The sequence below is a fragment of the Pseudomonas sp. CCOS 191 genome (genome assembly GCF_001007005.1).
In the GTDB taxonomy this organism is placed as follows: Bacteria; Pseudomonadota; Gammaproteobacteria; order Pseudomonadales; family Pseudomonadaceae; genus Aquipseudomonas; species Aquipseudomonas soli.
On the sequence record NZ_LN847264.1, the window covers coordinates 5,125,263 to 5,297,500 of the forward strand.

The 172,238-nt window shown below is 64.5% G+C and carries 151 protein-coding genes, 2 tRNA genes, 2 rRNA genes, 3 pseudogenes and 1 riboswitch (2 of these 159 cut by a window edge); of the genes and pseudogenes, 84 read left to right on the forward strand and 74 right to left on the reverse strand.

Features of this window, described 5'->3' with window-relative positions; genetic code table 11:
* A riboswitch (yybP-ykoY riboswitch) is annotated at nucleotides 1-53 on the forward strand (it extends 69 nt beyond the left edge of the window).
* 90 nt (nucleotides 54-143) lie between these two features.
* On the forward strand, nucleotides 144-728 hold the full coding sequence (locus tag CCOS191_RS22860; RefSeq protein ID WP_172670939.1) for a TMEM165/GDT1 family protein: 585 nt from the start codon (nucleotides 144-146) through the stop codon (nucleotides 726-728).
* Between the two features lie 96 nt (nucleotides 729-824).
* Here the strand turns inward: CCOS191_RS22860 and CCOS191_RS22865 are convergent, their stop codons facing one another.
* A complete protein-coding gene (locus CCOS191_RS22865) occupies nucleotides 825-1,640 on the reverse strand; it encodes a M48 family metallopeptidase (RefSeq protein ID WP_046857116.1) in 816 nt (271 codons plus the stop codon).
* A gap of 1,235 nt (nucleotides 1,641-2,875) precedes the next feature.
* Between CCOS191_RS22865 and CCOS191_RS28835 the strand changes: the two are divergent.
* Both CCOS191_RS28835 and CCOS191_RS28840 read left to right on the forward strand, forming a co-directional pair.
* Nucleotides 2,876-3,079, forward strand: a pseudogene (locus CCOS191_RS28835) (HAMP domain-containing protein); the annotation flags it as partial.
* Nucleotides 3,080-3,190: 111 nt separating this feature from the next.
* On the forward strand, nucleotides 3,191-3,934 hold the full coding sequence (locus CCOS191_RS28840; protein WP_371041509.1) for a methyl-accepting chemotaxis protein: 744 nt from the start codon (nucleotides 3,191-3,193) through the stop codon (nucleotides 3,932-3,934).
* 106 nt (nucleotides 3,935-4,040) lie between these two features.
* Here the strand turns inward: CCOS191_RS28840 and CCOS191_RS22875 are convergent, their stop codons facing one another.
* From CCOS191_RS22875 to CCOS191_RS22885, 3 genes are read right to left on the reverse strand one after another with little or no spacing between them, the layout of a single operon-like run.
* Nucleotides 4,041-4,661 (reverse strand): SOS response-associated peptidase, encoded by a 621-nt coding sequence (locus CCOS191_RS22875; protein ID WP_046857118.1) that lies wholly within the window; start codon nucleotides 4,659-4,661, stop codon nucleotides 4,041-4,043.
* Nucleotides 4,662-4,676: 15 nt separating this feature from the next.
* Nucleotides 4,677-4,937, reverse strand: coding sequence for a putative signal transducing protein (locus CCOS191_RS22880; RefSeq protein ID WP_046857119.1), 261 nt, complete (start codon nucleotides 4,935-4,937; stop codon nucleotides 4,677-4,679).
* Nucleotides 4,937-5,119, reverse strand: coding sequence for a CPXCG motif-containing cysteine-rich protein (locus CCOS191_RS22885; protein WP_046857120.1), 183 nt, complete (start codon nucleotides 5,117-5,119; stop codon nucleotides 4,937-4,939). Before CCOS191_RS22885 ends, CCOS191_RS22880 begins: the two co-directional genes overlap by 1 nt.
* A 125-nt stretch (nucleotides 5,120-5,244) precedes the next feature.
* Here CCOS191_RS22885 and CCOS191_RS22890 point away from each other — a divergent pair, with 125 nt between their 5' ends.
* On the forward strand, nucleotides 5,245-6,411 hold the full coding sequence (locus CCOS191_RS22890) for a 1-acyl-sn-glycerol-3-phosphate acyltransferase (protein WP_023630963.1): 1,167 nt from the start codon (nucleotides 5,245-5,247) through the stop codon (nucleotides 6,409-6,411).
* Between the two features lie 111 nt (nucleotides 6,412-6,522).
* Here the strand turns inward: CCOS191_RS22890 and CCOS191_RS22895 are convergent, their stop codons facing one another.
* On the reverse strand, nucleotides 6,523-6,783 hold the full coding sequence (locus tag CCOS191_RS22895) for a hypothetical protein (protein WP_023630962.1): 261 nt from the start codon (nucleotides 6,781-6,783) through the stop codon (nucleotides 6,523-6,525).
* A gap of 300 nt (nucleotides 6,784-7,083) precedes the next feature.
* Between CCOS191_RS22895 and CCOS191_RS22900 the strand changes: the two genes are divergently transcribed.
* Entirely contained in the window at nucleotides 7,084-7,290 is a 207-nt protein-coding gene (locus CCOS191_RS22900; protein WP_046857121.1) for a hypothetical protein, read from the forward strand.
* Between the two features lie 75 nt (nucleotides 7,291-7,365).
* Here the strand turns inward: CCOS191_RS22900 and CCOS191_RS22905 are convergent, their stop codons facing one another.
* Nucleotides 7,366-7,950, reverse strand: a complete 585-nt coding sequence (locus CCOS191_RS22905) for a YajG family lipoprotein (RefSeq protein WP_023630961.1) — start codon at nucleotides 7,948-7,950, stop codon at nucleotides 7,366-7,368.
* A gap of 143 nt (nucleotides 7,951-8,093) precedes the next feature.
* On the opposite strand from CCOS191_RS22905, the gene CCOS191_RS22910 reads away from it, so the two are divergent.
* A complete protein-coding gene (locus CCOS191_RS22910) occupies nucleotides 8,094-8,327 on the forward strand; it encodes a hypothetical protein (RefSeq protein WP_046857122.1) in 234 nt (77 codons plus the stop codon).
* Between the two features lie 605 nt (nucleotides 8,328-8,932).
* Nucleotides 8,933-10,438 (forward strand): malate dehydrogenase (quinone), encoded by a 1,506-nt coding sequence (mqo, locus tag CCOS191_RS22915; RefSeq protein ID WP_023630753.1) that lies wholly within the window; start codon nucleotides 8,933-8,935, stop codon nucleotides 10,436-10,438.
* Nucleotides 10,439-10,514: 76 nt separating this feature from the next.
* On the opposite strand, the gene CCOS191_RS22920 is transcribed toward mqo, so the two are convergent.
* From CCOS191_RS22920 to CCOS191_RS22935, 4 genes are all read right to left on the reverse strand, one after another.
* Nucleotides 10,515-10,805, reverse strand: coding sequence for a PA4642 family protein (locus tag CCOS191_RS22920; RefSeq protein WP_046857123.1), 291 nt, complete (start codon nucleotides 10,803-10,805; stop codon nucleotides 10,515-10,517).
* Nucleotides 10,806-10,875: 70 nt separating this feature from the next.
* On the reverse strand, nucleotides 10,876-11,346 hold the full coding sequence (locus CCOS191_RS22925; protein WP_046857124.1) for a hypothetical protein: 471 nt from the start codon (nucleotides 11,344-11,346) through the stop codon (nucleotides 10,876-10,878).
* A gap of 99 nt (nucleotides 11,347-11,445) precedes the next feature.
* Nucleotides 11,446-11,919, reverse strand: coding sequence for a WbuC family cupin fold metalloprotein (locus CCOS191_RS22930; RefSeq protein ID WP_046857125.1), 474 nt, complete (start codon nucleotides 11,917-11,919; stop codon nucleotides 11,446-11,448).
* 2 nt (nucleotides 11,920-11,921) lie between these two features.
* Complete coding sequence (locus tag CCOS191_RS22935) at nucleotides 11,922-12,479, reverse strand: hypoxanthine-guanine phosphoribosyltransferase (protein ID WP_023630749.1); 558 nt, start codon at nucleotides 12,477-12,479, stop codon at nucleotides 11,922-11,924.
* Between the two features lie 165 nt (nucleotides 12,480-12,644).
* Between CCOS191_RS22935 and upp the strand changes: the two genes are divergently transcribed.
* Both upp and CCOS191_RS22945 read left to right on the forward strand, forming a co-directional pair.
* Nucleotides 12,645-13,283 (forward strand): uracil phosphoribosyltransferase, encoded by a 639-nt coding sequence (upp, locus tag CCOS191_RS22940; RefSeq protein WP_023630748.1) that lies wholly within the window; start codon nucleotides 12,645-12,647, stop codon nucleotides 13,281-13,283.
* Nucleotides 13,284-13,285: 2 nt separating this feature from the next.
* Nucleotides 13,286-14,560, forward strand: a complete 1,275-nt coding sequence (locus tag CCOS191_RS22945; RefSeq protein ID WP_038707351.1) for a uracil-xanthine permease family protein — start codon at nucleotides 13,286-13,288, stop codon at nucleotides 14,558-14,560.
* 52 nt (nucleotides 14,561-14,612) lie between these two features.
* Here the strand turns inward: CCOS191_RS22945 and hemH are convergent, their stop codons facing one another.
* Nucleotides 14,613-15,626: a ferrochelatase gene (hemH, locus tag CCOS191_RS22950; RefSeq protein ID WP_046857126.1), complete on the reverse strand. Its 1,014-nt coding sequence runs from the start codon at nucleotides 15,624-15,626 to the stop codon at nucleotides 14,613-14,615.
* 13 nt (nucleotides 15,627-15,639) lie between these two features.
* Entirely contained in the window at nucleotides 15,640-16,545 is a 906-nt protein-coding gene (locus tag CCOS191_RS22955) for a TIGR01777 family oxidoreductase (protein WP_046857127.1), read from the reverse strand.
* A gap of 185 nt (nucleotides 16,546-16,730) precedes the next feature.
* Between CCOS191_RS22955 and CCOS191_RS22960 the strand changes: the two genes are divergently transcribed.
* The 5 genes from CCOS191_RS22960 to CCOS191_RS22980 all read left to right on the forward strand — a co-directional run bounded on the left by CCOS191_RS22960 (nucleotide 16,731) and on the right by CCOS191_RS22980 (nucleotide 21,790).
* Nucleotides 16,731-17,717 (forward strand): NAD(P)/FAD-dependent oxidoreductase, encoded by a 987-nt coding sequence (locus CCOS191_RS22960; RefSeq protein WP_046857128.1) that lies wholly within the window; start codon nucleotides 16,731-16,733, stop codon nucleotides 17,715-17,717.
* Nucleotides 17,718-17,823: 106 nt separating this feature from the next.
* Nucleotides 17,824-18,789: a YbgA family protein gene (locus tag CCOS191_RS22965; protein WP_046857129.1), complete on the forward strand. Its 966-nt coding sequence runs from the start codon at nucleotides 17,824-17,826 to the stop codon at nucleotides 18,787-18,789.
* Nucleotides 18,779-19,648 carry a MerR family transcriptional regulator gene (locus tag CCOS191_RS22970; protein WP_046857130.1) on the forward strand — a complete coding sequence of 290 codons (870 nt, stop codon included), beginning with the start codon at nucleotides 18,779-18,781 and terminating at the stop codon, nucleotides 19,646-19,648. Before CCOS191_RS22965 ends, CCOS191_RS22970 begins: the two co-directional genes overlap by 11 nt.
* A 21-nt stretch (nucleotides 19,649-19,669) precedes the next feature.
* A complete protein-coding gene (gene phrB, locus CCOS191_RS22975) occupies nucleotides 19,670-21,106 on the forward strand; it encodes a deoxyribodipyrimidine photo-lyase (protein ID WP_046857131.1) in 1,437 nt (478 codons plus the stop codon).
* A gap of 3 nt (nucleotides 21,107-21,109) precedes the next feature.
* Nucleotides 21,110-21,790 (forward strand): SDR family NAD(P)-dependent oxidoreductase, encoded by a 681-nt coding sequence (locus CCOS191_RS22980; RefSeq protein WP_046857132.1) that lies wholly within the window; start codon nucleotides 21,110-21,112, stop codon nucleotides 21,788-21,790.
* 41 nt (nucleotides 21,791-21,831) lie between these two features.
* On the opposite strand, the gene murI is transcribed toward CCOS191_RS22980, so the two are convergent.
* Genes murI through hemA form a run of 5 tightly spaced genes read right to left on the reverse strand, consistent with a single transcriptional unit; the run spans nucleotide 21,832 to nucleotide 26,559 of the window.
* Complete coding sequence (murI, locus tag CCOS191_RS22985; protein WP_046857133.1) at nucleotides 21,832-22,629, reverse strand: glutamate racemase; 798 nt, start codon at nucleotides 22,627-22,629, stop codon at nucleotides 21,832-21,834.
* Entirely contained in the window at nucleotides 22,622-23,377 is a 756-nt protein-coding gene (locus CCOS191_RS22990) for a molybdopterin-synthase adenylyltransferase MoeB (protein ID WP_046857134.1), read from the reverse strand. The genes murI and CCOS191_RS22990 overlap by 8 nt, the downstream gene beginning before the upstream one ends.
* Complete coding sequence (gene prmC / locus CCOS191_RS22995) at nucleotides 23,371-24,201, reverse strand: peptide chain release factor N(5)-glutamine methyltransferase (RefSeq protein WP_046857135.1); 831 nt, start codon at nucleotides 24,199-24,201, stop codon at nucleotides 23,371-23,373. Before prmC ends, CCOS191_RS22990 begins: the two co-directional genes overlap by 7 nt.
* Nucleotide 24,202: 1 nt before the next feature.
* Nucleotides 24,203-25,285, reverse strand: coding sequence for a peptide chain release factor 1 (prfA, locus tag CCOS191_RS23000; RefSeq protein ID WP_046857136.1), 1,083 nt, complete (start codon nucleotides 25,283-25,285; stop codon nucleotides 24,203-24,205).
* The gene (hemA, locus tag CCOS191_RS23005; protein WP_046857137.1) at nucleotides 25,282-26,559 is read right to left on the reverse strand and encodes a glutamyl-tRNA reductase; all 1,278 of its coding nucleotides are present in this window, start codon (nucleotides 26,557-26,559) and stop codon (nucleotides 25,282-25,284) included. Before hemA ends, prfA begins: the two co-directional genes overlap by 4 nt.
* 839 nt (nucleotides 26,560-27,398) lie before the next feature.
* On the opposite strand from hemA, the gene CCOS191_RS28070 reads away from it, so the two are divergent.
* The 26 genes from CCOS191_RS28070 to CCOS191_RS23130 all read left to right on the forward strand — a co-directional run bounded on the left by CCOS191_RS28070 (nucleotide 27,399) and on the right by CCOS191_RS23130 (nucleotide 48,004).
* Complete coding sequence (locus CCOS191_RS28070; protein ID WP_156177688.1) at nucleotides 27,399-27,692, forward strand: hypothetical protein; 294 nt, start codon at nucleotides 27,399-27,401, stop codon at nucleotides 27,690-27,692.
* A gap of 17 nt (nucleotides 27,693-27,709) precedes the next feature.
* Complete coding sequence (locus CCOS191_RS23010; protein ID WP_046857138.1) at nucleotides 27,710-29,431, forward strand: tetratricopeptide repeat protein; 1,722 nt, start codon at nucleotides 27,710-27,712, stop codon at nucleotides 29,429-29,431.
* Nucleotides 29,432-29,434: 3 nt separating this feature from the next.
* On the forward strand, nucleotides 29,435-30,052 hold the full coding sequence (gene lolB / locus CCOS191_RS23015) for a lipoprotein insertase outer membrane protein LolB (protein WP_046857139.1): 618 nt from the start codon (nucleotides 29,435-29,437) through the stop codon (nucleotides 30,050-30,052).
* Between the two features lie 4 nt (nucleotides 30,053-30,056).
* A complete protein-coding gene (ispE, locus tag CCOS191_RS23020) occupies nucleotides 30,057-30,917 on the forward strand; it encodes a 4-(cytidine 5'-diphospho)-2-C-methyl-D-erythritol kinase (protein WP_046857140.1) in 861 nt (286 codons plus the stop codon).
* Between the two features lie 20 nt (nucleotides 30,918-30,937).
* Nucleotides 30,938-31,012: transfer RNA gene (locus CCOS191_RS23025), tRNA-Gln, on the forward strand.
* A 45-nt stretch (nucleotides 31,013-31,057) separates the two neighbouring features.
* Complete coding sequence (locus CCOS191_RS23030) at nucleotides 31,058-31,999, forward strand: ribose-phosphate pyrophosphokinase (protein WP_016391678.1); 942 nt, start codon at nucleotides 31,058-31,060, stop codon at nucleotides 31,997-31,999.
* Nucleotides 32,000-32,117: 118 nt separating this feature from the next.
* Nucleotides 32,118-32,714: a 50S ribosomal protein L25/general stress protein Ctc gene (locus tag CCOS191_RS23035; RefSeq protein WP_046857141.1), complete on the forward strand. Its 597-nt coding sequence runs from the start codon at nucleotides 32,118-32,120 to the stop codon at nucleotides 32,712-32,714.
* Between the two features lie 79 nt (nucleotides 32,715-32,793).
* Complete coding sequence (pth, locus tag CCOS191_RS23040) at nucleotides 32,794-33,378, forward strand: aminoacyl-tRNA hydrolase (RefSeq protein ID WP_023629555.1); 585 nt, start codon at nucleotides 32,794-32,796, stop codon at nucleotides 33,376-33,378.
* Between the two features lie 23 nt (nucleotides 33,379-33,401).
* Nucleotides 33,402-34,502 (forward strand): redox-regulated ATPase YchF, encoded by a 1,101-nt coding sequence (gene ychF / locus CCOS191_RS23045; protein ID WP_023629554.1) that lies wholly within the window; start codon nucleotides 33,402-33,404, stop codon nucleotides 34,500-34,502.
* A gap of 477 nt (nucleotides 34,503-34,979) precedes the next feature.
* Nucleotides 34,980-35,444, forward strand: coding sequence for a phage tail protein (locus CCOS191_RS23050; protein ID WP_046857142.1), 465 nt, complete (start codon nucleotides 34,980-34,982; stop codon nucleotides 35,442-35,444).
* Nucleotides 35,445-35,535: 91 nt separating this feature from the next.
* Nucleotides 35,536-36,651 (forward strand): DUF2586 domain-containing protein, encoded by a 1,116-nt coding sequence (locus CCOS191_RS23055; protein WP_046857143.1) that lies wholly within the window; start codon nucleotides 35,536-35,538, stop codon nucleotides 36,649-36,651.
* A gap of 3 nt (nucleotides 36,652-36,654) precedes the next feature.
* Complete coding sequence (locus CCOS191_RS23060) at nucleotides 36,655-37,104, forward strand: phage protein (protein ID WP_046857144.1); 450 nt, start codon at nucleotides 36,655-36,657, stop codon at nucleotides 37,102-37,104.
* Nucleotides 37,104-37,328 (forward strand): TraR/DksA family transcriptional regulator, encoded by a 225-nt coding sequence (locus CCOS191_RS23065; RefSeq protein WP_046857145.1) that lies wholly within the window; start codon nucleotides 37,104-37,106, stop codon nucleotides 37,326-37,328. The genes CCOS191_RS23060 and CCOS191_RS23065 overlap by 1 nt, the downstream gene beginning before the upstream one ends.
* A gap of 28 nt (nucleotides 37,329-37,356) precedes the next feature.
* Nucleotides 37,357-37,644, forward strand: a complete 288-nt coding sequence (locus CCOS191_RS23070; protein ID WP_046857146.1) for a putative phage tail assembly chaperone — start codon at nucleotides 37,357-37,359, stop codon at nucleotides 37,642-37,644.
* A 20-nt stretch (nucleotides 37,645-37,664) separates the two neighbouring features.
* On the forward strand, nucleotides 37,665-37,811 hold the full coding sequence (locus CCOS191_RS28075) for a DUF6890 family protein (protein ID WP_156177691.1): 147 nt from the start codon (nucleotides 37,665-37,667) through the stop codon (nucleotides 37,809-37,811).
* A 6-nt stretch (nucleotides 37,812-37,817) separates the two neighbouring features.
* Nucleotides 37,818-39,857: a phage tail tape measure protein gene (locus tag CCOS191_RS23080; RefSeq protein ID WP_046857147.1), complete on the forward strand. Its 2,040-nt coding sequence runs from the start codon at nucleotides 37,818-37,820 to the stop codon at nucleotides 39,855-39,857.
* The gene (locus CCOS191_RS23085) at nucleotides 39,857-40,174 is read left to right on the forward strand and encodes a DUF2590 family protein (RefSeq protein ID WP_046857148.1); all 318 of its coding nucleotides are present in this window, start codon (nucleotides 39,857-39,859) and stop codon (nucleotides 40,172-40,174) included. The genes CCOS191_RS23080 and CCOS191_RS23085 overlap by 1 nt, the downstream gene beginning before the upstream one ends.
* Complete coding sequence (locus tag CCOS191_RS23090; RefSeq protein ID WP_046857149.1) at nucleotides 40,171-41,343, forward strand: baseplate J/gp47 family protein; 1,173 nt, start codon at nucleotides 40,171-40,173, stop codon at nucleotides 41,341-41,343. The genes CCOS191_RS23085 and CCOS191_RS23090 overlap by 4 nt, the downstream gene beginning before the upstream one ends.
* Nucleotides 41,340-41,864, forward strand: a complete 525-nt coding sequence (locus CCOS191_RS23095; RefSeq protein WP_046857150.1) for a phage tail protein — start codon at nucleotides 41,340-41,342, stop codon at nucleotides 41,862-41,864. The genes CCOS191_RS23090 and CCOS191_RS23095 overlap by 4 nt, the downstream gene beginning before the upstream one ends.
* A 9-nt stretch (nucleotides 41,865-41,873) precedes the next feature.
* Nucleotides 41,874-43,823 (forward strand): phage tail protein, encoded by a 1,950-nt coding sequence (locus CCOS191_RS26890; RefSeq protein WP_052752655.1) that lies wholly within the window; start codon nucleotides 41,874-41,876, stop codon nucleotides 43,821-43,823.
* 8 nt (nucleotides 43,824-43,831) lie between these two features.
* On the forward strand, nucleotides 43,832-44,410 hold the full coding sequence (locus CCOS191_RS26895; RefSeq protein WP_052752656.1) for a DUF4376 domain-containing protein: 579 nt from the start codon (nucleotides 43,832-43,834) through the stop codon (nucleotides 44,408-44,410).
* The gene (locus CCOS191_RS23110) at nucleotides 44,407-45,330 is read left to right on the forward strand and encodes a hypothetical protein (RefSeq protein ID WP_046857151.1); all 924 of its coding nucleotides are present in this window, start codon (nucleotides 44,407-44,409) and stop codon (nucleotides 45,328-45,330) included. Before CCOS191_RS26895 ends, CCOS191_RS23110 begins: the two co-directional genes overlap by 4 nt.
* Nucleotides 45,327-45,866 carry a baseplate complex protein gene (locus CCOS191_RS23115; protein WP_046857152.1) on the forward strand — a complete coding sequence of 180 codons (540 nt, stop codon included), beginning with the start codon at nucleotides 45,327-45,329 and terminating at the stop codon, nucleotides 45,864-45,866. The genes CCOS191_RS23110 and CCOS191_RS23115 overlap by 4 nt, the downstream gene beginning before the upstream one ends.
* Complete coding sequence (locus CCOS191_RS23120; RefSeq protein WP_046857153.1) at nucleotides 45,863-46,567, forward strand: hypothetical protein; 705 nt, start codon at nucleotides 45,863-45,865, stop codon at nucleotides 46,565-46,567. Before CCOS191_RS23115 ends, CCOS191_RS23120 begins: the two co-directional genes overlap by 4 nt.
* Complete coding sequence (locus CCOS191_RS23125) at nucleotides 46,540-47,511, forward strand: hypothetical protein (protein WP_046857154.1); 972 nt, start codon at nucleotides 46,540-46,542, stop codon at nucleotides 47,509-47,511. The genes CCOS191_RS23120 and CCOS191_RS23125 overlap by 28 nt, the downstream gene beginning before the upstream one ends.
* A gap of 196 nt (nucleotides 47,512-47,707) precedes the next feature.
* The gene (locus CCOS191_RS23130; protein WP_046857155.1) at nucleotides 47,708-48,004 is read left to right on the forward strand and encodes a cupin domain-containing protein; all 297 of its coding nucleotides are present in this window, start codon (nucleotides 47,708-47,710) and stop codon (nucleotides 48,002-48,004) included.
* A gap of 33 nt (nucleotides 48,005-48,037) precedes the next feature.
* On the opposite strand, the gene CCOS191_RS23135 is transcribed toward CCOS191_RS23130, so the two are convergent.
* Nucleotides 48,038-51,463 (reverse strand): NACHT domain-containing protein, encoded by a 3,426-nt coding sequence (locus CCOS191_RS23135; RefSeq protein ID WP_046857156.1) that lies wholly within the window; start codon nucleotides 51,461-51,463, stop codon nucleotides 48,038-48,040.
* A 381-nt stretch (nucleotides 51,464-51,844) separates the two neighbouring features.
* On the opposite strand from CCOS191_RS23135, the gene CCOS191_RS23140 reads away from it, so the two are divergent.
* The gene (locus CCOS191_RS23140) at nucleotides 51,845-53,014 is read left to right on the forward strand and encodes an MFS transporter (RefSeq protein WP_046857157.1); all 1,170 of its coding nucleotides are present in this window, start codon (nucleotides 51,845-51,847) and stop codon (nucleotides 53,012-53,014) included.
* Here CCOS191_RS23140 and CCOS191_RS23145 read toward each other — a convergent pair.
* The 3 genes from CCOS191_RS23145 to CCOS191_RS23155 all read right to left on the reverse strand — a co-directional run bounded on the left by CCOS191_RS23145 (nucleotide 52,992) and on the right by CCOS191_RS23155 (nucleotide 55,379).
* On the reverse strand, nucleotides 52,992-53,918 hold the full coding sequence (locus CCOS191_RS23145; RefSeq protein WP_046857158.1) for a LysR substrate-binding domain-containing protein: 927 nt from the start codon (nucleotides 53,916-53,918) through the stop codon (nucleotides 52,992-52,994). The genes CCOS191_RS23140 and CCOS191_RS23145 overlap by 23 nt on opposite strands.
* Before the next feature lie 114 nt (nucleotides 53,919-54,032).
* A complete protein-coding gene (gene ycaC, locus CCOS191_RS23150) occupies nucleotides 54,033-54,653 on the reverse strand; it encodes an isochorismate family cysteine hydrolase YcaC (RefSeq protein ID WP_023632674.1) in 621 nt (206 codons plus the stop codon).
* Between the two features lie 36 nt (nucleotides 54,654-54,689).
* Entirely contained in the window at nucleotides 54,690-55,379 is a 690-nt protein-coding gene (locus CCOS191_RS23155) for a hydrolase (RefSeq protein WP_046857159.1), read from the reverse strand.
* Between the two features lie 442 nt (nucleotides 55,380-55,821).
* Between CCOS191_RS23155 and CCOS191_RS23160 the strand changes: the two genes are divergently transcribed.
* The 3 genes from CCOS191_RS23160 (at nucleotide 55,822) to CCOS191_RS23170 (ending at nucleotide 59,242) form a co-directional block, all read left to right on the forward strand.
* Entirely contained in the window at nucleotides 55,822-56,211 is a 390-nt protein-coding gene (locus tag CCOS191_RS23160; protein WP_046857160.1) for a YybH family protein, read from the forward strand.
* An 87-nt stretch (nucleotides 56,212-56,298) separates the two neighbouring features.
* Nucleotides 56,299-57,798 carry a purine-cytosine permease family protein gene (locus CCOS191_RS23165; RefSeq protein WP_046857161.1) on the forward strand — a complete coding sequence of 500 codons (1,500 nt, stop codon included), beginning with the start codon at nucleotides 56,299-56,301 and terminating at the stop codon, nucleotides 57,796-57,798.
* A 13-nt stretch (nucleotides 57,799-57,811) separates the two neighbouring features.
* Nucleotides 57,812-59,242, forward strand: a complete 1,431-nt coding sequence (locus CCOS191_RS23170; RefSeq protein WP_046857162.1) for an aldehyde dehydrogenase family protein — start codon at nucleotides 57,812-57,814, stop codon at nucleotides 59,240-59,242.
* 440 nt (nucleotides 59,243-59,682) lie between these two features.
* On the opposite strand, the gene CCOS191_RS23175 is transcribed toward CCOS191_RS23170, so the two are convergent.
* The 3 genes from CCOS191_RS23175 to CCOS191_RS23185 all read right to left on the reverse strand — a co-directional run bounded on the left by CCOS191_RS23175 (nucleotide 59,683) and on the right by CCOS191_RS23185 (nucleotide 63,919).
* Nucleotides 59,683-62,085, reverse strand: coding sequence for a DUF3772 domain-containing protein (locus CCOS191_RS23175; protein ID WP_046857163.1), 2,403 nt, complete (start codon nucleotides 62,083-62,085; stop codon nucleotides 59,683-59,685).
* 54 nt (nucleotides 62,086-62,139) lie between these two features.
* Nucleotides 62,140-63,198 carry a bifunctional DNA-binding transcriptional regulator/O6-methylguanine-DNA methyltransferase Ada gene (gene ada, locus CCOS191_RS23180; protein WP_046857164.1) on the reverse strand — a complete coding sequence of 353 codons (1,059 nt, stop codon included), beginning with the start codon at nucleotides 63,196-63,198 and terminating at the stop codon, nucleotides 62,140-62,142.
* A gap of 94 nt (nucleotides 63,199-63,292) precedes the next feature.
* Complete coding sequence (locus tag CCOS191_RS23185; RefSeq protein WP_046857165.1) at nucleotides 63,293-63,919, reverse strand: DNA-3-methyladenine glycosylase family protein; 627 nt, start codon at nucleotides 63,917-63,919, stop codon at nucleotides 63,293-63,295.
* 167 nt (nucleotides 63,920-64,086) lie between these two features.
* On the opposite strand from CCOS191_RS23185, the gene CCOS191_RS23190 reads away from it, so the two are divergent.
* The 3 genes from CCOS191_RS23190 to CCOS191_RS23200 all read left to right on the forward strand — a co-directional run bounded on the left by CCOS191_RS23190 (nucleotide 64,087) and on the right by CCOS191_RS23200 (nucleotide 68,116).
* Complete coding sequence (locus tag CCOS191_RS23190; protein WP_046857166.1) at nucleotides 64,087-64,602, forward strand: sigma-70 family RNA polymerase sigma factor; 516 nt, start codon at nucleotides 64,087-64,089, stop codon at nucleotides 64,600-64,602.
* Nucleotides 64,589-65,545 (forward strand): FecR domain-containing protein, encoded by a 957-nt coding sequence (locus tag CCOS191_RS23195; RefSeq protein WP_046857167.1) that lies wholly within the window; start codon nucleotides 64,589-64,591, stop codon nucleotides 65,543-65,545. The genes CCOS191_RS23190 and CCOS191_RS23195 overlap by 14 nt, the downstream gene beginning before the upstream one ends.
* A 96-nt stretch (nucleotides 65,546-65,641) precedes the next feature.
* Entirely contained in the window at nucleotides 65,642-68,116 is a 2,475-nt protein-coding gene (locus tag CCOS191_RS23200; protein ID WP_046857168.1) for a TonB-dependent siderophore receptor, read from the forward strand.
* 22 nt (nucleotides 68,117-68,138) lie between these two features.
* Here CCOS191_RS23200 and CCOS191_RS23205 read toward each other — a convergent pair whose 3' ends face one another.
* Together CCOS191_RS23205 and CCOS191_RS28260 are read right to left on the reverse strand one after the other, a co-directional pair.
* The gene (locus CCOS191_RS23205; protein ID WP_046857169.1) at nucleotides 68,139-69,296 is read right to left on the reverse strand and encodes an MFS transporter; all 1,158 of its coding nucleotides are present in this window, start codon (nucleotides 69,294-69,296) and stop codon (nucleotides 68,139-68,141) included.
* Between the two features lie 125 nt (nucleotides 69,297-69,421).
* Nucleotides 69,422-69,565, reverse strand: coding sequence for a hypothetical protein (locus tag CCOS191_RS28260; RefSeq protein ID WP_172670907.1), 144 nt, complete (start codon nucleotides 69,563-69,565; stop codon nucleotides 69,422-69,424).
* A gap of 536 nt (nucleotides 69,566-70,101) precedes the next feature.
* Here CCOS191_RS28260 and CCOS191_RS28845 point away from each other — a divergent pair.
* Nucleotides 70,102-70,206, forward strand: a pseudogene (locus CCOS191_RS28845) (DUF3077 domain-containing protein); the annotation flags it as partial.
* A gap of 97 nt (nucleotides 70,207-70,303) precedes the next feature.
* On the opposite strand, the gene CCOS191_RS23210 reads toward CCOS191_RS28845, so the two are convergent.
* Nucleotides 70,304-71,518, reverse strand: coding sequence for an MFS transporter (locus tag CCOS191_RS23210; RefSeq protein WP_046857170.1), 1,215 nt, complete (start codon nucleotides 71,516-71,518; stop codon nucleotides 70,304-70,306).
* Nucleotides 71,519-71,719: 201 nt separating this feature from the next.
* Here CCOS191_RS23210 and CCOS191_RS23215 point away from each other — a divergent pair, with 201 nt between their 5' ends.
* The gene (locus tag CCOS191_RS23215; protein WP_046857171.1) at nucleotides 71,720-72,643 is read left to right on the forward strand and encodes a FecR family protein; all 924 of its coding nucleotides are present in this window, start codon (nucleotides 71,720-71,722) and stop codon (nucleotides 72,641-72,643) included.
* A gap of 96 nt (nucleotides 72,644-72,739) precedes the next feature.
* Nucleotides 72,740-72,816, forward strand: a tRNA-Met gene (locus tag CCOS191_RS23220).
* A 120-nt stretch (nucleotides 72,817-72,936) separates the two neighbouring features.
* On the opposite strand, the gene CCOS191_RS23225 is transcribed toward CCOS191_RS23220, so the two are convergent.
* Complete coding sequence (locus CCOS191_RS23225) at nucleotides 72,937-74,196, reverse strand: DUF4062 domain-containing protein (RefSeq protein WP_046857172.1); 1,260 nt, start codon at nucleotides 74,194-74,196, stop codon at nucleotides 72,937-72,939.
* An 83-nt stretch (nucleotides 74,197-74,279) separates the two neighbouring features.
* Complete coding sequence (locus tag CCOS191_RS23230) at nucleotides 74,280-74,894, reverse strand: LysE family translocator (RefSeq protein WP_046857173.1); 615 nt, start codon at nucleotides 74,892-74,894, stop codon at nucleotides 74,280-74,282.
* A 157-nt stretch (nucleotides 74,895-75,051) separates the two neighbouring features.
* On the opposite strand from CCOS191_RS23230, the gene CCOS191_RS23235 reads away from it, so the two are divergent.
* Nucleotides 75,052-75,957, forward strand: a complete 906-nt coding sequence (locus CCOS191_RS23235) for a LysR substrate-binding domain-containing protein (protein WP_046857174.1) — start codon at nucleotides 75,052-75,054, stop codon at nucleotides 75,955-75,957.
* On the opposite strand, the gene CCOS191_RS23240 is transcribed toward CCOS191_RS23235, so the two are convergent.
* Nucleotides 75,897-76,481, reverse strand: coding sequence for a D-Ala-D-Ala carboxypeptidase family metallohydrolase (locus CCOS191_RS23240; RefSeq protein ID WP_046857175.1), 585 nt, complete (start codon nucleotides 76,479-76,481; stop codon nucleotides 75,897-75,899). The genes CCOS191_RS23235 and CCOS191_RS23240 overlap by 61 nt on opposite strands.
* A 65-nt stretch (nucleotides 76,482-76,546) precedes the next feature.
* On the opposite strand from CCOS191_RS23240, the gene CCOS191_RS23245 reads away from it, so the two are divergent.
* Nucleotides 76,547-77,716 (forward strand): hypothetical protein, encoded by a 1,170-nt coding sequence (locus CCOS191_RS23245; RefSeq protein ID WP_046857176.1) that lies wholly within the window; start codon nucleotides 76,547-76,549, stop codon nucleotides 77,714-77,716.
* Nucleotides 77,717-78,229: 513 nt separating this feature from the next.
* Here CCOS191_RS23245 and rimI read toward each other — a convergent pair.
* Complete coding sequence (rimI, locus tag CCOS191_RS23250; protein ID WP_046857177.1) at nucleotides 78,230-78,685, reverse strand: ribosomal protein S18-alanine N-acetyltransferase; 456 nt, start codon at nucleotides 78,683-78,685, stop codon at nucleotides 78,230-78,232.
* Nucleotides 78,682-79,473, reverse strand: coding sequence for a hypothetical protein (locus CCOS191_RS23255; RefSeq protein ID WP_046857178.1), 792 nt, complete (start codon nucleotides 79,471-79,473; stop codon nucleotides 78,682-78,684). Before CCOS191_RS23255 ends, rimI begins: the two co-directional genes overlap by 4 nt.
* 281 nt (nucleotides 79,474-79,754) lie before the next feature.
* Here CCOS191_RS23255 and mksB point away from each other — a divergent pair, with 281 nt between their 5' ends.
* The 3 genes from mksB to mksF are packed head-to-tail and all read left to right on the forward strand — an operon-like array spanning nucleotide 79,755 to nucleotide 84,566.
* Nucleotides 79,755-81,041: an Mks condensin complex protein MksB gene (gene mksB, locus CCOS191_RS23260; protein ID WP_046857179.1), complete on the forward strand. Its 1,287-nt coding sequence runs from the start codon at nucleotides 79,755-79,757 to the stop codon at nucleotides 81,039-81,041.
* Nucleotides 81,031-81,738: an Mks condensin complex protein MksE gene (gene mksE, locus CCOS191_RS23265; RefSeq protein ID WP_046857180.1), complete on the forward strand. Its 708-nt coding sequence runs from the start codon at nucleotides 81,031-81,033 to the stop codon at nucleotides 81,736-81,738. Before mksB ends, mksE begins: the two co-directional genes overlap by 11 nt.
* The gene (mksF, locus tag CCOS191_RS23270; RefSeq protein ID WP_046857181.1) at nucleotides 81,735-84,566 is read left to right on the forward strand and encodes an Mks condensin complex protein MksF; all 2,832 of its coding nucleotides are present in this window, start codon (nucleotides 81,735-81,737) and stop codon (nucleotides 84,564-84,566) included. The genes mksE and mksF overlap by 4 nt, the downstream gene beginning before the upstream one ends.
* A 123-nt stretch (nucleotides 84,567-84,689) precedes the next feature.
* Here the strand turns inward: mksF and CCOS191_RS23275 are convergent, their stop codons facing one another.
* The 5 genes from CCOS191_RS23275 to rplU all read right to left on the reverse strand — a co-directional run bounded on the left by CCOS191_RS23275 (nucleotide 84,690) and on the right by rplU (nucleotide 88,387).
* Nucleotides 84,690-85,154 carry a CreA family protein gene (locus tag CCOS191_RS23275; protein WP_046857182.1) on the reverse strand — a complete coding sequence of 155 codons (465 nt, stop codon included), beginning with the start codon at nucleotides 85,152-85,154 and terminating at the stop codon, nucleotides 84,690-84,692.
* 5 nt (nucleotides 85,155-85,159) lie between these two features.
* Nucleotides 85,160-86,278, reverse strand: coding sequence for a glutamate 5-kinase (gene proB, locus CCOS191_RS23280; RefSeq protein WP_046857183.1), 1,119 nt, complete (start codon nucleotides 86,276-86,278; stop codon nucleotides 85,160-85,162).
* Between the two features lie 87 nt (nucleotides 86,279-86,365).
* Nucleotides 86,366-87,589 carry an Obg family GTPase CgtA gene (gene cgtA, locus CCOS191_RS23285; protein WP_046857184.1) on the reverse strand — a complete coding sequence of 408 codons (1,224 nt, stop codon included), beginning with the start codon at nucleotides 87,587-87,589 and terminating at the stop codon, nucleotides 86,366-86,368.
* A 188-nt stretch (nucleotides 87,590-87,777) separates the two neighbouring features.
* Complete coding sequence (rpmA, locus tag CCOS191_RS23290; protein ID WP_003247464.1) at nucleotides 87,778-88,035, reverse strand: 50S ribosomal protein L27; 258 nt, start codon at nucleotides 88,033-88,035, stop codon at nucleotides 87,778-87,780.
* Between the two features lie 37 nt (nucleotides 88,036-88,072).
* Complete coding sequence (rplU, locus tag CCOS191_RS23295; protein ID WP_003247466.1) at nucleotides 88,073-88,387, reverse strand: 50S ribosomal protein L21; 315 nt, start codon at nucleotides 88,385-88,387, stop codon at nucleotides 88,073-88,075.
* A 244-nt stretch (nucleotides 88,388-88,631) separates the two neighbouring features.
* On the opposite strand from rplU, the gene CCOS191_RS23300 reads away from it, so the two are divergent.
* The 3 genes from CCOS191_RS23300 (at nucleotide 88,632) to CCOS191_RS23310 (ending at nucleotide 90,492) form a co-directional block, all read left to right on the forward strand.
* A complete protein-coding gene (locus CCOS191_RS23300; RefSeq protein WP_046857185.1) occupies nucleotides 88,632-89,600 on the forward strand; it encodes a polyprenyl synthetase family protein in 969 nt (322 codons plus the stop codon).
* A 153-nt stretch (nucleotides 89,601-89,753) separates the two neighbouring features.
* The gene (locus CCOS191_RS23305) at nucleotides 89,754-90,095 is read left to right on the forward strand and encodes a zinc ribbon domain-containing protein YjdM (RefSeq protein WP_046857186.1); all 342 of its coding nucleotides are present in this window, start codon (nucleotides 89,754-89,756) and stop codon (nucleotides 90,093-90,095) included.
* Between the two features lie 151 nt (nucleotides 90,096-90,246).
* The gene (locus tag CCOS191_RS23310) at nucleotides 90,247-90,492 is read left to right on the forward strand and encodes a PA4570 family protein (RefSeq protein ID WP_038707330.1); all 246 of its coding nucleotides are present in this window, start codon (nucleotides 90,247-90,249) and stop codon (nucleotides 90,490-90,492) included.
* A gap of 127 nt (nucleotides 90,493-90,619) precedes the next feature.
* Here the strand turns inward: CCOS191_RS23310 and CCOS191_RS23315 are convergent, their stop codons facing one another.
* The 5 genes from CCOS191_RS23315 to CCOS191_RS23335 form a co-directional block, all read right to left on the reverse strand.
* A complete protein-coding gene (locus CCOS191_RS23315) occupies nucleotides 90,620-91,237 on the reverse strand; it encodes an FKBP-type peptidyl-prolyl cis-trans isomerase (protein WP_046857187.1) in 618 nt (205 codons plus the stop codon).
* 85 nt (nucleotides 91,238-91,322) lie between these two features.
* Nucleotides 91,323-91,628, reverse strand: coding sequence for a DUF6482 family protein (locus tag CCOS191_RS23320; RefSeq protein ID WP_046857188.1), 306 nt, complete (start codon nucleotides 91,626-91,628; stop codon nucleotides 91,323-91,325).
* Nucleotides 91,629-91,756: 128 nt separating this feature from the next.
* Nucleotides 91,757-92,245, reverse strand: coding sequence for a TIGR00645 family protein (locus CCOS191_RS23325; protein ID WP_023631146.1), 489 nt, complete (start codon nucleotides 92,243-92,245; stop codon nucleotides 91,757-91,759).
* A 179-nt stretch (nucleotides 92,246-92,424) separates the two neighbouring features.
* Nucleotides 92,425-92,763 (reverse strand): PA4575 family protein, encoded by a 339-nt coding sequence (locus CCOS191_RS23330; protein ID WP_023631147.1) that lies wholly within the window; start codon nucleotides 92,761-92,763, stop codon nucleotides 92,425-92,427.
* A 163-nt stretch (nucleotides 92,764-92,926) separates the two neighbouring features.
* The gene (locus CCOS191_RS23335; RefSeq protein ID WP_046857189.1) at nucleotides 92,927-95,365 is read right to left on the reverse strand and encodes a Lon protease family protein; all 2,439 of its coding nucleotides are present in this window, start codon (nucleotides 95,363-95,365) and stop codon (nucleotides 92,927-92,929) included.
* Between the two features lie 254 nt (nucleotides 95,366-95,619).
* Here CCOS191_RS23335 and CCOS191_RS23340 point away from each other — a divergent pair, with 254 nt between their 5' ends.
* The 4 genes from CCOS191_RS23340 (at nucleotide 95,620) to CCOS191_RS23355 (ending at nucleotide 99,072) form a co-directional block, all read left to right on the forward strand.
* The gene (locus tag CCOS191_RS23340) at nucleotides 95,620-96,108 is read left to right on the forward strand and encodes a DUF3015 domain-containing protein (RefSeq protein WP_023630569.1); all 489 of its coding nucleotides are present in this window, start codon (nucleotides 95,620-95,622) and stop codon (nucleotides 96,106-96,108) included.
* Between the two features lie 78 nt (nucleotides 96,109-96,186).
* On the forward strand, nucleotides 96,187-98,040 hold the full coding sequence (locus CCOS191_RS23345) for an Lnb N-terminal periplasmic domain-containing protein (protein ID WP_046857190.1): 1,854 nt from the start codon (nucleotides 96,187-96,189) through the stop codon (nucleotides 98,038-98,040).
* A 115-nt stretch (nucleotides 98,041-98,155) separates the two neighbouring features.
* Nucleotides 98,156-98,509 (forward strand): hypothetical protein, encoded by a 354-nt coding sequence (locus tag CCOS191_RS23350; RefSeq protein ID WP_046857191.1) that lies wholly within the window; start codon nucleotides 98,156-98,158, stop codon nucleotides 98,507-98,509.
* A gap of 68 nt (nucleotides 98,510-98,577) precedes the next feature.
* Nucleotides 98,578-99,072 carry a GreA/GreB family elongation factor gene (locus CCOS191_RS23355; RefSeq protein ID WP_046857192.1) on the forward strand — a complete coding sequence of 165 codons (495 nt, stop codon included), beginning with the start codon at nucleotides 98,578-98,580 and terminating at the stop codon, nucleotides 99,070-99,072.
* Nucleotides 99,073-99,128: 56 nt separating this feature from the next.
* Here CCOS191_RS23355 and gdhA read toward each other — a convergent pair whose 3' ends face one another.
* The 3 genes from gdhA to CCOS191_RS23370 form a co-directional block, all read right to left on the reverse strand.
* Complete coding sequence (gene gdhA, locus CCOS191_RS23360) at nucleotides 99,129-100,469, reverse strand: NADP-specific glutamate dehydrogenase (RefSeq protein ID WP_046857193.1); 1,341 nt, start codon at nucleotides 100,467-100,469, stop codon at nucleotides 99,129-99,131.
* 290 nt (nucleotides 100,470-100,759) lie between these two features.
* Complete coding sequence (gene ettA, locus CCOS191_RS23365; protein WP_046857194.1) at nucleotides 100,760-102,427, reverse strand: energy-dependent translational throttle protein EttA; 1,668 nt, start codon at nucleotides 102,425-102,427, stop codon at nucleotides 100,760-100,762.
* Nucleotides 102,428-102,630: 203 nt separating this feature from the next.
* Entirely contained in the window at nucleotides 102,631-103,023 is a 393-nt protein-coding gene (locus CCOS191_RS23370; RefSeq protein ID WP_046857195.1) for a hypothetical protein, read from the reverse strand.
* Nucleotides 103,024-103,274: 251 nt separating this feature from the next.
* On the opposite strand from CCOS191_RS23370, the gene CCOS191_RS23375 reads away from it, so the two are divergent.
* Nucleotides 103,275-107,105, forward strand: coding sequence for a sensor domain-containing protein (locus CCOS191_RS23375; RefSeq protein ID WP_046857196.1), 3,831 nt, complete (start codon nucleotides 103,275-103,277; stop codon nucleotides 107,103-107,105).
* A gap of 291 nt (nucleotides 107,106-107,396) precedes the next feature.
* Nucleotides 107,397-108,650 (forward strand): serine hydroxymethyltransferase, encoded by a 1,254-nt coding sequence (glyA, locus tag CCOS191_RS23380; protein ID WP_046857197.1) that lies wholly within the window; start codon nucleotides 107,397-107,399, stop codon nucleotides 108,648-108,650.
* A 217-nt stretch (nucleotides 108,651-108,867) separates the two neighbouring features.
* Here glyA and CCOS191_RS28850 read toward each other — a convergent pair.
* The 4 genes and pseudogenes from CCOS191_RS28850 to CCOS191_RS23395 form a co-directional block, all read right to left on the reverse strand.
* Nucleotides 108,868-108,970 (reverse strand): annotated as a pseudogene (locus CCOS191_RS28850) (Fis family transcriptional regulator); the annotation flags it as partial.
* A 63-nt stretch (nucleotides 108,971-109,033) separates the two neighbouring features.
* Nucleotides 109,034-110,026, reverse strand: a complete 993-nt coding sequence (gene yjiA / locus CCOS191_RS23385) for a GTPase (RefSeq protein WP_046857198.1) — start codon at nucleotides 110,024-110,026, stop codon at nucleotides 109,034-109,036.
* Nucleotides 110,027-110,104: 78 nt separating this feature from the next.
* Complete coding sequence (locus CCOS191_RS23390; RefSeq protein ID WP_008094130.1) at nucleotides 110,105-110,302, reverse strand: YbdD/YjiX family protein; 198 nt, start codon at nucleotides 110,300-110,302, stop codon at nucleotides 110,105-110,107.
* Nucleotides 110,303-110,315: 13 nt separating this feature from the next.
* Nucleotides 110,316-112,382, reverse strand: a complete 2,067-nt coding sequence (locus tag CCOS191_RS23395) for a carbon starvation CstA family protein (RefSeq protein WP_046857199.1) — start codon at nucleotides 112,380-112,382, stop codon at nucleotides 110,316-110,318.
* A gap of 164 nt (nucleotides 112,383-112,546) precedes the next feature.
* On the opposite strand from CCOS191_RS23395, the gene CCOS191_RS23400 reads away from it, so the two are divergent.
* Nucleotides 112,547-112,915: a PilZ domain-containing protein gene (locus tag CCOS191_RS23400; protein WP_046857200.1), complete on the forward strand. Its 369-nt coding sequence runs from the start codon at nucleotides 112,547-112,549 to the stop codon at nucleotides 112,913-112,915.
* A 261-nt stretch (nucleotides 112,916-113,176) separates the two neighbouring features.
* A complete protein-coding gene (locus tag CCOS191_RS23405) occupies nucleotides 113,177-114,694 on the forward strand; it encodes a nucleobase:cation symporter-2 family protein (RefSeq protein ID WP_023630301.1) in 1,518 nt (505 codons plus the stop codon).
* 98 nt (nucleotides 114,695-114,792) lie between these two features.
* Here CCOS191_RS23405 and CCOS191_RS23410 read toward each other — a convergent pair whose 3' ends face one another.
* The 9 genes from CCOS191_RS23410 to radA form a co-directional block, all read right to left on the reverse strand.
* The gene (locus CCOS191_RS23410; protein ID WP_046857201.1) at nucleotides 114,793-116,121 is read right to left on the reverse strand and encodes a TolC family outer membrane protein; all 1,329 of its coding nucleotides are present in this window, start codon (nucleotides 116,119-116,121) and stop codon (nucleotides 114,793-114,795) included.
* 5 nt (nucleotides 116,122-116,126) lie between these two features.
* Nucleotides 116,127-117,473 (reverse strand): HlyD family type I secretion periplasmic adaptor subunit, encoded by a 1,347-nt coding sequence (locus CCOS191_RS23415; protein WP_052752657.1) that lies wholly within the window; start codon nucleotides 117,471-117,473, stop codon nucleotides 116,127-116,129.
* 2 nt (nucleotides 117,474-117,475) lie between these two features.
* Entirely contained in the window at nucleotides 117,476-119,227 is a 1,752-nt protein-coding gene (locus CCOS191_RS23420) for a type I secretion system permease/ATPase (RefSeq protein WP_046857202.1), read from the reverse strand.
* Between the two features lie 160 nt (nucleotides 119,228-119,387).
* Nucleotides 119,388-119,984, reverse strand: coding sequence for a heme acquisition protein HasA (locus CCOS191_RS23425; protein WP_046857203.1), 597 nt, complete (start codon nucleotides 119,982-119,984; stop codon nucleotides 119,388-119,390).
* A gap of 49 nt (nucleotides 119,985-120,033) precedes the next feature.
* On the reverse strand, nucleotides 120,034-120,645 hold the full coding sequence (locus tag CCOS191_RS23430) for a heme acquisition protein HasA (RefSeq protein WP_046857204.1): 612 nt from the start codon (nucleotides 120,643-120,645) through the stop codon (nucleotides 120,034-120,036).
* Nucleotides 120,646-120,727: 82 nt separating this feature from the next.
* Nucleotides 120,728-123,481, reverse strand: coding sequence for a TonB-dependent receptor (locus tag CCOS191_RS23435; RefSeq protein WP_046857205.1), 2,754 nt, complete (start codon nucleotides 123,479-123,481; stop codon nucleotides 120,728-120,730).
* Nucleotides 123,482-123,598: 117 nt separating this feature from the next.
* Complete coding sequence (locus CCOS191_RS23440; RefSeq protein ID WP_046857206.1) at nucleotides 123,599-124,588, reverse strand: FecR family protein; 990 nt, start codon at nucleotides 124,586-124,588, stop codon at nucleotides 123,599-123,601.
* A gap of 68 nt (nucleotides 124,589-124,656) precedes the next feature.
* Complete coding sequence (locus CCOS191_RS23445) at nucleotides 124,657-125,160, reverse strand: RNA polymerase sigma factor (RefSeq protein WP_046857207.1); 504 nt, start codon at nucleotides 125,158-125,160, stop codon at nucleotides 124,657-124,659.
* Nucleotides 125,161-125,232: 72 nt separating this feature from the next.
* Nucleotides 125,233-126,600 carry a DNA repair protein RadA gene (radA, locus tag CCOS191_RS23450; RefSeq protein ID WP_046857208.1) on the reverse strand — a complete coding sequence of 456 codons (1,368 nt, stop codon included), beginning with the start codon at nucleotides 126,598-126,600 and terminating at the stop codon, nucleotides 125,233-125,235.
* 178 nt (nucleotides 126,601-126,778) lie between these two features.
* On the opposite strand from radA, the gene mscL reads away from it, so the two are divergent.
* Nucleotides 126,779-127,192 carry a large-conductance mechanosensitive channel protein MscL gene (gene mscL, locus CCOS191_RS23455; protein WP_046857209.1) on the forward strand — a complete coding sequence of 138 codons (414 nt, stop codon included), beginning with the start codon at nucleotides 126,779-126,781 and terminating at the stop codon, nucleotides 127,190-127,192.
* A 68-nt stretch (nucleotides 127,193-127,260) separates the two neighbouring features.
* Here the strand turns inward: mscL and CCOS191_RS23460 are convergent, their stop codons facing one another.
* On the reverse strand, nucleotides 127,261-128,037 hold the full coding sequence (locus tag CCOS191_RS23460) for a ferredoxin--NADP reductase (protein ID WP_046857210.1): 777 nt from the start codon (nucleotides 128,035-128,037) through the stop codon (nucleotides 127,261-127,263).
* A 216-nt stretch (nucleotides 128,038-128,253) separates the two neighbouring features.
* Here CCOS191_RS23460 and CCOS191_RS23465 point away from each other — a divergent pair, with 216 nt between their 5' ends.
* Both CCOS191_RS23465 and CCOS191_RS23470 read left to right on the forward strand, forming a co-directional pair.
* Nucleotides 128,254-128,958, forward strand: a complete 705-nt coding sequence (locus tag CCOS191_RS23465; RefSeq protein ID WP_046857211.1) for an autoinducer binding domain-containing protein — start codon at nucleotides 128,254-128,256, stop codon at nucleotides 128,956-128,958.
* A 98-nt stretch (nucleotides 128,959-129,056) separates the two neighbouring features.
* On the forward strand, nucleotides 129,057-130,181 hold the full coding sequence (locus CCOS191_RS23470; RefSeq protein ID WP_046857212.1) for a methyltransferase: 1,125 nt from the start codon (nucleotides 129,057-129,059) through the stop codon (nucleotides 130,179-130,181).
* A gap of 55 nt (nucleotides 130,182-130,236) precedes the next feature.
* Here the strand turns inward: CCOS191_RS23470 and CCOS191_RS23475 are convergent, their stop codons facing one another.
* Genes CCOS191_RS23475 through CCOS191_RS23485 form a run of 3 tightly spaced genes read right to left on the reverse strand, consistent with a single transcriptional unit; the run spans nucleotide 130,237 to nucleotide 132,835 of the window.
* Complete coding sequence (locus CCOS191_RS23475) at nucleotides 130,237-130,377, reverse strand: DUF2474 domain-containing protein (protein WP_023630574.1); 141 nt, start codon at nucleotides 130,375-130,377, stop codon at nucleotides 130,237-130,239.
* A gap of 12 nt (nucleotides 130,378-130,389) precedes the next feature.
* Entirely contained in the window at nucleotides 130,390-131,397 is a 1,008-nt protein-coding gene (gene cydB, locus CCOS191_RS23480; protein ID WP_046857213.1) for a cytochrome d ubiquinol oxidase subunit II, read from the reverse strand.
* Nucleotide 131,398: 1 nt separating this feature from the next.
* A complete protein-coding gene (locus CCOS191_RS23485; RefSeq protein ID WP_046857214.1) occupies nucleotides 131,399-132,835 on the reverse strand; it encodes a cytochrome ubiquinol oxidase subunit I in 1,437 nt (478 codons plus the stop codon).
* A 342-nt stretch (nucleotides 132,836-133,177) separates the two neighbouring features.
* Between CCOS191_RS23485 and CCOS191_RS23490 the strand changes: the two genes are divergently transcribed.
* From CCOS191_RS23490 to CCOS191_RS23510, 5 genes are all read left to right on the forward strand, one after another.
* Complete coding sequence (locus tag CCOS191_RS23490; protein WP_046857215.1) at nucleotides 133,178-134,398, forward strand: MFS transporter; 1,221 nt, start codon at nucleotides 133,178-133,180, stop codon at nucleotides 134,396-134,398.
* Nucleotides 134,399-134,739: 341 nt separating this feature from the next.
* Entirely contained in the window at nucleotides 134,740-136,035 is a 1,296-nt protein-coding gene (locus CCOS191_RS23495; RefSeq protein WP_038707321.1) for an NCS2 family permease, read from the forward strand.
* Entirely contained in the window at nucleotides 136,032-137,117 is a 1,086-nt protein-coding gene (gene trmA / locus CCOS191_RS23500; protein WP_046857216.1) for a tRNA (uridine(54)-C5)-methyltransferase TrmA, read from the forward strand. Before CCOS191_RS23495 ends, trmA begins: the two co-directional genes overlap by 4 nt.
* 58 nt (nucleotides 137,118-137,175) lie before the next feature.
* Complete coding sequence (locus CCOS191_RS23505; RefSeq protein WP_046857217.1) at nucleotides 137,176-138,081, forward strand: LysR family transcriptional regulator; 906 nt, start codon at nucleotides 137,176-137,178, stop codon at nucleotides 138,079-138,081.
* A gap of 102 nt (nucleotides 138,082-138,183) precedes the next feature.
* Nucleotides 138,184-138,621, forward strand: coding sequence for a cupin domain-containing protein (locus CCOS191_RS23510; RefSeq protein ID WP_046857218.1), 438 nt, complete (start codon nucleotides 138,184-138,186; stop codon nucleotides 138,619-138,621).
* Between the two features lie 15 nt (nucleotides 138,622-138,636).
* On the opposite strand, the gene pbpC is transcribed toward CCOS191_RS23510, so the two are convergent.
* The gene (gene pbpC, locus CCOS191_RS23515; protein ID WP_046857909.1) at nucleotides 138,637-140,985 is read right to left on the reverse strand and encodes a peptidoglycan glycosyltransferase PbpC; all 2,349 of its coding nucleotides are present in this window, start codon (nucleotides 140,983-140,985) and stop codon (nucleotides 138,637-138,639) included.
* Between the two features lie 68 nt (nucleotides 140,986-141,053).
* Between pbpC and CCOS191_RS23520 the strand changes: the two genes are divergently transcribed.
* Nucleotides 141,054-141,347 carry a hypothetical protein gene (locus CCOS191_RS23520; RefSeq protein ID WP_023631497.1) on the forward strand — a complete coding sequence of 98 codons (294 nt, stop codon included), beginning with the start codon at nucleotides 141,054-141,056 and terminating at the stop codon, nucleotides 141,345-141,347.
* Nucleotides 141,348-141,439: 92 nt separating this feature from the next.
* Here CCOS191_RS23520 and CCOS191_RS23525 read toward each other — a convergent pair whose 3' ends face one another.
* Nucleotides 141,440-146,344: an alpha-2-macroglobulin gene (locus CCOS191_RS23525; protein WP_046857219.1), complete on the reverse strand. Its 4,905-nt coding sequence runs from the start codon at nucleotides 146,342-146,344 to the stop codon at nucleotides 141,440-141,442.
* Between the two features lie 265 nt (nucleotides 146,345-146,609).
* Between CCOS191_RS23525 and CCOS191_RS23530 the strand changes: the two genes are divergently transcribed.
* From CCOS191_RS23530 to CCOS191_RS23565, 8 genes are all read left to right on the forward strand, one after another.
* Nucleotides 146,610-147,947 carry an MATE family efflux transporter gene (locus tag CCOS191_RS23530; RefSeq protein WP_046857220.1) on the forward strand — a complete coding sequence of 446 codons (1,338 nt, stop codon included), beginning with the start codon at nucleotides 146,610-146,612 and terminating at the stop codon, nucleotides 147,945-147,947.
* 124 nt (nucleotides 147,948-148,071) lie between these two features.
* Entirely contained in the window at nucleotides 148,072-148,677 is a 606-nt protein-coding gene (locus tag CCOS191_RS23535; protein ID WP_046857910.1) for a CDP-alcohol phosphatidyltransferase family protein, read from the forward strand.
* A 30-nt stretch (nucleotides 148,678-148,707) separates the two neighbouring features.
* The gene (locus tag CCOS191_RS23540; protein WP_046857221.1) at nucleotides 148,708-150,462 is read left to right on the forward strand and encodes a bifunctional alpha/beta hydrolase/class I SAM-dependent methyltransferase; all 1,755 of its coding nucleotides are present in this window, start codon (nucleotides 148,708-148,710) and stop codon (nucleotides 150,460-150,462) included.
* Nucleotides 150,462-151,808, forward strand: a complete 1,347-nt coding sequence (locus tag CCOS191_RS23545) for a phosphatase PAP2/dual specificity phosphatase family protein (protein WP_046857222.1) — start codon at nucleotides 150,462-150,464, stop codon at nucleotides 151,806-151,808. Before CCOS191_RS23540 ends, CCOS191_RS23545 begins: the two co-directional genes overlap by 1 nt.
* Nucleotides 151,805-152,224 (forward strand): hypothetical protein, encoded by a 420-nt coding sequence (locus CCOS191_RS23550; RefSeq protein WP_046857223.1) that lies wholly within the window; start codon nucleotides 151,805-151,807, stop codon nucleotides 152,222-152,224. Before CCOS191_RS23545 ends, CCOS191_RS23550 begins: the two co-directional genes overlap by 4 nt.
* 5 nt (nucleotides 152,225-152,229) lie before the next feature.
* Nucleotides 152,230-152,850, forward strand: coding sequence for a lysophospholipid acyltransferase family protein (locus CCOS191_RS23555; RefSeq protein ID WP_046857224.1), 621 nt, complete (start codon nucleotides 152,230-152,232; stop codon nucleotides 152,848-152,850).
* Between the two features lies 1 nt (nucleotide 152,851).
* The gene (locus CCOS191_RS23560) at nucleotides 152,852-153,784 is read left to right on the forward strand and encodes a phosphatidate cytidylyltransferase (protein ID WP_023631694.1); all 933 of its coding nucleotides are present in this window, start codon (nucleotides 152,852-152,854) and stop codon (nucleotides 153,782-153,784) included.
* Nucleotides 153,785-154,209: 425 nt separating this feature from the next.
* Nucleotides 154,210-154,554, forward strand: a complete 345-nt coding sequence (locus CCOS191_RS23565) for a cupin domain-containing protein (RefSeq protein WP_023631693.1) — start codon at nucleotides 154,210-154,212, stop codon at nucleotides 154,552-154,554.
* A gap of 100 nt (nucleotides 154,555-154,654) precedes the next feature.
* Here CCOS191_RS23565 and mmsB read toward each other — a convergent pair whose 3' ends face one another.
* A complete protein-coding gene (mmsB, locus tag CCOS191_RS23570; RefSeq protein WP_028691313.1) occupies nucleotides 154,655-155,545 on the reverse strand; it encodes a 3-hydroxyisobutyrate dehydrogenase in 891 nt (296 codons plus the stop codon).
* 10 nt (nucleotides 155,546-155,555) lie between these two features.
* Complete coding sequence (locus CCOS191_RS23575; RefSeq protein ID WP_038707313.1) at nucleotides 155,556-157,082, reverse strand: CoA-acylating methylmalonate-semialdehyde dehydrogenase; 1,527 nt, start codon at nucleotides 157,080-157,082, stop codon at nucleotides 155,556-155,558.
* A gap of 133 nt (nucleotides 157,083-157,215) precedes the next feature.
* Between CCOS191_RS23575 and CCOS191_RS23580 the strand changes: the two genes are divergently transcribed.
* Complete coding sequence (locus CCOS191_RS23580; RefSeq protein ID WP_031316500.1) at nucleotides 157,216-158,166, forward strand: LysR family transcriptional regulator; 951 nt, start codon at nucleotides 157,216-157,218, stop codon at nucleotides 158,164-158,166.
* Nucleotides 158,167-158,206: 40 nt separating this feature from the next.
* Here the strand turns inward: CCOS191_RS23580 and CCOS191_RS23585 are convergent, their stop codons facing one another.
* The 8 genes from CCOS191_RS23585 to CCOS191_RS23620 all read right to left on the reverse strand — a co-directional run.
* Nucleotides 158,207-158,707, reverse strand: a complete 501-nt coding sequence (locus tag CCOS191_RS23585) for an OmpA family protein (RefSeq protein ID WP_231867455.1) — start codon at nucleotides 158,705-158,707, stop codon at nucleotides 158,207-158,209.
* A gap of 3 nt (nucleotides 158,708-158,710) precedes the next feature.
* Nucleotides 158,711-159,982 carry a diguanylate cyclase domain-containing protein gene (locus CCOS191_RS23590; protein ID WP_046857225.1) on the reverse strand — a complete coding sequence of 424 codons (1,272 nt, stop codon included), beginning with the start codon at nucleotides 159,980-159,982 and terminating at the stop codon, nucleotides 158,711-158,713.
* A complete protein-coding gene (locus CCOS191_RS23595; RefSeq protein ID WP_046857226.1) occupies nucleotides 159,979-160,554 on the reverse strand; it encodes a YfiR family protein in 576 nt (191 codons plus the stop codon). Before CCOS191_RS23595 ends, CCOS191_RS23590 begins: the two co-directional genes overlap by 4 nt.
* A gap of 69 nt (nucleotides 160,555-160,623) precedes the next feature.
* Nucleotides 160,624-162,699, reverse strand: a complete 2,076-nt coding sequence (gene recD / locus CCOS191_RS23600) for an exodeoxyribonuclease V subunit alpha (protein WP_046857227.1) — start codon at nucleotides 162,697-162,699, stop codon at nucleotides 160,624-160,626.
* On the reverse strand, nucleotides 162,696-166,367 hold the full coding sequence (recB, locus tag CCOS191_RS23605; RefSeq protein ID WP_046857228.1) for an exodeoxyribonuclease V subunit beta: 3,672 nt from the start codon (nucleotides 166,365-166,367) through the stop codon (nucleotides 162,696-162,698). The genes recD and recB overlap by 4 nt, the downstream gene beginning before the upstream one ends.
* The gene (gene recC / locus CCOS191_RS23610) at nucleotides 166,364-169,846 is read right to left on the reverse strand and encodes an exodeoxyribonuclease V subunit gamma (protein ID WP_046857229.1); all 3,483 of its coding nucleotides are present in this window, start codon (nucleotides 169,844-169,846) and stop codon (nucleotides 166,364-166,366) included. Before recC ends, recB begins: the two co-directional genes overlap by 4 nt.
* A gap of 155 nt (nucleotides 169,847-170,001) precedes the next feature.
* Nucleotides 170,002-170,117, reverse strand: a 5S ribosomal RNA gene (gene rrf, locus CCOS191_RS23615).
* A gap of 137 nt (nucleotides 170,118-170,254) precedes the next feature.
* Nucleotides 170,255-172,238 (reverse strand): 23S ribosomal RNA (locus tag CCOS191_RS23620) (it continues 910 nt past the right edge of the window).

Below are 172,238 nucleotides of genomic sequence, written 5' to 3' on the forward strand. Positions count from 1 at the left end.
CCACAGGCCATGGCGCGTGCGACCCACGATCTGCGCAGACAGGTCCAGGGTTTGACAAGACCTATGACACGCACACCTTACCCGGGGCGGGGAGGTCGTACGTGTCATAGCCGTGTCGACCCGCCCCCGTAGGAATCCTGATGCTGGAATCATTGCTCGTCCCTACCGCGATCGTCGCGCTTGCCGAAATCGGCGACAAGACGCAATTGCTCGCGCTCATCCTCGCCGCCCGTTTCCGCAAGCCCTGGCCGATCATTGCCGGGATCGTCGCCGCGACGCTGGCCAACCATGCCGCCGCTGGCGCGGTCGGCGCCTGGGTCAGCAGCTTCTTCACCGAGTCGGTATTGCACTGGATCCTCGCCGCGAGCTTCACCGCCACCGCGTTGTGGACCCTGGTGCCGGACAAGATGGACGATGAGGAAACCAGCAATGCACGACGGTTCGGGCCATTCGTGACCACGCTGATCGCGTTCTTCCTCGCCGAAATCGGCGACAAGACGCAGGTGGCCACGGTGATGCTGGCCGCCCAGTATCCGCACCTGATCATGGTGATCATCGGCACCACCCTGGGCATGCTGATCGCCAACGTGCCGGTGGTGCTGGCGGGCAACTTCGCGGCGGAGAAACTGCCGCTGACGCTGATCCGTCGCCTGGCGGCGACCGCATTCATCGTGCTGGCCATCGTCGCGGTGTATTCGGCGATGAAGACCAGTGGCTGGATAGGGTGACCGTAGATGCGGGCTTGCTTTCGCTCTGAAGATGCTGGGCTTTACACCTTCATCGCGGGGCAAGCCCGCTCCCACGCCTTGCATATTCCCGAAGGATTACTTCTTGGCCGCCTGATACAGCGGCATCACCTTCGGAATCGCCGCCTGCAACGAGGCGATACGGCTGCTCGAAGCCGGGTGGGTGCTCATGAACTCTGGCGGCGCGCCTTCGGACGCCTTGCTCATCTTGTTCCACAGGGTGATCGCGGCGTTCGGGTCATAGCCGGCACGGGCCGACAGTTCGAGGCCGATCAGGTCGGCCTCGTTCTCGTTGGAACGGCTGTTGGGCAGGGTCATGGCGTAGTTCACCACGGTGTCGGCCATGGCCATGCTGTCCTGGCCCAGGCCGAAGATCGCGCCGGCACCCTGGCGGGCCATTTCCACGCCGTAGGCCTTGGACATCGCTTCACGGCTGTGCTCGCGCAGGGCGTGGGCGATTTCATGGCCCACCACCGCTGCGATCTCGGCGTCGGTCAGCTGCAGCTGATCGATCAGCCCGGTGTAGACGATGATCTTGCCGCCCGGGCCGCAATTGGCGTTGAGCTCGTCGCTCTTGATCACGTTGACTTCCCAGTTCCACTGCGCGGCATCCGGCCGGAACTGTGGCGCCTGGGCGATCAGGCGCTTGGCGATGGCCTGCACGCGCTTGGCATCATTGCTGCTCTTGTCCAGCACGCCCTTGCTCGACGCCTCGCCGAGAGTCTGCTGATAGGACTGGGCGTACATCTTGTTGACCTCATCGGTCGAAAGCATGCTGAACATGTATTGCTGGCGCTGGACGCCCACGGCACCACCACTGGTGGTATTGACCGCCTGGCAGCCGCCGAGCAGGACGCCGACCGTCAGCATGCTGACAACGAATGACTTACGCATGAAAACACTCCCTTTTTACGTGCCGCGTATCCTAGGCCCAGACGCCCGCCCCTGCCAGAGCCGCAGGTAAGATTTCTGACAAGGTCCTCATGCTTTGGTATTAGCCCGCCGATAACACTCGGTAACGACCTCCTTGCGCGCGGAGCTTTGCCATGAAGTTCAAGTCGATCCAGTTTTCCGTGGCCGCCCTGGCCGGTGCCATCGTGCTGAGCATTGTCGCGGCCCTGGTGCTGTACGCCGTCTACTCCGGGCAACGCACCCAGGCCCTGGTGCAACAGCGCACCCAGCAACAGTTCGAAAACGTCATCGAACAGCGCCTCACCGCCCTGGCGCGCACCCAGGTCAGCGAGATCCAGCGCGGCCTCGAAGCCCCGCTGTCGATCGCCCGCAGCCTGGCCACCGGCAACGCCATGCTCGGCATGCAGGGAAGCGACGGCCAAGCGCTGATGCGGGTCGACCGCGAGCACCTGATCAACCAGCTCAAGCGCACCGTGGAGGTCAACCCGAGCGTGCTCGGCGCTTACCTTGGCTGGGAGCCGAACGCCCTCGACCATGCCGATGCCCGCTACGTCGGCAGCAGCCTGGTGGGTATCGACAGCGCCAACGGCCGCTTCCTGCCCTGGTGGTTCCGCAATGGCGACGGCAGCCTTGGCCAGGACAAGCTGGCCGATGTCGACGACCGCACGGTGCTCGCCACCGGCGTGCGCGCCAGCGAGTACTACCTGTGCCCCAAGGAGTCGAAGAAGGCCTGCGTGATCGACCCCGCGCCTTATAAAGTGGGCGACAAGATGGTCATGCTGGCGTCGTTCGTCGAACCGATCATGGTCGATGGCCAGTTCCAGGGCATGGCCGGTGCCGACCTGTCGGTGAACTTCATCCAGGACCTGCTCAATGCCGCCGATCGCCAGCTGTACGACGGCGCCGGCGAGCTGGCGCTGGTTTCCAGCAACGGCCGCCTGGTGGCCTATACCCGTGACCCGGCGAAATTCGGCGAAAAGGCCAGCGATGTGCTGGACAGCGACGAAGCCGGCACCCTCAATAGCCTGAGCGGCGAAACCCTGCACTACGAAGTGGACGCCGGCAAGGATCGCATCGAGCTGTACCTGCCATTCAAGGTCGCCAACACCGACGCGCGCTGGACACTGCTGCTGGAACTGCCGCTGAGCGCCGTGATGGCTGAGGTCAACCAGCTGCAGAAGGACTTGGCCGAACAACGTCGTACCGATATCACCGGCATGACCCTCGTTGGCCTCGGCATCGCCGCCCTTGGCCTGCTGGTGATCTGGCTGCTGGCCCTGGGCATCGCCCGCCCGCTCAAGCAGATGGTGGCGATGCTCGACGACATCGCCCAGGGCGAAGGCGACCTGACCCGTCGCCTGCACAGCGACCGCGCCGACGAGCTGGGTGCCATCGCCAAGGGCTTCAATACCTTCCTGGCCAAGTTGCAGGCCATGATCAGCCAGGTAGTGGGTTCGGTGCAGAAGGTCAGCGACTCGTCCGAGCACACCGCCGACATCGCCATCCGAACCAACCAGGGCGTGCACAAGCAGATGGCCGAGATCGACCAGGTGGCCACCGCCGTGCATGAAATGACCGCTACCGCCCAGGATGTCGCGCGCAACGCCACGCAAGCGGCCCAGGCCGCCAGCGCGGCCGACCGCGCCGCCAACCAGGGCCTGGAAATCGTGCGCGACACCTCCAGCGCCATCAGCGCCCTGGCCAGCGAGATCGGTCGCGCAGTCACCGTGGTCCAGGACCTGGCCCGCGACAGCGAAAACATCAATGCCATCCTCGTGGCCATCCGCGCCATTGCCGAGCAGACCAACCTGCTGGCGCTCAACGCCGCCATCGAGGCGGCCCGCGCCGGCGAGCAGGGCCGTGGCTTCGCCGTGGTCGCCGACGAGGTACGCAACCTGGCGCAGAAGACCCAGCAGGCCACCGAAGAAATCCAGCAGATGATCCAGCAACTGCAGCAGGGCACCCGCGAAGTGGTCAAGGTGATGGAAGACAGCCAGGGCAAGACCGACGACAGCGTGCTGCAGGCCAGCCGCGCCGCCGAGGCGCTGGAAAGCATCACCCAGGCGGTGTCGGTGATCAACGACATGAACACCCAGATCGCCAGTGCCGCCGAGGAACAGAGTGCCGTGGCCGAGGACATCAACCGCAACGTGATCAACATCGGTCAAGTGGCCGGCGAAGTGGCCGGCGGTGCCGACGAGTCGAGCCAGGCCAGCGCCGAACTGACCAAGCTGGCGGAGCAGCAGCGCCGCCTGATCAATCAATTCAGGGTGTAGGTATCAAAAGGGGCGGGGATGTGGGAGCGGGCTTGCCCCGCGATACGATCCTCGCCTCACCACCGCTATCGCGGGGCAAGCCCGCTCCTACCAGAAAGCGGTTTGCTCAAGCCGGGGTCAGGCACTCCGGCCCATCGAGCTTCGGGTCGTTGACGAAGTGCGCCAGCGCCCGCTCACGCAGTGCCGTCGGCGGCTTGGCCAGCAGCTCGTGCAGTTTTGCCATCGACGTGTCGGGGTCCAGCCACAGCGCCTGCTCGGCCTCGTCCAGAATCAGCGGCCGACGCTGGTTCATCGCCGCTTGCGTGACCACCGCACAACTCAGCCACTCTTGTTCCTGCACCGGGTAGACCTCCCACACCGCGGCGAAGAACAGCGACGCGCCCTCCCCCGGCGTTACCCAGTACGGGCGCTTGCGCGCCGTGCCGCGCCACTCGTAGAAACCGTTGGCGGGCATCAGGCAACGGCGCTGGCGCAGGGGCTCGCGGAACATCGGCTGCTCGGCCAGGGTTTCGGCACGGGCCTGTGCCGGTGTGCGGGAAAGGTCGGTGAGCCAGGCCGGGGTCAGCCCCCAGCGAGCGCTGGCCAGCTGCAGCTGGCCGTCGATCTGGCGCTGAATCAGTACCGAGGCGCCGGGCGCAATGTTCCATTGGGCCTTCTGGCCCGGGGGGAAGCCCGGCAGGCCGGCGAAGCTCTGGGACCAGCGAAACAGGGCGTAGCGTCCACACATGGGCGAAATCAAAACCTAGCAGATCAGGGTTCCGGGATAACTCTCCGGTTCGTCACCGGCAAGCGGCTGGGCGGCATTGTACTCATCGATCAGCTGCCGTGCGTACCCGGCCTGCTCGTCGGGCACCGCCAGGCCGAGCAAGCCGTGCATCGGCAACTCGCCCACGGCGCCCATCAGGTCGCGCCCGACCAGGTGCACCTCGATGCCTTCGCTGGCCAGCATGCCCACCAGTACCTGGGCCTCCATCAGGCTTTCCGGTTCATAGATTCGCCGCATCAGTCGTCCTCACGGTAGACATCCAGCATCCACTCCTCGCCATGGACCTGCAGCACGAAGCGAATAGGCCTGCAGCACACCTGGCAGTCCTCGATGTATTGCTGGTCGCCGCCGGACAAGTCCACCGTGGTTTCGACTTCCTCGCCACAGTAAGGGCAATCGTAGATCGCAGTTTCCAGCATCGCGGCCTCCGGAGTGACTTGTGCGTATAATTGCCGGTCTGTTTACAGGGCCTGTGTGCGTCCGAGCCGTTTTTCGGAGCCCGCCCCTACCTAATTACCCTAGCCGTTTCCAACAAGAGAGCATGATGGGCGAATTCGATGCCATCCGACCGTACGACGACGCTGAGGTCCCTGCTGTGCTGGCACGCCTGCTCAGCGACCCGGCATTCCTCGATATCCTCACCCACTTCCGCTTTCCGCGCGCGGCGGGTGCCTTCGGCTGGCTGCTCAAACCACTGATCGCCCGGCGCCTGCGCAAGGAATTTGCCGGCGTGACCTGCGTGTCCACGCTGCAGGACAAGGTCGAGTACTACGTCGACCGCACCATCGACCGCGCCACCGACGGCGTCACCTACAGCGGCGTCGAACAGCTAAAGTCCGGTACCGCCTACCTGTTCCTGGCCAACCACCGTGACATCGTGATGGACCCGGCCTTCGTCAACTACGCGGTGTACCACGCCGGCCTGCCGACACCGCGCATCGCCATCGGCGACAACCTGCTGCAAAAGCCGTTCGTCAGCGACATGATGCGCCTGAACAAGAGTTTCATCGTGCACCGTTCGATCAGCGGCCGCCGCGAGAAACTGGCCGCCTATCAACTGCTCTCGGCCTACATCAACCACTCGATCCGCAACGATGGCGCGTCGATCTGGATCGCCCAGGCCGAAGGCCGCGCCAAGGACGGTGACGACCGCACCGATTCGGCGATCCTGAAAATGTTCCACATGAGCCGCAAGGACGAACCGTTCGGCGCGGTGATCCAGAGCCTGAACCTGATCCCCGTGTCGATCAGCTACGAGTACGACCCCTGCGACCAGGCCAAGGCCCGCGAGCTGTACATCCGCGCCACCACCGGCACCTACAAGAAGGCACCCGGCGAGGACGACAACAGCATCGCCCAGGGCATCACCGGCTACAAAGGGCGGGTACACATCAACTTCGCCCCCCCGGTGACCGAGTACCACGAGGACACCAAGCAGCTGGCGCAGGCCATCGACCGGCAGATCCTCGGCGGCTACCGGCTGTTCCCGGTGCATTACCTGGCCTATGCGATGTGGGCGGAGAAGGATGCGGCACTCGAAGTGCCGAGCGCGGAAAAGCTGTTCCCCGCCGATGAACTGGCCAAGGCCAAGGAAGAATGGCAGCGCCGGCTGGATGCCTGCCCGGTCGAGCAGCAGCCGTACCTGGTGCAGCAGTACGCGACGCCGGTGCGCAATCAGTATCAGGTGAAGCGTCAGCCCACTTCAGCCTGACAATACACCTGTAGGAGCGGCTTTAGCCGCGATCACCCGCAAAGCGGGTGCCAGGCACCGCGTTGCCTGGATCGCGGCTGAAGCCGCTCCTACAGGGTCGACATCAGCGATTCAGATCCAGGTACTGAACCAGGACAGCAGCAACGCCATCGCCAGGCAGCAGAAACCGAGGATGTAGTAATAACGCGGCACACGCTGCTCGAGCACGTCCACCACCCCTTCATCCATCGCCAGGCTTTCCCTGGCAAGCGCCTCGCGGCGCCGGGCGCCGTGCAGCAGCAAGCCGCCCGGGCAGGTGATCAGCAAAGCCAGCAGATTGATCAGCTTGGCCGGATGGGCGGCCAGGAAGCCCCAGAGCACTTGCAACGACATTACGCGACCTCGGTATCACGTGTGGCAAAGCCCGGCATTCTACCCAAGCCCACTTCAACCACCGCCACTTTGCGACCAGCTGTCATCTAGGCTCTGTACGAAATGTATCTGCACTCGCCCATACTGCGTTGAAACGGGGCTCGGAATGCTCATGTACTCCAGTACACTGCGCTTCCTCTCCCCGTTTCGCCTTGTCTGGCCTTCGCGCAGACACATTTCGTACAGACCCTAATTTCATCTGTCACACGCTCGTCATCAAGACAGGCCACCCTGTCGGCCTTCAACTGACCGGAGCTTGTCATGCTGCACGCCGAAAACCAGGACCGCCTCTACCTCGTGGCCCAGAGCGACGAACAACAGGCGCTGATCGACGGCTTCGCGATCAACGTCCAGGACCGTCAGTGGCTGGTGTACTGCGCCCTGGGCGGACATGCCCACGACGACCTGCCGGAGATCGACCCGCACACTGGCATCAGCCTGCTGGACTTTCACGTCCAGGCCGCCTGATCGGTCTTTCGCAGCCATGAAAAAGCCCGCTGCCTGATCCCAGGCAGCGGGCTTTTTTACGCGGTATCGGCGTGCTTACTCGCCCAGTACCTGACCGACGGTCGGGTCCTTGAACAGGCGGGTCAGGGCATCGCTGAGCACGTCGCTCACCAGCTTGGTGTTGGTTTCCTGGTTCGGCGCCATGCCGAAGCGCTGGTCCAGCGACGCACCGTAACGGCCGCTGTAGCGACGGTTGGCGTTCGACACATCAGCGCGGAAGGTGGCACCGATGGTCGCCTCGGTCACGTACATCTTGTCCTTGGGCGACTGGTACTTGAGCTCGGCCAGGGTCACGGTCAACTGCGGGGCATTGCCGGCATTCGGCGTCGGGGTGAAGCCCAGCAGGCGCACCGCCGCCTCGGCCTGGGCCTGCAGCTTGGGCACCACGTCATTGCCATTGACGGTGATGGTGCTGGTCTCGGGGTACATGCCACCACGGGTGCCGAGCGACTGCGAGGCGCGCCCGTCGACGACCCTGACTACCACCGGCTGGCCGTGGCCGACCGGGGCCAACTGCTGGGTGAGCTTGGGTTGCGGGCTGAGTTGCTGCGGGCTGTGGGCACATCCGGCCAGGCTCAGGCTGGCCACCGCGAACAAACCGACCAACAGACGTTGCAACATGCGCATTTCTCCAGAAAAAGCGGCAAAGGCCCACAGTATACCTAGCGCGCCACACGCCAGCCATCGCCCGGCCCGCTTGTCACAATCGTTTCATGCCCCTGCGTTTATCCTTGCGCCAGCCCTCACTCACAGGACGCCACGTCATGGCCTCGCTCTGGACCTTGCTCTTCCACCGCCCGCGCCACGCCACCTATGCCCGCCTCGACAGCGATGGCACCTGCCTGGCCTTCAAGCACTGCGCCACGCCGCCGGGCAACGGCACCTGGGTGCAGGTCAGCGAAGCGCGACTGGCCTGGCTGGGCCGCCCGCTACCGGCCAGCGCCCGGGTTTGCGACGGTGCAACGCGCCGTTGGCAGCAACGCACCCTCGCAGCCTGACAAACGCTGCAATAAAAACCCAACAAGTACGCCCTTTCCGCCCGCGACATCGTTATAATCTCCCCCCGATTATAAGGACGTCTCCTGATCGGGCCCCGCATTCGCCGCTTCAACCCGGCACCCTCGACGCTTCGCCCACAGAGAGCCTTCCACTCAGGTCTTGCATTGGCTGTCGTGCCTGCTGTTTCCGGCCGTCCGCTGCGCATGAACCTGCGGGTTGCCATCGCGCAGTCCACTTTTGAGGTTCACGACTCCAAAAGAGCGTGAAAAAACGGTTTTTCACAACTTCACGAGAGTGTGGCGAGCAAATGAACAGTCTGGCATGTGCAAGAGCGGCAGATGTGTACCGAACAGCCCTGAACAGACGGCAAAAGCGCTCATCCCTGATGAACGCCTGAGGCCGGTCCATAACGCACGACGGACCACTTGACCATAAGTCGAATTGCCGCACCCGTGGCAATGGGCGTTCAATAGCCGAACACCCAAGACTGATTGGCGGTGTCCGCGGAAGTTGCAAGAACTGCGAAGAGTCGGACATGGCGATCCTGGCCAACCCAGGGATCCTATGCTGTCAATTAGGTGCTGTAGATTGTGGAGACGCGTTAATGGCGCAGAACGAATCGGTTGATGTGGTACTGGTAGGCGCGGGCATCATGAGTGCCACCCTGGCCGTACTGCTCAAGGAGCTCGACCCGACCCTGAAGCTCGAGGTCGTCGAGGCGATGGACTCCGGAGCCGCGGAGAGTTCCAACCCCTGGAACAACGCCGGTACCGGCCATGCCGGCCTGTGCGAGCTCAATTACACCCCGCAGGCCGCCGATGGCAGCATCGACATCAAGAAGGCCGTGCACATCAACACCCAGTTCGAGGTTTCGCGCCAGTTCTGGGCCTACCTGAGCCGCAAAGGCAACTTCGGCTCGCCGCGCGCCTTCATCAACCCGGTGCCGCACCTGAGCTACGTCGAAGGTGACAAGGGCGTTTCGTTCCTCAAGAAGCGTTTCGAGCTGCTCAAGCAGCACCATGCCTTCGCCGAGATGGAATACACCGAAGACAAGGCCGTGATGAAGGACTGGATGCCGCTGATGATGCCAGGCCGCCCGGCCGACCAGCACATCGCCGCCACCCGCGTGATGAAAGGTACCGACGTCAACTTCGGCGCCCTCACCAACAAGCTCCTCAAGCTGCTTGGCGACTCGCCCGATGCCCAGGTCAAGTACAGCAAGAAGGTCGTCGGCCTTCGCCGCAACGGCAGCGGCTGGACCGTGAGCATCAAGGACGTCAACAGCGGCGGCAGCCGTGAAGTGGACGCCCGCTTCGTCTTCCTCGGTGCCGGTGGCGCCGCCCTGCCCCTGCTGCAGGTGTCCGGCATCCCGGAAAGCAAGGGCTTCGGCGGCTTCCCGGTCAGCGGCCAGTGGCTGCGTTGCGACAACCCGGAGATCGTCAAGCAGCACCAGGCCAAGGTCTACAGCCAGGCCGCGGTCGGCGCCCCGCCGATGTCGGTGCCGCACCTGGACACCCGCGTGGTCGACGGCAAGAAATCGCTGCTGTTCGGGCCATACGCCGGCTTCACCACCAAGTTCCTCAAGCACGGCTCGTTCATGGACCTGCCGCTGTCGGTGCGCATGGGTAACATCGGCCCGATGCTGGCCGTGGCCCGTGACAACATGGACCTGACCAAGTACCTGGTCAGCGAAGTGATGCAGTCGATGGAGCAGCGCCTGGAATCGCTGCGCCGCTTCTACCCGGAGGCGAAAGCCGAGGACTGGCGCCTGGAAGTGGCCGGCCAGCGGGTGCAGATCATCAAGAAGGATCCGAAGAAAGGCGGCATCCTGCAGTTCGGCACCGAGCTGGTCTCCGCCGAGGACGGCAGCCTGGCTGCCCTGCTGGGCGCATCGCCGGGCGCTTCGGTGACCGTGTCGATCATGCTCGAGCTGATCGAGCGCTGCTTCCCAGAGCAGGCCAAGGGCGCCTGGGCCGCCAAGCTCAAGGAAATCTTCCCCGCCCGTGAGAAGACCCTGGCCACCGACGCGGCCCTGTACCACAAGATCAGCGCTGAAAACGATGTGGCGCTGGAGCTGGTGGAAAGCAGCCCGGCCAAGCATTACGCCTGATCCGGCTGAAACGAAAAAACGCCCTTCGGGGCGTTTTTTTGTGCCTGGGCCGAGCCCGCAAAGCGGGCCAGCCAGATCAGCTGCGGGCGTTGTCGATGATCTCGATGTACTCCGGCGCATTGCGCTGGTCGGCGATCGCCTCTGCGAAGGTCTTGCCATGTTCGTCCTTGCCGTCCAGGTCGTAGCCGACTGCCACGAAGAAGCCGACGTAACGCTCGAAGTCGTCGACGCGCAGACCACGGTAACCTTTGATCAGCTTGTGATGCGAAGGCGAGGTCAGGCCGTCGGCCGGCTCGAATTGCAGGAACGTCTTGATGTACTCGTCACTGATCTCGTCACCAATCACTTGTTTCTTGTCTTTACGCATCGCCGACTCCAACTGGACCATCACGGACATTTTCGAAGGCCGGCAGTTTACCCCCCGGCGACGGCGAGCCTCAACGCGTACGTACGGTGCCGGTGTGCAGGTCGGCCCAGATATGGCCGTTGGCATAGGTGAGGAACTGCACGTAGAGGGTCTCGTTGCGCAGCAGGTCCATGATCACCCGATAGTCGGCCAACGGGTAGTTGAGCGTCAGCGTGCGGGTCTTGTCGTCGTACACCGGCTTCTTCAGGCTCTTGCCACCCTCGCCGTCGAAATTGAGCAGGACCTGACCGATGGTCGAGCCCTTGCTCAGCGGCTTGCCCTTCAGGCGCACCTGCAAGGAAGAGGTAATCGGGATCGGCTGCTGGTCGGACTGGCGCTGGGTGCCGACCACCACGCTGTAGTCGGTTACCTGCAGCAGTTGCTGGCTGGCCGGTGCTTCCTGGCGCAGTGAGAGGTCGTCGGGCGGGAGGAACTGGCTGTGCAGCGGCGCGGCGGCAAGCGGCAGGCTCACCGCCAGCAGGAGGGGGACGATCGCACGCATGTGGGGCTCCTTGGCATGAGCAGGCACTCTACGCACAGGCCCTGTCGCGGAGCAAGCCCGGTCCTGAGGTGAGCGAGCGGGCTCAAGATTGGCGCAGGTTTAATCGAACTGCGCGCGCATCCAGGCGTGATACTCGGCAACGGCCGCTTCACCTTCACGCGGCGCCCAATGAGCGTGCTCCCCCTCGCCCACCGGCCGGTACGGCCCGGCCTTGCACTCGAACATGACGCTGTCGGCCTCGAGCACCACCAGGCCATGGTAGGTGCCAGGCACCAGGTCGACCCCAAGACACTCGCCGCCCGCTTGCAGCACACGTTTGTCGGTGACCTGTCCCAGGTCATCGAAGATCAGCAAACCCAAGCGCCCTTTCAGGACGATCAAGACCTCGGCCTTGTCATCACTCAGGTGCCTGTGCGGTGGAATGTAGGTAGTTGGCTGCAAACCCACCGCCATGCGGTGGCAGGGCTCTTCCATCTGGTGGAAGTTGTGGTGCTGGCGGCCACGCGGACTCTCGGCGGCCTTTTGTGCCAGCCCGACGAACAACGACTGATCGAGGAACGCAGGCTGGCGCATGCTCACATCCCCTTGACGGCGAAGAGGCCGTTGGCGTTGCGCCAGTAACCCTTGTAGTCCATGCCGTAGCCGAAGACATAGCGATCGACGCACGACAAGCCGGTGTAGGTGGCCTTCAGGTCCGGACTGGCCTTGCGGTCGTGGTCCTTGTCGATCAGCACCGCGGTGTGCACGGCGCGGGCGCCGGCGTGCTTGCAGAACTCGATGATGGCGCTGAGGGTGTGCCCTTCGTCGAGGATATCGTCGACGATCAGCACGTCGCGGTCGATGAACGACACTTCCGGCTTGGCCTTCCAGAACAGCTCGCCACCGCTGGTAGTGTTGCGGTAGCGGGTGGCGTGCAGGTACGAGGCTTCAAGCGGGAACTGCAGGTGGGTCAGCAGCTTGCCGGAGAAGATCAGGCCACCGTTCATCACGCAGAAGACCACCGGGTTCTTGTCGTGCAGGTCCTTGCAGATCTGTTTGCCGACCTCGGCGATGGCGGCCTCGACCTCGGCTTCGTTGTACAGGCAATCAGCCTCGCGCATCACTTGACGGATATGCTCGAGATCGGCGGACATGGCGCTCTCCAGGGGGTGCGTTTTGGAAAAGCGGGCAAAGGTACGCATCCGCTCGTCCCAGATCAAGCCTTTATGGACTAACGTGCACAATGACTGCACGACATCAAGGACTGAATAGATTAATCTAGCGCGGTTTTTTTGCCCGCCTCCCGGAGCCCTCCCCCTATGCCTACTCGTGAGATCCGCCATCCGCTGATCCGCCACAAGCTCGGCCTGATGCGCCGTGCCGATATCAGCACCAAGAATTTTCGCGAACTCGCCCAGGAAGTCGGTGCACTGCTGACCTATGAAGCCACCCAGGACCTGCCGCTCGAAACCTACGAGATCGACGGCTGGTGCGGCAAGGTGCAAGTCGAGAAAATCGCCGGCAAGAAGATCACCGTAGTGCCGATCCTGCGCGCCGGCATCGGCATGCTCGACGGCGTGCTCAGCCTGATCCCCGGCGCCAAAGTCAGCGCCGTGGGCGTGGCCCGCAACGAAGAAACCCTCGAGGCCCATACCTACCTCGAGAAGCTCGCGCCGGACATCAACCAGCGCCTGGCCCTGATCATCGACCCGATGCTGGCCACCGGCAACTCGATGGTCGCCACCATCGACCTGCTGAAAAAAGCCGGCTGCAAGGAAATCCGCGCCATGGTCCTGGTCGCGGCGCCCGAAGGCATCGAAGTGGTGGAAAAAGCCCACCCGGACGTGCAGATCTACACCGCCTCGATCGACCAGCGCCTCAACGAGCACGGCTACATCGTGCCGGGCCTGGGTGATGCCGGTGACAAGATCTTCGGCACCAAGCAGAAGGACGCCTGACCATGCAGGACGGCTTCAACGACCCGCTCTGGCGCCAGGTCGTTTCGGGCGCGCAGATGCTCTTCGTGGCATTCGGCGCGCTGGTGCTGATGCCGCTGATCACCGGCCTCGACCCCAACGTGGCACTGTTCACCGCCGGCATCGGCACGCTGCTGTTCCAGCTGGTCACGGGCCGTCAGGTCCCGGTTTTCCTGGCCTCGAGCTTCGCATTCATCACCCCGATCATCCTCGCCAAGGGCCAGTTCGGCCTGGCCGAGACCATGGGCGGCGTCATGGCGGCAGGCTTCGTGTACACCTTCATGGGCCTGATGGTGAAGATCAAGGGCACCGGCTTCATCGACCGCATGTTGCCGCCGGTGGTCATCGGCCCGGTGATCATTTCCATCGGCCTGGCCATGGCGCCGATCGCCGCCAACATGGCGATGGGCAAGGGTGGTGACGGTGCTGCGCTGATGCCGTACAAGACCGCCATGCTGATCTCCATGCCGGCACTGCTGACCACGCTGATCGTGGCCGTGTTCGGCAAAGGCATATTCCGCCTGGTACCGATCATCTCCGGCGTGCTGGTGGGCTTCGCCCTGTCGTTCGCCTTCGGCGTGGTCGACACTGCCAAGATCGCCGCGGCCCCATGGCTGGAACTGCCCAACTTCACTGCGCCAGCCTTCAACTGGCAGGCCATTCTGTTCATCGTGCCCGTGGCCCTGGCCCCGGCGATCGAACACATCGGCGGGGTGATTGCGGTGGGCAGCGTGACCGGCCGCGACTACCTGAAAAAACCCGGCCTGCACCGCACGCTGCTGGGTGACGGCCTGGCCACCACGGCAGCCGGCCTGTTCGGCGGCCCGCCCAACACCACCTACGCCGAAGTGACCGGCGCGGTGATGCTGACCAAGAACTACAACCCGAAGATCATGACCTGGGCGGCGGTATTCGCCATCACCCTGGCCTTCATCGGCAAGTTCGGCGCATTGCTGCAGAGTATTCCGGTGCCGGTGATGGGCGGCATTCTCTGCCTGTTGTTCGGCTCGATCGCCGCGGTGGGCATGAACACCATGATCCGCCACAAGATCGACCTGGCCGAGGCCCGCAACCTGGTGATCGTGTCGGTGACCCTGGTGTTCGGTATCGGCGGCGTACTGATCGGCAGCGGTGACGGCCCGGACGATTGGGGCCTGAAGGGCATCGCCCTGTGCGCCGTGGTGGCCATTGCCCTGAACCTGATCCTGCCGGGCAATGATGGCTGGAAGAACAAGAAGCTGGATGATCAGTTGCCCTGATCGGGCCGCTGCGTTCGTGGGAGCGGGCTAACCTGCTCCCACGAATACTTGGTCAGGCCTTCTCGCACATCTCCGCCAGCACCCTCACCCACTCCGGGTGGTCATTCAGGCACGGCACCAGCACCAGCTCCTTGCCGCCGGCCTCGACGAACTGCTCACTGCCGCGCATGCCGATCTCTTCCAGTGTCTCGATGCAATCGGCGACAAACGCCGGACACATCACCAGCAACTTCTTCACTCCCGCCTTGCCCAGTTCGTCCAGACGCGTTTCGGTGTAGGGCTCGATCCACTTGGCCCGCCCCAGACGCGACTGGAACGATACTGACCACTTGCCCTCCGGGATACCCATCTTCGCAGCGAACGCCCTGGCCGTGGCCAGGCACTGGCCGCGATAACACACCGCGCGCATCTCGGCGCTGGCGTCCTTGCAGCAGTCGGCAGCCTGGAAGTCATGGTTGCCGGTGGGGTCGAGCTTTTTCAGGTGCCGCTCGGGCAAACCGTGGAAGCTAAGCAGCAGGTGATCGTAGTCCTGCTTCAGGTACGGGCGGGCACTGGCGGCCAATGCCTCGATATAGTCGGGATGCTCGTAGAACGGTTGGAGCACGCGGGTCTGCAAGGGCAGCCGACGCTCGGCGATGGTCTGCTTCGCCAGCTCCACCACCGTGGTCACGGTACTGTCGGCGAACTGTGGATAAAGCGGTGCCAACGTCACCTTGCGCACACCTTGCGCGGCCAGGCGCTCGAGCACGTCAGGCAGTGCCGGCTCGCCATAGCGCATGGCGATCTCCACCGGGCCATGGGGCCAATGCTCGAGCATCGCCTGGCGCAGGCGGCGGGTCAGTACCACCAGGGGCGAGCCTTCATCCCACCAGATCGACCCGTAGGCATGGGCCGACTGCTCTGGCCGCTTGATCAGGATCAGCGACACCAGCAACCGCCGCACCGGCCAGGGCAGATCGATCACGTACGGGTCCATCAGGAACTGGTTGAGGTAACGGCGCACGTCGGCCACCGAGGTGGAAGCCGGCGAACCCAGGTTGACCAGCAGCAGGGCATGATCGGTCATGCAGCGTCCTATGTCAGAGGCGGCTGGACAGGTTGTCCAACGCCGATTGCAGATCGTTGAAACGGAACGTGAAGCCCGCCGCCAGCAGACGCACAGGGCGGGCGCGCTGGCCACCGAGCAGTAGCGTCGACAGCTCGCCGAGCCCGGCCTTGAGCAGCAGCGCCGGCATCGGCATGAACGCCGGACGATGCAAGGTACGCCCCAGGCGCTTGGCGAACTCGCGATTGCGCACCGGCTCCGGCGCGCAGGCATTATAGGGACCGCTGGCTTCCTTGTGCTGCATGAGAAAATCAATCAAGGCGATTTGATCATCGATATGCACCCAGGGCATCCACTGCCGGCCATCGCCCAGAGGCCCGCCCAAGCCCAGTTTGTAGGGCAGGCGCAGGCGCGACAAAAAGCCGCCATCGGCTGCCAGCACCAGGCCGGTGCGCACCAGCACCACGCGGATCCCCAATGCCTGGGCACGCAGGGCAGTCTCCTCCCAGGCGATGCACAGCTGGCTGGCGAAGTCCTCCTTCACCGGGGCCGAGCTCTCCGTGAGTTCGCGCTCACCGCCGTCGCCGTACCAGCCTACCGCAGAGCCGGAGATCAGCACCGGCGGGCGCTGTTCGCGGCGCTCCAACCAGGCCAACAGCTGCTCGGTGAGCGCCACCCGGCTGGCCCAGAGCAGGGTCCGCCGCGCCGCAGTCCAGGGTCGATCGGCGATGGGCGCTCCGGCCAGGTTGATGACCGCATCCACTGGGTCGTCCTCGGCGATATCGTCCAGCCGCGCGACGCCACGCACTCCCGTGCCACAGATTTTCGCCACCTGTTCCGGCCTGCGGCTCCAGACCGTCAGGCGATGGCCCTCGCCTAGCCACCGTTGGCACAGGTGTTGGCCGATAAGGCCGGTACCGCCGGTCAGCAATATATGCATGGCTGTGTCCTCACACTTGGCGGCCGTGGTCTATTTTTAAGATCAAGGCACTTTTTTGACCGATCGCTCTCGGATAAACATAGGCCACCTGCCTATCGAGCGGAATAACCTTATACAAACATTGTGCATTGTACAGGTTTGCCTGGCAGCGTACGCTGCGTAAAGCTAGGTTCGAAGAGGCCATCATGACAGTACCCATCGCCATCATCGGAGCCGGTATCGCCGGCCTGTCCGCAGCCCAGGCCCTGCAGAAGGCCGGGCAGACCGTCCACCTGTTCGACAAGGGCCATGGCAGCGGAGGCCGCATGGCCAGCAAGCGCAGCGAGGCCGGGGCCCTCGACCTGGGCGCGCAGTACTTCACCGCTCGTGACCGGCGCTTCGTCGAACAGGTCCAGCACTGGGTCGCCTCGGGCTGGGCCGAACAGTGGAAACCGCAGCTGTACAACTACCGCGATGGCGAACTGACGCCCTCCCCCGACGAACAGCTGCGCTGGGTCGGCGTGCCGCGCATGAGCGCCATCACCCGTGGCCTGCTCAAGGATGTCACGGTCAACTTCGGCTGCCGCATCGCCGAGGTATTTCGCGGCAAGCAGTACTGGCACCTGCAGGACACCGAAGGCTGCAGCCATGGGCCGTTCAGCCGCGTGGTGATCGCCGTGCCGGCCCCTCAGGCCACACCGTTGCTGGCGGCCGCGCCGAAACTCGCGGCGGTTGCCGCCGGGGTGCAGATGGAGCCGACCTGGGCCATCGCCCTGGGCTTCGAGACACCACTCGACACCCCGATGCAGGGCTGCTTCGTCCAGGACAACCCGCTCGACTGGCTGGCGCGCAACCGCAGCAAGCCAGGCCGTGACGAGCAACTCGACACCTGGGTGTTGCATGCCACCTCCAGCTGGAGCAGGCAGCATATCGACCTGGCCAAGGAAGAAGTGATCGAGCAGCTGCGGGGTGAGTTCGCCGAACTGGTCGGGTGCGTGGTACCCGCGCCAACCTTTGCCCTCGCCCACCGCTGGCTCTACGCTCGCCCCACCAGCAACCATGAGTGGGGCACGCTGGCCGATGCCGACCTGGGCCTGTACGCCTGTGGCGACTGGTGCCTGTCCGGGCGCGTCGAGGGCGCCTGGCTCAGCGGCCAGGAAGCCGCCAGGCGCTTGCTGGAGCATCTGGATTAGTCGCTCATAAAACCTGTACAAAAAATTTTGCTTGTATAAGTTTGCATCTGTGCTGAAATTGCCTTGTACAAATCGTGCTGCCTGTACAAGTCATTCGGAGACAGTGATGAACGCTCCCTCGCCCAACGGCAAGCCGCGCCTGGCCATCAGCGCCTGCCTGACCGGCCTCAACGTGCGCTACAACGCCGGCCACAAGGCCTCCAGCCTGTGCCTCGACCTGCTCGACAAGCACTTTGACTGGGTGCCATTGTGCCCCGAAGTCGCCATCGGCCTGGGCACCCCGCGCGAACCCATCCGCCTGGTGGGGGACCCTGAACATCCGGCAGTCACCGGCACGCGCAACAGCACCACCGACCTTGCCGGCCCACTGCGCGCCTACGGTGAGCAGATGGCCGGCGAACTGGACGATATCTGCGGCTATATCTTCATGCAGAAGTCACCGTCCTGTGGCCTCGAACGAGTCAAGGTGTACCAGGAAGACGGCCACCCGGCTCATCATGGTCGCGGTGTCTATGCCGCGGCCTTCTGCGCCCTGCGCCCGGACCTGCCGGTCGAGGAAGAAGGTCGCCTGCACGACCCGGTACTGCGGGAAAATTTCATCGCCCGCGTGTATGCCTATGCCGACTGGCAGCAACAGCTGCGCCAGGGCCTGAGCCGCGGCGCCCTGATTCGCTTCCATGCCCGCTACAAGTACCTGCTCATGGCCCACAATCCCCAGGCGTACCGCACCCTTGGCCGCCTGCTTGGCAACATGCGCCGCGACGACGATCCGCAGCAGCTCGGCCCGCGCTACTTCAGCCAGTTGATGCAGGCCCTGCGCCGATGCGCCAGCCGCGGCACCCACGGCAATGTGCTGCAGCACCTGAGCGGCTATCTGCGCAACGACCTGGGCCAGGGCGACAAGGCCGAGCTGCAGCAGGTCATTGGCCAGTACCAGAGAGGCGTGGTGCCGCTGGTGGTCCCATTGACCCTGCTCAAGCACCATTTGCGCTGCCATCCCGACCCTTACCTGCTGCAACAGGCCTACCTGCAACCCCACCCGGAAGACCTTGGACTACGCAATGCCATCTGACGAGTTGCTGCCCATCGGCGAGGTAGCCCGGCTCACCGGCGTCAACCCGGTCACCTTGCGCGCCTGGGAACGTCGCTACGGCCTGATCAAGCCTCAGCGCACACCCAAGGGCCATCGCCTCTATCCACAAGACCAGGTGCAACGGGTCCAGGCCGCGCTGCGCTGGCTGGAGCGCGGCGCTGCAATCAGCCAAGTGCGCGAGCTGCTGGACAACACGCAGAGCACTGCGCCACCCCTCCAGGGCGAATGGGGCGAACGTATCGAGCAACTGATCACGGCAATCGCTCGCCTTGCCCAGCGCCCCCTGGACCAACTGTTGAATCAGGTGATGGCCCTCTACCCTGCCGTAACCGTGTGCGAGCGCCTGCTCTTGCCGCTGTTGGAGTCCCTCACCTTGCGCTGGCAAACCCATTTCGACGCACGCCTGGAGCAGGTGTTCTTCCAGACCTGGCTGCGCAGCAAGCTAGGAGCGCGGGTCTATCACGACGGTCACTCGCTAACCGGGTCCTGCGTATTGCTTGCCCGAACCGACGATACCCCCTTCGACCCCGAGTTCTGGCTCTGTGCCTGGCTGCTGAGCAGCAATGGTCACCCCTTGGAAATTCTCGAGTGGTCGGTCGAGCCTCGCCAGTTGCGCCTGGCCGTGGAGCGGCTTCAGCCCCAAGCGCTGCTGCTGCACCTCGGGCGCCGCCCCGACCTCGCCGCACTGGGCCGCTTGCTGAAGGGAATCTCTGTGAGGAAACTCCTGGGCGGCGGCCCGGTTACTCTCCATGAGGCCGAGCTACGCGCATTGTCGCTTACCGACCTGTACCTGTTCGACAGCCCGCAAGCCGCCTTGCGCGGCCTACAACAACCCTGACCAACCTTGGGCTCGTATTCCATGCAATTGATATGGCTACGCAGTGACCTGCGTGTGGACGATAACACCGCTCTCGCGGCCGCCTGCCAGCGCGGCCCGACCGTGGCCCTGTGGGTCGCCAGCCCTGGCCAGTGGCTGGCTCATGACGACGCACCCTGCAAAGTCGACTTCTGGCTGCGCAACCTGCGGTTGCTGCGCCAGTCACTCGCGGCGCTGAATATTCCGCTATTGATTCGCCAAGTCGATACGTGGGCAGACGCCCCGCAATGCGTGCTCGATGTCTGCCGCCAGCACAGCATCGAGGCCGTGCACTGGAACGAGGAATACGGCATCAACGAGACCCGGCGCGACGAAGCGACTCGGAACCTGCTGCAACAGGCAGGAATCGGCGCTACCGCCCACCTCGACCAGTTGCTGTTCAGGCCCGGTAGCGTAATGACCCGCGGTGGCCAGTATTTCCAGGTCTTCAGCCAGTTCAAACGGGTCTGCCTGGAACATCTGCACCGCAGCCTCCCCTCTCTCCTTCCACCTGTACTTCGCCAAGAGGCGCTGGGTATTCACGGCGACGTCATACCCGAGCATATCGACGGCTTCGAGGCACCTTCCGACGCACTGCGCCAGCACTGGCCCGCCGGTGAGGATGAAGCACGGCAGCGGTTGCAACACTTCATCGACGAAACCGTCGAGGACTACGCGCAACTGCGCGACCTGCCCGCCCGGGCCGGTACCAGCCAGCTTTCGCCTTACCTGGCTGCGGGTGTGGTCTCGCCACGTCAGTGCCTGCACGCGGCCCTTGGGAGCAACCGGGGTGAATTCGACAGTGGCAGCGTCGGCGTGCAGACCTGGGTCAACGAGCTGCTGTGGCGCGAGTTCTACAAACACACGCTGGTGGGCTATCCCCGGGTCTCGCGGCATCGCGCCTTCCGTCCGCACACCGAGGCGCTACCCTGGCGCAATGCGCCTGCCGACCTGCAGGCCTGGGAGGAAGGCCGCACCGGCTTCCCTATCATCGATGCCGCCATGCGTCAGTTGCTGGACACCGGCTGGATGCACAACCGGTTGCGCATGATCGTCGCCATGTTTCTCAGCAAGAACCTGCTGATCGACTGGCGGCATGGCGAGCGGCATTTCATGCGCCACCTGATAGACGGCGATCTGGCCGCCAACAACGGCGGCTGGCAGTGGAGTGCCTCTACAGGCACTGACGCAGTGCCCTATTTCCGCATTTTCAATCCTGTTACCCAGTCACAGCGCTTCGACCCGAAGGGTGTGTTCATTCGTCGATGGCTGCCGGAATTGAAGGACAGGGACGATAAATCGATTCACTACCCGGTGAAATCTGCCGATCTATTTGCTACTAATAATTACTCGGGCCCGATAGTCGATCTCGATAGCAGTCGCCAACGCGCATTGGAAGCCTTCAAAAGCTTGTCCAGCTGGCAGGATCAGGGGGCATAGAGCATGACACGTCGTTTCTGGATTACGGGTGCCAGCCACGGACTTGGCCTGGCCTTGGTGGAACAGTTGCTCGCGAGTGGGCAACAGGTTGCCGCCAGTGGCAGGGATAGCCAGGAACTGGACAACTTGAGCCAGCGCCACGGTGGGCACCTGATGCGCCTTGGGGACGACTTGGCGGGCGCCGCCCAGCGCCTATCGAGCCGCTGGAGCGCGCTGGATTGCCTGATCATCAATGCCGGGACCTGCGATTACCTGCCGGCCGATGTGGCGGATGCGCAACTGTTCGAACAGATCGTCAGCAGCAACCTGCGCGCCACCGAACAGTGTCTGGTCGGCGCATTGGCGCATCTGGCCAAAGGTGACCAACCCCAGGTCATGGCCGTTCTCAGCCGTTACTCGGCATTGCAGTTGTACGAGCCGAACCAGCCAGCCAATGGCAGCAACAGCCTGCCACAGTGGCTCCGCCTGCAGCGTCCCGCCCTGAAGGCGCTGGGTATCGACCTGACCGTCGCGGCGCCACAGTCGCTGAAAGGTCCGGTGACCTCGGCACAGGTCATTCCGGAGCCCTGGACGGCGCAAAGTGCTGCGCAGGAGTTGCTGGCACGCCTGGGTCAGCGTCAACCCGAACTGGTGCTTGAGGTTCTCGAGCCAGGCGAGTTGTGGCCGCTACCGAAGCACAGCTGATACATGCAAGTGCGGGCTTGCCCGCTCCTGCATGGGGTAGCTCAAGGCAGGAAGCGCTGCACGTTGCCAGGCTGATGCCATAACAGCGGCAAGACCTTCTGCAGGCGGTCGGGCTCCCCACTGCTCCAGAATGCGGTCGCCTGCGCCGGGCCCTCGCCGAGCAGCCCGCGCGCGTCCAGCAACCTATGCAGTTGGCGCGCCACGGCAGCCCCGGTGTCGATGATCGCCACCTGAGCAGGCACCATTTCGGCCAGCATTGGCCGCAGGAAGGGGTAGTGGGTGCAGCCCAGGATCAAAGTGTCACAGCCAGCCGCCAGTAACGGTTTCACATAGCCCGAGAGCAATTGGCGCAGTTGTTCGCTGAACAGATCGCCCGCCTCGATACGCTCGACCAGCCCGGGGCAAGGCTGGGTGACCACCCGCACATCATTGGCGAAACGGTCGAGCAAGGCGGCGAACTTGGCGCTCTGCAGGGTGCCGGTGGTCGCCAGCACACCGACCACGCCGGAACGGGTCGCCGCCGCCGCCGGCTTGACTGCCGGCTCCATGCCCACCAGAGGCCAGTCCGGATACAACTCACGCAGGTCGGCCACCGCTGCCACGGTGGCGGTGTTGCACGCCAGCACCATGGCCTTGGCGCCCTGTTCGTGGAAAAAACCGGCGATATGCCGCAGGCGCTGGCGAATGTAGTCCGGCGATTTCTCGCCATACGGCACATGGCCGCTGTCGGCCACGTACAACAAGGACTCGCTGGGCAGCAGGCGCTGGATTTCGGCCAGCACCGACAAGCCGCCGACGCCGGAGTCCATCACGCCCACCGGCGCCGTGCGCTCAGCCATGGCGCGTGGCGCACACGGCGCAGGCCGGATCACGCTTGACCCGCAGCTCGCGCATGCGCGTGCTCAAGGCGTCGATCAGCAACAGGCGACCCACCAGTGGCTCGCCAAAACCTGCCAGCAGCTTCAGGGCCTCCAGTGCCTGCAGGCTACCGACCAGCCCTACCAACGGGCCGATCACCCCGGCCTCGCTGCAAGTCAGTTCGGCTTCGCTGCCATGGCCATACAGGCAGTGGTAGCAGGGGCTGGTGTCGCGCCGTGTGTCGAATACCGACAACTGGCCCTCAAGGCGGATCGCCGCGCCGCTGACCAGCGGTTTGCCAGCGGCGACGCAGGCGGCGTTGACCGCCTCGCGGGTGCCGAAGTTGTCGGAGCAGTCCAGCACCACGTCGACTGCCGCCACTGCGGCAGCCAGCGAATCCTCGTCCAGCGCCTGCCGATGGGCAATCAGGCTGACTTGCGGGTTGATCGCCTGCAGACGCCTGATAGCCGAATCGACCTTGCTCATGCCGACGCTGTCGCTGTCGTGGATCACCTGGCGCTGCAGGTTGGTCAGGTCGACGGTGTCGAAATCGGCCAGGTGCAGCTCACCGACACCCGCCGCGGCGAGGTACAGCGCCACCGGCGAGCCCAGCCCGCCGAGGCCGATGACCAGGGCCTTACCGTGTTTCAGGCGCAACTGGCCGTCGATATCCACCTGCGACAGCAGGATCTGTCGGCTGTAGCGCAACAGTTCCTGGTCGCTCAGCATGGCAGGCGCCCCAGGCTGATGCGTTCATGGCCACCCAGGTCAACGCGGCTGACCACCTCGGTGAAGCCGCCGATCACCAGCAATTCACGAACCGCGGCGGCTTGATCGTAGCCATGTTCGAGCAGCAGCCAGCCACCAGGCAACAGATGCCCTGGCGCCTGGGCGACGATCACGCGCAGATCGTCCAGCCCGTCTTCACCGGCCACCAACGCGCTACTGGGCTCGAAACGCACGTCACCGGCCACCAGATGCGGATCGGCGGCGCGGATATAGGGCGGGTTGCTGAGGATCAGGTCAAAGCGCTCACCGGCGAGGGCGTCGAACCAGTGGCTGGCACGCACCTGGACATTGCCCAGGCCCAGGCGCTGGCGGTTGCGCTCGGCCAGGGCCACGGCCTCGTCGATACGGTCCACCGCCACCACCTGCCAACCAGGACACTCGCTGGCCAGGGCCAGGGCGATAGCCCCGGTGCCGGTGCCCAGGTCGAGTACTCGGGCGGGCTTGGGCGAAACCAGCTCCAGGGCGGTTTCCACCAGCAGTTCGGTGTCCGGCCGCGGGATCAGCGTGTGCGGCGCCACCTCCAGGTCCAGCTTCCAGAACCCCTGCTGGCCGAGGATATAGGCCACCGGTTCACCGGCGCGACGGCGCTCGAGGTAGCCGGCGAAGGCGGCTGCCGCCTCGCTGCTGACGATGCGCTCGGGCCAGGTGTGCAGGTAGCTGCGCGACTTGCCCAGGGCCGCGGCCAGGAGCAACTCGGCGTCCAGCCGTTCGGTCGGCGAGTCGGGCAACTGTGCATTGCGCAACAAGCTGGCGATGATGGTCATCTCAGTCCCCCAGGGCAGCCAGCTGATCGGCCTGGTATTCGGCCAGCAACGGTTCGATCACCGCGTCCACGCCACCGGCGAGAATATCGTCGAGCGAGTAAAGGGTGAGGTTGATGCGGTGGTCGGTGACCCGGCCCTGAGGATAATTGTAGGTACGGATGCGTTCAGAGCGGTCGCCCGAGCCGACCAGCAGCTTGCGCTCGCTGGCGATGGCGTTCTGCGCGGCGCTGGTCTGCATGTCGTTGAGCTTGGCCGAGAGCCAGGACATGGCGCGGGCACGGTTCTTGTGCTGCGAACGTTCTTCCTGGCACTCGACCACGATGCCGGTGGGCAAGTGGGTGATACGGATCGCCGAATCGGTCTTGTTGACGTGCTGGCCGCCGGCACCGGATGCGCGGTAGGTGTCCACGCGCAGGTCGGCCGGGTTGATCTCGATCGCCACCTGCTCGTCGGGCTCGGGCAACACCGCCACGGTGCAGGCGGAGGTATGGATACGGCCTTGCGACTCGGTTTCCGGCACACGCTGCACACGGTGCGCGCCGGACTCGAACTTCAGCTTGCCGTAGACGCTGTCCCCTTCGACCCGGGCAATGATCTCCTTGTAGCCACCGTGCTCGCCTTCGTTCTCGGAGAGGATCTCCAGGCGCCAGCCGCGCTTTTCGGCATAGCGCGAATACATGCGGAACAGGTCGCCGGAGAAGATCGCCGCCTCGTCGCCACCGGTGCCGGCACGGATTTCCAGGAACACGTTGCGCCCGTCGTTGGGGTCCTTGGGCAGCAGCATGCGCTGCAGCGTCGACTCAAGACCGATCAATTGCTCCTTCGCCTCGCGCACCTCCTCGACCGCCATCTCGCGCAGATCGGGGTCGGCGTCCTTGAGCAGCGCCTGGGCACCTTCAAGGTCGTCCTGGACCTTGCGCCACTCTTTATAGGCCCCGATGACCGGTTCCACTTCGGCATATTCGCGGGAATAGGCGCGAAAGCGCGTCTGGTCGGAAATGACTTCGGCATCACCGAGCAGCGCGGTGAGTTCCTCGAAGCGGTCCTGGAGCGTGTCCAGTTTGTTCAGCAGCGACGCTTTCATTGCGGGGTTTTGTCCGTCGAGCCCTCGTCGAGGGCGAAGAGTTCCTGGGCCATGGCCAGCGCATCGAGGCGGCCTTCGGCGGAGAGCTTTTTCAGTTGCACGCTGGGTGCATGCAACAGCTTGTTGGTCAGGCCCCGGGCCAGCTGCATGAGCACGTCCTCGGGGTTGCCGCCGTTGGCCAGCAGGCGCTGGGCCTTTTGCAGTTCCTCGTCGCGCAGGCGCTCGCTCTGCTGGCGGTAGGCCTTGAGCACGTCCACCGCCGCCAGCTCGCGCAGGCGCACCATGAAATCGTCCGCGCCCGCCGATACCAGTTCCTCGGCGGCCTGGGCCGCGCCCTGGCGGCTCTTGAGGTTTTCCGCGACCACTTCATGCAAGTCGTCGACGGTATAGAGGTAGACGTCATCCAGCTCGCCGACCTGCGGCTCGATGTCTCGCGGCACGGCGATGTCGACCATGAAGATCGGCTTGTGCCGGCGCTGTTTCAGCGCACTCTCCACCGCGCCCTTGCCCAGGATCGGCAACTGGCTGGCGGTGGAACTGATGACGATGTCGCTGTTGGCCAGCTCCTGCGGGATGTCCGCCAGCAGCACCGCATGGGCACCGAACTGCTCGGCGAGGATACTGGCGCGCTCCAGGGTACGGTTGGCCACGACGATACGCCGCACACCCTGCTCGTGCAGGTGGCGGGCGACCAGGGTGATGGTCTCGCCGGCGCCGATCAGCAACGCCTGGCTGCGGCCCAGGTCGGAGAAGATCTGTTTGGCCAGGCTGACCGCGGCAAACGCCACTGACACCGGGTTCTCGCCGATGGCGGTATCGGTGCGCACCTGCTTGGCGGCACTGAAGGTGGCCTGGAACAGGCGCCCAAGCAGCGGCCCGACAGTGCCGGCCTCGCGCGCCACGGCGTAGGCCGACTTCATCTGGCCGAGGATCTGCGGCTCGCCGAGCACCAGCGAATCGAGGCCGGAGGCCACGCGCATCATGTGCCGGACCGCGTCGTGCTCCTCGTGGACATAGGCGCTGGCGCGCAGCTCGTCGAGGCTCAGCTGATGATAGTCGGCCAGCCATTGCAGCACGGCATCGGCGGCAAGGTGGTCCTGTTCTATATAGAGTTCGCTACGGTTGCAGGTCGACAGGATCGCCGCTTCGCGGCTGGCGGTCAGTCGGCACAGCTGCTGCAGGGCATCGACCAGCTGCTCGGGCGTAAACGCCACGCGCTCGCGTACGTCTACCGAGGCAGTCTTATGGTTGATACCAAGGGCAAGAAAGGCCATGCAAGATCGCTGGTTGGGACGTGAAGCCGATAATTGTCCTACTTCGCAGGTTTTAGAACAACCACCGTTCGCTATTGTGCCAATGCGGCGTGCCTATCACCCGGCACCGCTACCCATCCCTGCCGTTGCCGTTGCCGTTGCCGTTGCCGTTGCCGTTGCCGTTGCCGTTGCCGATCGAGAGTTTATCCCATAGTCCACTAGCGACAGCTGCGTCAGCCCAGGCGCCGCCCGTAACTTCGCGACTTCAGGAGGCCGAACGCAGGCCTTGCGGAGGGAGGTGACGGGCATGGATGCCCGTCAAGCGCTGCGCCCCAGGATGGGGCGTTCAGCGCGGTCCTCCCGGGAGCAAGGCCGGAGTGAGGGAACCCGGAGCGAAGCGGAGGGCCGGATGAATGGAGCGCAGCGTTTTTTGGTTACTTTTTGTCGCGTTTGACAAAAAGTGACTCGCCGTAAGGGCGAAAAGGTGACTATGCGTCGACATCGTAAATGAATGCGCTTGCACCTGTAGAAACCCGCGCCGACCGATTTTGACTTTGACTTTGACTTTGACTTTGACTTTCAGAGCGTGGGTTTTGAAAGTTATACGCTCATTCATTGGCGATGGCGACGCATAGTCACCTTTCCGCCCTTACGGCGGGTTACTTTGGACGGCCAAAGTAACCAAAGCCGCCCGGCTCCATTCATCCGGCCCCTACGCTTCGCTCCGGGGTCCCCTCACTCCGGCCTTGCTCCCGGGAGGACCGCGCTGAACGCCCCATCCTGGGGCGCAGCGCTTGACGGGCATCCATGCCCGTCACCTCCCTCCGCAAGACCTGCGTTCGGCCTCCTGAAGTCGCATTTTGCGTTGCCTGAACTACCGCGCACCTAGAAGCAAAAGCAAAAGCAAAAACAAGGGCAAGGGCAAGGGCAAGGGCAAGGGCAAGGGCAAGGGCAAGGGCAAGGGCAAGGGCAAGGGCAAGGGCAAGGGCAAGGGCAAGGGCAAGGGCAAGGGCAAGGGCAGGATGCCGCAAGGCCGTTACGAACCACCACGGCCATACATTGTCCCTATACTCCGAAGCGCCGCTTCACACCACGACCTTCGCAGGTGGGTTTGCCATCGCGCTTGTGTCATCATGCTCCGACCGCCGGTTTAGCCTCTTTATAAGCCCCTATGAACAAATCCTACGCATTGCTGCTTGCCCTCGCCCTGCTTCAAGGCTGCCAGAGCCTGGCCCCGAAGACGGACGTTCAGACGCCCGCCGCCGACGCCGGCAAGAGCGCGGAAAAGCCCGTGGTGTACGGATCGTTCAAGCAGGACACCCTGTACAGCCTGCTGGTGGCGGAACTGGCTGGCCAGCGCAACCGCTTCGACATCGCCCTGGCCAACTACGTTGATCAGGCCGAGAAGACCCAGGACCCGGCTGTCTCCGAACGCGCCTATCGCATCGCCGAGTACCTGGGCGCCGACGAACCGGCCCTGGACACCGCGCTGATCTGGGCCCGCAACGACCCGCAGAACCTCGACGCCCAGCGCGCCGCCGCCATCCAGTTGGCACGCGCCGGGCGTTACGACGACTCCATGACTTATATGGAGAAGGTGCTGCAAGGCCAGGGCGATACCCATTTCGACTTCCTCGCCCTGTCGGCCGCCGAGACCGACCAGCATACCCGCGACGGCTTGATGCAAAGCTTCGACCGCCTGCTGGTGAAGTACCCCGAGAACAGCCAGCTGGTGTTTGGCAAGGCCTTGCTGCTGAACCAGGATGACAAGCCGCAACAGGCACTCGACCTGCTCGAGGCCCACCCGCCACAGAATGGCGAGATCGCCCCGGTGCTGCTGCGCGCCCGCCTGCTGCAGGCCCTGGACCGCGGTCCGGAGGCCCTGCCGCTGCTGCGCGGCGCGATCCGCGACAACCCCGAAGACAAGCGCCTGCGCCTGACCTACGCGCGCACCCTGGTCGAGCAGGACCGCATCGACGACGCCAAGGCCGAGTTCGAGAGCCTGCTCCAGCAATACCCGGAAGACGACGAGATCCGCTACTCGCTGGCCCTGGTATGCCTGGAGACCAAGCACTGGGACGAGGCCGAAGGCTATCTGCAGGAACTGGTCGAGCGTGACGCCAATGTCGATGCCGCCCACCTCAACCTCGGCCGTATCCGTGAAGAACGCAGCCAGCCGGCCGCCGCCCTGCGCGAGTACGCCCTGGTCGGCCCCGGCCCGGACTACCTGCCGGCACAACTGCGCCAGGCCGATATCCTGATTGCCAACGGCCGCAGCGCCGAAGCCTCGAAACTGCTCGCCGAGGCCCGCGAGGCGCAGCCGGACTACGCCATCCAGCTGTACCTGATCGAGGCCGAGAGCCTGGGCAACAACGGCAAGGAAGCCCAGGCTTCCCAAGTGCTGGAGCAGGCGATAAAGCGCTACCCCGACGACCTCAACCTGCTCTACACCCGGGCCATGCTGGCCGAGAAGCGCAACGACCTGGCGCAGATGGAAAAAGACCTGCGCGCCATCATCGCCCGCGAGCCGGAAAACGCCATGGCCCTCAACGCCCTGGGCTACACCCTGGCCGACCGCACCACCCGCTACGGCGAAGCCAAGGCGCTGATCGAAAAAGCCCACCAGCTCACCCCAGACGACCCGGCCGTGCTCGACAGCCTGGGCTGGATCGCCTATCGCACGGGCAACCTCGAGGAAGCCGAGCGCCAGCTGCGCCTGGCCTTCGAACGCTTCCCCGATCATGAAGTCGCCGCCCACCTGGGCGAAGTCCTCTGGGCCAACGGCAAACGCCGCGAAGCCCGCCAAGTCTGGGCCAAGGGCTTCGAAGCCCAGGCCGACAGCCCCATCCTGCGCAAGACCCTCCTGCGCCTGACCGGATCCGAGAGCCTGTAAACCATGTTCCTGCGTCATTGCATCACCTTCACCCTCATCGCCCTGCTCGCCGGCTGCGCCGGTTTCGGCAGCAAGGAAGCCGTGCAGGGCCAGGGCAACCCGCAGCTGTGGCGCGAGCACAAACAGCAGCTGGGCAGCCTCGACGGCTGGCAGATCAACGGCAAGGTCGGCATCCGTGCCCCCCGTGATTCGGGCAGCGGCACGCTGTTCTGGCTGCAACGCCAGGACTACTACGACATCCGCCTGGCCGGCCCCCTGGGCCGCGGCGCGGCACGCCTGACCGGGCGCCCCGGCGGCGTGGTGCTGGAAGTCGCCAACCAGGGCCGCTACGAGGCGGCCAACCCCGAGGCCCTGCTGGAAGAACAACTGGGCTGGCGCCTGCCGGTGTCGCACCTGGTCTGGTGGGTGCGCGGCCTGCCCGCCCCAGACAGCAAGAGCCAGCTGACCCTCGACGGCGACAGCCGCCTGGCCAGCCTCGCCCAGGACGGCTGGAAGGTCGAATACCTGAGCTATGTGGAGCAGAACGGCTACTGGCTGCCCGAGCGCCTGAAGCTGCACGGCGAGAACATCGACGTGACCCTGGTGGTCAAGGACTGGCAGCCACGCCAGCTGGGGCACTGATTCGATGCAAAAGCTGACACTGCCTGCGCCGGCCAAGCTCAACCTCTGGCTGCACATTACCGGGCGCCGCGCCGATGGTTATCACGAGCTGGAAACCGTGTTCCAGTTTCTCGAGCATGGCGACGAACTGAGCTTCGCCCTGCGCGACGATGGCCAGATCTGCCTGCGGACTGAAATTGCCGGCGTGCCCCACGACAGCAACCTGATCGTTCGCGCGGCGCGCATGCTGCAGACCCAGTCCGGCACCCAGCTCGGTGCCGACATCTGGCTAAACAAGGTACTGCCCATGGGCGGCGGCATCGGTGGCGGCAGCTCTGACGCGGCGACCACCCTGCTGGCACTTGCGCACTTGTGGCAACTGGACTGGGACGAAGATCGCCTGGCGACCCTGGGCCTTTCGCTCGGCGCGGACGTACCTGTGTTCGTCCGTGGCCATGCTGCCTTTGCCCAGGGTGTCGGCGAGCAACTGACCCCGGTCGACCCCGCCGAACCCTGGTATGTCGTGCTGGTGCCGCAAGTGTCTGTCAGTACAGCGGAAATTTTTTCGCATCCAGAGTTGACACGTGATTCCCTCCCCCTTAAGATGCGCCCCGTTCCCGAGGGAAACAGTCGAAATGACTGCCAACCGGTAGTAGAGCAACGTTATCCTGAAGTTCGCAATGCGCTGATTTCATTGGGTAAATTTACCGAAGCTCGAATGACCGGCACTGGAAGTTGTGTGTTTGGGGCCTTCCCAAGCAAAGCCGAAGCTGATAAAGTTCTGGCCCTTCTTTCAGAGACCCAAACAGGGTTTGTGGCGAAAGGAAGCAATGTTTCGATGTTGCATCGCAAGCTGCAAAGTCTGATCAAGAAGTCGAGTTCATAAGAATTCGCAGCAACAGATACAGGGGCGTCGCCAAGCGGTAAGGCAGCAGGTTTTGATCCTGCCATGCGTTGGTTCGAATCCAGCCGCCCCTGCCATTTCTTATACTCATCCAGGTTACCCTCAGCCTTCAGGTACTGCGCGTGTCCAAGATGATGGTCTTCACGGGGAATGCAAACCCCGATCTGGCTCGGCGTGTCGTACGTCAGCTGCATATTCCACTGGGTGATGTTTCTGTCGGTAAGTTCTCCGACGGCGAAATCAGTGCTGAAATCAACGAAAATGTCCGCGGTAAAGACGTCTTCATCATTCAGCCCACCTGTGCCCCTACCAACGACAATCTGATGGAACTGGTAGTGATGGCCGACGCCTTCCGCCGCTCCTCAGCGTCGCGAATCACCGCCGTGATTCCTTACTTCGGATACGCCCGCCAGGACCGCCGTCCGCGTTCGGCACGTGTAGCCATCAGCGCCAAAGTCGTCGCTGACATGCTCACTGTCGTAGGTATCGACCGTGTACTCACCGTCGACCTGCACGCTGACCAGATCCAGGGTTTCTTCGATATCCCCGTCGACAACATCTACGGCTCGCCCGTACTGGTCGACGACATCGAAGACCAGCGTTTCGAGAACCTGATGATCGTTTCCCCGGACATCGGTGGTGTGGTGCGTGCTCGCGCCGTCGCCAAGTCCCTGGGCGTCGATCTCGGGATCATCGACAAGCGCCGCGAAAAGGCTAACCACTCCGAGGTTATGCACATCATCGGCGACGTCGAAGGACGCACCTGCATCCTGGTAGACGACATGGTCGACACCGCCGGCACCCTGTGCCACGCGGCCAAGGCCCTGAAAGAACACGGCGCTGCCAAGGTTTACGCCTACTGCACGCACCCTGTCCTGTCGGGCCGCGCGATCGAGAACATCGAGAAGTCGGTACTGGACGAGCTGGTGGTGACCAACACCGTTCCGCTGTCCGCCGCTGCTCAAGCCTGTGACCGTATCCGCCAGCTGGATATCGCACCGGTTGTCGCTGAAGCGGTACGCCGCATCAGCAACGAAGAATCGATCAGCGCGATGTTCCGCTAAGCGGAACACGTGTTGATATGAAGCGCCCCGCCCCAGCATTCGTTGGGGCGGGGCTTTTTTGCCATCCCCGTTGGCGCTGGTCGCAAACGCCCTCGGGGGGCTATTTTGGAGAAGCAAAATGACTGATTTCATCCTGAACGCCCAAGCGCGTACTGACCTGGGGAAAGGTGCGAGCCGCCGCCTGCGTCACTCCGCCAACATCCCTGCCGTTGTCTACGGTGGCGATAAAGAAGCCCAGTCCCTGACCATCGTGGCCAAGGAAATCGCCAAGCTGTTCGAAAACGAAGCTGCCTTCAGCCACGTTATCGAACTGAATGTCGACGGCGCCAAGCAGAACGTCGTGGTCAAGGCCATGCAGCGTCACCCGGCCAAAGGCTTCATCATGCACGCCGACTTCGTTCGCGTTGTTGCTGGTCAGAAGCTGACCGCCAAGGTCCCGGTTCACTTCGTCGGCGAAGAAGCCCCGATCAAGAAAGGCGGCGAAATCTCGCACGTCGTTTCCGAGATCGAAGTTTCCTGCGAAGCCAAAGACCTGCCTGAGTTCATCGAAGTCGACCTGGCCAACGCCGAAGTCGGCACCATCATCCACCTGTCGGACCTGAAAGCTCCGAAAGGCGTAGAGTTCGTTGCTCTGGCCCACGGTGATGACAAAGCTGTTGCCAACGTCCACGCCCCGCGCGTTGCCGCTGAAGCTGCTGAAGGCGCTGCCGAGTAATCCACTCGCACGCCGGCGTTGATCGGGTTACAGTGCCGCGCGCACCGTAACCCACCAACTCCAAGGAAGAGCCCCTGACGTGACCGCCATCCAGTTGATCGTCGGCCTGGGTAACCCCGGCCCCGAATACGAACAGACCCGGCATAACGCAGGGGCTCTTTTCGTTGAACGCCTCGCCAGCGCCCAGCGCGTCTCGCTGTCCGCTGACAAAAAGTATTTCGGTCTGACGGCTAAGTTCAGCCATCAGGGCAACGATGTTCGTTTGCTGATCCCCACCACCTACATGAACCGTAGCGGCCAATCCGTGGCGGCTCTGGCGAATTTCTTCCGCATCAAGCCGGAAGCGATCCTGGTGGCGCACGACGAACTCGACCTGCCCCCCGGCGTCGCCAAGCTCAAGAGAGGCGGCGGCCATGGTGGGCACAACGGCCTGCGCGACATCATCGCGCAGCTCGGCAACCAGAACGACTTCCACCGCCTGCGGCTTGGCATCGGCCACCCGGGTGACGCCAAACTGGTCTCCAACTTCGTCCTGGGCCGCGCGCCGCGCGCCGAGCAGGAGAAGCTCGACGCCAGCATCGATTTTGCCCTCGGCGTGATGCCCGACGTGCTTGCCGGCGACTTCGCCAAGGCGATGCGCGAACTGCACAGCCAGAAGGCCTGACACTTTTAGATAGGGGAATACCCATGGGTTTCAATTGCGGCATCGTCGGCCTGCCCAACGTCGGCAAGTCCACCCTGTTCAACGCCCTGACCAAGTCCGGCATCGCGGCGGAGAACTTCCCCTTCTGCACCATCGAGCCGAACAGCGGCATCGTGCCGATGCCCGACGCACGCCTGGCCGCGCTGGCGGAGATCGTCAAGCCGAACCGCATCCTGCCGACCACCATGGAATTCGTCGACATCGCGGGCCTGGTCGCTGGCGCCTCGAAAGGTGAAGGCCTGGGCAACAAGTTCCTCGCCAACATCCGCGAGACCGACGCCATCGCCCACGTGGTGCGCTGCTTCGAAGACGAGAACGTGATCCACGTTTCCAACAGCGTCGACCCCAAGCGCGACATCGAGATCATCGACCTCGAACTGATCTTCGCCGACCTCGACAGCTGCGAGAAGCAACTGCAGAAGGTCGCCCGCAACGCCAAGGGCGGCGACAAGGATGCCCTGGCGCAAAAGGCCATCCTGGAAAAACTGATCCCGCACTTCACCGAAGGCAAGCCGGCACGCAGCCTGATGAAGAACATGGCTGACGACGAGAAAGCCGTCATCCGCGGTTTCCACCTGCTGACCAGCAAGCCGGTGATGTACATCGCCAACGTTGCCGAAGATGGCTTCGACAACAACCCGCACCTGGACGTGGTCAAGGCCATCGCCGAGGAAGAAGGCGCGGTCGTGGTACCGGTGTGCAACAAGATCGAAGCCGAGATCGCCGAGCTCGACGACGGTGAGGAGAAGGACATGTTCCTCGAGGCCCTGGGCCTGGAAGAGCCTGGCCTGAACCGCGTGATCCGCGCCGGCTACGAGCTGCTCAACCTGCAGACCTACTTCACTGCCGGCGTGCAGGAAGTGCGTGCCTGGACCGTGCGCGTGGGCGCCACCGCGCCGCAGGCGGCCGGCGTTATCCACACCGACTTCGAGAAAGGCTTCATCCGCGCCGAAGTGGTGGCCTATGACGACTTCATCCAGTTCAAGGGTGAGAGCGGTGCCAAGGAAGCCGGTAAATGGCGCCTTGAAGGCAAGGACTACATCGTCAAGGACGGCGACGTGATGCACTTCCGCTTCAACGTCTGATGCAGCGCCCCTGAAAAAACCCGCTTCGGCGGGTTTTTTTTCGCCCACAGAAAAGCCCTACAACCCCCGCCCGCAAAGACCGACATGCATATCGGCAATTCTCTATGCATAAATATTTCCATCCTTGCATTGACTGCATATGCATTGCTGCATAACCTGTATCTCGAACCGGACAGCAACCGGTTGTTACACAGGCAGCGATGAACAGGCCTCGACTGTTCAAAGGGTTGGCAACTGGCCCGGGTGTGCAGCGTAAAGCACCACGATCAGTTATCCGGCGGGCACACGGCCGCGGTCGGAGTCACCAATTCGAAGCGCAACCGCATGGCGTCACCAGTCGTGGCCAGCGGTGACCACGCGCATTACTGAAAAGCCTGCACGGCGGGCTTTTTGGAATGCCGCTCCCCAGGGCCAGAAACTCTCACACGAGTACCCAACGATGATTTATTCAGGCAACCCCGCCCCGAGGTCAGCCCCATGAACCAGTTGAAAGCACTGACCAGCTATCTGCTCGAACGCAAGCTGGTGCCCGCTGAACAACTGCATGCCGGGGCGCAGCAACTCGACCTGCAACTGGCCTGGACACAGACCGAACTGGGTCTGCACATGGGCAACCTGCGCTACCGCGCCCTGTTCGATCTCGACGACTACAGCGGCCATCCCGGACGCCTGATGGCCCTCGCCGGGAGTTGGTTGGAAGCCAAAGACCCCGGGCGCCATCTATTCGCCCTTCCGGCCCCGACCCTCACCGTCAAACAGAAGGTCCCAGGCAGCGACTTGCTGGATGTGTCGCTGGCTCTGGAGTTCGTCGAGCCCCTTTACCTGACCGAGGACGCAGCCGGAGAAATCGAGGTCTTCGGCAAGACCTGGTCATTCCAGCCCCACGACCTGTGGGTCGCCGAACAAGGCGATGTGGTCGTGCAGGGCAGCACCCTCCCCTGACCTGTTACCAGGGCCCAGCGCCCGTCCCGCCGGCAACCTGATTGGCAGGCTCCGGCACAACCCTTCAATCACCCCGCTAACGAGGCAACCTATGGCACTCGGTAAAATCAGCGTGAACAATCTCAACCTCGGCCAGGGCGCCGTGACCGAGATCGAACGCTACTTCCTTTTCATCGGCCCCGCCGCCAAGAACGTCGGCAAGCTGTTGGCCCTGAACACTGACAGCGACCTGGACAACGAACTGGGCGTGGCCGCCAGCGACCTGAAGACCCAACTGATCGCCGCCCGCGCCAACGGCGGCGGCCGCTGGGCCTGCCTGGCCGCGCCGATCGGCGCCGAAGGCGACTGGGCCAGCGCGCTGGAGTACGCCCAGCAACACGGCTACTCGGTCGAAGGCATCGTCGTCACCAAGCCGGTGACCGTCGGCGCGGAACTGCTGGCCTTGCATACTGCCGCCGAACAGCTGAACGCTCGCCATGGCCGGCGTTCGTTCGTCCTGGCCGCGTCCGCCGGCATCCTGCCGACTGTAACCTGGTCGGACTACCTGCTCGAGCAGAAGGCGCTCACCGACGGTATCGCCGCGCCACGTGTCGTGGTAGTGCCGCAGCTGCACGGCAACGACCTGGGCGTGCTCGCCGGTCGCCTGGCCAATGCCGCCTGGAGCATCGCCGATACCCCGATGCGCGTCGCCAGTGGTCCTGTCCTGGGCCTGGGCGCGGTACCCACGGACAAGGACGGCGTGCCGCTGCCCTCGGCAGTACGCAGCGAGCTGGACAAGGCACGCTTCTCCGTATCCCAGACCTACCCGGACTACGAGGGTGTGTACTGGGGCGACGCCAACATGCTCGACACTGCTGGCAGCGACTTCCAGGTCCTGGAATACCTGCGCCTGGCCGACAAGGCCGCCCGCCAGGTGCGTCCGCTGCTGATCCGCCGTATCGGCGACCGCCGCCTGAACAACAGCCCCGCCAGCATGGCCGCCAACACCAGCGCATTGATGGCGCCGCTGCGCCGCATGGCCAAGGCAGTGAAATTCGCAGGCGAAGTATTCCCGGGCGAAATCCAGCCACCCCGCGACGGCGACCTGGTCATCGTCTGGAAGAGCCACACCCAGGTGGAAGTGTTCATCCGCATCCGCCCGCACAACTGCCCCAAGGACATCACCGCGAACATCGCGCTGGACCTTTCCCAGGACAACCAGGAGTAACCCATGGCCAAGATCAGTGGCTTGAACTTCGACATCAACGTGGGCGACCTGAAGATTCACGTTGAAAGTGCAACCCTCGACATCACCGACAACAGCGCCGTGGCCCACACCAAGGGCGTGCCGGACGGCTGGGTCGCCGGCGACGTGGCCGCCAGCGGCGAGCTGGAAGTGGACACCAGCAACTTCAACCTGATCATCGAAGCCGCCGCCAAGGCCGGCAGCTTCCGCCAGCTGGGCACCTTCGACCAGCTGTTCTACGCCAAGACCCCCACCGACGAGATCCGCGTCGAGGCCTTCGGCTGCCGCTTCAAGATCTCCAGCCTGCTCAACATCGACGCCAAGGGCGGTGAGAAGACCAAGCACAAGCTGCCGTTCGACGTCACCAGCCCCGACTTCATCCATGTCAACGGCGTGCCGTACCTGTCCTTCGCCGAGGTCGAGGGCCTGAGCTGATGGTGTGCCCATTCGACCGCGCCCAGGCCCTGGAACAGCTCAGGCGTGATCTGGCGATCGCCGCTGTGCGTGACCGACGGGCGGCGACTGGGCCGAGCCTCACCGATTGCGCGGACTGCGGCGACGAGATCCCCGAAGCGCGCCGCGCCTTGGGTGGCATGCGCCGCTGCGTTCCCTGCCAGCACCGCCACGAGCGCAGCGCAGCGCTCACCCCTTCGTTTTGATTCCCGTATTTCATTGGAGTACTACCCCATGACCCAACGCACCGAAATCACCCTGGAAGTCGGCGACCTGTCCCTGGACTTCGCCGTCGATCCGGCGCTGATGACCAAGTACATCAACGCCCTGACCCCGTCCAACAAGGTCGCCCCGGCCAACAACCTGCTGGTCACCGCCGTGAAGCCCGAGCACAAGGACCAGCTCAAGCCGCTGCTGGCCAACCCGATGACCGTCATCCAGCTGGCCGGCGCCCTGGTCGAGGAATACGCGCCGACCGTCGAGGTCACCGTAAAAAAGCGCTCGGCCACGCAGAGCGACTGACCGAGGACGGCCTGGGCCAGTTGCTGGCCCTGGCCGAACGCTGGCTGCCCGGTGCATCCGCCACGCCCGAGAACCTGGGCACAGCCAAGTGGCTGGAGGACGAGCACTGGCGGCGAATGGAAATCGCCATCGCCAACGGCATCGCACGTGCATTCAACGGAAGCTGACATCCCATGAGCACAGTTAACGCAACCAGCCGGCTGGACTACATCCTGCAACTGACCGACAAGGTCAGCGCGCCTCTGGAAAAGATGACCAAAGGCATCAGCGACCTGGGCGACGCAACGAAAAAGTTGCAAGGCTCGCTTAGCGGAATCGGTACCTCGCTGGCCCCAGCACTGGAAATGAACCGCGCCCTGGCGGACCTCCGTTCGCTTGGCGTGGCCGAAGACGCCCTGGACGCCCTCGACAAAAAGGCCCTGAAGTTCTCCATCGCCTATGGCGAGAACTCCCGCGGCTTCGTCGCCTCCGCGTACAAGATCGAAGGCGCGATCAAGGGCCTGGCCGGCTCCCAGTTGGCCACGTTCACCTACACCAGCAGCGTGCTGGCCAAGGCCACCAAGTCCGACCAGGGCGTGATGGCCGAGTACGTCGGCACCCTGTACAACCTGCAGAAACAGCAGGCCGACGCCATGGGCAAGGGCCTGTGGGTCAAGACCCTGGGCGGACAGACTGCCCTGGCGGTCCAGCTGTTCCGCACCAGCGGCGAACAGATAAAGGACGGCTTCAAGGCGGCAGGCGCGAGTGCCTCCGCAGCCGGCATCGGCCTGGCCGAACAGATGGCAGTGATCGGCAGCCTCTCCAGCACCATGCAAGGCAGCGATGCCGGTGGGCTGTACAAGGCGTTTTTCGACAACATCGACAACGCGTCGAGCAAGCTCGGTATGAAGTTCACCGACGCCGACGGCCAGCTCCTGCCGATGCTGGATATCCTCGGCAAGCTTCAGGGCAAGTTCGGCGATCTCAAGGGCGCGGCGGCCAATGCCAAGATCAGCAAAGCCTTCGGCGGCGACGCTGCCCGCCTGATCGGCGCGCTGTCCATGGACACCGGGCGCTTGCGCAGCAGCCTGGACAAGCTGGGCAAGGTTCGCGGGCTTGAAGAGGCCGAGCGGATGGCCAAAGACATGGTCGACCCGTGGCAGCAACTCGACGCCTCGGTGACGGCAGTGCGCAGGACCTTCGGCCAGGCCCTGATTCCCATCCTCCAGCCGCTGATGACCCGCCTGGTCGATATCGCCAGTACCCTGGTCCGCTGGATCAAGCTGTTCCCCAATATCACCCGGATCGTCGGAATTGCCACGCTGACTATCGCCGGCATGGGCGCGGCCCTGAGCGCACTCGTGGTCGCCGTCGGTATCGCCCGGGTCGCCATGCTGGGGCTGCAGACCGTCTGGGCACTGCTCAACCTGACCGGTTTGCGAAGCCTGGCCATGTTCATCCTGCACTCCATTCAATGCGTGCTCCTGGTCGGCAGGGTACTGCTCATGATCGCGGTGCTCGGCACCCTGCGCCTGGCGATGCTCGCCTGGCAAACAGTGACCTGGCTGGTCAACGCGGCCATGTACGCCAACCCGATTGGCCTCGTTGTCGCCGGCATCGCCGCATTGATCACGATCGTCGCCCTGGTCGTCAGGTACTGGGACGATTTCAAGGCGGCCCTGCTCGAAAGCACGGCGTTCCAGTGGGTCAGCGCGCAATTCACCGCACTGGGCAAAATGTTCGGCTCGATGAGTGGCTGGGCGGACTTCGCGAAAAGCGCCTGGGACGGCATCAGCAGGATATTCCGCAGCGCGGTGGACAGCCTGATCGAGATGCTCAACAAGATCCCGGGCGTGAACATCGAGGCACGTTTCGGCGATCTGCCAAAGGCGCCCGAGGTGCCTCAGTTGCCTGGCCAGGTCGCGCCGATCGGCATCCTGCCCATCACCAGCCAACCACCGTCCATCAAGCACCTGATGCAGGTGCCTGCACCCACCCCGCTGATGACGCCGATCGAGCAACTCGACCAACAGCGCCAGCGCATGACCCAGACCGCACTCAACCTCTCGCCGGCCAGCCCGACGAGCGTTCCCCAGGGAGGGCTGATGACCCAGATCCAGAGCAGCACCCAGACCCAGGATCGGCGCATGCACGTCGAGAGGATCGAGATCAACACCAGCAAGGCCATGAACCCGCTGGAGCTCGAGCAGATGATGGAAATGGCGGTGGGCTGATGAGCGACTACATCGATCTGCTGATCCACGACAACGACCTGGTACTGGACCCTTCCCATCAACCGCTGCTGATCGAGGACCGCGCCAGCATCGCCCAGGACATCGCCCACATGATCCGCGACAGCGGCCTGCTGGTCACCCTGGTGGCCGAGCGCAGCCGCCAGCGCCAGGCCGACTGCATCCTGCAGCTGGAACTGCTGGTAGAGGACGACGAGCGCCTGCTGCCCGGTACCGCCCGCATCCTGCAAGAGCGGCCGGGCGTGTACCGGGTCACGGCGAAAACCCTGAAATTCGGTGACATCGAGGTATACCTGTGAGCGACTTGGACTTTCGCAAGGTGCTGGCCGACGCCGGCATTCCCACCACCGAGGCGGCGCTGCACAAGGCCTGGGAGGCCGAAGTGGCCGCCCAGGGCAGCAAGCTGAGCAACACCAGCGCCTACTCGCCGTTCTGGCGGGTGGTGACGGCGCTGGTGACCAAGCCGGTGCTCTGGCTGGTCGGCTTCATCAGCGACACCGTGCTGCCCAACTTCTTCGTCAAGACCGCCAGCGGCGCCTGGTTGGACAGCCTGGCCTGGGCGGTGAACATCGAGCGCAAGGGCGCGACCAAGGCCCAGGGCCAGCTGTTGTTCACCCGTGAAAACAGCGCCGGCGAGTTGCTGATGCGCGCCGGCGTCGTGGTGCAGTCCGCTGCGATCAACGGACACGTCTATCAACTGGTGACCGTCGAGGACGCGGTGTTCCCGGACGGCCGCCTGCAACAATCGGTCAAGGTCCAGGCACAGCAGGTCGGCAGCGGCTACAACCTGGCGCCCGGCTACTACGCCATCCTGCCCGAGCCAGTGGCGGGGATCGTTCAGGTGGTCAATGACGACGGCTGGATGACCTCGCCCGGGGCCGACCCCGAGCCCGACGAGCAACTGCGCCTGCGCACCCGCAACCAGTTCAGCGCGGTCAACCAATGGCACACCGACGCGGTCTATCGCGCCATGATCGCCGCTTTCCCGGGCGTGCGCCCCGACGGCGTGTACTTCCTCCACGACGCGCCGCGCGGTCCGGGCAGCGCCAACGCCTACGTGCTGTTCGACGCCGACGTGCCAGCGGAATCGTACCTGACGCAGATCAACGCCCACGTGCGCGACGAGGGCAACCACGGCCACGGCGACGACCTGCTGGTGATGGTCATGCCCGAGACGCGGCACGACATCGCGCTGACGGTCTGGCCACAGGCGAACCTGACGACGAAGCGTCGCGAGGCATTGCAGCAAGGCATTGCCCAGTTCATCCGCGCGGCGTTCCGTGAAAGCACGGCCAGCGACTACCGCCCGACGCTGACCTACCCACAATCGCGATTCTCCTTCAGCCGCCTGGCCGAAGAACTGCACCAGGCCTTCGACGACATCGAATCGCTGCACTTCGCCAACGAAGACATCGTCTCGCCGCTGAGCATCGCGCGCATCGCCAACCTGCGGGTGGACCTGGTATGAGCCCGCTGAAACTGCCGTTCTGGCTCTCCGGCAGCGAACTGACCAAGCTCAAGGATGCCGCCCAGGCCTGGTGGGCCAGGGTGACCGAGTGGCTGCGCTGGCCGCTGCTGCAGATGGATGCCGAGACCTGCCACCTCACCGTGCTGGACCTGCTCGCCTGGCAGCGCGATATCACCCGCTTCAAGGACGAGCCGGAAAGCCTGTACCGGCTGCGGGTGAAGTTCGCCGTCATCAACGCGGTCGATGCCGGCAGCACTGCTGGGCTCAAACGCATCCTGCGCCGGCTCGGCGTCGGCTATGTCGAGATCGACGAACGTATGCCGGACCGCGACTGGGATGTGGTCCTGCTGCGCCTTTCCGACTCGCAGCTGTCGGAAAACCCCGAGCTGCTGCGGGTGCTGATCCAGCAGTACGGCCGGACCTGCCGCCGCTACGACTTCGTCAGCATCACCCCCGTGACCCTGCGCATTGCCGCAGTCCAATTCAACGACGACCAGCAGACGCTGGTCGCCACGCTCTAGGAGCCCGCCGTGGCCAGAATCACTTTCGCCGGCGAAAGCCTGATCGCCCAGAAGCAGGGGGCCAAGGAAGTCCTGCAGATCACCCGCTTCATCTACGCCAATGTGCCCGGGCTCGACCCGAACACGCCAGTCGACCGCGCCGCGACCAAGCCGCCGGCCAGCCAGATCGTGCACAGCTACGACATCCCGGCGGGCAACAGCGGCTACGTGAACCCCAACCAGGTCGTCTACAGCTCGATGCTGGGCAGCGACATCGGCGACTTCGACTGGAACTGGATGGGCCTGGAAAGCGCAGAGGGCGTGCTGTTCGCCGTGGCCTACCTGCCGCTGCAGCAGAAACGGCGCAACATCCCGCCGCTGCAAATCGGCAACAACGTCACCCGCAATATCCTGGTGGAGTACAGCGGCGCCCAGGAACTGACCGGCATCACCATCGATGCCAGCACCTGGCAGCATGACTTTACCGTGCGCCTGAAAGGCATCGACGAGCGCGAGCGCCTGAGCAATCGCGACGTGTATGGGCGAGCGTGCTTCTTCGGTGATGGCCTGCAAGTAGAAAAGGTTGGCACCGACTACAAAGTCAAACCTGGTCTGGCTTATATCGAGGGGATTCGGATTCATAACCCTTCATCCGTAACCATACCCGGCACCACCGTGCCGACCACCATCTGGATAGACGTGGTCCTGGAACGGAAATTGAACGACGTTGTGGCACGTTATAGCTTCACTAATGGGGTTACCAAAAACGACTACACCGACAACCTAGGCACCCGTCATTACTGCATCGCCTTGGCCGAAGTGACAACACAGGGCATTCATGACCGTCGCCCAGTCGAAGCGATCACCAGCTCATTAGTGGAACACTTCGCCAGTCGTACCTGGGTGAATAGCGAAATGGACAAGAAAGCCGACATTGGTACCACGCTAAGCAGCTACGGCATTACCGATGCGCTCCCGAACCTGAACCCACTCCCTTCGGGAAGCTATGACCTACACGGAGCCGACTATGCGTTCGTCTCAGCCAAGGTCGAACCACACCTGTGTCAGAACTGCTATTGGAATGGCATCAACTGGTTGCGGCACGACATTACCAAGCCTGCAGTCGTACTTTTTGCCAGCGCAGGAACCCTCTTGGTCAGGCGAGTCGAAGCCGGGGCTAACCCCATCGCCTGGACAGCCACATACGAGGTGAGAGACAGCAGTAATACCTACAGCTCAGCCGACATCGACCAATTACTTTCAACCGTCAATAAGGCCATAAGCAAAAAGGTCGACAAAGCAACGTCGCTGAGTGGGTATGGCATCACTGACGCACTGCCCAATCTAAACCCACTGCCGGGCGGCAGCTATGACCTTCACGGTGCCAACTATGCATTTGTGTCTGCCCAGCTCGAATCGCACCTGTGCCAAAACTGCTACTGGAATGGCACCCAGTGGATGCGGCATGACACCACACGCCCTGCGGTTGCACTTGTAGCGGGTAACGGTGGTTTGCGTGTACAGCATGTCCCACCTGGCCCAAATCCCATTGTCTTTAGTTCCGCTGCGCAAGTGGTCGACACCGAAAGGCGAGCGACCACTCAAAGTGCGGGGATCGCACCAATAGCCACACTGGAACAACTGGACGCTGGGGTAGACGACAGCGTGATCGTACCCCCTCAAAAACTACGGTGGGGCTTTTCCATCAGCCTATCGGCAAATGGCTACATAGCCTTTCCGCGTTGGTTGGGCGGGCTGGTCGTTCAATGGGGCAATGCCTACATCTCGGAAAACAACACGCAGTTCCTTTTTCCAATCGCCTTCCCCAACAACTGCTTCGTCCTGAATGTAGGGACAGGCGAGAACACGACAGGGGCGGCAGAGGTGATGAACATCAAGCCCGGTTCGCTCAGCAAAACTGGCTTCATCGGACTGGCCACCGCCACCTCGACCTACCCCTATATCGCGATCGGTCACTGAGGTCCCTAATGAGCAACTTCTACTACTGCCCGTCGCTTCATACTTTCCTGGTGCAAGGTCTGCATCCCAAGATCCCAGCCGATTCAGTAAAGATCAGCCATACCGACTATCTCAGTCTCCTGGAGAAACAGTCGCAAGGCCTGCACATCATTTTCGACCCAAGTATCAACAGACCGGTAGCACGTCCGGCATCAGGGCCACCAGAGCCAGAGCTACTGGATAACCTGTATCGACAAAAAGTAGCCGAGATCAACTCTGCCTGCGAAGCCACAATCATCGCAGGCTTTTGGTCCAGCGCCCTTGGAGAGCCTCATCAGTACCCCAGCAAGTTGGACGACCAACTGAACCTCACTGGGGTGATTCTTCAGGGCTTCGACAGTCGCTACGGCTGCCGAGACAAGCAAGGCGTCAAGGAGCTGAGACTACACACAGCCAAACAATTGCGTCAGGTCAGCGATGACTTCACCACGTACAAACTCGAACTACTGCAGCGGTATAACGTGCTTAAGCAGCAACTGGCACAGGCCCTGAGCAACGGTGAAATGAACGCTATGCAAGTTGTTACGTGGGAGAGTCTGCAGCCATGAGCTGGTCCCTCATGACCCTGCGCTGGCCCGCCGAGGCGACCCTCTGGATGGGCCAACTCGACGCCGCCAAGGCCCTGGCCAGTAACGAGCTGGCCAGTACCATCCAGCGCCTGAGCGGCCTGCGGGGACTGGCCAGCACCAACCCCGGCCCGGTGGGCGCTGCGGCCAAGGGTGCGATCGAGGCCGGGCGCCAAGCACTGGCCGAGCAACTGGGCGAAGTGCCCAGGTGTCTGGTGGTAACGCCGTTCCAGAGCGGTATCGGCCAGGGGCGTGGCTACCAGCGCTTCCTGTCTGCGCCGAACCTTCTGCAACTGATGGCCAACAAACTGACCGACGCCACCGACGACGGTAGCCCCCAGGGTGAGCAGCATGCGCTGTGCCTGCTGTTCCTGGGTACCCGCCACGATCAGCTGGCCGCCGGCCTGGGCCGCTTCAACGCCCTGATGCCGATCCCCGAGCTGGTGCGCGCACAACGCCGCGCCGAGCACCTGACCCGGCTCGAAACCGAGAAATGGCAGATTCCCCAGGCCTCCGCCCTGCCGCGCTGGGAAGCCTTGCCGCTGGAGCGTTGCACGGTGCTCAAGGCCGCGCAGCAATCGATCGCCGGGCAGATCGCGGTGCTGGAAAGCTACGCCGCCGACAGCTCACCCATGAGCGACCTCGCCGGGCTGGCGGCACTCAAGGCCAACCAGCAGCAGGTCCGCGACCAGCGCCTGGCCGACCTGCGCCAGCTGCTGGAGGGCGGCCAGGCTGACAGCTTGGTACGCGCCCGCCTGCTCGGCCCGGGCAACAACACACAACTGCGGCGCATGCTGCTCGAAGGCGATGCCCCGGGGCATGAGTGGGTGATGAGCGCCGGCGTGATCCTGGTCGGCTCGGCAAGAGGCCTGAGCTTCGTTCGTGAAATGGTGGGTTTATGACACTGCTACTGTTGGACGGCCAGCCCGTCGAAGGCAAGACCCTGAAAGTCACCGGCAACCTGCGCATCGAAGCCGAGGACCTGTCCGGCCAGACCAGCAATACCGACACCGCGCACAAAGGCTTCAAACCCAAGACCCTCACCGTCACCCTGACCATCCCCTACGTCAACAGCGTCTGGCTGCGCAACCTGATGCGCCTGGCCGAAGCCACCCAGAGTGGCGGCCAGCTCAAGACCTACCGCATCGTCAACGACACGGCCGAGGCCTTCGGCATCCGCCAGGTGTGCTTCGCCGACAACGTCAACGTCCGGGAGGACGATGCGCTGGCCTGCTGGCGGGTGCAGTTCGGCCTGGCCGAGAAGACCTCCAACCCGGAAAAGGTCGAGAAGCGCCGCGCCAAAAAGCGCGTCAAGGCACAGGCCGCACCCGGCGCCCCGGCAGGGGCGGAGGACGATGAGGATGACAAGGATCCGGAGCTGACCAGTTTCGAAAAGCTGTTGAAGAAAGTGGACGACTGGCTGGGGGAGAAACCATGAAACTGCATCAGGTTCTCAGCGTGGCAGGCGAACGCCACGACTTGATCAGGGCGGACGTGCGCCTTGAGCTGCGCAACCCTGGGCGGGCGACCTTCATCGTCCAGGCCGAGGCGCCCCTCAAGGGCCTGGTCACCCTCGACATCGGCTACAACGAAGGCCCATTGCAGCGGCATTTCATCGGCTACGTCGAGCGCTGCACCACAGCCAACGCCAAGCAGCAGGTGCTGTTCTGCCGCGAGCTGGCGGCGATCCTGGCCAGGCCGCTGCCGATGAACCTGCGCCATGTCGACCTGCACGGCGTGCTCGACCAGGTCGGCCAGCAGACCGGCCTGCGCTTTCACGTGCCCGAGCGGCCCTACGCCTCGGTGCGCGCACCGTTCTTCTACAGCCTGGCCGCCGGCTTCCAGGCCATGGAGAGCCTGGCCCAGGTGTTCGACATCCCCGACTTCATCTGGCAGCAGCAAGGCAATGGCGAGGTGTACGTGGGCAGCTGGGCCGACAGCTACTTCGGCGCCCGCCCCGCGCTGCAACTGCCCACGGAGCTGTTCGACAACTACCAAGGCAACCAGAGCGCCACGATTGCCGCCCTGCCAGGGCTGCGTCCAGGCGCACCGATCAACCACGGCGAGCGCGTGACCCATGTCGCGCTCGCCGGCAACCAGATGGCCATCCGATGGAAGACGCAATCCGCCGCGCCGTAGCGCGCCAGTTCCCCGAGATCACCGGCGGCTACCACCTGCCGCGCTTCGGCCGGGTGGTCGCGGTACCCGATGCGCCGGCGACGCCCGGGCTGTGCGACGACTTCCGCCCGCGCTTCGGTGTCGATGTCCAGGTGCTGCTACCAGATGGCGAGCCCGACCCGGCGCTGCCGGTGTTCACCAGCCTGCCGCTGCCGGCGCCCATGGGCGGCCAGGAGCGCGGCATGTTCGGTTTCCCCGAAGAAGGCACCACCGTGGTGGTGTCGTTTGCCTACGGCCTGCCCCACAAACCGTTCATCCAGCAGATCCTGCCCCATGGGCTCAGCCTGCCCAGGGTGCCGAAGGGTGATCTGGTATGGCAACACAGCGAGGCCTGCCAGCAGCGCGCCGACGCCGATGGCAACTGGCTGCGCCAGACCGATGGCCGGATCCGCGACAAGGCGATCGAGCGCGAGGTCGAGGCACTGGCCAACACCGAGCAGTTCCAGAGCCATGCGCGGACGGTGGACGACCACTCGACCGAAACGGTGGGCGGGGTGAAGAAGATCGAGGCCCTCGGCGCGCTCAAGCTGCTGTCCGGCGGCTCCGCCAGCCTGGCCGCCCTCGACGACCTGCACCAGGCCACCGGGCGCGACCTGAACCTGGCAGTGGGGCAAAAGCTCAACGCGGCAATCGGCGGCGACGTCCAGGAGCGGATCGAGGGCCTGCGCGACAGCGTGGTGAAGATCAGCCAGCGCCTGCAGGCGCCGAAGACCTGGCTGGGCTCCGAGGCGGTGAACGTGCTGCAGGTGCTCTGCGACCTGCTCGAGCTGGTCCAGGCGATGAACACCGAACTGGCCACGCATGTGCACGGCCCCACGCCACCACCCAGCAATGCGGCAGCCTTCAGCGGCGCGGCAGTGCAGGCCCAGACCATGGGGCTCAAGTTGAAGCCGATCACGCTGTAGTTTTCAGGGCGTTTCGTATCGCGGGGCCAGCCCGCTCCCCCAGGCTCAACCTTGAGCTTGGGGGAGCGGGCTGGCCCCGCGTTCGTTTGCGCCGGAAAAAGTTGAGCGTTCACACGACTGACTGCCAGCAGACTTGGATTTAAACCACCGAGCAAGCGGTCCAGGCTGGACGCTTTTCCGTGAACAGGCCTACCCCATGACGCAGAAGCCCCAACGCCCCAAAGCCGTACCCACCGTTCAGGCGAACACCGAAGAAGTGATCGTCACCGAATGGCGCTTCGCCCCAGGTGCCGAGACCGGCCGGCACCTGCACGGCCATGACTACGTGGTGGTGCCGATGACCGATGGCACGTTGTTGCTGGAGACCCCGGAAGGCGACAAACATGCACCTCTGGTCGCAGGCCAGAGCTACTTTCGCAAGGCCGGTGTGGAGCACAACGTGGTCAATGCCAGCGATCACGAGATTATCTTCATCGAGACCGAATTAAAGTAAAAGAGTGGAGCCGGGCTCATCGAGACCCGGACTCTATTTAGCGCCGGAAACATCCAGCACAAAGATCTTGATGCGTGCGCGATCGGACGTTTCCAGAGTGGACTCGAGTTGCTCCAGCATCTCCTTGGCATTGCCTGGCACTCGACCGTCCGGCCCCGCTTTCACCCCCTGCATACCAAACCAGAACACACCGTATATCCCATAGCCTTGGGCCCCTGGATCGCAGGTGTAAAGCGCTTTCAACTGGTTCTCTATGGCCTTCCAGACATCGGCATGCAAGTTCCGTTTCAACTCGACGACCAGCTTGGTGGATCCTTTTTGGACGGCGATATCGACGCGCTTGTCATCATGCATATGCGCTTCCGGCTCGGCAGAGAATCCCCGTGGCTCCAGGCGAGGACGTAGGAAACTCAACAAGACGTCCCGACAGCTTTCCTCCCACTTTGGGGAATCGATTTTTCCATCGATTTCATTCCAAAAGAGCTTATGGAGGTCCAGATTGCCCCTCAAGCTATCTGCTACATCGATCAGTTCCTCCATGACCAGAAGTTGCAGGCTGGCAATATCCTCGGCTACCCCACCCTCCAAAAGACAGACTATCTCCTTCCAGCCCCTGCGAATGTGGTGCGAGTCACGCTGCCGCGCGGCATGAATTGCCAGGGCATGCTTGATATTGTCTTGCCATGGAGCAAAGCTGGAGTCCAACTGCAACTCAAGCAGGCCAGTTTTCGCATCGGGGCAATTTTTCAATGCCACATGCCCGATCAGACTTGCCATGAAGTAACCGGCATCCTCGGCCCGGGTATTGATAGGTGAAAATATCGCCGACTCCACCTGAGCGGGGTATTGCTGGGCAACCAATCGACAAAAATCGAAAAACTGCTGGGTGGTCAGGTTCATTGGCCCCGCAAATCCACGTGCCAGGCCACTCAGGTCACGTAAGAACCAGACCACTTCGTTCCGTTCCTGTTCATTCAAGTCTTTCAACGCCGGCATGAAGCGTTCGAACGACATCAACAGACCCAAGGCAATCAGCAGTGTCTTGTTCTGACCCAGCCCTCCCTCACAGAACAACGCCCACATCGACCTCCACATCGACGGACTGTCAAGCTCTCGGTAATAAGGACGAACCATGTGATAAAACAAATTGCCGCCCAAGGATATGACCGACGGCATCAGCCTTGTGACAACGTCGAGCTTGTCTGAATGGGGGATGTCTGTTGCGAGCTCAAGCACCTTCGCCCCCGAGTTCAGGCCCTCGGCAAAATCACAAAAAAGGCGAAATGCCATACACTCGATGTAAACATCATACTGTCGCTCACGAAACGCCTTGAACCATGGGCGCTCGCCTAAGCGTCTCCGTTCCATCAACCTGAAGATCAACATTTCCAATAAAGCTGGATCGAGTTCCTCAGGCATCATCCCCTGCTCGAAGCAGAGCTCCATTTGCGCCACGAGCTCATCCAGCATCTCTACTCTGAAACTCAAAGGTTCCTCGTCCACGACTGACTCGGTGACGGTCTTAACCGCAGGCACCGCAAACGGAAAGTTCTCCAGCCCTTCGAAACTGGCTGCACGGTCTCGTATCCCCTCCCACGCCAGATCTGAGCCTTCTCGCGAAACCAAGGCGTTGCGCAAGGCTTCACATTGTGCCGGGCTGAACCAGACAGACATCGCGTTTACGTGGTTTAACCAGGCAAACAGTCGGAGTTCACACAGATCAGGGGCAGTTTCAACATAACGGATGATCAACGACATCATGAAGTCCACCAGTTCATGCGTCGCTTCTTTATTCGCGGGTTTTGCAAGAAGCATCACCCCCCCGTCAAGGACGGCAGGAATGTCTTCACCGCTGATCAATTCGTGAAGCTGCCAGGACCTCAAACTCGAAGGCTGCTGCGTTTCTTCCGTCAACGAATGGCCATAAAGCTCAAGAATGTCTTCGGCTTTCCATCCAATCATTGGGGCACGACGCAGGATTTGCGCACGCAGTCGCGTGCCTCGACGCTCACGGGATAAAACCTGCATCGCCTCGCGCATTGCAGCCACGCCGCTCGCTCCGATTTTCAGTAACGCTTCGAGCGCGTAGAAACGCTCATCCAATCTCCTGTCACTACTGATCATCAGCTCGTATAGGGCATTGCACAGATCAGGCATCGGGCAGCCAACTCGCAAAGTATCCAGCACGAGCAGACGCAGGGTGTACGGAGTCGACGAGTCGGCCATGAGCACTTCGAAGCATGGCGCCAATGAAGGCTCGGCGACCCCGACCAACGCTTGAGTCGAGCGATCATAGCCTCGAAATCCAGGGTCTATTACCGCCAGCTGAGCCAGCGCGGCGAAAAGCTGCTGTTTGCTCTGCGAAGAGAACGACGCCGCATCGCCATAACTGAGAACGCCGTAGGGATCCTGGTCGATAAACAGTTGAACATGGGCTGGAAGGAAATTGCACAACCAGGCATGCACACCACGCAAATGGGAAACAGGCTGCCCCTCGGGCCCCAGTAACTGTCGCAGCCGGGTGAGTGGCACGCCATTGAAGAACAACTTCGCCAGGTAGCGTGCAGCCAGGAATTCGGCAATGACCTTATGGCTTTGATGAAACGCCCCAGAGTCGTGATCAGCCAAGAACACACGGCTGCGCAAAGCAGCTCGTATAGACAGCTCACTGCACAGCGGCAGATTTTTTATCAAGGGGAGTCGCGGTTCCCGTATCTCCTGGGCACTGACCCCATCGATATCAGCCAACAACTGCAACGCGCAGAGACCACCGGCAGCCAACAATAGTTGTTCATCAGACAGCTCACTCAACTTGCCGAGCAAATGCTCCTCATTGTGCTCGTTCAATAAAATCGCGCAGGCGTGTTCGAAAAGTGCCGTCCGTGTTTTTGGCCATTGAGCGTTGTTGGCCACCTCAGCCAGCAGGCGTAATGTCAGCGGATTCCCCAGCCCTTCGTCGAAGCCATGGCTACTGGCTTGCTGCAGAAAAACCACCGGATCATCAACATTGCACTGCCTGGCCACTTCAAGCTGCTCGTCCTCGCCAAGTGGCTGCAAGCGAAGTACAGTTATCTCTTCTTCGCCATAGCACGTCGAAAGCACATTGATATCGGACTTCCCCAACCAGTCAGCACTGCGGCAGGAAAGGCGTATCCGGCATTGCTCGAGGAGGCCGATCCTCTCGACAAGCTTGTCGATCGCGGGCATGTCTCCATAATGGCAGCGGTACTCGTCCAACGCATCGATGAACAATAAGCTGCCCGAAACGATCTTGGCTGGATTGAGCGCCAGAAACTGGCGTACCGACAGGTACTGTCCTCCCAAGCGGCGGGCAGTCGTCTGGAACAGGTGGCTCTTCCCTGCCCCCGGGTCACCAAGCAGAACTACACAGGCCTGCTCTTGGAACGATGAGAACGGGGCGATTTGCCCACCCAAAGTACGAACATTGCGATCATCCACTGCCTGCCTCTCCTCCTCCGACCAGCTTGCTCATGCCAATCTGCCATGACCTGTCATACAGCCCCCCTGCGCGGGCTGGCAAGCAAACTCAGCACTATATACCGCTGCCCTGCCAGCAGGGCATATGTCCATCAAGGACCATCGCGCGCCGCCAAAGACCTTGTAGCGACTCTTCTCAGGCGGTGACCTAAACCCGATCACCATGACGTTGCGAAACCGGCAGAGACTTTATGACCGGCACACAACTCGCTACACTCTCCAATGCTTGAACCGGGATAACCGAAGCACTGCCTCGAAACCCGATGGACCTGACCCTTGCCGGTCAACCGTCGGGACAAATGGGTCCGGACCTTGGCCGGCCTGTTTATCGGAGGCAACACAATGAGCCCGCGTATCTGGCTGCTGGCCCTGGCGACGTTCGTCACAGGCATGGCAGAAAACATCACGGTCGGCATCCTGCCGGCCCTGGCCGATGGCCTGCAGGTCCCGCTCGGTATCGCCGGGCAGCTGACCACGGTGTTCTCCCTGAGCTTCGCCCTCGCCGCGCCCTTCTCTCCCCTGCTGACCACACGCCTGCCATTGCGCCGCCTGCTGTGCGCCACCCTGGCGATCTTTGCCCTGTGCAACCTGGCAGCAGCCCTGGCGCCTGGCTATACCGCGTTGCTGATGGCGCGCATAGGCATGGCCGCGACCAGCGCCCTGACCTGCCTGACCTGCACACTTATGGCCACGCGCATGGTGCCCGAGGCCCTGCGTGGCCGCGCCATCGGGGTGATCTTCATGGGCATCTGCAGCTCACTGGTGCTGGGGGTGCCGGCCGGGATGCTGCTGTGCGACGTGCTGGGCTGGCGCGGCGTATTCACCGGGCTGAGCGTGCTGGCGATGGCGGTGCTGCTGATGGCCTGGCAAGGATTGCCGCAGCTGCAGAGCAGCGAACGCATCGCCCTGCGCAGCTATGTCCGCCATCTGCGCGACAGCCGCCTGATGGCAGCACAGGGCGTGTCGTTGCTGATGATCGCCGGGCACTTCACGGTCTTCGCCTACCTGGCCCCCTATGCCCACCAGGTCGCCGACATTCCGCTGCAATGGCTGGCGGCAGTGTTCGCCGCCTTCGGCATCGCCGGTGTTTCGGGCGGCTATATCGGCGGCTGGATGGCGGACCGGCTTGGCGCAGGCCGCTCCATCACGCTGGCGCCATTGCTCTATCTCGCCAGCTTACTGGTACTGCCCTTGAGCGTGGGCACGCCATGGTTGTTCCTGGCGACCATGATGCTCTGGGGCGGGCTGAGCTGGACCACCTCACCGGTGGTGCAGAGCTACCTGGCGGCCCGTGGCCCGGACACCTTCCCAGCCGGCATGAGCCTGAACATGTCGGCCATGCACCTGGGCGTCGGGCTGGGTTCGGCCATCGGCGGCGTGGTGATCACCGGGGCGACGCTGGCGGCCACCCCCTGGGCCGGCGCCGCGCTGACCGCCTTGGCGGCAGGCCTGGCGTTCTGGTCGGCCCGCCCTCCTGCCGAGCCAGGCTTCAGCGAGCGCGAACCGGCGTAGCGGCCTGCTGCTCCTGCTCGAAGGCGTCGGCCAGGTAGTCGATCAGCTTGCGCACCGCGGGCATCAACCCGCGTCGGGAAGGGAACAGCGCCACCACCTCCCCTTCCCGTGGCGCCCAGTCGTCGAGAGCATGCACCAGCCGTCCGTCAGCCAGATCAGCACGCACCGCTTCCTCGGGCAGCAGCACCGCGCCCACGCCGGCCAGCGCGGCCTCGCGCAGTACCGCGAGGTCGTCCGACACCACACGGGGGCGATGGCGCACGGCAGCCTCGGCGCCAGCAGGCCCGACCAGCATCCAGGTGGCGTCCTGCACATTGGTGCCCCAGTTCAGGCTCGGCAGGAGCTGGAGCCCTTCCGGCGACACGGGCCGCCCGTGTTCGGCCAGCAGGCCCGGCGCAGCCACCAGGCACTGACGGCTCGGGGCCAGGCGACGCATCACCAGCTCGCTGCTTTCCAGTGGCTGGTGCTGCACGCTCAGCACCAGGTCGAAACCCTCGCCGATCACATCCACCCGGCGGTTGTAGCTCTTGACCAGCAACTCGACCACCGGGCATTGCGCCATGAAGCGCGCCAGCATCGGTGCCAGGCGCGAGTCGAGCAGCGCGGTGCTGCTGGCCAGGCGCACGATGCCACGGGGCTCGGCGCGGTTGCGCTCGACGGCATCCTCGGCGGCGACGGCCTGCTCGAGCATGCCCAGGCAATGGCGGTAATACTCCAGGCCCACCTCGGTCACCTGGAACTGCCGCGTGGAGCGCTGGATCAGGCGCACGCCCAGGCGCTCCTCGAGCTTGGCCACGCGCCGGCTGAGGCGTGACTTGGGCAGGCCAAGGATGCGCCCGGCGGGCGCAAAGCCGCCGTGCTCCACCACCTTGGCATAGAGATAAAGGTCGTTCAGGTCGAACATCGGCAACACTCGTCCACGGCTCACCGCTGCATCATCCGCCATTCTCCAGGGATCGTCACAGGGGCCGTGGGTGTCACCAGGCCCGGGCCCCGGCAACGGGGCCCGGGCTGGCGGTCACTTGGCCAGCTTGCTGTAGCTGGTCATCAGGTTGCGGTAGTCGGGGATGTGGTTGGAGAACAGCGTGCCCAACCCTTCGATGTCGTTGCGCCAGTCACGGTGCAGCTCGCAGGCCACGCCGAACCAGGTCATCAGCTGGGCGCCGGCGGCTTCCATGCGGCGCCAGGCCGAGTCGCGGGTCAATTCATTGAAGGTGCCGGAAGCGTCGGTGACCACGAACACCTCGAAGCCCTCCTCCAGCGCCGACAGCGCCGGGAAGGCCACGCACACCTCGGTGACCACGCCGGCGATGATCAGCTGCTTCTTGCCGGTGGCCTTCACCGCCTTGACGAAGTCCTCGTTGTCCCAGGCGTTGATGTTACCGGGGCGGGCGACGTAGGGCGCCTCGGGGAACTGCTCCTTGAGCTCAGGCACCAGCGGGCCGTTGGGGCCGGTCTCGAAGCTGGTGGTGAGGATGGTCGGCAGCTTGAAGTACTTGGCCAGGTCAGCCAGCGCCAGCACGTTGTTCTTGAACCGGTCCGGGTCGATGTCGCGCACCAGCGACAGCAGCCCGGTCTGGTGATCGACCAGCAGTACCGCGGCGTTGTTCTTGTCCAGACGCTTGTATTGGAATGCCATGGTGGATCTCCTTGCTTGGATGGGAAACAGCCAGGTTCAGTTGCGCTGCGAGTCCAGTTGCTCATGGCCGGTGACCACGGCCTGGGCCTTGGCGTAGCTCTCGATCAGCAGTTGATAGTGCGGAAACACCGCGCTGTAGGCCTCGGCCCACTGGGCGGCGTCCGGACGGTTCCAGGTGCGCTGCACCTCGGAGCAGACGGCGGCGGTGTCCATTGGCACCACGCCAGCCTGGACCACCCGCGCCAGGGTCACTTCCTGGGCCATCTTGGAGTAGGTGCCTGACGCATCGATGACAGCGAACACCTGATAGCCGGCGGCCACCGCGCTGATGCTGGGAAAAGCCATGCACACGCTGGTGATGGTGCCGGCGATGATCAGTTGCTTGCGCCCGGTGGCCTTCACCGCAGCGACGAACTCGGGGTTGTCCCAGGCGTTGATCTCACCTTTGCGGGCCACGTATTGCGCATGCGGCGCAGCCTCATGGATTTCCGGGATCAACGGGCCGTTGGGGCCCTGGGGTACCGAGGCGGTGGTGATGACCGGGATCTTCGCCAGGCGGGCGACCTTGGCCAAGGTGATGGCATTGGCCCGCAGCTCGGTCATGGGCATGTCCTTGACCGTCTGGAACAGGCCACTCTGGTGGTCGATCAGCAGCATCGCGACGTTGTCGGGGTCGATGCGTGGTACCTGGCCTTCGAAGTTGGCGGCTTGCGAGAAATTGCTCATCGTTCTCTCCTCTTGGTGTGAGAACTGGCCGTCCTGGCCGCTGCGGTCGGGCCGCGCCCCACACATCCACAGTGGGGACTATGAGAGTAGGCAACGCAGGCTGAACGAAGCGACCGTCAGTCGGCGGGCCGTGGAATATGCCCGTGCGGCCTGTGGCCAAGCGGGCGGCAGGGCTAACGGTAGAGAGGAGAGATGCGGGCCGGTAGGCCCATGGGTGAACCCTCAGAGTTGCGCTGGGGGAACGATGACGAAATGCCTGCCCCAATCACCGATCCGATGGATCGGCAATTTTCAGCAGCGCTACTTGGTCGGTTACTTGGTCGGTCAGCCCATTGGTTCACAGTTTCCTGAACTGATTATTTGTCCACAGCGATTCTTCCCCTCGCCGGCCCCCACCAGAATCGCTTCACCAACAATCACAAAAAACCGTGAGGCCACTCCCGTGGACCAGACACTCCAGGTACGGCAGGCCGCCGCCGACCTCGTCGCCGCCTTCGCCAGCAACGACACCGCTCGCTACTTCGCCTGCTTCAGCGAAGACGCCACCTTCCTCTTCCACACCGTGCCGCAACCGCTGCTGTCGCGCCGTGCCTATGAAGAACTCTGGGCCAGCTGGCAAGCGGACGGTTTTGCCGTGCTCGGCTGCGAGTCGAGCAATGCCCAGGTGAGCCTGCAGGGCGACGTGGCGATCTTCATGCACGACGTGGCCACGCGCCTGCGCGTCGCCGGCGAGACCCTCGACCTGAACGAGCGCGAGACCATTGTCTTCCGCCTGCACGGCGACCGCTGGCTGGCCTGTCACGAGCACTTGTCGGTCGTCTCGCCGGCCTGATCCCCTTTCAAGCGGCCCTGCCGCACTGCCATCGCACCCACAACAAGGCCGCCCGACGGCCGACAACATTCGCGCTGGAGCATCACCATGAGCCACTCGACCGGTATCGAGACCAATGGCGTCGAACAGATCCCCGACGATCAACGCGACGCCGCCCCGCTGGACCTGTTCCGCCTGATCTTCGGCGGTGCCAATACCTTCGCCACCGCCGTGCTGGGCAGCTTCCCGGTGCTGTTCGGGCTGTCGTTCCAGGCCGGGGTCTGGGCGATCCTGCTAGGCGTCGGCGTGGGCGCGCTGATCCTCGCGCCGATGGGCCTGTTCGGCGCGCTCAACGGCACCAACAACGCGGTATCGTCCGGCGCGCACTTCGGCGTGCACGGGCGTATCGTCGGCTCGTTCCTGTCACTGCTGACCGCCGTGGCGTTCTTCTCGCTGTCGGTATGGAGCTCCGGCGATGCCCTGGTCGGGGGCGCCAAGCGCCTGGTCGGCCTGCCGGAAACCGACCTGACCCTGGGCTTGGCCTATGGCCTGTTCGCGATACTGGTGCTGGTGGTGTGCATCTTCGGCTTCCGCTTCATGCTGTGGGTCAACAAGATTGCGGTGTGGGCCTCGAGCCTGCTGTTCCTGCTGGGCATCTTCGCTTTCGCCGGGCCCTTCGATGCGGGCTACGCCGGCAGCGTCAACCTCGGCCAGGCCGGCTTCTGGGCGGCGTTCGTCGGCGCGGCGATCCTGGCCATGAGCAACCCGGTGTCGTTCGGCGCCTTCCTCGGCGACTGGTCGCGCTACATCCCGCGGCAAACGCCCAAGTCGCGCATCATGCTGGCGGTGATCCTCGCCCAGGCCGCCACGCTGATCCCGTTCCTGTTCGGCCTGTGCACCGCCACCCTGGTGGCCAGCCAGGCACCGGACTACATCGCCGCCAACAACTATGTCGGCGGCCTGCTGGCGATCTCGCCGGGCTGGTTCTTCCTGCCGGTGTGCCTGATCGCGGTGATCGGCGGCATGTCCACCGGCACCACGGCGCTGTACGGCACCGGCCTGGACATGTCCAGCGTGTTCCCGCGCCTGCTCAGCCGCGCCGCCGCCACATTGCTGATCGGCGTGCTGGCCATCGGCTTCATCTTCGTCGGCCGCTTCACCTTCAACCTGGTGCAGAGCGTGTCGACCTTCGCCGTGCTGATCATCACCTGCACAAGCCCCTGGATGGTGATCATGATCCTCGGCCTGATCACCCGCCGCGGCTTCTACCATGCCGACGACCTGCAAGTGTTCACCCGTGGCCAGCAAGGCGGCCACTACTGGTTCGACCACGGCTGGAACTGGCGCGGCATGGGCGCGTGGATCCCCAGCGCGGTGGTTGGCCTGTGCTTCGTCAACCTGCCCGGGCAGTTCGTCGGCCCGCTGGGCGAGCTCGCCGGCGGCATCGACCTGAGCCTGCCGGTGACCCTCGGCATCGCCGCCGTGCTGTACCTGATCCTGCTCAACCTGTTCCCCGAACCTGCTGGCGTGTATGGCCCCCGTGGCCCGCGCTGGGTGCGCTGCAAAAGCACGCCCGTGAAGCCCGTGACCACTGCCGAAATGGCCTGACTGGAATCCGACCATGACCACACCTCACTACATCGACGGCCGCTGGGTCGAAGGCCAGGGCAGCGACTGCATCGTTGTCCACAACCCGTCCGACGGCCAGCCGTTCGCCGAACTGATGGCCGCCAGCAGCGCCCAGGTCGACCAGGCCGTAGCCGCCGCGCGCCGTGCCCTGGCGTCCTGGAAGACGGTCAGCGCCGCCGAGCGCGCCACCTACCTGCGCGGCTTCGCCGAACAGCTGGGCCAGCGCCGCGACGAACTGATCGCCCTGCAGATGCGCAACAACGGCAAGCCGCGCCATGAGGCCGAGATCGACCTCGATGACGCCATCGCCACCTTCGCCTACTACGCCGACCTGGCCGAGCAGTTACCGGCGAAAAACCGTGACGTGCCCCTGGCGGCGCCGGGCTTCACCGCCCGCACCCGCCTGGAGCCAGTGGGCGTGGTCGGCCTGATCGTGCCGTGGAACTTCCCGCTGGTGACCAGCGCCTGGAAACTCGCCCCGGCCCTCGCGGCCGGCTGCACCGTGGTGCTCAAGCCCTCCGAAATCACCCCGCTGATCGAGCAGGCCTACGGCCAGATCGCCGAGGTGCTCGGCCTGCCGGCTGGCGTGTTGAACATCGTGGGCGGCAAAGCCGAGACCGGCGCTGCGCTGAGCGGCCACAACGGCCTGGACAAGCTGTCATTCACCGGCAGCAACGGCGTCGGCAGCCAGGTGATGCGCGCCGCCGCGGCCCAGTGCCGGCCAGTGACGTTGGAGCTGGGCGGCAAGTCGGCCATCGTGGTGTTCGACGATTGCGACGTCGACCAGGCGGTGGAGTGGATCGTCGCCGGCATTACCTGGAACGCCGGGCAGATGTGCTCGGCCACTTCGCGCCTGCTGGTGCAGGACGGCATCGCCGACGCCCTGCTGCCGCGCTTGCAGGCGGCGCTGGCGGCGTTGCGCGTGGGCAACCCGCTCACTGAAGAAGTGGATATGGGGCCGCTGACCAGCCAGGCGCAGTGGCTCAAGGTCGCCGGCTATTTCGCCACCGCCCGCGAAGAGGGCCTGAAGTGCCTGGCCGGCGGCACCGCGCTGGACCGCGACGGCTGGTTCGTCAGCCCGACGTTGTATGTGGATGTACCGGTAAGCAGTCGCCTGTGGGGCGAAGAAATCTTCGGCCCGGTGCTGTGCGCGCGACGCTTCGGCAGCGAGGCCGAGGCCATCGCCCAGGCCAACGACAGCCGCTTCGGCCTGGTCGCCACCGTGTGCTCCGCCGACCTGGAACGCGCCGAGCGCGTGGCCGATGCGCTGGAGGTGGGGCATGTGTGGATCAACTCGGTGCAGGCGGTGTTCGTCGAAACCTCGTGGGGCGGGACCAAGGGCAGCGGAATCGGGCGTGAGCTCGGGCCTTGGGGGCTTTCGGGGTATCAGTCGGTGAAGCATGTGACGCGGTGCTTGGGGTGATTTTTTAGGCGTCCCTTTCAAGGAAATGGGGAGGCAGGCAGGTGTTCGACGACTGCCTTGCAGCGCCTGTCAGATCGAGCGCCGTCCACACGGCGCATCGCTGGCAAGCCAGCTCCCACATTTGTTTCGGGCCAGTCTCTCCTGTGAGGTTATCGCTGCCCGCCTTGGTGCATGTCTTGAGAAAGGTGGAGCGCCGTGGTGCCCACACTGAAACCGCGTCGTACTCACAAGGCGTACAGCCGCGGCGGCGCAGGCATAACTGGCCCGAAACAAATGTGGGAGCTGGCTTGCCAGCGATGCGCCGCGCGGGCGGCGCTCGATCTCATAAGCGCTGCAAGGCTATTGGCGAACACATGGTCGCCTTTTCGCGATATCACTTAGAACACTATCGCGGGGCCAGTCACATCGGCACGCCGATACGACTGGCCCCGCGATTGGCCTTATGCCGGTTCGTCGGCCTGGCGCCCGTTCTCCTGCACCAGCACCATGCTCGCCGGCGACGACAGGGCGATGCCTTCCTCACGCAAGCGCCCGAGGATAGTGAACAACAGGTCGCTGCGCGTGCCCGATACCTGTCGAGGCGAAGCGACATAGCCACTCACCCCGATGACCATGCCACTGCTGGTCAGGTCCTTGAAGGTCACCGAGGTGGCCGGTGCGTCGAGGATCGACTCGTGCTCCTTGTACGCCGCCAGCAACACCTCGCGCACTTTCGCAGGGTCGGTCTCCAGCGGCAGCGTCAGGGTGATGCCCACCACCCCCAGGGCATTGGCCATGGTCACGTTGCGCACGTTCTGCGAGATGAACTGCGAATTGGGCACGATCACCGTCGAGCGGTCGGACATCTGGATTTCCGTGGCGCGCACGTTGATCCGGCGAATATCACCCTCGACACCCGCCAGGCTCACCCAGTCACCCACCTTCACCGGGCGCTCGGTGAGCAGGATCAGGCCGGAGATGAAGTTCTGCACGATCTGCTGCAGGCCGAAACCGATACCCACCGACAGCGCACTGACTACCCAGGTCAGACTGGTCAGGTTGATGTGCAGGGTGGACATCACCAGCATGGCCAGGAACAGGAAGCCCAAGTAGCCCACCAGGGTCACCAGCGAGGCGCGCATGCCGGCGTCCATGTCGGTTTCCGGCAGCAGGCGTTCGCTCAGCCAGCGCTTGACCACGCGAATGGCGAACCAGCCACCGAGGAAGATCGCCACGGCCAGGAAGATGTCCTGGGGCACGATGTTCAGGTTGCCCAGCACCTTGCCACCGGTGCCGTCCCAGTCCGCCAGGCTCAGCAGCAGCTCGCCGGGGCTGGTGCCCGATGGCATGAATATCAGCAACGCGGCGGCAAACAGCAGCAGTGTGCGGCCGATGCCCGCCAGCACCGTGCTGGCCTGGGCCTGGTGGCGTTGCTGCAGGCCCAGCGCCGAGGCCAGCGCCAAGCCGCCAGGCTGGCGCGGTGACAGCAGGGTTTCGCACAAGTCGCCGAACACGGTCACCAGCAGGTAGGCGCAGGTCACCACCACACTGACCCACAGCAGCTTGGCGGTGAGGAAGTAGGCAAGCGTCAGGTAACCCGCGAGCAGGGTCAGCAGGACCGCCGCCACCCACACCACGATCACGAACGGTATCAGCCCGGCCAGGCCCTTGGGACGCTCCAGGTCGTGCAGGCGGTGGGCGCGGCGATAGCGCAGCAGCGCCACGACGAACAGCAGCGACACCACCAGCGCGGTCACGCCGTTGGTAGCCAGGGTCAGCGCCAGGCTGGTGCCAATCACGCTGTTGATACGCTCCTGGGTCAGCAGCACCATCAACGCCAGGGCCAGCACCTTGGGGAACCAGCCCAGCGCGCTGGCCACCTCGTCGGCGATCGGCGGCAGGCGCCAGGACGGGCGCTGCAGCATCAGCATGGCGCGCCCCAGGCCCGAAATGAAGGCACTGAAGATCACCAGCGCAAGGATATGGTTGGTCAGGCTGGCGACGTCGGTACCCAGGTCGGCGCTGCTCTCCAGGCCCCAACGCAACAGCGACACCGAGCCGGAGATGGTGCCCAGCGTGGCCAGGCTCACGCTCAGGGCCAGGGCGCTGCGGCGCAGGCGGCCTTCAGGCAGCCAGCGGATCATCGCATCGGCCAGCAGGCGCTCCAGCAGCCGCCGTACCAGGGTCCAGACCAGCACCGCCGCCACCAGCGCGGTGATGAACAACCAGCGGTGTTCGGCGCTGAAGGCGCTGGCCATGGCGTCCGAGACTTCGCCGCGCAGGTCGCGCAGGCGCGCCACGTCGTCGTCGGTGGGGCGGATCAGGCTCGACCAGAACGCCGGGCTCAACGGGCTGGCGGCGCGGCTGGTGATCTGCGAGTTGAACAGGCTGCGGCGCAGGTTGACGATCTGCGTGGACAGGTCACGGGCCGACTGGGTCAGCGTGGTGGCGTCCTTCTGCTCGGCGACCACCTTGTTCTTTTCGTCAGTGAGCTGCTTGCGCTGCCGCGTCAGGCTCTCGGCCTCTTCCGCCATGGGAGGGCCGAGCACATTCAGCTGGTCGTCCAGGCGCTGCACGTCGGCGGTACGCTGGGTGGCCAGAACATCGGCCTGGCGCTGCACCTGCAGGGCCGACTGGCGCAACTGCGCGAGCAGGTCGTCATTGGCGTTGCTGGTGACGCCCTGGCGGATCTGGTCGAGTCGTTCGCTCAACTCTTCCAGGCTGGCGTTCTCGTCCAGCACCTGCTGCTCGGCCACGGCCAGGCGCGATGCCGGCGTGGCCGGGGCAGCCCAGGCCGGGACGGCCAGGCACAACAGCAGGGCGAAAATCCCCGCATAGAATCGGTCAAGGCTGACACGCCTCATCGAATGTTCCTCTACGCAACTCGACAGGGCGTGAATTCTACTCGGTCCGCGCGCTCAGGAGAGTGCCGTCTCTCGGTCCAGCAACTGACGCTTGCGCTCGATGCCCCAGCGGTAGCCACTGAGGTCGCCGTCACGGCGCACCACCCGGTGACAGGGAATGGCCACGGCGATCGTGTTGGCCGCGCAGGCCTGGGCCACCGCCCGCACGGCCTTGGGCGCGCCGATACGCTCGGCGATGTCGGTGTAGCTGACCGTGGTCCCGGGCGGCACCTCGCGCAGCGCTTGCCAGACCCGCTCCTGGAACGCCGTGCCCTGCACATCCAGGGGCAACGCCAGGCCCAGCGCCGGCGCCTCGACGAAGCCGATCACCTCGGCCACCAGCCGCTCGAAGGCGTCATCGCCGCCGATCAGCCGGGCCTTGGGGAATTTGTCCTGCAGGTCCTTGAGCAAGGGCTCGGGCTCGTCACCCAGCAGGATCGCGCAGATGCCCCGCTCGCTCTGGGCCACCAGGATCGCCCCCAGCGAGCATTGGGCCACGGCAAAATGGATGGTGGCACCCTGGCCGCCGGCACGGTACTCCCGCGGGCGCATGCCCAACCGCTCGGCGGCGCTCTCGTAAAACCGGCTGTTGGAGTTGTAGCCCGCGTCGTAGATGGCCTCGGTGACGCTGTCGGCGGCATCCAGGCGCTGGCGCAGACGTTGGGCGCGGAAGGCTGAGGCATAGGCCTTGGGGGTCAGGCCGGTCTCGGCCTTGAACAGGCGATGCAGATGGAACGGGCTGACGTTCAGCTCGCTGCCGAGCTGGTCGAGGTTGGGCGCGGTTTCACTGGCTTCGATCAGGCGGCAGGCGCGGGCAACCAGGTCAGTGCGCCGGCTGCCCTGCCCGGCCTTGCAGCGCTTGCAAGCGCGGTAGCCAGCTGCCTCGGCCTGGCCGGGGTCGGCAAAGAACTCGACGTTCTCGCGCTTGGCCAGGCGCGACTTGCAGGCGGGCTGACAGTAGACGCCGGTGGTGCGCACGGCGTAGACAAAGTGGCCGGTCGCGGCGGTGTCGCGGGACTGCACGGCGTGCCAGCGTTCAGCGTCGGTGGTGTAGGTGGTCGGGGCGGGGGTCATGGCGCCTCTCCTTGGTTCGATGCGCTGAGCTTGACGGCTTGGCCGAAAGTGAACACTCCGAATCTTGCGTTATCTTCAACGGCCCAATCACGGGTCAAGCCCGCCACAGGTACCAGGCCGCCACGGTCCGGTACGGGCTCCACGCCCCGCCCAAAACCCTCATCTGCGCGGGCGTCGGTGCCTTTTCCAGCGCCTTCATGCGCCGATACCCCTCGCGCACGCCAAAATCATCCACCGGCAGGATATCCGATCGCTCCAGGCTATAGATCAACAGCATCTCCACCGTCCAACGCCCGACTCCTCGCAGCGCCACCAGGCGTTCGACCAGTGCGGCATCCGACATATGCAGCGCCTCTTCCCGGCTGGGCACCACACCCTCCACACGCGCCTGGGCGATCCCGTGAACCGTGGCGATCTTGCTCGCGGAGAGCCCACAGGCGCGCATCGCCTCCGGCGTCACCGCCAGCAACTGTTTGGGCGAGGGAAACGCTCCATCCGGGAACAACGCCAGCAACCGCCCGAGGATCGCCTCGGCCGCCCGCGCATGCAACTGCTGGTAGGCGATGGCCCGCACCAGCGCTTCGTACGGCTCGCGCCCGGGCGTGGCCCGATGCAAACAGGGGCCCACGGCGGCAATATGCCGCGCCCAGTCCGCATCCTGCACGGCCAACCAGGCAGCGGCATCGTCAAAGGCCTGCGGGGAAAGGTCTGCAAGGATCATTGTTGGCGTTCCCATGGACACAGCCTCCCAGCCTAACCCAACCGTTCATCGGTGAAACGCTCAATCTTGCGCATCTAATCGCTGGCATACCATTGATCCGCCCGTGGCGCCCCGCATAGAATTGAGAACCATTAACAATCACATTATCCGGGCAGGCTCTCCAGACGATGCAGATCGAAGACACGCTGAAACCGGCCGAGGTCGATCTGCTCTATCAGGCCCATCACCGCTGGCTGCGCGGCTGGCTCGGCGCCCGGGTGGGTTGCCGGGAGAACGCCGCCGACCTGGCCCAGGACACCTTCGTGCGCCTGCTCAAGGCGCGCCAGGCCTCCCCACTCAAAGAGCCACGCGCCTACCTGAGCAGCATCGCCCGTGGCCTGATGATCGACCAGTTCCGCCGTCGCGCCCTGGAAAAAGCCTACCTGGAAAGCCTGGCCAACCTGCCGGAACAAGAGGCGCCCAGCGAGGAGCAACGCCTGTTGATCCTCGATACCCTCGAGCGCCTCGACCTTGCCCTGCAACGCCTCAAGCCCCGGGCCCGGCAGGCCTTCCTTCTGGCCCAGCTCGACGGCCTCAGCCTGGCGCAGATCGCCCAGCGCCTGGACGTTTCCCGGGCCACCGTGGAACGCGACCTGGCCAAGGCCCTGGGCGTCTGCTATCGGATGCGCTATGCCGACGCCTGAACAGGTACCGACCCAGGCCCAGGTCGACCAGGCCATCGAATGGCTGGTCAAACTGCGCTACGACAGCCCCGGCCCACGTACCGAACAGCAGTTCCAGCGCTGGCTGGCCAGCCACCCGCAGCATGCCCAGGCCTGGCAGCGGGTCAGCAGCCTCGGTGACGAACTGGCCAGCCTGCCCGCCGAGCTGAGTCGGCAGACCCTCGCCGGTACCGAGCGCCGACGCATGAGCCGGCGCGACCATCTCAAGCTGCTGTCGGTATTGGCACTGGGCGGCGCCGCTGGCTGGGCGGCGCGTGAACCGCTGGGCCTGTCGGCCTGGATGGCCGACAGCCGCACCGCCACCGGCGAGCGCCGTGAACTGCTCGGCAGCGACGGCAGCCTGATCCGCCTGAACACCGCCAGTGCCATCGACCTGCGCTACAGCGCCGACCTACGCCGGCTGACCCTGCTGCGTGGCGAAATCAGCCTGGACAGCAACGTCAACGACAACCGCCCGTTCAGCATCGACACCCCGGTTGGCACCCTCGGCACCCAAGGCGGCCAACTGCTGCTGCGCGAGAACGACCAGGGCCTGCTGCTGGCCGTGCGCCGCGGCGAGGTGACGTTGTTCCCCGCCTCCAGCGCCGCGCATTCGGTCAAGCCTGGCGAGGTGCTGCAGGTGTTCGCCCAGGGCGACTACCGGCCTGCCACCGTGCATGGCGACCCCTGGGGCTGGACCGACGGCGTGCTCAGCGTGCAGCAGATGCCCCTCGGCGAGTTCATCGACGAGCTGTCGCGCTACCGCCCCGGCGTGTTGCGCTGCGCGCCGGAGGTGGCCGGGCTGAAAGTTTCCGGCACCTACCAGCTGGCCGACACCGACCAGGTCCTGCTGCTGGTCGCCCGTAGCCTGCCGGTGCGCGTCGACTACCGCACACGCTATTGGGTGAGCATCGGCGCCGCCTGAACAATTGATGAAAATAAATGAGGTGGAATCTCATTCTCGTCCGGCCTGAAGGAAAACAAGCCCGAACAGTGGTCTGACAACCTTCAGGAGCGCTTCATGATTCGCCCGTGTTCCCCTCGCAACGCCACCCTGCGCCATGCCATCCACGCTGCCGCCCTCGGCCTGGGCATGGCCTGCGCAGGCGTGCTGCCGCCAGTCGCCGTCGCCGCGCCCGCCAGCCATAGCCAGCAGCGCGACTGGAACATCCCGGCCGGCCCGTTGGCCGCCGCGCTGGACCAGCTGGCGCGCCAGGGTGGGCTGAACCTGTCGTTCGACGCCGGCAGCCTGCAGGGCAAGACCACCCAAGGCGTGCAGGGCCGGCATGACAGCGCGCAGGCGTTGCAGATCCTGCTGCAGGGCAGCGATGTGCAGATCCAGCAGGAAAGCGACAAGAGCTTTCTGCTGATACCCGCCCTGGAGGTGGGCGATGCCCTGCAACTGGGCGCCACCAGCATCTCCAGCAACCGCCTGGGCGAGACCACCGAGCACAGCGGCTCCTACACCACCGGGGCAGTCACCATCGGCAAGACACCGCAGAGCATCCGCCACACGCCGCAATCGGTGACCGTGGTCACCCGCCAGCGGATCGACGACCAGAACATCACCAACCTCACCAACCTGCTCGAGCAGACCCCAGGCGTGGTGGTCAACCTGACCGACAGTGAGCGGGTGCAGTACTACTCGCGCGGCTACCAGATCGACGCCATCCAGTACGACGGCGCCACCGTGGTGCAGAGCAGCGGCGGTGGTTCGTTCATCCAGAGCGATTCGGCAATCCTCGACCGCGCCGAGATCCTGCGCGGCGCCACCGGCATGCTGCGCGGTGCCGGCAATCCTTCCGGCACCGTCAACCTGGTGCGCAAGCGCCCCACCTATGAATTCCAGGGCGAAGGCAGCGTCACCCTTGGTACCTGGGATGCCCAGCGCTACGTCGCCGACCTTTCCGGCCCCTTGACCGAGACTGGCAACGTGCGTGGCCGGGTGATCGCGGTGCATGACGAGAAGGACCATTTCCAGCAATCGCGCCAGGAGCGCAAGGATGTGTTGTACGGGGTCATGGCCTTCGATCTCGACGACAGCACCACCCTGACCACTGGCCTCGAGTGGACCCAGCTCGACGCCACCGGCGCCTGGGGCAACCTGCCGGCCGACTACGACGGCTCGCCACTGCCGTTCGGCCGCAGCACCTACCTGGGCGCCGACTGGAACCGCTGGAACCGCAGCAACCTGCAGACCTTCGCCGAGCTCGAGCATCGTTTCGACAACGACTGGACGCTCAAGCTGATGGCCCAGCGCACCCACTTCGAACTGGACGACAACGGCTTCAAGCAGACCTACTTCAGCCGTGCCACCGGCACCGCCAACCCGACCCGCAACCCTTACCTGATGAGCTACCAGGTCACCGAAGGCGATGGCGGCGAGAGCCTGCAGAACAACCTCAGTGCCACCCTCAACGGCCCGTTCGACCTGCTCGGCCGCAGCCACGAGCTGATGCTGGGCGTCGAGCGCATCCGCAACGACTCCTACGCCTCGGCCACCAACAATGTGCAATCGGGCGTGTTCGACATCCGCACCTGGGACCCGAAGACCAGCCTGGCCAACCCGAGCATCGACATCACCGCCCACCCGGTGCGCACCCGCACTACCCAGGAAGGCGCCTATGCCACCTGGCGCATCTCCCTGGCCGATCCGCTCACCGCGATCATCGGCGCCCGCGCCAACTGGTACGACTACGAGCAGGAAAACAACACCAAGGCCAACGGCAAGTTCAGCGTCGACAACGAGATCGTGCCCTACGCCGCGCTGATCTACGACCTCAACGAGAACTTCAGCACCTACGCCAGCTACACCGAGATCTTCAACCCGCAGACCAACACCGATGCCGCAGGCTCCGTGCTCGAGCCGGTCACCGGCGAAGCCTACGAGACCGGGATCAAGGGTGAGTTCTACGAGGGCCGGCTGAACACCTCGCTGGCGTTCTTCCGCATCTACCAGGTCGGCAACGCACTGGACGACCTCAGCGGGCCGAACCCGTGCCTGCCCAACTACACCAGCGGCTATTGCAAGGTCGCCGCGGGCAAGAACCGCAGCCAGGGCTTCGAGCTGGAGATTTCCGGCGAAGTGCTGCCGGGCTGGAACGTGACCGGCGGCTACACCTACAACACCACCGAATACCTCAAGGACACCACCGGCAACAACGGCAACCCGATCCGCACCACCGACCCCAAGCGCATGCTGCGCCTGTTCACCAGCTATCGCCTGCCGGGCGAGCTGCAGGCCTGGACCGTGGGCGGCGGCGTGCAGGCGCAGAGCGCCATCTACAACCGCAGCGGCACAGCCGAAGCTTCGCAGTCGGGGTATGCGGTGTACAACGCGATGGTGAACTACCGCTTCAACGACAACTATTCGTTGCAGTTGAACGCCAACAACCTGTTCGACAAGAAGTACTACCGCCAGGTGGCGCCGACGCCGACCGGGTACTACTGGGGCGATCCGCGCAATGTGTCGGTGACCTTGCGCGGAACGTTCTGACCTGCCGTTCGATGGCTGGGGGTCAGTCCGCCACCGCCTGAAGCTTGCCCGCCCGGCGATAGGCCTGGCGGGCGAAGCACACGAACAGCCCCGCCATCAGCGCCAGCGCCATGGGCAGGCCATGGGGCGCCACGTCCATTGCCGCGCCGCTGACCAGCGGCCCGACCAGGCTGCCGACGCCCCACAGCAAGCCGACGCTGGCGTTCGCCGTGACCAGGTCCTGGCCTTTGAAGCGCTGCCCGATCAGTACCAGCGCCAAGGTATAGATGCCCCCCGCCACCGCGCCGAGCACCACCAGCAGCGGCCACAGCAGCCAGGTCATCTGCAGCAGCCAGGGCAAGGCGATGCCGATAATCATTGCCACCAACCCGCATACCAGGTGCAACCCGGTGCGCTCGACCCGGTCGGCGAGCCAGCCCAGCGGCAGCTGGAAGAGCATGTCGCCGGCGAACACCACGGTCACCATCAGCGCCGCCACGCCCACGGCGAAACCATGGCTGGTGGCGTACACCGGCAGCAGCGACAGCACCACGGCATCGAAGAACGAGAAGAACAGCACCGCCACGCACAAGGCCGGGGCCACACGGAAGAAGCCGGCCAGGCCGAAGCTCTTGGCGTCTTCCTCATGCTCGACATGATCGTTGGGCACGGTGAACAGGATGCACAGCAAGGCCAGGCCATAACAGAGGGTGACCACACCGGTCAGCCATGGGCTATTGGCGCCCAGCAACGCGAGCAGCGCCGGGCCGAGTACCTGGAAGCCGGTGAAGCTGGTGGCGTATAGGGCCATGATCTTGCCGCGGTTGTGCTCCGGGCACAGCTCGTTGACCCACGACTCGCCGAGTATGATCGCGATGCCCATGCCGATGCCAAGTCCCAGGCGCAGCAGCGCCAGCCACAGCATCGAGTCGAAGGCCCACTCGAGCAAGGCGATGCTAAGGGTGCACAGGCTGAAGCTCAGCAAGTAGATGACGCGGCGGGTCAGGTGCCGGCAACAAGCGTCGACCATGAACGCCGAGAGCATCATGCCCGCCGCCGGGATCGCCGAGATGATGCCGATCTCCAGCGTCCCCGCTCCCGCCTCGTGCAGGCGCAACGACACCAGCGGCAGGCTCGCCCCGAGGCTGAAACCGACCACCGACACGGCGAACAACAGGCCCGCCAGCAAACGCATGTTCATGTACCACTCCTTGCAAGCCGGCGCGCAGGGGCTCTGGCGCTGGCCGACTGGAAAATCCGCTGAAAGATGTTCGAACGCAGGCGCCCGCAATCACGCCGCAATGGCGCGCTACGCAGGGGCGCGGATCAGTTCAGGGCAAGGTGTGGCGAGAAGGTGAAGGCGAACAGCACGCTGCGTCGACGCTTGAGCACCGTGTCGCTCGGCCACGCGCGGCGAGCTGTCGGGGCGACAGGCTGGCGGTGTGGGCTGAGGCTACGGGTACGGCGCATTGCATCGGCTACGCAGGTATTGAGGAGGCGGCACTCTAGGCCAAGGTGATTCGGACCGTCAATCGCCACAGTGGCTTCGCCCTCTCTGTGGGTGCCGCCGCGTTACAACGCCCGCTGAAAGTCTTGAGCGGAGAAGTGGTGATGTTTTAAGACTTTCCCCATTCCCTGTAGTCCATTTCCCAAACATACTCCCAAGCCCTTTCAAGCCATTGCGGTGCTCTGGGTTGGCCTCTAGTCTCGGGCGGTCGCTGCAAAATCAGCGACCGGCTTTGACAGGCCGCTCTGAACAAACCGCATGGCGCTGCTTTATGGCGGCTGTGCGTGGGGCACCTCGTGTGCGCCGGTTTCTGGTCTTGTTCACCGGTCTGTCAACCCATGTACAGCTGCCACTTTGCAGATGCCGGTACAGGCGCCGACGCTGCATTAAGCCCGCTTCACGCAGCTAAGTACTGAGAAGTCCTGGCGTGGGAGCGGGCTTGCCCCGCGATGGCGCCCGCACAGGCACCGACCATTTCAGGGAGAACAACCATGACATCACCGGGATCATGGAGGAAAAGCCCCAGCTGCTCTGGGCGTCGTATTACCTGAGCGCGCTGACCAAGGCGCTGATGGATGATGCCGAGCTAGGCATGAAGCGCTGACACCTCAAAAGCATCGCGCAGGCAAGACACCTGAGCGCAAACGTCTGGACGCCGGCTTGTCGCGGCGGCGAAAGGGGCGCACAGCGCCCCTACCCTCTCAGCGCTTGCCGGTGGAAGGCAAGAACACCGCCAGCAACCCGAACAATGGCAGGAACGAGCAAACCCCGTACACATACTCGATCCCACGCAGGTCGGCCACATACCCCAGCAGCGCCGCGCCGATCCCGCCAAACCCGAACATCAGCCCGAAGAAGATCCCGGCGATCATCCCCACATTGCCCGGCACCAGTTCCTGGGCATACACCACGATCGCCGAGAACGCCGAAGCCAGGACGAAGCCGATCACCACGCTGAGCACGGTGGTCCAGAACAGGTCGGCATAGGGCAGCGCCAGGGTGAACGGTGCCACACCCAGGATCGAGAACCAGATCACCGCCTTACGCCCAATGCGGTCACCGATGGGCCCGCCAAAGAAGGTGCCCGCCGCCACCGCGCCGAGGAACAGGAACAGATGCAGCTGCGAACTGGCCACCGACAGCTGGAACTTCTCGATCAGGTAGAAGGTGAAGTAGCTGGTGAAGCTGGCCATGTAGAAGTACTTGGAAAACACCAGCAGGCCCAGCACCACCAAGGCCATGATCACCCGCTGGCGCGAGATGCCGTGGGTGGCCTGCACCGCCCTGCGCGCCTTGGCCTGGTTCAGGTGCTCCTTGTACCAGCGGCGCAGCATCAGGGTCACGGCAAAGAAGAACAGCCCGGCCACGCCGAACCAGGCCACGTGGGTCTGGCCGAAGGGAATGACGATTGCCGCCGCCAACAACGGGCCAAGGGCGGAGCCTGCGTTGCCGCCGACCTGGAAGCTCGACTGGGCCAGGCCGAAGCGCCCGCCCGAGGCCAGCCGGGCGATACGCGAGGTCTCCGGGTGGAAGGTCGAGGAGCCGATACCCACCAAAGCCGAGGCCAGCAGGATCATCGGGAAGCTGCCAACGAAGGCCAGCATCACGATCCCCACCAGGGTGCACAGGGTGCCCAGCGGCAACAGGTTCGGCGTGGGCCGCTTGTCGGTGAAGAAGCCCACCCACGGCTGCAGCAGCGACGCAGTGATCTGGAAGGTCAGGGTGATCAGGCCGATCTGGGCGAAGCTCAGGTTGTAGTTGGCCTTGAGCATCGGGTAGATCGCCGGCAGCACGGCCTGGATCAGGTCGTTGATCAGGTGCGCCAGGGCACAGAAACCAATGATGCTCATCACCAGCGGCGTGGCCGGGTTTGCCGGGCTGCTGGCGCTGGAAGTCGGGGTGCTGCTGATGGCCATGGGCTGGATGTCCGTCTGCGGATTGGGATCCGATTATCGTGAAACAAATAGATACGAAGCTACCTTTTTATTTGCGCGAGCCTTCCATCCGACACGTACTTGTAAATAATTCTCAATATATTTAGCATCCTTTCTCCTCTTCCCTGTGAACGCTGGGCAAAACCGCCCGCCCTCTGCGAGCAGACCGATCCCATGAGCCCGATGCCCGCCTTGCAGCCCACGCCCGACCCCGAGCAGGAAGCCCTGGACTGGTTCTCGCGCCTGCGCCAACCCGGCTGTGACGAGGCCCTGCGCCAGGCATTCGCCAGCTGGTGCCAGGACCCGCTCAACGCCAGGGCGTATGCCCAGCTCGAAGCTTACTGGCAGCAGTTGCAGGTGCCGGCCGCCCGGCCACGACCACGGGTCGCCAAGGTACGCCGCAGCCGTGCCGGACTGTGCCTGGCGCTGCTGTTCCTGATGCTGGTGGCGGCACTGGCCTGGCTCTACTGGCCACTGATGCAGCGCCTGGGCAGCGAATTGCACACCGACAGCGGCGAACGCCGCAGCGTGCGCCTGGCCGACGGCTCGACCCTGCACCTGGACAGCGCCAGCGCGATGAATGTCGACCTGCGTGGCCGCACCCGCCAACTGCATCTGGTGCAGGGCCAGGTCTACCTGGAGGTGATGCTCGATGGCCGGGCCATGGAGGTGCAGGTCGATGACACCCGGATCCAGGTGTTCGGCACTCGCCTGCAGATCGCCCGCCATGCCGACCACGACGAACTGGTGGTGCTCAGCGGCAAGGCCGCAGTCCTGCAGGGTGGCGACCAGCGCCTGGTGAATGCCGGCGAACGCGTGACGTTCAGCGAAAGCCGCATCAATCCGGTCGAAAAGATTGATGCCAAATTGGCCGATGCCTGGCGCAACGGCCAATTGAAGGCCAGGAACCTGCCGTTGAGCGAAGTGCTGGAGCGCCTGGCCGATTACCGTGGCCAGCGTGTCTGGATGATGAACGAGCAAGCAGCCTATCAGCGGGTCAGCGGTGACTTCGACCTCGACCACCCGGCGCAGAGCCTCGAGCGCCTGGCCGCCGATCAGCAATTGCGCCTGCACAGCCTGCTCGGCCACTGGCTGATCGTGCGCTGAGGCGCCCTTCCGGGCTAAGCGTTTGAAAGGTTGGAAAATTTTTTTGAAAACGTTGTTGACAGGATCGCGATTCGAGCTAATAATGCGCGCCAAGTTGGCTACATAGCTCAGTTGGTTAGAGCATAGCATTCATAATGCTGGGGTCCGGGGTTCAAGTCCCTGTGTAGCCACCACCTTCTAAAAGGGCTTATCGAAAGATAAGCCCTTTTTTTATGCTAAAAATTTCTTGCTCGTGCGCAACAACCAGGCACGACTCGGAAGCACTCGGCTTCACCACCGTGCCGGCCCACACTTCAAACCGGCTCGTAAGACGCCATAAACTGATCCGCCGTGGCGATCACGCGCTTGAGTCCGAACAACGAAATGAGCACGTCATCGCCCGGTGCCTCCGAGGGCGACACATGGATGGCCGTACGCTCGCCGCGCTCACCAAGTAGCTGCTGAACATTGCTGTCTCGCAGTGAATGGCCGATGACCACAAGCTCATGCCTCTTGACCAGTTCCCGGATACTTTCGAAGACAGGCGTGCGCATACTGGAGGGTAGATCCGCACTGGTGATAATCAGCGAAGAGGGATCGGATGCGCTTCCCACGATCTTGTAGAGCGTTAACCCCTCGAAATCATCGTCTGGCAGCGCATCGTGAGGCTGAACAACACGGTAAGGGATCCGCAGAAACTCACAGGCCCTCTCGAACAGAAGGTCGTAATTAGTAGTGACAATAACCGGAAAACTCACAACTGCACGCAGGTGCGCCAGGGTTGGCAGCACTGTCTGCGGCGTGTTCAGAAAATCCAGTACGCGCTGCTGCAAACGCGACGCACCAAATTTGGCTTGGTAGTAACCTGCCAATTCACTGAAGCTATATCGAACCTCGCTCACCTCTCCCTCCCAGAGGTCTCTTGCAAACGCCTCCATCAGCAACTGGGCAGTGGGGTAACCGGCCGCGACCGACATCCCGGCACCGGCAATCAGCACGCGTCCCGAGCGCTGAAGCGGCCGGATAGCGACAGCCGGCAAAGGAGTGCTGGACGGGCGGCGTGCTTCAGCCTCTTGGATGAGCTGCCTGGCCAAGGCATTTGTCCACAGCTCAGTGATCGACTCACCAACATGGGCAGCAAGATCATCTGCCCACTCGAACTCTCGTCTGAAAACCCCACCATTCCAGTGCGCCACCTCTTCTCGAAAGTCATCACGCTGCTTGTTTGCTGGATCGTAGGAGCTGGCGTAAGGCAGACGCTTGGTGAAAACCAGCATCGGCTTGTTCGCTGCCTTTGCGGCCTCAAACTCCAGATGCGTCACCGACTTTCCTGACTCGGCACCATACCCCGAGTCAGGAACCCAACCGTAGCGATCACCAAGAATCAAGATAAACAGGTGAGACTCTTCAATCGCCTGGCGCAGCGTCGCCCAACTCGTAGTGGTACTCGATGGCATTGTCTCTGCGTGGACAGGCTCTAGCCCCATTTCAGCGAGACGCTTGACGACGGCACGCCGCTCGTTGCCGAGGTCCTGCATGGTGCTGCTGATGAATGCGCGAAGTTTGCTTGCCACGTTCAACCACTCCCTGGAAAAACTCGCCGAGATGAAATCAACGCAGATTACCAGAGCGCCATCACTGCGCCACCTCGAAGTATCTAGTGGACTGCGGTCCACGCCACGCTAAAGCCCAGGCCAATGAGTGCCATGCCGATCGTTCGATCAATCACCACCTGCCGCTCGATCATCGCCCGACGCAGCAGGTGATTGGAAAAGAACACCGCCACCAGGCTGAACCAGACCCAATGGGCAAATGACATGAACGCGCCATAGGCGAAGTCCAGCGCCAGCGGGCTGCCGGGCTGCACCACCTGGGTGTAGGCACTGACCACGAAGAGCATGGTCTTGGGGTTCAGCGCGTTGGTCAAAAAGCCCGTGCGCAACGCGCTCGCCACGCTGGCCTTGCTGTGCGCGAGGCCGTCGAGGCTGATGCGCGTGGTGTTGGTCAGCGATTTATAGCCCAGGTACACCAGGTAGCCTACCCCCACCACCTTCATGGCCAGGAACAGGGTCGGGCTCTGGCTGATGATCACGGCGATGCCGAGCACGGTGTACAGCACATGCACTTGCACGCCCAGGGCGATGCCTGCCGCTGCCGCGAGACCGGCCTTGCGGCCCTGTGCATAACTGCTGCGGGTGACCATGGCGAAGTCGGCGCCAGGGCTGATGACGGCCAGGAGGGTGAACAGGGCTACGGCGATGAGTTCGTTCACAAACAGGGATCCTCGATGAAAATTCACGGAAGATGGGATTATCCTGTTGCCTTGAACGAGTAAAAATCGATTTATAGTCTGACTAACCTGCTAGTTTTACTCACCTATCTGCATTGAATCGACTTGCCCCGCCGACAAAGCCGAAACAGGCCAGCACATGAAACTGCCTCCCCTTACCGCCTTTCGCTACTTCGACATCGCCGCCCGCACTGAAAGCTTCGTGCGCGCTGCCGAGCACCTGCATGTCACCCACGGCGCCGTCAGCCGCCAGGTGCGCCTGCTCGAGGAAAGCCTCGGCGTGGCACTGTTCGAACGGCGCAACCGGGCAATCTTTCTCACCCCCGCCGGTCGCGAGCTGCACAGCACCACCCAGTCGATCTTCGAGCAATTGGAGGGCGCCGTGCAGCGCCTGCAACAGCAGCCTGAAGACAACGTACTGGTGGTCTCCTGCGAGCCGACCATCGCCATGCGCTGGCTGATCCCGCGCCTGCCGCGCTTTCACGCCGCACACCCCGACCTGCAGCTGCACCTAGTGGCGGCCGGCGGGCCGGTGGACTTCGCCCGTGGCGGCATCGACCTGGCACTGCGCCGCGATGACTTCCATTGGGATCGCCAGTTGCACAGCCTGAAGATCTGCGATGAGTGGATCGGCCCGGTCGCAAGGCCAGACTTCAAGGGCCAACGCCTGCTGCACAGCGCCACCCGCCCCGATGCCTGGGCCACCTGGCTACGCCTGAGCGGCCAAGGCATCCGGCACACGGCGCGCAGCGACTTCGAGCACTTCTACTTGTCAATCCAGGCCGCCAGCGCGGGCATGGGGCTGGCCATCGCCTCGGCGCTGATGGTTCGCGACGAACTGGACAATGGCCAGCTACAGGCGCCGTACAGCTTCCTGCGCGATGGCTCCGGCTACCACCTGCTCAGCCCGCAGCCGCTGGACGACGGCAGCAAGCGCCAGCGCTTCGCGCAGTGGGTCGGCGACGAATGCCGGGCCTGCCTGGCTCACCTGGGCTTGCTGCAGAACGACGACCCGGCCCCGCCGTCACCGCCCCAGGTGCGATAGCCGGCCGTGTCGATATGGATACGCCCCGAAGGGTAACGGCCAAGCCCCATGTTCCAGGCCTGGCCGTGCTGCTGCCAGAAGCGGCACAGCGGGTTCGGGTCGGCCCAGGGTGGCAGCAGCAGGTCGACGGCGAAGGCGCGCATGTGCGCGCTGCTCGGCGCGCCGCCGGCACAGGCATTGAGCCGGGGATCACGGTAGGCCGACACCACTTCGAACTGACGCAGGATGCCCTGCTGGTCCAGGGTCTTGATCAATGCCAGGGTCGAACGCACCGCCGGCCAGTGGCTCGCCGGCGGCACCGCGAAGGGTGAAGCCTTGCACAGGCGCCAGTCCGAGGCCGAACGCAGCAACTGATGGATCGGCACCACACCATACAGCCGGGCGTCCACCAGCATTTCACGAAACCTGCGGTTCTCGTGATCCCCGGCCCACTGGGCAAACATCCACACATCGCGTTCATCGGCCTGCACCGCACCCAGCCCGACCAGCGCGCTAGCCAATAGCCATATCCTGGCGCTTTTCATTCCCCCACCTCTTCATCCACCATGGGCGGTCCGCCGTCCTGGCGGCCACTGACAAGGAGTTAAGCATGCACAAGATTGCTGTATCGGGCCTGGCCGCCCTCGCCTTCAGCGGCCTGGCCATGGCCGACGCGCAGATCGACCTGGGCGATGCCCAGCGGGTCACCCGGCTGTTCGCCTACCCCAACAACTGCAACGTGATCTGCTACCGCGACTGGACACTCGAACAGACCGTCGAGCACTACCTCACCCAGAGCGTGCAGCGCGACGGCTATGTCAATGCCAAGGTCACGGTGAACCGCGACAACGACAAGCTGCACGCCAGCATCAGCGACGTACCGGCGAGCTACGCCGACCCCTTGCGCAAGCTGCTCGACAGCGGCGAGCTGGCCTACCAGGGCGCCACCCGCCTCAACCAGAAAGGCGGCTGGGACTATAGCTGGTACCTGTTCCTGCCCCTGGGCATGGCCCTGGAGAACCGCCGCAGCATCGAGCTGCTGCACTTCCCGCCGGACTACTCGCTGACCCGCTACCAGGACTACCTGAAGTCCAACACCACCGACCGTTGGGCGCAGCTTCTGACCTTCAATGGTGTCGAGGCGACCCAGACCCCGGCCTACCAGACCATCGTCGACATCGCCCCGATCGCCGCGCCGGCCAGCGCCGGCAAGGACCTGGAGGGGGTCTACAGCTACTTCAACGATTACCAGGTGCGCATGGTCAAGGAAGTGGCCCTGACCCACGACGGCAAAGGCGCCTTGCCGATGGTCGCGTTCGGCGCGCCGGTACGGGCCTGGATCCAGCAGCAGTATGGGCCGAAGGTCAACGTGCTCGGCCTGGTGAACATCAGCCCCGAGGCCAACAGCGCCAAGGTGCCCGTGCTCGGCGCCAACCACCCGAGCGCGATCTGGTACGCCGCCGACCCGAAAAGCTACGACGGCGACCAGGACAAGGCCGACGCCGCAGGCCTGAAGATGATGGGCCAGGACCTCTCCGCCGCCTGCTGGCAGGCCGGCATGGGGCGCAACCCGCAGGCCGACGCCAAGCTCACCCTGGATGCCTGCACCAGCAAGTGGCAGGTAACCCAGAAGAAGCAGACCTGCGAATTGTTCTACCGCACCATCCGCGAGATGACCCCGGAGCAGGCGGCAGCCAAGTGCAATACCGGAACGGTGACGCGCAGCTTGCGCGACCTGCGTAAACCTTTGGAAACGAATGGCTCGGATCAGGCGCTTTGATGGGCATTTTGCGCACGGCATAATCTGTCCACCGCTCAACCCCGAAACAATGACTCTGTTCATTGGCTATCAGGGTGAAGAAACCGGCCTCGTGCCGGTTTTTTCGTTTTGGGACACGACAGGAAGTCGGCCATGCGCAAGAACCCTACCCCACTAGGCGACGAGAGCCTTGCCGAGGCATTCAGCCGATTGCTGCACCAGGCAATCGCCCTGCAAGATGTAGCGCGGGAGGCAAAACGTACTTGGCCCCCGTTACGGCGTATCACGCAACGGAGGCCAAGATTCGGAATATTTCATGACTACGGAGGAAGGACGGCCTCGAAGGCAGGTCTCCCGCACCGAAGCGGAACAACCCATGCGCCTGCGAACTCCCTTCATATGACCTCGGTTGCCCAGAGCCTACGCAGCACCGCCGACAAATTTTCTGCTGTCTACGTAGTCGGAGTCCATCCTAGAAGGGGGCGACCGGATTTGCAAACCCGTCTGGCGGAACGCGAAGCCCCCAGGCCCCGATCAGTCTTCCAGTAACGTACAGGCCATCACCAGCGCATCTTCCCGCCCGCCCGCCATCGGGTAGTAGTCACGGCGCCGGCCGACTTCATTGAAGCCATAGCGCTCGTACAGGCGATACGCCGACTGGTTGCTGGCACGCACTTCCAGGAAACACTCCCGGCCATTGAGCTGGTAGGCCCGGGCCATCAGGTGTTCGAGCAGGCGCAGGCCGAGGCCACAGCCCTGGTTCTCCGGCTTGACGGTGATGTTGAGCAGGTGCGCCTCGTCGATGATCACGTTGATCACGCCATGGCCAACCTGCTGCTGGCCGTCGAACATCAGCCACACTTCGTAGGACTTCAGCGCATCCTGGAAGATGCCGCGGGTCCAGGGATGGCTGAAGGCGGCATATTCGATCTTCAGCAGGGTATCCAGATCCGCCTCGGTTGCCGGGCGGAAACTGATTGAGTCACTCATTCAACGCGTTTCCAGCGCGCCATCAGCTGGCGCATGGCTTTCCAGACGTCCGCCTTGCGCTGCGGCTCGTCCATCAACAGTTCAAGGCCGGGCAAGGCCCAGGCATCGCCGAGCAGGTCGACCTTGAGTTCTTGGTAATAAGCTTCGCCGTCTGCCTGGCCGGCGAAGCGAATGGCCGGCAGGCCGATCAGCCACAGGCAGGCGCACGGCGCCTCTTCCAGGCGCGCGGCGATAAAGCCCTGGACAAAGTCCCGGGCGGCATCCGGCCCCTGGTCCATGTTGCCGCGCATCAGTAGCGGCCAACGCACCGGCTCGCCAATGATCTGCGGGGCGTCCGGCAGACCGGCGGCGCGCAGCATGTCCTTGAGCAGCAGGTAGGACGGGTCGCGGCTCTGGAACGGCTGGCCGGTGGCCAGTTCCACCAGCAGCAGACAGTCGCCGGCACGCAGCAACTGCAGGGCGAAGCGCGGTGGTGGCACGGGCACCGGGCGCGGCGCGGGAGGCTCTGTCTCTGCCTCGACCGGCTTGGCGGCGACTTTCGGCGCGCTGCCCGGGCGCGGGATCTCGATCTTCGGCCGCTCGGCACGCGCCTGAGGGGCTGCCGGAGTGGCGCTCGGCACAGGCGCGGGAGCGGCCGGACGCACCTCGAAGTCGACCTCATCGACCGGTGCCACCGGCAACAGCAGCTCTGGCCGCGAGGGCGCGGCGAACGGCAGTTCGGCGCGCGGCAGCCAGTGCACCACTTGCATGGCGGACAGGTAGGCGCGGCGGCGGGACTCGATCAGCAAGGCGCGGGTATCCGGGAGAAATCAGTCGGGCATTCTAACGCCGTTGGGGAGATCGCGCTGCAACAGGCTGGCGGAATTTATCGCCTGTACCGGCCTCATCGCTGGCAAGCCAGCTCCCACGAAAGCAGCGCGGACCTTGTGGGAGCTGGCTTGCCAGCGATAGGGCCAGTGAAAACCCCACAAAACCTCAGGCAATCCCCCATTACAGACCAAGGGGTGAAATCCTCCCCCCCGGATGCAGTACAATCGCCGCTTTTATTTGGCAACGAGTCGACCCGCCAATGATCGAACCCAAGCGCGTCCTGCGCGCCCTAGCCGAACACTGGGCCTTGATCGAGCCGCTGTGCGAGCGCTTCGACCAGGGCACCCTGAGCCTGGTCGAGCTGCGCCAGCAACTGGCCCGCCAGCAGGTGGAAAGCACCCCGCAGGACATCACCCAGCTGCTCGACGTGTGGATCCGCCTGGACATCCTGGTCCCGGTGGCCAAGAGCCCGAACCGTTTCGAGCTCAACGCGCAGATCCACGACTTCCTCGCCTACCTGCGCCGCGAGCACCGGCTGGGCCTGTGCCTGGAGATCGAGGCCTACCTGCGCCACCTGGAGCGCCTGGCCGGGCATATCCAGGACGCCTTCGACAACCGCGACAGCGACGACCTGGCGCGCCAGCTGCGCCTGCTCGACATGCGCGTGCGCGATGTACTGAAGAAGCTCGACAACGACGAGCAGGCGCTGGTGGCCGTGGCCGAGCGGGCCAAGACCAGCAACCGCCAGATCCCTCTGCGCCAGCGCTATGCCGAAGTACTGGCGACCTGGGACGAGTACGTCGAGCCGATGATCCAGCTGGTCAATGCCGACGGCGCCTTCGAGCAGGGCGTGCGCAAGGTCGAGACCGTGCTGCTGCGCCTGCTGGGTGAGCAGGCGCGCCTGGGCCACCTGGTCGACGACGACATGCTGCTGCGCACCCACGCGCGCATCCTCGAGATGCAGACCAGCGCCCAGCTGACCTTGCGCCACGCCCGCGAGCTGCTGCTGCCGCTGCGTGAAGAAGCGCGCCGGCACAACGCCGTGACCCGCGGCGCCGCGCTGGCCCTGTCGGTGATCCGCAAGAAGGGCATCGACGCCGTACCGCAGGCGGCCATGCCGATGTTCACCCGCCCGCAGAGCACCTTCCTCGGCAGCGCCAGCCAGGTCGAGGCCTACGTCTACGCCCTGGCCCGCTTCGAGCCCAAACCCGCGCGCTTCCCCAAGGCGCACAAGACGCAGAAGGGCCCGCTGCCCCGCGCCCCGCGCACGGTCAAGGAAATGCTCGAGCGTTGCGAAGACGCCCTGCCGCTGCCGGACCTGATGGTCTGGCTGCTGGAGCAGGAGCCTGAAGGCGCCACCGACGAACTGCTGTACTGGTTCTCGCGCCTGTCGCGCGAGAAGCGCTTCAGCCGCGAGCGCCTCGATCGCCAGCAGTACCTCACCCGCGAACACCTGGTCAGCTTGCGCTCCTTCGCCCTGACCTCCAGCCGTGACAAGCCGGCGACCACGACCGAATCCACCGCGAGCCCCACCCATGCATCTTGATCTTTCCGAACTGTCCCAGCTCGCGCCGATCTTCCGCGAGCTGTTCAAGGGCTTCCACGTCAGCCGCCGCGACCCGGAGCTGTACGCCCAGCTGTCGAACTTCCAGGACCAGTACCGCACCCTGTTCAAGGCCCTGGGCTTCGAGCTGGTGTGCGATACCCGCGGCTTCTACTATTTCGTCCCCGAGCAGGCCGCCGCGCAGGTCAACAAGACCGCCCAGCGCCTGTCGCTGTTCACCTTCATCCTGGTCGAGCACCTCGCCGACCAGGGGCGCGACCCGATGGCCGTGCTCGACGGTGGCAGCATCGGCCGTGACGAACTGCCGTCGCTGCTGGACAAGTACCGCGACCTGTTCCTGCAGGCCGAAGTGCAGACCGTCGACGAGCTTGAAGAAAAGATCATGCGCCGCATGAGCCAGCTCGGCTTTGCCCATGAGGAAGGCGGCATCTACCGTTTCCTGCCGCCGATGCACCGCTTCCTCGACGTCTGCCTGTCGGTCCAGCAGGACCGCGACCTGGCCGCGACCCTGCACAGCGACCTGCCGCTGCCGGTACCCGTGCTGGTGGTGGAAGAGACGCCCGAAGAACTCAACCGCACCGACGACCCGCTCGACCTCACCCCGTTCGACGGCGAGGAAAGCGAAGAGGATGCCCTGGCCCGGGCGATCCGCGAAGAGCAACAGGAGATTGACGCATGAGCCAGGAACGCTACGGCATCCGCCGCTTCGCACTGCTCAACACCGCCGGCTACAGCCTCGGCCTGTTCCCCCTGGAACACCCGCTGTCGGTCTATGGCGCCAACAACCTGGGTAAATCGGCGTCGATCAACGCCCTGCAGTTCCCAATCCTGGCACGCATGTCCGACATGAGCTTCGGCAAGTACAGCCTGGAGCAGTCGCGGCGCTTCTACTTCGCCAGCGACACCAGCTACATCCTCACCGAACTGAACCTGCCCCACGGCCCGCACGTGATCGGCGTGGTCGGCCGCGGGCCAGGCGGCGGCTTCGGCCACCAGTTCTTCGCCTACCAGGGCGAGCTGGACCTGGCCCACTACCAGAAAGACGACACCTGCCTGCGCCAGAAAGAGCTGTTCACCAACCTGGAGCGCCATGGCCTCAAGGCCTACGAGCTCAAGCCTGACGAACTGCGTCGGCTGCTGGTCGGCGGCCACACCTCGGTGCCGCTGGACCTGACCCTGATCCCGCTGCGCTCGACCAGCGAGCAGAGCCTGAAGACCTTCCGCGCGCTGTTCATCAACCTGCTGCACATGCGCGAAATCACCGCCGCCAAGCTCAAGCAGCTGTTCCTCGACGCCTTCGAACACAGCCTGCGTTCAGGTAGCGTCGACTACATCGCCGCCTGCGAAGAGGCCTTCCGCGACGTGCGCCGCATGGAGGGCGACTACAACGCCCTGGTGGCTGCCGGCCCGTTGGTCGAGGCCCTGGCCGGCGGCGTGGCCCAGCGCGACATCCTGCGCGGCAAGCTGCACCGCATCTCGCCCTTGCTCGACAACCTGCTGGGCACCTGGCAGGAATACGCCATGGCGCGCAAGGAAGAGCTGGTAATCCAATCCGAGCACTACCGTGGCGAGCAGGACCGCCTGCAGAACGACCAGCGCGGCGGTACCCAGGAGCTGATGCGTCTGGAGCGCGAGATCACCGGTATCCAGCGCTGGCTGGGTGAGCTGTCGGTGCTCAAGCACCGCTTCGCCCTGGTCACCGACGTCAAGACCCTGGAACAGCAACTGCTGGCCGCCAAGGACGCCCACGACGAACTGGCCGGCGCCCTGGCCCAGTCGCGACAGTTCTCCGCCGAAGACCTCGACGAGCGCGTGCGCGACCTTGAGAAGCGTGTGAAGGCAGTCAAGCAGCAGCTCGACCACGCCGACAACAACAGCTATGCCCGCCTGCGCGAGGAGTTCTCGCAGCAGGACGTGGACCGCCTGATGCGCCTGTTCAACGGCGCACTGTTCAGCCTGCCGATGGGTGACCGCGGCATCGAGCTGGACGACAGCGACGTCTGGGTGAAGACCCTGGAAGGCGTGCTCGACCGCTTCAAGGGCGAGCGCTTCGAAGTGCCGGGCCTGTCCATCGACATCTCGCACATCGACCCACCCGCGCTGCAGGCACTGGCCGACCGCGCCGCCCTGCGCGACCAGAAGGAGCGCCTGGAAAAGGAGCTCAAGCAGCTCAAGACCCAGCAGGCCGTGGCCCTCGACCGCGCCGCGAGCAAGGCGCAGACCGAGGCGTTGTACCAGCAGGTGCTGGATGCGCAGAAGGCCCTGGAAGACTTCCGCCGCACCGAGACCCTGGCCGCCGAAGAGCCGGAAAAAATGGAGCAGCTGGGCCAGCTGGAAGCCGCCCAGGACGAGCTCAAGCGCTCCAGTGACGCCTTCACCGAGCGCGTCCAGCAGCTGTCGGCCAAGCTGCAACTGGTGGGCCGGCAGATCGCCGACCTGGAAGCCAAGCAGCGCACCCTGGAAGACGCCCTGCGCCGTCGCCAGCTGCTGCCGGCCGACCTGCCGTTCGGCACGCCATTCATGGAAGCCATCGACGATTCCATGGACAACCTGCTGCCGCTGCTCAACGACTATCAGGACAGCTGGCAGGCCCTGCAGCGCGTGGACAACCAGATCGAGGCGCTGTACGCCCAGGTGCGCCTGAAGGGGGTGGCCAAGTTCGACAGCGAAGACGACATGGAGCGCCGCCTGCAGCTGCTGATCAACGCCTACTCGCACCGCACCGAGGAAGCGCTGACCCTGGCCAAGGCCCGCCGCGCCGCAGTCACCGACATCGCCCGGACCCTGCGCAACATCCGTAGCGACTACGACAGCCTCGAGCACCAGCTGGCGCTGTTCAACCGCGAGATCAACAAGCGCCAGGTGTCGAACCTGGAGAGCTTCCGCGTGGTACTGGCACCGAACAAGGAAGCGCTCAAGCACATCGACCAGATCATCCACAGCGCCGGCCAGTACGAGGAAGGCGAGACCCTGTCGGTATTCGACCTGACCCAGAGCGCCGAGCAGGATCACAAGAACGAAGAGGCCAAGGAGTACCTGGCGCGGCTGGTGGCGGCCAACCACAACCAGCTGGGCCTCAAGGACCTGTTCGAACTGGCCTTCGAGATCACCAAGATCAACAGCCAGCCGGTGATCCATGCCGACATCGATGGCGCCGCGTCCAACGGCACCACCATGACCATCAAGGCGCTGACCAACATGTATTTGTTGCTGCACCTGATGGACCGCGACCTGGCCGGGCGCATTCGCCTGCCGTACTACCTCGACGAGGCAGCGGACATCGACGAACGCAACCAGGCGGCGCTCCTGGAAACCAGCCAGCAGCTGGGCTTCGTGCCAATCCTGGCGAGCGTGAAGCCGCAGGTGTCGGCGCGGGTGGCAATCGACCTGGAAGGTGGCAGCGGGCCGAATGGCATCTACATCGACGAGGCAGACTGGAAGTACATCAGCCGTCGCGACGAGGTGAAGGCGATCGTGCGTGAGGATGAGGCCGAAGAGCTGGCCTGATCAGGAGTATTGGGGCCGCTTTGCGGCCCATCGCGGATGAATCCGCTCCTACAGACAGCGCAATGTCTGTAGGAGCGGATTCATCCGCGATGGGAGGCCGAAGGCCTCCCCAAATTCAGGAGTTCACTGCTGCGCCCAAGGCACAATCGGAATCGCCGTCACCGCATTCTGCGGGCTGCCCTCGATCACCCTATCGCTGTACACCAGGTACACCAGCGTGTTGCGCTTCTTGTCGAGAAAACGCACTACCTGCATGGTCTTGAACACCAGCGAGGTGCGTTCCTTGAACACCTCCTCGCCATCCTTGAGTTCACCCTTGAAGTGGATCGGCCCGACCTGACGGCAGGCAATCGACGCCTCGGCACGGTCCTCGGCCAGACCCAACCCACCTTTCAGGCCACCGGTCTTGGCCCGCGACAGGTAACAAGTCACGCCATCGACCTTCGGGTCGTCGAACGCCTCGACGACGATGCGATCATTCGGCCCGACGAACTTGAACACGGTGGATACCTGGCCGATTTCCTCGGCCCCGGCCAGCATCGGCAGCGCCAGCGCGGCGGCGGCAATCAATCCTTTAAGCACTTGCATCTCCTTCAGACCAACACCAGGTTGTCGCGGTGCACCAGCTCAGGTTCGGCGCTGTAGCCCAACAGGCTCTCGATGGCATCGGATGGCTGGCCGATGATCTTCTGCGCTTCCAGGGCGCTGTAGTTGGCCAGGCCACGGGCCACTTCCAGGCCGTCTGGGCCGACGCAGACCACCATCTCGCCACGGCGGAAGCTGCCCTGCACGGTCTTCACGCCGACCGGCAGCAGGCTCTTGTTCGATTCGCGCAGGGCCTTCACGGCACCGTTGTCGAGCACCAGGGTGCCGCGGGTCTGCAGGTGGCCGGCCAGCCACTGCTTGCGCGCAGCGAGCATGCCGCGCTCGGGCGACAGCAGGGTGCCCAGGCGCTCACCGGCCTTGAGGCGGTCGAGCACGCGCTCGATACGGCCACCGATGATGATGGTGTGCGCACCGGAACGGGCGGCCAGCCGCGCGGCGCGCAGCTTGGTCTGCATGCCGCCACGACCCAAGGCGCCGCCAGTGCCGCCGGCCACGGCGTCCAGCGCCGGGTCATCGGCGCGGGCCTCGTAGATCAGCTGGGCCTCGGGGTTGTTGCGCGGGTCGGCGTCGAACATGCCGTCGCGGTCGGTGAGGATCACCAGCAGGTCGGCTTCAACCAGGTTCGCCACCAGCGCCGCCAGGGTGTCGTTGTCGCCGAAGCGGATCTCGTCGGTGACCACGGTGTCGTTCTCATTGATCACCGGCACCACGCCCAGGTCGACCAGGGTGCGCAGGGTGCTGCGGGCGTTGAGGTAACGCTTGCGGTCGGAGAGGTCGTCGTGGGTCAGCAGGATCTGCGCGGTGTGCTTGCCGTGCTCGCCGAAGCTCGACTCCCAGGCCTGCACCAGGCGCATCTGGCCAAGCGAGGCGGCGGCCTGCAGCTCGTTCATCGCGCTCGGTCGCGTGGTCCAGCCCAGCTGGCTCATGCCCGCCGCCACGGCCCCGGAGGAGACCAGCACCAGTTCCACGCCCGCTTCACGCAGGGCCACCATCTGCTCGACCCAGACCGCCATGGCGCCCCGGTCGAGGCCCTTGCCGTCGGCGGTCAGCAGCGCGCTGCCGATCTTCACGACCCAGCGCTTGGCGCCAGTCACCTTGCTTCGCATCTTCTCTTCCAACCTATGTCGAATCTGTAGATACCTTGGATACAAAAACGCCGCTCCAGAGAGCGGCGTTTAGTGTACTGCAACAGATCAGTCGCGCACGTAAATGATTTCCGGGCCGTCTTCGTCGTCCTCGAAATCATCCCAATCGTCATCGTCGCCGATGTCGTGCACGCTCTTGACGCCGGTGCGACGCAAGGTGCGGGCGTCGTCCAGGGCCTGCAGCTGGGCGCGGGCTTCGTCTTCGATGCGCTGGTCGAGCTCGGCCAGTTCCTCGGCGTAGGCCGGGTCGTTGGCCAGGCGGTCGGCGCGGTCTTCCAGATAACGCATCAGGTCATGGCTGAGCTTCTCGGTGCCCTGCTTGGCGATAGCCGAGATCACGTACACCGGGCCATCCCAGTTCAGGCGCTCGACCACTTCCTTGACGCGCTCATCCTTCTCGTCGTCCATGATCATGTCGGCCTTGTTCAGCACCAGCCAGCGCTCACGGTCGACCAGCGCCGGGCTGAACTGCGCCAGCTCGTTGATGATCACCTCGGCGGCGTCGGCCGGGCTGCTGTCGTCCAGCGGCGCCAGGTCGACCAGGTGCAGCAGCACGCGGGTACGGGCCAGGTGCTTGAGGAAACGGATGCCCAGGCCGGCACCTTCGGAGGCGCCTTCGATCAGGCCGGGGATGTCGGCGATGACGAAGCTCTTCCAACGGTCGACGCTGACCACGCCCAGGTTCGGCACCAGGGTGGTGAACGGGTAGTCGGCGACCTTCGGCTTGGCTGCCGAAACCGAGCGGATGAAAGTGCTCTTGCCGGCGTTCGGCAGGCCCAGCAGACCGACGTCGGCCAGGACTTTCATTTCCATCTTCAGGTCGCGCTGATCGCCAGGCTTGCCTGGGGTGGTCTGGCGCGGCGCACGGTTGGTGCTCGACTTGAAACGGGTGTTGCCCAGGCCGTGCCAGCCGCCCTGGGCGACCATCAGCTTCTGGCCCGGAGTGACCAGGTCACCGATCACTTCCTGGGTGGAGGCGTCGATCACGGTGGTGCCGACCGGCACGCGCAGGAACAGGTCCTCGCCTTTCTTGCCGGTGCAATCGGTGCTGCCGCCGTTCTGGCCGCGCTGGGCCTCGTGGTGGCGGGTATAGCGATAGTCGACGAGGGTGTTGAGGTTCTCGTCGGCCACCATGTACACCGAGCCGCCGTCACCGCCGTCGCCACCGTTGGGGCCACCGTTCTCGATGAATTTCTCGCGGCGGAAGCTCATGCAACCGTTGCCGCCGTCACCGGCTTTTACCCGGATCGATACTTCGTCTACAAACTTCATTCAAAACCGCCTCTCGTCGGACGACGAGTCGAAAACCAGAAAACCATGAGGCTCTTGCAAAGATGAGCGCGGCGGCCCCGTACGAACCAGAAACCAACGCCGGCAGCCCATTCAAACAGCTTTGCAAGAGGCTCACCACAAACGAAAAAGCCCCGTCGCATGACGGGGCTTCTGGAGCGACGTCGCGATTAAGCGGCGACGATGCTCACGTAACGGCGCATGAACTCGCCTTTCTTCTCGAACTTGATCACGCCTTCGATCTTGGCGAACAGGGTGTGATCCTTGCCCATGCCAACGCCGTAGCCAGCGTGGAATTCGGTGCCGCGCTGACGGACGATGATGTTGCCAGGCTTGATGACCTGACCGCCATACATCTTCACGCCAAGGCGTTTCGATTCTGAGTCGCGACCGTTACGAGTACTACCACCAGCCTTCTTGTGAGCCATGGTTCAATTCTCCAATAAATTCAGGGGATCGGGGCGATTAAGCCTGGATACCGGTGATTTTGATTTCGGTGAACCACTGGCGGTGGCCCATGCGCTTCATGTGGTGCTTACGACGACGGAACTTGATGATGCGAACCTTGTCGTGGCGGCCTTGCGAAACGACTTCGGCCACTACTTTAGCACCAGCAACAACTGGAGCACCGATGGTGACTTCTTCACCGTTGGCGACCAGCAGAACGCGATCGAAGGTCACGGATTCGCCAGTGGCGACTTCCAGTTTTTCGATCTTGAGGAATTCACCTTCAGCGACTTTGTACTGCTTGCCGCCGGTAACGATTACTGCGTAAGACATGGTATTTCTCCGATAATCCTGCTCACCCAGCGCTTTATATGATGAGTATTGGCTGGCATGGCTGCACAGGGCTGGAACGGCCCGGTGCAATTGCGTAAGGCAGGTGCTGCCCAGGAAGTTAGGGTGCGCGATTGTACGCAACCCCATAAATGCTTGCAAGTACCGGCCCGGGGCCACGGCCACCGCGCCTTGACACACCGATACCTGCGACCTAGCATGCCGCGCAACCTCAATGGAGCAGCCGATGCAACCCCAAACCTTCTACCGCGCGGTAGCTGATGACTTCAGCGCCGTCGACGAGATCATCAAGAAGCAGCTGACCTCGCGCGTGCCGCTGGTATCGAAGATCGGCGACTATATCACGTCCGCCGGAGGCAAACGCCTGCGCCCCCTGCTGGTGCTGCTGTGCGGCAAGGCCCTGGGCCGCGAGGGCGACGACCTGCGCCTGCTGGCGGCGACCATCGAGTTCCTGCACACCGCCACCCTGCTGCACGACGACGTGGTCGACATGTCCGGCATGCGCCGTGGCCGCTCCACCGCCAACGCCCTGTGGGGCAACGCGCCGAGCGTGCTGGTGGGCGACTTCCTCTATTCGCGCTCGTTCGAGATGATGGTCGAGCTGGGCTCGATGCCGGTCATGCAGATCCTCTCCAAGGCCACCCGGGTGATCGCCGAAGGTGAAGTGCTGCAGCTGTCGCGCGTGCGTGATGCCAGCACCACCGAGGAAATCTACATGGACGTCATCCGCGGCAAGACCGCGATGCTGTTCGAAGCCTCGACCCACAGCGCCGCGGCCCTGGCCGGCGCCACGGACACGCAGCGCGAAGCCCTGCGCACCTTCGGCGACCACCTGGGCGTGGCCTTCCAGCTGGTCGACGACCTGCTCGACTACAAGGGCGACTCCGAGACCCTGGGCAAGAACGTCGGCGACGACCTGGCCGAAGGCAAGCCGACCCTGCCACTGATCTACACCATGCGCGAAGGCACCGCGGAGCAGGCCGCGCTGGTGCGCCAGGCGATCCAGAAGGGTGGCCTGGAGGACCTGGAGCAGATCCGCATCGCCGTCGAGGCATCCGGCGCCCTGGACTACACCGCGCAGATGGCCCGCGACTACGTCGCCCGCGCCATTGCCTGCCTGGAAGTGCTGCCGGCCAGCGAGTACCGGGACGCCCTGGTAGAGCTGAGCGAGTTCGCGGTCGCACGTACCCACTGATTCATCGCGTCATCTCCATCGCGGGGCAAGCCCGCTCCCACGCCAGCACATCATGGCGTGGGAGCGGGCTTGCCCCGCGATGCTTTTGTGCAGGAAATCACTAAACCCTATACAATGTGCGCCTTTAACCGCCTGTACTTGAAAGGAAACGCCGTGAGCACTCTGCCACCCTGCCCCCAATGCAACTCCGAATACACCTATGAGGATGGCACCCAACTGATCTGCCCCGAATGCGCCCACGAGTGGTCGGCCAACGGCGAAGCCGAAGCCGCCAGCGACGACGTGGTGAAAAAGGATTCGGTCGGCAACGTCCTGCAGGACGGCGACACCGTCACCGTGATCAAGGACCTCAAGGTCAAGGGTTCGTCCCTGGTGGTCAAGGTCGGCACCAAGGTCAAGAACATCCGTCTGTGCGACGGCGACCACGACATCGACTGCAAGATCGACGGCATCGGCGCGATGAAACTCAAGTCCGAGTTCGTGCGCAAGGTCTGATCGCCTGCCCCTCGGGGCTGCCCAACGGGCGGCCCTGACAGATCCTGCAACAGGATCGCCGGGACCATTCGGAAGAATTCTTCCAATAGTCTCTTGCTATTTTGATAATAAGAATTATTCTCATTGGAACCGCTATCCAAGGAGAGTAGCCATGACCTATCTGATCGACGCCTGGCTCGACCGCCCCCACCCTTACCTGCGCATCCTGCACCGCGAGACTGGCGAAGTCTGCGCCGTGCTCGAGGAAGACGCGCTCGATGAACTGCGCGACCAGGGCGACCTGGACCTCATGGGGCTGAATTCGAGTGAACCGGGAGTGCTCAAGGAGCTGGTGAGGAACCTGTTCCTGTTCTGCTATGCGCGGGCATTGCGCCCGGGGGGAACGGATTGGAACTGAATTTAGCAGACCTGCCCTCATCGCCGGCAAGCCGGCTCCCACACTGATCGCAACGACCTAAGGTCTTGTGCTGTTCCTGTGGGAGCGGGCTTGCCCGCGAATGGGCCGCAAAGCGGCCCCGACGGTATTACAGAACGTCGAGCAGCTCGACGTCGAACACCAGGGTGCTGTGCGGCGGGATGCTGCCGACGCCCTGGGCGCCGTAGGCCAGCTCGCTCGGCACGTACAGGCGCCATTTGCTGCCGGCGTTCATCAGTTGCAGGGCCTCGGTCCAGCCGGCGATCACGCCGCCAACCGGGAATTCGGCAGGCTGGCCACGATCGTAGGAGCTGTCGAACACGGTGCCGTCGATCAGGGTGCCGTGGTAGTGAGTACGCACGTTGTCTTCGCGGGACGGCTTGGCGCCTTCGCCTGCGGTCAGCACTTCGTACTGCAGGCCCGAGGCCAGGGTGACGATGCCTTCACGCTTGGCGTTGTCAGCCAGGAATTCCTTGCCGGCGGCAGCGGCGGCTTCGGCCTTGGCAGCAGCTTCGGCCTGCATCACTTCACGGATGACCTTGAAGGCCGCCGACAGGTCTTCTTCGCTGACGCGGCTGTCGGCGCCGTTGAAGGCGTCGGTCAGGCCGGCGACGATGGCGTTCAGGTTGACGCCCGGTGGCGGGTTGTCGCGCAGCTGGCCACCCAGCTGACGGCCGATGCCGTAGCTGACGCGGGATTCGTCGGTGGACAGGTTGAGTTCGGACATTGGCGTGCTCCGCTTGAGGGCGCACTGCATCCGCGCCCTGATGAAAAGGGCGAGCAGCCTAGCACACTGGCGCCGCGCGAAGCAGCTACCAGGCCGAACGCTGGGAAATCGGTACTTTGAGGTCTTCTTCCGGGTGCGTGCCCATGCCGCACATCTCGTCCTGCACGGACCAGTGCACCAGGTTCAGCGACAGCAGGGGGATCGATTGCAGAAGCAGGCGCGCATCCTCGACCGAATGCACGCGCAAGCGTTGACCACGCGGGTCGTCGAGTGGATGGGCGCGGCCCTTGACCCGGGCCTCGAGCAGGTAATCACCGCCTTCGATGGCGATCAGGTTGAGTTCGTCGACATGGCCAGCCCTGGCCTCGGTATTGAGCTGATGCAGGTTCATGGGCGTACCTCGCTGCGGGAACCACGCATGAGTGCTCATTTTTTGTACAGACCTGCTGAAAGTACAAGCCACCATCCGTCAGGAGCTGAAAAGCATCGCGGGGCAAGCCCGCGATGAGAACAGACGGATCAGTGCTTGGTGATGCGATCCAGGTAACCCATGACGAATGCCGAAATGACGAAGGTCATGTGGATGATCACGTACCACATCAGGTAGTCGGTGGAGATGTTCTGCGCATCCATGAACACCCGCAGCAGGTGGATCGAGGAAATGGCGACGATCGATGCGGCGACCTTCATCTTCAGCGACGAGGAATCCATCTTGCCCAGCCAGTTGAGCTTTTCCTTGCTCTCGTCGATGTCCAGTTGCGAGACGAAGTTCTCGTAACCGGAGATCATCACCATCACCAGCAGGCCGCCAACCAGCGACATGTCGATCAGCGACAGGATCACCAGGATCAGGTCGGCTTCGGCGAGGGTGAAGACGTTGGGCAGGACATGGATGATTTCCTGGAAGAACTTCAGGGCCAGTGCCAGCAGGCCCAGCGAGAGGCCGAAGTAGATCGGGGCGAGCAGCCAGCGCGAGGCATACATCGCGTTTTCGAGGATACGTTCCATGGACAATAAGGGACTCTGAAGTGACTGGAAAAGCGAGCGCGAGTATATCCAGCCACCTGTGACAGCAAAAGCCTGCGGTCAGTTGCCGCAGGCCCTATACATCCTCGATACCCTATCGCCGGCAAGCCGGCTCCCACAGGTCAGGTGTGTGGCAGCTTGCTGGCGATGCGATCATTGGATCAGGTTTCGGGATGGAACTGATAATCCCCAAGGTTCCGGCAACGTTCACCATTGATCCGACGCAACTGCGCCTGCAGGTGCAGACACCAGATCTGCGGATCTTCAGCGACCTGATAGCCATGGAGGGTGAGGCTGTCGACGATGGCGTTCATCACCGATTCGGCCACCATCGGCCCGTGGAACGGGCCCTGGGCCTTGATCGCCGAGGGTTGTTCACCGGCCATGCCGGCGGCGAACAGCAAGGTCCACATGCCATTGTCCCCGGCCAGTGGGCGGATGCTGCATTCGATGCGGGTCACCAGGCCCAGGCACTGGCGGGTGAGGCTGAGGTTGCGCATGGCGGCGTCCCCTCTGTAAAGCCCTGTTCAGCCTGAAACCATCAGGCTGTTTCCATCCTGAACCCTGATAACGTCCTTAAGTTCCACTGTAGCCGACCTAAGGAAAAAGTTGGAAAACTGGCGCTGAACGGTAGCACTTCGCCGCTAACGCCAGTTTATTGACTTACGCAGGTTTGGCCTGGGCGATGACCTCCTCCAGGCGCTCTTTCTCGGCTTCCTTGATTTCTTCCTCGCTGATCATCTCGGCGATCACTCGCAGGCGCTCGACCACCCGGGCGTTGACACTGCCCTCGGCGAATTCGCCCTTGTCATCCATCTCGCCGGCCTCCTCGCCAACCAGCAGGCTCAAGGCTTCGTCGGCCTGGCTGACGGCATAGACATGGAAGCGACCGGCCTCGACGGCCTGCACCACCCGCTCGTCGAGCATCAGCGTGGCGACGTTGGCACGCGGGATGATCACCCCTTGTTCACCGGTCAGGCCACGGGCTTCGCAAAGACGGAAGAAGCCTTCGATCTTCTCGTTGACCCCACCGACCGCCTGTACCTCGCCAAACTGGTTGATCGAGCCGGTAATGGCGAAACACTGCTTGAGCGGAGTACGCGACAACGCCGAGATCAGCGTGCACGCCTCCCCCAGCGAGGCGCTGTCGCCGTCGACGTAGCCGTAGGACTGCTCCAGCGCGATGCTCGCCGAGATCGCCAGGGGGAACTCCTGGGCATAGCGGCTGCCCAGGTAGCCGGTGAGGATCATCACCCCCTTGGAGTGGATCGGCTGCCCCAGGTTGACCTCGCGCTCGATGTCGACGATGCCGCTGCCGCCCGGGTAGACGGTGGCAGAGATGCGCGCCGGCATGCCGAACGCCGAATCGCCTACTTCAAGGACGGTCAGACCGTTGCATTTGCCGATCGCCGCGCCTTCGGTGTCGATCAGGATGATCCCGGCGAGCATGTCGTCGAGCACCCGCTGCGACACCCGCCCGGTGCGCTGGGCCTTGGCCTTGAGCGCCCGCTCGATATGGCCGGCGTCGGTCATGCTCTCGCTGGCCAGCTGGCGGATGAAGTCGGCCTCGCTGACCAGCTGGAACAGGTCGCCGATACGCGCCGACAGGCGCGACTGGTTCTCGGCCAGGCGCGCGCTGTAGGTGGCCAGGCGCGCCACCGCGTCGCTGGTCAGCGGCGCCATGCCTTCCTCGTTGGTGCGGGTGCGCAGCAACTGGGCGAACTGCTCCAGGTTCTCGTCGACCATGGGCATGTCTTCATCGAAGTCCACCAGCACCCGGAACATCTCCTGGAAGTCCGAGTCATGGTCCTGCAACGCGTAGTACAGCTGGCGCGAGCCGATGATCACCAGCTTGACGCTGAGCGGGATCACCTGCGGCGTCAGGCTCACGGTGGCGACACGGCCCAGTTCGCCCAGCGGCGACTCCATCTTCAGCTTGCGCGACTGCAAGGCACGCTTCAGGGCGTCCCAGACGAAGGGCTCGCCGAGCATCTTCTCGGCTTCGAGAATCAGGAAGCCGCCATTGGCGCGGTGCAACGCACCGGCGCGAAGCTGGCGGTAGGAGGTGTACAGCGCGCCCTGGTCGGTGCTGTATTCGATGCGACCGAACAGGTTGTCGTAGGTCGGGTGTGGTTCGAACACCACCGGCGCCCCGCCTTTGCCAGGGTGGCCGACCACCAGGTTGGGGGCGTACTGCTCCTCGAGCATCTTGCGCGCCACCGCGTCGGTCTTGCTGTCATCGACCAGTTGCTCGACCACGGTGCGCAGCAGGTTCAATTGCAGCGACTGCAGGTAGGCGCACACCGCGGCGTTTTCCGCGTACTTTTCCGACAGCGGCGCCAGCAGCGGCTGCAGGGCAAGGGTGATGGTTTCCTCGTTGAGCTGGCGCAACTGGTTGTTCGATTCACGTTTCCATTGCGGCAGGCTGGAGAGTTCCTCGTTCAGGCGCTCCTCGAGCTCGGCAATGTCCTCGTGGAAGCGCTCGCGCAATTCCTCAGGCAGTTGGGCGAATTCGGCTTCGTCCAGCGCCTTGCCATCGGCCATGGGGGTAAAGGCGACATTGCTGCTGTCGCGGTACAGCGCCACGTCCTTCTCCAGCGAGGCGCGTTCGATCACGTCCAGCGCCCGGTCATAGCGCTGGTTGAAGGCGCGATCGATGGCGCTTTTCTTCTGCTGGTAGGAAGGGTGCTCGAACACCGCCGGGAACGTGGCCAACAGGTTGTCGATCAGGCCGTTCATGTCGCTGAGGAACGCTTGCGCGCTGCCGGCCGGCAGCTCCAGCGCGCGCGGCTCGCGGGAGTCCTCGAAATTATTGACGTACAGCCAGTCGGCCGGGGTGTGCTGGCGCTTGCCTTCGGCCTTGAGGTAACGCTTGACGAAGGAGAAGCGGCCCGTACCGGGCTCGCCCATCACATACACGTTGTAACCGGGGCGCGGCATCGCCACGCCGAACTGCAGGGCCTCGACGGCACGCTCCTGGCCCAGCACACCACGAAACGGCTCCAGATCGTCGGTATTGGAAAAAGCAAACTGTTCAGCGGAGAAACGCCGGGTCAGGGCTTCTGGCGCGAGACGCAGGCGCGAGGCGACAGGATCGGGCATTGGGTTTCCTTACTTCGGCGGGGCGGATGAAAGGCATTCTGGCGCTGCCAGCGCGCAGCGGCAAGGCTCCGTGGGACTTTATGTCACAGCCCAAGCCAAGCAATCACGCAAGCAATTTTTCGCAATAAACAACGCAACCTTTGGATCGTGCCTAAACTCCAAGCTGCGCAGGGGGATGGAAATCCTCCCGCCCTGGCAACCGCGTTGCCAGAAACCTGACCATTGGTACGTCACTTGAGAAAGAGAACAACGCTATGAAACGGATTCTTCTGGGTACTCTGTTCGCCGCTGTCTCGATCAACGCCATGGCCGAAGCGCCAGGCGGCCCGAACTGCGGCTGGGGCAACCTGCTGTTCGAGGGCCAGCGCGGCACGCCGGCCCACTTCCTGGCCTCCACCACCAACGGCACCTCCGGCAACGCAACCTTCGGCATGACCTCGGGCACCAACGGCTGCTCGACCAAGGCCGCACTCACCTATGGCGGCAAATCCTGGTTCGCCATGAACGGCATGATGAACGAGCTCTCCGAAGACATGGCCCAGGGCCAGGGCGAAGCCCTGACCACCTATGCCGTGGTCCTCGGTGTGGCGCCTGAAGACCGCGCGCATTTCGCCGCTGTCACCCACGAGCACTTCCAGCAGATCTTCAGCAGCGCCGACGTGACTGCCGAGACTGTCCATTCCAACACCCTGGCGGTGCTCAAGAGCGACCCGCAACTGGCCAAGTACGCCACCGAGGCTTGAGTACCACGCCTCCCGCCCCGGCAGCGGGGCGGGATTGGCGCTTCACCTTCCGGCATCATCAGGATGTAGTTGCCCGACATGCTCAAACGCCTCGTTCCCCTGGCGCTGATTATCAGCGCACCGCTTCATGCCGCCCCACAACCAGACCCGGCCCGCGTCCAGCAGTTGGCGGCCACGCCCTACTGGATCGCCCTCGGACACTACGAGACTGCCAAGCTTGGCGGTTGGCGCAGCTATGTGGACGACCCGCGCTTCTTTCTCGCCGAGGATGGCGCGCATCACCCGGACCAGGAGCTGCAGGCCACGGTCGCCGCGCTGTACGCCCCTGCCAGCCTGGGCGACAAGCACGCCCAGTGCGTGTTCCCGGCACGGACCCGCTGGCTGCGCGAACAGCTGGCCCTCACCGATCTGCCGAGCCCGGCCTGCCAGGAGTTCGATACCTGGTACAAGTCGATCGACCCGCACAGCGCGGCGCTGATCTTCCCGGCGGCCTATCTCAACAGCCCGTCGTCGATGTTCGGCCATACGCTGCTGCGCATCGACCAGTCCAATACCCGGCGTGACGACACCACGCTGCTGAGCTACGCGATCAATTTCGGCGCCTACATCGAGGGCAGCGACAACAGCATCCTCTATGCCTGGAAAGGCCTGATGGGCGGCTATCCCGGGCTGTTCGCGATGATGCCCTACCAGGAAAAGCTGTCCGAGTACCGCAGCCTGGAAAACCGCGACCTGTGGGAGTACCAGCTGGACCTGACCCCGGAAGAGACCGGGCGCATGGTCGAGCACGTGTGGGAACTCAAGCAGATCAAGTTCGACTATTTCTTCTTCGACGAGAACTGCTCCTATCGCCTGCTGGAGCTGCTGCAGGTGGCACGCCCCAGCCTGGACCTGACCTCGCAGTTCCCGCTGACCGCCATCCCTACCGACACCGTGAAGGCGGTGAAACAGTCCGGGCTGGTGGCGGACGTGCGCTACCGCCCGTCCCGCGAGCGTGAACTGCTGGCCCGTGCCGAGCCGCTGGACCACGAGGAAAAACAGCAGGTGCTGGCCATCAGCGCCGACACCGCGCAGCTGCAAAGCCCCTCCTTCACCGCCCTGCCCCGCGACCGCCAGGCGCTGGTACAGGACGCCGCCTACCGGTTGGAGCGCTACCGCGCCAATGGCCAGGAACGCGACCCGGCCCAGGCCGGTCGCAGCTATGAACTGCTCAGGGCGATCAACCGCAACCCGCCGCCGCCACTACAGATCGAGCGGCCCGGCCTGCCGGAGGACGGCCACCAGTCGCGCACCTGGCAACTGGGGGTGGGTACCCGCGAGGACCGCGCCTACGCCGAGTATGGCCTGCGCATGGCGTACCACGACCTCAACGACAACATGGACAGCTTCCCCCTCGGCGCGCAGATCGAGATCCTGCAGCTCAAGCTGCGTCAGTACGAGGGCAACGACTGGCAGGTACAGCGCCTGGACCTGGCCACCATCCGCTCGCTGACACCGCGCAACGAACTGCTCAAGCCTTGGTCGTGGCAGGTCGCGGGCGGCCTGGAACGCGTGCCGGGCAAGCATGACGACGAGGTGCTGGTCAGCCATGTCAACGGCGGCGCCGGTGGTACCTGGCAACTGGGTGACGACTTGCTGGGCTTTGCCCTGGGCACGGTGCGGGTCGAGCATCACAACGATTTCGCCGAATTCATCTCGCCAGCCGCCGGGTTCAACGGCGGGCTGTTGTGGCGCAACCCGCTGGGCAACCTGACGCTTGAGGCCAAGGGTGATTATTTCACCAACGGCGAAGTGCGGCGCAGCGTGAGCCTGAACCAGCAGTGGGAAATCAGCCGCGACCTGGGCTTGCGATTGAGTGCTTCACGCCAGTTCAGCCACCTGGCCACGGCGCGGAACGAGGTGATGCTGGAGTTGAAGTGGTATCAGTACTGAGCACCTGGGCCGCTTTGCGGTCCCAGTCCCGGTGCAATCCTTCGACAGCGTTTTGACATCGTGCCAACAATTCCCGACCTAGACTTTGCGGTATCCATCCGAGGGTCCTGTGGTCATGTCGCGGTACTGGTTAGGCTTGTGTTTCTTGCTGCTGGCGGGTTGCGAAACCACCCATGAACAGATGGTCAGCCAGGGCTACCCGCCCGCCTACGCCGACGGCTTCCAGGACGGCTGCAGCAGCGGTCGCCAGGCCGCCGGGCTGATGGCCGGCGACTTTCGCAAGGATGTCCCGCGCTACCTGCATAACCGCCAGTACGAAAGCGGCTGGGACGATGGCTTTCGCCAGTGCCACGCCATGCAGTCCAACGAAGACCTGCGCGAGTATCGCGAACGCTATTGGGACGAGCGTGACCGCGACTGGCAGCAGGAGAAAGACCAAGGTGCGGCCCGTGCCTACCGCCGCAACTGACGTCGTAAATGGACAACTGTTGAAACCCGCAGCCTGCCAACATGGTCTCCAGCACAAGGAGGCCAACCATGAGCCGAGCATTCGTCAATGAAGACCAGGCCGCCGCCCAGGCCAGCCAGCCGGTCGAGCGCCTGGTCAGCGACCAGCCCAACTATGTCACCGCCAGCGGCCTGGCGCAGTTGCAGCAGCGAGTGGCCGCGCTCAATGCATTGCGCGCCGAGCTGCTGGCCGAGGGCGATGCCGACAAGCAGCGTCTGGCCGATACCGAGCGTGACCTGCGCTATTTCACCGCCCGGGTACAGAGCGCGCAGGTGGTACCTGCTGCAACGTCCACGGAGAAAGTGCAGATCGGCAGCCTGGTGCGGTTCGTCGATGAGCATGACCAGGAGCATCAGGTGCAACTGGTGGGCGAGGATCAGGCCGATGCCGCCCAAGGCTTGATCAACTGGGGCTCGCCGCTGGGGCGGGCGCTTTTGGGGGCCGGGCCTGGGGATGAAGTGTTGTGGCGAAGGCCAGCGGGGGACCAGATGATCGAGGTGCTGGCCATTCTGGGTGAGTGCTGAAATCACCGCGGCCGCTTCGCGCCCCTTTCGGCGCGAAGCGGCCGCAAGTTATCGAATCAGACCACGCCCTGGGCCAGCATCGCGTCAGCCACCTTCACGAAGCCGGCGATATTGGCGCCCTTGACGTAGTTGATGCTGCCATCGGCCTCTTCGCCGTAGTGCACGCAGGCATGGTGGATCGACTGCATGATGTGGTGCAGCTTGCTGTCCACCTCCCCGGCCGTCCACAGCAGGCGCATGGCGTTCTGCGACATCTCCAGGCCCGACACGGCCACGCCACCGGCATTGGATGCCTTGCCAGGCGCGTAGAGGATGCCGGCCTCGATGAAGATATCCACAGCCTCCAGGGTGGTCGGCATGTTGGCCCCTTCGGCCACGCAGATACAGCCATTGCGCAACAGGGTACGAGCGTCTTCGGCGCCCAGTTCGTTCTGCGTCGCGCACGGCAGCGCGATATCGCATGCCAGGCTCCAGGGCGTCTGGCCTTTGCGGAATTCCAGGCCGAACTGCTCGGCCAGCTCGCTGATGCGGCCGCGCTTGACGTTCTTCAGCTCCATCACCGCGTCCCACTGGGCATCGGTAAGGCCGGCTTCGGCATACAAGGTGCCTTCGGAGTCGGACAGCGAGATCACCTTGCCGCCCAGGTCCATGACCTTGCGCGCAGCGTACTGGGCAACGTTGCCGGAACCGGAGATCGCCACACGGCGACCGTCGATGCGCTGGTCGCGGCGCTTGAGCATCTCTTCGGCGAAGTACACGCAGCCGTAGCCGGTGGCCTCCGGGCGGATCAGGCTGCCGCCATAGGTCATGCCCTTGCCGGTCAGCACCGAAGTGAACTGGTTGGCCAGGCGCTTGTACTGACCGAACAGGAAGCCGATCTCGCGGGCACCGACGCCGATGTCACCCGCAGGCACATCCAGGTCGGCGCCAATGTGGCGGTACAGCTCGCTCATGAAGGCCTGGCAGAAGCGCATCACTTCGGCGTCGCTCTTGCCCTTCGGGTCGAAGTCCGAGCCGCCTTTGCCGCCGCCCATGGGCAGCGAGGTCAGCGAGTTCTTGAACACCTGCTCGAAGGCCAGGAACTTGAGCACGCCCAGGTTGACCGACGGGTGGAAGCGCAGGCCGCCCTTGTACGGGCCGATAGCGCTGCTCATCTGGATGCGGTAGCCGCGGTTGACCTGGACCTTGCCCTGGTCATCGACCCACGACACACGGAACAGCACGGCGCGCTCGGGTTCGACCATGCGTTCGAGAATGCCTGCCTGCAGGTAGTGAGGGTTGGCTTCGAGGAAAGGCCACAGGCTGCGCAGCACCTCCTCCACGGCCTGGTGAAATTCGGGCTGGGCCGGGTCGCGTTGTTGCAGTCGGGCCAGGAAATCGTCGACAGATTCGATCATGGTAGACATCTCACCAAGAGAGGGATTGTTTTTGGTTTTTTCGGGAATGTACCAAGAACCAATCGCACTGGAACAGGGCGCAATGTCGTTTTTATGAAATTAATTGGTGCGTTTTCTATAACTGTATACAAGTTTTTCGCTGTACTCGTGAGAGAGCGCTTGTTCCCTGCTCGCCTGTAACACAGCGATCGCGGGGCAAGCCCGCTCCCACGCCAGCCATCCCAACGCCTGTACGGCGGGCACAAAAATGGGGCCCCTGAGGGCCCCATCGTTGTGCAGCGAAAACCGGCTTACTGGGCCAGTTTCTTGTGACGCACGCGGTGCGGCTGGGCAGCGGCGTCGCCCAGGCGCTTCTTGCGATCGGCTTCGTACTCGGTGTAGTTGCCTTCGAAGAACACCACGCTGGAGTCGTCTTCGTACGCCAGGATGTGGGTGGCCACACGGTCCAGGAACCAACGGTCGTGGGAAATCACGATGGCGGCGCCCGGGAAGTCCAGCAGGGCTTCCTCCAGCGAACGCAGGGTTTCGACGTCGAGGTCGTTGGACGGTTCGTCGAGCAGCAGGACGTTGCCGCCCTCCTTCAGGGTCAGGGCCAGGTGCAGGCGGCCACGCTCACCACCGGAGAGGTCCTTGACGAACTTCTGCTGGTCGCCGCCCTTGAAGTTGAAGCGGCCGACGTAGGTACGCGACGGGATCTCGTAGCTGCCGATGCGGATCTGGTCGGAGCCGTCGGAGATCTGCTGGAACACGGTCTTGCTGCCGTCCAGGTCTTCGCGGCTCTGGTCGACGCAGGCCAGCTGCACGGTTTCACCGATCTCGATGCTGCCCGAGTCCGGCTGCTCCTTGCCCATCAGCATGCGGAACAGGGTCGATTTACCGGCACCGTTACCACCGATCACGCCGACGATGGCGCCCTTGGGCATGGCGAACGACAGGTTGTCGATCAGCACGCGATCGCCGTAGCCCTTGGTGACGTTCTTGAACTCGATGACCTTGTCGCCCAGGCGCGGACCTGCCGGGATGTAGATCTCGTTGGTCTCGCTGCGCTTCTGGAACTCCTGCGACTGCATTTCTTCGAAGCGCTGCAGACGGGCCTTGGACTTGGACTGACGGGCCTTGGCGCCTTTGCGCACCCACTCCAGTTCCTCTTTCATGGCCTTCTCGTGGGCGCTCTGCTGCTTGGATTCCTGCGCCAGACGGTCCGACTTGGCTTCCAGCCAGCCCGAGTAGTTGCCTTCGTACGGAATGCCGGCGCCGCGGTCCAGCTCGAGGATCCAGCCGGCGACGTTGTCGAGGAAGTAACGGTCGTGGGTGATTGCCACCACGGTGCCGGGGAAGTCGTGCAGGAAGCGCTCCAGCCAGGCTACCGAGTCGGCGTCCAGGTGGTTGGTCGGTTCGTCGAGCAGCAGCATGTCGGGGGCCGACAGCAGCAGGCGGCACAGGGCCACGCGGCGCTTCTCGCCACCGGACAGGTGCTCGATCTTCGCCTCCCAGGCCGGCAGGCGCAGGGCATCGGCGGCGACGTCCAGCTGGCGCTCCAGGTTGTGGCCGTCGGCGGCCTGCAGGATGGCCTCGAGCCTGGCCTGTTCGGCGGCCAGCTTGTCGAAGTCGGCATCCGGGTCGGCGTAGGCGGCGTAGACCTCGTCCAGGCGAGCCTGGGCGTCCTTGATCACGCTGACCGCTTCCTCGACCACTTCACGCACGGTCTTGCTCGGGTCCAGCTGCGGCTCCTGGGGCAGGTAGCCGACGTTGATGTCGGGCATCGGACGGGCTTCGCCGTCGAATTCCTTGTCGACGCCCGCCATGATCCGCAGCAGGGTCGATTTACCAGCGCCGTTCAGGCCCAGCACGCCGATCTTGGCACCCGGGAAGAACGACAGGGAAATGTTCTTGAGAATTTCCCGCTTCGGCGGCACGACCTTGCTCAGCCGATGCATGGTGTAGACGTATTGAGCCAAAACCAAGCCCTCTATCAGATAGGTAAAGACACGCGCCCCGGCATTGGCCAGGGGATGTGATTACGGGGTCATTGAACAAAGTGGGCCATTCTACGCCAAGTCGCGGCGTTGCACAGATGGGGTAGATGGCGGGGCCGCTCGGCGGCCTTCGCGGGGCAAGCCCGCGCCCACGCCGGCATGGGTGGGGCGGGCTTGGCGCGGGCTCAGACGTGCGACTGCCTGGCCTTGCCACGCGGCAGGCGGCAGCGGTCCGATTGCTCGGCCAGGCGCGCGGCCCAGGCGGACTTGACGCTGAAGCCACCACTGCGGGCAGGTTTGCCAGCCGGCTTGCTCACGGCCTTGGCAGGCGCGGCAGTGGGCTTGGCGGTGGGTTGTGCGGCAACCTGGGCGACCGGCTCGGCGGCAGCCTTGGCCGACTTGCGCAGCTCGGCCAGCGACGGCGTCTTGTTGGCACTGGCGGCAGCCGCGTCCGGCTTGGCCAGCGAGCGCTGGCAGGTCTTGCAGGATACGTCCTCGGCCACGGCAGTGCTGACCAGCGTCTGACTGCTACGCCCGCAGGCGGAATCGAGGCCATTGGTGGAATAGTGGGTAACCAAAACCGTACATCTCCGATGCGTTGACTATGAAGCGGGCGGCATTCTCGCACAGGTTGCAGGGACTTGCCGAACCGGCATGACCAACTGCGGGCCGGCATCGGACATGCGGACTGGCACTTTGCCATATTTGAAGGCATGCTAGTCGGCTTCCCGCGTGCGCCTTATAGTGCGCCCAGCAGCCACGGCACGGGCCGTGCATGCCGCGAGAACGCAACCCCTGCCATCGTCAGCCCAATCGCAGGACCCAACGCTTGACCAATCTCACGCAACCGTCATCCCTGCGTCCTGCCGATTCCACGGCCGGCACGCACCTGCGTGGCTCGCTCAAGGGGGCGCTGGCCCTGCTCGCCCTGGTTCTGCTGGGTCTGCTGCTGTGGCAACTGTTCGCCCAGTACCGCCATACCCAGGCCGACCTGCGCCAGCAGAGCCTGGCCACCAGTGCCGAACTGGCCGACCACCTGAGCCTGAACATGGCGCTGAAGGCCCAGCAATCGCTGAACCTGGTCCAGCCCTACGTCAAACCTCCGGCGCCTGTCGCCCTGCCCAGCCTGCTCGCCACCTTGCAGGCCCGCCTGCCGGCCCTGCGCGACCTGGCCTGGCTTGACGCCACCGGGCAGGTGCGCAGCGACACCCTCGCCGGCTCACCCGACCGTCAGCTGATTGACGACCTGCTGCAATTGAACCAGGGCCGGGCGTTCTTCTATGGCAACGATGCCGACAATCAGCGGCTCTACCTGCTGCTGCGCCAGCCGACCGAGCAAGACCGCGGTTACTGGCTGCTGCGCCTGAGCCGCGACTACTACCAGGAGCTGACCCGTCACCTTGACGGCCCCACCCATCCCCTGTGGCTGCTGGAAAACAGCCGCAGCGGCGAGGTCATCGAGCGCCACGGGCGCCGGCAGACCAGCGAAGAGCCTCTGCAAAGCGTGATGCTTGCCTTCATCGACAACAGCACCTGGCAACTGCGTGGCCTGTTCGATGCCGGCCTGGCCCGCGACAGGTTGCTGCCGGCGCTGCTCGGCAAATGCGTGCTGGTGCTGTTCTGCGCGCTGCTGCCGGTGCTGGCGCTGATCAACATGCGCCGCCGTCAACGCGCCTTGCAGGAAGACCGTCGGCGCTACCAGGAAATCTTCGAGGGCACCGGCGTGGCCCTGTGCGTGCTCGATCTCTCCAGCCTGCCGGGACAGCTCGACCGCTACCACCTGCGCAACCGCGCCGCGCTCAAGCAGAGCCTGGCCCTGGACACCAAGCTGCGCCGCTCGCTGCTCACCGAACTGAAGATCACCGAGATCAACCAGGTGGCCCGCCAACTGCTCAACGTCGACTGCCACGAAGGCGCCTGGCAGCGCCTGATCGATGGCAGCGGCGACGGCCGCGACAGTGTCGGCATGCAGTTGATCGATGCGTTGATCGAAGAGCGCCCGCAACTTGAGCTGGAGGTGCGCCTGCCGGCACCGCTGGGCGGCGAACTGCACCTGTGGCTGATGGCCCGCCTGCCACAGCAGCGCCGCGACTACCAGGCAGTGATCCTGAGTATCAGCGACATCACCAGCCGCAAGCAGGTGGAGCTGTCGCTGCTCGAACGCGAGGGCTTCTGGTCGGACGTGGTGCGTACCGTGCCCGACCAGCTTTACGTGCAGGACGTTGACAGCCAGCGGATGATCTTCAGCAACCGCCACCTTGGCCAGACCCTGGGCTACGACCGCGCGGAGCTGGCGCAGATGGGCGACCGCTTCTGGGAGATGCTCCTGCACCCCGGCGACGCCGAGCACTACCGCGCCCTGCGCCAGCAGCAGCGTGACACCGGCTACGGCCAGTCGCTGCACTGCCAGTTGCGCTTCCGCCACCGCGACGGCGGCTGGCGTTGCTACGACATCCGCGAGCAGGTGCTGACCCGCGACAGCGAAGGCCTGGTCACACGCATCATCGGCGTGGGCAAGGACGTCACCGTGCAGATCGAAGCCAGCGAATCGCTGCGCGACAGCGAACAGCGCTACCGCATGCTCGCCGAGAGCATCAGCGACGTGATCTTCTCCACCGACAGCCAGCTGCAGCTCAACTATGTCAGCCCCTCGGTCCAGGCGGTGCTGGGCTACCAGGCCGACTGGATCTTTGCCAACGGCTGGCAGTCGATCATTGCCAACCCGGCCCAGCTCAGCGGTGTCTACAACCTCCTCGAGCGCGTCAGCCAGGTGCTGGACGACAGCACGCAACTGGCCCAGTTGCGCAGTACCCTGCCCACGCAGTTGTTCCTGTTCGACTGCCTGCGCGCCGACGGCCGCAAGATCCCCATCGAGCTGCGCCTGGTGCTGGTGTGGGACGAACACGAGCGCTTCGAGGGGGTGCTCGGCGTGGGCCGCGACATCAGCCAGCAACGCCGCGCCGAAAAAGACCTGCGCATGGCCGCGACCGTGTTCGAGCACTCCACCTCGGCGATCCTCATTACCGACCCGGCCGGCTATATCGTCCAGGCCAACGAAGCATTCACCCGTGTCAGCGGCTATGCCGTGGCCGAAGTGCTCGACCAGCTCCCCGGCATGCTAACCGTCGAGCAGCAACAGAACGCCCAGCAAGGCTACGTGCTCAAGCAACTGAGCCAGCGCGGCAGCTGGGAAGGCGAGGTCTGGCTGAAGCGGCGCAACGGCGAGCACTACCCGGCGTGGGTAGGCATCACTGCGGTGCTCGACGATGAAGGCGACCTGGCCAGCTATGTGTGCTTCTTCACCGACATCAGCGAACGCAAGGCCAGCGAGCAGCGCATCCACCGCCTGGCGTACTACGACGCCCTGACCCACCTGCCCAACCGCACGTTGTTCCAGGACCGCCTGTACACCGCCCTGCAACAGGCCGAGCGGCAGAAGGCCTGGGTGGTGCTGATGTTCCTCGACCTCGACCGCTTCAAGCCGATCAACGACTCCCTTGGCCATGCGGCGGGCGATCGCATGCTCAAGGACATGGCCGAGCGCCTGCTGGCCTGCGTCGACGACGACGACACCGTGGCGCGCATGGGCGGCGACGAGTTCACCCTGCTGCTGCAGCCCAAGGCCAGCCGCGAACAGGCGCTCAACCGCGCCATCCATGTTGCCGAGCACATCCTCGACGGGCTGGTCACCCCGTTCGTCCTGGAAAACCGCGAATTCTTCGTCACCGCTAGTATCGGCATCGCCCTGAGCCCGCAGGATGGCAGCGAGCTCAGCCAACTGATGAAGAACGCCGACACGGCCATGTACCACGCCAAGGAGCGCGGCAAGAACAACTTCCAGTTCTACCAGGCGGACATGAACGCCAGCGCCCTGGAGCGCCTTGAGCTGGAGAGCGACCTGCGCCATGCCCTGGAGCAGAACGAGTTCATCCTCTACTACCAGCCGCAGTTCAGCGGCGACGGCAAGCGCCTGACCGGTGCCGAGGCACTGTTGCGCTGGCGCCACCCGACCCGCGGCCTGGTGCCGCCGGGCGACTTCATCCCGGTGATCGAGGAACTGGGCCTGGTGGTCGACGTCGGCGACTGGGTATTGCGCGAAGCCTGCCGTCAGCTCAAGGCCTGGCACCAGCAGAAAGTGCGTGTGCCCAAGGTGTCGGTGAACATTTCCGCCCGGCAGTTCTCCGACGGCCAGCTGGGCACGCGCATCGCCACCATCCTCGACGAAACGGGGCTGCCACCGGCGTGCCTGGAGCTGGAGCTGACCGAAAGCATCCTGATGCGCGAGGTCAACGAGGCCATGCAGATCCTCGACAGCCTGAAGAACCTGGGCCTGAGCATCGCGGTCGACGACTTCGGCACCGGCTACTCGTCGCTCAACTACCTCAAGCAGTTCCCCATCGACGTGCTGAAGATCGACCGCACCTTCGTCGATGGCCTGCCCGAAGGCGAGCAGGATGCGCAGATCGCCCGGGCGATCATCGCCATGGCCCACAGCCTCAACCTGGCGGTGATCGCCGAAGGCGTGGAGACCCATGAGCAGCTGGAGTTCCTCCGCGAACACGGCTGTGACGAGGTGCAGGGCTACCTGTTCGGCCGGCCGATGCCGGCCAACCAGTTCGAGGCCCAGTTCAGCAACGAGACGTTGTTCATGTTCCAGTGACCGCCAATTCTTCATGGGCGCCGTGGGAGCGGCGATGCGGCGACCCGACTTGCCCCGCGATGGCCCGGCCCCTGGGACATCATTGCACGGCCAAATCGCGGGGCAAGCCCGCTCCCACGCAGACCTCGTAAAGCCAGGGAAAACCGGACCCCGAAGTCAACTCAAGCCCAGACACGGCGCGGCCTGCAACATGAAGTCCATTGGTCCGCGACTTGATGCCACTTCATATGCCAGCGGCGAATCAATCGGTTAGAATGCTCCCCCAATTCTGCCCGATCCTTGAGGACCGCCATGTTCAGCCGTGATTTGACCATTGCCAAGTACGACGCCGAGCTCTTCGAAGCCATGCAGCAAGAAGCCCTGCGCCAGGAAGAGCATATCGAGCTGATCGCTTCGGAAAACTACACCAGCCCGGCGGTCATGGAGGCCCAGGGTTCGGTTCTGACCAACAAGTACGCCGAAGGCTACCCAGGCAAGCGCTACTACGGTGGTTGCGAGTACGTCGACGTCGTCGAGCAGCTGGCCATCGACCGCGCCAAGGAGCTGTTCGGCGCCGACTACGCCAACGTCCAGCCGCACGCCGGCTCCCAGGCCAACGCCGCTGTCTACCTGGCCCTGCTGTCGGCCGGTGACACCATCCTGGGCATGAGCCTGGCCCACGGCGGCCACCTGACCCACGGTGCCAGCGTTTCCTCCTCGGGCAAGCTGTACAACGCCATCCAGTACGGCATCGACGCCAACGGCCTGATCGACTACGACGAAGTCGAAGCGCTGGCCCTGGAACACAAGCCGAAGATGATCGTTGCCGGCTTCTCCGCCTACTCGCAAGTGCTGGATTTCCCACGCTTCCGCGAAATCGCCGACAAGGTCGGTGCCTACCTGTTCGTCGACATGGCCCACGTCGCCGGCCTGGTCGCCGCTGGCGTGTACCCGAACCCTGTACCGTTCGCCGATGTGGTCACCACCACCACCCACAAGACCCTGCGCGGTCCACGTGGCGGCCTGATCCTGGCCCGTGCCAACGCCGACATCGAGAAGAAGCTGAACTCCGCCGTCTTCCCGGGCGCCCAGGGCGGCCCGCTGGAGCACGTCATCGCCGCCAAGGCGATCTGCTTCAAGGAAGCCCTGCAGCCTGAGTTCAAGGCCTACCAGCAGCAGGTCGTGAAAAACGCCCAGGCCATGGCCAGCGTGTTCATCGAGCGTGGCTTCGACGTCGTCTCCGGCGGCACCGAGAACCACCTGTTCCTGCTGTCGCTGATCAAGCAGGAAATCTCCGGTAAGGACGCCGATGCCGCCTTGGGCAAGGCCTTCATCACCGTCAACAAGAACTCGGTACCGAACGACCCACGTTCGCCGTTCGTCACTTCGGGCCTGCGCTTCGGCACCCCAGCCGTTACCACCCGTGGCTTCAAGGAAGCCGAGTGCCGTGAACTGGCCGGCTGGATCTGCGACATCCTGGCCGACCTGAACAACGAAGCGGTGATCGACGCCGTACGTGAGAAGGTCAAGGCCATCTGCAAGAAGCTGCCGGTGTACGGCAACTGATTGGCAGACGCCTGAAATGAAGAAGCCCGGCTTGATGCCGGGCTTTTTTGTGGGTGCATGGCGAGCGTCATGCGGCGCTCGATCCCATAGGCAAAACAACTGTCACGACACACAGCTAGTGGTCTCCACGCCAATCCCGGTCAACAACTCCGCGAGTCGAGGCGTTGTGAGGCTACGTCGGGTATTGATGCATGACAGCGCTTGATGGTTTGTATCAGCTGCCAGATGAGCACCCGTTTCAACGCTGGCCCCAACACCGCCTCAGCCAAACCCTCTTCCAAAAGGAAGTCATCGAAATTTGACCCAATGTGACGATTCATTTGTCCCACTCTCACTAAGAAATTGAGGTGGGAAAAATGCCGCCATAAGGCGGCATTAACAAGTCAGACGCTTCTGACTGCCCCATCACTCAAAGCCTCAAACCCTGCCCGAATCTTTTCCTCCGGCAGTTCATCGCCGATGAACACCATCACGCTTTCCCGCAGCTCGCCTTCCTTCCACTCGGCGTCCCAGTCGAAGCCGTACAGCTTCAGCACGCCCTGGAACACCAAACGGCGATCTTCACCCGCGATATTCAACACGCCCTTGTAGCGCAACAGCTGTTTGCCGTGCTCCTCCAGCAGCTCGTTCATGAAGTCGCTGAGCCGATCGATATCCAACGGCGTTTCGGTGCGCAGCACCAGCGTCGAAATGCGATCCGGGGTGGCGGGCTTGAGGACCGGGCGCAAGCTGGGCCCGGGGCTGATGCCCAGGTCCGGGTTGAGGTTGAACCCCCGCACATCGAGCAGCTCGGCCAGGTCGATGCGGCCGTGCTCGACCACGCGGATCGCCGCCCGGCCATTGATGCGCGCCAGACGCTCGCGCAGGGCATCGACCACCTGCGGCTCGACCAGATCGGTCTTGCTCAGCAGAAGGCGGTCGGCAAAGCCGACCTGGGCCTGGGCGATGGCCTGGGTCAGGTGCAGTTCGGCGTGGGCGGTGTCGACCAGGGTGATGATGCCATCGAGGATATAGCGCTCGCGCAGCTCTTCGTCGATGAAGAAGGTCTGTGCCACGGGTGCAGGGTCGGCGAGGCCTGTGCACTCGATCACCAGGCGATCGAAGGCGATCTCGCCGGCGTCCAGGCGTTCGAGCAGCAGGTACAGGGCGCGGGTCAGGTCGCCATGGATGCTGCAGCACACACAGCCGTTGGCCAGGGTCACCACCTGCACCGGCTCATCGCCCAGCAGTTGGCTGTCGATGCCAGCCTCGCTGAACTCGTTCTCGATCACGGCGAGCCTCAGGCCGTGCTCGGCCTTGAGCATGTGCTTGAGCAGTGTGGTCTTGCCGGCACCAAGAAAGCCGGTCAGCACGGTAACGGGAATCGGCGTTTGCACGCGGTTGTCTCCTGCAGCTGAAAATGAAAGTGGGAGCCCGGTTGCCCGGGCTCCCACTGGTTCATGCGTGTCGCGGGTTCAACAGCACTTGGGCCCGGACTTGCCACCATAACGCGCTTCCTGGCGCTCGCGGAAGAACGCCTCGTAGCTCATCACGGGCTTGTCCGGGTGCTTGGTCTGCATGTGCTCGACATAGTTGTCGTAATCAGGCATGCCGACCATCAGGCGGGCGGCCTGCCCCAGGTACTTGCCCAGTCGACCCAGGTCGTTGAACATCGCGGCATTCCTCTCAAGCGTCAGGCAAAGCCTGGAACGGGGTTTCCTTGTCGCTGCGCTCCTTGCGGCCCCAGGCGGCATAGCCGACCTTGAGGGCGAAGAACAGGATGCTGAACACCACCACCAGGAACAGGATCGTCAGGCCAGCGTTGGTGTAGGCGTTGAAGATCACGTGCTGCATCTGGCCGATGTCCTTGGCAGGTGCCAGCACCTGGCCGGCGTCCAGCGCGGTGCTGTACTTCTTGGCCAGGGCCAGGAAGCCCACAGCCGGGTTCGGGTCGAACAGCTTGATCAGGCCCGCGGCGGTGGTGCAGATCAGCAGCCATACCGCAGGTACCAGGGTGACCCAGATGTAGCGCTGGCGCTTCATCTTGATCAGTACCACGGTGCCAAGCATCAGGGCGATACCGGCCAGCATCTGGTTGGAGATACCGAACAGCGGCCACAAGGTGTTGATACCCCCCAGCGGATCGATCACGCCTTGATACAGCAGGTAGCCCCACATCGCCACGCAACCGGCGGTCGCGAGCAGGTTGGCCCCCCACGACTCGGTGCGCTTGAGCGCCGGGACGAAGCTGCCCAGCAGGTCCTGCAGCATGAAGCGCCCGGCACGGGTACCGGCGTCCACCGCGGTGAGGATGAACAGTGCCTCGAACAGAATGGCGAAGTGGTACCAGAACGCCATGGTGTTCTCGCCCGGCAGCACCTGGTGCAGGATCTGCGCGATACCGACCGCCAGGGTCGGCGCGCCACCGGCACGGGCGAGGATGGTGTGCTCGCCGATGTCGCGGGCCGTGGCCTCCAGCTGCTCGGGAGTAATCATGAAGCCCCAGCTGCTGACGGTCTGCGCCACCGAAGCGACGTCGGCGCCGACCACAGCGGCCGGGCTGTTCATGGCGAAGTACACGCCCGGCTCGATCACCGAAGCGGCGACCATGGCCATGATGGCGACGAACGACTCCATCAGCATGCCGCCGTAGCCGATGTAACGGGCGTTGGTTTCGTTGTCCAGCAACTTCGGCGTGGTCCCCGAGGAGATCAGCGCGTGGAAACCGGACACCGCGCCGCAGGCGATGGTGATGAACAGGAACGGGAACAGCGTGCCCTTCCACACCGGGCCGGTACCGTCGGTGAACTGGGTCAGCGCCGGCATCTTCAGCTCGGGCGCGATGATCAGGATACCGATGGCCAGGCCGACGATGGTGCCGATCTTGAGGAAGGTCGACAGGTAGTCGCGCGGCGCCAGTACCAGCCATACCGGCAGCACGGCGGCGACGAAACCGTAGCCCACGAGCATCCAGGTGATCTGCACGCCGGTGAAGGTGAACGCCGGGCCCCACACCGGATCCGCGGCGATCTGGCCCCCCAGCCAGATCGACAGCAGCAGCAGGACCACGCCGACGATGGAGATTTCACCGATGCGGCCCGGGCGGATGTAGCGCATGTAGATGCCCATGAACATCGCGATCGGGATGGTCGCGATCACCGTGAACATGCCCCACGGGCTCTCGGCCAGGGCCTTGACCACGATCAGCGCGAGCACCGCGAGGATGATGATCATGATCAGGAAGCAACCGAACAGGGCGATGGTGCCCGGTATGCGGCCCATCTCTTCACGGACCATGTCGCCCAGCGAACGGCCGTTGCGGCGTGTGGACAGGAACAGGACCATGAAGTCCTGTACCGCGCCAGCCAGCACCACGCCGGCGATCAGCCACAGCGTGCCGGGCAGGTAGCCCATCTGCGCCGCGAGCACAGGGCCCACGAGCGGGCCGGCGCCAGCAATGGCGGCGAAGTGGTGGCCGAAAAGGATGTGCTTGTTGGTCGGGACGTAGTCCAGGCCATCGTTGTTGAGTACCGCCGGCGTGGCCCGGCGGGGGTCGAGCTGCATCACCTTGGTGGCGATGAACAGGCTGTAGTAACGGTAGGCAACCAGGTAGATGGCCACTGCCGCGACGACGATCCACAAGGCATTGATCGCCTCACCGCGACGCAGGGCGACCACACCCAGCGCGCAGGCCCCTATGACTGCCAGCGCCAGCCACGGAATGTGGCGTAGCAGGCTATTATTGTTGTTCATGGTTTACTTCCAGCTGGTGGATTGGAAAGACCGCCCACCGAGTCTAGGGCCAGTCAAGACGCATTGCCACACTTGCTTTGGTCTAGAGCCTCTGCGGCCAGATTGCAGTACCTGATGCACATACCAAACTCACTATAGTCAGGATGTCACCCGGAGAAACCGCCATGAGCGCCCACGACGAACGCCGCCGTTTCCAGCGCATCGCCTTCGATGCCCCTACCGAACTGCGCCAGGGCGAACGTCGCTGGCCGGTGAAGCTCCTCGACCTGTCGCTGAAGGGCTTGCTGGTAGAGCGCCCGGAACCCTGGGATGCCGACTCCACCCAGGACTTCGACGCGGTCATCCATCTCAACGACAAGAAAACCCAGGTCAGGATGCAGGTCGAACTGCGCCACGACGAGTCCGCCCGGCTGGGCTTTATCTGCCTGTTCATCGATGTCGATTCGATGACCCACCTGCACCGTCTTGTGGAACTCAACCTGGCAGACAGCACCGAAATGATGCGCGAGCTGCGCGAACTCATCGAAGATTGATATCTCTTAGCCTGCTAACAATCTGGCTGTGACAGCTTTCTTGTCCAGCCAGACAGCTTTCCTGCCTTTCCCAGCCCCTTTGTACACACCCCTCTGGAACAGCCTCTCGCAGGTTGGAACGCAACGTGCATCCAGGTTTCAGGCACCCTGGACGCACCCGTTACGGCGCTACGATCAAAACTTTGTATACAATTTTAGTGGCAATTATTTGCGCTAGTTGTCTACAGTAGCGGCACAACAATAAACAGAGAGCCTGCTCCAATGACCACGTCCCCCAGCACGTCTCCCGCCCCGCGCCCCGAGGACGAAAACCTCGGCCTCGGCGCCAACCTGGCCTACGGGCTGCAGCATGTCCTGACCATGTATGGAGGGATCGTCGCCGTACCCCTGATCCTCGGCCAGGCCGCCGGCCTGGCGCCAGCGGAGATCGGCCTGCTGATTGCTGCCTCGTTGTTCGCCGGTGGCCTGGCGACATTGCTGCAGACCCTTGGGCTGCCGTTCTTCGGCTGCCAGTTGCCACTGGTCCAGGGCGTGTCGTTCGCAGGCGTGGCGACCATGGGCGCGATTCTTGGCAGCCAGGGCGGCGGTGGCCTGCCGGCGGTGCTGGGCGCGGTAATGGCAGCTTCATTGATCGGCTTCCTGATTACCCCGGTGTTCTCGCGTATCACCAAGTTCTTCCCGCCCCTGGTGACCGGCATCGTCATCACCACCATCGGCCTGACCCTGATGCCCGTCGCGGCCCGCTGGGTGATGGGCGGCAACAGCGCCTCGCCAGAGTTCGGCAGCATGGCCAACATCGGCCTGGCGGCGCTGACCTTCGCCATCGTCCTGCTGCTGAGCAAGCTGGGCAGCGCGAGCATTTCGCGCCTGTCGATCCTGCTGGCGATGGTCGCCGGCACATTGATCGCCTGGTCGCTGGGCATGGCCGACTTCAGCAAGGTCACCGAAGGCCCGATCTTCGCCTTCCCAACTCCGTTCCACTTTGGCATGCCGACCTTCCACATCGCCGCGATCCTGTCGATGTGCATCGTGATCATGGTGACCCTGGTGGAAACCTCGGCGGATATCCTGGCGGTCGGTGAGATCATCGACACCAAGGTCGACTCCAAGCGCCTGGGCAACGGCCTGCGCGCCGACATGGCATCGAGCATCCTGGCGCCGATCTTCGGCTCGTTCACCCAGAGCGCCTTCGCCCAGAACGTGGGCCTGGTGGCAGTGACCGGCGTGAAGAGCCGCTATGTGGTGGCCACCGGCGGCGTGATCCTGGTGGTGCTCGGCCTGCTGCCGATCATGGGCCGGGTGATTGCGGCAGTGCCTACCCCGGTACTCGGCGGCGCCGGTATCGTACTGTTTGGCACCGTGGCCGCCAGCGGCATCCGCACCCTGTCGAAAGTCAGCTACAAGAACAACGTCAACCTGATCATCGTCGCCGCCTCACTGGGCTTCGGCATGATCCCGATCGCGGCGCCGAACTTCTACCACAGCTTCCCCAGCTGGTTCGAAACCATCTTCCACTCCGGTATCAGCTCGGCGGCGATCATGGCAATCCTGCTGAACCTGATGTTCAACCACTTCACCACCGGCAACTCGGAAAACCAGTCGGTGTTCGCCGCGGCCTACGAGCGCACCATCCAGTACTCCGACATCTCGGCCCTGCGTGATGGCGACTACTTCAAGGATGGCAAGCTGTTCGACGCCGAGGGCAACGAGGTACCGGTGCTGGAACTGGACGAACACGGCAACGAGACGCCCAGGCGCAAGGCGGTTGCCGAACACTGATCGCTGACCAGGACGGTCATCGAGGGGAGCCGACGCGCATCGTCGGCTCCCTTTTTTGTCTGGGCAGATGCATGGGAACAAACCCGCTCCCAATCGCCCTAGCCGTGCGCCACGAAGTACCGATTCAACACATTCAGGTCCCCGGCCTCCAGCACCCCCGCCAGATAGCGCAGCTGCAACCACGCCCGCAGGTACTCATGCCGCGCCTGGGCCAGGTCGCGCCGGGCACCGAACAGCTGTTGCTCGGCATCCAGCACATCGAGGTTGACCCGCTCACCGCCCTGCACGCTCTTGCGCGTGGCCTGCACCAGGGCTGTAGCTGCCTTGACCGCCAGGTCGTAGGCGCGAATCTTCGCCGTGCCGCTGGCGCACAGGTTGAACTGCCGACGCAACTGGTTGACCGTGTCGCGCAGTTGCGCATCCAGTTCGAAGCCCGCGGCATCCCGTTGGGCCCGAGCCTGGCGCACCGACGCCGACACGCCGCCACCGGCGAACAGCGGCACGTTCAACTGCACGCCGATGCTGTCGGTGTCGTAGCGCTGGTTATAGCTGCTCTCGGAGCTGGAGCTGGATATACCCTTGCTGGCATAGGCACTCAACGAGGGCAGATGACCGGCCCGCTGACTCTCGATGTTCTGCTCGGCGACCTCCAGCCCATGGCGCTGGCTGGCCAGCTCGGCGTTGCGGGCAACAGCCAGGTCGCGCCAGGGCTCGAAACGCGCGGGCGTCAGTGGCTGGACGCGGAAATCACCGGTCATCGGCGCCAGGTCATCGACCTCTACCGGCTCGCCGATGATCGCCTGCAAGGCCCGCAACGCCGCATCGAGATTGTCGCCTGCCTCGATCTCCTGGGCCTGGGCCAACTCGTAGCGGGCCCGGGTCTCGAGCACATCGGTGCGGGTACCCTCGCCACCTTTGAGCAGACGTTCGTTGAGCGTCAGTTGTTCGGCAAAGGTACGCCGCTGGGCCTGGGCCAGGGCGATCTGTTCATTGGCGAACAGCGCTTCGCTGTAGGCGCCGAACAGCCGCACCATCAGTTCCTGGCCACGACCACGATAGCGTTCGTCGGCCAGCGCGGCCTGGGCCACGCCACGGCGGTAGTCGCTCCAGGCGGCATAGTCGAACAGGGGCTGCTCGAGGGTCAGGGTCGAGCTGTAGCTGCGGTAATCGCGTTGGGTGGTCACGTCGCCGAACTGGCTGCGCTGGGTTACCTCCGAGTCGTTGCGGGCACGGTTGTAGCGGTACGACAGCTTCGGCAGCAGACCAGCGCGGCCGATCGCCCGGTTTTCGAGCCCGGCCTCACGCTCGGCGATGGAGCCCTGCCAGGTCGGGTCGTTGCGCAGGGCCAGGGCATAGGCATCGCCCAGGTCCAGGGCGCGAACGGGAAGGCTCAGGCCCAGCAACACGATGGGCAGCAGCAGTCGCATCGACATCACTCCTCCGCCAGGGCGACATGCACCCGGTCCAGAAGCGGCTTGAACAGGTAGTTGAGCAGCGAACGCTCGCCCGTACGCACAAAGGCCTCCACCGGCATGCCCGGCCGGATATCGAGACCGGCGAGCTGTCGCAGGCCTTCTTCGCCAACTTTGATACGCACCTGGTAATAGGGCTGCTGGGTCTTGTCGTCGAGCAGGCGGTCGGCCGACACCAGCGTTACCTCGCCCGGCACCCGCGGCGTGGTGCTCTGGTTGAAAGCGGCAAACAGCAGCTCGACCGGCAGTCCGGGCCTGAGCCGGTCGATCAGCTCGACGGAGGCGCGGGCGTCGACCAACAGGGGCGCATCGCTGGGCACGACCTCCATCAGTTGCTGGCCTCGCGCGATCACGCCGCCATTGGTGAACACGCTCATTCCCACCACGATGCCGCTCACCGGGGCGCGCACTTGGGTATGGGCCAGCTCGAATCCGGCGCTGCGAAGGCGGTTGTCGAGGTCCTCGGCGCTGGCCTGCAGTTCGCTCAGTTGCTGGCGCACATCGTTCTGAAATTCCTGGCGGCGCTGTTCGATACGCAGCTTCAACTCCTGCACCTGTCGTCGGGTACGGCCGATACTGCCCATGTCCTCGGCGATGGAGCCGTTGACCTGGGCCAGCAGACGCTCGCTGTCTAGCAGCCGATTGCGCGGTATGTAGCCATCGCGAGCCAACTCACGCAGGCCGCCGAGCTGCTCATCGAGCGCATCACGCTGGGCCTGTTTGCTTGCCAGCGAACCTTGCAGCCCGAGCAACGAAGCCTCGGCCCCGGCAATGCTCTCGCCCAGGCCGTCCAACTCCATGCGCAAGGCCTGCCTGCGGCTGGCCAGCAATTGTCGCTGCGCCTCAAGCGCCGTGGCCACCCAAGGTGTCGCGGCCTGCTCACGCAACTCGGCCGGGAAGTCGATCACCGATCTGGCATCTCGCTCGGCGAGCAATCGTGCCTCCCCGGCCCGGACATTGACGTACTGCACACGGAGCGACCCTTGCTGCGCCTCGGCCTGGGTGGCATCCATGCGCAGCAAAACCTGCCCGGCATGAACCTGATCGCCATCGCGCACCAGCAACTGCTTGATCACTCCGCCCGTGGGGTGTTGCACGGCCTGGCGGCTGCCGGCCACCACCACGTTGCCGCTGACCGGCACCCCCTTGTCCAATGGTGCCAGCGCGCCCCAAAGCAGAAAGCTGCCAAGACCGACGATGACCAGCCAGCGCCCCGCCCGTGCCGGCCCTCCGGCGTCATCGCGCAATGGGTGGACGTTGCGTGCCTGGCTGGCAGTCTCGTGGGAAAACAATGGATGCACGCTCATGCTCAGGATCTCTGGCTGCCTTGGTTGAAGCTGTAGCTGATACCGCCGCCGCGCCCGACAGGCGCCGCCACAGGGCGCGCCGTGCCTTGCAGCACGCGCGCGGTCGGCCCGAAGTTCTGCATCTGGCCACTTTGCAGCACCAGCAGCTTGTCCAGGCCCGCCAGCAGGCTGGACTTATGGCTGATCATCACCACTGTGCGCGCTTGCGCCTTGAGTTCGGCGAGGGCGCTCAACAAAGCCCGCTCACCGGCTTCATCGAGGTTCGAGTTGGGTTCGTCCAGCACCACCAGGGCCGGCATTGCGTAAAGCGCCCGTGCCAGCCCGATACGCTGGCGCTGTCCACCCGAAAGACCGGCGCCCCCCTCGCCCAGCAGCGTGTCGTAACCCTGAGGCAGCTTGAGGATCAGCTCGTGCACGCCGGCCAGTTGCGCCGCCGCCACCACCTGCTCAGCATCCACCGGCCCAAGACGGGCGATGTTCTCGGCGATGCTGCCGGCGAACAGCTGGACATCCTGGGGCAGGTAGCCGATGTGCCGGCCCAGCAGCTCGCGATCCCACTGCCCCAGCGCCGCGCCATCCAGGCAGACCTTGCCCGTCGCCGGGCTGGCCGCGCCCACCAGCAGCCGGGCCAGGGTGGTCTTGCCAGAGCCGGAAGCACCGATCAACCCCAGCGACTCGCCAGCCGCGAGATCAAAACCGATACCGGACAGACACGGACGTTGGCCGCCCGGTACCAGCGCCACCAACTGCTCGACCCGCACATGCCCCTTTGGCGTCGGCAGCGGCATGCCTCGCGTCTGCGGTGGATAGGCCCGCAACAAGGCATCGAGGCGCTCGTAGGACTGACGCGCGCTCCCCCACTGACGCCAAACGGCGATCAACTGGTCGATCGGCGCCAGTACCCGGGCCATGAGAATCGATCCGGCGATCATCATGCCCGGCGTAATCAGGTGCTCCAGCGCCAGCCAGGCGCCCAATCCCAGCACCAGCGACTGCAGGGCCAGGCGCACCACCTTGGACAGCGCGGTGACGGCCGCGGTGCGCTCGCTGCCCAGGTTCTGCAGGCTCAGGAAGCCATGCTGCAACAGGCTCCAGCGTTGACGAACGGCGTCGAGCATACCCATGGCGGCGATGGCCTCGGCGTTGCGCAGGTTGCCCGCCGCCTGTTGCCCGGCCTGGTGCGACAGGCGTCCGGCCTCGGCGAACGGTACCCGGGTCAAGCGCTCATTGAGCCACGCCAGCCCGGCCAACAGCAGCGCCCCGACCAGCGCCAGCAGGCCGAGCCACGGGCTGAACAGGAAGATCACCAGCAAGTACAACGGGAACCAGGGTGCATCGAAGAAAGCGAACAGCGCCTGGCCGGTGGCAAACTGGCGCAAGCCGGTCAGGTCGCCCAGGGCCTGTTGGGCGCCATCGCGATGGCCGGCAAGGCTGGCCTGGCTGGCGGCCTCGAAGACCCGGGGCGCCAGCGTGAGGTCCAGGCGCGTGCCGAGGCGGATGACCACCTGGCTGCGCAGCCATTCCAGCGCGCCCATGAAGGCGAACAAACCCAGCACCATGAGGCTGAGCATCAGCAGGGTCATCTCGTTGCCCGATGACAGTACCCGGTCGTAGACCTGCAGCATGTACAGCGCCGGCGCCAGCATCAGCAGATTGATCACGGCGCTGAACAGGGCGACGTTGCCCAGGCCGGCGCGGCAGCCCAGCAGGGCCTGCCACAGTTCGCCAGGGGCCATGTTGCGGTTGGTCTTCATCGATGATCCCGGAGAGTGGACGGCGCCCCCATTGACCGACGGGGCGCCGCCTCGCAGAATTCGGTGTCGCCACACCCGAGCCCGGCCAGGACAGCGGGGTGGCGACGGCTGGACAGCGATTGGAGGAGTGATCTTCCAATCGCTTTTTTGTCCCCGGCTGTCAGGCGGCCAGGGCGACCTCTTCCAAAGCGACCGGCACGCCTACGACTTGTGCGCAAGCGGCGGCGTGAGGGCCTGCGGCAAGCGCCAGCCCCACGGCCTCGAAGGTATCGTCGGTGGACACACCGTAATCGGCCAGGAGCCGATCCAGCACGGTTTCCAACGCGCTCGTGTCCCCACGCAGCAAGCCTTCGGCGACCTGGTGAACCTGATTGTCTGCCAGTGCCGATTGCGCGGTCGCGCTCAGGTCCAGGCCAGAGAAACGCACGCCATAGTCCATGAAGGTCAATGGCGAGCCGTTACCCCCAGTCACGGTTGCGCCCAGCGTCACGCTGTCCAGCTGCCCGTAGGCGCGGAACGCCTCGGGAGTGGAGAACGAGAGCTGCGTGCCCTGGCCTTCACCATGCAGCAGGACGCCGTACTCGCTACCCGGATTACCGTGGGCGAACCAGGTCGTGCCGGCGCCGGCACCACTGACATACGCAGGAATACTGATGCCGCCGTTTCCCTGCGGATCGAAGCCCTGGCGCCAGAACGCCAGGTAATCGTCCAGGGTCGCGGGGGCGAAGTACGGCTCGAAACTGATCGTCAGGCTCATGGCATCTCCTGTTCAAGGCCTGGTGGAACGAACACGCTGGCGGTCATGCTCAAGCAGCCAGCGCCAGGTCTTCCGGCAGCGCTTGCACACCCACGGCCTCGGCGGCATTGACCGGGCCTGCGGCCAGGTGCGCGGCGACGCTTTCGAAGGTGTCGTTGGTCGAGGTGCCATAGGCGGCCAGCAGGCTGTCCAGGGCGCTCTCCAGGGCGCTGGTGTTGCCCTGCATCAGGCCATAGATCACGCTCTGCACTTCGTTACCGGCACGGCCGGCACCCAACGCGGCATCCAGGTCCAGGCCGTTGAAGCTGACCACGTAGTTGCTCAGGCTGAAGTCGCTACCGCCACCGCCAACCAGCACTTCACCCAGCGAGACGTTGTCCAGCGAGCCCCACAGGTAGTGGTTGAGGTTGTCGCCTGGGGCCTTGGACGGGTCGAATACATAGTGCAGGCCATTGGCGGTATTGCTGTCGGCGATGAACGCGTAGTCCGAGCCACTGGCGCCATGGGTGGCGTACTGGTCGCCATTGAAGGTGCCGTTGCTGAAGCCGCCGGTGTTGCTGTAGCCGTGGCCGGCGGTGACGAAGCCGGTAGTCCAGAAGGCCAGGTAGTCGTCGATGGTGGATCCGGCGAAGGCGGCGTCGTAGGTAACGGAAAGAGTCATTGACGGTTCCTCGATGTTGCACAGTTAAGACAAAGGCGCGATGGTGGCCTTCGTGTCGCCCGGAATGGGCAAACCCGGTTGTTCAGAAGCGGTACTCGAGTATCCCGGAAAGGGTGCGGCCACGAGCCAGTGACAGGTTGTTGCCATCGCCCATGGCGACGAAATAGGCCTCATCGGTCGCGTTCTCCAGGGACAGCGCAACGTTGAGCTGCGGCGTCATCCAGTAGCTGGCGTAAAGGTCATAGACCAGGTACTTGGGCCATAGGGCCTGGTCGATCTGGCTGTAGGTGTGGGTGTTGAGGTTTTCACCATTGCCCTCGCTGTAGCGGGCCCGCATGCCCACGTCGAGGGTGCGCTCGAGAAAGCGCATGCCCAGGGTCAAGGCACCACGGTCGGCCGGCATGTAGGCGGCATTGCCCATGATCTCGCCACAGCTGGTGACAGCGTTCTGGCTATCCGCCCATTCGGCGCGGGATACCCGCACCGGCAACATGATGATCCGGTTGCCCACCTGCACCGGACGCCTCACCGTGCCGGCATTGACCAGGCGCTGGGCACCGCCGAGGTAGTACTGCTTGGAGCAGAAGTCGTTGCTGCCGATCATGTGGGTGTAGCTGAGCTGGCCGTAGTAGGCGCCGGCGTCATAGTCCAGGCTGTACTCGACACCCCGAAAACGCGTGGTCCTGAGGTTGTTCTCGTACACCGAGCGACCCAGCGAGATACCGCTGATGCTCGAACCAGGCAGGGTGGCGTTGATATCGAGGAACGAGAAGTTGTCGATACGCGTGTCGAAGTAGGCGACCTTGGCGGCGAAGCGATCGCCGTCGCGAAACAGCGACTCGCGGAAGATGTTTACCCCCAGCTCCCAGTTGTGCGACTCCTCGGCCTTGAGGAACGGGTTGGGATAGACCATCTCCGAACCGCCGCCATGCGGGCGGCCAGTCATGAACGCCTCGGTGACCTGTGGCGGACGCCAGCCACGGCCCCAGCGGGTATAGACCTGCAACCACTCGGGGCCCGGCTTGACGGCGATGCCGAAGGTCGGCGAGAAACGCCCTTCCTCGCGATCGACATCGAACAGCATGTGGGTCTCCTGGCGGCGCAGGTTGGGCTCGGTGACGCCCATCGGGTACATCCAGGTGGTCACCCCGGTGTCGCCGGTCAGGCGAAAACGGTCGTAGCGCAGGCCGGCGTCAAGCGTCAGCCAGTCGCCATGGTCGTAGCGCAGGTTGCCGAACAGGCTGGCCATGATCCGCTTGCCCTTGGGCGTCAGCCCTTCGACATAGGGCAGCGCGTCGATCTCGTTGGGGGCGGCGACGCGGTTGGTACTTGGGCGGAACGTGTCCTGGAAGGCTTCGCTGCCGTAATTGAAGGCCAACGCGCCGACACTGCCCACCTGCCAGCGCGAGGTGTTCTCAAGCTGCAGGCCCCAGGTGTCAGTCTGGTAGCGGTCGGTATAGGCCTCGACGTGGTTGCCGGTTTCCAGCGACGACAGGTTGTCGGCGTTCCAGCGGTCCTGCCGGGTGGTGACGTAATAAAGCTTGGCCTTGAAGTCGATGAGATTGTTGTCAGGCTTGTAGCTGTAGTCCAGCGCGGCGTTCTTGGCGTTGATGTCGTTGGTGCTGGTGACCCGGTAGTAGTAGCGGTTGGTCACCGAGTCGCTATAGGTCCAGGCGTCCTTGCTGTCGGTGTCGGTTTCGAAGTAGCTGAACTGCAGGCGCTGGTCATCGGCGAAGTTCAGTCCCAGCTTGAACAGCTGCGAGCGGGTCACACTATCCATGGCGCCGACTTCGCCATTGAGCCAGCCCTTCCAGGCCTCTCGGTTGTCCAGCTTGCCACGGATCTGGGTGCCCAGATTGTCGGCGTTCTGTGTGCCGCTTCGATAGTCGCCGTAGTGCCGCTCGCTGTGCCCGACGAGAATGTCGCCGATTTCGTTACCGGCGGCAAACAGGGCGCTGCCATTGAAATAGGTGCCGTTGCCCAGTTCGCCGATGCCGTGCCCGGCTCGCAGCCGGCCTCCGACTTCCTTGCCTGGACCGAGCAGGTCGCTGGCCTGGATGGTGTTGAAACTGGCGATACCGCCGATCACCCCGGCGCCCCCCATGCCGGCCGAGGTCCCCTTGTCGATCTCAATGCCCTGCACGAACTCGGGGTCGATGAACATCACGCCGTTGCGCTGCTGGTGGCCGTTGACGTTGAAGTTCTGGCGCATGCCATCGATGTTCATGTTGACTCGACCATAGTCCTGCACGCCGCGAATGTTCACCGACAGCCCAGGGTCGCGCTGGTTGACCGCGGTGTAGACCCCGGCGGTCTGCTCGAGCATGTCGGCGGCATGGCGTGGTGGGCGCTGGTCGATCTGCCCGCGGGTGATCACGCTGACCGAACGCGGGGTCTGGTACACCCAGTCGCCATCGCGCTGCGAATCGACATGGGTCGCGCCAAGCTCCAGGGCCTCGCCGTCCTGGACGACTCGTTCCAGCCCGACCTGCCCGGCTGCGCTGAAGTGGTAGCGTACCGGCGTGCCGCGCAGCAACTGCCGCAGGCCCTCTTCGGCCGGGTAGTTGCCGTGCAGCCCTTCGCTGCGCAGGCCGGCCAGCTTGCGGCTGTCGAAGAACACCTGCACACCGGACTGCTCGGCGTAGGCCAGCACCGCGCTGTCGAGCGACTGGGCCGGAATGTCGAAACGCACCTGGTTGCGGCTGGCAGTGCTTGACGAGTCGGCGGCGTGTGCCTGGCCGATCCCGATCGGCAATACACAGCTGCCCAAGACCAGGCTACCAGCCAGGGCGAGGCGGCCCAGAGGGCGCAAGGGTTGTTGTCGTGGCGTGCTCACTGCGGTTGCTCGTCCGTTGTTGGCGTTTTCTAGTAATGAAAATCAATCTCAACAATCAGACGAGCAACGTGGAAAAAGTCAGTAAATAAAATCGAAAGTTTTTTGCTGAGCCCGCCTTCAGTAGAGCACGGCCAAGCCTGGAAGCTCGATCAGACGGGCCTTGAGCTCGTCACCAAGCACGACTGGCGCGGTACTGAGTTGATCCAGACGGAATACCCCGCTGACCTCACGTCGGGCCAGTACGTCACTGGCGACCACCAGCTGGCCTGCACGGTAGCGATTGAGCCGGGCGACCACCTCGGCGAGTGGCTGGCGTTCGAACACCAGCACGCCGCGCTGCCAGTCCGTGGCTCGCCGCAGGTCGAGACTCGGCCATGGTCGCACCCCCTTGCGCTGGTCATAGCGCAGGCTATCGCCCTGCTCCAGCACCTGGCCGGCCTGCCCCTGCAACGGCGGTGCCTGCAGCTCGACCGCGACACTGTGCTCCAGCATGCCGACCCAGCCCCCCTCACCCGCCGCGCCGACCACGAAGCGTGTACCAAGGGCGCGGCTGGTAGCCCCGGCGTATTCAACCACGAACGGGCGTGTGTCCTGGGCCGTGACCGGTGCGGCGGTGAAGATGGCTTCACCGGACAGCAGGCGTACGCGGCGTTCCCGAGCGTCGAAGGCGAGCTGGAGGGCGCTGCGGCTGTCAAGCTCCACCTGGCTGCCATCGGGCAAGGTCACCCGCCGCACCTCGCCGATGCCCGTGAGGTAGTCAGCGCGCCAGCCCAGCCAGACCTGTGGTCCCTGCTGCACGACCAGCACGGCCAGCAGTAGTGCCGCTGCGCTGGCGACTACCCGTCGCAAGCGCGGTCGCCGTTTGCGCACCGAGCTGCCCTGGCGGGAAATCGTGGCGCGAACGGTCGAGACGGCGGGCAGGCTTGCCAATTGCCCGAGGTCGGCCCAGGTGGTCTGGGCGAAACCATAAGCCCGGGCGTGCCGAGGGTCGCTGGCGCACCACTGGTCCAAGGCGTGCTGCTGCGCCGGACTCAGGGGACCGGCCTGCTGCAGCACCACCCACTCGGCGGCCTGCTCGCGGATGGCTTGCTCGTTCTGGCTGCTCACACGGTTCTCTCGCGATCTGGTTATGTCTGGGCTGACGTCTGAAGCGGCATTAGTCAGTAAACCGTTGGTCATTCGGTTTCCTGCAGGCACTGCATCACATAGGCCAGGGCCTTGGCCAGATGCTTTTGCACCGAGCTGTCGGAGATCCCCAGGTGCCGGGCAACCTCGGCATGGGTCATCCCTTCCAGGCGGTTGAGGCGGAAGATTTCCCGGGTGCGCTCGGGCAATTCGCCGAGGATCATCTGCAGGCGACGCAGGTGCTGCTCGCGCACGGCTTGCTCCTCAAGCCCAGGGCCGTCCTCGACGAGCGCCTCGAAAGCCTCGTGGGGCACCGTGTCGGTCTTGCGCCTTTGCTGCTGACGCACATGATCGATCATCAGGTTGTGCGCGGTGCGATAGAGGTACGCCTGGGCGTTGTCGATGGTCTCGGTACGCTGCTGCTCGGCCAGGCGCAGGAAACTGTCCTGCACAAGGTCAGCGGCCAGCTGTGGGTCGCGCACCTTGCGCGAGAGCAGGCCTTGAAGGTTTTTCGCGTGCTTGAGAAACAGCCGCTTGAGGTCTAACTCCGCCACACGCGCTCCATGAGGTGGTCGCAAGGTGGCGGTATGCTACTCGCTATTGAGAATCACTTACAAGAAAATGACCTACTCGAACAATGCATCCAGCGCCTGTTCCAGACGGGTCACGGCAATCACCTGCAACCCGGCGGGCGCCTCTTTCGGCGCGTTGCCCTTGGGCACGATGGCCCGCTTGAAGCCATGTTTTGCCGCTTCTTTCAAACGCTCCTGGCCACTGGGCACCGGGCGCACCTCGCCCGACAGGCCGATCTCGCCGAACACCAGCAGGCCATGGGCCAGCGGACGATTGCGCAGGCTGGACATCACCGCAGCCAGCAATGCGAGGTCGGAGGCAGTCTCGAGCACCTTCACCCCGCCGACGACGTTGAGGAACACGTCCTGGTCATGGGTGGGGATGCCACCGTGTCGGTGCAGCACCGCCAGCAGCATGGCCAGGCGGTTCTGGTCCAGACCCAGGGTCACCCGTCGCGGGTTGGCCAGGTGGCTGTCGTCGACCAGCGCCTGGACCTCCACCAGCATCGGCCGGGTGCCCTCCCAGGTGGCCATGACCACGCTGCCGGGCACCTCTTCCTGGGTGCGATTGAGGAAGATCGCCGACGGATTGGAGACTTCCTTGAGGCCGCGGTCGGTCATGCCGAACACGCCCAGCTCGTTGACCGCGCCAAAGCGGTTCTTCACTGCGCGCAGCAGGCGCAGGCGGCCATCGGACTCGCCCTCGAAATACAGCACCGTGTCGACCATGTGCTCGAGCACCCGAGGACCTGCCAACGAGCCTTCCTTGGTGACATGACCGACCAGGAAGATCGCCGTGCCGCTCTGCTTGGCATAGCGCACCAGCAATGCCGTGCTCTCGCGCACCTGGGCCACGCCACCCGGCGCCGACTGCAGTTGTTCGGTGAAGATGGTCTGGATCGAGTCGATCACCATCACCCGCGGCTTTTCCTGGCGCGCGGTGGCGATGATGGTCTCGATGCAGGTCTCAGTCATGACCTTGAGCTGGTCCTGGGGCAGGCCCAGGCGCCGGGAGCGCATGGCCACCTGCTGCTGCGACTCCTCGCCGGTGACATACAGCGCCGGCATCTGCACGGCGATGTTGCACAGGGTCTGCAAGAGGATGGTCGATTTGCCGATACCCGGATCGCCCCCGATCAGCACCACCGATCCATCCACCAGGCCGCCGCCCAGCACGCGGTCGAGTTCGGTGCTGCTGGTGGTGAAGCGCGGGATCTCCTCGACGCTCACTTCGGCCAGGGTCTTGATCTGCGCCTGCTGCCCGGTCCAGCCGGTACGCCCGCTCGGTGCCGCGGCGCCGCCGCTTTCGATCATGCTCTCGACCAGGGTGTTCCAGGCCCCGCACTCGCCACACTGCCCGGCCCACTTGGGGAAGGTCGCGCCGCACTCGGTGCAGCCATACAAACGCTTGGCCTTGGCCATGGGCTGGGTCTCCTGGAAAAAACCGCCATGATAGCCGAACACGGACGTGCCCCGGAGGCCTCGGCGGGCGACAAAACTATTCGCTCTATAAACAGTCTGTAGCTGCGAACGTCACGCATGAAGCGTTTTAGTGGCTTACACTGCGTTTACCTCTCCATTCGTAACAAAGGAATACAGCATGGGCATGCTCAGTGAATTCAAGGCCTTCGCGGTCAAGGGAAATGTCGTCGACATGGCGGTGGGTATCATCATCGGCGCGGCGTTCGGCAAGATCGTTTCGTCCTTTGTCGGTGACGTGATCATGCCCCCCATCGGCCTGCTGATCGGCGGCGTCGACTTCAGTGACCTGGCCATCACGCTCAAGGCGGCCGAAGGTGATGTGCCGGCCGTGATGCTGGCCTACGGCAAGTTCATCCAGACCGTGCTCGACTTCATCATCGTCGCTTTCGCCATCTTCATGGGCGTGAAGGTGATCAACCGCCTCAAGCGCGAAGAAGCCGTGGCCCCGACCGCACCGCCGGTGCCCAGCGCCGAGGAAACCCTGCTGACCGAGATTCGCGACCTGCTCAAGGCGCAGAATCGCCAGCCCTGAAGCACAAAACGACTGGGGCCGCTTTGCAGCGGCCCCAGTGACGGCGTTCCAAAAGGCGCCATCGTTCCTTACCAGTAGTTCTCCACCGCCACCTGTCCCGGCCGCTTGCTCAGGCTCAGTTGCAAGTCCCGCGCCTTGAGCACCTTGCGCGTCTCGTCGATCATCTCCGGGTTGCCGCACAGCATGATCCGTGAATGCTCTGGCGACAGCGCCAGCCCCGCCGCCTTTTCCAGTTCACCGTTCTCGATCAACGTGGTAATCCGCGCATTCAACGCCCCCGGATGCTGCTCTCGGGTGACCACCGGAATGAACTGCAGCTTGCCCGCGTACTCCGCCAGGTAGTCGCGCTGTTCCAGCGCGGCGATGTCATCGACATACGCCAGCTCCTTCGCCTCGCGCACCGAGTACACCAGCTTGATGTTGTCGAAGCGCTCCCAGGCCTCGAAGTCCTGCAGGATCGACATGAACGGTGCGATGCCGGTGCCGGTGGCCAGCAGCCACAAGTCACGGCCGCCGACGAAGCGGTCAAGGGTCAGGTAGCCGAAGGCCTGGCGGTCGATCAGCAGGGTGTCGCCTTCGCCAAGCCGGCTGAGCTCGCTGGTGAACTCGCCCCCGGGCACCACGATGGAGAAGAAGTCGAGAAACTCGTCATGGGGCGCGCTGACCATGGAATAGGCACGCCAGACGACGCTGCCATCGGCCTTGTTCACGCCCAGCCGGGCGAACTGACCGGCACGAAAGCGAAAGCCTGCATCGCGGGTCACGCGCAGGGAAAAAAGGTTGGGTGTAAGGGGCTGGACGCCGAGCAGGGTCTGGCGGGTGAATTTGTCGGCGCTGGCGGTCATGACGGGCTCCACGAATCAAGTGCGCACAGTGTCGCGCAAAGCAGCAGAGATAAACACCGTCGGTTTGTAAGGTATCGCCAGGAACCAAGCACAATCTGCTTAAGAATGCGTGACAGCTATAGCAAAAAAACCCAGCACACCATTAGGAGATTTCCTACACTACTGCCCGTACAACGCTGACTTTGGATCCACCGCGACACAAAGGGAGCTTCACCGATGCCACATTGGAAGAGTGAGCAACTCCAGCAGATGCTGGAGGAGCGAGAGCCGCAGCAGCTGTTCGGCCAGGCCGTGAAACTGGTCCAGGCACTGGACATGGAGTTCGTCGGCCTGACCCTGCACCTGCATGTCGCTGCCCGTGGCCCCCAGGTGATCCTCTACAACAATTACCCAGGCGCCTGGAATGCGCGCTACCAGGCTGAAGACTTCATCAAGATAGATCCGACAGTAGCAAAATGCCACAACACGACGTTACCGCTGGTCTGGAGCGACGAACTGTTCCACGAGGTGCCTCAGCTGCGTGAGGCTGCCACTGCCTTCGGCATGACCCATGGCTGGAGCCAGTCGGTGCACGACCAGCAGCACAACGAAAGCCAGCTAAGTGTCACCAGGGCTCAGGGCGTGGTCTCACGTGACGAACTGTTCGAGAAGAGCGCCCAGGTGATGTGGCTGTGCAACACCTTGCACGCCGCGCTCAGTGCGCACCATCTGGCGAAGTACAGCCCACTGCCGCAATTGAGCGAGCGCGAGCTCGAAGTGCTCAAGTGGTCGGCCGCCGGCAAGACCGCAGCCGACGTGGCGATGATTCTTTCACTGTCGACCAGCACCGTGAATTTTCATATTCGCAGTGTGATCAGCAAGACCAACGCCTCCAACAAAGCCGGCGCCATCGCCATTGCCGCCCTGCGCGGCCTGCTCTGACAGCGCGTCCCCCACCCAAGCGCAAAGCCCTGTAGAATCCCCCGCCGCAAGCCCGCCGCACCCGCGCGCCGGGCAGATACGCAGCAGAGCCCCACGTCATGCCCCTGTTCAACAGCCCCTTCGCCGACCTCGACCTGATCCGCCAGCCGGAGCAAGCCAACGACCCGCTGCTGGCGTTCGATGCCGCCGACCAGTACCTGCTGGAACACCTGGCCGCCCAGGCACCGGGCTCAGGCTGCAAGGTGCTGGTGCTCAACGACAGCTTCGGCGCCCTGGCCGCCAGCTTGGCCGGGCACCTGGACGTGACCAGCAGCGGCGACTCGCACCTGGCGCACCTGGCCCTGGAGAAGAATCTGGCGGGCAACGGCAAGCCGTTCGACAGCGTGCCCTTCATCCCGGCCAGCGAGCCCTTCCAGGGCCCGTTCGACCGCGTGCTGGTGCGCGTACCCAAGACCCTGGCCCTGCTCGAGGAGCAACTGATCCGCCTGCAGGGCCAATTGGCGCCTGGCGCCCAGGTGATCGCCGGGGCGATGATCAAGCACCTGCCCCGAGCCGCCGGCGACCTTATGGAGAAGTACCTCGGCCCGGTGCAGGCGTCGCTGGCGCAGAAGAAAGCGCGCCTGCTGACTGCCACCGTCGCCGAACGCCCGGCCGCCCGCTCCCCCTACCCCAGCCGCTATCGTCTGGAGACGCCGGCCCTGGAGCTGGTCAACCACGCCAACGTGTTCTGCCGCGAAGGCCTGGACATCGGTACCCGTGCCTTCCTGCCGCACCTGCCACGGGACCTGGGCCGCGCCCGGGTCGCTGATCTGGGCTGTGGCAATGGCGTGCTGGCGATCGCCTGCGCCCTGGCCAACCCGGATGCGCAGTTCACCCTGGTCGACGAGTCGTACATGGCGGTGCAATCGGCGCGGGAGAACTGGCAGGCGGCACTGGGCGAACGCGAAGTGACGATCAGGGCCGCGGACGGCCTGGCGGGGCAGGAGAAACAATCGCTGGACGTGGTGCTGTGCAATCCACCGTTCCACCAGCAGCAGGTGGTCGGCGACTTCCTCGCCTGGCGCATGTTCCAGCAGGCCCGCGAGGCGCTGGAAGTCGGTGGCGCGCTGTACATCGTCGGCAACCGCCACCTGGGCTACCACAGCAAGCTGGCGCGTTTGTTCCGGGGTGTCGAGCAGGTAGCGGCAACGCCGAAGTTCGTGGTGCTCAAGGCCCGGAAATAAAAGCATCGCGGGGCAAGTCGCATCGGTACGACTTGCCCCGCGCTGACTCAATGGCTTAGTGAGTACTCAGGCCTGCCGCGTTCATGAACATGCGCATGCCATAAGCCACCACGCCAAGTGCTGCCACGCTCAGCCCCCAGATCAGCACCAGCCAACCCAGGCGTTGCCACAGCGGTTTCTTCTCTTCGACATTCATCGCCCGGCGCTCCTAGTGATAGCCGTCTTCATGGGTCACCTTGCCGCGGAACACGTAGTAGCTCCAGTAGGTGTAACCAAGGATGAACGGCAGGATGAACAGCGTGCCCACCAGCATGAAGCCCTGGCTCTGCGGCGGCGCCGCAGCATCCCAGATGCTGATCGACGGTGGGATGATGTTCGGCCACAGGCTGATGCCCAACCCGCTGTAACCGAGGAAGATCAGCACCAGGGTCAGCAGGAACGGGGTGTAGTGGGCATTGCGTGCCACCGCCCGCAGCAACCCGTAGAAGGTCACCAGCACCAGGATCGGCACCGGCATGAACCAGACCAGGTTGGGCATGCTGAACCAGCGCTCGGCGATCTGCGGATAGGCGATCGGCGTCCACAGGCTGACGATACCGATCACCACCAGCAGCACCAGCGCCAGGGGACGGGCCATGTCGTGCATCTTCTGCTGCAGCGGCCCTTCGGTCTTCATGATCAACCAGGTGCAGCCCAGCAGCGTGTAGGCGACGATCAGACCTAGACCCGAGAACACCGTGAACGGCGTCAGCCAATCAAGTGTGCCACCGACGAACTTGCGGTCGACCACCTTGAAGCCCTCGATGAAGGCGCCCAGGGCCACGCCCTGGAAGAAGGTCGCCACCAGCGAACCCCAGATGAAGGCCTTGTCCCAGATATGACGCCTGTTGGCCCTGGCCTTGAAACGGAACTCGAAGGCCACGCCCCGGAAGATCAGGCCCACCAGCATCAGGATCAGTGGCAGGTACAGCGCCTCCAACACCACCGAATAGGCCAGTGGGAAAGCCCCGAACAGCGCCGCCCCGCCCAGTACCAGCCAGGTCTCGTTGCCGTCCCATACCGGAGCGACCGTGTTCATCATCACATCGCGGTCACGCTCGTCCTGGACGAAGGGGAAGAGCATGCCGATGCCCAGGTCGAAACCATCCATCACCACGTACATCATGACGCCGAAGATGATGATCACGGCCCAGATCAGCGGAAGATCGATACCCATCTCAGTTCCCCTTGCTCAGGCTGCTGGAGTCGGCCTCATGGCCTTCATCGGCGGCGGACAGCGGCCGCGCCGGCGTACGTTTCTGGCCAGGGCCTCCGGGGGTGTGCTCATCGCCTTCACCGGTCTTCGGCCCTTTGCGCACCAGGCGCATCATGTAGCCGATGCCGGTGCCGAACAGGGCGAAGTAGACCACCACGAACATCACCAGGGTGAAGCCCAACTGCGCGTAGCTATGGTTGGACACCCCATCGGCGGTGCGCATCAGCCCGTAGACCACCCACGGCTGGCGGCCGATCTCGGTGGTGAACCAGCCGGCGAGGATGGCGATCAACCCCGACGGGCCCATCCACAGGGTCAGGTAGAGGAACGGGCGCGAACTGTACAGGGTGCCGCGCTTGCGCAGCCACACACTCCACAGGCCGACGAAGATCATCAGCATGCCCAGGCCGACCATGACCCGGAACGACCAGAACACAATGGTCGAGTTGGGTCGGTCCTCAGGCGGGAACTCCTTCATCGCCGGCACTTGCTTGTCCAGGCTATGGGTCAGGATCAGGCTGCCCAAGGCCGGGATCTCGACCTTGAAGCGCGTGGTTTCGGCCTGCATGTCGGGAATGCCGAACAGGATCAGCGGCGTCGGCTCGCCGGGTTTGTTCTCCCAGTGGCCTTCGATGGCGGCGATCTTCACCGGTTGGTGCTTGAGCGTGTTCAAACCATGGAAGTCGCCGATCACGGCCTGGATAGGCGCCACCACCAGGGCCATCCACATGGCCATCGACAGCATCTTGCGCACCGCCGGGTTGTCCCGCCCGCGCAGCAGGTGCCAGGCCGCCGAGGCGCCGACGAAGAACGCGGTGGCGACGAAGGCCGCAGTGGCCATGTGCATCAGGCGATAGGGGAAGGACGGGTTGAAGATCACCGCGAACCAGTCCACCGGAATCACCTGGCCGTTGACGATCTCGTAGCCCTGGGGAGTCTGCATCCAGCTGTTGGAGGCGAGGATCCAGAAGGTCGACACCAGCGTGCCGAGCGCCACCATGCAGGTGGCGAAGAAGTGCAGGCCACGACCGACACGGTTCCAGCCGAACAGCATGACGCCGAGGAAACCGGCCTCGAGGAAGAAGGCGGTCAAGACCTCGTAAGTGAGCAAGGGACCAGTGATGGATCCGGCAAAATCGGAGAACTGGCTCCAGTTGGTGCCGAATTGATAGGCCATGACCAGGCCCGAGACCACGCCCATGCCGAAGTTCACGGCGAAGATCTTCGACCAGAAGTGGTAGAGGTCACGGTAGGTGTTGTCGCCGGTCTTCAGCCAAAGGCCTTCGAGGACCGCCAGGTAGCTCGCCAGGCCAATGGTGATGGCCGGGAACAGGATGTGAAAGGACACGGTAAAGGCAAACTGGATTCGGGCGAGCTCTAGGGCTTCCAATCCGAACATGGTGCTTCCTCTTCAGGTAATCCGGCGACCGGGCTCATGGCCTGTCGCCCACTGCCCCCACGGGTATCGAGTGCGGCGCGTTGGAATTGTTCTGTTCGATCGCGGGGATTCCGGCCCGAAGGCCAAGATCGTTGCATCTGGAACGATTGATCCAGATCAACGACTGAATGGAAGCATAGTCCTGAATGACCCATCCGGATGTGTGGTTGATTGCCGCGTGACCGGTTGCCTCACCCTCTTTTGCGAAGTCGCGGGAGTTGATCCACACGACTTTCAGCAACTATTTGTTACAAACAGATGTTACTCTGCAGGCCCCTCTATCTCCGAGGCTGCAGCCCCCCGATGTCCGATTCCGCCCCGCAATTGCTGCGTCATCACCGCCCTTTCCTGGCCTTCTGGCTGGCCCGCGTGTTCACCGCCAGCGGCTTCCAGATGCTCACCGTGGCCATTGGCTGGCACCTCTACCAACTGACCGGGAATGTCCTCGACCTGGGCCTGGTCGGGCTGGTCGAGTTCGCGCCCCGGGTGCTGTTCATGCTGCACACAGGCCATGTCGCCGACCGCTACGACCGACGCAAGGTGGCCGCCCTGTGCCAGACCCTGCAGGCGCTGATCGCCCTGGCGCTGGCGCTGGGCAGCGTCACCGACAACGTCAGCCGCGAGCTGATCTTCATCCTCGCCTTCCTGCTCGGCGCCACCCGTTCGTTCGAAATGCCGGCGACCCAGGCGCTGCTGCCCAACGTGGTGCCGCCCGGGCTGTTCCCACGGGCCGTGGCGGCGTCGGCGTCGGCCACCCAGTCGGCGACCATCGTCGCCCCGGCGGTCGGCGGCTTTCTCTACGCCTTCGGCAGTACCTGGGTGTACGGCCCGACCGTGGCCCTCTACCTCATCGCCTGCCTGCTGACCCTGAGCCTCGACGCGCGCCAGCAACTACCCCAGCGCGGTCGGGCCAACCTGGAATCGCTGCTGGCCGGGGTGCGCTTCATCCGCAGCCGCCCGGACATCTTCGGCGCCATCTCCCTGGACCTGTTCGCCGTGCTGCTGGGCGGGGCCACCGCGCTGCTGCCAGTGTTCGCCAAGGACATCCTGCTCACCGGCGCCTGGGGCCTGGGCCTGCTGCGCTCGGCGCCGGCAGTGGGCGCGCTGCTGATGTCGCTGTGGCTGGCGCGCTTCCCGGTGGAGCGCAAGGTGGGCCTGATCATGTTCGCCTCGGTCGGCGTGTTCGGCGTGGCGACCATCGCCTTCGGCCTCTCGACCTCGTTCTGGTTCTCCCTGGCGGTGCTGGTGGTGCTCGGCGCGGCGGACATGATCAGCATGGTCATCCGCGGCGCCTTCGTGCAGCTGGAGACGCCGGACGAGATGCGCGGCCGGGTAAGCGCGGTGAACGGGCTGTTCATCGGTGCCTCGAACCAGCTCGGCGAGTTCGAGTCGGGGCTGACCGCGCACTGGTTTGGCACAGTCCCGGCGGTGGTGCTCGGCGGCGTGGGCACGCTGCTGGTGACCGGGGTATGGATGAAGCTGTTCCCGACGTTGACCCATCGCGACCGTATGCATAACGGTTGATCGACCTGCTGGCACCCAGAGATTAGGCAATCTCGCGCGGGGGCAGCATGCTGGTTTGTCCTGCACCGGCCTCTCGCCGGCAAGCCGGCTCCCACACCGACCGTGCCGCGTTCAAGCCAAGCGCCATCCCTGTGGGAGCTGGCTTGCCAGCGATGAGGCCAGTGCAGGAAGACAACACCGTTGCCCGATTGCCTTCCCCAATGGCCATAGGCCCCCGCCATCCTTGCTGGTATGATGCGCGGCTTTTTTCCACCCCACACAAAACCACGGCACCCGGTACGGTCTGTGCTTTGCTGTTGGGGTCGATACATTCACGGCGCGAGGGCGCCCGGGGAGCAGGCATGCTGGAAAGGCTGTTTCAACTAAAAGCACACAACACCAACGTGCGCACCGAGATTCTCGCGGGCGTCACCACCTTCCTGGCCATGGCCTACATCCTGTTCGTCAACCCGAGCATCCTCGGCGAGACCGGCATGGACAAGGGCGCGCTCTTCGTCGCCACCTGCCTGGCCGCGGCCATCGGCTCGGTGACCATGGGCATCATCGCCAACTACCCGATCGCCCTGGCGCCGGGCATGGGCCTGAACGCCTTCTTCACCTACACCGTGGTCCTGCACATGGGCCACACCTGGCAGGTGGCGCTGGGCGCGGTGTTCCTCTCTGCGGTGCTGTTCTTCCTGTTGTCGATCTTCCGCATCCGCGAATGGATCGTGAACAGCATTCCACTGCCGCTGCGTTCGGCCATTGCTGCCGGCATCGGCCTGTTCCTGGCGCTGATCGCCCTGCATAACGCCGGCATCGTCGTCGATAACCCGGCCACCCTGGTGGGCCTGGGCGACCTCAGCAAACCCGCGCCGATCCTCGCCACCCTGGGCTTCTTCCTGATCGTCGCCCTCGAATCGCTGAAGGTTCGCGGCGCCGTGCTGATCGGTATCCTGGCGGTGACCGTGGCCGCGATCGCGCTGGGCGTCACGCCGTTCGGCGGGGTGGTCTCGATGCCGCCGTCGCTGGCCCCGACCTTCCTGCAACTGGATATCGCTGGCGCCCTGGACGTCGGCCTGATCAGCGTGATCTTCGCCTTCCTGTTCGTCGACCTGTTCGACAACTCCGGCACCCTGATCGGCGTGGCCAAGCGCGCCGGCCTGATGGGCAAGGACGGCCACATGCCGAAGATGGGCCGCGCCCTGATCGCCGACAGTACCGCCGCCATGGCCGGTTCGCTGCTGGGCACCTCGACCACCACCAGCTACATCGAGTCGGCGGCGGGCGTGAGCGCCGGCGGGCGCACGGGCCTGACCGCCATCGTGGTCGCCATCCTGTTCCTGCTGGCGCTGTTCTTCGCCCCGCTGGCCGGCAGCGTGCCGGCCTTCGCCACCGCCCCGGCGCTGCTGTTCGTCGCCGTGCTGATGGCTTCGGGCCTGGCCGAGATCAACTGGGACGACGTCACCGAAGCCGCGCCGGTGGTGGTGACCGCCCTGGCCATGCCGCTGACCTACTCGATCGCCAACGGCATCGCCTTCGGCTTCATCGCCTGGACCGCCATCAAGCTGATCTCCGGCCGTCGCCATGACCTGAACCCGGCGCTGGTGATCCTGTCCATCCTGTTCGTCATCAAGCTGGGTTGGTTCCCCGCATGAGTGCTGCCTACGATCCCGCGCAATACGACGCGCAACTGGCGGCCAAGGCCGCCCGCCTGCGCGACCTGCTGGCCCCGTTCGACGCGCCGGAGCCGGCCGTGTTCGACTCGCCGCGCGGGCACTACCGCCTGCGCGCCGAGTTCCGTCTGTGGCGCGAAGGCGGCCAACGCCACTATGCGATGTTCGCTCCCGGCGAGAAGCACAAGGCCATCCTGATCGACGACTTCCCGATCGCCAGCGAGCGCATCAATGCGTTGATGCCGCGCCTGAAAGCCGCCTGGCAGGCCAATGAAGACCTCGACAACCGGCTGTTCCAGGTGGAGTTCCTCACCACCCTGGCCGGTGATGCGATGATCACCCTGTGCTACCACCGCCCGCTGGACGAGGCCTGGGAGGCCGCCGCGCAGCAGTTGGCCGCCGACCTCGGTGTCAGCGTGGTCGGCCGCTCGAAAGGCAAGCGTGTGGTGATCGGCCGCGACTACGCGGTGGAGAAGCTCGACATCGCCGGGCGCACCTTCAGCTATCGCCAGCCCGAAGGTGCCTTCACCCAGCCCAACGGCGCGGTGAACCAGAAGATGCTCGGCTGGGCCTTCGAGGCCATGGGCGAGCGCCAGGACGACCTGCTCGAGCTGTATTGCGGCAACGGCAACTTCACCTTGCCGCTGGCCACCCGCGCCCGCCAGGTACTGGCCACCGAGATCAGCAAGACCTCGGTCAACGCCGCCCTGCACAACCTCGACGAGAACGGCGTGGACAACGTGCGCCTGGTGCGCCTGTCGGCCGAAGAGCTGACCCAGGCCCTGAACGAGGTCCGCCCGTTCCGCCGGCTGGAAGGCATCGACCTGAAGAGCTACGACTTCGGCACGGTGTTCGTCGACCCGCCGCGCGCGGGCATGGACCCGGACACCTGCGAGCTGACCCGTCGTTTCGAGCGCATCCTGTACATCTCCTGCAACCCGGAAACCCTGGCGCAGAACATCGCCCAGCTGCACGATACCCACCGTATCGAACGCTGTGCGCTGTTCGACCAGTTCCCCTACACCCACCATATGGAAAGCGGGGTGCTGCTGGTTCGGCGCTGACCCGCGACGACGCGGGGCCGCCAGGGCCCCGCCGTTCGCTGCAAGGAGTGATGTGCCATTGGACCAGTTGAGCGCCATGCAGACCTTCCGCCGGGTCGTCGACCTCGGCAGCTTCAGCGCCGCCGCCCACCAGGCGGGCGTTTCCCACACCGTGCTGTCGCGCCAGGTGAAGCACCTCGAACGCCATCTCGGCACGCAACTGCTCAACCGCACCACCCGTCGCCTGCAAGTGACCGAAGCCGGGGCGCTGTTCTATCGCCACTGCACACGGATTCTCGAGCAGATGCAGGCCATGAACCTTGAGCTGTCCGAGCATCAACAACAGCCCAGCGGCACGCTGCGCCTGGGTGTGGCCACTGCCTTTGGCGAGCTGGAACTCGGACACTGGCTACCCGACTTCGTCGGACGTCACGAGCGATTGCAGGTCGAACTGCATTGCAGCGACCGCTTCATCGACCTGCTGGAAGAAGACATCGATGTCTGCCTGAGGGTCACCGACCACCTGCCCGACTCCAGCCTGGTGGCCCGCAGGCTGGCAGACAGCGAGGTGGTGCTGGTGGCCGCTCCCGGCTACCTGGAGCGCCACGGCACGCCGACCACCCCCGACGCCCTGGCTGCCCACCCGCTGCTCGGCTACAGCCGCTTGCCGCATCCGCAGCGCCTGCAACTGACTGGCCCCGCCGGCGAGCGCCGTGAGTTGCTGATGCCCCAGCGTCTGAGCGCCAATTCGCCGATGGCCCTGCGCGCAGCAGCGATCGGTGGGTTGGGGATCGCCAGCTTCGACCGCTTCATCGCCCATGACGCCTTGCGCGACGGGCGCCTGGTGCCGGTGCTGGCAGATTGGTCGCTGCCCTCGCGCACCTTGTACGCGGTCTACCCGCAGAGCCGCTATGTGGCGCCCAAGGTACGGGCACTGCTCGACTACGTGCAGGCGTACTACGCAGAGCCGAGATGGCAAAATTGATTTGTGCTTAAAACGCACAGGACATGGCACTCTGATGAAGTATTTGTGCGTAACTTGATTGTTTAACCTTCGCCCATTGTCACTTGGCGAAGGAGCCTCCCCATGAAAACACTGCACACGATATTCGCCGGCCTCACCCTGGCCACTATTACCGCCACCGCCAGCGCCGCAGGCGACACCCTGAGTTCGGTCCCTGACAGCGCCTCGCTGAAATGGCAGCAGGTGCCCGGCACCCACGGCGCGGTGAGCTACGCCAATGTCGAAGGCGACCTGTTCGGCAAGGGACCGTACTCGGCCTACGTAAAATTCCGCAAAGGCACCGACAATGGCCTGCACACCCACAGCCAGACCCTGCCGACCGTGGTGTTGAGCGGAACCTTCTACGCGGTGATCGATGGCAAGCGGGTGGAGTACCCGGCAGGCGCCTACTACAAACTGCCCGCCAACCTCGTGCATGAAAGTGGCTGCACCGCGGCGGCCGATTGCCTGCTGTTCCAGTACCAGGCCGGTGCCTTCGACCTGAACCCGGTCAAAGGCTGAGCCTGGGCAACGTGCTCACTCGCTGACCTGGAACTCCACCCGCGCCGTCTCGCCGCTTTCATCCAAAGCACTCAACTCGATGCGCCCGGCCTGCTCGAAACTTACCTGCAGGCTGTCCTGCCCTTGGGTCTCGCCCAAGGGCTGGCCATTGAGGAACCACCAGCGTCGCCCCGCCCCACCCAATGCCGACACTCGCACCTGCAGCGGCTCATGGCTGGTGGCCGGGCGACGCAGGCTGTCGCCGGCCCGCACCCCGACGATCGACAGCGGTGGCGCGCTGGCCGCCATCCGAGGTGGGCAGGCGGGGTCGACTGTCGGCAGTCGCGCTGCCCGGCGTTCGGCGCTGGGCAACCACGGTTCGAGCGGGGCCGGCCACAGCGCGACATCCTGGGCCTTGGCACCGGGACAGGAGGCATCGACACGCAAGCCACGCTCGTTGAGCCACACCGTTTCGCGCAAACCCAGCCCCAGCGGCTGATCGGCAGCCTGCAAGGTCGGTGGCGTGGTGGCGTCGAGGGTCCAGGCGAAACGTTGCCGACGGCAGTTCGAATCCTGACGATTCATCGGCTGGCCCAGCGGCCAGCAGATCGCCGCCACACCGACCGAATCGGGCACAGGCTCGACCGGCACTTCGATACCGCGTTGGCTGTCGCGGTTGCTCAGCAGGTCATGCACCTGCAGCATCAATGGCGCCGCCGAGGCCAGGCCGAACTGGCCCGGCACCGGGGTGCCGTCGGGGCGGCCGATCCACACGCCGATCAGGTAGCGCGGGCCGACGCCCACCGACCAGGCATCGCGAAAGCCGTAGCTGGTGCCGGTCTTCCAGGCCAATTGCGGACGCTGCACCAGCTCGGCGTGAGGGTCTCGGTCCGGCCGCGCCAGGCCGCTGAGAATGCGTCGGGTGATCCAGGCCGCCCCCGGCGACAGCAAGCGGCGCTCCACCAGCGGGTCCTGCGGTTGCAGGCGCACCTGCGCGCTCAGCCCACCACGAGCCAGCGCGGCATAGCCACCGACCAGGTCCTCCAGCCGGCTGCCTGCACCACCAAGAATCAGCGACAGGTTCGGCTCGGCCAGCGGCGGCAGCACCAGCGGCATCCCGCCCATGCGCATCTGCGCAGCGAAGCGTTTCGGGCCGTAGGCCTCGAGCAGTTGCACCGCCGGCAGATTGAGCGACAGCGCCAACGCCGAACTGGCCGACACCGGGCCGCTGAAGCCCATGGAGAAGTTGCCGGGGCGGTAGTCGCCGTAGCGCCGTGGCACATCCTGCAACAGCGATTCGGAGTGGATCAGGCCGTCGTCCATGGCCATGGCGTAGAGGAACGGCTTGAGGGTCGAGCCGGGCGAACGCAGGGCGTGGATCATGTCCACGTGACCGAAGCGGCGCTCATCGTTCAAGTCGATGGAGCCGAGATACGCGCGCACGGCCATGCTCTGGGTCTCGACCACCAGCAACGCCGCCGAGGTGCGCTCGGGCAGGCGGGCACGCCAGCCCAGCAGCAGGTCTTCGAGGCGCCGCTGCAAGGCGGCGTCGAGGGTGGTGCGGATCAGTGGCGGGCTGTTCGGGGTATTCAGACGCCGGGCCAGCAGCGGCGCCAGCGCCGGCTCCTGACGTGGCGCCAGCAACAGCGGCTCCTCACGCGCCTCGTCGATGCGCTGGGCTGGCCACACCTGGTACTCGGCCAGGCGCTGCAGCACCTTGTCCCGGGCACGCTGGGCGCGCTCAGGGTGGCGGTCCGGACGCAGCCGGCTCGGCGCCTGGGGCAGCACCGCGAGCAACGCGGCTTCGGCCGGAGTGAGGTGTTTCGGCGACTTGCCCAGGTACGCCCAACTGGCCGCTGCCACGCCCTGCAAGGTGCCGCCGAACGGCGCCCGGTTGAGGTACAGCTGCAGGATCTCGTTCTTGGACAGGTGCCACTCCAGCTGCGCCGTGCGCCACAGCTGGCGCAGCTTGCCGGGCAAGGTGCGGTCGTGCGGGTCGAGCAGGCGCGCCACCTGCATCGACAAGGTGCTGCCGCCGGACACCACCCGCCCGCCACGCAGGTTGAGCCAGGCAGCCCGGGCCAGGGCCATGGGGTTGACGCCGGGGTGGTGATAGAACCAACGGTCCTCGTAGGCGAGCAGGGCTTCAAGGTACAACGGCGAGACTTCCTGCGGGCTGACCGGATAGCGCCACACGCCGTCGGCGTCGGCGAAGCGCCACAACGGTGTGCCATCCTCGGCCAGCACCACCCGCGCCAGGTCGTCGCCCGGCATGGGCAATGGCCAGATCCGGTCGGCCAGCCACAGCAGGGCCATGCCCAGCAGCACGCCGACGGCGACACGCCGCAGCAGCCTGGTCAGGCGCGGGCGCGCTAAGCTTGGCATCGGGAACCGACCGGGCCAGGTGATGGCCAAAGGCTGGGAATCGCCGATTCGTTGATCAGGAAGCGACTATGCATGTAGAAGGTTTTTTCGAATGGCTGGGCCAGGCACTGGGTTCGGTGATCCGGTTCATCGTCGATGGCTTGAGCGGGTTGTTCAACCTGCTGGCCAACGCCGGTGGCAATTTCATCGATGGCCTGGCGCGCACGCTGGGGATGGATACCTCGCTGGTGAGCATCCTGGCGCTTATCGTCGGCCTGATGTTGCTGTACTCGGCGGTCCGCGCATTCATGCGCGCATCGATCATCCTCGGGATCATCTGGGCGTTGCTGGGGTTGTGGGTGTTGAGCTGGGTGGTGCATTGAAAGCAGCTGCAAGCCTGGAGCTGCAAGCGGCAAGTTGAAAGCAGCCTGCATCGACTGCTTTCTTTTGTAGCTTGCAGCTCACAGCTTGAGGGTCAGCGAGCTCTTACAATCATCTCGCCCTGGCTATCACCAATCGCCTGCAGGTTGGGCCGGTACATCGACTCCACCTGCGGTGGCGGAATGCGGTAGCTGCCCGGCGTCACCGCACGGGCCAGGTACAGCAGGTGGGTGGTGCCGTAGCTGTCGAGCTTGAGCGCGGCCACGTAGCGGTCGTCACGGTACTCCTGGTGCACCACGCTGGCGTTCTGCATCGATTCGCGCCACTGCTTCACCGCGCTGCTGGCATTGTCCAGGCTGGCGGCGCTCTGCGCCAGGTTCTGGTTCTCCAGCTCCAGGCCTGCCGGCAGCAGGTCCACCACCAGGGCGTCGGGCACCTGGTCCTGGGCCTTGAGCGCCAGGTGCACCAGCACCAGGTCACCGCTGCGCAGGTTGCGCACATCCAGCGTCTGGCCATTCATGCCCAGGTACTCGCGGCGGATTTCCATGCCATTGCCGCTGGCGGCCGGAGCCTGGCGCGGGTAGCCGGACAGGGTCAGCTGCTGGTACAGGGTGTCGCCACCCTGGTTCTGCACGGTCAATGGCGAGGCCAGCAGCGGGCCCTCGAGCTTCATGCCCGAGTCATTGTTGTCGAACTCGCGGATCTCTCCGGCGCTGTCCAGGCGGGCCTTCCAGTTGCCTTCCGGCTTGCCCAGCAGGCCCCGACCGGCAAGGAACAGCGCGTTGCGCTCCTGGGTGGACAGCCAACGGTTGGCGGCCAGCTCGTCGGACAGACCGAACAGGCGCTGATCGACCTGATTGGCGGCCAGGTTGTTCTCCTGCAGCAGGGACAGGATCAACGCCTGGTCACGCAGGGCGCTGCCGTAGTCGGCCAGCCAGCCTTTGCCACGGGTGACCGCCAGGCCCGCCTGCAGCGCCTGCTGCGAACGCTGCTTGTCGCCCATCTTGTCCAGCGCTACCGCCAGTTGCACCAGCGGCAAACCGGAGCGGGCGTCGGCGCGACGCTCGAACAGGCTGCGCAAGGCGCCCAGCGGCGCCTGTTGGCTGCGCGCCAGCACCAGGCCGGCGTAGGCCTGCACGGCGAAGCGGGTGTGGTCGGCGTTCTGGCTGTAGTCGACTTCGATCAGGTTGCGCTCCTGCACATAGCGCAGCAGGCGCTCGCTGGCCTTCTTCAGCGCCTCGGCCGGTACGCCGTAGCCTTGTTCGCGGGCGCGCAGCAGGAAGTCGGTGACGTAGGCGGTCAGCCAGTATTCCTCCTCGCTGTCCGAACTCCACAGGCCGAAGCTGCCGTTGTAGCGCTGCATGCCCAGCAGGTGCTCGATGCCCATCTCGATCTTGCGCTTGCGCACATCGGCCGGCTCACCCTTGATGCCCAGGCGCTTGAGGCTTTCGGCATCGGCATACAGCGACGGGTACAGGCCACTGGTGGTCTGCTCCAGGCAGCCGTAGGGGTAGGCTTCCAGGGCGCGGATCTGCTCGGCAAGGTTCAGCGGTGGGCGGCTCGACAACGCCAGGCTGGCCTCCAGGCCCGCAGGCTCGAACTCGGCCAGGTCGCTGTCGGGCAGGCTCCAGGGCTGGTCCTTGAGGGCCACGCGGTAGTGCTTGAGCATCGCCGGGTAGGCCGGGCGAATACCCAGGGTCCATTCACGCTCGAAGGTACTGGCCGGCTCACCCGGCAGCTGCAGGCCGTTGACCTGCACGCGGACCTTGCCCTGGCCCAGGCCACCCTGGGCCTGCACCGGGATCATCAGGGTGGTGCGCTGGCCCTCGGCGAGGGTGAAGTTCTGCTGCGCGCCACCGACCAGGCTCAGTTGACCTTCGCTGGACACCTGCACGCTCAGTTGCTGGTCGCGGCCGGACAGGTTGGCCAGGTCCAGCGCCAGGCGGGTCTGGTCGCCACCGGCGAGGAAGCGCGGCGCGGACAGCTCGGCAATCAGCGGCGCGGCGACCACGGTCTTGCCTTCGGCCATGCCGAAGTGTTCCTCGGTCCAGGCCTGGGCCATCAGGCGCAGCTCACCGTTGAAATCGGGAATATCGACGCTGGCCTGGCCCTCGCCTTTTTCATCGAGGGTGACCGGCAGGCTCTGCTGGGCAACGATGGTCACCGTGGTGTTCGGGCGCTTGCCGCCCTTGGCCATAGCGGCGTCACCGCCGAAGGCCAGGCTGGCCAGACGGCCCTGGCCGGCTTCGATCAACTGGCCATAGATGTCCAGCTGGTCGGCGCCGTAGGCCTTGCGGCCGAACAGGCTGGCGAACGGATCGGGGGTCTTGAAGTCGGTGATGTTGAGGATGCCCACGTCCACCGCCGACAACAATACATGCACCTGCTTGGGCACGCTGCCATCGGCGTTGACCGCCTTGACCTTGACGGTCAGCGGTTGCTTGGGCCGCATTTTCTCCGGCGCCTGCAGCGACACGGCCAGCTTGCGCTCGGCGCGGTCCAGCGGCAGGTGCAGCACGCCCACGGCACGCTTCGGCGTGGCGTTGGCCTTGCGCTCGCCCGGGCGGATCACCAGGGCGCTGATGTACAGGTCGTGGCGCGCCCACTTCTTGTCCAGTTCGACATCGAAGGTCTTGCCCTCGGCCGGCACCTCGATTTCCTGCCACCACAGCGGGCCGTCGGCGGACTCGATCATCAGGTAGCCGCTGCCGGCGGCCGGCGGGGTGACGGTGACCTTGGCGGTGCCGCCTTCCTTGTAGGCTGGCTTGTCCAGGGCGATCTTCACCTGGTCAGGGCGCACGGCGCCGCCCTCGGCGTTGTCCTGGGCGCGGTAGCCGGCCCAGAAGCGGGCGCTGGAGACCAGGCCGGTCTGCGGGTCTTCCACCTCGACGCGGTACGGGCCCCACTCCACCTGGAAGTTCAGCTTGGCGGTGGAACCTGCCTTCACGCTGACGGTTTCTTCAGCCTGGGTGAGGAACTTCTCGTTGTAGTTGTAGCTCCAGCCATCGCTCTGCGAATAGTTCCAGTAGTAGTCGCGGCGCTCGCGGATCAGCCGGACCTTCAGGTTGTCGGCGGCCAGTTTCTTGCCGTCGCGGTCAGCCACCAGGAACTCGAACTCCACCGGGCCGTCGCCGTCGGTTTCTTCGCCGTCGAACAGGCCGCGCAGGCCCGGCAGGCGCTCGGCTGGCCAGATCGGCTGCTCCAGGCGCCGAGTGATCGGCCGACCACCGGACTCCTGCAGGCTGGCCTGCACGGTCAGTTGCAGCGGCGAGCGGGCTTCAACCCAGCGACTTTCGATGTCAATGCGGGCCTTGCCGTTCTGGTCGAGGGTGACTTCGTCCAGTTCCAGGTCCTGGTTCAGCTCGGTCTCGGTGACCGCGCCGAACTGATAGCCCGGCAGCGCCTTCACCGCTTCACGCAACGGACGCACGTAGGCCTGGCCACTGAGGCGGTTGCCGGCGGCGGGCGCTCCATAGAGGTAACGGCCATTGACCTGGATCGTGGCGGTTTGCTCCGGCGCCAGCGGCGCGGCACTGCCTTTGAGCTCCAGCGCCAGGCGCTCGGGGAGGAAGTCCTCGACAAGGAATTCGTAGACCTGCTTGCGTCCACCGCCCATGTCGAGCAGCAACTGCCAACGGCCGGTCGGCGCTTCGCTGGCCAGTTGCAGCTGGTACTGGAACAGGCCGTTCTGGTCGGCCTCCCAGACGAACTTGCGGCTGACCTGCTCATCGGGGCGGCGTACTTCCACGTTCACCGGCTGGGCCTTGACCGGCTTGCCGTCCTGGTCGCGCAGCAGGCCGTTGAGCAGCACGGTCTCGCCTGGGCGATAGAGGTCACGGGGGCCAAAGATGAAGAACTGCAGCGGGTTGGCCTGGGGCCCGGTGATGTCGAACTCGGCCAGGTCCAGCGCCGCGGTGTTCAGACGCAGCAGGGTGGTGTGCACGCCCTGGGTGGCGATCAGCGTATCGGCCTTGGCGGTGATCGGCAGCTGCGCATGGCCGTCGCCGTCGGTCTTGGCCTGGGCCAGCAGCTTGCCCTTGTCGTCGTGCAGTTCGAGGGTGACGTCCTTGAGCGCCTTGCCGCCCTCGAGGGCCTGGGTGAACACGTCCAGGCGATCGCGATAGCGGTGCGCCGAGACGCCGATGTCACTCAGGGTGAACAGGGTCGCTGGTTGCGAGTAGTCATAGGTGCCCGAGGCACGCATCACCGCCAGGTACACGCCTGGCTCCTGCAGTGGCTTGATCCCGGCGATCGGCAACAGCACGGTTTCGCGGGTATTGCGCGCCGGGTTGAGGTCGAAACGGCCGCTGTAGACCAGCTCGGCCATCTCCAGGGTTTCCTTGGACTGGTAGTAGTACAGGCTGCTGTTGCGCCCCCAGTTGACCAGGAAACTCGAGAGCATGTCCGGCTTGATGCGGAAGAACTCGACATCGACCTTGTCGACGTTCAGGGCGATGACCGGCAGGCCTTCGGCCAGGCGCGTGGGCAGCAGCGAACCGCGGCTGGCGAAGCCCACCGTGGCCTGCATGTCACGGGTCTCGAAGCGGCTGACCGATTCGGCCTGCAGCTGGTTGCCGTTGACCGAGAGCAGGCCCTTGTCGATGGTCAGGACCATCTTGCGCTGCGGCTCCAGGTGGCGCAGGCGCAGTTCCATCTGGTTGTCGGAGAGTTCCCAGGCGCCGTCGACCTTGCCCTTGACGGTGTCGACCAGGTGCAACTTGCCGGCGAAGTCCTGGTTGGCATCCAGCGGCGCGGAGACGCTGACCGACAGGGTGCTGGCGCCGTCGAGCTGCACTTCCGAAACGTCCAGCACGGTCAACTCGCGGCCGGCATAGCGCTTGGCGAGCACTGCCGGATCTTCGCGCTTGGCCGTCCGGGTTTCGACGGGCGCGACCGCAGCGGCATCAGCGGCAGGCGCCGATGGCTTGTCCGGGGTGGAAGAATCACAGGCACTGAGCAGGGCCAGCGCGCAGGCCAGCAACAATCCTTTGTTGAGCATTTGAGAGAGAACTCTTCGGCAGCGTGTACTTGAGGGGGGCAACTATAGCGCAACGGCTCGAGGCTTTCCTGGCGATGCGCGGCAAGTGAGACCGTGTTCGCGCCAATAGGTTGCCGGGCCGGTACAATGAGCGCATTTGATCTTGCAAGGGGCGCGCTTCGCGCCCCATCGCCGGCAAGCCGGCTCCCACAGGGACCAAGGCCGCCTTGTGGGAGCCGGCTTGCCGGCGATGGGGCGCGAAGCGGTCCTGATATGAAGGATGTGCATGTCTTCACTGTCCACCGCCTGGCGCAACCGCCCCACCCACCACAAGGTCTGGGCCCTGGCCGCGCCGATGATCCTGTCCAACATCTCGGTGCCGCTGGTGGCGCTGGTCGACAGCACGGTGATCGGTCACCTGCCCCATGCCCATCAGTTGGGCGCGGTGGCCGTCGGTGCCACGCTGTTCACCTTCATGGTCGGCCTGCTGGGCTTTCTGCGCATGGGCTCCACCGGCTTCGCCGCCCAGGCCGCCGGCCGCGCCGACGGCGCCGCGCTGCGCCAGGTGCTGGTGCAGGGGCTGCTGTTGGCGCTGGCTTTCGCCGTGCTGATCGGCCTGCTGGCCCTGCCCTTCAGCCAACTGGCACTGCAGGCGATGCAGCCCAGCGAGGCGCTGCATGCCTCGACCGAAGCCTTCTTCCACACCCGTCTGCTCGGCCTGCCGGCAGCACTGGCCAGCTATGCCCTGGTCGGCTGGTTCCTCGGCACCCAGAACGCCCGGGCGCCACTGGCGATCCTGCTGACCACCAACCTGCTCAACATCGCCCTGAACCTGTGGTTCGTGCTTGGCCTGGACTGGGGGGTGGTCGGCTCGGCGCGGGCCTCGGTGATCGCCGAATGGAGCGCTGCCCTGCTCGGCCTGGCCCTCACCCGCCCGGCCTTGCGCGCCTACCCCGGGCAGGTCGCCTGGGCCGCGTTGAAACGCTGGCATAGCTGGCGGCCGCTGCTGGCGGTCAACCGGGACATCTTCCTGCGCAGCCTGGCCCTGCAACTGGTGTTCCTGCTGCTCACCGTGCAGGGTGCGCGCCTGGGCGAGGCGACGGTGGCGGCCAATGCCCTGCTGCTCAATGGGCTGATGCTCACCGCCTATGCCCTCGATGGCCTGGCCCATGCGGTCGAGGCCCTGTGCGGCCATGCCATCGGCGCCCGTGACCGCAGTGCCCTGAAGCAGGCACTGGTGGTAGCCTGCGGCTGGTCACTGATCGTCAGCCTGGTGTTCGCCGTGCTGTTTTTGCTCGGCGGGCACCTGTTCATCGACCTGCAGACCGACATCGCCAGTGTGCGCGAAGCCGCGTATCCCTATCTGCCCTATCTGGCGGTGCTGCCGTTGGTAGCCGTGTGGAGCTACCTGCTCGATGGCCTGTTCATCGGCGCGACGCGGGCACGCGAGATGCGCAATGCGATGCTGCTGTCGGTGGCGGTCGCGCTGCCCCTGGCGCTTGCCATGCGCGGGTTCGGCAACCATGGGCTGTGGTGGGCGTTCCTCGGCTTCATGGTGCTGCGGGCGGTGACGCTGGGGTGGCTGGGGTGGCGTTTGCAGCAGCGCGACCGCTGGATTCGCTGAGAGCGGCGCCGCTTTGCAGCGCTGCGTCACGAAACCAGGAGAAAGCCCTCGCCTGCCCCCTTGCCTGCGCCCGGCCTGATTCCCCACAATCGCGGCCATGCCGCACCATGACAGGGAATTCGCCGTGCCATCCATCTACCAGCTCAAACCCCGCTTCCAGGCGCTGTTGCGCCCTTCGGTGCAACGCCTGTACGAGCGTGGCGTCACCGCCAACCAGGTCACCGTCGCCGCCGCGGCGGTCTCCATCGTCCTTGGCCTGCTGCTCGCCTGGCAGCACCAGGTCACCTCGCTGTTCATCCTGATACCGCTGTGGATGTTGCTGCGCATGGCGCTGAACGCGGTCGACGGCATGCTCGCCCGCGAGTTCGGCCAGCAGTCCAGGCTCGGCGCCTACCTCAATGAACTGTGCGACGTGATCGCCGACACCGCGCTATACCTGCCGTTCGCCCTGTTGCCGGGCGTTTCGCCGACACTGGTGGTGCTGGTGGTGGTGTTCGCCGTGATCAGCGAATACGCCGGGGTAATGGGCCCGCTGGCCGGCGCGTCACGCCGCTACGACGGGCCGATGGGCAAGAGCGACCGGGCCTTCGCCTTCGGCGTGCTGGGCACCGGCGTGGCGTTCGGGCTGCTGGCCGCGAGCTGGATCAATGGCCTGCTGCTGGTGATCCTGCTGCTCTCGCTCTATACCCTGTACAACCGGGTTCGCCACGGCCTGGCCGAAACCCGCTGAGCCCCTCGCTGCCGGACAAGGATATTCGCCATGCGCCAAGCGCAATCGCTGCATTTCTGCACCCATGACGGCGTCGAGCTGCACTATCGCCACTGGCCCGCCACGCGCAACGAGCATCAACCACGCCGCGCCGTGGTGATGTTCCACCGCGGCCACGAGCACGGCGGGCGCATGGCCCACCTGGCCGACGAACTGAACATGCCCGGTTATGATTTCTTCGCCTGGGACGCCCGCGGCCATGGCCAATCGCCAGGAGCACGCGGCGACAGCCCAGGCTTCGCCACAAGCGTGCGCGACGTGCAGACCTTCATCGAGCACCTCCAGGCCCAGCATGGCATCGCAGAACCCGACATGGTGGTGCTGGCGCAAAGCGTCGGCGCGGTGCTGATCGCCACCTGGGCCCATGACTATGCGCCCAGGGTGCGCTGCCTGGTGCTCGCCTCGCCGGCGTTCAAGGTCAAGCTCTACGTGCCCTTCGCCCGCCCTGGGCTGAAGCTGATGAAGGCCCTGCGCGGCAACTTCTTCGTCAACAGCTACGTCAAGCCGCGCCTGTTGACCCATGACCCGGAACGGGTCATGTCGTATGTCGCCGACCCGCTGATCAGCCGGCCCATTTCGGTCACCATGCTGCTGGGCCTGTATGACGCCGCCGACCGCGTGGTGGCCGACGCGCAGGCGATCCAGGTGCCGACGCAACTGCTGATCTCCGGCTCGGACCTGGTGGTCGAGCGCAAGCCGCAGGAGCAGTTCTTTGATCGCCTGGGCAGCGCACGCAAGGAAAAGCACATCCTGCCCGGCTTCTTCCATGACACCCTTGGCGAGCGCGACCGCGCCCACGCCCTGGCGCGGATCGAACGCTTCGTCGAGCACTGCTTCGACGCGCCGCCAGCGCGCCCTTCCTTGTTGGACGCCGACAGGAGCGGCGCCAGCTGCGCCGAGGCCGAGAGCCTGGCTGCGCCGTTGCCACGCCATTCGCCACGCGACCTCTACTGGCGCGCCACCCGCGCCGGCCTACGGCTGGGCAAGGGCCTTTCCGAGGGGGTGAAACTGGGCTTCGACACCGGTTTCGACTCCGGCTCGACCCTCGACTACGTCTACCGCAATACGCCGACCGGCAAAGGCCGGTTGGGCGAGCTGGTTGACCGGAACTACCTGGACGCCATCGGCTGGCGCGGTATCCGCCAGCGCAAGCTGAACGTCGAGGAGCTGTTGCGCCTGGCCATCGGCCAGTTGCGCGAGCAGCAGCGCCCGGTCCACATCGTCGATATCGCCGCCGGCCATGGCCGCTATATCCTCGAGGCCTTGCAAGGCCTGCAGCAACTGCCTGACTCGATCCTGCTGCGCGACTACAGCGAGCTGAACGTGCAACAGGGCAACGCACTGATCAGCGAAAAAGGCCTCGGCGAGATCGCCCGCTTCGTCCAGGGTGATGCCTTCGATCGGCAAAGCCTGGCCAGCCTCACCCCACGCCCCACCCTCGCGGTGGTCTCGGGCCTCTACGAGCTGTTCGCCAGCAACGAGCTGGTCGGCAATTCGCTGGCGGGCCTGGCCGATGCCGTCGAGGACGACGGCTACCTGGTCTACACCGGCCAGCCCTGGCATCCGCAGCTGGAGATGATCGCTCGCGCCCTGACCAGCCACCGCGGCGGCCAGGCCTGGGTGATGCGTCGACGCAGCCAGGCAGAGATGGATCAGTTGGTCGAGGCCGCAGGGTTCCGCAAGATCACCCAGCGCATCGATGAATGGGGCATCTTCAGCGTCAGCCTGGCGCAGCGGGTGCGCTGATGGCCCGTGAAACCGGGCTGATCCGCCGCGGCGTGCTCTGGCTGTTGCTGCTCGGGCCGTTGTTTTTCCTCAGCTACGGCCTGGCCAACTCCTACACGGCCGGACGCGACGATATCGGCAGCCTGGTGTTCGCCTGGGAACGGCACATGCCGCTGTGGCCGTGGACGATCATCCCGTACTGGTCGATCGACCTGCTGTACGGGTTGTCGTTCCTGCTGCCACGTACACGTCGCGAGATGGACCGACACGCCCTGGCATTGCTCACGGCACAGGTGATCTGCGTGGCCTGCTTCCTGCTCTGGCCGCTACGCTTCACTTTCGAGCGCCCCGAGCTGTCGGGGCTGTTCGGCTGGCTGTTCGATGTGCTGATGGGCTTCGACAAGCCCTACAACCAAGCGCCTTCGCTGCATATCGCGCTGTTGGTGATCATCTGGACGATGTTCGCCCGCCATACGCGGCATCCAGCCTGGCGCTGGCTGGTGCACGGCTGGATGGGGCTGATCGGGTTGTCGGTCCTGAGCACCTGGCAGCATCACTTCATCGATGTACCGACCGGGGCGTTGGCCGGGTTCGTCTGCCTGTGGCTGCGGCCGCAACAAGGGCCGCTGCCCTGGCAGCAGGCGCGCCTGGCACGCGATCCCAAACGCTGGCGGCTGGCGTTGCGTTATGGACTGGGCGCGCTGCTGCTGGCGGTGCTCGGGTTCAAGCTGGGGCACACCGCCTTGTGGCTGCTCTGGCCTGCGTTTTCACTGCTGCTGGTAGCGTTGAACTATGCGCTGTTCGGGGCGCAAGGTTTCCAGAAAGGCAGCGATGGCCGGCTGTCGGTCGCGGCGACGGCATTGCTGGCGCCTTACCTGATTGGGGCCTGGATCAATTCAAGGCTGTGGACCTGGCGCCACCCGCAGGCGGATGAGGTGTGCGAGGGGGTGTACCTCGGGCGTGTGCCGGGCGCAGGTGATGCGGTGCAGTTCCCGGCGGTGATCGACCTCAGCGCGGAGCTGGCCTGCAGGGTCCTCATCGCGGGGCAAGCGCGCTCCCACGAGCAGACACCACAGGCTTCGCAGTCCTACCTGAATCTGCCGTCACTGGACCTGGTCGCCCCTGACACGCAGACCTTGCAGCAAGCTGCCGAGGCTATCGAACATCTGCGCCGGCACGGCCCGGTACTTGTCTGCTGCGCACTCGGCTACTCACGCAGCGCCAGCGCGGTCGCCGCCTGGCTGGTGGTCAGCGGCCGCTGCAAGGCAATCGCGCATGCCGAAACACTGATCCGCCAGGCGCGCCCCGGCGTGGTATTGCATCCAGCCCACCGCCAGGCCCTGCAGCCGCTGGAGACACGGCCATGAACCTGCTCGTCGTCGCCAGCCTGCTCGCCCGTGGTCGCCAACTGGAGCGCTGGTCGGACGGCATCACCTTGCTGGCCCTGGCCTGCAGCCTGGCGCCCATGCTGGGCGCGCCGTTGCCAGCTCTGCCTCGGGTGTTCTGCGCAGCGTTGCTGGCGCTTGGCCTGGTGCACAAGTACTGGGCCATACGCGTTGCCCTGGATGCCGAGCTGTTCGCCCGGCTCGCCACCCGCGATGACCTGCCCGCCGATACCCTGGCCCTGGACCGTGCCCTGTTCGAACTGCGCCTGAAACCGACCGCCGACGACCCACGCGGCTGGCCTGCGCGCAGCGAGGCCGCCCTGGCCCTGCTGCGCCGTCAGGCCTTGTGCCTGGCCGCGCAGGTGTTGCTCGCCGTCACCCTCCCTTTCACCGGATAACCCCGATGCTCGCCAGCCTGACTGCCTTCGTCATCACCTCCGCCGCCCGCCTGATCACCGGTGCCCGCGCCCTGTGGCTGGGCTGCACGCCGCAACCGGTGCAGCGCCTGTACTTCGCCAATCACAGCAGCCACGGCGACTTCGTGCTGCTCTGGGCCGCGCTGCCCGAGCCGCTACGCCGCCGTACCCGGCCAGTGGCGGGCGCCGACTACTGGTGCAAACCGGGCATCCGCGACTTCCTGATCCGCCAGGTGTTCAACGGAGTGCTGATCGATCGCCAGCAGGCCAGCGAGGGCAACCCGCTGCAACCGGTGCTCGATGCCTTTGCCCAGGGTGACTCGCTGATCTTCTTCCCGGAAGGCACGCGCAACCTCACCGATGACCCGCTGCTGCCGTTCAAGAGCGGCCTGTTCCACCTGGCCTCGGCCAACCCGCAGGTGGAGCTGGTGCCGGTGTGGATCGCCAACCTCAACCGTGTCATGCCCAAGGGGCGCGCCCTGCCGCTGCCGCTGTTGTGCACCCTGAGTTTTGGCGAGCCGCTGCACCTGCAGCCGGACGAAGCCAAGCATGCCTTTCTCGAGCGGGCCCGCCAGGCCCTGCTGAACCTGGCCCCGAAGGAAGCCTGAGATGGATCACAACACCCTGTCGCTGTTCGCCGGTATCGGCGCCCTGCTGCTGCTCGCCAGCCTCGTCGGCCGCCTGCTGAAGTGGCGTGCCGGCCCCGCGCCACATGCGGTGATCGACAACCTCAACGCGCGCATCAATGCCTGGTGGGTGATGGTGCTGGTGATCGGCATCGCCTTCCTGTTCGGCAAGTACGGCGTCATCGTGCTGTTCTACGGCGTCTCGTTCTACGCCCTGCGCGAGTTCATGACTCTCACCCCGACCCGACGCAGCGACTACCCCGCCCTGGTGGCGGCGTTCTACGTGGCGTTGCCGGTGCAGTACCTGCTGATCGCCATGGACTGGTACGGCCTGTTCAGCATCTTCATCCCGGTGTACCTGTTCCTGCTGCTGCCGATCCTCGCCAGCTTCGGCGGCGACACCACGCGCTTCCTCGAGCGCGCTTCGAAGGTGCAGTGGGGCCTGATGATCGCGGTGTACTGCGTGTCCTCGGTGCCGGCGCTGATGACCCTGGACATCCCCGGCTACGAAGGCCGCAACCTGCTGCTGATCGCCTGGCTGATCCTGGTGGTACAGATCAGCGACGTGCTGCAGTACGTCTGCGGCAAGCTGTTTGGCAAGCGCAAGGTGGCGCCCAACCTGTCGCCGTCGAAGACCGTCGAAGGCCTGGCCGGCGGCGTGGCCTTGGCTACCCTGGTCGGCGCGCTGCTGTGCTGGATCACCCCGTTCACCTTCTGGCAGGCGGCGCTGATGGCGCTAACGGTCAATGCCATGGGCTTCTTCGGTGGGCTGGTGATGTCGGCGATCAAGCGCGACCGTGGGGTGAAGGACTGGGGCCACATGATCGAAGGCCACGGCGGCATGCTCGACCGCATGGACTCGGTGTGCTTCGCCGCGCCGGTGTTCTTCCATTTCGTGCGTTACTGGTGGGCGTGAGGTACTGGGGTTTGGCGAAAGCCTTGCAGTGTCGGTGAGATCGAGCGCCGCCCGCGCGGCGCATCGCGGATGAATCCGCTCCTACATTTGTTGCAACGTACCGAACCTGTCAGGCCATGGTTGCCAGCCTTGGCGCAGGGCTTGAGATAGGTGGAGCGGCGGCAATGCCCACCGAAAAATCGCGTCGAGCGCACAAGGCTTACAACCGTGGCCAATCAGGCATGGCCACGTTGCAACAGATGTAGGAGCGGATTCATCCGCGATGCGCCGCGCGGGCGGCGCTCGATCTCATAGGCGCTGCAAGGCATCCGGCAAACACCTGAGCATAGCGCGCTCTGACAGCTGGGCGTCGAGCCCAGGCAACTGCCCGTACGTCGATGGCCCTATGGTGACGCGTCATCTCACCTGCTATCTGGAGCCACGCCATGTCCGATTTCATCACCGTCCTGCGCGAAACCTGCCCGACCCCGGTGGTCGACGCGACCAAATGGAAGCGCATCGGCGGCGACCCGCACACCGTCAACCTAAACGCCTACCTGTCCGCCGACGGCAGCAAGATCATGGGCACCTGGATCTGCACGCCGGGCAAGTTCGAGGTCAACTACGAAAAGTGGGAGTACTGCCATTTCCTCGATGGCTACTGCATCGTCACCCCGGAAGGCGAGGAGCCGAAGCATCTGAAGGCGGGGGATGTGTTCGTGATCGAGCCGGGGATGAAAGGGACCTGGGAAGTGGTCGAGACGGTGCGCAAGTACTTCGTGTTTGCCTGATAGCTCGAAGCAAAAAAATCGCGGAGCGCATGCCCCTCCCCCAAGGTGCGCAGTTACAAGGGGGAAGACCATGCGATCCGCGATCAAGTCCACTCGCGGGTCAATCCTTCTTGCGGTACCCCTCGACGATCGCCGAGAAATCCTTGCCACCCTCGCCGCGCAGGCTCATGGCCTGGTACAGCTGCTGGGCCACGGCCCCCAGGATCACCGGCTGGTGCGCCTGGCGCGCGGCCTCGGTGGCCAGCCCCAGGTCCTTGAGCATCAGTTCGGCGCCGAAGCCGCCGGTGTAACCCCGTGAAGCCGGGGCAGTCTCGATGATGCCTGGCCAAGGGTTGTAGGTGTCCGAACTCCAGCAACGTCCGGTCGAGCTGTTGATGATCCCGGCCAGCACCTTGGTGTCGATGCCCAACGCATTGCCCAGGGCCATGGCCTCGGACACGCCGATCATCGAGATACCCAGCAGCAGGTTGTTGCAGATCTTGGCGATCTGCCCGGTGCCGACTTCGCCGCAATGCACGATATTGCGGCCCATCTGCTCCAGCACCGGCTTGAGCGTGGCGAACAGCTCGGCGCTGGCGCCGACCATGAAGGTCAGGGTGCCGGCCGCCGCGCCGCCGGTGCCGCCGGAGACCGGCGCATCACCCATGTCGATGCCCTTGGCCGCCGCGGCCTTAGAGACCTCACGGGCGGTCTGCGGATCGATGGTGCTGCAGTCCACAGTCGGAGTGCCGGGACGAATGCCGGCCAGCACGCCGGTTTCTTCGTCCAGGTACACGCCACGCACATGAGCGGCGGCCGGCAGCATGGTGATCACCAGCTCGCTGTTGGCGGCGGCGTCCTTGGGCGAGGTGCTGACCTGCCCGCCCAGCTCGGCGAGTTCGGCCAGCACGGTCTTGTTCAGGTCGAACAGGTTGAGCTGGTGCCCGGCCTTGATCAGGTTGCGGGCCATGGGCGCGCCCATGTTGCCCAGGCCGATGAATGCGATACGCATGACGAGCTCCTTAGCGCAGGCTGATGGTGGTGTTCACACCGTCATTGACGCTGTCATCGTCGAACCAGCGGGCGGTGACGGTCTTGGTCTGAGTGTAGAACTGCACCACCTGCTTGCCGTACGGGCCGAGGTCGCCGAGCTTGGAACCGCGGGAACCTGTGAAGCTGAAGAACGGCACCGGTACCGGGATCGGGATGTTGATGCCGACCTGGCCGATGTCGATCTCGCTCTGGAACTTGCGCGCCGCCGCGCCGCTCTGGGTGAACAGGCCGGTACCGTTGCCGAACGGGTTGGCGTTGACCAGGGCGATGGCCTCGTCGAGGGTATCCACCTCCAAAGTCACCAGCACCGGGCCGAAGATTTCCTGGGTGTAGACCTGCATGTCGGTCTTCACCCCGGAGAACAGGGTCGGGCCGACGAAGTTGCCTTGCTCGTAGCCCGGCACCTTCACGTCGCGGCCGTCCAGTTCGAGCTTGGCGCCCTCCTTGATGCCGCTTTCGATCAGGCCCAGCACACGCTCCTTGGCGCGCTTGGAGACCACCGGGCCGACATCGGTGCCCGGCTCGTTGCCGGCATTGACCTTGAGCTTGCTCGCCGCGTCCTTGATATCCGGCAGCCATTCGCGGGCCTTGCCCACCAGCACCGCTACCGAGGTGGCCATGCAGCGCTGGCCGGCCGCGCCGAAGGCGGCGCCGACCAGGGCGTTGATGGTCTGGGTGCGATTGGCGTCGGGCAGCACCACGGCGTGGTTCTTGGCGCCCATCATCGACTGCACGCGCTTGCCGTGCTGGCTGCCCAGGTTGTAGACGTGGGTGCCGACCTCGGTCGAGCCGACGAACGAGATCGCCTTGATGTCCGGGTGGGTGCAGATGCCATCGACCACTTGCTTGCCGCCATGCACCACGTTGAGCACACCGGCCGGCACGCCAGCCTCCAGCGCCAGCTCGACCAGCATCATGGTCGACAACGGATCCTGCTCGGACGGCTTGAGCACGAAGGTGTTGCCGCAGACGATGGCCATCGGGAACATCCACAGCGGGATCATCGCCGGGAAGTTGAACGGGGTGATGCCGGCGCACACGCCGATCGGCTGGCGCAGGGTGTAGGTGTCGACGCCGCCGGCGACGTTCTCGGCAAACTCACCCATCTGCAGGGTGCCGATGGAGGCGGCGTGCTCGACCACTTCCAGGCCACGGAATATATCGCCCTCGGCGTCGGCAATGGTCTTGCCCTGCTCGGCGCTGAGGGTCACGGCGATGCGCTTGCTGTGTTCGCGGATCAGCGCCTGCAGCTTGAGCATGATGCGCATGCGCGCGCCGATGGGAGTGTCGCGCCAGGTCTTGAAGGCACGCTCGGCGGCGGCCACCGCGGCGTTCACTTCCTCGACGGTGGCGAACGGCACACGCGCCAGCACTTGCTGGGTGGCCGGGTTGACGATGTCGCGCCACTCGGTGGTTTTCGACTCGACCCATTGGCCGTCGATCAGCAGCTTGACCTGCTCGACCTTGGTCTGGTCGGGCGTCTGGGGTGCGTTCATCTGCGCTCTCCTTGGAATTATTGTCGGAACGAAGACGCCTACGCCGGCATGGACACGGGGTGGCGTACAGGGGCTGAGATCGAGTATAGATGTGCAAACATCCAACAAGAATGCACAAAAAAACCGGATCATCATGCAAAAAGACCTCACCTCCCTGAGCGCGCTGAACTGGGACGACCTCAAGTTCTTTCTTGAGGTAGCGCGCACCCGCAAGGCCAGCAGTGCGGCCAAGCGCCTGGCCGTGGACTACACCACGGTGTCGCGGCGCATCGGTTCACTGGAAGGGGCGCTGGGCACTTTGCTGTTCGAAAAATCGCGGACCAACGGCTTCGTCCTCACCGCCGAGGGCCAGCGTCTGCTGGGCTATGCCGAGTCGATCGAGAGCACCCTGCACATGGCTTGCGAGCAAGTCTCGGGCTCGGGCGTGGCATTGTCGGGGCATGTGCGCATGGGCTGCACCGAAGGCTTCGGCAGCTTCTTCGTCACCCCGCAGCTGAGCCACTTCGTCGATGCCTGGCCGGCGATCTCGGTGGACATCCTGCCGCTGCCGCACTTCATCAGCCTGTCCAAGCGCGAAGCCGATATCGTCATCGCCCTGGAGCGCCCGGAACACGGCCCTTACGTGTGCTGCAAGCTGTGCGACTACCGCCTGCGCCTGTATGCCACCCAGGATTACCTGGACAGCCATGAACCCATCCGCGAGATCGCCGACCTGGGGCGCCACCCGTTCATCAGCTACGTGGACGACCTGGCCTTCAGCTCGGAGCTGTTGTACCTGGCCAACCTGATCCCCAACGCCAACGCGCACCTGCGCAGCACCAGCGTGATCGCCCAGTACACGGCAGCGTTGCAGGGGCGTGGGCTGGCGATCCTGCCGTGCTTCCTGGCGGCGCAGGACCCACGGCTGGTGACGGTGCTGCCGGAGCAGATCGAGGTGACGCGGCAGTTCTGGATGTACTGCCGGGAGGACCTGCGCAAGTTGAAGCGGATCACCCTGCTGTGGGATTACATCCGTGAGGTGACCGAGGCCAATGCGCCGTTGTTGATGGGGGAGACGCGGGAGATGAAGTTCGCTCGGGATTGAGGGTAGGCATCATCGCGGGGCAAGCCCCGCGATGTCGGTATCACTCCGACCCCACCACGATCGACACGCGGCGGTTCTCCATGCGCCCTGCGGCAGTGCGGTTGTCCGCCACCGGCTGGCTGCTGCCCATGCCGCGGGTCTGGATGTTCTGCGGCTGCATGCCGATGCCGGCCAAGGCCTTGGCCACGCTCTGCGCGCGGCGCTCGGACAACTGCTGGTTGTAGGCGGCCTTGCCCGAGGCGTCGGCGTGGCCGTCGATGCGCACGCGCTGGATATCCACCGACAGCAACGCCTTGCCGATGCGCTCGACGATCGACTCGCTCTGGCTGTTGAGGCTGTCCAGGTCGCTGCCGAACAGCACCTTGCCGGACAGGTCGAACGCCCAACCGTCATCGGTCGGGGCGAAGCCCTCGCGCTTGAGCACGGCAACCTGCTCGGGAGTCAGCCCCTTGGGCGGCACGCTCTGGCAGCCGGTGAGGGCGAACAGCGCCAGCAGCAGGGTGAATAACGGGAAACGCAGTACGGAAAAACGCTTGGTCACGGTTCAGCTCCTGTTCTTTGCATCGTTGGCACAGCGTTCCGTCTGTGCCACTTGCCAATGGCCGCGGCGATTGCGCTTGGCCTGGTACATCGCCGCATCGGCGGCATTGAGCAGACTGGCCGGGTCGCGGCCGTCGTCCGGGTAATAGGCGATACCGACGCTCAGCGAGGTGGTCAGACTGGTACCATCCTCCAGCTGCACCGGCAGCTTCATGCTGGCGACGATTTTCTCGGCGATACGCTTGGCATCCTCACGCGAGTGCAGCGGCGTCAGCAGCACGGCAAACTCGTCGCCGCCCAGACGCGCCACCAAATCATGCTCGCGTAACTGTGCGCGTACGCGGCTGGCCACGCTGATCAGCACTTCGTCACCCACCGCATGGCCGAGGCTGTCGTTGATCTGCTTGAAATGGTCGCTGTCGAGGAACAACAGGGCCAGGTGATCTTCAGTGCGTGCGGCGTTGCGCAAGCTGCGACTCAGCCGCCCTTCGAAGAAGGCGCGGTTGGGCAGGCCGGTCAGGCTGTCGTGGCTGGCCTGGTGGGCGAGGGTTTCGTTCTCGCTTTGCAGGTGGCTCTGCCACACCTCCAGCTCATCGAGCAGGGCATTGAAGTCGTTGCCCAGCTCGTTGAGCTCGGCGATCTGGGTTTCCGGCACGCGGCGGTCGAAACTGCGCTCGCGCCGCGCCGCATGGGCGACGCTGGCCAGGTTGCGCAGGGGCCGGATGATGTCGCCGAACAGACGCCGTGACAGGTACAACGCCAACACCGCACTGAGCACCGTGCACACCAGGATCCCGACCAGGCCGCTGAGCAGGAAGCGCACCAGGCTGCCACCCTGCCCGGTCAACTCGATATGCCCGACGCGCTGGCCCATGTGTTGCACCGGCATGTTGATCGGCTCTTCCAGCAGGCTGCGCGCCACCTGGGTCTGCAACTGCGCCATCACGCCGGGCGTATCACGCTGCCAATGGGCGAGCAGTTCGCCGTCGTTGTCATAGACCTTGGCGTCGGCGACCTCCTCGGTGGAGGCGATCAATGCCAGCGCTTCGTTGGCCGCGGCACTGTCGTCGAACACCACGGCGGCCTCGACGGTGTAGTTGATGGAGCGGGCGATCAGGTGCAGGTTGTGATTGGCATAGACGCGCAACGCCGCCACGCCGAGCAGGGTCACCAGCACACCGGCCAGGCCCGCGGCGAGCAGCGCCACGCTCAGGTGACGACGGCCGAGCACGGCACGCAGGGTCGGCCGGCTGAAGCGCTTGGCTGAACGTTTCATGGCTGCCCTGCCCGCCGTCGCGACAGCTGCAGCACGCTGGGGTGGATGCGCACACCGCTGCGCGCCACCGAGTCGAGGTTGACGTCGAACGCCACCTGCTGGTCGCTGACCCGCAGGCAGAACAGGCTGCCCACCGTGCACGGGTCATCGGCTTCGCTGATGCTCAGCAGCGGATGACCATTGACCCTCTGGAACAACCGCTCACGTTCCAGCTTGTCGAGCTTGCCGATATAGATGGCATCACAGGCATTGGCCACGCTCGGGTCGTCGGCCAGCAGACGGCGCACCTGCAGGGGTTGCCCGGAGTTCTGCACGTTGCCCTTGATCAGGTCGTCGGCGTACTCGGTGGGGCCGACCAGGCACAGGCGCAAGGGGTTGGGGTCGGCAGGCCAGCGTGCGTAGCTGAGGATCCCCAGTACCACCTGGGTCACGGCCTTGGCCCGTTGCTGCGCCTGCGCATCCGACGCGGCAGTGCCCGCCCAGGCGGAAGCGCCGGTCGACAACAGCGTGGCCATCAGCAGCGAGAGCGCACAACCCGTCACTCGTCTCAAGACCGAGACAGCCACAGTCATGGGGGAAAATCTCACAAAATGTTTGCGGATAATGCCGCAACGATAGCATATCGGCGGCGAACTCCAGAGTCAGACTTGCTCCAGCATCAGCCCCGAGACACGCCTGACCTTGCGCTCCACCGCTTCCTCGAACACCCCGGCGCGCGGCTCGATAAGGCTGAAGCAATGCTTGGCGCGGGTGATGCCGGTGTACACCAGTTCCTTGGTCAGCACCGGGTTCAAGGCATCGGGCAGCACCAGCGCGGTATGGCTGAATTCCGAGCCCTGGGACTTGTGCACGGTCATGGCGAACACGGTTTCCACTTCGCTGAGCCGGCTGGGCAGGACGAAGCGCACCCCGCCGCTGCCATCGTTGCGCGGGAAGGCCACGCGCAGCAACGCCTCGCCCTGCTCGTCCGGCAGGCGCAGGGCAATGCCGATATCACCGTTCATCAGGCCGAGGCCGTAGTCATTGCGGGTGACCAGTACCGGGCGCCCCTCGTACCAGGGTTGCTGGCTATCGATCAGCCCGGCATTGTGCAGCACCCGGGCCACGCGTTCGTTCAGGCCTTCGACGCCCCAGGCGCCCCTGCGCACGGCGCAAAGCAACTGGAAGGCTTCGAAGCTCTGCAGTACCTCGGCCGCCCAGCGCTCCCAGCGCGGATCGTCGCCCGGCGTGCCAGGTGGCGGGCGCAAGCGGCCGATGGTGCGCAGGTAGCCACGGTAACCCTGCGGCCCTTCGCCGCCCTGGCCGAGGCCGTCGAGCAGCAGGCGATCGAAGCGCTTGTCGTGTTCGCCGCCCAGGGTCAGGCAATGAACGTCCGCAGGCCGGGTCGCCAGCAGCGCCCGCGCCTCTAGCGCCTGCTGGCGATTGACCAGGCGCGCCAGCTGGCCGATGCCGCTGCCTTCGCCGAAACGCCGCGAATGACGCAGCATCACGATCTGCTGGGCCAGCGGATTGCGCTGGCCATCGCCCGGTTTCAGGCCGATGCCCGCCAGCGACTGCCCGCCCACCTGCTCCAGCCAGGCCAGGGTCTGCGGCCAGTAGCAGCCTTCCTCGGCGTCGCGACACAGGTCACCCAGCACCGCCCCGGCTTCCACCGAGGCCAGCTGGTCCTTGTCGCCCAGCAGCACCAACCGTGCAGTGGACGGCAGGGCATCGAGCAGGTTGGCCATCATCTCCAGGTCGATCATCGAGGCTTCGTCGATCACCAGCACGTCCAGCGGCAACGGGTTGCCGGCATGATGGCGGAAATGCCGCGAGCCTGGGCGGCTGCCCAGCAGGCGGTGCACGGTGCTGACCTCGGTGGGGATCTGCGCCCGTACCTCAACGTCCACCTGCAGGCGCTCGACCTGCTGGCCGATGGACTCGGTCAGGCGCGCCGCGGCCTTGCCGGTCGGTGCCGCCAGGCGGATACGCAGCGGTCGGCCCTGCTCGACCGCCGGCCCCTGCAACAACGCCAGCAGGCGCACCACGGTGGTGGTCTTGCCGGTGCCGGGGCCGCCGGTGATCACACTGAAACCCGCTCGGGTGGCCAGGGCGCAGGCCAGTTTCTGCCAGTCCACCTCGCCGGCCGCCGAGCCGCCGTCGAACAGTTGCGCCAGACGCTGGGCCAGATCGGCGGGCTGAGGCTGACGGCGTGCCAGGCGCTCATGCAGGGCGCCGTCGATCCGCCGCTCGTAGGCCCAGTAGCGGCGCAGGTACAAACGCTCGGCGCTGAGCACCAGTGGCCGGGCGCGCTGTTCGACGCTATCGCCCGCCGCGACCAGCGGGCTCTCGGCAATCCGTTGCAGCCAGGTACCCAGGTCAAGGCTGGCCAGCAGTTGCGAAGGCAGCAGCAGCGGCCCGGCCAGGGCATCGCCTTCCGGAGGCAGCGACAGGGCGAAGTCTGGTTCAGCGAGGGTCTGGCGCAGATCCAGGCAGACATGCCCATGCCCCAGCTGGTGGCTGGCCAGCGCCGCGGCGAGCAGGACCAAAGGGTCACTGCCTGGCGCCCGCTCCTCGAGAAAACTCACGAAGGCCCGATCCAGGGCACGCAACCACCCGCGCTCGACCCAGCGATCGAGCAACGCCAGCAGGTCGTGGCTGGCGCTCAGCGGCGCCAGGGCGCTCAGATGCTCCGCCTGCAATGGCGTGGGCAGCAGGTCATCGAGGTTGCGGCTCATGGCGCGGCTCCGGCAAACAGGTCCTGTTGTTCAGGTTCTTGCTCACCCCGGAACATCGCGTCGAGCTGTTCGATCAGCGCCCGGGGTGGGCGCGCATGATACAGCCCGTGACCTGCCGACGTGACGCCGCGCAGGAAGATGAACACGGCGCCACCGACATGCCGATCGTAATCGTAGTCAGGCAGGCGGGCGCGCAACTGGCGATGCAGAGCCAGCAGGTAGAGCACGTACTGCAGGTCGTAGCGGTGTTCGAGGATCGCCTGCTCCATCGCCAGGTCGCCATAGGCCTCGGCGTCGGGGCCAAGCCAGTTGGACTTGTAGTCGGCCACGTAGTAACGCCCATCGAGCTCGAACGCCAGGTCGATGAAGCCCTTGAACATGCCATTGAGCAAGGTCGGCTGCGCGGCCGGGCGCGCCGCGCCGCCATGGGTATGGCGCGCCACCTGGTAGTCGAGGCGCAGGGCATCGACCTGGTGGCTGGCGAACCAGAACTCCATTTCGATCTGGTAATGGTTCAGTTGCGCCAGGGTAGGGGTGGCCCCCTGCAGCGGCATGGGTTGCAGCAGCAATTGCTGCAGCCACTGCGTCAGCGTGGGGATCCAGCCGGTCCAGTCGCGTCGATTGCAGCGCCGCCCCACGGTGCGCTCGATCACCTCGGCCTGGCTGCTGATCTCGGCGAAACCTTCGCGCCCCGCCCATTCGAGCAGGCCATGGAGGAAGGTCCCCGGGTTCGGCCCACGGGGGAAGCGGTGGATATCGCCCGCCTCGGCCGGGACCTCGCGCAGCAGCTGGCTGTCCAGCACCTCGTCGTCCAGCAGTTGCTGGGCCTGGGAGCTGTCGGCGATCAGCGTCTGGTCGCCCACCCGCAGGGCACTGTAGGAGGCAATCCACCAGTGTTCCGCGGCGGCACGCCGTGGCTTGCGCGGCGGCAGGAGTTCGCGCTGGCTGTCCGGCGTGCGATAGCTCTGTGCCTGCACTTCGGGCAGCGCCTCCCGGCTGATGGCCGGGTTGCTCGCTGCCAGTGCCTGGAGCCACTCGCCCAGCTGGCTGGAGGCGGGCAACGACAGCCCGCCGCCGAGCAGGTAACCCAGTGCCGAACGGTGCAGTTGCGAGCTGCGCTGGGTGCCGCGCTTGAGGTCGGCGACGCCCAGCCAGCAGGCGTATTGGGCACGGGTCAGGGCGACGTAGAGCAGGCGCAGGTCCTCGGCCAGGCGCTCGTCGTCGGCGCGCTCGATCTGCTCGGCATTCGGTGTCAGGGTCAGGTGCGCCACGCCTTGATCATCGTGCCAGCCCAAGGGCAGGCGCTGGCCATCCACCGGTTTGCTGGTGCAGATGAACGGCAGGTACACCAGTGGGTATTCCAGGCCCTTGGACTTGTGGATGGTCACCACCTTGACCAGTTGCTCGTCGCTTTCCAGGCGCAGGATCTGCTCCTCGCCCGCCTGCCCGGCGTTGGCCAGGTGCTCGGTGAGGTGGCGGATCAGCGCTTGCTCGCCATCCAGTTCGCCCGCCGCCTGCTGCAACAGCTCGGCCAGGTGCAGCAGGTTGGTCAGCACGCGTTCGCCGTCACTGCGGCCCATCAACGCGCGGGGCAGTTGGAAGTCATGCAGCAGGCGGCGCAGCATCGGCAGCACGCCCTGGCGTTGCCAGATGTCGCGGTAGCGGCGAAAACGCATCACCCAGCCCTCCCAGACCCGTTCGTCCTGGTTCAGGCGCTCCAGTTCGACCAGCGGCAGGTCGAGGGTCAGGCTGGCCAGGGCGGCCTTGAGCAGGCGCTCCGAGTCCGGTTCGGCGCAGGCCTTGAGCCAGGCCAGCAGGTCGTGGGCCTCCTGGGCGGCAAACACCGAGTCCTTGTCCGACAGGTACACGCTGCGCACATCGCGGGCGGCCAGCTCGGCGCGGATCAGCTGGGCCTCGCGGCCGTCGCGCACCAGGATGGCGATATCGGAGGGCAGGCAGGGGCGCAACTTGCCAGCGGCGTCGGCGAAACCACTGATGCCTTGCTGCCCGCCATTGAGCAGCTCGACGATATGGCTCGCGCAACTGGCCGCCAGCTGCTGGCGATACAAGGTACTGGATACCGGCTCATCGCTATCCAGCTGCCAGCAACAAAGGGCCGCGCTCGGCTGACCGGCCACCAGCAATTGCTCGCCACGGCCCTTGGCGCGTACCTCGACGAAGGGCAGCGGGTTATCGCCATGGGCCCGAAACAGGAATGCCCCACGGCCCTCGGCACGCTCCTCGGCCTGGAGGAATACCCGGTTCACCGCCGCGACCATGGCCTGGCTGGAGCGGTAGTTGGTGTCCAGGCTGTGCAGGCGCCCGGCGGTGGCGCGGCGTGCGGCCAGGTAGGTGAAGATGTCGGCGCCACGGAAGGCATAGATCGCCTGCTTGGGGTCGCCGATCATGAACAGGCCGGTGTCCGGGTTGTTCTCGCTGATACGGTAGATACGTTCGAAGATGCCGTACTGGACGGGGTCGGTGTCCTGGAACTCGTCGATCAACGCGACCGGGAACTGCTCGCGGATCAACGCGGCCAGGCGCTCGCCGGCATCGCTGCCCAGGGCATGCTCAAGGCGCAAAAGCATGTCGTCGAAGCCCATTTCAGCGCGTCGACGCTTCTCCACCTCGAAGCGCGCCGAAACCCAAGCGGCGGCATGCTCCAGCAGGCGCGCATCGGGACTGGCCAGCCCCTGCAACTGTTCACGCAGGGCCGCCATGGCGTGCAGCGCCGGGTGCTGCGGTGGCTCGCCGGCCTTCCACGCCTCGGCCATGCCGGCCGGGGTCAGCCGGGTAAAGCCGGTACCCAGGTCCAGCTCCATGGCCTGCTCATCACCGGCCCAGGCGCGCAGCTTGTCGAACCAGGGCTCGAAGTAGCGTGCCTGCAACTTGCGCCCGTCCGCCTGCTTGGCGGCCACGGCATCGCGGCAGATCTGCTGCAGCTCATCGGCCCAGGCGGCCCAAGGGGCCTTGAGCTGGGCCAGCTGCTCGGTGCGCTGGCGCAGGGTCGCCTCGATCAAGGCTTGCGGCTCCTGATCGTCCACCTGGCCACGCACTCGGCCGAACAATGGCCTGATCCTTGGCAACAAGGCATCGGGGCTGCCCCAGTTGCCGCGCACCCAGGCCAGCGACTCGCCACGCATGCCGTAGCAGAAGCGCCGCCAGTAGTCGCGCATGACCTGGCCCAGCAACTCGCTGTGATCGGTTTCCAGGCTCTGGGTGAACAGGCTGCCACTGTCGAACGCATGCTCGCGCAACATGCGCTGGCACCAGCCGTGGATGGTCGACACCGCCGCTTCGTCCATCCACTGCACGGCGATTTCCAGGCGGTTGGCACAGCGTGGCCAGTGCGCCTGTGGATAATCCTCGCGCAACAGGTGCAGCAAGGGATCGGCATCCTCGAGTTCGCCGCGGAAAAAGCGCGCCGCTTCAGCCAGGCGCGCACGGATACGCTCACGCAGTTCCTTGGTTGCCGCATCGGTGAAGGTCACCACCAGGATCTGCGGCGGCAGCAGCTCGCGGGCAAAGCCCTGCTCGCCGCCATGCCCGAGGATCAGGCGCAGGTACAGGGCCGAGATGGTGAAGGTCTTGCCGGTGCCGGCGCTGGCCTCGATCAGTTGGCTGCCGTGCAAAGGAAAGCTCAGCGCTAGGGGGCGGGCTTGGGTCATTGGGCGCTCTCCGGGTTACCCAGGGTTTGCCAGGGCGCCGCGAACAAGGGGCGATACAGGGTTTCGCACCACCCCTCGAAGGTTTCCTCGAGGGCCAGTGCGGCGAAGTCACGGTATTGACGGGCCAGGGCCAGGCTCTCGCTGCGCTCGCCAAAGCTGTTCTGGCCGTCACCTTCGTAGGCCCGGGCTGCGGCAGCCAGGGCCTTGTCCGGGTCCTCCTGGGCCAGCCAGGCGAAGGCGGTCTTGGCCGCGACGGGCAAGGGCGCGTTCATTCCCGCCTGGCGTGCCACCAGCAACTCGCCCAGGCGCTGCGTCGCATCGGCCTGCGGCAGCGGTGCCAGCAGCAAGGTCAGGTCGCTGGCCACCAACGCGCTGTGCAGCGGATAGCCCGAGGCGCAGGCGGCAAGGTGCATGACCCAGGCCGGGATCAGGCGATGCCATTTCAGGCTGTTGCGCCCGGCACTGAGGGTATTGGGCACGGTGGCGATGCTCAGCAGGCTTTGGTCTTCGCCCTGGTACACACGGCCGAGCCAGCCTTCCAGGCGCTGCGCGCCCTGTTCGAAGTGAATCGGCAGGGCACCCTCGACCAGCGTCGGCCAACGCTGCAGCAACTGTCGATGGCGTTGCAGCAAGTCCGGCAGCGGCTGGATCAGCTCCGCCTGCAAGGCCTCACCGAACCCGGCCAACGGTAGCAGCCCACAGGCCTGCAGCCTCCGGGCCTGGGCTTGCAGGGCTCGCTCGGCGTTGTCGGGGTCGGCCAGCGCGGCGCCGAGCAGGCTTTCACTCAGGCCATAGCGTTGCAGGGCATCGAGGACAAAGGGTTCTTCGTCCGGCGTCGGCGCTTCCAACGTTTCGAAGAACACTTTCAGGCGCTGGCTGAAGAAATGCCGTACCGGGTGGCGCAGGAAATCCTGAAGCTGCACCAGATTCAGCGGTTCATCGCTGACGTAGGGCGACAGCCCGATAGCGGCGGTCGCTGCGCCGTCCTCGGTCTGATGCAAGGCCAGCCACTCATGGGCAAAGCTGAACAGCGGGCTGCCTTTCTGGAAATAGCGCTGGCTGAACGGCTGCAGCGGATGCTCCTGGGTCAACGCATGCAGCAACTGCTGTCCAGCGTCATCGCGCAACCCGGCCTTGGCCCCGGCGAGCTGCCAGCCGGCAGCCAGGTGATCGCGCAGTTGTCCGATCAGCACCGAGGCCGGACGCTCGCTGTTGTCGCGGATACTGCGCCCGACCCAGCTGACATAGAGCTGGTCACGTGCCGACAGCAGGGCTTCGAGCAACAGGTAACGGTCATCCTCTCGCCGGGAGCGATCGCCCGGGCGATAGTCGCTGGCCATCAGGTCGAAGTCCAGGGGCGGCTGGGCGCGTGGATAGTCACCATCGTTCATGCCCAGCAGGCAGACCACACGGAACGGAATGGCGCGCATGGGCATCAGGGTGCAGAAGTTCACGGAACCGGCAAGGAAGCGTTGCGACAACTTGCCCTGGTCCAACCCCGACAGCCAGGCCTCGCGCACCACCGTTAGCGGCAGGAGATCTTGCAGGCCAACCGCCTCGCAAGTCTCCAGCCAGGTGTCGCGCAGATCCTGCAGTTGCACCAGGAGCAGCTCGTCGTGTTCGTTCTCGGCCAGGAAGAAGATCTGCAGCAGGGCGTGCAGCCGTGCGCCCCAGTCTGGCGCCGAGGCCGGCTGGGTCAGGGCCTGGCAAGCGACCTCCAGGGCATCGAGCAAGGCCACCAGCGGCCCGATCAATGCGGCATCGAGGCCGCCAATCTCATCATAAGGCTCGATGCCGTCACAGCTTTCGCCCACCCCGACCGCGTACCCCAGCAACATCCGGCGCAGGCCAAACCGCCAGCTGTTCTGCTCCAGCCCTTCCGGCAGCCCCAGGCTGGCGCGCTGTTCGGCACTCAGCCCCCAGCGGATGCCCGCCCCTTCGATCCAGCGATGCAGCGTCGGCAGGTCGCCTTCCTGGATGGCGAAACGGGCGCGCACGGCCGGTACGTCCAGCAGGTCGAGCACTTCACTCACGGCAAAGCGGCTGTCGGGTAGCTTGAGCAGATGCTCCAGCGCAATCAGCAGTGGGTCACGACCACGCTGGCCCTGGTCGGTCAGGGTGAAGGGGATGTAGCGCGGGTCGTTGCGATCGAGCTGGCCAAACACGGCACGGATATGCGGCGCGTAGGTGTCGATAGCCGGCAGCATGACGATGACGTCGCGGGGGCGCAGCGTCGGGTCGGCGCTGAAGCGGGCGAGTAACTGGTCGTGGAGGATCTCGACTTCGCGCTGCGGGCTATGGGCCAGGTGGAAGCGCACGGAGCGGTCCTTGGCCGGATCGACTGCGGGCCATTGCGTACGCGTCTCGGCCAAAGGGCGCAGCTCGAGGATATCGTCCTGCAGCTGGTTGAGCAGGGTCTCGGGTTGGGCGTCACTGAACAGGTCGATACGGCCTTCGCTGAAGACATTCTGGTAGCTGCCTGGGTCGTCATAGCTGTCGAGCAGGTTGATGTAGTCTCGTCCCTGCTTGCCCCAGGCCGCCAACAGCGGATGGGCGTGTTGATGCAGCAGTTCGTCGTCCAGCTGCAAAGGCATGCCCTGCTTGCGTTGCTGGCGTTTGTACTGGTGCCGCAGCAGATCCTTGTCGGCGACGATGTCGCCCCAGTGGTGACGACAGGGGTTGTGCACGCACAACAGCACCTGGCTGAAACGGGCAAGACCTGCCAAGGCTTCCAGGATCTGTGCCGGCAGCGACGAAATACCAAACACGATCAACCGCGCCGGCAGCCCTGGGGGCGCCTGCTCCAGGCTGTTGATCCGCTCGATGAAACGCTGGTGCACACCGGCTCGGCTCTGGGCCATGCCCTCCTCGCCCACGTCCTCGAGCAGGAGCCGCCACAGCTCGGCCTGCCAGCGGTTGCCAGCAGCCAAGGGCTTGCGCTCGCCACGGGCGGTATTGAGTACATGGGCACCGTCTGCCCAGTCCTTCAACCAGTCGGCGCGGTAGACCTGGTACTGGTCGAACAGGTCGGCGAGGCGCTCGGCCAGCTGGTAGCGCTTGCGCAGGTCGCTGTCGTCGGTGAGGAAGCGGCGCAGTGGTTCGAAGTGCGGGCGCTCGATCACTTCCGGGAGCAGGCGCATCAGGCGCCAGGTCAGGGGGGCCTTGTCGAGCAGCGAAACCTCGGGGATTTCATCACGGCCCAACACGCGGCGGTACAGCTGCCACATGAAGCTGCCCGGGAGCTGCACATCAATGGCAGCGGCGATGCCGCAACCGCCCTGATCGTCGTCTTGCGGGTCTTCGGCCAGCGCCAGTTTCAGCCATTGGGCGATACCGTTGCTCTGTACCAGCGCAATCTCGTTCTCCAGCGGCGCCAGGGGGTAGCGGCGCATCACGCTCACCACCAGATTGCGCAGCTCGTCCAGGCGATTGCCCTGGACGATCATGAAACCTGGGTGGAGTGAGGTGGTCTGCGGCATAGGAGCTCTCGGGAATGCGGTTGATGCTGACGGGAAACCTTATCACGGAGACAGCAGGCGGGGTCTCGCGATGCTGCCCGGTCAGGCCATGAGTTTTCCGGGCACAAAGACAAAACCCCTACCTGCTCGCGCAGATAGGGGTTTTGCGAAATGAATCTTGACGATGACCTACTCTCACATGGGGAAACCCCACACTACCATCGGCGATGCATCGTTTCACTACTGAGTTCGGGATGGGATCAGGTGGTTCCAATGCTCTATGGTCGTCAAGAAATTCGGTTGCCAGTACGTCCTTGCAGACATGCCAGCCAATTCGGATATGCGATATTTGTGGTTCGTCGCGAACTTTCGGTTCGTTTCGTCTTCACCACCACAATTTGGCCTCAGCGCAAATTGCTTGGGTGTTATATGGTCAAGCCTCACGGGCAATTAGTATTGGTTAGCTCAACGCCTCACAGCGCTTACACACCCAACCTATCAACGTCGTAGTCTTCGACGGCCCTTCAGGGAGCTCAAGGCTCCAGTGAGATCTCATCTTGAGGCAAGTTTCCCGCTTAGATGCTTTCAGCGGTTATCTCTTCCGAACATAGCTACCCGGCAATGCCACTGGCGTGACAACCGGAACACCAGAGGTTCGTCCACTCCGGTCCTCTCGTACTAGGAGCAGCCCCTCTCAAATCTCAAACGTCCACGGCAGATAGGGACCGAACTGTCTCACGACGTTCTAAACCCAGCTCGCGTACCACTTTAAATGGCGAACAGCCATACCCTTGGGACCGGCTTCAGCCCCAGGATGTGATGAGCCGACATCGAGGTGCCAAACACCGCCGTCGATATGAACTCTTGGGCGGTATCAGCCTGTTATCCCCGGAGTACCTTTTATCCGTTGAGCGATGGCCCTTCCATACAGAACCACCGGATCACTAAGACCTACTTTCGTACCTGCTCGACGTGTGTGTCTCGCAGTCAAGCGCGCTTTTGCCTTTATACTCTACGACCGATTTCCGACCGGTCTGAGCGCACCTTCGTACTCCTCCGTTACTCTTTGGGAGGAGACCGCCCCAGTCAAACTACCCACCATACACTGTCCTCGATCCGGATAACGGACCTGAGTTAGAACCTCAAGGTTGCCAGGGTGGTATTTCAAGGATGGCTCCATGAGAACTGGCGTCCCCACTTCAAAGCCTCCCACCTATCCTACACAAGCAAGCTCAAAGTCCAGTGCAAAGCTATAGTAAAGGTTCACGGGGTCTTTCCGTCTAGCCGCGGATACACTGCATCTTCACAGCGATTTCAATTTCACTGAGTCTCGGGTGGAGACAGCGCCGCCATCGTTACGCCATTCGTGCAGGTCGGAACTTACCCGACAAGGAATTTCGCTACCTTAGGACCGTTATAGTTACGGCCGCCGTTTACCGGGGCTTCGATCAAGAGCTTCGCTTGCGCTAACCCCATCAATTAACCTTCCGGCACCGGGCAGGCGTCACACCCTATACGTCCACTTTCGTGTTTGCAGAGTGCTGTGTTTTTAATAAACAGTCGCAGCGGCCTGGTATCTTCGACCGGCGTGGGCTTACGCAGCAAGTGCTTCACCCTCACCGGCGCACCTTCTCCCGAAGTTACGGTGCCATTTTGCCTAGTTCCTTCACCCGAGTTCTCTCAAGCGCCTTGGTATTCTCTACCTAACCACCTGTGTCGGTTTGGGGTACGGTTCCCAGTTATCTGAAGCTTAGGAGCTTTTCTTGGAAGCATGGCATCAACCACTTCGCGCTCTAATGAGCACTCGTCATCAGCTCTCGGCCTTGAGATCCCGGATTTGCCTAAGATCTCAGCCTACCACCTTAAACTTGGACAACCAACGCCAAGCTGGCCTAGCCTTCTCCGTCCCTCCATCGCAATAACTGGAAGTACAGGAATATTAACCTGTTTTCCATCGACTACGCTTTTCAGCCTCGCCTTAGGGACCGACTAACCCTGCGTCGATTAACGTTGCGCAGGAAACCTTGGTCTTTCGGCGTGCGAGTTTTTCACTCGCATTGTCGTTACTCATGTCAGCATTCGCACTTCTGATACCTCCAGCAAGCTTCTCAACTCACCTTCACAGGCTTACAGAACGCTCCTCTACCGCATCACCAAAAGGTGATACCCGTAGCTTCGGTGCATGGTTTGAGCCCCGTTACATCTTCCGCGCAGGCCGACTCGACTAGTGAGCTATTACGCTTTCTTTAAAGGGTGGCTGCTTCTAAGCCAACCTCCTAGCTGTCTAAGCCTTCCCACATCGTTTCCCACTTAACCATGACTTTGGGACCTTAGCTGACGGTCTGGGTTGTTTCCCTTTTCACGACGGACGTTAGCACCCGCCGTGTGTCTCCCATGCTCGGCACTTGTAGGT

What these genes read in the sequence shown, in the direction of transcription:
- CCOS191_RS22865 (WP_046857116.1), bottom strand. Translation starts at nt 1,640, where the DNA reads ATGCGTAAGTCATTCGTTGTCAGCATGCTGACGGTCGGCGTCCTGCTC.
- CCOS191_RS28840 (WP_371041509.1), top strand. Translation starts at nt 3,191, where the DNA reads ATGGCCGAGATCGACCAGGTGGCCACCGCCGTGCATGAAATGACCGCT.
- CCOS191_RS22875 (WP_046857118.1), bottom strand. Translation starts at nt 4,661, where the DNA reads ATGTGTGGACGCTACGCCCTGTTTCGCTGGTCCCAGAGCTTCGCCGGC.
- CCOS191_RS22880 (WP_046857119.1), bottom strand. Translation starts at nt 4,937, where the DNA reads ATGCGGCGAATCTATGAACCGGAAAGCCTGATGGAGGCCCAGGTACTG.
- CCOS191_RS22885 (WP_046857120.1), bottom strand. Translation starts at nt 5,119, where the DNA reads ATGCTGGAAACTGCGATCTACGATTGCCCTTACTGTGGCGAGGAAGTC.
- CCOS191_RS22890 (WP_023630963.1), top strand. Translation starts at nt 5,245, where the DNA reads ATGGGCGAATTCGATGCCATCCGACCGTACGACGACGCTGAGGTCCCT.
- CCOS191_RS22895 (WP_023630962.1), bottom strand. Translation starts at nt 6,783, where the DNA reads ATGTCGTTGCAAGTGCTCTGGGGCTTCCTGGCCGCCCATCCGGCCAAG.
- CCOS191_RS22900 (WP_046857121.1), top strand. Translation starts at nt 7,084, where the DNA reads ATGCTGCACGCCGAAAACCAGGACCGCCTCTACCTCGTGGCCCAGAGC.
- CCOS191_RS22905 (WP_023630961.1), bottom strand. Translation starts at nt 7,950, where the DNA reads ATGTTGCAACGTCTGTTGGTCGGTTTGTTCGCGGTGGCCAGCCTGAGC.
- CCOS191_RS22910 (WP_046857122.1), top strand. Translation starts at nt 8,094, where the DNA reads ATGGCCTCGCTCTGGACCTTGCTCTTCCACCGCCCGCGCCACGCCACC.
- mqo (WP_023630753.1), top strand. Translation starts at nt 8,933, where the DNA reads ATGGCGCAGAACGAATCGGTTGATGTGGTACTGGTAGGCGCGGGCATC.
- CCOS191_RS22920 (WP_046857123.1), bottom strand. Translation starts at nt 10,805, where the DNA reads ATGCGTAAAGACAAGAAACAAGTGATTGGTGACGAGATCAGTGACGAG.
- CCOS191_RS22925 (WP_046857124.1), bottom strand. Translation starts at nt 11,346, where the DNA reads ATGCGTGCGATCGTCCCCCTCCTGCTGGCGGTGAGCCTGCCGCTTGCC.
- CCOS191_RS22930 (WP_046857125.1), bottom strand. Translation starts at nt 11,919, where the DNA reads ATGCGCCAGCCTGCGTTCCTCGATCAGTCGTTGTTCGTCGGGCTGGCA.
- CCOS191_RS22935 (WP_023630749.1), bottom strand. Translation starts at nt 12,479, where the DNA reads ATGTCCGCCGATCTCGAGCATATCCGTCAAGTGATGCGCGAGGCTGAT.
- upp (WP_023630748.1), top strand. Translation starts at nt 12,645, where the DNA reads ATGCCTACTCGTGAGATCCGCCATCCGCTGATCCGCCACAAGCTCGGC.
- CCOS191_RS22945 (WP_038707351.1), top strand. Translation starts at nt 13,286, where the DNA reads ATGCAGGACGGCTTCAACGACCCGCTCTGGCGCCAGGTCGTTTCGGGC.
- hemH (WP_046857126.1), bottom strand. Translation starts at nt 15,626, where the DNA reads ATGACCGATCATGCCCTGCTGCTGGTCAACCTGGGTTCGCCGGCTTCC.
- CCOS191_RS22955 (WP_046857127.1), bottom strand. Translation starts at nt 16,545, where the DNA reads ATGCATATATTGCTGACCGGCGGTACCGGCCTTATCGGCCAACACCTG.
- CCOS191_RS22960 (WP_046857128.1), top strand. Translation starts at nt 16,731, where the DNA reads ATGACAGTACCCATCGCCATCATCGGAGCCGGTATCGCCGGCCTGTCC.
- CCOS191_RS22965 (WP_046857129.1), top strand. Translation starts at nt 17,824, where the DNA reads ATGAACGCTCCCTCGCCCAACGGCAAGCCGCGCCTGGCCATCAGCGCC.
- CCOS191_RS22970 (WP_046857130.1), top strand. Translation starts at nt 18,779, where the DNA reads ATGCCATCTGACGAGTTGCTGCCCATCGGCGAGGTAGCCCGGCTCACC.
- phrB (WP_046857131.1), top strand. Translation starts at nt 19,670, where the DNA reads ATGCAATTGATATGGCTACGCAGTGACCTGCGTGTGGACGATAACACC.
- CCOS191_RS22980 (WP_046857132.1), top strand. Translation starts at nt 21,110, where the DNA reads ATGACACGTCGTTTCTGGATTACGGGTGCCAGCCACGGACTTGGCCTG.
- murI (WP_046857133.1), bottom strand. Translation starts at nt 22,629, where the DNA reads ATGGCTGAGCGCACGGCGCCGGTGGGCGTGATGGACTCCGGCGTCGGC.
- CCOS191_RS22990 (WP_046857134.1), bottom strand. Translation starts at nt 23,377, where the DNA reads ATGCTGAGCGACCAGGAACTGTTGCGCTACAGCCGACAGATCCTGCTG.
- prmC (WP_046857135.1), bottom strand. Translation starts at nt 24,201, where the DNA reads ATGACCATCATCGCCAGCTTGTTGCGCAATGCACAGTTGCCCGACTCG.
- prfA (WP_046857136.1), bottom strand. Translation starts at nt 25,285, where the DNA reads ATGAAAGCGTCGCTGCTGAACAAACTGGACACGCTCCAGGACCGCTTC.
- hemA (WP_046857137.1), bottom strand. Translation starts at nt 26,559, where the DNA reads ATGGCCTTTCTTGCCCTTGGTATCAACCATAAGACTGCCTCGGTAGAC.
- CCOS191_RS23010 (WP_046857138.1), top strand. Translation starts at nt 27,710, where the DNA reads ATGAACAAATCCTACGCATTGCTGCTTGCCCTCGCCCTGCTTCAAGGC.
- lolB (WP_046857139.1), top strand. Translation starts at nt 29,435, where the DNA reads ATGTTCCTGCGTCATTGCATCACCTTCACCCTCATCGCCCTGCTCGCC.
- ispE (WP_046857140.1), top strand. Translation starts at nt 30,057, where the DNA reads ATGCAAAAGCTGACACTGCCTGCGCCGGCCAAGCTCAACCTCTGGCTG.
- CCOS191_RS23035 (WP_046857141.1), top strand. Translation starts at nt 32,118, where the DNA reads ATGACTGATTTCATCCTGAACGCCCAAGCGCGTACTGACCTGGGGAAA.
- ychF (WP_023629554.1), top strand. Translation starts at nt 33,402, where the DNA reads ATGGGTTTCAATTGCGGCATCGTCGGCCTGCCCAACGTCGGCAAGTCC.
- CCOS191_RS23050 (WP_046857142.1), top strand. Translation starts at nt 34,980, where the DNA reads ATGAACCAGTTGAAAGCACTGACCAGCTATCTGCTCGAACGCAAGCTG.
- CCOS191_RS23055 (WP_046857143.1), top strand. Translation starts at nt 35,536, where the DNA reads ATGGCACTCGGTAAAATCAGCGTGAACAATCTCAACCTCGGCCAGGGC.
- CCOS191_RS23060 (WP_046857144.1), top strand. Translation starts at nt 36,655, where the DNA reads ATGGCCAAGATCAGTGGCTTGAACTTCGACATCAACGTGGGCGACCTG.
- CCOS191_RS23065 (WP_046857145.1), top strand. Translation starts at nt 37,104, where the DNA reads ATGGTGTGCCCATTCGACCGCGCCCAGGCCCTGGAACAGCTCAGGCGT.
- CCOS191_RS23070 (WP_046857146.1), top strand. Translation starts at nt 37,357, where the DNA reads ATGACCCAACGCACCGAAATCACCCTGGAAGTCGGCGACCTGTCCCTG.
- CCOS191_RS23080 (WP_046857147.1), top strand. Translation starts at nt 37,818, where the DNA reads ATGAGCACAGTTAACGCAACCAGCCGGCTGGACTACATCCTGCAACTG.
- CCOS191_RS23085 (WP_046857148.1), top strand. Translation starts at nt 39,857, where the DNA reads ATGAGCGACTACATCGATCTGCTGATCCACGACAACGACCTGGTACTG.
- CCOS191_RS23095 (WP_046857150.1), top strand. Translation starts at nt 41,340, where the DNA reads ATGAGCCCGCTGAAACTGCCGTTCTGGCTCTCCGGCAGCGAACTGACC.
- CCOS191_RS26895 (WP_052752656.1), top strand. Translation starts at nt 43,832, where the DNA reads ATGAGCAACTTCTACTACTGCCCGTCGCTTCATACTTTCCTGGTGCAA.
- CCOS191_RS23110 (WP_046857151.1), top strand. Translation starts at nt 44,407, where the DNA reads ATGAGCTGGTCCCTCATGACCCTGCGCTGGCCCGCCGAGGCGACCCTC.
- CCOS191_RS23115 (WP_046857152.1), top strand. Translation starts at nt 45,327, where the DNA reads ATGACACTGCTACTGTTGGACGGCCAGCCCGTCGAAGGCAAGACCCTG.
- CCOS191_RS23120 (WP_046857153.1), top strand. Translation starts at nt 45,863, where the DNA reads ATGAAACTGCATCAGGTTCTCAGCGTGGCAGGCGAACGCCACGACTTG.
- CCOS191_RS23125 (WP_046857154.1), top strand. Translation starts at nt 46,540, where the DNA reads ATGGAAGACGCAATCCGCCGCGCCGTAGCGCGCCAGTTCCCCGAGATC.
- CCOS191_RS23130 (WP_046857155.1), top strand. Translation starts at nt 47,708, where the DNA reads ATGACGCAGAAGCCCCAACGCCCCAAAGCCGTACCCACCGTTCAGGCG.
- CCOS191_RS23140 (WP_046857157.1), top strand. Translation starts at nt 51,845, where the DNA reads ATGAGCCCGCGTATCTGGCTGCTGGCCCTGGCGACGTTCGTCACAGGC.
- CCOS191_RS23145 (WP_046857158.1), bottom strand. Translation starts at nt 53,918, where the DNA reads ATGTTCGACCTGAACGACCTTTATCTCTATGCCAAGGTGGTGGAGCAC.
- ycaC (WP_023632674.1), bottom strand. Translation starts at nt 54,653, where the DNA reads ATGGCATTCCAATACAAGCGTCTGGACAAGAACAACGCCGCGGTACTG.
- CCOS191_RS23155 (WP_046857159.1), bottom strand. Translation starts at nt 55,379, where the DNA reads ATGAGCAATTTCTCGCAAGCCGCCAACTTCGAAGGCCAGGTACCACGC.
- CCOS191_RS23165 (WP_046857161.1), top strand. Translation starts at nt 56,299, where the DNA reads ATGAGCCACTCGACCGGTATCGAGACCAATGGCGTCGAACAGATCCCC.
- CCOS191_RS23170 (WP_046857162.1), top strand. Translation starts at nt 57,812, where the DNA reads ATGACCACACCTCACTACATCGACGGCCGCTGGGTCGAAGGCCAGGGC.
- CCOS191_RS23175 (WP_046857163.1), bottom strand. Translation starts at nt 62,085, where the DNA reads ATGAGGCGTGTCAGCCTTGACCGATTCTATGCGGGGATTTTCGCCCTG.
- ada (WP_046857164.1), bottom strand. Translation starts at nt 63,198, where the DNA reads ATGACCCCCGCCCCGACCACCTACACCACCGACGCTGAACGCTGGCAC.
- CCOS191_RS23185 (WP_046857165.1), bottom strand. Translation starts at nt 63,919, where the DNA reads ATGATCCTTGCAGACCTTTCCCCGCAGGCCTTTGACGATGCCGCTGCC.
- CCOS191_RS23190 (WP_046857166.1), top strand. Translation starts at nt 64,087, where the DNA reads ATGCAGATCGAAGACACGCTGAAACCGGCCGAGGTCGATCTGCTCTAT.
- CCOS191_RS23195 (WP_046857167.1), top strand. Translation starts at nt 64,589, where the DNA reads ATGCCGACGCCTGAACAGGTACCGACCCAGGCCCAGGTCGACCAGGCC.
- CCOS191_RS23200 (WP_046857168.1), top strand. Translation starts at nt 65,642, where the DNA reads ATGATTCGCCCGTGTTCCCCTCGCAACGCCACCCTGCGCCATGCCATC.
- CCOS191_RS23205 (WP_046857169.1), bottom strand. Translation starts at nt 69,296, where the DNA reads ATGAACATGCGTTTGCTGGCGGGCCTGTTGTTCGCCGTGTCGGTGGTC.
- CCOS191_RS28260 (WP_172670907.1), bottom strand. Translation starts at nt 69,565, where the DNA reads ATGCGCCGTACCCGTAGCCTCAGCCCACACCGCCAGCCTGTCGCCCCG.
- CCOS191_RS23210 (WP_046857170.1), bottom strand. Translation starts at nt 71,518, where the DNA reads ATGGCCATCAGCAGCACCCCGACTTCCAGCGCCAGCAGCCCGGCAAAC.
- CCOS191_RS23215 (WP_046857171.1), top strand. Translation starts at nt 71,720, where the DNA reads ATGCCCGCCTTGCAGCCCACGCCCGACCCCGAGCAGGAAGCCCTGGAC.
- CCOS191_RS23235 (WP_046857174.1), top strand. Translation starts at nt 75,052, where the DNA reads ATGAAACTGCCTCCCCTTACCGCCTTTCGCTACTTCGACATCGCCGCC.
- CCOS191_RS23240 (WP_046857175.1), bottom strand. Translation starts at nt 76,481, where the DNA reads ATGAAAAGCGCCAGGATATGGCTATTGGCTAGCGCGCTGGTCGGGCTG.
- CCOS191_RS23245 (WP_046857176.1), top strand. Translation starts at nt 76,547, where the DNA reads ATGCACAAGATTGCTGTATCGGGCCTGGCCGCCCTCGCCTTCAGCGGC.
- rimI (WP_046857177.1), bottom strand. Translation starts at nt 78,685, where the DNA reads ATGAGTGACTCAATCAGTTTCCGCCCGGCAACCGAGGCGGATCTGGAT.
- mksB (WP_046857179.1), top strand. Translation starts at nt 79,755, where the DNA reads ATGATCGAACCCAAGCGCGTCCTGCGCGCCCTAGCCGAACACTGGGCC.
- mksE (WP_046857180.1), top strand. Translation starts at nt 81,031, where the DNA reads ATGCATCTTGATCTTTCCGAACTGTCCCAGCTCGCGCCGATCTTCCGC.
- mksF (WP_046857181.1), top strand. Translation starts at nt 81,735, where the DNA reads ATGAGCCAGGAACGCTACGGCATCCGCCGCTTCGCACTGCTCAACACC.
- CCOS191_RS23275 (WP_046857182.1), bottom strand. Translation starts at nt 85,154, where the DNA reads ATGCAAGTGCTTAAAGGATTGATTGCCGCCGCCGCGCTGGCGCTGCCG.
- proB (WP_046857183.1), bottom strand. Translation starts at nt 86,278, where the DNA reads ATGCGAAGCAAGGTGACTGGCGCCAAGCGCTGGGTCGTGAAGATCGGC.
- cgtA (WP_046857184.1), bottom strand. Translation starts at nt 87,589, where the DNA reads ATGAAGTTTGTAGACGAAGTATCGATCCGGGTAAAAGCCGGTGACGGC.
- rpmA (WP_003247464.1), bottom strand. Translation starts at nt 88,035, where the DNA reads ATGGCTCACAAGAAGGCTGGTGGTAGTACTCGTAACGGTCGCGACTCA.
- rplU (WP_003247466.1), bottom strand. Translation starts at nt 88,387, where the DNA reads ATGTCTTACGCAGTAATCGTTACCGGCGGCAAGCAGTACAAAGTCGCT.
- CCOS191_RS23300 (WP_046857185.1), top strand. Translation starts at nt 88,632, where the DNA reads ATGCAACCCCAAACCTTCTACCGCGCGGTAGCTGATGACTTCAGCGCC.
- CCOS191_RS23310 (WP_038707330.1), top strand. Translation starts at nt 90,247, where the DNA reads ATGACCTATCTGATCGACGCCTGGCTCGACCGCCCCCACCCTTACCTG.
- CCOS191_RS23315 (WP_046857187.1), bottom strand. Translation starts at nt 91,237, where the DNA reads ATGTCCGAACTCAACCTGTCCACCGACGAATCCCGCGTCAGCTACGGC.
- CCOS191_RS23320 (WP_046857188.1), bottom strand. Translation starts at nt 91,628, where the DNA reads ATGAACCTGCATCAGCTCAATACCGAGGCCAGGGCTGGCCATGTCGAC.
- CCOS191_RS23325 (WP_023631146.1), bottom strand. Translation starts at nt 92,245, where the DNA reads ATGGAACGTATCCTCGAAAACGCGATGTATGCCTCGCGCTGGCTGCTC.
- CCOS191_RS23330 (WP_023631147.1), bottom strand. Translation starts at nt 92,763, where the DNA reads ATGCGCAACCTCAGCCTCACCCGCCAGTGCCTGGGCCTGGTGACCCGC.
- CCOS191_RS23335 (WP_046857189.1), bottom strand. Translation starts at nt 95,365, where the DNA reads ATGCCCGATCCTGTCGCCTCGCGCCTGCGTCTCGCGCCAGAAGCCCTG.
- CCOS191_RS23340 (WP_023630569.1), top strand. Translation starts at nt 95,620, where the DNA reads ATGAAACGGATTCTTCTGGGTACTCTGTTCGCCGCTGTCTCGATCAAC.
- CCOS191_RS23345 (WP_046857190.1), top strand. Translation starts at nt 96,187, where the DNA reads ATGCTCAAACGCCTCGTTCCCCTGGCGCTGATTATCAGCGCACCGCTT.
- CCOS191_RS23350 (WP_046857191.1), top strand. Translation starts at nt 98,156, where the DNA reads ATGTCGCGGTACTGGTTAGGCTTGTGTTTCTTGCTGCTGGCGGGTTGC.
- CCOS191_RS23355 (WP_046857192.1), top strand. Translation starts at nt 98,578, where the DNA reads ATGAGCCGAGCATTCGTCAATGAAGACCAGGCCGCCGCCCAGGCCAGC.
- gdhA (WP_046857193.1), bottom strand. Translation starts at nt 100,469, where the DNA reads ATGATCGAATCTGTCGACGATTTCCTGGCCCGACTGCAACAACGCGAC.
- glyA (WP_046857197.1), top strand. Translation starts at nt 107,397, where the DNA reads ATGTTCAGCCGTGATTTGACCATTGCCAAGTACGACGCCGAGCTCTTC.
- CCOS191_RS23390 (WP_008094130.1), bottom strand. Translation starts at nt 110,302, where the DNA reads ATGTTCAACGACCTGGGTCGACTGGGCAAGTACCTGGGGCAGGCCGCC.
- CCOS191_RS23395 (WP_046857199.1), bottom strand. Translation starts at nt 112,382, where the DNA reads ATGAACAACAATAATAGCCTGCTACGCCACATTCCGTGGCTGGCGCTG.
- CCOS191_RS23400 (WP_046857200.1), top strand. Translation starts at nt 112,547, where the DNA reads ATGAGCGCCCACGACGAACGCCGCCGTTTCCAGCGCATCGCCTTCGAT.
- CCOS191_RS23405 (WP_023630301.1), top strand. Translation starts at nt 113,177, where the DNA reads ATGACCACGTCCCCCAGCACGTCTCCCGCCCCGCGCCCCGAGGACGAA.
- CCOS191_RS23410 (WP_046857201.1), bottom strand. Translation starts at nt 116,121, where the DNA reads ATGCGACTGCTGCTGCCCATCGTGTTGCTGGGCCTGAGCCTTCCCGTT.
- CCOS191_RS23415 (WP_052752657.1), bottom strand. Translation starts at nt 117,473, where the DNA reads ATGAGCGTGCATCCATTGTTTTCCCACGAGACTGCCAGCCAGGCACGC.
- CCOS191_RS23420 (WP_046857202.1), bottom strand. Translation starts at nt 119,227, where the DNA reads ATGAAGACCAACCGCAACATGGCCCCTGGCGAACTGTGGCAGGCCCTG.
- CCOS191_RS23425 (WP_046857203.1), bottom strand. Translation starts at nt 119,984, where the DNA reads ATGAGCCTGACGATCAGTTTCGAGCCGTACTTCGCCCCCGCGACCCTG.
- CCOS191_RS23430 (WP_046857204.1), bottom strand. Translation starts at nt 120,645, where the DNA reads ATGACTCTTTCCGTTACCTACGACGCCGCCTTCGCCGGATCCACCATC.
- radA (WP_046857208.1), bottom strand. Translation starts at nt 126,600, where the DNA reads ATGGCCAAGGCCAAGCGTTTGTATGGCTGCACCGAGTGCGGCGCGACC.
- mscL (WP_046857209.1), top strand. Translation starts at nt 126,779, where the DNA reads ATGGGCATGCTCAGTGAATTCAAGGCCTTCGCGGTCAAGGGAAATGTC.
- CCOS191_RS23460 (WP_046857210.1), bottom strand. Translation starts at nt 128,037, where the DNA reads ATGACCGCCAGCGCCGACAAATTCACCCGCCAGACCCTGCTCGGCGTC.
- CCOS191_RS23465 (WP_046857211.1), top strand. Translation starts at nt 128,254, where the DNA reads ATGCCACATTGGAAGAGTGAGCAACTCCAGCAGATGCTGGAGGAGCGA.
- CCOS191_RS23470 (WP_046857212.1), top strand. Translation starts at nt 129,057, where the DNA reads ATGCCCCTGTTCAACAGCCCCTTCGCCGACCTCGACCTGATCCGCCAG.
- CCOS191_RS23475 (WP_023630574.1), bottom strand. Translation starts at nt 130,377, where the DNA reads ATGAATGTCGAAGAGAAGAAACCGCTGTGGCAACGCCTGGGTTGGCTG.
- cydB (WP_046857213.1), bottom strand. Translation starts at nt 131,397, where the DNA reads ATGGGTATCGATCTTCCGCTGATCTGGGCCGTGATCATCATCTTCGGC.
- CCOS191_RS23485 (WP_046857214.1), bottom strand. Translation starts at nt 132,835, where the DNA reads ATGTTCGGATTGGAAGCCCTAGAGCTCGCCCGAATCCAGTTTGCCTTT.
- CCOS191_RS23490 (WP_046857215.1), top strand. Translation starts at nt 133,178, where the DNA reads ATGTCCGATTCCGCCCCGCAATTGCTGCGTCATCACCGCCCTTTCCTG.
- CCOS191_RS23495 (WP_038707321.1), top strand. Translation starts at nt 134,740, where the DNA reads ATGCTGGAAAGGCTGTTTCAACTAAAAGCACACAACACCAACGTGCGC.
- trmA (WP_046857216.1), top strand. Translation starts at nt 136,032, where the DNA reads ATGAGTGCTGCCTACGATCCCGCGCAATACGACGCGCAACTGGCGGCC.
- CCOS191_RS23510 (WP_046857218.1), top strand. Translation starts at nt 138,184, where the DNA reads ATGAAAACACTGCACACGATATTCGCCGGCCTCACCCTGGCCACTATT.
- pbpC (WP_046857909.1), bottom strand. Translation starts at nt 140,985, where the DNA reads ATGCCAAGCTTAGCGCGCCCGCGCCTGACCAGGCTGCTGCGGCGTGTC.
- CCOS191_RS23520 (WP_023631497.1), top strand. Translation starts at nt 141,054, where the DNA reads ATGCATGTAGAAGGTTTTTTCGAATGGCTGGGCCAGGCACTGGGTTCG.
- CCOS191_RS23525 (WP_046857219.1), bottom strand. Translation starts at nt 146,344, where the DNA reads ATGCTCAACAAAGGATTGTTGCTGGCCTGCGCGCTGGCCCTGCTCAGT.
- CCOS191_RS23530 (WP_046857220.1), top strand. Translation starts at nt 146,610, where the DNA reads ATGTCTTCACTGTCCACCGCCTGGCGCAACCGCCCCACCCACCACAAG.
- CCOS191_RS23540 (WP_046857221.1), top strand. Translation starts at nt 148,708, where the DNA reads ATGCGCCAAGCGCAATCGCTGCATTTCTGCACCCATGACGGCGTCGAG.
- CCOS191_RS23545 (WP_046857222.1), top strand. Translation starts at nt 150,462, where the DNA reads ATGGCCCGTGAAACCGGGCTGATCCGCCGCGGCGTGCTCTGGCTGTTG.
- CCOS191_RS23550 (WP_046857223.1), top strand. Translation starts at nt 151,805, where the DNA reads ATGAACCTGCTCGTCGTCGCCAGCCTGCTCGCCCGTGGTCGCCAACTG.
- CCOS191_RS23555 (WP_046857224.1), top strand. Translation starts at nt 152,230, where the DNA reads ATGCTCGCCAGCCTGACTGCCTTCGTCATCACCTCCGCCGCCCGCCTG.
- CCOS191_RS23560 (WP_023631694.1), top strand. Translation starts at nt 152,852, where the DNA reads ATGGATCACAACACCCTGTCGCTGTTCGCCGGTATCGGCGCCCTGCTG.
- CCOS191_RS23565 (WP_023631693.1), top strand. Translation starts at nt 154,210, where the DNA reads ATGTCCGATTTCATCACCGTCCTGCGCGAAACCTGCCCGACCCCGGTG.
- mmsB (WP_028691313.1), bottom strand. Translation starts at nt 155,545, where the DNA reads ATGCGTATCGCATTCATCGGCCTGGGCAACATGGGCGCGCCCATGGCC.
- CCOS191_RS23575 (WP_038707313.1), bottom strand. Translation starts at nt 157,082, where the DNA reads ATGAACGCACCCCAGACGCCCGACCAGACCAAGGTCGAGCAGGTCAAG.
- CCOS191_RS23580 (WP_031316500.1), top strand. Translation starts at nt 157,216, where the DNA reads ATGCAAAAAGACCTCACCTCCCTGAGCGCGCTGAACTGGGACGACCTC.
- CCOS191_RS23590 (WP_046857225.1), bottom strand. Translation starts at nt 159,982, where the DNA reads ATGAAACGTTCAGCCAAGCGCTTCAGCCGGCCGACCCTGCGTGCCGTG.
- CCOS191_RS23595 (WP_046857226.1), bottom strand. Translation starts at nt 160,554, where the DNA reads ATGACTGTGGCTGTCTCGGTCTTGAGACGAGTGACGGGTTGTGCGCTC.
- recD (WP_046857227.1), bottom strand. Translation starts at nt 162,699, where the DNA reads ATGAGCCGCAACCTCGATGACCTGCTGCCCACGCCATTGCAGGCGGAG.
- recB (WP_046857228.1), bottom strand. Translation starts at nt 166,367, where the DNA reads ATGACCCAAGCCCGCCCCCTAGCGCTGAGCTTTCCTTTGCACGGCAGC.
- recC (WP_046857229.1), bottom strand. Translation starts at nt 169,846, where the DNA reads ATGCCGCAGACCACCTCACTCCACCCAGGTTTCATGATCGTCCAGGGC.